The sequence below is a fragment of the Pseudomonas sp. E6002 genome, assembly GCF_013385565.1.
Lineage (GTDB): Bacteria > Pseudomonadota > Gammaproteobacteria > Pseudomonadales > Pseudomonadaceae > Aquipseudomonas.
On the sequence record NZ_JACAPT010000018.1, the window covers coordinates 1 to 204296 of the forward strand.

The 204296-nt window shown below is 61.0% G+C and carries 205 protein-coding genes, 2 tRNA genes, 1 pseudogene and 2 riboswitches; of the genes and pseudogenes, 89 read left to right on the top strand and 119 right to left on the bottom strand.

Annotated features, from left to right (window positions below; genetic code table 11):
* Positions 1-38: 38 nt before the first annotated feature.
* The 6 genes from HX815_RS15335 to cobO are packed head-to-tail and all read right to left on the bottom strand — an operon-like array spanning position 39 to position 6020.
* Complete coding sequence (locus HX815_RS15335) at positions 39-1490, bottom strand: cobyric acid synthase (RefSeq protein ID WP_177028525.1); 1452 nt, start codon at positions 1488-1490, stop codon at positions 39-41.
* Positions 1487-2476, bottom strand: coding sequence for a threonine-phosphate decarboxylase CobD (cobD, locus tag HX815_RS15340; RefSeq protein ID WP_177028526.1), 990 nt, complete (start codon positions 2474-2476; stop codon positions 1487-1489). Before cobD ends, HX815_RS15335 begins: the two co-directional genes overlap by 4 nt.
* On the bottom strand, positions 2469-3377 hold the full coding sequence (gene cbiB, locus HX815_RS15345; protein WP_177028527.1) for an adenosylcobinamide-phosphate synthase CbiB: 909 nt from the start codon (positions 3375-3377) through the stop codon (positions 2469-2471). Before cbiB ends, cobD begins: the two co-directional genes overlap by 8 nt.
* Entirely contained in the window at positions 3374-4024 is a 651-nt protein-coding gene (gene bluB, locus HX815_RS15350; protein WP_003210753.1) for a 5,6-dimethylbenzimidazole synthase, read from the bottom strand. Before bluB ends, cbiB begins: the two co-directional genes overlap by 4 nt.
* A complete protein-coding gene (locus HX815_RS15355; protein ID WP_087694821.1) occupies positions 4021-5412 on the bottom strand; it encodes a cobyrinate a,c-diamide synthase in 1392 nt (463 codons plus the stop codon). The genes bluB and HX815_RS15355 overlap by 4 nt, the downstream gene beginning before the upstream one ends.
* Entirely contained in the window at positions 5409-6020 is a 612-nt protein-coding gene (gene cobO, locus HX815_RS15360; protein WP_177028528.1) for a cob(I)yrinic acid a,c-diamide adenosyltransferase, read from the bottom strand. Before cobO ends, HX815_RS15355 begins: the two co-directional genes overlap by 4 nt.
* 79 nt (positions 6021-6099) lie before the next feature.
* A riboswitch (cobalamin riboswitch) is annotated at positions 6100-6337 on the bottom strand.
* A gap of 99 nt (positions 6338-6436) precedes the next feature.
* On the opposite strand from cobO, the gene HX815_RS15365 reads away from it, so the two are divergent.
* Positions 6437-7750, top strand: coding sequence for a sorbosone dehydrogenase family protein (locus HX815_RS15365; protein ID WP_003210750.1), 1314 nt, complete (start codon positions 6437-6439; stop codon positions 7748-7750).
* Positions 7751-7883: 133 nt separating this feature from the next.
* Here HX815_RS15365 and HX815_RS15370 read toward each other — a convergent pair whose 3' ends face one another.
* From HX815_RS15370 to HX815_RS15390, 5 genes are all read right to left on the bottom strand, one after another.
* Positions 7884-8426 carry a C40 family peptidase gene (locus tag HX815_RS15370; protein ID WP_003210749.1) on the bottom strand — a complete coding sequence of 181 codons (543 nt, stop codon included), beginning with the start codon at positions 8424-8426 and terminating at the stop codon, positions 7884-7886.
* A 144-nt stretch (positions 8427-8570) separates the two neighbouring features.
* Positions 8571-9200 (bottom strand): C40 family peptidase, encoded by a 630-nt coding sequence (locus HX815_RS15375; RefSeq protein WP_003210748.1) that lies wholly within the window; start codon positions 9198-9200, stop codon positions 8571-8573.
* Positions 9201-9413: 213 nt separating this feature from the next.
* Complete coding sequence (hda, locus tag HX815_RS15380) at positions 9414-10118, bottom strand: DnaA regulatory inactivator Hda (protein WP_003210747.1); 705 nt, start codon at positions 10116-10118, stop codon at positions 9414-9416.
* Between the two features lie 217 nt (positions 10119-10335).
* The gene (locus HX815_RS15385; protein WP_003210746.1) at positions 10336-11409 is read right to left on the bottom strand and encodes an AI-2E family transporter; all 1074 of its coding nucleotides are present in this window, start codon (positions 11407-11409) and stop codon (positions 10336-10338) included.
* A 53-nt stretch (positions 11410-11462) separates the two neighbouring features.
* Positions 11463-12503 carry a DUF2066 domain-containing protein gene (locus tag HX815_RS15390; protein ID WP_177028529.1) on the bottom strand — a complete coding sequence of 347 codons (1041 nt, stop codon included), beginning with the start codon at positions 12501-12503 and terminating at the stop codon, positions 11463-11465.
* A gap of 359 nt (positions 12504-12862) precedes the next feature.
* Here HX815_RS15390 and purM point away from each other — a divergent pair, with 359 nt between their 5' ends.
* The 4 genes from purM to HX815_RS15410 all read left to right on the top strand — a co-directional run bounded on the left by purM (position 12863) and on the right by HX815_RS15410 (position 15735).
* Positions 12863-13921 carry a phosphoribosylformylglycinamidine cyclo-ligase gene (gene purM / locus HX815_RS15395; protein ID WP_008438191.1) on the top strand — a complete coding sequence of 353 codons (1059 nt, stop codon included), beginning with the start codon at positions 12863-12865 and terminating at the stop codon, positions 13919-13921.
* Positions 13921-14571 (top strand): phosphoribosylglycinamide formyltransferase, encoded by a 651-nt coding sequence (gene purN / locus HX815_RS15400; protein ID WP_087694819.1) that lies wholly within the window; start codon positions 13921-13923, stop codon positions 14569-14571. The genes purM and purN overlap by 1 nt, the downstream gene beginning before the upstream one ends.
* A gap of 8 nt (positions 14572-14579) precedes the next feature.
* Entirely contained in the window at positions 14580-15293 is a 714-nt protein-coding gene (locus HX815_RS15405) for a DUF3108 domain-containing protein (RefSeq protein ID WP_003210742.1), read from the top strand.
* A 253-nt stretch (positions 15294-15546) separates the two neighbouring features.
* Positions 15547-15735 (top strand): hypothetical protein, encoded by a 189-nt coding sequence (locus HX815_RS15410; protein ID WP_003210741.1) that lies wholly within the window; start codon positions 15547-15549, stop codon positions 15733-15735.
* 224 nt (positions 15736-15959) lie between these two features.
* Here the strand turns inward: HX815_RS15410 and HX815_RS15415 are convergent, their stop codons facing one another.
* The 7 genes from HX815_RS15415 to HX815_RS15445 all read right to left on the bottom strand — a co-directional run bounded on the left by HX815_RS15415 (position 15960) and on the right by HX815_RS15445 (position 23749).
* Positions 15960-16505, bottom strand: coding sequence for a DUF2058 domain-containing protein (locus tag HX815_RS15415; RefSeq protein ID WP_003210740.1), 546 nt, complete (start codon positions 16503-16505; stop codon positions 15960-15962).
* 25 nt (positions 16506-16530) lie between these two features.
* On the bottom strand, positions 16531-17364 hold the full coding sequence (gene mazG, locus HX815_RS15420) for a nucleoside triphosphate pyrophosphohydrolase (RefSeq protein ID WP_008438185.1): 834 nt from the start codon (positions 17362-17364) through the stop codon (positions 16531-16533).
* Between the two features lie 153 nt (positions 17365-17517).
* Positions 17518-19761, bottom strand: a complete 2244-nt coding sequence (gene relA, locus HX815_RS15425; RefSeq protein ID WP_008438176.1) for a GTP diphosphokinase — start codon at positions 19759-19761, stop codon at positions 17518-17520.
* A gap of 136 nt (positions 19762-19897) precedes the next feature.
* A complete protein-coding gene (rlmD, locus tag HX815_RS15430; protein ID WP_177028530.1) occupies positions 19898-21250 on the bottom strand; it encodes a 23S rRNA (uracil(1939)-C(5))-methyltransferase RlmD in 1353 nt (450 codons plus the stop codon).
* The gene (cysM, locus tag HX815_RS15435) at positions 21250-22152 is read right to left on the bottom strand and encodes a cysteine synthase CysM (RefSeq protein ID WP_003210736.1); all 903 of its coding nucleotides are present in this window, start codon (positions 22150-22152) and stop codon (positions 21250-21252) included. The genes rlmD and cysM overlap by 1 nt, the downstream gene beginning before the upstream one ends.
* Before the next feature lie 100 nt (positions 22153-22252).
* Positions 22253-22849, bottom strand: a complete 597-nt coding sequence (locus HX815_RS15440; RefSeq protein WP_003210735.1) for a tRNA-uridine aminocarboxypropyltransferase — start codon at positions 22847-22849, stop codon at positions 22253-22255.
* 6 nt (positions 22850-22855) lie between these two features.
* Positions 22856-23749, bottom strand: a complete 894-nt coding sequence (locus tag HX815_RS15445) for a LysR family transcriptional regulator (protein WP_003210734.1) — start codon at positions 23747-23749, stop codon at positions 22856-22858.
* A 244-nt stretch (positions 23750-23993) separates the two neighbouring features.
* Between HX815_RS15445 and speB the strand changes: the two genes are divergently transcribed.
* The 4 genes from speB to HX815_RS15465 all read left to right on the top strand — a co-directional run bounded on the left by speB (position 23994) and on the right by HX815_RS15465 (position 28390).
* A complete protein-coding gene (speB, locus tag HX815_RS15450) occupies positions 23994-24944 on the top strand; it encodes an agmatinase (protein ID WP_003210733.1) in 951 nt (316 codons plus the stop codon).
* Positions 24944-25369, top strand: coding sequence for a nuclear transport factor 2 family protein (locus tag HX815_RS15455; protein WP_003210732.1), 426 nt, complete (start codon positions 24944-24946; stop codon positions 25367-25369). Before speB ends, HX815_RS15455 begins: the two co-directional genes overlap by 1 nt.
* Before the next feature lie 21 nt (positions 25370-25390).
* Positions 25391-26896: a cytosine permease gene (locus HX815_RS15460; protein WP_177028531.1), complete on the top strand. Its 1506-nt coding sequence runs from the start codon at positions 25391-25393 to the stop codon at positions 26894-26896.
* A gap of 111 nt (positions 26897-27007) precedes the next feature.
* Complete coding sequence (locus tag HX815_RS15465) at positions 27008-28390, top strand: sodium:solute symporter (RefSeq protein ID WP_177028532.1); 1383 nt, start codon at positions 27008-27010, stop codon at positions 28388-28390.
* Positions 28391-28451: 61 nt separating this feature from the next.
* Here the strand turns inward: HX815_RS15465 and HX815_RS15470 are convergent, their stop codons facing one another.
* The 3 genes from HX815_RS15470 to HX815_RS15475 all read right to left on the bottom strand — a co-directional run bounded on the left by HX815_RS15470 (position 28452) and on the right by HX815_RS15475 (position 32146).
* Positions 28452-30551: an FAD-dependent oxidoreductase gene (locus HX815_RS15470; RefSeq protein ID WP_177028533.1), complete on the bottom strand. Its 2100-nt coding sequence runs from the start codon at positions 30549-30551 to the stop codon at positions 28452-28454.
* Between the two features lie 441 nt (positions 30552-30992).
* Entirely contained in the window at positions 30993-31115 is a 123-nt protein-coding gene (locus tag HX815_RS31685; RefSeq protein WP_003210728.1) for a PA1414 family protein, read from the bottom strand.
* 137 nt (positions 31116-31252) lie between these two features.
* A complete protein-coding gene (locus HX815_RS15475; RefSeq protein WP_003210727.1) occupies positions 31253-32146 on the bottom strand; it encodes a LysR family transcriptional regulator in 894 nt (297 codons plus the stop codon).
* Between the two features lie 104 nt (positions 32147-32250).
* Here HX815_RS15475 and HX815_RS15480 point away from each other — a divergent pair, with 104 nt between their 5' ends.
* Positions 32251-33459 carry an MFS transporter gene (locus HX815_RS15480; protein ID WP_003210726.1) on the top strand — a complete coding sequence of 403 codons (1209 nt, stop codon included), beginning with the start codon at positions 32251-32253 and terminating at the stop codon, positions 33457-33459.
* On the opposite strand, the gene HX815_RS15485 is transcribed toward HX815_RS15480, so the two are convergent.
* From HX815_RS15485 to HX815_RS15495, 3 genes are all read right to left on the bottom strand, one after another.
* The gene (locus HX815_RS15485; protein ID WP_177028534.1) at positions 33371-34813 is read right to left on the bottom strand and encodes an NCS1 family nucleobase:cation symporter-1; all 1443 of its coding nucleotides are present in this window, start codon (positions 34811-34813) and stop codon (positions 33371-33373) included. The genes HX815_RS15480 and HX815_RS15485 overlap by 89 nt on opposite strands.
* A gap of 211 nt (positions 34814-35024) precedes the next feature.
* Positions 35025-35432, bottom strand: a complete 408-nt coding sequence (locus HX815_RS15490) for a DUF2177 family protein (RefSeq protein ID WP_177028573.1) — start codon at positions 35430-35432, stop codon at positions 35025-35027.
* A gap of 53 nt (positions 35433-35485) precedes the next feature.
* Complete coding sequence (locus HX815_RS15495; protein ID WP_076014775.1) at positions 35486-36322, bottom strand: S1 RNA-binding domain-containing protein; 837 nt, start codon at positions 36320-36322, stop codon at positions 35486-35488.
* Positions 36323-36645: 323 nt separating this feature from the next.
* Between HX815_RS15495 and HX815_RS15500 the strand changes: the two genes are divergently transcribed.
* The 3 genes from HX815_RS15500 (at position 36646) to HX815_RS15510 (ending at position 38692) form a co-directional block, all read left to right on the top strand.
* Entirely contained in the window at positions 36646-36825 is a 180-nt protein-coding gene (locus tag HX815_RS15500) for a hypothetical protein (protein ID WP_003210722.1), read from the top strand.
* Between the two features lie 208 nt (positions 36826-37033).
* Positions 37034-37759, top strand: coding sequence for a TorF family putative porin (locus HX815_RS15505; RefSeq protein ID WP_003210721.1), 726 nt, complete (start codon positions 37034-37036; stop codon positions 37757-37759).
* Between the two features lie 66 nt (positions 37760-37825).
* A complete protein-coding gene (locus HX815_RS15510) occupies positions 37826-38692 on the top strand; it encodes a DUF6279 family lipoprotein (RefSeq protein WP_003210720.1) in 867 nt (288 codons plus the stop codon).
* Between the two features lie 3 nt (positions 38693-38695).
* Here the strand turns inward: HX815_RS15510 and HX815_RS15515 are convergent, their stop codons facing one another.
* Positions 38696-39085: a hypothetical protein gene (locus tag HX815_RS15515; protein WP_003210719.1), complete on the bottom strand. Its 390-nt coding sequence runs from the start codon at positions 39083-39085 to the stop codon at positions 38696-38698.
* 154 nt (positions 39086-39239) lie between these two features.
* Here HX815_RS15515 and HX815_RS15520 point away from each other — a divergent pair, with 154 nt between their 5' ends.
* Positions 39240-39515: a hypothetical protein gene (locus HX815_RS15520; protein ID WP_063032478.1), complete on the top strand. Its 276-nt coding sequence runs from the start codon at positions 39240-39242 to the stop codon at positions 39513-39515.
* 45 nt (positions 39516-39560) lie between these two features.
* Here the strand turns inward: HX815_RS15520 and HX815_RS15525 are convergent, their stop codons facing one another.
* Positions 39561-40907, bottom strand: coding sequence for a DEAD/DEAH box helicase (locus HX815_RS15525; RefSeq protein ID WP_063034035.1), 1347 nt, complete (start codon positions 40905-40907; stop codon positions 39561-39563).
* A 193-nt stretch (positions 40908-41100) separates the two neighbouring features.
* On the opposite strand from HX815_RS15525, the gene HX815_RS15530 reads away from it, so the two are divergent.
* Positions 41101-42399: a mechanosensitive ion channel family protein gene (locus HX815_RS15530; protein ID WP_003210716.1), complete on the top strand. Its 1299-nt coding sequence runs from the start codon at positions 41101-41103 to the stop codon at positions 42397-42399.
* Positions 42400-42449: 50 nt separating this feature from the next.
* Here the strand turns inward: HX815_RS15530 and HX815_RS15535 are convergent, their stop codons facing one another.
* A complete protein-coding gene (locus HX815_RS15535; RefSeq protein WP_008437999.1) occupies positions 42450-43094 on the bottom strand; it encodes a hydrolase in 645 nt (214 codons plus the stop codon).
* 153 nt (positions 43095-43247) lie between these two features.
* Here HX815_RS15535 and HX815_RS15540 point away from each other — a divergent pair, with 153 nt between their 5' ends.
* The gene (locus tag HX815_RS15540; protein WP_032899700.1) at positions 43248-44153 is read left to right on the top strand and encodes a LysR family transcriptional regulator; all 906 of its coding nucleotides are present in this window, start codon (positions 43248-43250) and stop codon (positions 44151-44153) included.
* Here HX815_RS15540 and HX815_RS15545 read toward each other — a convergent pair.
* The 3 genes from HX815_RS15545 to HX815_RS15555 all read right to left on the bottom strand — a co-directional run bounded on the left by HX815_RS15545 (position 44098) and on the right by HX815_RS15555 (position 46248).
* Entirely contained in the window at positions 44098-44979 is an 882-nt protein-coding gene (locus HX815_RS15545) for a carboxylate/amino acid/amine transporter (protein ID WP_087692555.1), read from the bottom strand. The genes HX815_RS15540 and HX815_RS15545 overlap by 56 nt on opposite strands.
* Before the next feature lie 203 nt (positions 44980-45182).
* Complete coding sequence (locus HX815_RS15550; protein WP_003210712.1) at positions 45183-45782, bottom strand: FMN-dependent NADH-azoreductase; 600 nt, start codon at positions 45780-45782, stop codon at positions 45183-45185.
* Between the two features lie 151 nt (positions 45783-45933).
* Positions 45934-46248: a hypothetical protein gene (locus HX815_RS15555; protein WP_032899698.1), complete on the bottom strand. Its 315-nt coding sequence runs from the start codon at positions 46246-46248 to the stop codon at positions 45934-45936.
* Between the two features lie 49 nt (positions 46249-46297).
* Between HX815_RS15555 and HX815_RS15560 the strand changes: the two genes are divergently transcribed.
* The 5 genes from HX815_RS15560 to aqpZ all read left to right on the top strand — a co-directional run bounded on the left by HX815_RS15560 (position 46298) and on the right by aqpZ (position 51399).
* On the top strand, positions 46298-47221 hold the full coding sequence (locus tag HX815_RS15560; protein ID WP_003210710.1) for a LysR family transcriptional regulator: 924 nt from the start codon (positions 46298-46300) through the stop codon (positions 47219-47221).
* Between the two features lie 13 nt (positions 47222-47234).
* Positions 47235-48038 (top strand): alpha/beta fold hydrolase, encoded by an 804-nt coding sequence (locus HX815_RS15565; RefSeq protein ID WP_177028535.1) that lies wholly within the window; start codon positions 47235-47237, stop codon positions 48036-48038.
* Between the two features lie 3 nt (positions 48039-48041).
* Positions 48042-48605, top strand: a complete 564-nt coding sequence (locus HX815_RS15570) for a peptidylprolyl isomerase A (RefSeq protein ID WP_003210708.1) — start codon at positions 48042-48044, stop codon at positions 48603-48605.
* Positions 48606-48688: 83 nt separating this feature from the next.
* Entirely contained in the window at positions 48689-50521 is a 1833-nt protein-coding gene (locus HX815_RS15575) for an ABC transporter ATP-binding protein (protein WP_177028536.1), read from the top strand.
* 179 nt (positions 50522-50700) lie between these two features.
* Positions 50701-51399, top strand: coding sequence for an aquaporin Z (gene aqpZ, locus HX815_RS15580; protein ID WP_087692558.1), 699 nt, complete (start codon positions 50701-50703; stop codon positions 51397-51399).
* Positions 51400-51410: 11 nt separating this feature from the next.
* Here aqpZ and HX815_RS15585 read toward each other — a convergent pair whose 3' ends face one another.
* On the bottom strand, positions 51411-52535 hold the full coding sequence (locus HX815_RS15585; protein ID WP_177022936.1) for a GNAT family N-acetyltransferase: 1125 nt from the start codon (positions 52533-52535) through the stop codon (positions 51411-51413).
* A 39-nt stretch (positions 52536-52574) separates the two neighbouring features.
* Here HX815_RS15585 and HX815_RS31690 point away from each other — a divergent pair, with 39 nt between their 5' ends.
* On the top strand, positions 52575-52730 hold the full coding sequence (locus tag HX815_RS31690; RefSeq protein ID WP_157222855.1) for a hypothetical protein: 156 nt from the start codon (positions 52575-52577) through the stop codon (positions 52728-52730).
* A gap of 34 nt (positions 52731-52764) precedes the next feature.
* Here the strand turns inward: HX815_RS31690 and HX815_RS15595 are convergent, their stop codons facing one another.
* The 6 genes from HX815_RS15595 to aceK form a co-directional block, all read right to left on the bottom strand.
* Positions 52765-54099 carry an OprO/OprP family phosphate-selective porin gene (locus tag HX815_RS15595; RefSeq protein WP_003210703.1) on the bottom strand — a complete coding sequence of 445 codons (1335 nt, stop codon included), beginning with the start codon at positions 54097-54099 and terminating at the stop codon, positions 52765-52767.
* Positions 54100-54438: 339 nt separating this feature from the next.
* The gene (locus HX815_RS15600; protein WP_003210701.1) at positions 54439-54672 is read right to left on the bottom strand and encodes an anti-sigma factor; all 234 of its coding nucleotides are present in this window, start codon (positions 54670-54672) and stop codon (positions 54439-54441) included.
* Positions 54666-55280, bottom strand: a complete 615-nt coding sequence (locus HX815_RS15605; protein ID WP_003210700.1) for an RNA polymerase sigma factor — start codon at positions 55278-55280, stop codon at positions 54666-54668. The genes HX815_RS15600 and HX815_RS15605 overlap by 7 nt, the downstream gene beginning before the upstream one ends.
* A 25-nt stretch (positions 55281-55305) precedes the next feature.
* Positions 55306-56427: a beta-ketoacyl-ACP synthase III gene (locus HX815_RS15610; RefSeq protein ID WP_003210699.1), complete on the bottom strand. Its 1122-nt coding sequence runs from the start codon at positions 56425-56427 to the stop codon at positions 55306-55308.
* A gap of 264 nt (positions 56428-56691) precedes the next feature.
* Positions 56692-60603, bottom strand: a complete 3912-nt coding sequence (hrpA, locus tag HX815_RS15615; protein WP_177028537.1) for an ATP-dependent RNA helicase HrpA — start codon at positions 60601-60603, stop codon at positions 56692-56694.
* Between the two features lie 70 nt (positions 60604-60673).
* Positions 60674-62395: a bifunctional isocitrate dehydrogenase kinase/phosphatase gene (gene aceK / locus HX815_RS15620; RefSeq protein WP_177028538.1), complete on the bottom strand. Its 1722-nt coding sequence runs from the start codon at positions 62393-62395 to the stop codon at positions 60674-60676.
* A gap of 426 nt (positions 62396-62821) precedes the next feature.
* On the opposite strand from aceK, the gene HX815_RS15625 reads away from it, so the two are divergent.
* Together HX815_RS15625 and HX815_RS15630 are read left to right on the top strand one after the other, a co-directional pair.
* On the top strand, positions 62822-64432 hold the full coding sequence (locus HX815_RS15625) for a methyl-accepting chemotaxis protein (RefSeq protein ID WP_371135999.1): 1611 nt from the start codon (positions 62822-62824) through the stop codon (positions 64430-64432).
* Between the two features lie 72 nt (positions 64433-64504).
* The gene (locus HX815_RS15630) at positions 64505-65401 is read left to right on the top strand and encodes a DMT family transporter (RefSeq protein WP_177022940.1); all 897 of its coding nucleotides are present in this window, start codon (positions 64505-64507) and stop codon (positions 65399-65401) included.
* Between the two features lie 31 nt (positions 65402-65432).
* Here HX815_RS15630 and HX815_RS15635 read toward each other — a convergent pair whose 3' ends face one another.
* From HX815_RS15635 to cysK, 3 genes are all read right to left on the bottom strand, one after another.
* A complete protein-coding gene (locus HX815_RS15635; protein ID WP_023659095.1) occupies positions 65433-66293 on the bottom strand; it encodes a DMT family transporter in 861 nt (286 codons plus the stop codon).
* A gap of 416 nt (positions 66294-66709) precedes the next feature.
* Entirely contained in the window at positions 66710-67648 is a 939-nt protein-coding gene (locus tag HX815_RS15640) for an aspartyl/asparaginyl beta-hydroxylase domain-containing protein (RefSeq protein WP_003210693.1), read from the bottom strand.
* Positions 67649-67834: 186 nt separating this feature from the next.
* Entirely contained in the window at positions 67835-68809 is a 975-nt protein-coding gene (cysK, locus tag HX815_RS15645) for a cysteine synthase A (RefSeq protein WP_177028540.1), read from the bottom strand.
* Between the two features lie 123 nt (positions 68810-68932).
* On the opposite strand from cysK, the gene HX815_RS15650 reads away from it, so the two are divergent.
* The 3 genes from HX815_RS15650 (at position 68933) to HX815_RS15660 (ending at position 72187) form a co-directional block, all read left to right on the top strand.
* Complete coding sequence (locus tag HX815_RS15650; RefSeq protein ID WP_134325912.1) at positions 68933-70009, top strand: DUF748 domain-containing protein; 1077 nt, start codon at positions 68933-68935, stop codon at positions 70007-70009.
* Between the two features lie 142 nt (positions 70010-70151).
* A complete protein-coding gene (locus HX815_RS15655; RefSeq protein ID WP_003210690.1) occupies positions 70152-70997 on the top strand; it encodes a MoxR family ATPase in 846 nt (281 codons plus the stop codon).
* 11 nt (positions 70998-71008) lie between these two features.
* Positions 71009-72187, top strand: coding sequence for a VWA domain-containing protein (locus HX815_RS15660; protein ID WP_003210689.1), 1179 nt, complete (start codon positions 71009-71011; stop codon positions 72185-72187).
* Between the two features lie 136 nt (positions 72188-72323).
* On the opposite strand, the gene HX815_RS15665 is transcribed toward HX815_RS15660, so the two are convergent.
* The 3 genes from HX815_RS15665 to HX815_RS15675 are packed head-to-tail and all read right to left on the bottom strand — an operon-like array spanning position 72324 to position 74688.
* On the bottom strand, positions 72324-73247 hold the full coding sequence (locus tag HX815_RS15665) for a biotin-dependent carboxyltransferase family protein (protein ID WP_177028541.1): 924 nt from the start codon (positions 73245-73247) through the stop codon (positions 72324-72326).
* On the bottom strand, positions 73244-73948 hold the full coding sequence (pxpB, locus tag HX815_RS15670) for a 5-oxoprolinase subunit PxpB (protein WP_177028542.1): 705 nt from the start codon (positions 73946-73948) through the stop codon (positions 73244-73246). Before pxpB ends, HX815_RS15665 begins: the two co-directional genes overlap by 4 nt.
* Complete coding sequence (locus tag HX815_RS15675; RefSeq protein ID WP_087692567.1) at positions 73945-74688, bottom strand: 5-oxoprolinase subunit PxpA; 744 nt, start codon at positions 74686-74688, stop codon at positions 73945-73947. The genes pxpB and HX815_RS15675 overlap by 4 nt, the downstream gene beginning before the upstream one ends.
* 176 nt (positions 74689-74864) lie before the next feature.
* On the opposite strand from HX815_RS15675, the gene HX815_RS15680 reads away from it, so the two are divergent.
* On the top strand, positions 74865-75803 hold the full coding sequence (locus tag HX815_RS15680) for a LysR family transcriptional regulator (RefSeq protein WP_008437943.1): 939 nt from the start codon (positions 74865-74867) through the stop codon (positions 75801-75803).
* A gap of 110 nt (positions 75804-75913) precedes the next feature.
* Here the strand turns inward: HX815_RS15680 and HX815_RS15685 are convergent, their stop codons facing one another.
* Genes HX815_RS15685 through HX815_RS15695 form a run of 3 tightly spaced genes read right to left on the bottom strand, consistent with a single transcriptional unit; the run spans position 75914 to position 77823 of the window.
* Positions 75914-76456, bottom strand: coding sequence for a DUF2937 family protein (locus tag HX815_RS15685; protein WP_177028543.1), 543 nt, complete (start codon positions 76454-76456; stop codon positions 75914-75916).
* Between the two features lie 11 nt (positions 76457-76467).
* Positions 76468-77244, bottom strand: a complete 777-nt coding sequence (locus tag HX815_RS15690; protein ID WP_003210683.1) for a class II glutamine amidotransferase — start codon at positions 77242-77244, stop codon at positions 76468-76470.
* A 30-nt stretch (positions 77245-77274) separates the two neighbouring features.
* Positions 77275-77823 carry a hypothetical protein gene (locus HX815_RS15695; RefSeq protein ID WP_003210682.1) on the bottom strand — a complete coding sequence of 183 codons (549 nt, stop codon included), beginning with the start codon at positions 77821-77823 and terminating at the stop codon, positions 77275-77277.
* Between the two features lie 21 nt (positions 77824-77844).
* Here HX815_RS15695 and HX815_RS15700 point away from each other — a divergent pair, with 21 nt between their 5' ends.
* Positions 77845-79899, top strand: a complete 2055-nt coding sequence (locus tag HX815_RS15700; protein WP_177028544.1) for a S9 family peptidase — start codon at positions 77845-77847, stop codon at positions 79897-79899.
* 82 nt (positions 79900-79981) lie between these two features.
* Positions 79982-80455, top strand: a complete 474-nt coding sequence (locus HX815_RS15705; RefSeq protein WP_003210680.1) for a cyclic nucleotide-binding domain-containing protein — start codon at positions 79982-79984, stop codon at positions 80453-80455.
* Here the strand turns inward: HX815_RS15705 and HX815_RS15710 are convergent.
* A complete protein-coding gene (locus HX815_RS15710; RefSeq protein ID WP_003210679.1) occupies positions 80452-80739 on the bottom strand; it encodes a hypothetical protein in 288 nt (95 codons plus the stop codon). The genes HX815_RS15705 and HX815_RS15710 overlap by 4 nt on opposite strands.
* A 78-nt stretch (positions 80740-80817) precedes the next feature.
* Between HX815_RS15710 and HX815_RS15715 the strand changes: the two genes are divergently transcribed.
* Positions 80818-81504, top strand: coding sequence for a spermidine synthase (locus HX815_RS15715; RefSeq protein ID WP_063032534.1), 687 nt, complete (start codon positions 80818-80820; stop codon positions 81502-81504).
* A gap of 34 nt (positions 81505-81538) precedes the next feature.
* On the opposite strand, the gene rarD is transcribed toward HX815_RS15715, so the two are convergent.
* Together rarD and HX815_RS15725 are read right to left on the bottom strand one after the other, a co-directional pair.
* Positions 81539-82423, bottom strand: a complete 885-nt coding sequence (gene rarD / locus HX815_RS15720; protein WP_023659097.1) for an EamA family transporter RarD — start codon at positions 82421-82423, stop codon at positions 81539-81541.
* Positions 82424-82996: 573 nt separating this feature from the next.
* Complete coding sequence (locus HX815_RS15725) at positions 82997-83911, bottom strand: ParB/Srx family N-terminal domain-containing protein (protein ID WP_003210676.1); 915 nt, start codon at positions 83909-83911, stop codon at positions 82997-82999.
* Between the two features lie 148 nt (positions 83912-84059).
* On the opposite strand from HX815_RS15725, the gene HX815_RS15730 reads away from it, so the two are divergent.
* From HX815_RS15730 to HX815_RS15740, 3 genes are all read left to right on the top strand, one after another.
* Positions 84060-84434, top strand: coding sequence for a YajD family HNH nuclease (locus tag HX815_RS15730; RefSeq protein ID WP_003210675.1), 375 nt, complete (start codon positions 84060-84062; stop codon positions 84432-84434).
* A gap of 235 nt (positions 84435-84669) precedes the next feature.
* Entirely contained in the window at positions 84670-85137 is a 468-nt protein-coding gene (locus tag HX815_RS15735; protein WP_003210674.1) for an RNA methyltransferase, read from the top strand.
* A gap of 69 nt (positions 85138-85206) precedes the next feature.
* Entirely contained in the window at positions 85207-85557 is a 351-nt protein-coding gene (locus tag HX815_RS15740; RefSeq protein WP_003210673.1) for a DUF2892 domain-containing protein, read from the top strand.
* A 44-nt stretch (positions 85558-85601) separates the two neighbouring features.
* Here HX815_RS15740 and HX815_RS15745 read toward each other — a convergent pair whose 3' ends face one another.
* Positions 85602-86840 carry a hypothetical protein gene (locus tag HX815_RS15745; protein ID WP_087692570.1) on the bottom strand — a complete coding sequence of 413 codons (1239 nt, stop codon included), beginning with the start codon at positions 86838-86840 and terminating at the stop codon, positions 85602-85604.
* A 12-nt stretch (positions 86841-86852) separates the two neighbouring features.
* Positions 86853-87302 carry a YcgN family cysteine cluster protein gene (locus HX815_RS15750; protein ID WP_003210671.1) on the bottom strand — a complete coding sequence of 150 codons (450 nt, stop codon included), beginning with the start codon at positions 87300-87302 and terminating at the stop codon, positions 86853-86855.
* 153 nt (positions 87303-87455) lie between these two features.
* On the opposite strand from HX815_RS15750, the gene HX815_RS15755 reads away from it, so the two are divergent.
* Complete coding sequence (locus HX815_RS15755; RefSeq protein ID WP_008437924.1) at positions 87456-88055, top strand: nitroreductase family protein; 600 nt, start codon at positions 87456-87458, stop codon at positions 88053-88055.
* 80 nt (positions 88056-88135) lie between these two features.
* Here the strand turns inward: HX815_RS15755 and HX815_RS15760 are convergent, their stop codons facing one another.
* The 6 genes from HX815_RS15760 to HX815_RS15785 form a co-directional block, all read right to left on the bottom strand.
* Positions 88136-91609, bottom strand: a complete 3474-nt coding sequence (locus HX815_RS15760; protein ID WP_177028545.1) for a hypothetical protein — start codon at positions 91607-91609, stop codon at positions 88136-88138.
* 122 nt (positions 91610-91731) lie between these two features.
* A complete protein-coding gene (locus HX815_RS15765; RefSeq protein ID WP_003210668.1) occupies positions 91732-92664 on the bottom strand; it encodes a D-2-hydroxyacid dehydrogenase in 933 nt (310 codons plus the stop codon).
* A 117-nt stretch (positions 92665-92781) separates the two neighbouring features.
* Complete coding sequence (locus HX815_RS15770; RefSeq protein ID WP_003210667.1) at positions 92782-93075, bottom strand: YcgL domain-containing protein; 294 nt, start codon at positions 93073-93075, stop codon at positions 92782-92784.
* Positions 93072-94205 carry a ribonuclease D gene (gene rnd / locus HX815_RS15775; RefSeq protein ID WP_008437922.1) on the bottom strand — a complete coding sequence of 378 codons (1134 nt, stop codon included), beginning with the start codon at positions 94203-94205 and terminating at the stop codon, positions 93072-93074. The genes HX815_RS15770 and rnd overlap by 4 nt, the downstream gene beginning before the upstream one ends.
* A 122-nt stretch (positions 94206-94327) precedes the next feature.
* Complete coding sequence (locus HX815_RS15780) at positions 94328-94978, bottom strand: class I SAM-dependent methyltransferase (protein ID WP_003210665.1); 651 nt, start codon at positions 94976-94978, stop codon at positions 94328-94330.
* Between the two features lie 144 nt (positions 94979-95122).
* Positions 95123-96496 carry a glutamine synthetase family protein gene (locus HX815_RS15785; protein ID WP_003210664.1) on the bottom strand — a complete coding sequence of 458 codons (1374 nt, stop codon included), beginning with the start codon at positions 96494-96496 and terminating at the stop codon, positions 95123-95125.
* A 387-nt stretch (positions 96497-96883) separates the two neighbouring features.
* On the opposite strand from HX815_RS15785, the gene HX815_RS15790 reads away from it, so the two are divergent.
* Entirely contained in the window at positions 96884-97660 is a 777-nt protein-coding gene (locus tag HX815_RS15790) for a transporter substrate-binding domain-containing protein (protein ID WP_008437921.1), read from the top strand.
* Here the strand turns inward: HX815_RS15790 and cynR are convergent.
* Positions 97635-98501 (bottom strand): transcriptional regulator CynR, encoded by an 867-nt coding sequence (gene cynR, locus HX815_RS15795; RefSeq protein ID WP_003210662.1) that lies wholly within the window; start codon positions 98499-98501, stop codon positions 97635-97637. The two genes, HX815_RS15790 and cynR, sit on opposite strands and share 26 nt — an antisense overlap.
* A 112-nt stretch (positions 98502-98613) precedes the next feature.
* Between cynR and HX815_RS15800 the strand changes: the two genes are divergently transcribed.
* Genes HX815_RS15800 through HX815_RS15810 form a run of 3 tightly spaced genes read left to right on the top strand, consistent with a single transcriptional unit; the run spans position 98614 to position 100649 of the window.
* Positions 98614-99255, top strand: coding sequence for a carbonic anhydrase (locus tag HX815_RS15800; RefSeq protein ID WP_087692575.1), 642 nt, complete (start codon positions 98614-98616; stop codon positions 99253-99255).
* 28 nt (positions 99256-99283) lie between these two features.
* A complete protein-coding gene (gene cynS, locus HX815_RS15805) occupies positions 99284-99754 on the top strand; it encodes a cyanase (protein ID WP_177028546.1) in 471 nt (156 codons plus the stop codon).
* A gap of 55 nt (positions 99755-99809) precedes the next feature.
* Positions 99810-100649, top strand: a complete 840-nt coding sequence (locus HX815_RS15810) for a cache domain-containing protein (protein ID WP_177028547.1) — start codon at positions 99810-99812, stop codon at positions 100647-100649.
* Positions 100650-100793: 144 nt separating this feature from the next.
* Here the strand turns inward: HX815_RS15810 and HX815_RS15815 are convergent, their stop codons facing one another.
* Both HX815_RS15815 and pobA read right to left on the bottom strand, forming a co-directional pair.
* Positions 100794-102305, bottom strand: coding sequence for an MDR family MFS transporter (locus HX815_RS15815; protein ID WP_177028548.1), 1512 nt, complete (start codon positions 102303-102305; stop codon positions 100794-100796).
* Positions 102306-102379: 74 nt separating this feature from the next.
* Complete coding sequence (gene pobA / locus HX815_RS15820; RefSeq protein WP_177028574.1) at positions 102380-103564, bottom strand: 4-hydroxybenzoate 3-monooxygenase; 1185 nt, start codon at positions 103562-103564, stop codon at positions 102380-102382.
* Between the two features lie 189 nt (positions 103565-103753).
* Between pobA and HX815_RS15825 the strand changes: the two genes are divergently transcribed.
* Positions 103754-104650 carry a helix-turn-helix domain-containing protein gene (locus tag HX815_RS15825; RefSeq protein WP_003210655.1) on the top strand — a complete coding sequence of 299 codons (897 nt, stop codon included), beginning with the start codon at positions 103754-103756 and terminating at the stop codon, positions 104648-104650.
* Here the strand turns inward: HX815_RS15825 and HX815_RS15830 are convergent.
* On the bottom strand, positions 104634-104810 hold the full coding sequence (locus HX815_RS15830) for a hypothetical protein (protein ID WP_162835184.1): 177 nt from the start codon (positions 104808-104810) through the stop codon (positions 104634-104636). The genes HX815_RS15825 and HX815_RS15830 overlap by 17 nt on opposite strands.
* 100 nt (positions 104811-104910) lie before the next feature.
* On the bottom strand, positions 104911-105816 hold the full coding sequence (locus tag HX815_RS15835; protein WP_003210653.1) for a LysR family transcriptional regulator: 906 nt from the start codon (positions 105814-105816) through the stop codon (positions 104911-104913).
* Positions 105817-105920: 104 nt separating this feature from the next.
* Between HX815_RS15835 and HX815_RS15840 the strand changes: the two genes are divergently transcribed.
* Positions 105921-106793: an MBL fold metallo-hydrolase gene (locus tag HX815_RS15840; RefSeq protein ID WP_087692577.1), complete on the top strand. Its 873-nt coding sequence runs from the start codon at positions 105921-105923 to the stop codon at positions 106791-106793.
* Between the two features lie 34 nt (positions 106794-106827).
* Positions 106828-107442, top strand: a complete 615-nt coding sequence (locus HX815_RS15845) for an NAD(P)-dependent oxidoreductase (protein WP_102368311.1) — start codon at positions 106828-106830, stop codon at positions 107440-107442.
* Between the two features lie 118 nt (positions 107443-107560).
* Here HX815_RS15845 and HX815_RS15850 read toward each other — a convergent pair whose 3' ends face one another.
* Positions 107561-108439: a LysR substrate-binding domain-containing protein gene (locus HX815_RS15850; RefSeq protein WP_177028549.1), complete on the bottom strand. Its 879-nt coding sequence runs from the start codon at positions 108437-108439 to the stop codon at positions 107561-107563.
* A gap of 111 nt (positions 108440-108550) precedes the next feature.
* Here HX815_RS15850 and HX815_RS15855 point away from each other — a divergent pair, with 111 nt between their 5' ends.
* From HX815_RS15855 to HX815_RS15870, 4 genes are all read left to right on the top strand, one after another.
* Positions 108551-110176 carry a 5-guanidino-2-oxopentanoate decarboxylase gene (locus tag HX815_RS15855; protein ID WP_177028550.1) on the top strand — a complete coding sequence of 542 codons (1626 nt, stop codon included), beginning with the start codon at positions 108551-108553 and terminating at the stop codon, positions 110174-110176.
* Complete coding sequence (locus HX815_RS15860) at positions 110173-111615, top strand: aldehyde dehydrogenase family protein (RefSeq protein ID WP_177028551.1); 1443 nt, start codon at positions 110173-110175, stop codon at positions 111613-111615. Before HX815_RS15855 ends, HX815_RS15860 begins: the two co-directional genes overlap by 4 nt.
* A gap of 231 nt (positions 111616-111846) precedes the next feature.
* The gene (locus HX815_RS15865) at positions 111847-113034 is read left to right on the top strand and encodes a cyanate transporter (protein WP_177028552.1); all 1188 of its coding nucleotides are present in this window, start codon (positions 111847-111849) and stop codon (positions 113032-113034) included.
* 137 nt (positions 113035-113171) lie between these two features.
* Complete coding sequence (locus HX815_RS15870) at positions 113172-114107, top strand: LysR family transcriptional regulator (protein WP_023659100.1); 936 nt, start codon at positions 113172-113174, stop codon at positions 114105-114107.
* Positions 114108-114235: 128 nt separating this feature from the next.
* Here the strand turns inward: HX815_RS15870 and HX815_RS15875 are convergent, their stop codons facing one another.
* The 3 genes from HX815_RS15875 to HX815_RS15885 all read right to left on the bottom strand — a co-directional run bounded on the left by HX815_RS15875 (position 114236) and on the right by HX815_RS15885 (position 116818).
* The gene (locus HX815_RS15875; RefSeq protein WP_003211892.1) at positions 114236-114598 is read right to left on the bottom strand and encodes a 5-carboxymethyl-2-hydroxymuconate Delta-isomerase; all 363 of its coding nucleotides are present in this window, start codon (positions 114596-114598) and stop codon (positions 114236-114238) included.
* A 70-nt stretch (positions 114599-114668) separates the two neighbouring features.
* Complete coding sequence (locus HX815_RS15880; protein ID WP_008437907.1) at positions 114669-115856, bottom strand: low temperature requirement protein A; 1188 nt, start codon at positions 115854-115856, stop codon at positions 114669-114671.
* Positions 115857-115882: 26 nt separating this feature from the next.
* The gene (locus tag HX815_RS15885) at positions 115883-116818 is read right to left on the bottom strand and encodes a LysR substrate-binding domain-containing protein (protein ID WP_003211897.1); all 936 of its coding nucleotides are present in this window, start codon (positions 116816-116818) and stop codon (positions 115883-115885) included.
* A 130-nt stretch (positions 116819-116948) separates the two neighbouring features.
* On the opposite strand from HX815_RS15885, the gene HX815_RS15890 reads away from it, so the two are divergent.
* Positions 116949-117125 carry a hypothetical protein gene (locus HX815_RS15890; RefSeq protein ID WP_162835185.1) on the top strand — a complete coding sequence of 59 codons (177 nt, stop codon included), beginning with the start codon at positions 116949-116951 and terminating at the stop codon, positions 117123-117125.
* On the opposite strand, the gene HX815_RS15895 is transcribed toward HX815_RS15890, so the two are convergent.
* The 7 genes from HX815_RS15895 to HX815_RS15925 all read right to left on the bottom strand — a co-directional run bounded on the left by HX815_RS15895 (position 117080) and on the right by HX815_RS15925 (position 123902).
* Positions 117080-118411: an MFS transporter gene (locus HX815_RS15895; RefSeq protein ID WP_177028553.1), complete on the bottom strand. Its 1332-nt coding sequence runs from the start codon at positions 118409-118411 to the stop codon at positions 117080-117082. The two genes, HX815_RS15890 and HX815_RS15895, sit on opposite strands and share 46 nt — an antisense overlap.
* 59 nt (positions 118412-118470) lie before the next feature.
* The gene (locus HX815_RS15900) at positions 118471-119793 is read right to left on the bottom strand and encodes an MFS transporter (RefSeq protein ID WP_003211904.1); all 1323 of its coding nucleotides are present in this window, start codon (positions 119791-119793) and stop codon (positions 118471-118473) included.
* A 75-nt stretch (positions 119794-119868) separates the two neighbouring features.
* The gene (locus tag HX815_RS15905) at positions 119869-120747 is read right to left on the bottom strand and encodes an SMP-30/gluconolactonase/LRE family protein (protein ID WP_003211906.1); all 879 of its coding nucleotides are present in this window, start codon (positions 120745-120747) and stop codon (positions 119869-119871) included.
* A gap of 69 nt (positions 120748-120816) precedes the next feature.
* Positions 120817-121749, bottom strand: coding sequence for a 3-keto-5-aminohexanoate cleavage protein (locus HX815_RS15910; protein ID WP_008437904.1), 933 nt, complete (start codon positions 121747-121749; stop codon positions 120817-120819).
* Between the two features lie 82 nt (positions 121750-121831).
* On the bottom strand, positions 121832-122620 hold the full coding sequence (locus HX815_RS15915) for an SDR family oxidoreductase (protein WP_087692590.1): 789 nt from the start codon (positions 122618-122620) through the stop codon (positions 121832-121834).
* Positions 122617-123339: a GntR family transcriptional regulator gene (locus tag HX815_RS15920; RefSeq protein WP_087692591.1), complete on the bottom strand. Its 723-nt coding sequence runs from the start codon at positions 123337-123339 to the stop codon at positions 122617-122619. Before HX815_RS15920 ends, HX815_RS15915 begins: the two co-directional genes overlap by 4 nt.
* Positions 123340-123755: 416 nt before the next feature.
* On the bottom strand, positions 123756-123902 hold the full coding sequence (locus tag HX815_RS15925; protein ID WP_003211914.1) for a hypothetical protein: 147 nt from the start codon (positions 123900-123902) through the stop codon (positions 123756-123758).
* Between the two features lie 198 nt (positions 123903-124100).
* On the opposite strand from HX815_RS15925, the gene HX815_RS15930 reads away from it, so the two are divergent.
* Together HX815_RS15930 and HX815_RS15935 are read left to right on the top strand one after the other, a co-directional pair.
* On the top strand, positions 124101-125393 hold the full coding sequence (locus HX815_RS15930) for an MFS transporter (RefSeq protein ID WP_003211917.1): 1293 nt from the start codon (positions 124101-124103) through the stop codon (positions 125391-125393).
* Positions 125394-125405: 12 nt separating this feature from the next.
* Positions 125406-126164 (top strand): substrate-binding domain-containing protein, encoded by a 759-nt coding sequence (locus tag HX815_RS15935; RefSeq protein WP_177028554.1) that lies wholly within the window; start codon positions 125406-125408, stop codon positions 126162-126164.
* Here the strand turns inward: HX815_RS15935 and HX815_RS15940 are convergent.
* A complete protein-coding gene (locus HX815_RS15940) occupies positions 126156-127058 on the bottom strand; it encodes a LysR family transcriptional regulator (protein ID WP_008437881.1) in 903 nt (300 codons plus the stop codon). The genes HX815_RS15935 and HX815_RS15940 overlap by 9 nt on opposite strands.
* A gap of 665 nt (positions 127059-127723) precedes the next feature.
* Here HX815_RS15940 and HX815_RS15945 point away from each other — a divergent pair.
* On the top strand, positions 127724-128575 hold the full coding sequence (locus tag HX815_RS15945) for a hypothetical protein (RefSeq protein ID WP_177028555.1): 852 nt from the start codon (positions 127724-127726) through the stop codon (positions 128573-128575).
* Here HX815_RS15945 and HX815_RS31915 read toward each other — a convergent pair.
* The 5 genes and pseudogenes from HX815_RS31915 to HX815_RS15965 form a co-directional block, all read right to left on the bottom strand.
* A complete protein-coding gene (locus HX815_RS31915) occupies positions 128544-129407 on the bottom strand; it encodes a methyl-accepting chemotaxis protein (protein WP_371136000.1) in 864 nt (287 codons plus the stop codon). The genes HX815_RS15945 and HX815_RS31915 overlap by 32 nt on opposite strands.
* Positions 129402-130193: pseudogene (locus HX815_RS31920) on the bottom strand (MCP four helix bundle domain-containing protein); the annotation flags it as partial. The pseudogene HX815_RS31920 and the gene HX815_RS31915, both read right to left, overlap by 6 nt.
* A 155-nt stretch (positions 130194-130348) precedes the next feature.
* Entirely contained in the window at positions 130349-131374 is a 1026-nt protein-coding gene (locus HX815_RS15955) for a histone deacetylase family protein (RefSeq protein WP_177028557.1), read from the bottom strand.
* A 168-nt stretch (positions 131375-131542) separates the two neighbouring features.
* A complete protein-coding gene (locus HX815_RS15960; protein ID WP_008437876.1) occupies positions 131543-132772 on the bottom strand; it encodes a Zn-dependent hydrolase in 1230 nt (409 codons plus the stop codon).
* 22 nt (positions 132773-132794) lie between these two features.
* Entirely contained in the window at positions 132795-134105 is a 1311-nt protein-coding gene (locus tag HX815_RS15965; RefSeq protein WP_177028558.1) for an MFS transporter, read from the bottom strand.
* A gap of 159 nt (positions 134106-134264) precedes the next feature.
* On the opposite strand from HX815_RS15965, the gene HX815_RS15970 reads away from it, so the two are divergent.
* The 3 genes from HX815_RS15970 (at position 134265) to HX815_RS15980 (ending at position 137195) form a co-directional block, all read left to right on the top strand.
* A complete protein-coding gene (locus HX815_RS15970) occupies positions 134265-135206 on the top strand; it encodes a LysR family transcriptional regulator (protein ID WP_003211934.1) in 942 nt (313 codons plus the stop codon).
* 112 nt (positions 135207-135318) lie between these two features.
* On the top strand, positions 135319-136140 hold the full coding sequence (locus HX815_RS15975) for an SDR family NAD(P)-dependent oxidoreductase (protein ID WP_008437872.1): 822 nt from the start codon (positions 135319-135321) through the stop codon (positions 136138-136140).
* Positions 136141-136166: 26 nt separating this feature from the next.
* On the top strand, positions 136167-137195 hold the full coding sequence (locus tag HX815_RS15980) for an AraC family transcriptional regulator (protein WP_003211939.1): 1029 nt from the start codon (positions 136167-136169) through the stop codon (positions 137193-137195).
* A 2-nt stretch (positions 137196-137197) separates the two neighbouring features.
* On the opposite strand, the gene HX815_RS15985 is transcribed toward HX815_RS15980, so the two are convergent.
* From HX815_RS15985 to dapA, 11 genes are all read right to left on the bottom strand, one after another.
* Complete coding sequence (locus tag HX815_RS15985; RefSeq protein ID WP_177028559.1) at positions 137198-137965, bottom strand: anti-sigma factor; 768 nt, start codon at positions 137963-137965, stop codon at positions 137198-137200.
* Positions 137962-138459, bottom strand: coding sequence for an RNA polymerase sigma factor (locus tag HX815_RS15990; RefSeq protein ID WP_003211943.1), 498 nt, complete (start codon positions 138457-138459; stop codon positions 137962-137964). Before HX815_RS15990 ends, HX815_RS15985 begins: the two co-directional genes overlap by 4 nt.
* Positions 138460-138518: 59 nt before the next feature.
* Positions 138519-139070, bottom strand: coding sequence for a tetratricopeptide repeat protein (locus HX815_RS15995; protein ID WP_017479232.1), 552 nt, complete (start codon positions 139068-139070; stop codon positions 138519-138521).
* Positions 139071-139113: 43 nt separating this feature from the next.
* The gene (locus HX815_RS16000) at positions 139114-139671 is read right to left on the bottom strand and encodes a cytochrome b (RefSeq protein WP_087692600.1); all 558 of its coding nucleotides are present in this window, start codon (positions 139669-139671) and stop codon (positions 139114-139116) included.
* 75 nt (positions 139672-139746) lie between these two features.
* The gene (locus HX815_RS16005) at positions 139747-140181 is read right to left on the bottom strand and encodes a DUF86 domain-containing protein (protein ID WP_003211948.1); all 435 of its coding nucleotides are present in this window, start codon (positions 140179-140181) and stop codon (positions 139747-139749) included.
* On the bottom strand, positions 140171-140566 hold the full coding sequence (locus tag HX815_RS16010) for a nucleotidyltransferase domain-containing protein (protein WP_087692601.1): 396 nt from the start codon (positions 140564-140566) through the stop codon (positions 140171-140173). Before HX815_RS16010 ends, HX815_RS16005 begins: the two co-directional genes overlap by 11 nt.
* Positions 140567-140687: 121 nt before the next feature.
* Positions 140688-140777, bottom strand: a tRNA-Ser gene (locus HX815_RS16015).
* Positions 140778-140860: 83 nt separating this feature from the next.
* Complete coding sequence (gene purC, locus HX815_RS16020) at positions 140861-141574, bottom strand: phosphoribosylaminoimidazolesuccinocarboxamide synthase (protein ID WP_003211975.1); 714 nt, start codon at positions 141572-141574, stop codon at positions 140861-140863.
* 28 nt (positions 141575-141602) lie between these two features.
* Entirely contained in the window at positions 141603-142361 is a 759-nt protein-coding gene (locus HX815_RS16025; protein WP_003211977.1) for an MBL fold metallo-hydrolase, read from the bottom strand.
* Positions 142362-142365: 4 nt separating this feature from the next.
* Positions 142366-143481: an outer membrane protein assembly factor BamC gene (bamC, locus tag HX815_RS16030; RefSeq protein WP_177028560.1), complete on the bottom strand. Its 1116-nt coding sequence runs from the start codon at positions 143479-143481 to the stop codon at positions 142366-142368.
* 17 nt (positions 143482-143498) lie between these two features.
* Positions 143499-144377 (bottom strand): 4-hydroxy-tetrahydrodipicolinate synthase, encoded by an 879-nt coding sequence (gene dapA, locus HX815_RS16035; protein WP_003211981.1) that lies wholly within the window; start codon positions 144375-144377, stop codon positions 143499-143501.
* Positions 144378-144638: 261 nt separating this feature from the next.
* Here dapA and HX815_RS16040 point away from each other — a divergent pair, with 261 nt between their 5' ends.
* Together HX815_RS16040 and HX815_RS16045 are read left to right on the top strand one after the other, a co-directional pair.
* Complete coding sequence (locus HX815_RS16040) at positions 144639-145199, top strand: glycine cleavage system protein R (RefSeq protein WP_003172487.1); 561 nt, start codon at positions 144639-144641, stop codon at positions 145197-145199.
* 10 nt (positions 145200-145209) lie between these two features.
* Positions 145210-145683 carry a peroxiredoxin gene (locus HX815_RS16045; protein ID WP_003211984.1) on the top strand — a complete coding sequence of 158 codons (474 nt, stop codon included), beginning with the start codon at positions 145210-145212 and terminating at the stop codon, positions 145681-145683.
* Positions 145684-145816: 133 nt separating this feature from the next.
* Here HX815_RS16045 and HX815_RS16050 read toward each other — a convergent pair whose 3' ends face one another.
* Together HX815_RS16050 and HX815_RS16055 are read right to left on the bottom strand one after the other, a co-directional pair.
* Positions 145817-146887, bottom strand: a complete 1071-nt coding sequence (locus tag HX815_RS16050) for an AI-2E family transporter (RefSeq protein ID WP_003211986.1) — start codon at positions 146885-146887, stop codon at positions 145817-145819.
* A gap of 40 nt (positions 146888-146927) precedes the next feature.
* Positions 146928-147167, bottom strand: a complete 240-nt coding sequence (locus tag HX815_RS16055) for a sulfurtransferase TusA family protein (RefSeq protein ID WP_003211989.1) — start codon at positions 147165-147167, stop codon at positions 146928-146930.
* Positions 147168-147262: 95 nt separating this feature from the next.
* Here HX815_RS16055 and HX815_RS16060 point away from each other — a divergent pair, with 95 nt between their 5' ends.
* Positions 147263-148696 (top strand): M48 family metalloprotease, encoded by a 1434-nt coding sequence (locus HX815_RS16060; RefSeq protein WP_177028561.1) that lies wholly within the window; start codon positions 147263-147265, stop codon positions 148694-148696.
* Positions 148697-148763: 67 nt separating this feature from the next.
* Here HX815_RS16060 and HX815_RS16065 read toward each other — a convergent pair whose 3' ends face one another.
* The 4 genes from HX815_RS16065 to rpoE all read right to left on the bottom strand — a co-directional run bounded on the left by HX815_RS16065 (position 148764) and on the right by rpoE (position 152620).
* The gene (locus HX815_RS16065) at positions 148764-150203 is read right to left on the bottom strand and encodes a DegQ family serine endoprotease (RefSeq protein WP_003211993.1); all 1440 of its coding nucleotides are present in this window, start codon (positions 150201-150203) and stop codon (positions 148764-148766) included.
* A gap of 243 nt (positions 150204-150446) precedes the next feature.
* Positions 150447-151403: a MucB/RseB C-terminal domain-containing protein gene (locus tag HX815_RS16070; RefSeq protein ID WP_003211995.1), complete on the bottom strand. Its 957-nt coding sequence runs from the start codon at positions 151401-151403 to the stop codon at positions 150447-150449.
* A gap of 16 nt (positions 151404-151419) precedes the next feature.
* On the bottom strand, positions 151420-152007 hold the full coding sequence (locus tag HX815_RS16075; protein ID WP_003172479.1) for a sigma-E factor negative regulatory protein: 588 nt from the start codon (positions 152005-152007) through the stop codon (positions 151420-151422).
* 31 nt (positions 152008-152038) lie between these two features.
* Complete coding sequence (gene rpoE / locus HX815_RS16080) at positions 152039-152620, bottom strand: RNA polymerase sigma factor RpoE (RefSeq protein WP_003172477.1); 582 nt, start codon at positions 152618-152620, stop codon at positions 152039-152041.
* 467 nt (positions 152621-153087) lie between these two features.
* On the opposite strand from rpoE, the gene nadB reads away from it, so the two are divergent.
* Complete coding sequence (gene nadB / locus HX815_RS16085) at positions 153088-154704, top strand: L-aspartate oxidase (protein WP_003211997.1); 1617 nt, start codon at positions 153088-153090, stop codon at positions 154702-154704.
* Here the strand turns inward: nadB and HX815_RS16090 are convergent.
* The gene (locus HX815_RS16090; protein WP_177028562.1) at positions 154673-155125 is read right to left on the bottom strand and encodes a protein YgfX; all 453 of its coding nucleotides are present in this window, start codon (positions 155123-155125) and stop codon (positions 154673-154675) included. The genes nadB and HX815_RS16090 overlap by 32 nt on opposite strands.
* On the bottom strand, positions 155109-155363 hold the full coding sequence (locus HX815_RS16095) for a succinate dehydrogenase assembly factor 2 (protein WP_003212000.1): 255 nt from the start codon (positions 155361-155363) through the stop codon (positions 155109-155111). The genes HX815_RS16090 and HX815_RS16095 overlap by 17 nt, the downstream gene beginning before the upstream one ends.
* Before the next feature lie 139 nt (positions 155364-155502).
* On the opposite strand from HX815_RS16095, the gene HX815_RS16100 reads away from it, so the two are divergent.
* Positions 155503-156444 (top strand): folate-binding protein YgfZ, encoded by a 942-nt coding sequence (locus tag HX815_RS16100; protein ID WP_177028563.1) that lies wholly within the window; start codon positions 155503-155505, stop codon positions 156442-156444.
* 36 nt (positions 156445-156480) lie between these two features.
* A complete protein-coding gene (locus HX815_RS16105; protein WP_003212004.1) occupies positions 156481-157302 on the top strand; it encodes an HDOD domain-containing protein in 822 nt (273 codons plus the stop codon).
* Here the strand turns inward: HX815_RS16105 and HX815_RS16110 are convergent, their stop codons facing one another.
* Positions 157303-158688: a sensor histidine kinase gene (locus tag HX815_RS16110; protein WP_003212006.1), complete on the bottom strand. Its 1386-nt coding sequence runs from the start codon at positions 158686-158688 to the stop codon at positions 157303-157305. It abuts the gene before it with no gap.
* Entirely contained in the window at positions 158681-159352 is a 672-nt protein-coding gene (locus tag HX815_RS16115) for a response regulator (protein ID WP_003212008.1), read from the bottom strand. Before HX815_RS16115 ends, HX815_RS16110 begins: the two co-directional genes overlap by 8 nt.
* A gap of 236 nt (positions 159353-159588) precedes the next feature.
* Between HX815_RS16115 and HX815_RS16120 the strand changes: the two genes are divergently transcribed.
* From HX815_RS16120 to HX815_RS16140, 5 genes are all read left to right on the top strand, one after another.
* Complete coding sequence (locus HX815_RS16120; RefSeq protein WP_008437839.1) at positions 159589-160869, top strand: OprD family porin; 1281 nt, start codon at positions 159589-159591, stop codon at positions 160867-160869.
* Positions 160870-160897: 28 nt separating this feature from the next.
* Positions 160898-161884 carry a tripartite tricarboxylate transporter substrate binding protein gene (locus HX815_RS16125; protein ID WP_166742143.1) on the top strand — a complete coding sequence of 329 codons (987 nt, stop codon included), beginning with the start codon at positions 160898-160900 and terminating at the stop codon, positions 161882-161884.
* 130 nt (positions 161885-162014) lie between these two features.
* Positions 162015-162473 (top strand): tripartite tricarboxylate transporter TctB family protein, encoded by a 459-nt coding sequence (locus HX815_RS16130; protein ID WP_008437838.1) that lies wholly within the window; start codon positions 162015-162017, stop codon positions 162471-162473.
* Between the two features lies 1 nt (position 162474).
* Positions 162475-163989, top strand: coding sequence for a tripartite tricarboxylate transporter permease (locus tag HX815_RS16135; RefSeq protein ID WP_003212016.1), 1515 nt, complete (start codon positions 162475-162477; stop codon positions 163987-163989).
* Positions 163982-165019 (top strand): AbrB family transcriptional regulator, encoded by a 1038-nt coding sequence (locus HX815_RS16140; RefSeq protein WP_003212018.1) that lies wholly within the window; start codon positions 163982-163984, stop codon positions 165017-165019. The genes HX815_RS16135 and HX815_RS16140 overlap by 8 nt, the downstream gene beginning before the upstream one ends.
* Positions 165020-165087: 68 nt before the next feature.
* On the opposite strand, the gene ung is transcribed toward HX815_RS16140, so the two are convergent.
* Positions 165088-165780, bottom strand: coding sequence for a uracil-DNA glycosylase (gene ung / locus HX815_RS16145; protein WP_003212020.1), 693 nt, complete (start codon positions 165778-165780; stop codon positions 165088-165090).
* A 135-nt stretch (positions 165781-165915) separates the two neighbouring features.
* Here ung and HX815_RS16150 point away from each other — a divergent pair, with 135 nt between their 5' ends.
* The gene (locus HX815_RS16150; RefSeq protein ID WP_177028564.1) at positions 165916-167028 is read left to right on the top strand and encodes an enoyl-CoA hydratase/isomerase family protein; all 1113 of its coding nucleotides are present in this window, start codon (positions 165916-165918) and stop codon (positions 167026-167028) included.
* On the opposite strand, the gene HX815_RS16155 is transcribed toward HX815_RS16150, so the two are convergent.
* Positions 167022-167471 (bottom strand): DUF3757 domain-containing protein, encoded by a 450-nt coding sequence (locus HX815_RS16155; protein ID WP_177028565.1) that lies wholly within the window; start codon positions 167469-167471, stop codon positions 167022-167024. The genes HX815_RS16150 and HX815_RS16155 overlap by 7 nt on opposite strands.
* Before the next feature lie 160 nt (positions 167472-167631).
* Complete coding sequence (locus tag HX815_RS16160; RefSeq protein WP_003212026.1) at positions 167632-167988, bottom strand: hypothetical protein; 357 nt, start codon at positions 167986-167988, stop codon at positions 167632-167634.
* A gap of 302 nt (positions 167989-168290) precedes the next feature.
* A riboswitch (guanidine-I (ykkC/yxkD leader) is annotated at positions 168291-168391 on the top strand.
* A gap of 61 nt (positions 168392-168452) precedes the next feature.
* Here HX815_RS16160 and HX815_RS16165 point away from each other — a divergent pair.
* The 10 genes from HX815_RS16165 (at position 168453) to HX815_RS16210 (ending at position 178786) form a co-directional block, all read left to right on the top strand.
* The gene (locus tag HX815_RS16165) at positions 168453-169520 is read left to right on the top strand and encodes a putative urea ABC transporter substrate-binding protein (protein WP_177019700.1); all 1068 of its coding nucleotides are present in this window, start codon (positions 168453-168455) and stop codon (positions 169518-169520) included.
* A gap of 12 nt (positions 169521-169532) precedes the next feature.
* Positions 169533-170348 carry an ABC transporter permease gene (locus HX815_RS16170; protein WP_003212030.1) on the top strand — a complete coding sequence of 272 codons (816 nt, stop codon included), beginning with the start codon at positions 169533-169535 and terminating at the stop codon, positions 170346-170348.
* Positions 170345-171109, top strand: a complete 765-nt coding sequence (locus HX815_RS16175; protein ID WP_003212032.1) for an ABC transporter ATP-binding protein — start codon at positions 170345-170347, stop codon at positions 171107-171109. Before HX815_RS16170 ends, HX815_RS16175 begins: the two co-directional genes overlap by 4 nt.
* Positions 171106-171831 carry an urea amidolyase associated protein UAAP1 gene (locus HX815_RS16180; protein ID WP_003212035.1) on the top strand — a complete coding sequence of 242 codons (726 nt, stop codon included), beginning with the start codon at positions 171106-171108 and terminating at the stop codon, positions 171829-171831. The genes HX815_RS16175 and HX815_RS16180 overlap by 4 nt, the downstream gene beginning before the upstream one ends.
* Positions 171832-171840: 9 nt before the next feature.
* The gene (locus tag HX815_RS16185) at positions 171841-172473 is read left to right on the top strand and encodes an urea amidolyase associated protein UAAP2 (protein WP_003212037.1); all 633 of its coding nucleotides are present in this window, start codon (positions 171841-171843) and stop codon (positions 172471-172473) included.
* Positions 172474-172777: 304 nt separating this feature from the next.
* Positions 172778-176407: an urea carboxylase gene (gene uca / locus HX815_RS16190; RefSeq protein WP_177028566.1), complete on the top strand. Its 3630-nt coding sequence runs from the start codon at positions 172778-172780 to the stop codon at positions 176405-176407.
* 73 nt (positions 176408-176480) lie between these two features.
* Positions 176481-176693 (top strand): cysteine-rich CWC family protein, encoded by a 213-nt coding sequence (locus HX815_RS16195; protein WP_008437822.1) that lies wholly within the window; start codon positions 176481-176483, stop codon positions 176691-176693.
* A complete protein-coding gene (locus tag HX815_RS16200) occupies positions 176693-177385 on the top strand; it encodes a pseudouridine synthase (protein WP_177008910.1) in 693 nt (230 codons plus the stop codon). Before HX815_RS16195 ends, HX815_RS16200 begins: the two co-directional genes overlap by 1 nt.
* Before the next feature lie 305 nt (positions 177386-177690).
* Entirely contained in the window at positions 177691-178575 is an 885-nt protein-coding gene (locus tag HX815_RS16205) for an alpha/beta fold hydrolase (RefSeq protein WP_003212046.1), read from the top strand.
* Positions 178576-178712: 137 nt separating this feature from the next.
* Positions 178713-178786 (top strand) — tRNA-Gly (locus HX815_RS16210).
* Between the two features lie 115 nt (positions 178787-178901).
* On the opposite strand, the gene HX815_RS16215 is transcribed toward HX815_RS16210, so the two are convergent.
* From HX815_RS16215 to HX815_RS16240, 6 genes are all read right to left on the bottom strand, one after another.
* Positions 178902-180677 (bottom strand): amidohydrolase, encoded by a 1776-nt coding sequence (locus tag HX815_RS16215; RefSeq protein WP_250884718.1) that lies wholly within the window; start codon positions 180675-180677, stop codon positions 178902-178904.
* 24 nt (positions 180678-180701) lie between these two features.
* Positions 180702-181625 (bottom strand): lysine exporter LysO family protein, encoded by a 924-nt coding sequence (locus HX815_RS16220; RefSeq protein WP_043225584.1) that lies wholly within the window; start codon positions 181623-181625, stop codon positions 180702-180704.
* Positions 181622-182395: a 2OG-Fe dioxygenase family protein gene (locus HX815_RS16225; RefSeq protein ID WP_008437815.1), complete on the bottom strand. Its 774-nt coding sequence runs from the start codon at positions 182393-182395 to the stop codon at positions 181622-181624. Before HX815_RS16225 ends, HX815_RS16220 begins: the two co-directional genes overlap by 4 nt.
* Before the next feature lie 222 nt (positions 182396-182617).
* On the bottom strand, positions 182618-183424 hold the full coding sequence (locus tag HX815_RS16230; protein WP_087692616.1) for a polysaccharide lyase family 7 protein: 807 nt from the start codon (positions 183422-183424) through the stop codon (positions 182618-182620).
* A gap of 169 nt (positions 183425-183593) precedes the next feature.
* Positions 183594-183833, bottom strand: coding sequence for a DUF6124 family protein (locus HX815_RS16235; RefSeq protein ID WP_003212057.1), 240 nt, complete (start codon positions 183831-183833; stop codon positions 183594-183596).
* 317 nt (positions 183834-184150) lie between these two features.
* Entirely contained in the window at positions 184151-185047 is an 897-nt protein-coding gene (locus HX815_RS16240) for an SDR family oxidoreductase (protein WP_177028567.1), read from the bottom strand.
* A 95-nt stretch (positions 185048-185142) separates the two neighbouring features.
* On the opposite strand from HX815_RS16240, the gene HX815_RS16245 reads away from it, so the two are divergent.
* The 3 genes from HX815_RS16245 (at position 185143) to HX815_RS16255 (ending at position 186721) form a co-directional block, all read left to right on the top strand.
* Positions 185143-185955: a helix-turn-helix transcriptional regulator gene (locus HX815_RS16245; protein ID WP_008437810.1), complete on the top strand. Its 813-nt coding sequence runs from the start codon at positions 185143-185145 to the stop codon at positions 185953-185955.
* Between the two features lie 161 nt (positions 185956-186116).
* On the top strand, positions 186117-186410 hold the full coding sequence (locus HX815_RS16250) for a type II toxin-antitoxin system RelE/ParE family toxin (RefSeq protein WP_134325879.1): 294 nt from the start codon (positions 186117-186119) through the stop codon (positions 186408-186410).
* A 2-nt stretch (positions 186411-186412) separates the two neighbouring features.
* Entirely contained in the window at positions 186413-186721 is a 309-nt protein-coding gene (locus tag HX815_RS16255; RefSeq protein WP_003212064.1) for an addiction module antidote protein, read from the top strand.
* Here the strand turns inward: HX815_RS16255 and HX815_RS16260 are convergent.
* Both HX815_RS16260 and HX815_RS16265 read right to left on the bottom strand, forming a co-directional pair.
* Positions 186714-187904, bottom strand: a complete 1191-nt coding sequence (locus HX815_RS16260) for an MFS transporter (protein WP_177028568.1) — start codon at positions 187902-187904, stop codon at positions 186714-186716. The two genes, HX815_RS16255 and HX815_RS16260, sit on opposite strands and share 8 nt — an antisense overlap.
* Entirely contained in the window at positions 187901-189064 is a 1164-nt protein-coding gene (locus HX815_RS16265; RefSeq protein ID WP_177028569.1) for an MFS transporter, read from the bottom strand. The genes HX815_RS16260 and HX815_RS16265 overlap by 4 nt, the downstream gene beginning before the upstream one ends.
* A 95-nt stretch (positions 189065-189159) precedes the next feature.
* Here HX815_RS16265 and HX815_RS16270 point away from each other — a divergent pair, with 95 nt between their 5' ends.
* The 6 genes from HX815_RS16270 to HX815_RS16295 all read left to right on the top strand — a co-directional run bounded on the left by HX815_RS16270 (position 189160) and on the right by HX815_RS16295 (position 192319).
* Complete coding sequence (locus tag HX815_RS16270; RefSeq protein ID WP_087692622.1) at positions 189160-190068, top strand: LysR family transcriptional regulator; 909 nt, start codon at positions 189160-189162, stop codon at positions 190066-190068.
* A 171-nt stretch (positions 190069-190239) separates the two neighbouring features.
* Entirely contained in the window at positions 190240-190422 is a 183-nt protein-coding gene (locus tag HX815_RS16275; protein WP_177028570.1) for a type II toxin-antitoxin system HicA family toxin, read from the top strand.
* Between the two features lie 23 nt (positions 190423-190445).
* Positions 190446-190856 (top strand): type II toxin-antitoxin system HicB family antitoxin, encoded by a 411-nt coding sequence (locus HX815_RS16280; protein WP_003212074.1) that lies wholly within the window; start codon positions 190446-190448, stop codon positions 190854-190856.
* 22 nt (positions 190857-190878) lie between these two features.
* Positions 190879-191211 carry a hypothetical protein gene (locus HX815_RS16285; RefSeq protein ID WP_003212076.1) on the top strand — a complete coding sequence of 111 codons (333 nt, stop codon included), beginning with the start codon at positions 190879-190881 and terminating at the stop codon, positions 191209-191211.
* An 89-nt stretch (positions 191212-191300) separates the two neighbouring features.
* Positions 191301-191783 (top strand): methylated-DNA--[protein]-cysteine S-methyltransferase, encoded by a 483-nt coding sequence (locus HX815_RS16290; RefSeq protein WP_177028571.1) that lies wholly within the window; start codon positions 191301-191303, stop codon positions 191781-191783.
* Positions 191784-191893: 110 nt separating this feature from the next.
* Entirely contained in the window at positions 191894-192319 is a 426-nt protein-coding gene (locus HX815_RS16295) for a low affinity iron permease family protein (protein WP_003212079.1), read from the top strand.
* A gap of 55 nt (positions 192320-192374) precedes the next feature.
* Here the strand turns inward: HX815_RS16295 and HX815_RS16300 are convergent, their stop codons facing one another.
* Positions 192375-192902 carry a DUF4142 domain-containing protein gene (locus tag HX815_RS16300; RefSeq protein WP_003212082.1) on the bottom strand — a complete coding sequence of 176 codons (528 nt, stop codon included), beginning with the start codon at positions 192900-192902 and terminating at the stop codon, positions 192375-192377.
* Between the two features lie 209 nt (positions 192903-193111).
* Here HX815_RS16300 and HX815_RS16305 point away from each other — a divergent pair, with 209 nt between their 5' ends.
* Positions 193112-193351: a CopG family ribbon-helix-helix protein gene (locus HX815_RS16305; RefSeq protein WP_008437804.1), complete on the top strand. Its 240-nt coding sequence runs from the start codon at positions 193112-193114 to the stop codon at positions 193349-193351.
* Complete coding sequence (locus tag HX815_RS16310; RefSeq protein ID WP_008437803.1) at positions 193341-193625, top strand: type II toxin-antitoxin system RelE/ParE family toxin; 285 nt, start codon at positions 193341-193343, stop codon at positions 193623-193625. Before HX815_RS16305 ends, HX815_RS16310 begins: the two co-directional genes overlap by 11 nt.
* 6 nt (positions 193626-193631) lie before the next feature.
* On the opposite strand, the gene HX815_RS16315 is transcribed toward HX815_RS16310, so the two are convergent.
* Positions 193632-194549, bottom strand: a complete 918-nt coding sequence (locus HX815_RS16315; protein ID WP_008437802.1) for a LysR family transcriptional regulator — start codon at positions 194547-194549, stop codon at positions 193632-193634.
* Between the two features lie 68 nt (positions 194550-194617).
* Here HX815_RS16315 and HX815_RS16320 point away from each other — a divergent pair, with 68 nt between their 5' ends.
* A complete protein-coding gene (locus tag HX815_RS16320; protein WP_177008904.1) occupies positions 194618-195106 on the top strand; it encodes a DMT family transporter in 489 nt (162 codons plus the stop codon).
* On the opposite strand, the gene HX815_RS16325 is transcribed toward HX815_RS16320, so the two are convergent.
* From HX815_RS16325 to HX815_RS16345, 5 genes are all read right to left on the bottom strand, one after another.
* Positions 195107-196438 (bottom strand): MFS transporter, encoded by a 1332-nt coding sequence (locus HX815_RS16325; protein ID WP_177028572.1) that lies wholly within the window; start codon positions 196436-196438, stop codon positions 195107-195109. It lies immediately after the preceding gene.
* 59 nt (positions 196439-196497) lie between these two features.
* Positions 196498-197436 carry a hydroxymethylglutaryl-CoA lyase gene (locus tag HX815_RS16330; protein ID WP_177008902.1) on the bottom strand — a complete coding sequence of 313 codons (939 nt, stop codon included), beginning with the start codon at positions 197434-197436 and terminating at the stop codon, positions 196498-196500.
* Positions 197433-198626 carry a CaiB/BaiF CoA-transferase family protein gene (locus HX815_RS16335; RefSeq protein ID WP_102604147.1) on the bottom strand — a complete coding sequence of 398 codons (1194 nt, stop codon included), beginning with the start codon at positions 198624-198626 and terminating at the stop codon, positions 197433-197435. Before HX815_RS16335 ends, HX815_RS16330 begins: the two co-directional genes overlap by 4 nt.
* 240 nt (positions 198627-198866) lie before the next feature.
* Positions 198867-199778 carry a LysR family transcriptional regulator gene (locus tag HX815_RS16340; protein WP_003212094.1) on the bottom strand — a complete coding sequence of 304 codons (912 nt, stop codon included), beginning with the start codon at positions 199776-199778 and terminating at the stop codon, positions 198867-198869.
* Positions 199779-200453: an NAD(P)H-binding protein gene (locus HX815_RS16345; RefSeq protein WP_102604145.1), complete on the bottom strand. Its 675-nt coding sequence runs from the start codon at positions 200451-200453 to the stop codon at positions 199779-199781.
* A 115-nt stretch (positions 200454-200568) separates the two neighbouring features.
* Between HX815_RS16345 and HX815_RS16350 the strand changes: the two genes are divergently transcribed.
* A complete protein-coding gene (locus HX815_RS16350; protein ID WP_134325870.1) occupies positions 200569-201756 on the top strand; it encodes an MFS transporter in 1188 nt (395 codons plus the stop codon).
* Here HX815_RS16350 and yiaY read toward each other — a convergent pair.
* Positions 201723-202871: an L-threonine dehydrogenase gene (gene yiaY / locus HX815_RS16355; protein ID WP_003212101.1), complete on the bottom strand. Its 1149-nt coding sequence runs from the start codon at positions 202869-202871 to the stop codon at positions 201723-201725. The two genes, HX815_RS16350 and yiaY, sit on opposite strands and share 34 nt — an antisense overlap.
* A gap of 127 nt (positions 202872-202998) precedes the next feature.
* Here yiaY and HX815_RS16360 point away from each other — a divergent pair, with 127 nt between their 5' ends.
* Positions 202999-204015, top strand: a complete 1017-nt coding sequence (locus tag HX815_RS16360) for a DUF4917 family protein (RefSeq protein WP_003212103.1) — start codon at positions 202999-203001, stop codon at positions 204013-204015.
* Positions 204016-204296: the final 281 nt, after the last annotated feature.

A 204296-nucleotide genomic window follows, 5' to 3' on the forward strand; every position in this document is an offset into this window, starting at 1 on the left:
CGCAGCAACGGATATGTACACGGTCCATTACAAACAACTCAAACCCCACACAACGAACGCAGTAACCCAGTATCCAAATGCCGCTCTACCAGATCCGCCAACCGCTCAATATCCCGCTCCCGCAACCCGTGATAATCCACCTCTTGCACATCTTCCAACCCGGCCCAACGCAACAAAGCACTACAGGCCGCCGGAGCCTCAAACAATCCATGCAAATAGGTCCCAAGGATCTGCCCATCCTCACTCTGAGCCCCATCCAGGCGCCCATCGTCCAACTGCACCGCAGCCCGCACCAAGCCAGCGCCACTGGTTACACCCGCGTGGATCTCATACCCACTCACCTCGGCCTCCTCCAGCAACAACCGCCCCCGCACGTTACGCAGCTGCTTCTCCTCCTCCAGGGTCGTACTGAACGCCAACAACCCCAGCCCAGCGCTAGAACCACAAGGCCCTTCCAAACCCAGCGGGTCATGCACCTGCTCCCCGAGCATCTGCAACCCACCACAAATCCCCAGCACCTTCCCGCCATACCGCAAGTGCCGCGCCACGGCCGTGTCCCACCCGTTGGCCCGCAAATACGCCAAATCACTGCGCACACTCTTCGAGCCCGGCAAAATAATCAGGTCCGCCGAAGGAATCGCCTGCCCCGGCCCCACAAACTGCAAATCCACCTGCGGGTGCAAGCGCAACGGATCAAAATCCGTGTGATTACTGATCCGCGGCAACACCGGCACCACCACCTTGAGCACCTGCGCCGCCTTGTCGATCTGGCGCTGGTCGATGCCGTCCTCGGCCTCTAGGTGCAAATCCATCACATACGGCAACACCCCCACCACCGGCTTGCCCGTGCGCGCTTCCAGCCAATCCAGCCCCGGCTGCAACAGCGCAATATCCCCGCGAAACCGGTTGATGATGAAGCCTTTGACCCGCGCCTGTTCGGTCGGCGACAACAATTCCAGCGTACCCACCAGGTGCGCAAACACCCCGCCACGATTGATGTCGGCAATCAGCAGTACCGGGCAGTCCACTGCCTCGGCAAAGCCCATGTTGGCAATATCATTCGCCCGCAGGTTGATCTCGGCCGGTGAACCCGCACCCTCGACCATCACCACCGGATACGCCGCACTCAAGCGCGCATGGGAGGCAAGCACCGCCTGCATCGCGATGGCTTTGTAATCGTGATAGGCCACCGCATTCATGGTGGTCACGGCGCGCCCATGGATAATCACCTGGGAGCCCGTGTCACTGTTAGGCTTGAGCAATACCGGGTTCATGTCGGTATGGGGCGCCAGGTTCGCGGCCTGGGCCTGCACCGCCTGGGCCCGGCCGATCTCGCCGCCTTCGGCAGTCACGGCGCTGTTGAGCGCCATGTTCTGCGGCTTGAAGGGCACCACCGGGATGCCCTGGCGCACCAGCCAGCGGCAGAGTGCGGTCACCAGCGTGCTTTTGCCGGCGTCAGAGGTGGTGCCCTGCACCATCAAGGTACTCATGAGGCTTCCCTGTAGGCGCTCAGCGCCTGTTCCAGCCGTAACCAGTCGGCCTCGGTATCCGGCAGGCCGAAACGCAGGCTGCTGTTGTCGACAAACAAGCGCAGCAGAATGCCGCGCTGGGCCATGAATTCATGCAGCTGCTCAGCCCGGTCCGTGATCATCCACTGGAACAACGCGCAGCCGCCCTGGGGCCGCAAGTCGTGGCGTTCAAGCACATCAAACAGGCGCTGGCTGGCCGATTCGCAACGCAGCCGCTGTTGCGCATGGCCGGCGGTATCGCGCAGGCATACTTGCCCAAGCACCCGCGTCGGCCCGCTGACGGCCCACGGCCCCACCTGTTCGGCGAGCAGCTTGAGCAGCTTGCGCTCGGCCAGCACGAACCCCAGCCGCACTCCGGCCAGGCCGAAGAATTTGCCGAACGAGCGCAGCACGATCAGGCCGACTTGATGGGCCTGGCCCGCCAGGCTCAGTTGCGGGGTGATGTCCATGAAGGCTTCATCCACCACCAGCCAGCCGCCGCGTTGGGCCAGGCGAGCATGCCAGTCCAGCAGGCGTTGCGGCGTCAGGCTCAGGCCGGTGGGGTTGTTGGGGTTGACCACCACCAGCACGTCGAGGCTGTCGAGGAAGAAGTCGACTTCCTGCTCCAGCACTTCGCGCACGATGTAGCCGGCGCGACGCCAGGCTTCAGCGTGTTCGGCGTAACACGGCGACAGCACACCGACCTTGCCGGCCCGGCGCAGGCGCGGCAATAACTGGATCGCGGCCTGGGAGCCGGCCACCGGCAATACATGGGGCGTGCCGTAATATTCACAGGCAGCCTGCTCCAGGCCGTCGTCGTTTTCAGGCAGGCGCGCCCAGGCCCGCAGAGGGATGTCCGGAATCGGGAACGGCCACGGCGCCAGGCCGCTGGACAGGTCCAGCCAGTCTGCTTCTGGAATGCCGTACTGCATCGCCGCCTTGCGCAAGCGGCCACCGTGCTCAAGCATAAAACTCAGCCCCCACACACAGGATCAGCAACCACAGCCACACGCCGCGTTGCACCAGTTGCCAGCCACGCTCGATGGAATCCGCATCCGCCGGCGGGCCTTCGCCCAGTGGCGGGCGCTGGTGCAGCTCGCCGTGATAAATCGCTGCACCGCCCAACTCCACGCCAAGGGCACCGGCACCCGCAGCCATCACCGGGCCGGCGTTGGGGCTGTCCCAGGTCGGGCCCTGGGTGCGCCAGCATTTGAGGGCCAGGCGGGTTTTGCCCAGCAGCGCGTAGGTCAACGCCACCAGGCGTGCGGGAATGTAGTTGAGCACGTCGTCAATCTTCGCCGCGGCCCAGCCAAAACGTTCAAAGCGCTCATTGCGATAGCCCCACATAGCGTCCAGGGTGTTGCTCAGACGATAGAGCACCACGCCGGGCACGCCAGCGACCACAAACCAGAACAGCGCAGCAAATATCGCATCGCTGCCGTTTTCCAGCACCGATTCGGTGGCCGCACGGGCAACTTCAGTGCGGTCCAGCTCGCTGGTCTGGCGACTGACCAGGTAGCTGACGCGTTTGCGTGCCTCGTCCAGTTCATCGCTGCGCAATGCTTGCGCTACCGGCAGCACGTGCTCGCCGAGGCTACGCATGCCGAGGGCGCAATACAATGCGAGGATTTCCAGGACCCAGCCGATGTAGGGCGCCCACGACAGCGCCGTGGCCAGCAGGGTCAGCGGCACCACCGCGATCACCCAGGCGGTGACGCCATGGCTGCGCCAGCCCCGACCGCCGGAGTTGAATCGTTGCTCGATGCGCCCGGCAAAATTGCCGAACGCCACCAGCGGATGCCAGCGCCTGGGCTCGCCCAGCAGCGCATCCAGCGCCACGGCAGCGACACTCAGCAAGGCCACACTCATTGACTCACTCCCCAAACATTCTCGTACAACATGTCACTCAGCGGCCGTGGTTCGGTCCAGCCTTCGAGCTGCAACATCGGTGCCGGGTAGAACTCGGCCACCGGGCCCAGGCACAACACGGCCAACGGCTTGGCACCGGGCGGCAGGCCCAGCAGATCGGCCAGAGCCTGGGGCTCGAACAGCGAGACCCAGCCCATGCCCAGCCCTTCGACACGAGCCGCCAGCCATAGATTCTGAATCGCGCAGGACAACGATGCCATGTCCATTTCCGGCAAGGTGCGGCGCCCGAAGATATGCCGCTCGCGGTCGTCCATCAAGGCAGCCACCAGCACTTCGGCGCAATCGTTGATGCCTTCGACCTTGAGCTTCATGAACTGGTCGGAGCGCTCGCCGAGAGCCTCGGCGGTGCGTACGCGTTCTTCTTCCACTAGCTGCTGGATCTGGCCGCGCAGGTTGCGGTCGCTGATGCGGATAAAACGCCAGGGCTGCATCAAGCCGACGCTCGGCGCCTGGTGCGCGGCTTGCAGCAGGCGATGGAGCAATTGCGGCGCCACGCTGCCACCGCTGAAGTGCCGCATGTCGCGGCGTTCGGCGATAGCGCGGTAGACGGCTTCGCGGTCGGCTTCCGGAAAGGCGTTGTCAGTCATGGCCTCATCGCGGGCAAGCCCGCTCCCACAGTAGATTGCGTTTCAACTCGGTCAACTGTGGGAGCGGGCTTGCCTGCGATGGCGGTCTCAAGGCTTGGCGCAAACAAGGCAGCCACCGCCATCGGGTTGGACGGGAAATAAAAGTGCACGTAGGAAGCCGTCATCCGGCCCTGACGATAAACCGCCTCGGCACCGCGCCCGCCATTCGGGCTCAGGCCCCGGGCAATCGGCTGCCACTCGGTGCTGGTCAGCGAGTGATGGTAGGTGTGACCGCGCAAGAGGCCTTCGGGCAGTTCGACGTTTTGCAGGGCCAGTGCCGCCAGACGCTTTTGCATCACGGCGTCGCCCTGGAGCAGGCCGACCAGTTCGGCACGGGTGCCGTCGACATCAGTGAGCGAGTCCAGCAGATAGAGCATGCCGCCGCATTCGGCCAGCAGTGGCTTGCCAGCAGCGTGGTGGGCGCGGATGGCGTCGAGCATCGCGGTATTTTCCGACAGCGCCTGGTGATGCAATTCCGGATAACCGCCGGGCAGGTAGAGGCTGTCAGCTTCGGGCAATGCACGGTCACGAATCGGCGAAAAGAAGCGCAGCTCGGCGCCCATCGCTCGCAACAGGTCGAGGCTGGCGCCGTAGGTAAACGCGAAGGCTTCGTCGCGGGCCACGGCGATGCGCACGCCGGCCAGCAACGGTTGGGCCTCGATTACCTCGGGCGCAGCGAATTCCACCGGCGGTGGCAGCGCTACCTCACAGCTGCTGCCCAGGGCCTGGGCGGCGGCGTCGAGGCGCAGGTCGAGGTCGTTCAATTCGCTGGCCTGCACCAGGCCAAGGTGGCGGCTGGGCAATTCGATCCCGGTTTCCCGGGACAGTGCGCCGTACCAACGCAGGCCTTCGGTCAGGCTGCCTTCAAGCAGTTGCGCATGGCGCAGCGTGCCGACGCGGTTGGCCAGCACGCCGGCAAACGGCAGGTCCGCCTGGTAACGCGCCAAGCCCAATGCCAGGGCACCGAACGTCTGGGCCATGGCCGTGCCATCGATGACCGCCAGTACCGGCACGCCAAAATGCCGCGCCAGGTCGGCGCTGGACGGCGTGCCGTCGAACAGGCCCATCACGCCTTCGATCAGGATCAGGTCGGCTTCCCCCGCCGCTTCCCACAGCAATCGGCGACTTTCCTGCTCGCCGACCATCCACATGTCCAATTGATAGACCGGCGCACCACTGGCGCGCTCGTGGATCATCGGGTCGAGAAAGTCCGGGCCGCATTTGAACACTCGCACCTTGCGCCCCAGGTTGCGGTGCAAACGGGCGAGCGCGGCGGTGACGGTGGTTTTGCCCTGGCCGGACGCCGGTGCGGCGATCAGCACAGCAGGACAGTGACGGGGCTGATTCAAAGTTCGATGCCTTTCTGCGCCTTGATACCCGCCTGGAACGCATGCTTGAGCATGCCCATTTCAGTTACGGTGTCGGCCATTTCGATCAATTCGGGTTTCGCGCCACGGCCGGTAACCAGCACGTGTTGCATCGGCGGGCGGGCCTGCAGGTCGCTGAGTACCTGGTCCAGGTCGAGGTAGCCGTGCTTGAGGGCGATGTTCAGTTCATCCAGCACCACCAGGCCGATGGCCGGGTTCTGCAGCATTTCCCGGGAGACCACCCAGGCGGCTTCGGCGGCCACGATGTCGCGGGCGCGGTCCTGGGTTTCCCAGGTAAAACCTTCGCCCATCACGTGGAAGCGCACCTGCTCGGGGAAACGGCGGAAGAACAGTTCTTCGCCAGTGCTGTTGCGGCCCTTGATGAACTGCACCACGCCACACTGCATGCCGTGGCCCATGGCCCGGGCCAGCATGCCAAAGGCCGAGCTGCTCTTACCTTTGCCATTGCCGGTAAGCACCAGCAGCAACCCGCACTCGTTCGGTGAATTGGCAATGCGCTCGTCAATCACGGCTTTTTTGCGCAGCATGCGCGCCAGGTGGCGTTCGTCACGATCGGGGGATTCAGTCATGGCAGCTCTCCGTTGGGGCTGGACAAAAACGGCGGGCAGGAAAAAGACACATACAGACAGCCAAGCATCGCCCACCGTGATGCTGTTGGATGGATCAGGCCGGTCTCCGGGCTCATGAGTGGCATTGGATGCCGAAGGTGCGCCTTCCCATATCGCGGGCGATACAGTGGCTTAAGGCACCGTCTTGACTCATTTACCGTTGCGGGGGCAGCGCCGGGATCGTGGCAGCACTGTAGAAAAATGCGCTCACTCACCGGCTTCCCTGTTTCACTCAGTCGGCGCGTACGCCACAGAGCACCTGAAACAAGCCGCGAAGGTTAGTGGGTTGGGGGTGGAGCGTCAATTAAAGCCGGACATGCGCGTGAACCATCGGGCCGCTGCGTGCCTCTACCGCTACAGGTATTAAGGAGAAAACCATGCACAAGACCCGACTTGCCCTACTGATCATGCTCGCCGGCACCCTCGCCGCCTGCGGCGAAAGCTCTACCCTGCAAGTGTCCGACGGCACCGGGCCCTCGCCCAAACTGCCGGAACCGAATAAAACCCTGATCCCCACGGTGAATATCGCCCCGGCCATCGGCTGGCCCGAAGGCACCAAGCCAACGGCGGCGGCAGGCACTCAAGTAGCGGCGTTTGCCGAAGGCCTGGACCATCCGCGCTGGCTGTATGTGCTGCCCAATGGCGATGTGCTGGTGGCAGAAACCAATGCGCCACCCAAGCCGGACGATTCCAAGGGTATTCGTGGCTGGGTGATGGAGAAAGTCATGGGCCGCGCCGGGGCCGCCGTGCCGAGCCCCAACCGCATCACCCTGCTGCGGGACGCCGACCACGACGGCATAGCCGAAACCCGCACGGTGTTCCTGGAGAACCTGAACTCGCCGTTCGGCATGACACTGGTGGGCAGCGACCTGTATGTGGCCGATTCGGACAAGCTGCTGCGCTTCCCCTATCAGCCAGGCGAAACCTCGATCAAGGAAGCCGGCACCACGGTGACCGACTTGCCGGGCGGCAGCATCAACCATCACTGGACCAAGAACGTGGTCGCCAGCCAGGACGGCAGCAAGTTGTACGTCAGCGTGGGCTCCAACAGCAACGTCGCGGAAAACGGCCTGGAAGCCGAACAAGGCCGCGCCGCGATCTGGGAAGTGGACCGTGCTACCGGCCAGCACCGCATCTTCGCCTCCGGCCTGCGCAACCCCAACGGCATGGCTTGGGAACCGCAAAGCGGCAAGCTGTGGACGGCGGTCAATGAGCGCGATGAAATCGGCAGCGACCTGGTGCCGGACTACATCACCTCGGTCAAGGATGGCGCGTTCTATGGCTGGCCCTTCAGTTATTACGGCCAGCACGTGGATGTGCGGGTGAGTCCGCAGAACCCGGAACTGGTAGCCAAGGCGATTGCCCCGGACTACGCGGTAGGCCCGCACACAGCCTCCTTGGGACTGACCTTTGCCGAGGGCAGCAAGCTACCGGCGCAATTCAGCAATGGCGCGTTTATCGGCCAGCATGGTTCGTGGAACCGCAAGCCACACAGTGGCTACAAGGTGATCTTCGTGCCGTTTGAAGGCGGCAAACCCAAAGGCCAGCCGGTGGATGTGCTGACCGGGTTCCTCGACAGCGACGAGAAAGCCATGGGCCGCCCGGTCGGCGTGGTGATCGACAAGCAGGGGGATTTGCTGGTGGCGGATGACGTGGGGAACAAGGTGTGGCGAGTGTCGGCGGCTAAATAGCCAGCTTCGCAAACACCGCAAAACAAATGTGGGAGCGGGCTTGCTCGCGAATGCAGTGTGTCAGTCAGCTTGTTGTCGACTGATCCACCGCATTCGCGAGCAAGCCCGCTCCCACATTTGGTTTCGTGTTTTCCTAGGGGTTTCGTGCCAGGTGCTCGGCTGGCAACACACGCTTGGCGCTCAGGTAGGCGTTTTGCCAATAGGCTTTGGACAGCGTGTCCAGCTTCACCGTACCGCCGGTTTGCGGCGCATGCACAAAGCGCCCTTCTCCCACGTAGATCCCGGCGTGGCTGACCTGCGAGCCGCCACCCGTGGCGAAGAAGATCAGGTCACCGGTCTGCAGGTTGTTTTCGCTCACGTCCTGGGCGCGCATCACGATCAGCTCGCGAGTGGTACGTGGCAAGGAGATGCCCGCCGCGTCACGGTAGACGAAACCGATCAAGCCACTGCAATCAAACCCCGAGTCCGGCGTATTGCCGCCCCAGCGATAAGGCGTGCCGACCAGGCCCAGCGCACGAAAAAGCACGTCTTCGGCCGCAGGCGAGAAACTTTGGGTGGCATAGGTGTTGAACACCGGCTTGGGCTTGACGGCCACGGGAGCAGGCGGTGGACGGCTTGCGCAGGCGCTGAGCAGCGCGGCGCAAACGAGAAGAATTAGGCGGGCCGAGGTCGACATGGGCAGAACAATCCTGATCTGGATGCGGCTTTCGCTGCCGAACGTTGAAAAACAGAACGCGCAAGCAAAGCTCGCGCGATCAATTTACAACAATGTCCAGGGATTCTAGTGCTTACACGTCAAACTTCAAGTATCACTTTAACTTTACTTGCTGGCGGTAACGGTAGTCGGGGCCATCGCCAGGGCGCGCTTGGCTTCGATGAAGGTTTTGCTCCAGTAGCTATCACCCAGGTTGTCGACTCGCACACCACCGCTGCGGCGGCTGCTGGAGTGGATAAACTGGTTGTCGCCCAGGTAGATACCGGCGTGGCTGACACGACCACGGCCAGCCGTACTAAAGAAAAGCAGATCACCGGGCTTGAGGTTGTTCCGCGCGACCAACGGTGCATCCACGTTGATCATTTCGCGGGTGGAACGCGGCAGATTCATGCCGGCTTCCTCGCGGAACAGGTAGCCGATGAAACCGCTGCAGTCGAAACCGGCTTCAGAGGTACCGCCGAAACGGTAACGGGTACCGATCAGGGACATGCCGCGTTCGAGAATGCTGTCGGCCAGAACGGGAAGCTGGTAAGGCTTGGCGCCGGCGAAGTCGGCGAGTTCTTTTTCAGTTGCGATCTCTTCCTGATAAACAGTGGAAGACTGCGACGCAACGAATTTTGCCTGGGACTGCTGTACTGGTTTTTGCTGCTCAGCCACGTTTTGAGTGTGGGTGGCGCAACCAAACAACAGGGTAACGAGTGCGAGAGGCACGAGGGGTGCGAAGCGATTTAGCATGGGCACGACCGTGGCTGATGTGTAAAGAAGCCGAGACTATGCCTTCTATCACATCGATTTGCAAATTCAATCGTGATCTATGTGACTTCTTGTTTGGACTATGACATCTAAGCCCTTAACACCCTATGCCAGCCATTTGCGTGGCCAAAACGGCCCAAACGCAGGTTTTCTGGCGCCTGTAATTTGCCGAAAGCCCCGGTTTTAAAGGGCTGGCTACCAGCCCAGGGTTTCTTTGAGGAAGGGAATAGTCAGCTTGCGCTGGGCTTGCAAGGAAGCCTGGTCGAGCTGTTCGAGCAAGTCGAACAGTGCGCTCATGCTGCGTGTACCGCGAGTGAGAATAAAATGCCCGACTTCATCGGTCAGGTGCAACCCGCGGCGCGAAGCACGCAGTTGCAGGGCCCGCAGTTTGTCTTCGTCGGACAACGGGCGCATCTGGAAAATCAGCGCCAGGGTCAGCCGCGACTTCAAGTCCGCCAGCTTCACCGGCAGCTCACGTGGCGAGGTGGAGGCGGCAATCAACAAGCGCCGGCCGCTGTCACGCAAGCGGTTGAACAGATGGAACAGTGCCTCTTCCCAATCTGCCCGCCCCGCCACTGCCTGCAAATCGTCCAGGCAGACCAGTTCGTATTGTTCAAGGTTGTCGAGGATCTCGATACCGCGGTCCAGCAGCTCCGCCAGCGGCAGGTACACCGCCGGTTCACCCATCTGTTCGAAGCGCAGGCAAGCGGCCTGTAACAAGTGGGTACGCCCCACGCCGTGCTTGCCCCAGAGGTAGATCAAGCTTTCGGTCCACCCGGCGTCGGCTTCGCAGAGCCGCTCGACATAGCCGAGTGCAGCGGCATTGGCGCCTGGGTAGTAATTGATAAAGGTGGCGTCGTCACGCAGACGCACACCTAGGGGCAGCTGAATCGGTTTCATGCTGACTGAACGGTTCCAATCGAACCGTTAGTGACCTCTGTGTAAAGTTTGCAAAGTTTATACCCGTGACGCCGGGCGCACAATGCAGCAGACCACAAGCAAAATCAAAGGTTTGCGTTAACTTGCTGGATTTGGTGAGGAATGTTTGACGCAATGGCGAAACGCCAGAGCCGATAAATGACAAACCCGGCCTTGAGCCGGGTTTGTGATGCTGCGGTTATAACTCCGGTTCGTCGGTTCCGGCGTACATGTCCGAGTCCTTGTACAAGTCGTGCACATGGCGCACCAGCACCATGATCACCGCCGCCACCGGCAGCGCCAGCAGGATGCCGGTAAAGCCGAACAGCTCGCCGCCCGCCAGGATCGCAAAGATCACCGCCACCGGGTGCAGGCCGATCCGGTCGCCCACCAGCAATGGCGTCAGCACCATGCCTTCCAGGGCCTGGCCGACCATGAACACCGCGACAATCCCGAGCATCGGGTACAGGTCGCCGTGGAACTGGAACAACCCGGCCACCAGCGCCGCACCGATACCAATCACGAAGCCCATATAAGGCACGATGGCTGCCAGGCCGGCGATCAGGCCGATCAACAGCCCCAGTTCCAGGCCGATCGCCATCAACCCCGCCGCGTAGATGATCCCCAGCGCCAGCATCACCAGCAACTGGCCACGGACGAAGGCGCCGAGCACCTCATGACACTCCTCGGCCAGGGAGACAATGCGCTCCTCACGGTCGCGCGGCAGCAGGCCGCGGATCTTGGCCATCATGATGTCCCAGTCCCGCAGCAGGTAGAACGCCACGACCGGGATCAGCACCAGGTTGGTCAGCCAGCCAATCAGCGCCAGGCTCGACGCCGTCGCCTGGCTCAGCACCACGCCGACAATGTCGGTGGTCTGGCCCATGTGCTCGCTGATGGCCGCCTTGACCTTGTCGAACTTCCAGAAGCCGTCTGCCAGCCCCAGCTTGGCCTGCGCCCACGGCATGGCCGTGTGTTGCAGCCAGTCGAGCATCTGCGGCGCCAGCTCATAGAGCTTGAACAGCTGCTTGGCCAACATCGGCACCAGCACCAGGACCAGCGCCGTGATGATCAAGGTGAACAACGCAAACACCGCCACCACGCCCCAGGTACGTGACAGGCCGATCTTTTCCAGGCGATCCACCACCGGATCGAACAGGTAGGCCAGCAGTAACGCGACCAGGAACGGCGTCAGGATCGAATGCAGCAGGAACACAAAAACGCACAGCAGGACAATCCCGCCAAGCCACACCCAACGACGCGTATCCGCCATAAACCACTCCCTCTGTTATTTGCTTCCTGCTTCTATATAAGAAGGAAGAACACTTACCAATGAAAACGTAGCTGCGGCGTCGGCTCGACCGGTGCCGGTTGCGCGCCTTCTACCACCGGCTGCGGAGCCGGAGATTCACCTGCCGGGATTTCCTGCAACTTGGCCAGGCTCAACTGGGTGCGCAGCTGCTCGGCGCTGCCATTCACCCGATAAACGATGCGAGTGCCGTCCACGCGCACTGGCTGGGCACCGAACGGTTCCAGCAGATGGCCGAGGGCGGCGTAATGCTCGAGATTCATGCCCTGCACTTCCAGCAACTGATCACTGGTGGCAGCGCCGGCCTTGACCGCAAAGCGTGGTGCCAGGCGTTCGCTGACGGCCAGCAGCACGGCGTCAGCCAATGCGGCAGTATCAGTACCGGTGGCGGTGCCCTGCTCGCTTTTATCCCCCAGCCACAGGCGCCATTTGGCCGACCATTGGCCGCCATCTTCGCGAGCATGCACCGCCAGCAAGGCATCGGCCCCATAACGCTCGGACGCGGCGCGCAGCGGTGTGGCGTCAGGGCTTTCAAGATTCGGGGCGGTGGCGACGATCTGTTCGTCCAGGTCACCCAATGGCAGACGCAGCGGCAAACCACGGTGCTGGGCCGCGCGGCGCAGCGGCTGGGCGACGGCCTGGCCATCACCGACCAGGCTGCTGCCTTCCACGGAGTCGTTCAGCCACCAACCGAGGATCGATGGCCGATTGCTGCCCCACAGCGCCAGGCCCGCGCCACGCAACGCGCGGTCGGTGCTGACCGGGTCGAAATCCACCTGCAGGCTTTCCGGCGGGCCGGCGTCGTAGCCATACTGACTGATGATTTGTTGCGGGTCTTTGCGGATCGCCGCCAGGCCCGGGCCATCGGCGGCCTTGGCGTCGCCGGTCAGGCGGATCACCAGGGTTTGCAGGGCACGCTGGGTCGCCTGGTCGCGCTCCTGGGGAGACTGACTGCTGACCGGCTCCAGCACTTGATAGAGACCATTGAGGGTTTCGGCATGACTCGCCAGGCTGACCAACGACAAGCAGCCCACAAAAAAATATTTACTCAGACCCATGAAAGAAGATTCCCGAACGGCAAATAAGCGGTTGGAACAGACCGCGTGAACACTGTTGAGCAAGGCTGTGACCACAGCGACCGGCAAAACATTCACAGGGTCTCGGCAAGTTTTTGTACTGTCATAACGATAGCGAGTTAAAGGCTATACCTTAATAGGGCCTGTGACCGACTCGATTAGCGATTTTTTTAACAGCTATTGCCCCTGCCCGTCGGCCCGAGGATGGCCGCTGCCCCTCAAGCCTGATAAAATCGCGCGCCTTCGCAGACCGTCAATGGCAGGCCGTGCTGAAACTTCAGGTTTCGGTACACCCGCCGCATTCGGTCGTTACCCCTGAATCCCCCCTAAAGGCCTGGATCATGAGCAAGCAACCCTCCCTGAGCTACAAGGACGCCGGTGTAGACATCGACGCCGGTGAAGCATTGGTCGAACGCATCAAGAGCGTCGCCAAGCGCACTGCGCGCCCCGAAGTCATGGGCGGCCTGGGCGGTTTTGGCGCCCTCTGCGAGATCCCGGCCGGCTACAAGCAGCCTGTATTGGTCTCCGGCACCGACGGTGTGGGCACCAAGCTGCGCCTGGCGCTGAACCTGAACAAGCACGACAGCATCGGCATCGACCTGGTTGCCATGTGCGTGAACGACCTGGTGGTGTGCGGCGCCGAGCCGCTGTTCTTCCTTGACTACTACGCCACCGGCAAGCTCAACGTCGAGACCGCTACCCAGGTGGTCACCGGCATTGGCGCTGGCTGCGAACTGTCCGGCTGCTCCCTGGTCGGCGGCGAAACCGCTGAAATGCCAGGCATGTACGAAGGCGAAGACTACGACCTGGCCGGTTTCTGCGTCGGCGTTGTCGAAAAATCCGAAATCATCGACGGTTCCAAGGTGGCTGCCGGTGACGCCCTGCTGGCCCTACCATCGTCCGGCCCGCACTCCAACGGCTACTCGCTGATCCGCAAGATCATCGAAGTGTCCGGCGCCGACATCGAAACCATCCAGCTCGACGGCAAGCCCTTGACCGACCTGCTGATGGCCCCGACCCGCATTTACGTGAAGCCGTTGCTCAAGCTGATCAAGGACACCGGCGCGGTCAAGGCCATGGCCCACATCACCGGTGGCGGCCTGCTGGACAACATCCCGCGCGTACTGCCTAAAGGCGCCCAGGCGATTGTCGACGTGGCCAGCTGGCAGCGCCCGGCAGTCTTCGACTGGCTGCAAGAGAAAGGCAACGTCAACGAAACCGAGATGCACCGCGTGCTGAACTGCGGCGTGGGCATGGTCATCTGCGTGGCTCAAGAGCACGTTGAAAGCGCGCTGAACGTATTGCGTGAAGCCGGCGAACAGCCTTGGGTCATCGGCCAGATCGCTACCGCCCCTGAAGGCGCGGCTCAGGTTGAACTGAAGAACCTTAAGGCGCACTGATGCCTGCAACCTGTGATGTCGTGGTGCTGCTCTCCGGCACCGGCAGTAACTTGCAGGCCCTGATCGACAGCACGCGCGCCGGCGACAGCCCGGTGCGCATCGCTGCGGTGATTTCCAACCGCAGCGACGCCTACGGCCTGCAACGCGCCAGGGACGCAGGTATCGACACCCGCTCCCTGGATCACAAGGCTTTTGAAGGCCGCGAGGCCTTCGACAGCGCCTTGATCGAACTGATCGACGCCTTCAACCCCAAACTCGTGGTACTGGCCGGCTTCATGCGCATTCTCAGCGCTGACTTCGTGCGTCACTACAACGGGCGTCTGCTGAATATCCACCCGTCCCTGCTGCCAAAATACAAAGGGTTACACACCCACCAGCGTGCCCTGGAGGCCGGCGACACCGAGCACGGCTGCAGCGTGCACTTTGTCACCGAGGAACTCGATGGCGGGCCTCTGGTCGTACAGGCAGTAGTTCCGGTAGAGTCTGCGGACTCTGCGCAGACGCTTGCGCAACGGGTTCACGCCCAGGAACACAGGATTTACCCGCTGGCTGTTCGCTGGTTCGCTGAGGGACGGTTGATTCTTGGCGACCACGGTGCATTATTGGACGGTCAGTTACTTGCGGCCAGCGGCCACTTGATTCGAACCTAGGAGACTTTATGCGTCGCGCCCTGCTCTTCGCTTTTGCGCTGTTCGCCTTGCCTGCCGTGCAAGCGGCAGACCTTCACCCTTTCTCCGCCAGCTACACCGCCGACTGGAAACAGTTGCCCATGAGTGGTTCGGCAGAACGCAGCCTGACCAAGAATGACAACGGCAGCTGGACCTTGAATTTCAAGGCTTCCATGATGATCGCCAGCCTGACTGAAACCAGCGTGATCCGCTTCGACAAAGACGCCCTGCAACCGGTGAGCTACACCTTCGAACGCGGTGGCCTGGGCAAGACGAAGAAGATCAACCTCGACTTCGATCAGACGGCCAAGAAAGTCACCGGCTTTGAAAACAAGGACCCGGTCAACGTGGCCCTTCAAAGCGGCATGCTCGACAAGTCGACCTACCAGTTGGCATTGCAGCGCGATGTGGCAGCCGGCAAGAAAAGCATGAGCTACAACGTCGTCGAAGGCACTGATGTCGATACCTACGACTTCCGCGTGATCGGCCCGGAAAAGGTCCAGACCAAAGCCGGCTCCATCGATGCGATCAAGGTCGAGCGCGTGCGTGACCCGACTCAAAGCAAGCGCATTACCCAAATGTGGTTTGCCAAGGACTGGGGCGGCATCCTGGTTGCCCTGCGCCAGGTCGAGACTGACGGCAAGGAATACAACATCATGCTGCAAGACGGTACCGTTGACGGCAAGGCTGTCAAAGGCAGCTGATCCTCTGCGCAATGAAAGAGCCTCGCGTACGCGGGGCTTTTTTTCGCCTGTCGCCTGACGCCAACATGAAACTTTTGTCATAAAACTCAGCGCCCTGCGACGCAATGTCGCGGTTTCCGTGGGCTCGCGGGATTACTCCAGTTTCTGTAAAGGTGTGTTGCAATTCCTGGTTATTTACTTAGCAAGCTAACAAATCATATAACAAAGGCCTGCGACGCCTTGCCGCAGATCAACCAGAGATTGGAGCAAGCAGATGACTGTAAAAGTAACTGAACGCGACGATGAACATATGTCCCATGAAGCAGTAGCCCACGGGATTCACATCTGGGATGTACACCAGCAAGACCTGCTGGTCGGCATGTTTCACGACGAGGCCGAAGCTCATAATTATAAAAACGAGCTCGAGACCCTTGAGATGAAACGCCAGGCGCAAAGCTCCTGAAACTCTGAAATCCTGTAGATAACCAGCCCCACGCAGCTGGAGTGTCTATAAACACAAACCCCGCCTTTTGAGCGGGGTTTGTGTTTATTTGGGTTTGGGTTTGGGATTTTGGGGGCGCTTCGCGCCCCAGCGGGAGCAAGCTCCCTCGCCACAGCGAGCTGCCTCGCCACAACAAGCTCACTCACCACAATAAGCTCCCTTGCCACAATGGAGTTTCTAACGCATTACCACATCAGGTCATCAGGGATCTGGTAGGCGGCGTACGGATCATCCTCATCCGGCACCTGGCTTTCGGTCAGGACGTTCATCTGGACGATGCGCTCTGGCGCCCGCTCCTGGATCTTCAGCGCGGCTTCGCGCGGGATCACCTCGTAACCGCCACCGTGATGCACGATCGCCAGGGAGCCGTTGCTCAGCTTGTTACGCATCAGCGTGTTGACCGACAGGCGCTTGACCTTCTTGTCATCCACGAAGTTGTAGTAGTCCTCGGTGGTCAGCTTGGGCAGGCGCGAGGTTTCGATCAATTGCTTGACCTGCGCAACGCGGGCCTTAGCCTCGGCTTTTTCCTGCTGCTGACGGTTCAGCTCCTGGTCGCGCTTGACCTTTTCGGCATGCGCCTGGATGGCCAGGCGCGCCTGGCTGTCGTCCGCTTCGGCCTGGCCTTTATGCACCAGGCGCTGCTGTTTCTGTTTCTCTTTGCCGACCTGCTTGGCCTGCTTTTGGTTGACCAGACCTGCTTTGAGCAACTGGTCGCGAAGGGAAATGCTCATGGTGCTTACTCACTTGGGCAACGGCTCAGCCGCAGCTGGACAGATTTTTTTCCTGGCGTTTGGCTTCGCCCCACAGGGCGTCCAACTCTTCGAGGGTGCAATCTTCTATGGGACGGTGGGTCTCGCGCAATGCCTGTTCGATAAATCGGAAACGTCGTTCGAATTTAGCGTTGGCTAAACGCAAGGCTGCTTCCGGGTCGACCTGGAGGTGACGGGCCAGGTTGACCGCCGCAAACAGCAGGTCACCTACTTCATCGGCGATGGCTGCCGGGTCGTTATCGGCCATGGCTTCGAGCACTTCATCCAGCTCTTCGCGCACGTTATCCACCACGGGCAACGCGGCCGGCCAGTCGAAACCCACCTGCCCGGCACGCTTTTGCAATTTGGCGGCGCGGGAAAGCGCCGGCAAGGCCGTGGGCACATCATCCAGCAGGGATAACTGCTGTGGGACGTCGGACTTTTCCGCACGCTCCTCGGCCTTTATTTCTTCCCAACGCTGCTTGACCTGCTCTTCGCTCAGCTGCGGAATATCCAGCGGCGCGTACAAGTCTCCCGTGGGAAACACATGCGGGTGACGGCGAATCAACTTGCGGGTAATGCTGTCGATCACCCCAGCGAATTCGAAGCGCCCTTCTTCCCGCGCCAGCTGGCTGTAATACACCACCTGGAACAACAGGTCGCCCAGCTCACCTTGCAGGTGATCAAAATCCCCGCGCTCGATCGCATCGGCGACTTCGTAGGCTTCTTCCAGGGTGTGGGGGACGATGGTGGCGTAGGTTTGCTTGATGTCCCACGGGCAACCGTATTGCGGGTCGCGCAGGCGGTTCATCAGGTGCAGCAGGTCTTCAAGTGAATACATCAGTCTCTTTCCGCAGAAGTGGGAACGCTGAGGATCAAATGTGGGAGCGGGCTTGCTCGCGAAGGCGTCGTGTCAGTTGCCTGATATTTGACAGACACATCGCCTTCGCGAGCAAGCCCGCTCCCACAGTTCAGTCCGCGCTCATCCAGCTACTCATGGCGTGCGATTACGCCGGGTCTCAATAATGTTCGGCAACTGGGAAATACGCCCCAGTAACCGACCCAACGCGTCCAGCCCCGGAATCTCGATGGTCAGGGACATCAGCGCCGTGTTGTCCTCTTTGTTCGAGCGGGTGTTGACCGCCAGCACGTTGATCCGCTCATTGAGCAGCACCTGCGACACATCACGCAGCAGCCCGGAACGGTCGTAGGCACGAATGATGATGTCCACCGGATAGGTCAACACCGGCACCGGGCCCCAACTGACCTGGATGATCCGCTCCGGCTCGCGCCCGCCCAGTTGCAACACCGAGGCACAGTCCTGGCGGTGAATGCTCACCCCGCGGCCCTGAGTGATGTAACCGACGATGGCGTCGCCCGGCAATGGCTGGCAGCAGCCGGCCATTTGCGTCATCAGGTTGCCGACGCCCTGGATCTGGATATCGCCGCGCTTGCCCGGCTTGTAGCCGGTGGCCTTGCGTGGAATCAGTTCCAGCTGCTCGCTGCCCCGCTCCGGCTCAACCAGTTGCTGGGCCAGGTTGACCAACTGCGCCAGGCGCAGATCGCCGGCACCGAGGGCGGCGAACATGTCTTCGGCGATCTTCATGTTGGCCTTTTCGGCCAGCTTGTCGAAGTCCACCTGCGGCAGGCCCAGGCGTGCCAATTCGCGCTCGAGCAAGGTCTTGCCGGCGGCGACGTTCTGGTCGCGCGCCTGCAATTTGAACCAGTGGACGATCTTCGCCCGCGCCCTGGACGTGGTGATGTAGCCCAGGTTCGGGTTCAGCCAGTCGCGGCTCGGCGTACCGTGCTTGCTGGTAATGATCTCGACCTGTTCACCGGTCTGCAGGCTGTAGTTGAGCGGCACGATGCGCCCGTTGATCTTGGCGCCACGGCAGTTGTGGCCGATCTCGGTGTGCACCCGGTACGCAAAATCCAGCGGTGTGGCGCCCTTGGGCAGGTCGATCGCGTGGCCGTCGGGGGTGAAGATGTAGACCCGGTCAGGTTCGATATCTACCCGCAGCTGGTCGGCCAAACCGCCGATGTCGCCCAGCTCTTCGTGCCACTCCAGCACCTGGCGCAACCAGGAGATTTTCTCTTCGTACTGGTTCGACCCGGCCTTGACGTCGGTGCCCTTGTAGCGCCAGTGAGCGCATACGCCCAGCTCCGCCTCTTCGTGCATCGCGTGGGTGCGGATCTGTACTTCCAGCACCTTGCCCTCGGGGCCGATCACTGCCGTGTGCAATGAGCGGTAACCGTTTTCCTTGGGGTTGGCGATGTAGTCGTCGAATTCCTTGGGGATGTGCCGCCACAGCGTGTGCACGATACCCAGCGCGGTGTAGCAGTCGCGCATTTCCGGCACCAGCACACGCACGGCGCGCACGTCGTAGATCTGGCTGAAGGCCAGGCCCTTGCGCTGCATTTTGCGCCAGATGGAATAGATGTGTTTGGCCCGGCCGCTGATGTCGGCTTCAACGCCGGTGGCCTGCAATTCCGTGCGTAACTGGCTCATCACGTCGGCGATAAAGCGCTCACGGTCCAGCCGCCGCTCATGGAGCAGCGTGGCAATCTGTTTGTATTGATCGGGTTCGAGGTAACGGAAGGACAAGTCCTCCAGTTCCCACTTGATATGGCCGATGCCCAGGCGGTGGGCGAGCGGCGCGTAGATGTCGAACACCTCGCGGGCGACGCGGTTGCGCTTTTCGTCGTCGGCGGTTTTCACCGCCCGAATCGCGCAGGTACGCTCGGCCAGCTTGATCAAGGCGACGCGCACGTCGTCGACCATCGCCACCAGCATCTTGCGCAGGTTTTCCACCTGGCCCTGGGTGCCCAGCACCATCGACTGGCGCGGGCTGAGGCTGGCACTGATCGCCGCCATGCGCAGCACGCCGTCGATCAGCTTGGCCACCACGGTGCCGAAACGCTGGCTGATGGTGGGCAGCTGAATGTGCCCTTCGCGCACGCCGCGATACAGCACCGCCGCGATCAGCGAATCCTGATCGAGCTTGAGATCGGCGAGGATCTCGGCGATTTCCAACCCGGTGCGAAAGCTTGAAGTGCCTTCGGCCCACAGGTTCTTCGCCGCATTGTCTTGCTGTTCAGACTCACGAGCGAACTCGCAGGCTGCTTTCAAGGCTTCACGGTCCAGTGCCGGGTCGACACTGATGGCATGATCCAGCCATGCCTCGAGATTGATACTGCCGTCGGTGTTGATCGGCTGGTGTGCTCTCACCTGTACCATCTTGCTTACCTTCCCTACGACGCACCTTTTAGTGCGTCAAAATCATCGCTGACCTGCTTTACAAAAAAAGCTTGTGCACGCTCCCTGGCAGGTCACAGGCCCAGGAGATGCAGGCCAGTCGGATTAAACGGGCATCCTAGCCCGCTTCAAATAACGCCATGGCCTCGACATGGGCCGTCTGGGGAAACATGTCGAGGATCCCGGCACGTTTTAGCCGGTAGCCTTGCTTGACCAACTCGACCGTGTCCCGCGCCAGCGTTGCCGGATTGCAGGACACATACACCAGGCGATCAGCCCCCAGGGTAGCGAGCTTGCGCACAACCTCCAGGGCACCATCGCGGGGTGGGTCCAAGAGTACCGCAGAAAAGCCCTGTTTGGCCCATTCCGCGTCGGTCAAAGGCTGGGACAAATCGGCCTGAAAAAACTGAACATTATGCAAATTATTGCTGACGGCATTCTGTGCCGCCCGGTCCACCATGGCCTGCACCCCTTCCACCGCCACCACTTCCCGCACTTGGCGGGCCAGCGGCAAGGCGAAGTTGCCCAAGCCACAAAACAAATCCAGCACCCGCTCGTCGGGCTTCGGCGCCAGCCAATCCAGCGCCTGGGCGACCATCGCCTGGTTGACCCCGGCGTTGACCTGCACAAAGTCTCCCGGGCGGTACGCCAACTGCAAATCCCACGGTTCCAGACGATAGCCCAAGGCCTGGTCTGGTTCGACCGGTTGCGGCTGGCCCTCGCCATGCAGCCACAGTTGGGCTTCATGGAACGTGCAAAATTCCTGCAGGATCGTCAGGTCCGCTTCGGACAAGGGCGCCATGTGTCGCAACAACACGGCAATCGACGAACCACTGAATAATTCCACATGCCCCAACGCCTGAGGCTTGCTCAAGCGCCGCAGCATGTTGGGCAAACGCTGCATGATCGGTTGCAAGGCCTGTACCAGCACCGGGCAATCGTCAATGGCGACGATGTCCTGGCTGGCCACGGCACGAAAGCCGACCTCGAGTTTCTTCGCCTTGGCATCCCAGCGCACGGCCACGCGGGCGCGGCGACGATAGCCGAATTCCGGCCCGCTCAAAGGCGCGGCCCACTCCTGGGGTTTGACACCTGCCACACGGGATAATTGCTCGGCGAGCATGCGCTGTTTCAGGGCGAGTTGTTCGTCATGGGGCAAGTGTTGCAGGCTGCAACCGCCGCAACGGCCGGCGTGCACACAGGGTGCCGGACGGCGCAGTTCGCTGGCGGTAAATACGCGCTCGGTGCGCGCCTCGACCACTTTGCCGTGGGCGCCCAACACCCGCGCTTCCACCTCTTCACCGGCCAGCGCACCCACGACAAACCAGGTGCGGCCTTCAAAGAACACAATGCCACGGCCGTCGTTGGCCAGGCGCTCGATGGTCAGGCGCTGCTTCTTGCCTACGGGAATCTGTGGGGCCCGGCTGCCGCCCGTCGGTTGGAAGCGCAGGCCTCTCTCGTGCTTGGCCATCAGTTGGGCGCGTCGAAAATGCCGGTCGACAGGTAACGGTCGCCACGGTCACAGATGATCGCGACGATCACCGCGTTTTCCAACTCCTGGGACAAGCGCAACATCCCGGCCACCGCGCCACCGGACGATACGCCGCAGAAGATGCCTTCTTCACGGGCCAGGCGGCGGGTGGTGTCTTCAGCTTCACGCTGAGCCATGTCGATGATGCGATCGACGCGAGCCGCGTTGTAGATCTTCGGCAAGTACTCTTCGGGCCAACGACGGATCCCCGGGATCGCTGCGCCTTCCATCGGTTGCAGGCCGACGATCTGGATCTCGGGATTCTGCTCCTTGAGGTAGCGCGAATTGCCCATGATGGTGCCGGTGGTGCCCATCGAACTCACGAAGTGAGTGATGGTGCCCTGGGTCTGGCGCCAGATTTCCGGGCCAGTGGTGGTGTAGTGCGCCTCGGGGTTGTCGCCGTTGGCGAACTGGTCCAGCACCAGGCCACGGCCTTCGGCAGCCATACGCTCGGCGAGGTCGCGGGCGCCTTCCATGCCTTCTTCCTGGGTGACCAGGATCAACTCGGCGCCGTAGGCGGTCATCGCCGCCTTGCGCTCGGCGCTGCCGTTGTCGGGCATGATCAGGACCATCTTGTAGCCCTTGATCGCCGCGGCCATGGCCAGGGCAATCCCGGTGTTACCGGAGGTGGCTTCGATCAGGGTGTCGCCGGGCTTGATCTGCCCACGCAACTCGGCGCGGGTGATCATCGACAACGCCGGGCGGTCCTTGACCGAGCCGGCCGGGTTGTTCCCTTCGAGCTTGAGCAACAAGGTATTGCTGGTGTTGCCCGGCAGGCGCTGCAAGCGGACCAGCGGGGTGTTGCCGACGCAATCGGCGATGGTGGGGTACTGCAAGGTCATGGCGTATTCGCAATCCAGACTGCGGGGGCGACTATCATACCGGGAAAGGCTGGCGGGCCATATCACGCAAAGTGTGGTGCTTATCGCTTAATGGAATAACTCAGGCGGGGCCGTGGTTTCTCTGGAACACTTCATCGCCCATCGCGGCAATCTGTCCTTCGATCAATGCCTCGAACGGTTTCAGCAGCGGCTCAAATGAGGTGGGCGCTTCAAGCACCTGCAACGCCTGCACGATGGCCTCCACCGTCGACAACGCCCCGGGCCCCGGTGCCTTGCGCAGCCGATAACGGGACACGGCGCCTTCCGCCAGCGTCACCCGAGGCAGCGCCGCCAATAAAGGATTGAGGTGCAGCAACTTGCGCGCCTTGCGCCAGGTACCGTCCGGCACCACCAACAGCAACGGTTCGTCGGATGGCGTATAGGCCTGCAAGGGTTGGGCATTTTCGTCCGGAAACAACAGACGCGCCTGATAACCCGGCGGATTCAACAACGCCTGCAAATCCTCAAACACCTCCCCCACCACCAACTGCGCATTCACCAAGCCCAGCGCCGCCAACCGCGCGGTATTCAAGGCGTGATTGACCTCACTCGGATGCTGCAACAGCAACACCCGGGTTCGGCTATCCAGCCGGGGAATCAGCGCGCACAGGCAGTGAGTGGTGGGCCGCAGGCAGCGGGAGCATTGGGGTCTGGACATGGGTTTTCAGGCCTGGTTGAGCTGGGCTTTGAGTAAATCGCGGAAGGTCTGGATCAGGGGTTCGCGGCTGCGGCCCCGGCGCATGATCATCGAGAACGGCGCCTGGTAACCAAAGGTTGCCGGCAGCAGTACCCGCAAATCCCCTTTGTCGGCCCAGGCCTGGGCGTAGTGCTCCGGGAGGTAGCCGATGTAGGCGCCGGACAGCACCAGGATCAATTGCGCCTCCATACTTTCCACCGTGGCGGCGCTGTGCTTGAAGCCGTGACGCGCCAGTTCGGCCTGGCTCCAGTAACCACGACCGACCATGCGTTGCTGGGTGATGACTTGTTCGGGAATGCGCCGCTCGTTGAACAATGGGTGACGGGTGCTGCAATACAGCCAGTGCTGTTCGCGGTACAGCGGCATATAGATCAGCCCGCTCATCCGGTTGGAAAACGCACCGATGGCCAGGTCCAGGCGATTATCCTGGACGCCGAGTTGCAACTCGTAAGGACTCATCACCGACAGGTGCAAATGCACCGCCGGGTGTTCCTGACTGTAGGCGCCGATCACTTCGGCAAACGGCAAGGCCTTGTCGCTGACGGTGGAGTCGAGTACGCCGAGTTTCAGGGTGCCGCGCAGTTCGCCTTTGAGCGCGGCGGCGTATTGCTCGAAGCCTTCCAGCTCGCCCAGCAGGCGCAGGGTTTCCTGATGGAACAACTCGCCCTTGCTGGTGAGGCTGAACCCGCCCCGCCCGCGATGGCACAGCACCAGGCCCAACGCGGCTTCCAGCTGGCTCATGTAAGTGCTGATGGCCGAGGTCGACAGGTTGAGTTCGTGCTGGGCATTGGCGAAACCCTGGTGCCGCACGACGCTGACGAAGATGCGCAGGAGTTTCAGGTCGGGCAAGGCGTTGGCCATGGGCTCTCCAGAGGCGAACATAAAACCTGTGGGAGCGGGCTTGCTCGCGAATGCGGTGGATCAATCGAACCCTCCGTGACTGACACACCGTATTCGCGAGCAAGCCCGCTCCCACATTTGAACCGAGTTTACCTCAGGCATTAGTTTAGAAAAATCTGAACTAAGTATTTGCCCCTGCCGATTCTTCCCTTCCCATGCATTTCGCAGAATCGGCTTCTAATAAACAAAACGATGAGGCAATCCCGTGGACAAGATTTTCCACCAACCACTGGGCGGCAACGAAATGCCGCGCTTCGCCGGCATCGCCACCATGATGCGTCTTCCCCATCTGCAATCGGCCAAGGGCCTGGATGCCGCCTTCGTCGGCGTGCCCCTGGACATCGGCACCTCCCTGCGTGCCGGCACCCGTTTCGGGCCGCGGGAAATTCGCGCCGAATCGGTGATGATCCGCCCTTACAACATGGCCACCGGAGCCGCGCCGTTTGACTCGCTGTCGGTTGCCGACATCGGCGACGTGGCGATCAACACCTTCAACCTGCTGGACGCCGTGCGCATCATCGAAGAAGCCTACGACGAGATCCTCGAACACAACGTGATCCCGATGACCCTGGGCGGTGACCACACCATCACCCTGCCGATCCTGCGGGCGATCCACAAGAAACACGGCAAGGTCGGGCTGGTGCACATCGATGCCCACGCCGACGTCAACGACCACATGTTCGGCGAGAAAATCGCCCACGGCACCACCTTCCGCCGCGCGGTGGAAGAAGGCTTGCTGGATTGCGACCGCGTGGTGCAAATCGGCCTGCGCGCCCAGGGCTACACCGCCGAAGACTTCAACTGGAGCCGCAAACAGGGCTTCCGTGTGGTCCAGGCCGAAGAATGCTGGCATCACTCCCTGGCGCCTCTGATGGCTGAAGTGCGCGAGAAAGTCGGCGGTGGCCCGGTGTACTTGAGCTTCGATATCGACGGCATCGACCCAGCCTGGGCGCCCGGCACCGGCACCCCGGAAATCGGTGGCTTGACCACGATCCAGGCGATTGAAATCATCCGCGGCTGCCAAGGCCTGGATCTGATTGGTTGCGACCTGGTAGAAGTTTCGCCGCCGTACGACACCACCGGCAACACCTCGCTGCTGGGCGCCAACCTGCTGTACGAAATGCTCTGCGTATTGCCGGGCGTGGCGCACCGCTGATGAGCGCCCAGGCCGAGGTATTAAAAGCCGCGGCCGACCTGGTGTCGGCCTTCGCTCGCAATGATCGCGACGCCTACTTCGGTGCGTTCAGTGCCGACGCTAGCTTCGTGTTCTACACCCTCCCCCAGCCGCTGCTGAGTCGCGATGCCTACCAGGTGTTGTGGGACAGCTGGCGCCGGGACGAGGGATTTGAGGTGCTGTCCTGCACCTCAAGCAACGCTTTCGTCAGCCTGCACGGTGACGTCGCGGTATTTGTGCATGACGTGGCCACCGAGCTGCGCATGAACGGGGAGCAATTCTTTAGCCAGGAACGCGAGACCATTGTCTTCAAGCGGCAAGGGGATCGCACACAACAAAAAGAAGGCCTGTGGCTGGCCTGTCACGAACATTTGTCCGCTATGCCGGAAGGGCTGCCGCCCCATTAGCCAATGTGATCGGAGCAGATCATGAATAATAAAAACAACGAAAACAGTATTCGCAACATAGAAACCAACGGCGTCGAACAGATCCCGGACCACGAACGTACCGCCGGGCCGAAGGATTTGTTTCGCCTGATTTTCGGCGGTGCCAACACCTTCGCCACCGCGGTGCTGGGGAGCTTTCCGGTGCTGTTTGGCTTGTCGTTCCAGGCCGGCGTCTGGGCGATTGTGCTGGGCGTGCTGGTGGGTGCGGTGATCCTCGCCCCCATGGGTCTGTTCGGTCCGATCAATGGCACCAACAACGCCGTGTCTTCCGGTGCGCATTTTGGTGTGCACGGGCGGATTGTCGGCTCGTTCCTGTCGCTGCTGACCGCTATCGCGTTCTTCTCACTGTCGGTGTGGAGCTCAGGCGATGCACTGGTGGGCGGTGCGAAACGTCTGGTGGGCTTGCCGGAAACCGACCTGACCCTGGGCCTGGCCTACGGCGTCTTCGCCATTCTCGTGCTGACGGTGTGCATCTACGGCTTTCGCTTCATGCTGTGGGTCAACCGCATCGCAGTGTGGGCGGCGAGCCTGCTGTTCCTGCTGGGGATCTTCGCCTTCGCGCCGGCCTTCGACAGCCACTTCGCCGGCACCGTTGCCCTCGGCCAGACCGGCTTCTGGGCGGCGTTTATCGGTGCAGCACTGGTGGCCATGAGCAACCCGATTTCCTTCGGCGCGTTCCTCGGTGACTGGTCGCGCTACATCCCGCGGGAAACCTCGAAGGTGCGGATCATGCTGGCGGTGGTGTTTGCGCAGATCGCCACGTTGATCCCGTTCCTGTTCGGCCTGGCCACCGCGACCATCGTGGCAGTCAAGGCACCGGACTATATCGCGGCCAACAACTATGTCGGCGGCCTGCTGGCGGTGGCACCGAGCTGGTTCTTCCTGCCAGTGTGCCTGATCGCGGTGATCGGCGGCATGTCCACCGGCACCACCTCGCTGTATGGCACCGGCCTGGACATGTCCAGCGTGTTCCCGCGCCTGCTGTCCCGGGTCAAGGCGACGCTGCTGATCGGGGTGATGTCGATTGCCTTCATCTTTATCGGACGTTTCGCCGCCAACCTGGTGCAGAGCGTGTCGACCTTCGCCGTGCTGATCATCACCTGCACCACGCCGTGGATGGTGATGATGATCATCGGCCTGATCGTGCGCCGGGGTTACTACTGCCCGGATGACCTGCAAGTGTTCACTCGCGGCGAAACCGGCGGGCGCTACTGGTTCAGCCATGGCTGGAACTGGCGCGGCCTGGGGGCCTGGATCCCGAGTGCGCTGGTGGGCCTGTGCTTCGTCAACCTGCCGGGGCAGTTTGTCGGGCCGCTGGGCAACCTCGCCGACGGCATCGACATCAGCTTGCCGGTGACCCTGGGCCTGGCCTCGCTGGTGTACCTGACACTGCTTCGCGTGTTCCCTGAACCGGCTGCCGTCTACGGGCCGACTGTGGCGAGGGAGCCTGCTCCCGTTCGACTGCGCAGCAGTCGCGAGGCCGCCTGATGAATTGCATGGAATGGATTGGGGCTGCTGCGCAGCCCAGCGGGAGCAAGCTCCCTCGCCACACAGCCCCCTTTAGCCCCACATAAAAAAGATAATCGGAGACTCGCCGTCATGGCCTTAGATCTATTCGTCGTCCTCATCTACGCCGCCGGCATGCTGGTGCTCGGCTACTATGGCATGCGCCGCGCCAAGACCCATGAAGACTACCTGGTGGCCGGCCGCAACCTCGGCCCGACGCTGTACATGGGCACCATGGCCGCCACGGTGCTGGGCGGTGCGTCCACCGTCGGCACCGTGCGCCTGGGCTATGTACATGGTATTTCCGGTTTCTGGCTGTGCGCCGCGTTGGGCGCGGGGATCATTGCGCTGAACCTGTTCCTGGCCAAGCCGCTGCTGAAGCTGAAAATCTTCACCGTGACCCAGGTCCTGGAGAAACGCTACAACCCCATGGCCCGCCAGGCCAGTGCGGTGATCATGCTGGCCTACGCGCTGATGATCGGCGTGACCTCGATCCTGGCCATCGGCACCGTACTGCAAGTGTTGTTCGACCTGCCGTTCTGGATGTCGGTATTGGTAGGCGGTGGCGTGGTGGTGGTGTACTCGACCATTGGCGGCATGTGGTCGCTGACCCTGACCGACATCGTGCAGTTCGTGATCAAGACGGTCGGCCTGATGTTTATCCTGCTGCCAATCTGTCTGTACCGCGTCGGCGGCTGGGATGAATTGGTGGCCAAGCTGCCCGCGTCGAATTTCAGCTTCACTGAAATCGGCTGGGACACCATCATCACCTACTTCATGATCTACTTCTTCGGCATCCTGATCGGCCAGGACATCTGGCAACGGGTGTTCACCGCCCGTGACGAAAAGGTCGCCCAGTACGCAGGCACCTTCGCCGGTTTCTACTGCATCCTCTACGGCCTGGCCTGTGCGCTGATCGGCATGGCCGCCCACGTACTGATCCCGGACCTGAACAACGTCAACAATGCGTTCGCCGCCATCGTCAAAGTCTCGCTGCCCGACGGTATCCGCGGCCTGGTGATCGCCGCTGCACTGGCCGCGATGATGTCCACCGCCAGCGCCGGCTTGCTCGCCGCTTCCACCGTATTGACCGAAGACCTGCTGCCGCGCCTGCGTGGTGGCAAGCAGTCAAGCTTGAAGATCAACCGTCTGTTTACCTTGCTGACCGGTATCGCTGTGTTGGGTATCGCGCTGGTGGTGAGTGATGTGATCAGCGCACTGACCCTGGCATACAACCTGTTGGTGGGCGGCATGTTGATCCCGCTGATCGGGGCGATTTTCTGGAAGCGTGCGACAACTTCCGGGGCGATCACCTCCATGACCCTGGGTTTTGTGACCGCGCTGGTGTTCATGATCAAGGATGGTTTGGACGCCAATACGCCGATCTACTACAGCCTGGGTGTGGGCCTGGTGAGTTTTGTGCTGGTGAGTTTGCTGTCCCGTCGTCCGGAGGCTGTTGCGGCTCGGGCGATCTGAACGAATAGTTGAAAGTAGCTTTCTTCAGCGGGTGCGACGTCGGATGTCGCACCCGTTTTTTTTATTCCCACATTGCCGAAACCGCCGGCGCTCTGGCCTGGATGACTTCCTGGACCAAAGACGCCCATACCAATCCCTGCGTGGTGCCCCCGGCATAAGTTGCCCCCGCGACAATGCGGTTGTAGGCGGACCAATGCACGATTGAAAGTCCATCTGCGGTGCCGGGCCTGGCACATTCGATTTGTTGCAAGTCGCCACGTTCGATTGCGCGGCTGCAGGACTTTGGAAAGTGTCGAGAAACGGCAGCCAGGCACGCCGCCCGTATCTGCTCCTTGTACTGCGGCGTCGAATCGGGCGGCACCTGCCCGGCGGAGACAAGGATGCAGTTCCCGTCCAGGCGGCAATTCATGACGCCGATTGGCAGGTCGTACTGCAGCTTGAGTCCGCGCATGTCGACACCTTCATCATCAACGGCGCGCAGCTTGAAAAACCAGCCAATGATCGGGATGACCTCTGGCTCGTCCACCCCCATGGCCGTGACGACAAAGTGCTCTCTACTCAGATCGGCAATTTGGACCGGACTCAGGTGCCGTGGCAGGAACTCAACCCCTGAGCGCTGCAAAAGCGTCACCATCTCATCCATTAAATGGATAAATTCCAGATCGTAGCCCGACACCTCAATCGCCCGCCCGACCTCGGGAACTCCATACATTGCCTGGAATTGCAGCTGACTGATCTCTGCAAGCTCTCGCCCCGGCTTGCCACTCGGCCAAGGCCTGTTTTCAATATCCCGTTGCTCGCGGATCGCGGCCTCCGTGCCACTGGAGTCGTCCACATAGGCTCGTACAATTCGCGATCGTGCAAATCGTGCCAGCGATGGGTTGTCGGCCAGGAATTTTTCAAACAGCTCGATGCCTGCGCGATTGCACTCAATGGCCAGGTACTGATTTGCGGGAGTCAGGTAATCGTTAGGCAGCGGTTTTGCAGTCGTCTCCGTTGCTGACAGATGACGCATGTTCACCTGCTTGTGACTGGCACCATCGCGCTGCTGATTTCCTCCGTAAACCGTGACCTGATAATTTGCCAGGCGGAACATCACGGCTTGGAGCAGCCCGTTGATACCTCTGCCGATGATCGACACACGCGGCGCACCGGCATCGGCTTGCCGAGAGGGGATCGCCAATGAGTGTGCAAGCTTGCGCCGGACAAGGCCGCGCAAGGCCATCAAGCTCAGTTGCACCGAGACCGCATAGTCGAGGTCGCAATGGCAGGCTTCGGTGGTGGCCGCCTGTGTGGTCAGCGTCGCCGGCTTGTACCACGTGGAGACACTGCAGCCGAGCGCTTGTGTGCGCACCCGAAACGCATCCAGTGTCCTGGGGCCGTAGTCCAATATGAGCTGGATATCTTCGGAGACTGCCAGGGTCTGCAACGCATCGTCGCTAAAGACATCCGGCTTGGCGACACAGACAAGGCGAGCCTTTCTGTGCAGGCACTGAATGAGGGTCCGATCAATGCGATAAATGGATTCATCATTCAGGGATAAGCATAGGGCGACTGCATTGGCCCCCTCGAGCGCCTCAAGCCAGTCGTCAACCAATGAAACCCTACAATCGGAAGAGGCTTTCCCGAAACTGTCCGGCACTCGATCGCGTCGATCCAACACCTTAATCCGAACATCCGGATCTCGAGCAAGCAACAACTTAACAAGCTCTTTCCCTACATTGCCGTATCCCAGTACACAGATGTCATGGGGCAAGGAGCCATCGGCCAGCGTCAGCCAGTGCGCAATATAGGCAGCAACATGCGGCGCATTGACCCCTGGCGTGTTAATCACTCGAACATTGTTGCGCTCGCACAGATCCAATCGGATCTTATCCAGACTTGTACCTCTGCGGACCAAATAGAGTTCGCCAAATGGGTGGGATATACGCCATTGGTTGATGACGTCGGCATCAATAACCTGGTCTGCGACAACGAGCGTTGATGGGCGCAGCAGTGCAATCTGTATAAGCAGAGCCTGCTTGGTTAACGTCGGCGGGAAAAACACCACGTTGCCGGGTGCATCAGCTTTCCAGCCACGCGATGCAGGGGCGATATGCAAGATGTTTTCGGTGGTGGCAATAAGTGACGCGGCGACTGGCGGAACGGAAGAGAACATCATGGTTTTGTCTCCAACAGTTCTGACTGGCTCCTACTCCGGAGAGCGCAACTCAATGAAGTTGGGGGCTTGCAAGAACTGCAAACGCTACAAATCTTTTCGTGATGAAACTCAACCTACGCCTATCCTATTAATCAAATAAGCCCGTCGACTCTGACAAACAGGTAGTCCAATTCCGATACTTAATGGCAAAACTCGACTGACGCGCACACGTCCGGACTACCAATCGGTATGACCGTGGCATTGTTAAATTAAATATTTGAAGGATTATTCCGAAAGCAGGTGTCTTGAGAAAACCACCAAACCCCGGAAATGAAAACGTCCGGCCAAAGCCAGACGAAGAATTGAAGTACACAGCAACGGGTCATGATCAATCATGACTCCAATACATAGGCAAACCACCTGGCCGCGCCCAAACAAACATGCTTGAGCGCTTTCCAGGACTTACCTGCGACGCGGGCGACGCTGCTCGTCATCGGTGCGGATTGGCACCGGTTGCAGCGGTGGCTCGATCAAGCCGAGTGCGACGCCGAGGTCGTGCAGCCAGTTTTGCAGTTTCTCTTTCATGGTGCCCCCTTGGGGTAATGCCGAGCGGCTGGAATTCTGTGGCCGCTTCCTACAGATAGTAGTCTTAAGTCTTACGTATTGCTTGAACGAAACCACAACGAACTATTACTGAATTGATCAAAATCCTGACGGATCGTTCAAGCAATCGCTCGGGTTTCGGTTTCCGGTAGCACCTTGCCCTCCTGCTGCAGGTCAATCCACGCGTTGAGGTTAGCGCCGAGCATGCCCTTGCGCCACATCAACCAGGTGGTGGCGCTGGCAAAAGGCTCGGCCAGCGGATGAATGGACACGCTGTCCTTGCCCGGCAGGCTGTCGAGCATCGATTCCGACATCAACGCCACGCCGGAACCGGCGATTACACAGGCCAGCATGCCCTGGTAGGACTCGATCTCGATGGCCCGGCCCATGGCCACGCGATCGTGGGAAAACCAGGCTTCCAGGCGCGCCCGATAAGAACAACTGCGTCGGAAAGTGAACACCGAACGGCCGGCAACATCCTGCGGCCCACGCACCGGCGGATGATCCGCCTCGCAGATCAGCAGCAGGCGCTCTTCGCACAGCGGCACGCCGTCGAGGGTGGCCAGGGTCAACGGCCCATCCACCAATGCGGCGTCCAGGCGCCCGGTGATCAAGCCTTCCAGCAGTTCACCGCTGGGAGCTGACTGCACCTGCAGGTTCACCATCGGATACGCCTTGTGGTAACGCGCCAGCAGCTTGGGCAAATGAATCGCCGCCGTGCTGTACATGCTGCCGAGCACAAAGTCTCCAGCCGGTTGCCCGCCTTGCACCGCGCCATGGGCTTCGTCATGCAGGGCCAGCAGGCGCGCACTGTAGTCCAGCAGCACTTTGCCTGCAGGAGAAAGCTGCAAGCGCTGGCGCTCGCGCACGAACAGTTCGACGCCCAGTTGTTCTTCCATCTGTTTAAGCCGGGTCGACAGGTTGGACGGCACCCGGTGCAAGCGCTCAGCGGCACGGGTGATGGAGCCTTCCTCGGCCACGGCCTGGAAAATCCGCAATTGACTGAACTCCATCACCATTCTCCAAAACTGAACAAGTTACTCACTATTATTCATTTTTAAAGAAAGTCAATCCGCTTTAGCCTGATGGTCACTCGCTGCTCCCAGGAAAAACCACCATGTCACCGCTGATCCGCTTACTCGCCAGCTTTATCGCCCTGATGATGGCCATGGGCATAGGTCGATTCGCGCTCACCCCGCAAATGCCGCATTTGCTCAGTGAAGGGCAGATCGACCTGACCGGCGCCGGCCTGATTGCGGCGGCCAACTACCTGGGTTATTTCGTCGGTGCGGTGGATTCGATCTTTGCCCGCAGCCATCATCATGTACGCGGGCGTTTGTACGGTGGGCTGTGGCTGTGTGTGCTGCTGACCCTGGCGTCGTACTGGGCCCACGGGTTCTGGCCGCATCTGTTGTTGCGCTTTGGTACCGGTGTAGCCAGTGCCTGGGCGCTGGTGATGATTACCAGCCTGAGCCAGCCGCTGGCCATTGCGGCCGGGCGCCCACGCCTGGGTGCGCTGGTATTTGCGGGGCCGGGGCTGGGAATTCTGTTGACCGGGTTGCTGGCGCTGGGCTCCAACCTGTTGGGGCAAGACTCTGCAACCTTGTGGCTGGTGTATGGGGTAGTCGCCCTGGTCATGCTGCTGGCAATCCTGCCGTTCCTGCCCAAGCCTTCTGCTGCCGACTCGCCCGCTGCCAGCCACACCGACGTGGCCAGCAACGGCAGCATCACACACCTGTGCTGGATCTACGTGTTGTATGGCCTTGGCTACATCATCCCGGCGACATTCCTGTCACAGATGGCCAGCGCGCAATTCAAGGGCGCATGGCAAGCAGACCTGTTCTGGCCCTGCTTTGGCCTGGCTGCCGCGATTGGCGTGGTGGCGGCAAGTTTGCGCCGCAAGGACCCGGACACTACCCGTCGCTGGCTGATGACAACCCTTTGGCTGCAAGCGGCCGGCGTGTTTGCCTGCCTGCTGGGCAACGGTTGGGGGCTGGCGCTGGGGGTGTTGCTGTGCGGTGGGCCATTCCTGGCGTGCATGCAACTGGTGATGGCGCGCTTGCGTGAGGTCGCCCCCCACGGCTACCAGCGCAGCACCGGGTTGCTGACCGCCAGCTTTGCGATCGGCCAATTGAGCGGTCCGTTGCTGGCGTCGGTGAGCAGCCACCTCAGCGGCGGCCTGCAACCGGCGCTGGTGGTAGCAGGCGCCGGTTTGTTGGTGGCCGGATCGGTACTGGTCAGCCGGCAACCATCGACACAGGCGCGCGAACCTGTTCACGCCGCGCCAACACCAGGAAAAACAGCCCACCCAGGAAGCAGCCGGTAAACCAGGCGAAATTGGCCATGCCCTGCAGCACCGGGGTGAAGGTAATCGCGACGCCCACCAGCGTCGCGGGCACCAGCGCCTTGACCGCCGTCCAGTTCACGCCGCCGTCAAAGTAGTAGCGCCCGCTCGAGCTGTCATCGAACAGCGCATCCACGTCGATCTTCTGTTTTTTGATCAGGTAGAAATCCACCAGCAGAATCCCGAACAACGGCCCGATAAACGCGGCGAGGATATCGAGGGTGTAGTGGATCATCAGCGGGTTGTTGAACAGGTTCCATGGGGTGATGAAGATCGAGGCCACCGCCGCAATCATTCCACCGGCACGCCAGCTGATTTTGCTCGGTGCCACGTTGGCGAAGTCAAAGGCCGGCGAGACGAAGTTGGCCACGATGTTGATGCCGATAGTCGCGGTGACAAAGGCGAACGCCCCCAGCAACACAGCCATGTCATTGTCGATGCGCGAAACGGTGGCAATCGGGTCGTGGAGCATTTCGCCGAACACCGGCAAGGTGCCCGAGACGATCACCACGGTGACCAGGGAGAACGCCAGGAAATTTACCGGCAAGCCCCAGAAATTTCCGCGACGCACGTCTTTCATCGTGCGGCAGTAGCGGCTGAAATCACCGAAGTTCAAGGTCGGCCCGGAAAAGTACGACACCACCAACGCGGTTGCCACGATGATTTGGCCAAATGCCTGCCAGCCTGAGAGGGATTTTTCCGCCAGGGTGAAGCTGATATTGGCCCAGCCAGCCTTCCAGACGATCCAGCCTGCCAGGGCAAACATCACCGCATAGACCACAGGCCCCGCCCAGTCGATGAAACGACGGATGGACTCCATGCCCGCCCAGAACACCAGCGCCTGGAGCGTCCACAGGCTGAGGAAACCGAACCAGCCCAGGTACGACAGGCCGGCAAAGTGCGGTTCTGCGTATACCGCCATCTGTGGGAAAAAGCGCAGCACCACGATGATCAATGCACTGGACGCCAGGTAGGTCTGGATCCCGTACCAGGCCACTGCGATCAACCCACGAATCACCGCCGGGATATTCGCCCCGAATACCCCAAAGGCCAACCGGCAGATTACCGGGTACGGCACTGCCGCCTGCTGGCTCGGCTTGGCCACCAGGTTGGCGATCAATTGCACAATGCAAATCCCGGCGAGCAAGGCGATCAATACCTGCCAACTGGCCAGCCCCAGGGCGAACAGGCTGGCGGCGAATACGTAGCCGCCGACGCTGTGCACGTCGCTCATCCAGAAGGCGAAGATGTTGTACCAGTTCCATTTTTGCGGCAGCGGTCCCAGGTCCTGGTTGTACAGGCGCGGGCTGTAGCCTTTGGGCAATTGTTCGGTCATCGCAGGGCTCCTCGTAAATACCGGCCTGCCACCCGCGACGGGAGTGCGTACGGGAGGCGGCATGGTTTGTATACGAGTTGTTGAGCAGAATGCGTGCCAATGCAATAAAACTCGGCACAATCCCCCGTGGAGCTTGGCTCTTCAGGCGGCGTAGAGACGATTGAACGGTGGTGATTCGCTCAGGGATGGTGCAGGGCAATCCTGTACACAATCAATTGTGCACCCTGCGCGCACATTGATAGCCCACGGTGCAGCAAACGGCAGTCAGGAAGGTGCCCCAGGCGATGTCCATGAAGGCCAAACCGGCGGACCAGCCCTGCAGGGTTGCCCAATTGCTCAGGTCATAGGTGCCGTAGGCTACCAATCCCAGGAGTGCACCAAGCCGCGCGGCACGCTGCCAGCCGCCGCTCGCCAACGCAGGCAGGACGACAAGCACCACACAACCGAATACATAGAGGAGATAGAACGCCACGGCTGGGAACAGGCGCGGCTGCTCAAGCATCAACGGGCCGAGCAGCGCTTTGTAGGTCGGGCCCATGAGGACACCGAGCCACAGGCCGTCAAGAATCAGAAAGGCAAGCAACGTACCGAGGTAGGCGAAAAGCGTTTTTCTGGACATTGAGGCGGCCTTCTGCAGGAGCAAGCGTGCTCCTACAGAAGAGCAAACCGCGATCAGCTTAGTTCAATGCGATCCGCGTGGATCACGATGTGACCCTGCTTGTAGAGGGCGCCGATGGCCTTCTTGAAGTTGCCTTTGCTGACACCGAACAAACTGCTGATCAGTGCCGGGTCGCTTTTATCGCTGACCGGCAAGGTGCCGTTGTTGTCGCGCAACTTGGCGAGGATCTTCGAGTTCAGGCTGGAGGCCGCTTCTTCACCCACAGGCTGCAGGCTCAGGCTGATATTGCCGTCGGCGCGGATTTCCTTGATGAAGCCTTTCTCTTCCTTGCCCGGGCGCAGGAACTTGAACACTTCGTTCTTGTGGATCAGGCCCCAGTGCTTGTTGTTGATAATGGCCTTGAAGCCCATGTCGGTGGCTTCGGCCACCAGCAAGTCAACTTCCTGGCCGACCTTGTAGGTGGCCGGGGTCTTGTCCAGGTAGCGGTCAAGGCGTGCGGTGGCGGTGATGCGCTTGGTGTGTTTGTCGAGGTAGACGTGTACCACGCAATACTCACCGGCGGTCAGCTGGCGCTTTTCTTCGGAGTAAGGCAGCAGCAGATCCTTGGGCAGGCCCCAATCGAGGAATACACCGATACTGTTGACTTCAACCACTTTCAGACTGGCAAATTCACCCACCTGTACTTTTGGTTTTTCGGTGGTCGCGATAAGTTTGTCATCGCTGTCCAGATAAATGAAAACGTTGAGCCAGTCTTCATCTTCACTGGGAATATCTTTGGGGATATATCGGTTGGGCAAGAGGATTTCGCCCTCTTGATCACCATCCAGGTACAAACCAAAGTTAGTGTGTTTAACCACTTGCAAGCTGTTGTAGCGCCCGACTAAAGCCATCTCAAATACCCTCATTGCGTGGGCGGCATTCTACCCGAGTTGACGACGGCGGTCCCGCGTACCGGCGTACAGGCCTGAAAAATCATGGGTTTGCCGAGAAGCGCCCCGCTCGTCAGGTCATCGGGCTGAGTCCGGCCAGTACCCACGGCCGGATTTCCTCGAGGGATTCGAGTTAAAACAGCAAGTTAGGTGAGTATTTCACTTAATAATCCAGGCGATTCATAAACCCTGCGTATATTTCAGGGGGATATTTGCCAAGCAATTGTCAAGCATTTCATGTACGATGCATGGCCAAGTTAATTCTCTACAGGTTAGTGGCCGCCATGCGCGTAAAAGCATCCAACAGCAAAGCAAAGCCAGCTCCCGCCGTTGAAACCAGCGAATCGATCAACAGCCAAATTGCTGCATTCCTCAAGCAGGGCGGCGAAATCCAGCAGATTGCCAAAGGCGTAAGCGGCCAGACTTTCGGCCCGTCCAAGCAGATCACCCTGGGTAAAAAGTAAGACTCGCGCATTACACCTGGTCCCTATGCGCTTTGCCTTTCAAGGCGCTAGGACTAGAGCCCGCACTACCCCCTGATACACCCCTTTATTACGCCAATCGACGAACGGGCCTCATCTGCGAACCATCGCCGGTATGCTTGCACACGTCTAGATCGGGCATTTGCCTGATATTTCCCGTTACTGCTCCTCGCTTTTCATGGAGTGAAGCATGCTCAAATCCTGCATATTCCTGGCCGGTGCCCTGTTGGCCAGCCCCCTCGCCGAAGCGCAGGTTTTCCAGCGTGAATTGGGTGATTTCGACCTGAAATTGGGCACGACACCTAGCCGAAGCATGGCTCAAGGCCTGGTAAAGCCCACGGCACCCGGGAGCGACTCGTTCCATGGCGGCCTGGACCTGAGCCACGGCAGCGGCCTGTACCTCGGCCAATTCTCACCGAGCATGGGCATTTCCCCTACCAGCAACCTGGAAGTCGACTCCTACCTGGGTTTCAAACGCCCCTTCGACCAGACCCTGGGTTATGAACTGGGGATGATTCACTACAGCTATCCCAAGCTGAGCCCCCTCGACAGCCAGGAGTTCTACGGCGGCCTGACCTTGCTGGGCAATCGCTTCGGCGCCTCCTTCAGCAACGACCCGGACCGGCAGGACAGCACCCTGTTCGCCGACCTCGGCGGCACCAAGCCGTTCGGCATCGGCGTCAGCATGAAATACACCACCCACCAGCTCGGCACCCCGGTCTCGGTGGCCGATGGCAGCTCGATCCGCAGCTTCAGCGACTGGTCGGTACAATTTTCCAGGCCATGGATGGGCGTCGACCTGAACCTGATCTACAGCGACTCCAGCCTCAGCGGCGGCGATTGCTCGGCCTACTCCGGACACAACTCGCAATGCGACGGGCTGTTGACCCTGAAGGCCGAGCGGGCGTTTTATTGATGGGCTGAACTGTCGCTGCCCTGACGGGTTCAGATGCAATACTCTCGTCTGCGCAAGGACTCGCTCATGCTGCGTCGGTTAAAATTTCTGGTGATGTTGCTGACCCTCAGCCTGGTGCTTGCCGGCTGCAATCGGGTGGGCCTGGCCTATCGCAATCTGGATGTGATCATCCCCTGGACCCTCAGCGACTACCTGGAAATGAACGCCGGGCAGAAGAGCTGGTTCAACGACACACTCAAGGAACACCTGGCCTGGCATTGCACCACCCAGTTGCCGGGCTACCTGGACTGGCTCGATCGCCTGCAACAGATGGTCGACACCAACCAGGTGACTGACGCCGCCCTGCAAACCCGTACCGCCGAAGCCAAACAAGCCATTGCCGAGAGCGCCCGGGCGATCACGCCGTCCGCCGTCGAGCTACTGCAGGGGCTGGACGACCAGCAAGTACAGGATATGGAGCAAGCGTTCGCCAAGGACCTGCGCAAGCGTCAGGACGAATACCTGAAACCGCCCCTCGAGCAGCAGATCAAGGAACGCGCCGAGCGCATGAACAAACGGCTGGATGCATGGCTCGGGCCGTTAAGTGCCAGCCAGCAGAATCGCGTCACCGCCTGGTCGATCGCCTTGGGTGAGCAGAACCAACAATGGATTGGCAACCGCGCCCACTGGCAAACACTATTTATCGCAGCCGTCAAAGACCGCCACAGCAGCGATTTCCCACAGAAGATCGAGCAACTGCTGGTGAACCGCGAAAGCCTGTGGACGCCGGAATATCGCCAGGCCTACGCCCAGACCGAAGCCGCCGCCCGCAGCCTGATCGTCGACCTGATGGCGGAAAGCACCGTGCAACAACGCCAGAAGCTGACACAAAAGATCGACAAGGTGCGCAGCGACTTCAAGGCACTTAAATGCCTGAAGGCTGGCACCCCATAGTCATCAGGCAATCTGTGGTTTGGAAGCCAGTTCATCAAACGTCGCCGGATCCAGCGCATCCGCCTGCTCGTCCAGCACCTGACGCGGGTGATTATCACCGGGGATACAGCTGTCGATCAGGCTCAGCAACTGTGAGCCGCGCTGGGTCAATTTGAAGTTCTCACCATTGCCGCACTCTTCCTCTGACCGCGACTCAATAAAGCCGTGCTTGAACAACAACGCCTCGTAATCCGCCGCGAGCTTTTTAAACTCATCGAGATTACCGATGGGCTCTCCGGCGGCGGCCCTTTTAGTCGCTTCTTCCTCGGCGTATTTGCGTGGGGCGAAGCTGGCGCCACCGTTCTGTACCTCATGCAACAGTCGTTCGATCAAATCCCAATCGTAAGTCGTCATCCTGATTCCTCCTGAAGGCACACGAAATAGGCCCTTCAAAGGTGTGACATGCCGGACCCGTCGTCCGTTCAGCCTAGCGGACGGACGCGATTTCGCTGAACTTTTCAGTGCTCACGGCCCTCAACCGTTCATCACCGCCATGGAGGTCCGAATCATGAAAACCCTGCTGAATATGGCCGTCGCCGCCACGCTGCTTGCCGCCCTGCCCGCCTGGGCCTGCACGCTCGAAGAAGCCACCGCCAAACGTGAACAACTGGCCAAGGAAGTGACCAAGCTCACCCAACAGAACCCGGAGAAGGCCAAGGAGATCAACGAAGAATTGCAGAACATGAAGTTGGAAACCGCCAGCGCGGACCTGCCCGACAAGTGCCAACTGATCGACCAGCGCCTCAAGGAAATGGACGAAGCAGCGGCCAAGGCCAAAAACTGAGGCAAAAAAAACCGGACATTGTCCGGTTTTTTTATGGCTCAAGCCTTACTCGGCAGCCGGTGCTTCCGGCTTGCGGCGCTTCAGAGGCGCCATGCCGTCCTTGCTGACCAACGACAGGTTGTCGGTCTTTGGACGGTTGGCAATCTTGCGCTTGGTCGGCGACTTGGCACCGGCCTTCTTCTTGTCGCCCTTGGCGTCGACCTTTTTCTTCTTCACGCCAACGGCCTTGCCCGATGCCTTGACCTTCTTCGGCCCGCCGTAGGTGCCTTTGACTTCCTTGATGGTGCGGCGCTCGAACGACTGCTTCAAGTAGCGCTCGATGCTCGACATCAGGTTCCAGTCGCCATGGCAGATCAGCGAGATCGCCAGGCCATCGTTGCCGGCACGCCCGGTACGACCGATACGGTGTACGTATTCGTCGCCGCTGCGGGGCATATCAAAGTTGATCACCATGTCCAGGCCATCCACGTCCAGGCCGCGGGCGGCAACGTCGGTGGCGACCAGGATCTTCACGCCGCCTTGCTTGAGGCGGTCGATGGCCAGCTTGCGGTCCTTCTGGTCTTTCTCACCGTGCAGGACGAACGCCTTGTACTCCTGAGCCACCAGGCGACCGTAGATGCGGTCGGCCATGGCCCGGGTGTTGGTGAACACGATAGCCTTCTGATAGGTCTCGTTGGCCAGCAACCAGTTGAGGATCTGCTCTTTGTGCACGTTGTGGTCAGCAGTGATGATCTGCTGACGGGTGGTCGAGTTCAGGTCGCTGACGTTGTTGACCTGCAGGTGCTCAGGGTTGTTCAGGACCTTGGCGACCATGTCGCGCAGGGTCGAACCACCGGTGGTGGCCGAGAACAGCATGGTCTGCTGGCGGTTGACGCACTCTTGCACCAGGCGCTGCACGTCGTCGGCAAAGCCCATGTCGAGCATGCGGTCGGCTTCGTCGAGCACCAGGACTTCAACTTCCTTGAGGTCCAGGTTGCCGGCGTTCAGTTGTTCGATCATCCGGCCCGGGGTGCCGATCAGGATGTCCGGCACCTTGCGCAGCATGGCGGCCTGGACCTTGAAGTCTTCGCCGCCGGTGATCAGGCCGGACTTGATGAAAGTGAACTGCGAGAAGCGCTCCACTTCCTTCAAGGTCTGCTGGGCCAGTTCGCGGGTCGGCAGCAGGATCAGGGTCTTGATGCTGACACGGACTTTCGCCGGGCCGATCAGACGGTTAAGAATCGGCAGGACGAAAGCGGCGGTCTTGCCACTCCCGGTTTGAGCCGTCACCCGCAGGTCACGCCCTTCGAGCGCGAGCGGGATGGCCGCTGCTTGCACAGGCGTTGGCTCGACAAATTTAAGCTCGGCCACGGCTTTGAGCAGGCGTTCGTGCAGGGCGAATTGGGAAAACACGGGTGCTACCTCGAAGAAATACAAAAAAACAGCTGCATAGGGTAACGGTTTCGGGCGCCGAGGCCGAGTTTCTTTACGCGAACTGGGTTAATCAGGCGCTTTTTTGTCAGAGGATTTGTCCACAACCACAACTTTGACGTACTTAAATGCTCTAATCGGCCCGTCACGTCTTACAGAAGAATCGCGTTTACCCATGGATATCAAACAGCTCTGGCTCAACGTCAAAGACCTTTGGGGCACCCTCGACGAACACCCGCTGCTGCATTCCAGCCTCGCGCTGATGGTGTTGCTGGTAGTGGCATTGCTGCTCGGACGAGTGGCCCGCTACCTCATCCTGCACGCCGTCAAGCTGCTGGGCCGGCAACCCGCGCTGCACTGGCTCAATGACCTGCGGCACAACAAAGTCTTCCATCGCCTGGCACAGATGACGCCGTCACTGGTGATCCAGTTCGGCCTGTACCTGGTGCCGGACCTGAGCAAGACCGCCACCCTGTTCATCGGCAATGTCGCCCTGGCGTTCACCATTCTGTTCATGGTGCTGGCGATCAGTGCACTGCTCAACGCCCTGCTGGATATCTACGCCCGCACCGAACACGCCCGCACCCGCTCGATCAAGGGCTATGTGCAGTTGGCGAAGATGGTGCTGTTCGTGTTTGGCGCAATCATCATCGTCGCCACGTTGATCGACCGCTCGCCACTGCTGCTGCTTTCCGGTCTGGGTGCAATGTCGGCGGTGATTCTGTTGGTCTACAAGGACACCCTGCTGTCGTTCGTCGCCAGTGTGCAACTGACCAGCAACGACATGCTGCGGGTCGGCGACTGGATCGAAATGCCCCAGGTCGGCGCCGACGGTGACGTGGTCGACATCACCCTGCACACCGTCAAAGTGCAGAACTTCGACAAGACCATCGTCTCGATTCCCACCTGGCGCCTGATGTCCGAGTCGTTCAAGAACTGGCGCGGCATGCAGGCCTCCGGTGGCCGGCGGATCAAGCGCAGCCTGTATATCGACGCCAGCGGCGTGCGTTTCATCCGCGACGACGAAGAGCTGAAGCTCACCCAGGTACACCTGCTGACCGACTACATGAGCCGCAAGAAGGCCGAGCTCAAGGCCTGGAACGAAGCCCAGGGCAATGTCGCGGCGATGTCCGCCAACCGCCGACGCATGACCAATATCGGCACCTTCCGCGCGTATGCCCTGGCCTATCTGAAAAGCCATCCGGAGATCCAGCCGAACATGACCTGCATGGTGCGGCAGATGCAGACCACCGCCCAGGGCATCCCGCTGGAGATCTACTGCTTCACACGCACCACCGCATGGGCCGACTACGAGCGGATCCAGGGCGATATCTTCGACTACCTGCTGGCGGTGCTGCCGGAATTTGGTTTGAGCCTGTACCAGCAGCCGAGCGGCGGTGACTTGCGGGCGGGGATGTTGCCGGCGGTGCTGGGGGCCAGTCACCTGCCCCCGGCGGAAAAGGCAGTGATGTAACAACAAAAAACGGCACAACCCGAGTTGTGCCGTTTTTTTTGCGTTGGACCTTACTTGACCTGACGCTGCGGCGCGCCGTGAACCATGGTGTAGGCGTAATCCACGCCCATGCCGTAAGCGCCGCTGTGCTCCTGTACCAGGCCCATCACCGCGTCGTAGGTTTCCTTGTGAGCCCAGTCACGCTGGTATTCCAACAGCACTTGCTGCCAGGTGACCGGTACCGCGCCCGCCTGAATCATCCGTTGCACCGACATGTCATGCGCTTCTTTGCTGGTGCCGCCGGAGGCGTCGGTGACGATGTACACCTCGTAGCCTTCGGCCAGGGCTTCCAGGGCCGGGAAGTTCAGGCACACCTCGGTCCACAGGGCCGCCATGATCAGCTTCTTGCGCCCGGTGGCCTTCACCGCGGCCACCAGCGCCTTGTCTTCCCAGGAGTTCATCGAGGTGCGCTCGATCGGCTGCTGGTCCGGGAACACGTCCAGCAGTTCCGGCCAGATGTAGCCGCTGAAGCTCTTGGTCTCAACCGAGGTCAGGATGGTCGGCACGTTGAAGATCTTCGCCGCCTTGGCCAGCGCCACCGTGTTGTTCTTCAGGGTCTGGCGATCGATCGACTGCACGCCAAAGGCCATCTGCGGCTGGTGGTCGATCAGGATCAGGGTGGAGTTGGCTGGGTTGAGCAATTCGCGAATAGACATGGTGACTTCCTTTTAATGGTTTCGATTCGGTAAGGGGTGCGTTCAGCGCCGCTGTGAAGCTTGGCTGGCGGCTTGGAAGTAACTTTATGGGATGGATAAAATCGAGACAATTACCTAAAATAGAGAATAATTGATTCTAAAAAAGGGACAATCATGGACCGTATCGAATGCATGCGGGCGTTTGTCGTCACGGTCGGCGAGAACGGCTTCGCGGCCGCCGCGCGAGCCATGGACGTACCGCGCTCAAAAGTCAGCAAACAGATTCAGGCGCTGGAAGAAGCCATAGGCGTGCAACTGCTTCAGCGCACCACCCGCAGCCTGCATTTGACGGAGGCCGGGGCCGAGTATTTTGAAGCTGCGCGTGAAGTACTGGCCGCCCTGGACGAAGCCGAACAGCGGGCCCGGGATGGTATCGGTGAGCTACGGGGAGTGTTGCGGGTCAATGCGCCGATGTCGTTCGGACTGCATCGCCTGGGAAGACTGATTCCGCTGTTCCATGAACAGCATCCGCATATCGAGCTGCAACTGGTGCTCAGCGACCAACAGGTCGACCCGGTACGCGGTGGTTTCGACGTGACTATCCGCATCGCCAGCATGCCCGACTCAACGATGATCGCCCGCCAGTTGGCACCTGCGCCACGGATCATGGTGGCTGCGCCAGCCTACCTGGCACGCGCGGGCATACCGCAGACCCCGCAAGACCTGCGCCAGCACCAGTGCCTCAATTATGGGTATCTGCAAAGCGGCGTCAGCCTGCAATTGAGCAAGGGCCAGGAAACCCAGCGGGTCAACGTTACCGGCCCTCTGCACGCCAACAACGGCGACCTGCTGGCCCAGGCGGCAGAGGCCGGGATGGGCATCGCGCTGTTGCCGGACTTTATCGTCGAAGACGCCCTGAGCGCCGGGCGCCTGGTGCCGGTGCTCTGCGAATGGCAGGCGCCGGCAATCACCATCAATGCGGTTTATTCGTCAGCGCGACGCGTGCCGCAAAAGACCCGCGCATTCATTGATTTTTTGCTGACGCAATTGGCGCCGACGACCGCAGGCCCAGCCGGCTGATCCACACCGCCCCGAGAATCACCAACCCGCCCAGCAGCAACCTGCCTAACGGTTCATGCTGATTCCAGATCAGCAAGTTCAGCAACAACCCCACCGGCACATGCAGGTTGTTCATCACCGCCAATGTGCCACCGTTGACCAGGCAAGCGCCCTTGTTCCACCAGTACATGCCCAGTGCCGTGCTGACCAGCCCGAGGAATACCAGCACGCCCCACTGCAACGGCGCTTCCGGCAGGTAGTTGGCCTTGCCGAACATCAGGAACGCCGGCAACGCCACCGCCAACGCGCCGAGGTAGAAGTAGCCAAAGCGCCGGTAATGCGGCAGATCGCTCGGATGACGGGCCACCAGATGCTTATAAAGCACCTGCCCGGCGGCGTAGGTGAAGTTGGCCAGTTGCAGCAGCAGGAAGCCCATGAAGAAGTTCGGGGTGATCTGGTCGAAGCGAATCACCGCTGCCCCCGCCACCGCCACCAGTGCGGCCACCAGCGCCCACGGGTTGAAGCGGCGGTTCAGGGCGTCTTCGATCAAGGTCACGTGCAACGGTGTCAGGATGGTGAACAGCAACACCTCCGGCACCGTCAGTACGCGAAAGCTCAGGTACAGGCACACGTAGGTCACGCCGAACTGCAGTGCGCCGATCAACAGCATGCCGCGCATGAACGCCGGCTCCACCGAGCGCCAGCGGGTCAGCGGGATAAACACCAGCCCGGCCAACAGTACACGCACCAGCACCGCGAAATAACTGTCGACGTGACCGGCCAGGTATTCGCCGATCAAGCTGAAGGAAAACGCCTGGATCAGCGTCACAACAAGTAGATAGCCCATGCTCGCCTCATTTTGAATGGGCGCGACATTAGCGGTTTTCCGCGCGTTACGAAACTCAAGGCAAAAAAAACCCGACCTCGCTAAAAGCGTCAGTCGGGCGGGAGCACTCAGGAGCAAAAAGTGCAAAGGGAGGTTCGATACGCGTACTTGAAGGGTTGCGTGGAGCTATCTAAACAGCGGGCGATTATCTGACGATTAACATCTCACGCCACTTGGGCCAACAACGCCTTGGCCTGGTTCAAACCCTTCTCCTGGAAATCACCGCCCAGGTTCACACCCTCGGCATGAATGAACGTGACGTCATGGATGCCGATAAAGCCCATGACCTGACGCAGGTACGGTTCCTGGTGGTCGGTGCTGCCACCGGCGTGAATGCCGCCGCGGGCGGTCAGCACAAAGGCGCGCTTGTCGGTCAACAGGCCCTGGGGGCCGGTGGCGGTGTACTTGAAGGTCACACCGGCACGCAGCACATGGTCGAGCCAGGCTTTGAGGGTGCTGGGAATCGCGAAGTTGTACATCGGCGCGGCCATCACCAACACATCGGCGGCCAGCAACTCATCGGTCAGTTCGTTGGAACGGTCCAGGGAGGCCTGTTCAACCGTGCTGCGCTGCTCGGCAGGTTTCATCCAGCCGCCCAACAGATTGGCATCCAGGTGCGGAACCGGGTTGATGGCGAGGTCTCGTACGGTGATCTGATCAGCCGGATGGGCGACTTTCCATTGGCTGATGAATTGTTGGGTCAGCTGGCGGGAGATTGAGTCCTGCTGACGGGCGCTGCTTTCGATGATCAGAACACGGGCCATGATTATGTAAGCTCCATCGGTGAATGCTGTAAGGCGATGGAGTAAAGGTTAGACAGGGTCCGTTCGATTAAAAAGCGTAAAAAACTGCTATAACCCATCTAGAAATTTGTTTATAAGCGGAGTATTGCTGTACGCAAGCTCCGCTTTTGCCTTATTTCGGTGCGCATGTCAGCTGGATACGCATCTTGATGATGGCACGGCTGAAATTGGCCGTGGTGTTGGTGGTTTTCCCTGCCGCGACCGTGACCTTGCGCGTACGCGGGGCTTCCGGACCATTGGTAAAGCGTACCTTGCACTCCGCGTCATTGGGGCCGTAGTTGGTGAGTTGGATCGAACTGATATTGCTGTCGACGTCTGACGCGCTGTAATCGATCTTCACGCCCTGAATGTCTTTCGTCACATCGGTACTGAATGCAAACGCACTCAACGGCAGCAACGCCAGCAGCACACAACAGAATTTTCTCATTCGGCAGTCTCCAATAAGGACCGCCAGCTTAGGACAAGAGGAGCTCATCTTGAAAGCGCCCCGCGTTACCCTTGATCAATGGCGCACCTTGCAAGCCGTGGTCGACCATGGCGGCTTCGCCCAGGCGGCCGAAGCGCTGCACCGCTCGCAATCCTCGGTGAGCTACACCGTGGCCCGCATGCAGGATCAGCTCGGCGTGCCGCTGCTGCGCATTGACGGGCGCAAGGCCGTGCTCACCGAAGCCGGTGAAGTGCTGCTGCGCCGCTCCCGGCAACTGGTGAAAAACGCCAGCCAACTGGAAGACCTGGCCCACCATATGGAACAAGGCTGGGAAGCCGAGGTGCGGCTGGTGGTCGATGCCGCTTACCCCAACGCCCGCCTGGTGCGCGCCCTCACTGCCTTTATGCCGCAAAGCCGTGGCTGCCGGGTGCGTTTGCGCGAAGAGGTGTTGTCCGGCGTCGAAGAGCTGTTGATGGACGGCATGGCCGACCTCGCCATCAGCGGGTTCATCATTCCCGGTTACCTCGGTACGGAAATGAGCGACGTCGAATTTGTCGCCGTGGCCCACCCCGAACATCCGCTGCATCAATTGCACCGCGAACTGAGCTTCCAGGATCTGGAAAGCCACATGCAGGTGGTGATCCGCGACTCCGGCCGCCAGCAGCCACGGGACGTCGGCTGGCTCGGCGCCGAGCAGCGCTGGACCGTCGGCAGCCTGCCCACCGCCGCCACCTTCGTCAGCAGCGGCCTGGGCTTCGCCTGGCTGCCGCGACACCTGATCGAACGCGAACTCAAGGAAGGCCTGCTCAAGCTACTGCCCCTGGAACGGGGTGGCAGCCGCAACCCGACCTTCTATCTTTACTCGAACAAGGACAAACCCCTGGGCCCGGCCACGCAGATTCTCGTCGAGTTGCTGCGCACCTTCGACACTGCACCACTGGACGCGCCATTCGCCGCACCGCAGCAAGCCTGAACAAGGAGTTCACGTGGCCTATTTCGAACATGAAGGTTGCACCCTGCATTACGAGGAATATGGCCACGGCGCGCCGCTGATCCTGATCCACGGCCTGGGCTCCAGTTGCCTGGACTGGGAACTGCAAGTGCCCGTGCTGTCCCAACACTATCGCCTGGTGGTGGTGGATGTGCGCGGTCACGGCCGCTCCGACAAACCCCGTGAGCGCTACAGCATCGCCGGCTTCACCGCCGACCTGGTGGCCTTGATCGAACACCTGCAGCTACCGCCGGCCCACGTGGTCGGCCTGTCCATGGGCGGCATGATCGCCTTTCAACTGGCAGTGGATGAGCCGCAAATGCTCAAGAGCCTGTGCATCGTCAACAGTGCGCCCCAGGTCAAGGTTCGCAGCGCCAGCGACTATTGGCAGTGGGCCAAACGCTGGAGCCTGGCGCGTATTCTCAGCCTGAACACCATTGGCAAAGCCCTGGGCAGCATGCTGTTTCCCAAGCCCGAACAGGCCGAACTGCGGCGCAAGATGGCCGAACGCTGGGCAAAAAACGACAAACGTGCTTACCTCGCCAGCTTCGATGCGATTGTTGGCTGGGGCGTACAGGAACAACTTTCGAAAATCTCCTGTCCAACCCTGGTCATCAGCGCCGACCACGACTACACCCCCGTGGCGCAGAAAGAAATCTATGTAAAACTGCTGCCCGATGCGCGGCTGGTGGTGATCGAGGATTCCCGCCATGCCACGCCGCTGGACCAACCCGAACGCTTCAACAACACCCTGCTCGATTTTCTCAAGACAGTCGAAACCACAACCCAGGATCACTGACCCATGCTGAAAAAAATCGCCTTCTTTGCCGGTTCCGTACTGTTCGCTGCCAACCTGATGGCGGCCGAACCCGCCAAGGCACCCCACGTCTTGATCACCACCACCAATGGCGACATCGAGATCGAACTGGACCCGGTCAAGGCCCCGATCAGTACCAAGAACTTCCTGGCCTATGTCGACAAAGGCTTCTACACCAACACCATTTTTCACCGGGTAATCCCGGGTTTCATGGTGCAGGGCGGTGGTTTTACCCAGCAAATGTCGCAAAAGCCGACCGAAGCACCGATCAAGAACGAAGCCAGCAACGGCCTGCATAACGTGCGCGGCACCCTGTCGATGGCGCGTACCAACGACCCGAACTCCGCCACCAGCCAATTCTTCATCAACGTTGCGGACAATGCCTTCCTCGACCCGGGCCGTGATGCCGGTTACGCGGTGTTCGCCAAAGTGGTCAAGGGCATGGACGTGGTCGACATCATCGTCAACTCGCAGACCACCACCAAGCAGGGCATGCAGAACGTGCCAATCGATCCTGTCCTGATCAAGTCGGCCAAGCGCATCGACTGAAGGCTACAGGGAGTTTCGCGCGAGGCCCGCAAGGCGTCGCGCGCATTTGAACAGGAGAGCCCGCCGCGCGGGCGTCAGACCTAATGCTCTATCGTCGTTTTGAACAACTGATCGACATCTTCCGCGAACCTCCCAGCGCGGCCCCTCCAGACAAAGTCCTACCCTTCTACGTCTATTACCTGCGCCAGGTATGGCCAAGCTTTGCCGCCTTGCTGGTGGTGGGCCTGATCGGCGCGCTGATCGAAGTGGCGCTGTTCAGCTACCTGAGCCGCATCATCGACCTGGCCCAGGGCACGCCGCCCGCCAACTTCTTCCAGATCCACGCCACCGAGCTGATCTGGATGGCCGTGGTCGCCCTGCTGTTGCGCCCGATCTTCGGCGCCCTGCATGACCTGCTGGTGCACCAGACCATCAGCCCCGGCATGACCAGCCTGATCCGCTGGCAAAACCACAGCTATGTGCTCAAACAGAGCCTGAACTTCTTCCAGAACGATTTCGCCGGGCGCATTGCCCAGCGCATCATGCAAACCGGCAACTCCCTGCGCGACTCCGCAGTGGCCGCCGTGGACGCGATCTGGCACGTGGCGATCTACGCCATCAGCGCCCTGGTGCTGTTCGCCGAAGCGGACTGGCGCCTGATGATCCCGCTGATCACCTGGATCGTCGCCTACAGCCTGGCCCTGCGGTACTTCGTGCCACGGGTCAAGGAGCGCTCGGTCATCTCCTCCGAGGCACGCTCAAAACTGATGGGGCGGATCGTCGACGGCTACACCAACATCGCCACCTTGAAGCTGTTCGCTCATACCAATTTCGAGCAGAACTACGCCAGGGAAGCGATCGTCGAGCAGACCGAGAAAACCCAGTTGGCCAGCCGCGTCGTGACCAGCATGGACATCGTGATTACCACCATGAACGGCCTGCTGATTGTCACCACCACCGGCCTTGCCCTGTGGCTGTGGACCCAATCCCTGATTTCGGTGGGCGCCATCGCCCTGGCCACCGGCCTGGTGATTCGTATCGTCAACATGTCCGGCTGGATCATGTGGGTGGTCAACGGCATTTTCGAAAACATCGGCATGGTCCAGGACGGCCTGAAAACCATCGCCCAGCCGCTGGCAGTGACCGACCGGGAAAATGCCCCGCGCCTGGAAGTGCCCCATGGCGAGGTGCGGTTCGATCAGGTGGATTTCCACTACGGCAAGAAGAGCGGGATCATCAGCGGCTTGAACCTGGCGATTAAACCGGGTGAAAAGATCGGCCTGATCGGTCCGTCCGGCGCGGGCAAATCCACCCTGGTCAACCTGCTGTTGCGCCTGTACGACCTGCAAGGCGGCCGTATCCTGATCGACGGCCAGAACATCGCCGACGTCGCCCAGGAAACCCTGCGCGAACAGATTGGCATGATCACCCAGGACACCTCGCTGCTGCACCGCTCGATCCGCGACAACTTGCTGTATGGCAAGCCGGACGCCACCGACGAAGAGCTTTGGGCCGCCGTGCACAAGGCCCGCGCCGACGAGTTCATCCCATTGCTGTCGGACGCCGAGGGCCGCACCGGCCTCGACGCCCACGTAGGCGAACGCGGGGTGAAACTCTCCGGCGGGCAACGCCAGCGCATCGCCATCGCCCGGGTACTGCTCAAGGACGCGCCGATCCTGATCATGGACGAAGCCACCTCCGCGCTGGATTCGGAAGTCGAAGCGGCGATCCAGGAAAGCCTGGAAACCCTGATGCAGGGCAAGACAGTGATCGCCATCGCCCACCGGCTGTCCACCATTGCCAGAATGGACAGGCTGGTGGTGCTGGAAAAAGGCCAGATCGCCGAGACCGGCAGCCATGCCGAATTGCTCGCACACGGCGGTTTGTATGCGCGATTGTGGCAACACCAGACCGGTGGCTTCGTCGGAATAGACTGATTCCGTTGGTTAACTGCAACCTCAATTCCGAACAATTCTGACAGTTTTCTCTATCCCGCTGGTCTTGCTACACAATCCTGCTGTACTCCAATCAGGCCCCAGGAGGGCCCTGATTTAAGGCAGCAGGGATGCATCACAGACCCGTTAATCAGATAGAGCAATCTATTAAGGATGTGTTCATGTCACTGTTCAAACGTTCCGTTACGGAAGGACTGGGTACGTTTTGGCTGGTGTTGGGTGGCTGCGGCAGTGCGGTACTGGCCGCATCGTCCCCGGTCGGGATCGGTGTGCTCGGTGTGGCCCTGGCGTTCGGGCTCACGGTGCTGACCATGGCATTTGCCATCGGGCACATCAGCGGTTGTCACCTGAACCCTGCAGTGTCGGTGGGGCTGGTAGTGGGCGGAAGATTTCCGGCCAGGGAGTTACCGGCGTACATCGTGTCCCAGGTAATCGGCGGCGTCGTTGCCGCTGCACTGTTGTACTTCATAGCCAGCGGCAAGCCGGGGTTCGAACTGGCTTCGGGCCTGGCCAGCAACGGCTACGGCGAGCATTCGCCTGGTGGTTATTCGATGGCAGCGGGGTTTGTGTGCGAGCTGGTGATGACGGCGATGTTCGTGTTGATCATCCTCGGCGCCACCGACCGTCGTGTGCCGACGGGCTTCGCGCCCATTGCCATTGGCCTGGCGCTGACGCTGATCCACCTGATCTCGATCCCGGTCACCAACACCTCGGTCAACCCGGCCCGCAGCACCGGCCCGGCGCTGATTGTCGGCGGTTGGGCGCTCCAGCAGTTGTGGATGTTCTGGCTGGCGCCGATCCTCGGTGCAGTGGTCGGCGGCATTACCTATCGATGGCTCGGCACGGAAAAAACCGCCTGAGCCAGACAGGTTCAGCCCTGCCGATAAGGCAGGGCTGCTCTCGCCTCCTCGGCATATGCCAGGATCCCCACGCTTTCGCGCTCCAGGAAATCCGCCACGGCGGTCTTCAATCCCGGGTGTCGCAGGTAATGCCAGGAGTGCGTGATCACCGGCTCAAACCCGCGAATCAACTTGTGCTCGCCCTGGGCGCCGGCGTCGAAACGCTGCAGGCCATGGGCAATCGCGTAATCCATGCCTTGGTAGAAGCAAGTCTCGAAATGCAGCCGGTCGAACTCGGCCAGGCAGCCCCAGTAACGCCCATAAAAGCTGTCGCCGCCGATCAGGCTGAAGGCCATGGCCACCGGCCGTGAACCTTGCTTGGCCAGCACCACGCGAATCGCCTCGGGCATGCGCTCGGCCAGCAGGCTGAAAAAATTCCGGGACAGGTAGGGCGATTGTCGGCGTATGGCGTAGGTATTGGCGTAACAGGCGTAGACAAAATCCCACTGTGCCTCGCTCAACTCATGGCCTTGCAGCCACTCGAAATCGATGCCCTGCCCCGCCACTTGCTCGCGCTCCTTGCGCATCTGTTTGCGCTTGCGCGAACTCAGCGCGTCGAGAAAGTCCTGGAAGTCGCGGTAGCCGCGGTTTTGCCAATGAAACTGGCAGCCCAGGCGTTGCAGCCAACCCGGCTGCCGGGCCAGTGCGGTGTCTGCGAGGGCGTCGGTAAAGTTGATATGGGCGCTGGAAAGGCCTTCGATTTCCAGGTAACCGGGCAGGCTTTTAAGCAATTCGAAACCGTCCTCGGCGCTGGCGGCCAACAGGCGCGGGCCGCTGACCGGGCTGAAGGGCACGGCCGTCAGCAATTTCGGGTAGTAGTCGATGCCCGCCCGCTCGCAGGCATCGGCCCAACCGTGGTCGAACACGTACTCGCCATAGGAATGCCATTTGCGATAGCTGGGCAACGCGGCAATCAGCCGTCCACCTTCATAATGCAGCAAATGCTCGGGCTGCCAGCCGGAGTGCGGGCCGATGCTGGCGCTGTCTTCCAGGGCACTGAGGAACGCATGGCGCAGAAACGGCTGATCGACGGGGACCAACGCGTTCCATTCATCGGGCGCAATCTCGGACAGGTTATTCAAACGTTGTAACGGCATCCCATTCCCCGACGGTCACGGCTTTGTGTAGGAGCGAGCGTGCTCGCGATGATCGTTAACGACAACGCGACCATTCTGACAGAACGCGGTGATCTCGGGTTCTTCGCGAGCAAGCTCGCGCCTACAGGACACGGCGCAAAAAAAAGCCCCGCCAAACGGCGGGGCAAACCAAATGAGGAGCGCTTTGACGGATGAAGAAAGAGCGCTTTGGAGCGGTATTACAGGTTGCCTAGAACACGTATTGCACGCGGGCCACGATGGCGTCGCCGCTGTCGTCGCCATTGGCGTTCTGGATCTTGTCAGTGCTGACCTTGAGGTAGTTGGCAGACACCTTCACCGCTTCGTTGGCGTACCAGTTGACACCGATGGTGTTCAGGCTTGCCTTGGCGTCACCCACTTCACGGGTCGCGCTGTTACGCACCACGTTTTTGTCGTCAACGCTGATGTTGTCGTAGCGGTAGAACACTTCCCACGCACCGAACTGCTTGTTCTGCGGCTTGATGGTGTCGAACTTGGCGCCGTCGAGTTTGTAGACCCGGGACTCGCCGGTCAGCGTGTAGGCCACCTGGCCGTAGAAACCCGTGGCCTTCACATCCTGATAAGCGCTGCTGTCGGCCTTCATCTTGCGGTTCAGGTATTCGGCCTGCAGGGACAGCGGACCGCGGGCGAAGGCAAATTCGCCGCCGAACACCGTGTCGGTGTCGTAGGCGTCGTTCGCGGTCAGGTTGCCGGAGTCCAGCCCTACACCGCCGCCGAAGGTCGCACGGTTGCCGTTGGCCCCGGCATCGTTACCGCCGTTGGTGGCAACGCCACGAGCGTCCAGGCGAGGACGGATCCGCGAGTCGAACGAGGTGTCCTTCAGGTCACGCACCGCCACGTCCACACCCAGGTGCAAGACGTTGCCGCTGTCGTGCATCGGCGCAAACACGGCACGGCCGTTGAACTGCTTCACGCCTTTGCCGTCCTTGTCGTTGATGTCCTTGGACGACACGCTGGAGGACAGGTAGGCCATGTCAGCCACCACGGCGCTGACCTGCAGGCCCATGCCGTTCTCGTGGGAGTTGATCCAGTCGGCGACTTCATAACCGAGGTTACGCTCGATGGCGGTCACCCATTTGGAACTGGTGGCTTTTTCCAGGCCGAAGTCCTGGTCGAAACGACCCGCGCGGATCACCACTGGCTTGAAGCCTACGTACGAGAAGGACGCTTCGTCGAAGTAGCCATCATCGGCATTGCCGGAGTTGTGGGAAAAGTCGTAGTTGATCTGGTATTTCCAGTCCTTGTACACCGTGCCGCCCAATTCGAGGTAGGCACGTCGGAAGTATGTGGCGTCAGCCGAGTTGCCATTCTTGGTGTAAAAGCCATCAAACGTGCCGTAATCGGCCTGCAAACGACCACCCAGCTTGAAGCTGAAATTCTGGTCGGTGGTTGCAACCTCAAGGCCGCCCTTGGTTTTGACAACGATATCGGCACCGTCAGTAGTGACAGTACCGGCGAAAGCCTGGGCGGTAACGGCCAGGGCCAAGGCGCTGGCCGCGAAACCGGCGAAGTGCTTACGGATCATCGAAGAATTCCCCTAATTGATGGTCTTGTGCATTGGTAAAACACGCGGTTTAGAGCCGCTGGTGTTGGGGGGCGATCTTGGCGAGGGGATATTTCAGCTGGGTTGCCGGAACATAAAGATTTTGTTACTCGGGAACTTTTTAATAGCCATTCGAAATAAGCCAGAGCCTACGGAAATCAAGGCTCCAGCCCTGAAAACTGGTGAAAATGGCAGATGATACAAAATGTAAAAACACCTGATAAAAATGAAATATTTTTCATCTTGGTTGTTTTTTGAGCAAAAAAAAGCCCGCATCTTTTGTCGATGCGGGCTTCGTTTCAGTGTGAAAAGTGATGGATATTATTGGTCGCGGGAGCGCTCGGCGGCCAGGCGTTCGGCCAACGCATCAACATCGGCGATAGGCGGCTCGGGCAGGATCTTCAGCGTCGCCTGCATCAAGCGCATCTGCCGGATAAAGCGCCGGCAGTTGGGGCAGAACATCAGGTGATGGCGCACCAGCAGGCGCTCGCGAAAGGTCAGTTGCCCATCGAGATAGTCACTGGAACGTGCCACTTGTTCCTTACAGGTCAACATTCGCCGGTTTCCTCAAAATGCTCCACCGTGGCGAAGACTTTAAGCCGTGCTCGATGCAACAGCACACGAACATTGGAGAGCGATAGCGTCAGAAGATTACAAATCTCCTCCAACTCCAGCCCCTGACGTTCGCGCAGCAGCAGTACGCTGCTTTGCAGCTCGGAAAGACTGGCCAGTGTGTGCTCCAGGCATTTACGCAATTCGTCTTCAGTGAGCAGGGCTTCGGGCGTGTCCTGGTGCCAGGCAAACGGCGCGACGGCCCAGTGGCCATCTTCGGGCACAAAGCGATCATCACCGATGGTGCCATGGGGCGCCGGCAAGTCATCGAGCAGTACTTCCCGGCGGTTTTGCTTGTAGCGGCCCTTTGCCGAGTTGGCAGTAATGGTCAGCAGCCAGGTCTTGAGGCTGGAACGCCCCTCGAATTTCGCCAGGTTGCGCACCACCGAGAGCCAGGCGTCCTGCACCACCTCGTCGGCATGGCGCTGGCCAACAATGGCATAGGCCACCGCGCGCATAGCGCTCTGGTAAGTGGTGACCAACTCCTTGTAGGCCCGCTGCTCACCCTTGAGCAATCGTTCAAGCAGGTGCGCGTCGTCCGCTGCTGCCATTCAAGACCTCGATTTCAAAACATGATCAGCGTTTGCGCAGGATCACGCTACCAATCGAATACCCTGCGCCAAACGAGCTAAGCACAGCCACAGCGCCCTTGGGCAAGTCGTCCTGGTAGGTGTGGAACGCAATCACCGAACCCGCCGAACTGGTGTTGGCGTAAGTATCGAGGATCACCGGCGCCTCTTCCACAGAAGCCTCGCGGCCCAGCAGTTTCTTCACGATCAGATGATTCATGCTGAGGTTGGCCTGGTGCAGCCAGAAACGCTTCACATCGCCAACATTCAGCTGGTTTTCCGACAGGTGCTTGCCGATCAACTCGGCGACCATCGGGCAGACATCACGGAAGACTTTGCGGCCTTCCTGCACGAACAGCTTGTCCGGGGCACCAATCCCCTCTTCCGCCGCGCGGTTGAGGAAGCCGAAGTTATTGCGGATGTTGTTGGAGAACTTGGTCAGCAACTTCGTGCTCACCACGTCGAACTGATGCTCGGAAGTGGCCAGGTCGGCCCGCTCCAGGATCACGGCGGTGGCCGCATCGCCAAAGATGAAATGGCTGTCGCGGTCGCGGAAGTTCAGGTGGCCGGTGCAGATCTCCGGGTTGACCATCAGGATCGCCCGCGCCTGGCCCAGCTGGATGCTGTTGGCGGCGTTCTGGATACCGAAGGTCGCCGAGGAACACGCCACGTTCATGTCAAAGCCAAAACCCTGGATACCCAGCGCTTCCTGGACTTCGATGGCAATCGCCGGGTACGCCCGCTGCAGGTTGGAACAGGCGACGATCACACCGTCGATATCGGCGGCGGTCTTGCCGGCGCGCTGCAAGGCTTGCTCGGCAGCACTGACGGCCATCTGGCAGAGGATCGACCATTCGTCGTTGGAGCGCTCGGGCAGGCGTGGCGCCATGCGTTGCGGGTCGAGAATGCCGGCCTTGTCCATGACAAAGCGGCTCTTGATGCCCGAGGCCTTCTCGATAAAGGCGGCGCTGGATTCGGTCAGGGCCTCCACGTCACCGCGTTCAATGGCGGCGGCGTTATCCAGGTTGAACTGTTGCACGTAAGCATTGAAAGACTGCACCAGCTCTTCGTTGGAGATGCTGTTGGCCGGGGTGTACAGGCCTGTGCCGCTGATGACGACGTTATGCACGGTCGTTCCTCTAAATCTGTTCAGGCAGAAGGGTATTGGTACCGTCGTACCAAACCGTAAGTAGTTTTATGCCGCCCAGCGGCCTTCAAACTGGAAACGCTTTATTCCATCGCGCCACGGCTGCACCAGCCCAACTCGACGATCCCGGCATTTATAACCGCGAAGTTTGCCACAACATCGGACACTTGGCGCCTATCCCGCACAAACACCTTCCCTGTGGCGAGCGAGCAAGCTCGCTCGCCACAGTTGCTTGCCGCACGTCGGTCACGCTTCGACCAGGCTCCATTGCTTGCTCAGGCGCTTCTCGGAAATCGGTACCTTGGTGCCCAACTGCTGGGCAAACAGCGAAACCCGGTATTCCTCCAGCCACCAGCGATACAGCTCCAGCTGAGGGTCGCGCTTGCCTTCCTGGGCGTGTTTGTTCAGGCGGTTCTGATACTGGCTCCACAAGCCGCCCAACTCGGTACTCCAGACCCGGTCCTTCTGCACCTGGCTTGGCAATTTCTCCAGGCGCAGCTCGATGGCCTTGAGGAAGCGCGGCAGTTCCTTGAACCATTGCGCCGGGGTTTCCCGTACGAAACCGGGATACACCAGATTGCTCAGTTGCTGCTTGATATCATTCAGCGCCACCGCCTGGGCCAGGTCAATCTTGCCCTTGAAGCGTTTTTGCAGGCCATGCCACAGTTTCAAAATTTCGAGGGTCAGGCGCGCCTGGCGCTCGGCGTGCTCGGTCCAACTGCCACGCTTGCGCTCGGCCAGGGCGGCCAGGCCGGCGCCGTCCCGCGGCAGGCTGGCTTCGCCTTCCAGCACGCAACTGTCGAGGCTGGCCAACAGAATGTCTTCCACCAGGGCTTCGATACGCCCCAGCTCGCGGTACATCAACCCCAACTCGGTCAGGCCCGGCAATTTGCCCCGCAGGAACTTTGCCGGCTCGGCCAGTTGTTGCAGCAGCAGGCGCTGCAAGGCTCGACGGTGCTGGAACTCAGCCTCGGCAGCGGTAGAGAAACGCCCTTCCTTGACCGTGCCGTTTTCTTCGACCAAGGCCGGATACACCGTCATCGACAGCCCGGCAATGTTTTGCTGGGTTTTCTCGGCCACCGCCGCGAACACCTTGGCCTCCACCGGCTGCTGGCTCTTCGCAGTCTGCGGCACCGCCAACGCAGCTTGGCTGGCCTCGGCGAAACGCGCGGTCAACTCGGCCAGGTCGCGGCCCTCACCGAGGAACTTGCCCTGGCCGTCGACTACTTCCAGGTTCATCTTCAGGTGGCTCTCCACCTGCTGCGCAGCCTCGGCCCAGGCCTCATCGCTGACCCGTGCCCCGGTCATGCGCAGCAACTCGCGCCCCAAGGCCTGAGGCAACGAGCCTTGGCCAAACTCGATACGTTGCAACGCCGCCTTGACGAAATCCGGCACCGGCACGAAGTTCTTGCGCAGGGCCTTGGGCAAGTTGCGCACCAGGGCAATGCACTTGGCCTCGATCACACCCGGCACCAGCCATTCCAGGCGCTCGGGCGGCAAGGCCGGCAACAACGGCGCCGGTACGCGCAGGGTCACACCGTCCCGTGGATGGTTGGGTTCGAAGTGATAACTCAAGGCAAGCGCCAGGTCGCGCAGGTGCAAGGTGTCGGGGTAATGGGCGGCGGTGACTTCGCTGGCCTCGCGGGCCAGTACGTCTTCTTCGCGCATGATCAACAGTTGCGGGTCTTTCTGGCTGTTGACCTTGTACCAACTGTCGAAGGTCGCAGTCTGGTGGATCTCGGCGGGCAGGCGCGCATCGTAGAAGGCGTACAGCGTTTCCTCGTCCGCCAGGATATCGCGCCGGCGGGCCTTGGCTTCCAGTTCGTCGAGCTGCTCCAGCAATTGCTGGTTGGCCGTCAGGCAGCGGGCCCGGGACTGGATCTCGCCGCGCACCAGGCCTTCGCGGATAAACAGCTCGCGAGACGTCACCGGATCAATCGGCCCGTAATGCACCGGCCGGCGCCCGACGATGATCAACCCGAACAGGGTGATCTGCTCAAACGCCACCACCTGGCCGCGCTTCTTTTCCCAATGGGGTTCGAAGTGGTTTTTCTTGATCAGGTGCCCGGCCAACGGCTCGATCCAGTCGGCGTCGATCTTGGCCACCATCCGCGCGTACAGCTTGGTGGTTTCCACCAGCTCGGCGGTCATCAGCCATTGCGGACGCTTCTTGCCAATACCCGACGACGGGTGAATCCAGAAACGCCGCTGACGCGCGCCGAGGTAATCGCCCTCTTCGGTCTTCTGGCCAATCTGGCTGAGCAGGCCGGACAGCACCGCCTTGTGCAGTTTGGGGAAGTCCGCCGGTTCTTTATTGACGGTCAACTGCATGTCGCGACAGATCAGGCTCAACTGGCGGTGGGAGTCACGCCATTCCCGCAGGCGCAGGTAGTTCAGGAAATTCTTGCGGCACCAATTGCGCAGCGGGCTGGCGGTCAATTCCTGGCGCTGCTCTTCAAAACCACGCCACAGGTTCACCAACCCGGCGAAGTCCGAATCCGCGTCCTTCCATTGTGCGTGAGCCTGGTCGGCGGCTTGCTGGCGCTCCGGCGGACGCTCGCGCGGGTCCTGGATCGACATGGCGCTGGCGACGATCAGCACTTCCTGCAGGCTGCCAAGCTTGGCCGCCTCCAGCAACATGCGGCCCATGCGTGGGTCCACCGGCAGACGCGCCAACTGGCGGCCCATCGGTGTCAGCTGGCTGTTGCGGTCAACGGCGGATAACTCTTGCAGCAGGTTGAAACCGTCGCTGATGGCCTTGCCGTCCGGCGGCTCGATAAACGGGAAATCGGTGATCTCGCCCAGGCGCAGGTGCAGCATCTGCAGGATTACGGCCGCGAGGTTTGTGCGAAGAATCTCGGGGTCGGTAAATTCCGGGCGCCCGATAAAATCCTCTTCGCTGTACAAGCGCACGCAGATACCGGGTTCGACCCGCCCGCACCGGCCTTTACGCTGGTTGGCACTGGCCTGGGAAATCGCCTCGATCGGCAGTCGCTGCACCTTGGCCCGGTAGCTGTAGCGGCTGATGCGCGCGGTGCCGCTGTCGATCACATAACGAATGCCTGGCACGGTCAGCGAGGTTTCCGCGACGTTGGTCGCCAGCACCACACGCCGGCCCGGGTGCGACTGGAAGATCCGCTGCTGCTCCGCCGGCGACAGGCGCGCATACAGCGGCAGGATTTCAGTGTGCTTGAGCTGGGCCTTGCGCAGCATGTCGGCGGCGTCGCGAATCTCGCGCTCGCCGGGCAGGAACACCAGCACATCGCCGGGGCTCTTGCGCTCGCTGCGCTCGAAGGCGGCGATCTCATCGAGGGTGGCGAGAATCGCCTGGTCGACGGTCAGGTCGTCCTCGACGCGGTTGCCCTCCTCGTCCTGCTCCAGGGTCAGCGGGCGGTACCAGGTTTCCACCGGGAAGGTGCGGCCCGACACCTCGACAATCGGCGCATCGTCGAAGTGCTTGGAAAAGCGCTCCAGGTCGATGGTGGCCGAGGTGATGATGACCTTGAGGTCCGGGCGACGCGGCAGCAGGGTTTTCAGATAACCCAGCAGGAAGTCGATGTTCAGGCTGCGTTCGTGGGCTTCGTCGACGATGATCGTGTCGTAGCGTTCGAGATAGCGGTCGTTCTGGGTTTCGGCCAGCAGGATGCCGTCGGTCATCAGCTTGATCAGGGTGTTGGAATCACTCTGGTCTTCAAACCGCACCTGATAACCCACCAGGGAACCCAGCGGCGTTGCCAACTCTTCCGCGACCCGGCTCGCCACGCTGCGCGCCGCAATCCGCCGCGGCTGGGTGTGGCCGATCAGGCCGTATTGGCCGCGGCCGATTTCCAGGCAGATTTTCGGCAACTGGGTGGTTTTACCCGAACCGGTCTCACCGGCAATGATCAGCACCTGATGCTTGAGCAACGCTTCCTTGATCTCGTCACGCTTGGCGGCGATCGGCAGGCTGTCGTCATAGCGAATCACCGGCAGGCTGGCGCGCCGCGCCGTCACCTGGGCGCAGGAAGCCTGCATCCGCGTCACCCACTGCGCAAGTTTTTCCTCATCGGGTTTCTTGCGCAGCTCAAGCAGCTGCCGCCGCAGGCGGTGGCGGTCGACGAGCATGGCGTGATCGAGGTTTTTCAGCAGTTGGTCGATAGCGGGCGCTTGGTCAGTCATCAGGTACGCAAAGGTCGTCTATGTAGGCAGGGGGCGGATTGTCGCAGAAAAGCGCCGCCGCGCGCTCCCCTCATTCATTGTCCAGGCCCTTGCGCCGGTAAGGAAACACATCGATTACCTTGCCGGCGCGAATCGCCTCTTGCAGGCCTTTCCAGTAGTCGGCGTTGTACAACTCGCCGTGCAGTTCGTCGAACAGGCGGCGCTGGCCGGAATCAGCAAACAGGAATGGCGGGAACTCCTCGGGGAACACGTCCAGCGGACCGATGGAATACCAGGGCTCGGAGGCCATTTCATCTTCCGGGGTACGCGGCGCCGGGATGTGGCGGAAGTTGGCCTCGGTCAGGAAACAGATTTCGTCATAGTCGTAGAACACCACGCGACCGTGGCGGGTGACGCCAAAATTCTTCAGCAGCATGTCGCCCGGGAAAATATTCGCCGCCGCCAGTTGCTTGATCGCCAGGCCGTAGTCTTCCAGGGCTTCGCGCACCTGGGCTTCGTTGGCGTTTTCCAGGTAGAGGTTCAGCGGGGTCATGCGCCGCTCGGTCCAGCAGTGGCGGATCAGTACCGTATCGCCTTCGACTTCGACGGTACCGGCGGCGACTTCCAGCAGTTCGGCCAGGCATTCAGGCTCGAATTTGCTCAACGGAAAACGGAAGTCGGCGAACTCCTGGGTGTCGGCCATGCGCCCTACCCGGTCGACACTTTTCACCAACCGGTACTTCTCGATCACGGTGGCGCGGTTGACGTTTTTCGACGGTGAAAACCGGTCCTTGATGATCTTGAACACGGTGTTGAAGCCCGGCAGGGTAAACACGCTCATGACCATGCCGCGCACGCCCGGCGCCATGATGAACTGGTCATCGGTGGTGGCAAGGTGGTTGATCAGCGCCCGGTAGAATTCGGATTTGCCGTGTTTGTAGAAGCCGATGGAGGTGTACAACTCGGCGATGTGCTTGCCCGGCAGGATGCGCTTGAGGAAGCCGATAAACTCCGCCGGCACCGGCACGTCCACCATGAAATAGGAGCGGGTGAACGAGAAGATGATCGACACATCGGCCTCGTCGGTGATCAGCGCGTCGATCTGGATGCCGCGCCCTTCCCGATGCAGCAGCGGGATCACCAGCGGCCACTGTTCGTCGCGGGTGTAGATGCGCCCGACGAGGTACGCGCCTTTGTTGCGGTACAGCACCGAGGAAAACAGTTCGACGTTGAGGTCCGGGTCCTTGCACACCCAGTCCGGCAGGTTTTCGCGCAATTGCACCTCCAGGCGGCGCAGGTCGGCGGGCAAGTCGGCGTAGGGTTCGCTGAAACTGTAGTCGGCGAAAATCTGCTCCAGCATGCCCGCCAGCTTGCCGCCCGGCTTGTAGGTGCGGGTTTGCGCCGCCCGGGCGCGGCGCAGGCTGGGCCGGGTGGTGTGGATGAACATGCAGCCATCGCTGATCAGGTCATGGCTGAACAGGCCGCAAAACGTCGAGTTGTACCAGGTCTCGGACAGCTCATCGTCAAACCGCAGGTCGATCAGGCTGATGTAGGCACTTTTCACCAGCGGCCAGGCGGCAATGTCGAGCAACATGGCTTCATCGAAAGCTGCCCGCAGCCGCGCCGTGACTTCGCTGACCTTCTCTTCGTAAAGATTGATGCGCGCAGCCGATGCCGCCTGCCCTTGCTGCCACCGCGCCTTTTCAAAACGCTCCCGGGCGCCGTCGGTGATCTGGCGGAAGTGCTCGCGGTAGTCGTCGAAGCCGTCGAGGATCATCTGCGCAATGTCGAGGGCGGGCGTTGGCTGCGGCATTCGGGAAACCTCTGCGGGCATTTGGAGTGAGCTGAGCTTAGCCAGTGTGCGGGAACAGGAGAAGGATCATTTTTCATTCAGACTTGTACAAGATTGTTCATTTCGTACATTTATTTACTCTTTATTTAATTCGACTAACTGGTCAACAAAAAACCCGCGCGTCACGCTCCCGGCATTAAACGTTTCATCTACAGGCCTTATGTGACGTGGCCTGCCTGTGCGAGCCGGGGTAAATAAGAGTCTTTGCTCTACTGCTCCGTTACTGGTGGCTTCTCGACCATTGGATCCAACGTAAGGGAAACCCTGACTACCCTAGCTAGTGGCACTTTGCTATATAGCGCGCCCTCTCCCACCTAACAAGGTCAGAAGACCGATCCGGGAACAGGTTCTAACCGCCAAAGGAGCATTGAGATGTCATTGAGGAATATGGGGATCGGCCTGCGCGCCAGTCTGAGTTTTGGGGTTTTGGCCAGCCTGTTGATCGTGGTCGGCCTGTTTGGTTTAGGCCAGATGGCCAAGCTGCGGGAAAGCGCCCTGATCATCGAAGAGTCGTGGATGCCGAGTATTGAAAACATTCACGACAGCGCCGCCTGCGTCGCCAGCATCCGTCTGGAAGCGTTGCGCTTGCTCACCACCGATGAGTCCCGGGTGCGTGACAACAGCAAAAACCTGATCACCCGCCAGCGTGGCGACCTTGAAGAACTGCTGAACCGTCACGAAACCCTGCTGAGCAACGAGCAGGAACGCGACCTGCTCAAACAGTTGAAAGCCAACGTTGCGAACTATATGACGATCGTCGGCCAGATGATTCAACTGGTCGACCAGGACCAGCAGCAAAACGCCATGGACCTGCTCAACAGCCGCCTCGCCCCCCAAGGCATGGTCCTCAATAAAAGCCTGGAAGACATGATCACCTTCAACCAAAAAGGTGTGGAAGACGCCGCAACATCGGCAGCGCAGATGTACACCAGCGCCCAATGGGTGGTCGGCACCATCATCGTCACCGCCCTGATGGCAACTTTACTGCTGGCCTGGCTGCTGACCCGCAGCATCACCGCGCCCATTGGCCAGGCACTGACAGTGGCCCGCACCATCGCCTCCGGCGATCTGAGCCGGCCGATCGTCGTGGAGGGCAAGGATGAGCCGGCGCAACTGCTCACCGCGCTGGCCACCATGCAGGCCAACCTGCAGGAAACCATCCGTGGCATCAGCGAATCGTCGCAGCAGTTGGCCTCGGCGGCGGAAGAGATGAGTTCGGTAATGGAGCAGAGCACCCGCGGCCTGCAAGCGCAGAACGACGAGATCGAACAGGCTGCCACCGCCGTGACGCAGATGAGCGCGGCAGTCGATGAAGTGGCGGGCAATGCGGTGTCCAGCGCCGAAGCCTCCAAGGCCTCCGACGAAGACAGCAAGCACGGTCACTACCAGATCAGCGAAACCATCAGCTCGATCCAGAACCTGGTGGACGAAGTCCTCGGTGCCTCGACCAAGGCCGAGGGCCTGGCGGCACAGGCCCAGGACATCAGCAAGGTGCTTGAAGTGATTCGCGGGATTGCCGGGCAAACCAACCTGCTGGCACTCAACGCGGCGATTGAGGCGGCCCGCGCGGGCGAGGCCGGTCGTGGTTTTGCCGTGGTGGCTGACGAAGTGCGCTCCCTGGCACAACGCACCCAGGACTCCACCGAAGAAATCGAGCAGATGATCAACGGTATCCAGCAAGGTACCCAGGACACCGTCGGCGCCCTGAACAGCAGCGCCGAACACGCCGGCCAGACCTTGCAGCGGGCCAACAGCGCCGGCAGTGCACTGGAGAAAATCACGGCGGCGATCTCGCAGATCAGCCAGCGCAACCTGGTGATCGCCAGCGCCGCCGAGCAGCAAGCGTTGGTGGCCCGTGAGGTGGACCGCAGCCTGGTGAACATCCGGGACCTGTCGACGCAAACCGCCGCCGGTGCCACCCAGACCTCGGCGGCCAGCCAGGAACTGTCGCGGCTGGCGGTGGACCTCAATGGCTTGGTGACGCGTTTCGTGCTGTAAAACATGTATTAGCGATTGTGTCAGACAGGTCGGTGGGCAACACTTCCGCCCTTATCAAACTGGAGTTCCTCCGTGAGACCTGTCGACACCCTGCACCTGTTGGTGCTGGCCGCTATCTGGGGCGCGAGTTTTTTGTTCATGCGAATTATCGCGCCGGAAATCGGCACCCTTCCTACCGCGTTTTTCCGGGTGTCGATTGCCGCCACCGGCCTGCTGGTGATCCTCGCCATGATGCGGGTGAGTTGGGATTTCCAGGGCAAGTTCAAGACGGTCCTGTTGCTCGGGGTGATCAACTCGGGCATTCCCGCGACCATGTATTCAGTGGCGGCCCAAGTGCTGCCGGCCGGTTACTCGGCGATCTTCAATGCCACGACGCCACTGATGGGCGTGCTGATTGGCGGGTTGTTTTTCAGTGAGCGCCTCACGCCGTCGAAAATCGCCGGGGTATGCCTGGGCCTGTTCGGCGTTGGCATCCTGACCCGCGCCGGGCCGGTGGCCTTCGACATGGAATTGCTGATGGGTGCGCTGGCATGCCTGTTGGCGACCACCTGCTATGGCTTTGCCGGCTTTTTGGCACGCCGCTGGCTCGATCAACAGGGCGGGCTGGACAGTCGCCTGGCGGCCCTGGGCAGCATGCTCGGGGCCACGCTGTTCCTGTTGCCACTGTTTGCCTGGAGTGCCATCAGCCATCCACCGGTCAGCTGGGGTGGCTGGCCTGTTTGGTTGTCGCTGCTGGGGTTGGGGCTGGTATGCACGGCGTTTGCCTACATCCTGTACTTCCGCTTGCTGACGTCCATCGGCCCGGTGAAGTCGATGACCGTGACCTTCATGATTCCGCCATTCGGGGTGTTGTGGGGCGCGTTGCTGCTGGATGAGCCGTTGTCCATGGCGCATCTGTATGGCGGGTTGTTGATTGCGGGGGCGTTGTGGCTGGTGCTTCGGCCGGGGAAATTGGCCAGCAAGCTGTAGGAGCTTTTTGGCTCCTACAGCATTGGGTTTATCAGCCCTTACGGAACACAAAAGCCAATCCGACGATGATCAAGCCCATCCCCAGCAAGCTCAACATTGCCAGCTTGTTGCCGAAGATCAGGTAGTCCATCACCGCCGTCACCGCGGGCACCAGGTAGAACAAGCTGGTGACATTCACCAGGTTGCCCCGGGCAATCAGCCGGTACAGCAACAGCGTCGCCAGCAACGACACCACCAGCCCCATCCACAGCACCGGCACGAAAAAGCCGGTGTTGTGTTCAAAGTGGAACGGCTGGAACGGCACAAACACCGAGCACAACAGCAAGCCTGCCAGGTATTGCACAGGCAGCGTTCCCAACGGGTTATCGGTGATGCGCTTCTGCATGATCGAACCAAAGGTCATGCTGGCCAGGGCCAACAGGCCAAAAAGCATGCCTGCCAGGGACATGCCGGACATCCCGATGCCCTGGTACACCACCATGATCAACCCCGCCAATCCCAGCGCGAGGCCGAACATCCGGCTCCAGGAGCGCCGGCGCTCCATCAACACCACGGTCAGGATCGGCTGCACGCCCATGATGGTTGCCATCATGCCGGGCGTGACTTTGAGGTCCAGGGCCAGCAGATAGAAAATCTGGTAGGCCCCCAACAGCACCAGCCCGGTAGCCGCCGCGTAAAGCATCGGCTTGCCGGGACGCGGCAACTTCAGCTTGAGGATCGGTACCAGTATCACCAACCCCGCCAGGGCGATGGCGAAACGGATCAGCAGAAACGCAAAGGGTGAAGCGTGGGCCAGGCCCCATTTGGAGAAAATCGCCCCGCTGCTCCACAGCAAGACAAACAGGCTCGTCGAGGCCGCCGCGGCCACGGATTGTTTCGAAAGAACAGACATGGATACCACCTGTGATCAGGCAAAAAGCCAACTCAGCAACAGCTGAAATTCAGTAGGTTTTTTCAGGCGGGCACAGGGGAACAGCCATCAGCTGATCAGCCCGAAATGCCAACACCCGGCGGTGATACGACTGCGTACACCGGCGTGCTACTGACAGGTGGGGGGTAGTGACTGATCTGCGCAGGCTGCTGGCTCCCGCACGGCACGACCGCAGCGTTGACCGCTGAATCGACTACCGCTATGCGCAGGGAAGCTGGCATGTGCTGATCTTTTATGAAGGGATGAACAAGGTGTCTGGAAACACCTGCGGCCGACTATAACCAGCAGGGGACATGCTTTGCAATAACTTCGCCCGCACAAATCCAGCGCATAAAAAAACCGCTCATCGGAGCGGTTTTTTCGTGCCTGCAAAAGTCTTAACCAAACAACCAATACCCCAGCGCCGTCAGCACCACCACCGCCAGCACTGGCCGCAGGATGCGATAAGCCTTCGGATGCTTGCGCTTCCACTGCTTGACCACGCCACTGAAGCTGTCGCTGAAGCGCTTGCTCCAGGCATACGCCTGGTTGATCCCGCCAACGCGTTCGTCATCCAGGTTCTGCGGTGCGGTGGCGCGCCCCAGTTGCGCGCTGACCCAACGGTTGATGCGGGTCATCAGGCGGTTGCTCAGCGGGCGTTCGATGTCGCAGAACAGGATCACCCGGGTGTGCTCGGTTTCGTTCTTTACCCAGTGCACGTAGGTCTCGTCGAACATTACATCTTCACCGTCGCGCCAGGCGTACACCTGGCCGTCGACGAAAATACGGCAGTCGTCGGAGTTCGGCGTGGACAGCCCCAGGTGATAACGCAGCGAACCGGCAAACGGGTCGCGATGCGGGTTGAGGTGGCTGCCACCTGGCAACAGGGCGAACATCGCGCCCTTGACGTTGGGAATACTGCTGACCAGGGCCACGGTTTTCGGGCACAGCAGTTCAGCCGACGGCAACGGTTTGTCGTACCACTTGAGGTAGAAACGCTTCCAGCCCTTCTTGAAGAACGAGCCGAAACCGGCGTCGTTGTTCTTCTCCGCGGCGCGGATGTAGCCCTCGTCGAACAGGTGCATGGCCTCTTCGCGAATCACTTCCCAGTTGTCCTTGAGCACGTCCAGCTCCGGGAACTTGCTGCGGTCCAGGTACGGCTTGGACGGCACGGCGGAGAAGATGTACATCAAGGCGTTGTACGGGGCGAACAGCGCTGAATGGTTGACGAACTGACGCAACATCGGCAAACGGGCCTTGCCACGCAAATGCACATACAGCGTGCTGCCGATAAACAGCAGCAACACCGACAGTTTGGCGGCCAAAGAAAAGGTCATGCAGCAACTCCTGGAAATAGGCGTCTGGCCATTAGCCTCCCGTTAAGGGGAAACCAGACGTAGCAGCCGGCCATGATAAACACTCCGGGCCTCGGGAAAAACCCGCGCACTCCAACAATCAGCATCTAGCGGTGCGCGATAACGGGCCAATTATGCATAAGGGCCACGCCATCGCGCTGATTTGAATCAAGCCTGGTTTTCCTGATCGGTGAACAAATCGGCGAACAGCATGCTCGACAGGTAGCGTTCACCGGAGTCCGGCAGCACCACGACGATGGTCTTGCCCTGCATTTCCGGCTTCTCCGCCAGTCGCACCGCCACGGCCATCGCCGCGCCGCAGGAGATACCACACAGAATCCCCTCCTCCTGCATCAGGCGCAACGCCATGGTCTTGGATTCTTCGTCGCTGACCAGTTCGACCCGGTCGACCATCGACAGGTCGAGGTTCTTCGGCACAAAACCGGCGCCGATACCCTGGATCTTGTGGGGGCTGGGCTTGATCTCTTCACCGGCCAGCGCCTGGGTAATCACCGGCGAACTGATCGGCTCGACCGCCACCGACAGGATCGGCTTGCCCTGGATGTTCTTGATATAGCGCGACACCCCGGTGATGGTGCCGCCAGTGCCCACGCCCGCTACCAGCACGTCCACCGCGCCATCAGTGTCATTCCAGATTTCCGGACCGGTGGTTTTCTCGTGGATCGCCGGGTTGGCCGGGTTTTCGAACTGGGCCGGCATAAAGTACTTGGCCGGGTCGCTGGCAAGGATTTCGCCGGCTTTTTCAATCGCGCCCTTCATGCCCTTGGCCGGCTCGGTCAACACCAGTTCGGCGCCGAGGGCCTTGAGCACCTTGCGGCGCTCGATGCTCATGGAGGCGGGCATGGTCAGCAACAGCTTGTAACCACGGGCGGCGGCAACAAATGCCAGGCCGATCCCGGTGTTGCCGGAAGTCGGCTCGACAATGGTCATGCCCGGCTTGAGTTTGCCGCTGCCTTCGGCATCCCAGATCATGTTTGCGCCAATCCGGCACTTCACCGAATACCCCGGGTTACGCCCTTCGATCTTGGCCAGGATAGTCACGCCACGCGGCGCGATACGGTTGATCTGAACCAGGGGCGTGTTACCGATGGAGTGCGCGTTGTCTGCAAAAATGCGGCTCATGACGGGTCCTTAAGGCAATTTCAGGAAGGCCCCAAGGGTATGCCTCGTGTTGCAAGGCGTCCAGTCAAGCGAACGTCCGGCGGCGCCAGCAGTCAATCGCCTACACGGATGGAGAATTTTCCTATGAAACGTCGCTACAGTTGGCCGCTCTGGACCCTCGTCGGGGTCGTGGTACTGCTGGTCGTCCTGGATATCGCCCTGCCCTATCTGGTGCGCAATTACCTGAATGACAAACTCGCCGACATGGGCGATTACCGCGGCCAGGTCACCGATGTCGACCTCGCACTGTGGCGCGGCGCCTATCGGATCAACGGCCTGCAGATCGTCAAGGTCGACGGCAAGGTGCCGGTACCGTTCGTCAAGGCGCCGGTGATCGACCTGTCAGTGAGCTGGCATTCGCTGTGGTACGACCACGCAGTGGTGGCCGAGGCACAGTTCATCAAGCCGGAGCTGAACTTCGTCGACGGCGGCACCAACAAGCAGGCATCCCAGACCGGTCAGGGCACCGACTGGCGGGCCCAACTGAGCAAACTGTTGCCGATCACCCTCAACGAGGTGCGCATCAACGACGGCAAGATCGCGTTCCATAACTTCAGTTCGAAACCGCCGGTCAATATGTACGCGACCCAGGTCAACGCCAGCTTCTACAACCTGACCAACGTGGTGGATGTCAAAGGCCAGCGCGACGCGCGCTTCGACGGCAAGGCGCTGTTCCTGGGCCAGGCACCGCTGGAAGCCACCGCCACGTTCGACCCCTTGAGCAATTTCGAAAACTTCGAATTCCGCTTCCGGGCCCGGGATATCGAACTCAAGCGCATGAATGACTTCGCCTCGGCCTACGGCAAGTTCGACTTCAATGCCGGCACCGGCGACCTGGTGGTGGAAGCCCAGGCCGAAAAAGGCCAGTTGACCGGCTACATCAAGCCTTTGCTGCGCAATGTCGAAGTGTTCAACTGGCAGCAGGATGTCGAGAACAAGGACAAGGGCATCTTTCGGTCGATCTGGGAGGCGGTGGTTGGCGTCAGCGAAACCGTGCTGAAGAACCAGCAGAAAAACCAGTTCGCCACCCGCGTGGAGCTCAGCGGCAACGTGCACCAGCAAGATATCAGCGCGTTCCAGGCGTTTTTGCAGATTTTGCGCAATGGTTTTGTCCAGGCCTTCAACGCCCGCTATGAACAACCCAAGCCCTCGACAGATTGATCTTCAACGTGACTGCCCATTCAGAGACTGAATAGCCCGTCTGCGTTCACAGTCGCCGGGGCTGCGCGGTATAGTCGGGCCAAGCTGATTACTCGCCCGCTTCGGTCCTGCACCGTTCGGCGTCACGTTCGAGGATTGATAGATGAAGTTCGAAGGCACCCAGGCCTACGTTGCCACCGATGACCTGAAACTGGCCGTCAACGCCGCCATCACATTGGAGCGGCCACTGCTGGTCAAGGGCGAACCGGGCACCGGCAAGACCATGCTCGCCGAGCAACTGGCCGAATCCTTTGGCGCCAAGCTGATCACCTGGCACATCAAGTCCACCACCAAGGCGCACCAGGGCCTGTACGAGTACGACGCGGTGAGCCGCCTGCGGGACTCGCAGCTGGGCGTGGACAAGGTGCACGACGTACGCAACTACCTGAAAAAGGGCAAGCTCTGGGAAGCCTTCGAGTCCGAGGAGCGGGTCATCCTGCTGATCGACGAAATCGACAAGGCCGACATCGAGTTCCCCAACGACCTGCTGCAAGAACTCGACAAGATGGAGTTCTACGTCTACGAAATCGACGAGACCATCAAGGCCAAGAAGCGCCCGATCATCATCATTACCTCCAACAACGAAAAAGAGCTGCCGGACGCGTTCCTGCGCCGCTGCTTCTTCCACTACATCGCCTTCCCGGACCGCACCACCCTGCAAAAGATCGTCGACGTGCACTACCCGGACATCAAGAAAGACCTGGTCAGCGAAGCCCTCGACGTATTCTTTGACGTGCGAAAAGTACCGGGCCTGAAGAAAAAACCGTCCACCTCCGAACTGGTGGACTGGCTGAAACTGCTGATGGCCGACAACATCGGCGAAGCGGTACTGCGCGAGCGCGACCCCACCAAGGCCATCCCGCCCCTGGCCGGTGCCCTGGTGAAGAACGAGCAGGACGTGCAGTTGCTGGAACGCCTGGCGTTCATGAGCCGTCGCGGTAACCGATAAGGGCGATTGCCATGCTGCTCAACCTGTTCAATGAAATGCGTGCAGCCAAGGTGCCGGTGTCGGTGCGTGAGCTGCTGGACCTGATCAACGCGCTGAAACAGCGCGTGACCTTCGCCGACATGGACGAGTTCTACTACCTGGCCCGGGCGATCCTGGTGAAGGACGAACGGCATTTCGACAAGTTCGACCGGGCCTTCGGCGCCTACTTCAATGGCCTGGAAAAACTCGATGATCACCTGCAGGCGCTGATCCCCGAAGACTGGCTGCGCAAGGAATTCGAACGCTCGCTGACCGACGAAGAGCGCGCACAGATCCAGTCCCTCGGCGGCCTCGACAAGCTCATCGAAGAATTCAAGAAACGTCTCGAAGAACAGAAAGAACGCCACGCCGGCGGCAACAAGTGGATCGGCACCGGCGGTACCAGCCCCTTCGGCTCCGGCGGCTTCAACCCCGAAGGCATTCGCGTGGGGGATGCCGGCAAGCGCCAGGGCAAGGCGGTCAAGGTCTGGGACCAGCGCGAGTACAAGAACCTCGATGATTCGGTGGAACTGGGCACGCGCAACATCAAGATCGCCCTGCGCCGCCTGCGCAAGTTCGCACGCCAGGGTGCGGCGGAAGAGCTCGACATTGACGGCACCATCGACCATACGGCCCGCGATGCCGGGCTGCTGAATATCCAGATGCGCCCGGAGCGGCGCAACACCATCAAGCTGTTGCTGCTGTTCGACATCGGCGGCTCGATGGATGCCCATGTGAAGACTTGCGAAGAGTTGTTCTCGGCGTGCAAGACCGAGTTCAAGCACCTGGAGTATTTCTACTTCCACAATTTCATTTATGAATCGGTGTGGAAGAACAACATGCGCCGGGGCTCGGAACGCACCTCGACCCAGGATTTGCTGCACAAGTACGGTGCCGACTACAAAGTGATCTTTATCGGCGATGCGGCCATGGCGCCGTATGAAATCACCCAGGCCGGCGGCAGCGTCGAGCACTGGAATGAAGAGCCCGGGTATGTGTGGATGCAGCGGTTCATGGAGAAGTACAAGAAGCTGATCTGGATTAATCCGTACCCGAAAGATACCTGGGGCTATACGGCGTCCACCGGGATTGTCCGGGATTTGATCGAAGACCAGATGTTTCCGTTGACGTTGCGTGGGCTTGAGGAAGGGATGCGCTTTTTGTCGAAGTAATCTGTTTCCCAGACAACCACCATCAAATGTGGGAGCGGGCTTGCTCGCGAAGGCGGTGTATCAGCCAATATATTCGGTGACTGACACTGCGCTTTCGCGAGCAAGCCCGCTCCCACATTTTGTCCTGCGGCGGTCTTTAGTTTCTGGCAAGGTACTGCAAATACTCCACTTGCTGGCGATGCGCCGTTTCCTGCACCACCGGCGCCAACCTCACCTTCTTCCCCGGCAAGCACTGCGCCAGCCGCGCCAACGCCAATGGCGTCAACGCGCCCAATCGTGGGTAGCCGCCAATGGTCTGCCGGTCATTGAGCAACACAATCGGCTGCCCGTCCGGCGGCACCTGGATCGCCCCCAGCGGGATGCCTTCCGAGATCAGCGACGGCCCCTGATACTCCAGCGGCGTGCCAAGCAAGCGCATGCCCATGCGGTCGGCACGGCTGTCGAGGGTCCACTCGCTGTTGAACACATCAAACAGACTCTGCCCGCCAAACTGACCGATCTGCGCCCCGAGGATCACCTCCAGTGGCGCCTTGGAATCCAGCTTCGGCAATTGCCCGGCGGACAACACCTGCATCGCACCGCCCACGCCCGAATAGGTCAATTGCGCACCTTCGGCCAGTGACCGGCCAAAGCCATCCAGCCCGCCCAGTTCTTCACGTCCCACCGTGGCGCAGCTGCCCAGCACCTGCGGCGCATCAAACCCGCCCGGCGCTGCCAGGTAAGCCCGCGCACCGCTGAAAGGCTGGGTAAAACGCAAGCGCTGGCCTTTTTGCAGAATAAAGCTGCGCCCCGGGCTGATCGCGCGCTCGTCGACATACGCGCCCAAGTCCGCCCCGGCCAGCGCCAGCAGGCAATAGTCCTCGGCCTGCACGGTGAAGCCACCCAAGGTGATTTCCACCACCGGCGCATCCAGGGCATTGCCCAGCAACCAATTGGCCCACGACATCGACACCCAATCCAGCGCGCCGCCCTGGGTCACGCCCAAATGCCTGACGCCAAAACGTCCGGCGTCCTGCAACAGGCACAGCGGCGTGCTGGCCTCAATCAGCAAGCGGCTCATGCCTGCGCCTCCAACGGCGTATCATCACCGCCCAGGTTGATGAATTCGCGATGGCTGACCGCTTCGTAGCGCACGGTATCCCCCGGCTGCATCAGGCTGTAGCCCTCGCGTTCACGGTCAAACAGCTTGGCCGGCGTGCGGCCAATCAGGTTCCAGCCACCTGGCGAGACCACCGGATAAGCCGCCGTCTGCCGCTCGGCGATGCCCACGCTGCCCGCCGCCACCCGCTTGCGCGGGGTGTTGAGCCGCGGTGTCGCGAGCTGTTCATCCACCAGCCCCATAAAGGCAAACCCCGGGGCGAAGCCCAAGGCGAATACCTGGTACTCATGCTGGCTGTGACGGCGAATCACCTCCTCCACTGCCAGGCCACTGCGCTGCGCCAGCAACGCCAACTCCGGGCCGACACTCAGGTCATACCAGACCGGCAACACATGACATTGCCCGCTGCCCTTGGGTTCGGGCTGCAATTCCTTGAGCGCCTGGTCGATCAACGCCCGTGCCTGGCCAGGGTCCAGCGCCAGCAGGTCGTAGTGCACCATCAGGGTCGTGTAGGACGGCACCAGGTCCACCAGCGCCGGGCCAAAACCTTCGCGCAAACGGCGGGTGGCGGCGAGCATCCAGGGCATGTTGTCTTCGGCGATCACCTCAAACAGGCGCACCATCAGGCAGTCGATGGCCACCACTTCAATCCGTGGCTTCATGCTGGGGTCAACGCCTCGCGGATGCGCTGCACGGCAGCCACTGAGCTGGCGTTATCGCCATGCACGCACAAGGTATTGGCTTGCAGGTGCAACGGACTGCCATCACTGGCGACCAACTGTTCTCCCCGGGCGATGATCAAGGCCTGCTGGATGATCTTTTCCGGGTCATGATGCACCGCGCCCGGCAACTGGCGGGAGACCAGATGGCCGGCGCTGTCGTAGGCACGGTCGGCAAAGGCTTCGAACCACAGGGTCACGCCATATTCGTCACCCAAGGCCTGGGCGGCGCTGTTGTCACGGGTGGCCATCAGCATCAATGGCAGGCTGGCGTCGTAGGCCGCGACGGCCTGGATCACCGCTCGCAATTGCGCAGGCTTGGCCATCATGTCGTTGTACATCGCGCCATGGGGTTTGACGTAGCTGACCCGCCCGCCCTGGGCCCGGCAAATACCGTCGAGGGCGCCGACCTGGTAGTGCAACAGGTCCTGGATTTCCTGCGGGGTGTAGGCCATGGAGCGGCGGCCGAAACCCTGCAGGTCCTGGTACGCCGGGTGCGCGCCCACCTGCACGCCATGCTCGAAGGCCAGGCTGACGGTCTTGCGCATGATGCTCGGGTCGCCGGCGTGGAAACCGCAGGCTACGTTGGCGCAATCAATGAACGGCATGACTTCGGCGTCCAGACCCAAGGTCCAGTTGCCAAAGCTTTCGCCGATGTCGCAGTTCAATAGCAGGCGGCTCACGGTAGGGCTCCTGTAGGCTTTATTTTTTTGTAGTGTGGGATCTTTTACCAAGATCTCGCAACGATGTTGTCCCGAGCCCCAACGACGCTTATCGTGAGACAGCTCGATTTTTGGCGGTTGCGGCACGCTGCGTCCAACTAATAAAAAACAATCCATGCATAAGAAAAGTTGATCCCATGAATTTGAAGTTCCTCGAAACCTTCGTCTGGGTGGCCAAGCTCAAGAGCTTTCGCCTCACGGCAGAGAAGCTGTTCACCACCCAGGCCTCGATCTCCAGCCGCATCGCCGTGCTGGAAAGCGAGTTGGGGGTGAAGCTGTTCCTGCGCGATTCCCGAGGTGTGAGCCTGACGCCGGAAGGCTTGAAGGTGCTCGATTATGCCGAGCAGATGATGGCGACCATGCAAGGGCTCAAGCAGTCCCTGGAAACCACCAGCAGCAAGGTCGGGCGTATCCGCATCGGAGTGATGGACACGGTGATCCACACTTGGCTGAGCGCGCTGGTGGCAGAACTGACGGACAACTTTCCGCGGGTAGAAATCGAGTTGGTCGCCGATACCGCGCTGAACCTCAGCGATCAGTTGCAAAAAGGCTTTCTCGACCTGATCCTGCAAACCGACCTGCTGCGCCAGGAAACCTTGCGCAGCCTGGAACTGGCCAGCCACCCCATGGGCTGGATCGTCGCCAGCCACTCGATCTACAACCGCGACTACGCGTCCCTCGCCGAACTGGCCCAGGAGCGCATCATCACCTACTCGAAAAACTCCTGTCCGCACCAGGACGTGCTCAGCCTGATGCAGGCTAACGGCGTATCCGCCCCACGGATGAACTGTGTGAACTCGGTGTCAGCGATCACCCGCCTGCTGCGGGACGGGTTCGGGATTGGTGCGTTCCCGCCCGTATTGGTCAGTGAAGAGCTGGCACGAGGTGAATTGACCATGCTGCCCATGGAACAACGGCCGCCGAACCTGCAGGTGGTGGTGTCGTGGCGAGTGGGCGTGGAGTTGGTGGAGGAGATTGTGGCGCTGTGCCAGAGCGTGGTGCAGCAGTATGCGCAGAAAGTGGGCGAGGACTTGATGGTGTTGAGCAAACCCATGCCACTGAAGGAACCGATTTAAAACTGTGGGAGCGGGCTTGCGCGCGAATGCGGTGTGCCAGCCACCCCATATGTCACTGACGCACCGCATTCGCGAGCAAGCCCGCTCCCACAATTTGACCGCGTCAGCCTTTAAAGCCCCTTGAGGTCCCGCTCTTCAATCGGTCGGCTCTGGCGCAGGCGCTTGCCGCCCAACACCACCCAGTCGATCAGGCGGAACAGGCACTCGATGCCGAACGACAACAACATCGCCCCGCCCAGGCCCCAGCCCATGGCTTCCGGGGTCAGCAACAGCATGTAGCTGTAGCCGTTCCAGGTTTCCTGGCGAATCGCCGGGTCGGCGGCCACCGCCACTTGCAGCGCGCGGATGTACCACGGGCCCTGCATCGCCTGGAACTGCTTATCCAGCGCTGCCTGGCGGTCGAGCAAGGTGCCCAGGCTGTTGGCATCGCTGCGAAACACCGGGTCGTCACTGACACGGTAATGGGCCACCAGCGCCTGCAAGTCACCGTTGAAGAACTGTTGCGCCGTGGCATCGAAGCCGCGCAAGCCGGTCTGGGCTTCGATCAAGTGGGCTTCGACGCGCTTGGCGTAGTCGCTGATAAACCCCGGCACCTGCACACCGACCAACAGCCCCACGGCAAACAACACCAGTCGCAAATAGCTGAGCAACATATTCGACGTCCTTATTCCGTTTTACCTTGGCTGACACATTCGCCGCGCCGCCACAGGCTCCACTGGCCCGGTTCGTAGCGGGTCCAGGTCTCGTTTTCGGTCAGGGGTTCGGTGGCAATTACCGTCACCACGTCATTGGGGGTGGTTTCGGCCTGAAAATCGACGATCACGTCGACATCTTTCAACCGTGCAGGGCCAAATGGCGCACGCCGGGTGATCTGTGCCAGTTTGGTCGAGCAATAGCAGAACAGCCAGTCACCGTCGCTCAGCAGGCAGTTGAACACGCCCTTGCTGCGGTATTCGCTGCAGGCGGCGATCAGGTCCGGCAGCACCTGTTCGATGTCCACCGGTTCCGGGAACGCTTCACGGACTCGGTTGAGCAAATCGCAGAACGCCGCTTCGCTGTCGGTATCGCCCACCGGGCGGTAGAACGTGGCGCGGGGGTTGAAGTCCGCCAGTTGACCGTTATGCGCAAAGCACCAGTTACGGCCCCACAGTTCACGGACGAACGGATGGGTATTGGACAGGCACACCTTGCCCACATTGGCCTGGCGGATATGGCCAATCACCACTTCACTCTTGATGGGATAACGCTGCACCAGCAGCGCGACTTCCGATTCGCTGCTGGCCGCCGGGTCCTGGAACAACCGCAGGCCACGGCCCTCGTAGAAGGCGATGCCCCAACCGTCGCGGTGGGGCCCGGTACGTCCGCCGCGCTGCATCAGCCCGGTGAAGCTGAAGACGATATCGGTCGGTACGTTGGCACTCATGCCCAATAATTCACACATGCCAGGCTTCTCGATACAGGGCGTACAACGTTAAAGGCGCGGTTCGACCCGCATACCGCTGACAGGTGCCGGGCGACCGTAACGCTCATCGGCGAAGGGTTCGTCGTCATCCTCCGGCTCGGCAGCAGCGGCTGCCGCAGCGGCGGCCTTCTGCTCACGACGAACCCTGGCGGCACGCTCGATGGGCCAGCGGATCAGCACGAACACCAGGTACACGCCGAACGCGATCATGCAATACATGAACAGATCGGAAATCGCCCGCCAGGCGTTGTTGCCGACCTTGAGCACCAGGTCCAGGGCGGTGATGGCCACGGCCGGGGCGAACTGGGTCTTCACCGGGTCGACGATGGTCGGGCTGAACAGCAGCACCGCCACCAGCAACCGCAGTGGCTCGCGCAGCCAGCGCCACATCCAGCGGGTCATGGCAAACCACACCAACAGGCAACCCAGGGCTGCGAAGGCGTAGAGGCCCCAAGCGATCAGATAGTCGTTCTCGGTCATGGTGTCCATGGCAAGGTAGGCAAACAGGCCGCTATGATAACGGCTTTTCAGTGCCGAGGCTGCAATGCCGTCGGCCAACCGCCAGACAGAGAGTGATCCATGCCCCCATCGACCCACATCACTGCCGCCCCGATCGCCCGCAAGGCCCCAGGCACCGACCCGTATGCCTGGCTGCAAGCGCGTGACAGCGCCGAGGTGCTCGATTACCTCAAGGCGGAAAATGCCTGGCAAGAAGCACAATTGTCCGACCAGCAGGCGCTGCGCGAGACCCTGTTCGAGGAGATCAAGGGCCGCATTCTCGAAACCGACCTGTCCCTGCCCTCGCCCTGGGGCCCGTACCTGTATTACACCCGCACCACCGCCGGCGACGAATACGCCCGCCACTACCGCTGCCCGCGCCCGGCGGACGACAGCCAACAGGTCGACGAAAGCGCGGAAGAGCTGCTGCTGGACCCGAACGTACTGGCCAATGGCGGCTTTTTCTCCCTCGGCGCCTTCAGCATCAGCCCGGACCACCAGCGCCTGGCCTACAGCCTGGATACCAGCGGCGAAGAGATCTACACCCTCTACGTGAAGGAATTGGCCACCGGCAAGGTCAGCGAACTGGAGTTTGAAGACTGCGATGGCAGCATGACCTGGGCCAACGACAGCCTGACCCTGTTCTTCACCGAACTGGACGACACCCATCGCCCGCACAAGCTGTATCGCTATCGCCTGGACGGCACTGCCGCCGAAGAAGTGTTCCACGAGCCTGACGGACGTTTCTTCCTGCACTGCTACCGCTCCAGCTCCGAGCGTCAGTTGCTGCTGGCCCTGGGCAGCAAGACCACCAGCGAGATCTGGGCCCTGGACGCCGAAAAGCCGCAGCAGGCGTTTACCTGCATGGCGCCACGGGTCGAAGGCCATGAATATGACGTCGACCACGGCAAGCTGGACGACCAGTGGACCTGGTTTATCCGCAGCAACCGTGACGGCATCAACTTTGCGCTGTTCCAGGCGGCCGACACCGGCAGTGTGCCGACCCAGGACGACTGGCTGAACCTGATCCCCCACGACGACGCGGTAATGCTCGATGGCGTAAGCCTCAATGCCCGGGCCATGACCCTGAGCCTGCGGATCGGCGGCCTGCCGATCATCGAAGTGCACCCACAGAGGCAAGCCGCTTATCGCGTGGAGTTACCGGACGCGGCCTACAGCCTCTATGTGCAAAACAGCCTGGAATTTGCCAGCGACAAGATCCGTCTGCGCTATGAGGCGCTGAACCGCCCGGCCCAGGTTCGTCAGCTGGAACTGGCCGGCGGCGCACAACAAGTGCTCAAGGAAACCCCGGTGCTGGGCGTGTTCAACGCCGACGACTACGTCAGCCAACGCCTGTGGGCAACGTCGGCCGATGGCACTCAGGTGCCGATCAGTCTTGTCGTCCGACGCGATCAGTTGGGTAAGCCGACGCCCCTGTATCTGTACGGCTACGGCGCCTACGGCCACAGCCTCGACCCGTGGTTCTCCCACGCCCGCCTGAGCCTGCTGGACCGTGGCGTGGCCTTCGCCATTGCCCATGTACGCGGCGGCGGCGAACTGGGTGAGGCCTGGTATCGCGGCGGCAAGCAGGAGCACAAGCAAAACACCTTCAGCGACTTTATCGCCTGCGCCCAACACTTGATCGCCCAGGGCCTGACCACCTCCAAGCAACTGGCCATCAGCGGCGGCAGCGCCGGTGGCCTGTTGATCGGCGCGGTGCTCAATCAACGCCCGGAGCTGTTCCAGGCGGCGATTGCCGAAGTGCCGTTCGTCGATGTGCTCAACACCATGCTCGACCCCGAGTTGCCGCTGACCATCACCGAGTACGACGAATGGGGCAACCCGCAGGAGCCCGAGGTGTATGAGCGGATCAAGGCGTACGCACCGTACGAAAACGTCAGCGCCCAGGCCTATCCGGCCACGCTGGTGATCGCCGGCTACAACGACAGCCGCGTGCAGTATTGGGAAGCGGCGAAGTGGGTGGCCAAGCTGCGCGACACCAGGACCGACGACAACCTGTTGCTGCTCAAGACCGAGCTGGGCGCCGGCCACGGCGGCATGAGTGGTCGTTACCAGGGATTACGTGACGTAGCACTCGAATATGCATTTGTTTTCAAGGCGCTGGGGCTGATTTAAGGAACTCCGCCTGGCGGGCCGGTCTGAACACTTGACCGCCGGGCGCGCCCTGCACGATTTATGGACAAAGACTGTAAGCCTCATGCCAGAACCGACCTTACTCAATAACGAAATCCGCGACATGCTGATGGATTGCGGCCTGTTCGACCCGTTGCTGCCGGAAGACTTCCACGTAGCGGCGGGCTATTTCAACATCAGCAGCATCGCCCGCGATGAGGTGATTTTCCTCGAGGGCGACGCGGGCACCTTCATGTGCATCATTCACTCAGGCCAGGTGGCGGTGCAGAAGACCAACCATGCAGGCCAGCGCCTGACGATCGCCACCTTGCGCAGCGGGCGGACCTTTGGCGAGATGGCTGTGCTGGACGGCGAGCGCCGCTCCGCCAGCTGTGTGGCGGCCAGCGATTGCGTGCTGTTGAACCTGGGCAAGGATTCCCTGGAAAAGATGCTCAACGATGCACCGAAAATCGCGGCCAAGATCATTCGTGCAATTGCTATCGCCCTGTCCAGGCGCCTGCGCATGGCGGACGGGCAATTGCTGTCCCAGCAGTTTTAGCCGCCTGGGGTCTTGGGCTTGATGTCGTTTTGCTGCAAGCCGGGGATCGTCTGGTCCTTCGGCGGCGCGGGCAGCACGATCGGCGCCAACAATGGCTCACCGCTGCCGGCCGCCTTTGGCGTTGCCGGTGGCGTGACTTGCGGGTAAGGCGTGGGCGTTGCAGTACCCGGTGAACCCGCCGTGGGCGCGGGGGTAATCGGCACGGTTTGCGACTCCTGAGCCTGGGCCACACCGCCAAGGGCGAGCGCGCTCCACACAATGACCGTTAGAATGCTGCACTTCATCGATGGCTCCATGGCCTGACCGTAAAGTCGTAAGGCTACTCCCAACCGCGCAAGAATGCCCTTCCCAATGAGATTTCCATGAAACGTTTCGTTCTGCTGGACACCACTCCGATCCCCGACAACGGCGGTGCCTTGTGCCTGTTCGAATACGGTGAGGATTTTGTCATCAAGATTCAGGGCGGTGACGGTGGCCAGTTGATGAACACGCGCATGCACGGTTCCGAGGATGCGCTGGCGGAGATTCCGTGCCGCAAAGTCGCCGGCCGGCCCGGCTCCAGGGTGTTGATTGGCGGCCTGGGCATGGGTTTTACCCTGGCGGCAGCGCTCAAGCATTTGGGCAAGACTGCCGAAGTGGTGGTTGCCGAGCTGGTGCCCGGCGTGGTCGAGTGGAATCGCGGGCCCCTGGGGGAAAAGTCCGGCCGCCCGCTGCTGGACCCGCGCACCGTGATCCGTATGGAAGACGTGGCCAAGGTGCTGCAGGCCGAGCCCCAGGGGTTTGACGCGATCATGCTGGACGTCGACAACGGCCCCGAAGGCCTGACGCAAAAAGCCAACAGCTGGCTGTATTCCGCCGGTGGCCTAAGCGCCTGCGCCAAGGCGCTACGGCCCAAGGGCGTGCTGGCGGTGTGGTCGGCCAGCGCCGACAAGCAGTTCAGCGACAAACTGCGCAAGGCCGGCTTCAAGGCCGAGGAAGTGCAAGTGTTTGCCCATGGCAACAAGGGCACGCGGCATACCATCTGGATTGCCGAGAAACTCAAGGGCTGAAACAGCCGCCTGAATTCACTGCGCGGGTCGTAGGTCAGATCGACCGGCGCAGTCGATTCAAATGCCTCAAGCCTTCCAGCACCAACACCACCACCGCCAGCCAGATCGGCAGGTAGGTCATCCATTGGCCCGGTTTGAGGGCGTCTCCCAGCATCAGCGACACGGCCACCAGCAGCACCGGTTCCGCGTAACTGAGCAAACCGAACAGGCTGAACGGCAACAGCCGGCTGGCCAGGATGTAGGAATAACCCGCCGCCGCGCTGACCAACCCCATGAGTGGCACCAGCCAATAGAGCGCCGGGCGCTGCGCCAGGGTCTCGTTGATGGGCTCACTACCGAGGACGAACCACAGCGCGACCGGAATCATCAGCATCATGTCCAGCCACAGCCCGCCGAGGTTGTCGGTGCCACAACGCCTGCGCAGCACGAAATACAGCGGATAACCGACGCACACCACCAGGGTGGTCCAGGAGAACCCGCCCGTGCGATACAGCTCGTTGGCCACGCCCACCGCCGCCAGCGCAGCGGCAATTTTTTGCAGATGGGAAAGGCGTTCGCCGTAAACGATGCGCCCGGTGATGACCATGGTCAGCGGTAACAGGAAATAGCCCAGCGACACATCCAGGCCGTGGCCATTGAGGGGCGCCCACATGAAGATCCACAACTGCACACCCACCAGGGCACTGGTGAGCACGACACAGGGCAGCAACGCGGGTTTCTCCCGCAGACGCTTGTAGATCAACGGCACCCACTTCCAATCCCCGGACAGGCACAGCAGCAACGTCATGAAGGGCAAGGAGATGAGCATTCGCCAGCCAAATATCTGCTGGCCATTCAAGGGTTCAAGAAGGGACGTAAAGAAATACAGCACACCAAACAGGAAGGAAGCGGAAACCGCCAGAACAACGCCTTTAGACACAACAGCCTCTACAAAAAATTGCATGTATTCAATTGAAGCAGGCCGTTGCATTCACGCAGTGTGAATGTCAGTGAGATGAACATCAGAAGCTTATTAACGGGCACCATAAACTTACAACTTGCACAGGACACCTATCCCGAATCTTCAAGTTATAACAACAGGGTAACGCGTCGATCTTTTATTATTTGCACGACGATCATCAGACACTTCAACCACCCGACTTCGGTTATTGGAAGCAGTACGCTCTGGATGAGCGCTTCTGATTTGAAACGCCACAACGTCAACCACGGCGGTTGATATCGTGAAAGGAAAGCCCGGCTTGCGGGAAACTGACAGTCGCCAGGAAAGACCTGACGTATTGACTACCTGACGCCACCACAGAACACACTAACGGCAGTAGGCCAAGAGGCGCCACATTAAACAAACTGGCAAAGTTAGTCCAACACTTTATCACCCTGAAGCCAATTAAATGCCCCACGGCATTTAAATCGATATCCGCCGGATCTTTACTGTATATTAAGCCGTTATACGCCCGACAGAAACAGCACAAGGCCGCCCCTGCCGGTTCGTCACTTAGTTACTTCTACTGTCGATAACGTAGGGCACTTTCTTCTTGAACGTATCGTTCAGTTCTTTGCGGTCAAGTGACGTGAAGCCGCCCAACTGCCGGGCGCTGAAGCCGCTGTCCCCTACCGGTGCCTCGGGCGCCAGGCTGACCATGCGCTTGGCTACCGCCTCGATTGCCTTTTCATACCCGCCTTGCTTGTTCAGGTTGAACGCGCCGAGGTCAATCTGCGTGCGCAACCACCCTCCCCAGTAAAACTCCAGGAATTCCGGCACCACCTCACCAGAGGTCGGCTTGCCGTAGGACGCCTTGCGGGAGAAGTAAACCAGGCTGCGGAACATATCGTCGCCGAGGTCCTTGAAGCCCAGGTGTGCCGGAATTTGCTCAGGTGTGATGGTCTTGCCCTGGCCGTCCTTGAGCCAGACCTTGCGGCCCTGCTCCATGCGTTTCCAGAAAGTCGCCAGGTCGGGACTGTCGCTGAAGTTATCGGTGACCCGCACCCACATCTTCAGTTTGGCGCCGGCACCTGGCTGCTCCCACAAGGTACTGAACGAGTGGTGGCCGTCGGTGAGGTACAACTGGCCAGCGGGACCGACCACCACGGTTTTCATATCCGCCGGGTGAGCGCCTACCGGGTCTTTGCAGGTGAAGCTGCCCGGCTTATGCAGATCGGCATCTTCAGGCACCTTGTCGACACCGCCCTGGCCGTTGGTTTCACAGTATTCGTCGAACACTTTTTTGGGCGACTCGGCAAATACCCCCAGCTTGTAATGGATCTGATCAAAACCGATGACGGCCTGGGTCGGGTGGAGCTGCTCCAGCGCCACATCGATCACCTCGCCTGGCTGGGGCGTGGAAAACGCCTGGACCTGAACACTGACGGCGCACAACAGCAGCGCCCACAACCATGAATGCATCCGCATGAGTACCGCTCCTTATGAATTCAGTTCGTCGATACTACAAACAATCCCCCTCACCGGCATGACTGCGCCTGAAAAAGCCGGAGGTTTATTAGCCCGCAAGCAGCTAGAATCAACGCTATCCGTGATCCACTAAAAGACAGGAGCCATGATGAGCTCGACCAACCCGCCCTCCCACACCGCCAAGCTGGATCGCATCCTCGCCGATGCCCAGCGCGACCGGGAAATGGGCTACCGCGACAAAGCCCTGAAGATGTACCCCCACGTGTGTGGCCGCTGCGCCCGTGAATTCGCCGGCAAGCGCCTGAGCGAACTGACCGTGCACCACCGCAACCACAACCATGACGACAACCCCCAGGACGGCTCCAACTGGGAGTTGCTGTGCCTGTATTGCCACGACAACGAACACTCCCGTTATACCGACCAGCAGTATTTCGGCGAAGGCTCCACCAGCAGCCCGACGATCGCCAAGGCGACGCACAACCCGTTTGCAGCGTTGGCCGGGTTGATGAAGAAAGACGACTGAAGCGATGTAATGAACGACCTGCTGTGGGAGATGGCTCGCAGTGGGAGAAGGCTTGTTGTGGCGAGGGAGCTTGCTCCCGCTGGGCTGCGTAGCGGCCCCACGTTTTTTGGGAGCGCTTCGCACTCCAGCGGGAGCAAGCTCCCTCGCCACAGTGTTGCAACACGTGCCGCTCAAACTGACCGCCTTTCGAGCAATCCCCGTATAATCGCGGTTTTTCTTGAAGGCACCCTTTCCCGTGGGCAATAAACGCTACAGCTGCATCGGTCTGTACAACCCCAAATCCCCCGAAAACGTCGGCTCGGTGATGCGCGCCGCCGGCTGCTACGGCGTGGCCTCGGTGTTCTACACCGGCAAGCGCTATGAGCGGGCCCGGGACTTTATTACCGACACCAAGAAGGTCCACCACGACATTCCGCTGATCGGTATCGACGACCTGAAAAAGATCCTGCCCCTGGGCTGCATCCCCGTCGCCGTCGAGCTGGTGGAAGGCGCCCGCCCTCTCCCCGAATACACCCATCCGGACCGTGCGCTGTATATCTTCGGCCCGGAAGACGGCTCCCTCGACAAAGAGATTCGCGACTGGTGTGAAGACGTGATCTACATCCCGACCACCGGTTGCATGAACCTCGCCGCCACCGTCAACGTGGTGCTTTACGACCGTCTGGCCAAGGGCAACAACACCCGTTCGGGCCCCAAATACTGATTTTTTGGGAACATCCGCGGCCTGTGTGCAGTCAGCTGCATATCAATCAGCCCTTGTTGGAGACAGATCATGAGCGACAGCAAAACCCTGCGACCCGTTATCCGGTCCACCCCGTTCGAGCCCCAACCCACGCAAAACGTCCAGGGCTGGGAACGCATCGGCTCCCTGGCTGGCGGTGTGGTGATGATGGGCAAAGGCCTGCGCCGTGGCGGCTTTTTCGGTTTGATCCAGGTGGCGATTGGCGGCGTAGCGCTGGCACGCGGGATCAGCGGGCATAGCTCGGCGAAAGAGTTGCTGGAGCGCAGCCGCCAGGAAATGAACAGCGTGCGAACCAAGATCGAACGCGCCGGTGAGGAACTGAAAAACCTCAAGACCAAGGCTGAAGTGGCGGCTGAAAACGCCAGCAAAACTGTGGGTTAACCCGATCAAAAGTGGGAGCGGGCTTGCTCGCTCCCACCTTGGTTTCAGTGCAGCAGTTTGGTATCGAGTACTACCGACGACTCGCCAATAATGCTCTCCCCCAGCTGCACAAATTCCTTTGTGCTGATGCTGTTCAGGCGCATCACCGCCTGGGTCAAATCATCCAGCGAACGCTTGTTGTGGGTTTTCACACGAATCTCGCGGTCCAGCTCCTGCAACAACACCACCGCCCGTGACACGGTCGCGCTACTGGCGTGCTCGACCCGCAGGGTGGTCACGTCCTTGCCTTCGCTGGCCAGCCGGGCCTGCAGGGCGGCATAACGATCGTCGCTGATCCCCCCTGCGCGGCGCATCAGCTCAATGGCGTAGTACTGCGCCAAGCCCTCGCTGATCCAGTCGCTGCCCTGGTGGTCGTTGAAGCGGCCGATAGCCTGCACCACTTCACGGATCAACGGGCTGCTGCCGTTCTCGCTGACCAACGGCGTACGGCTGTTGAGGTAGATCGAGTCCCGCGCCGAATACGCACCGCGGCGCATCGGGTCACTGGCGCCCACCACCAGCAATTTCGCCGGGTGCCGTGGGAATGCCGCTTGCACTTGCGGCCAGACAAACGTCAGCAAGGTCAGCACATCCATGCGATGCATGCCTTGCCCTTTGGGCGACGCCACGGTGATTTCGGTTTCCCCCAGGCGCATCCTGCGACTGCCCAGCGTACCCGCGAGCATCCAGCCGGTGGGCCGGTCAAACAGGCGGGAAACGTTATCGATGCGGAATTTGTTCTTGCCGATGCGCGGCCAGGACGTCTCGACGCTTTTCCAGCCGGCAGGCAGTTCAAACACCAGGCGCGACACCAGTTCAATGCCGTCCTGTTGATCCAGACGTGCAGTGGGCACCAGGTCCTCGCCGCGAAACAGCGCCCAACTCGGGGTCATCCGCGCTTCATAGACGCCTTTCTTGCGCGCGTGGGTGAGGCGTACACGGTAGGTCAGGCTGGCCTTGTCGGCACTCGGTTGCCACAGGCCGCGGCTGTCACCCGGGGTATTGCCCGGCAACACTTGCCACTGGCCATCGGCCTTGAAGTCGCTGTAGTCGCCGTCGCGGCCCAGGTCGAAGTTGAGGCTGCGCACCGCCGAGCCCTGGGACAGGCTCAGGCGCACTTCTGCCTGATCACTTTGGGGCAATAGCTTGACGTGATAGTCCAGGTCAACTTTCTTCGCCGCCCACGCCGGCGCACTCAATACCAACAACAGCAGGCTCGCCGCCAGCCTGGCTCCAACCGTCATACACACTCCTTCTCAGCCTGCACGAAAAATCAGGTAATCCTCCCAGTCATCCTCGGGCACGCTGCCTTCGCTGAGCATGCGCCCGGACTGGGAAATGCGTTCCTGGTGCACAGCGTCGCGATCGCCGCAGACCAGGTGGTGCCACAGCGGCAAGTCCTTGCGCTCGCTGACCAGCCGGTAACCGCAGGTGGGCGGCAGCCATTTGAACTGGTCGGCCTGGCCCGGAGTGAGCTGGATGCAATCGGGCACCGAGGCGCGACGGTTGGGGTAATCGGTGCACTGGCAGGTTTTCAGGTCCAGCAGTTTGCAGGCGATGCGCGTGTAGTAGACGCTGTTGTCGTCTTCATCCTCGAGCTTTTGCAGGCAGCACAGGCCGCAGCCGTCGCACAACGACTCCCACTCATCCTGGTCGAGTTGTTCGAGGGTTTTGCGGATCCAGAAAGGTTCGACTTTGGCGGCCATGGCTCTACATCAATATCGGTATGTTAAAAGGCCGCCAGTCTAGTGCCCATGGCCCCCGGGGCCAAGCGCTTACGACTGTCGGTAGAACAAGACTTGTCAGCCACCCGGCGGCGAAGTAGCTTTGAACCCCGGTTTTTCATCAGGATCAGCCCAATGAGCAGCAACCCACGCGTCGCCGACTATCCGATCCACCCACAATTCACCGACCGCTGGTCGCCGCGCGCCTTCACCGGCGAAAGCATCCCGGTGGACACCCTGTTGAGCTTCTTCGAAGCCGCGCGCTGGTCACCTTCGGCCTACAACTCGCAGCCATGGCGTTTTCTCTATGCGCGCCGCGACACGCCGAACTGGGAACGTTTCCTGGGCCTGCTGAACGAATTCAACCGTGGCTGGGCGCAGCATGCCTCGGCCCTGGTGATCGTCGCGTCGAAGACGACCTTTGCCGTGCCTGGTGCCACCGAAGAAACCCCGGCCCTGTGGCATACCTTTGACACCGGCTCGGCCTGGGGCCACCTGGCGCTGCAAGCCAGCCTCAGCGGCTGGCACACCCACGGCATGGCCGGTTTCGACCAGGAACTGACCCGCAAGGAACTGAAGATTCCTGAAGGTTACGCCCTGCACGCTGCGGTGGCGATTGGCAAGCTCGGCGACAAATCGACCCTGGCCGACTACCTGCAAGCCCGGGAAACCCCGAGCCCGCGTCGTCCATTGAACGAGCTGGTGTCCGAAGGCGACTTCAACCACCAGGACTGAACACGCTCTGGCAGTCGTTGACGGTCACGTCAAAACCCTGCTGCTGCGATCACAGCAGGGTACACCGGCCACAAGTGCAGCTACGCCTTGGCGATCAGCGCGTAATAGGCCCTGCGCAGCTCGTCTCGATCACGCTTGTACATACTGGCGAGAAACGGTGTCATGTCTTCAAGACCGTTTGCGTTCAAGTCCACTGGATAGATTTTATTATCCCTCGCTGAATACAGGAAATTACTTAACTGCAGATCGTTGTGGTAAAGATTTTTCTGTTCCATGCGCCGAAATGCGTCATCCAGTAAAAGCCTGGCCTCTGGGGGCAAACTTCCCCTTGCCAGGGTATTTACATCCACCCCGTCCAGCTTGCCCATTTTCAAATAACGGCGACCATTTTCAAATATCGTGGTTGCAAAGCCGTCACCGTAATAGCTGTTCAGGCACAGGGTCTCGTTATCGACAAAGTCGTCGGCAGAAGTCATGGATGAAGGGCCATAGTCCTTATAGACACTTTTCCCGTCGAGACTGTCGTAGATCGTCCCCTCACCGCCCCCGCCAATTTCCGGCCCCAGGTCTGATGCCACAGAAGGCCGGTTACCGCCGCGTGCCCCCAGGCGCTGCCATTGGTCCCCCTGAAGGTGCTGCACCAGCAGCGGCGTTTGCCGGTTGTTGTGATAAATCTGCGCCTGTACGGCACCGTCGGCGGTGCGAGTCACTTGCCGCACTTCGTAGACCGCAGTGTTGCCGGCAGTATCGGTATGGCGGATGTGGGACAAGTGACCGTCCGCCGCCACATAGATCCCCTGACTGTTGCGCGCAAGCCCGGCTATTTTCGATTCGGCCACGCTGTAGTCGCCAAGCAACCGGTTGTTCAGGGCGCTGCCCGGCTCGGCAGGCGTGGTGATGATCGCCCCATCCATCGCACTCGTTTTTGCGGTGAAGCCTTCAAGAGGGCTGCCGTAAGGCCGCATCCTGTCCACATCAAACGCATACCATCGACCGTTCTGGAGTACCGCGCCTCCATCAACGCTTTGCCCGGCGACCTTGAAGGTACCCGTCGCTGCTGCGTCATAGTGTTTACTGGCAGCCTTCAACAGGTCATAGCTGCCGCTCGCGCCCCTGAGCTTGTTGACCACCTCTGCACCCGTGGCGCGTACAAAGTTGGCGCCTTTGCCCAGCAATCGGGCACCGCCCGCGACCAGTTCGCTGAAGCCATCCAATGGGTTGAATGCTTGAATGGCAGCCACACCGATGACTTTTGCCACTTGAATGGCCTTGGCGGCGGCGCTCGCGACCTTGGCTCCCGCCTTCGTGACTTTCGCCGCCACACCCGCGCCCGCCGTGACAAAACCAAAGACATCCAGCGCCAGGTCACTGGCCCCTTCCAGGTGGTTGCCCCTGGAAAAATTCACGATGGCTGACCTGAGCGGAATCAGGTCAAGAAAAAAGTGGGTGACGTTCCACTCGGTTGCCATTTGTTTATCGAACGAGGTGACACCCCGGGCATAGGTTTTTATGTCATCACTGTCGAGATCAAGATGCTCAACAAAAGCATCGGCGATGTGCTGGGTTCGCGCACTGGAAAAACTGGGGGGCGGCGTTGACAAGCCGTCCTGGCTCTTTTGGCCAAGGGCAGCCTCGCTCACGGTCTTGGGCTTGAAGGGCTCCGTCTTGAACTCCTTGTTGGCCTGCCGCTCGCGTTTTGTTGTTAACTCCGAGGCCGGCACCGACTTGATTGCACCTGCGTTCAAATCAATTTCATAAACGGTGTTGCCATTTCTTCCGGTGGCCTTGACCCACAGTTTGTTTTCCGCGCCCTGGCGTTTTTTAGAGGTGAAGTCGAGGCCCAGTTCATAAGTGTTTCTCTGAAAAAACTCGAGCTTTGCAAACTCCAGGTTTTCCCGGTCAACCAAGGGCAGTGTTGCGACAAGGTGCCTGATGACGCTGCGAACCCCTTGCTGGCGAGAAGTGATTGCTTGTTCAAATTCTTCGTTGAAGATTTTGTTCACGCTGAAATCCAGGCTCTTGCCTTTGATTGCCTCGGCAATGCTCGAGTCCCTGGTTTCCCATGGGTATTGGCCAAGTCCGCTCATGGCGATGTCCAACAACGAGAAAAGCCCGCCGGGCGCCCGGTTCGGATCATAAAGTGGTTGGGCTGACGGTTGTTTCGAGTCAACGACCTTCAGTCGTTTCTCTTCAAAAGGTACGTGTTCGCCAAACCGCTCCTTCAAATGGGCCAACGCAATGTCTTTACGGCTTGGAATCTCGGCTTCCAACAAACCGGTAGCCGCAAGCGTCGACTTCAGTTGTGCGTTGAATGCCGTCCTTGCACGGTCTATCTCATCGTCGCTGTAACGATCACCTGGCTGGCATGTGACGATCCCGTTGACCACGGCCCAGTCCACCAATGCCGCCTTTTGTGCATGTTCGGCGGCGGCTCGATTCGTCAGGATCGCGTTTTCCGCGCTGGACATGACTTGGGCAAAGGTCATGTGCGCCACCTTTCCGGGGAACTGCGCCTCTATGGCCGCCGCTGCGACCGCGAGGCTTACCCAGGCCGGGCTGCCGTAGGTCACGCGGTCGGGGATGTCCTTGATCAAAAACTCGGGCGCCTTTCGTGCCAGTAACAAATAGGCGCCGGCCTTGGCCATCTCGGGACTGGTCTTGTGATTTTCGTGCAGGTAAGTGCTCAGGCGCTCGAGCACTGTCGAAGCCGGCTTGCCCCAATGGGCTTGTTGGGCGAGGTCGAAACCCGCCACGCGGTTACGGTGCGGCGCCGTGATGGACTCCGGGTCAAGCAGCAGATGGATCGCACTCAGTGCGTACTCGTTCACGCTGGTCTCGGAGGCGGCGCCCCCAAGCTGGTCCTGTATGGCTTGCCCCAGTGCCTGCCCGCGGGTGGAGCTGACGAGGGTTTCGAGTGCCTTGGCAGGATCAGCCAATGCCTCGCCCGACAACGGCTGGTTCGCGTTCAGATATTCCAGTACACCCACGCTTGCGCCGATGTGCGGTGCATTGGGGTTCTGGCTGCCATGGTCGGTAGCCGCCGCCAGTACCCTGCGTTGTTCAGCGGCGCTCATGGGAACAGGCCAGGACAACCCGCCGCCAAAATTGCCGAGCGGATGCTCCAGTGCCCTGTCACTCACAGCGTGGGCATGACCGGTCAGCTGAAAATGATTGGTGGGCAACCCCAAGCCGATACTTCTGAGAAAGGTCTCTACCGTCGCCGCTTTACCCGCCTGGGTCGGGTAGGACGAGTCGGGGTGTATTTGCATCGGTGTCGTTTGCAGCGCGGCCAGCACCGCTTGAGGGCTGGCATTCACGCCAAGACGGCTGGCGATTTCGTTGAGCTTCTGGCCCAGTGTCCGCAGATTCTCGCGGTCGCCCAACGCCGCGGTGAGACCGGATTGCCGGGGGACTGGGGCGAGGGCCTGCGTATCGCGATCGGCCGTAGCACCCAGAGCAGAGGGCAATAGAGGGAGCGCCGCCGGCTCGGTAGAAAGCAGGGAAAGTTGCGGAGTTACCCGTGGAGGGAGAGACACAGTGCCAGCATTCAACATGAGAATGTACCCATCTGGAGAGGGGTATGAGCCTCACATACGGCCTGCGAAACGAACATCTGATTAGTGTTTGCAGAAATTTGTAAGCGCCCGGCAACACGCGTTGCCGGGCCTTCGCGCTGTCAGTAACCGCGCTCGAAACTCACTTCGCCGCGCAACGTTTCCTGCGCCTGGTACGCGCGCAAATTCTCGACAAATAATTGCACCATCATCCCCGGCGAAGTCGGCGCCGAGCTGTGCCCGGTCAGCAGCAACCCCCAGGCGGTCCAGAACGGATGGCGCTGGGGCAATGGTTCCTGACGGCAAACGTCAATCACCGCGCCGGCCAGATGGCCTTCCTTCAACGCTTCCACCAGGTCTGCATCGACCACCGCCACGCCGCGCCCGACGTTGATGAACAACCCGGTCGGCTTGAATTGCTTGAACAGCGCCGCATTGTACAAATCGTGGGTGTTCGGTGTGTTAGGCAGCAGGTTGACCACGTAGTCCACCTCACCCACCAGGCGCGGCAACGCGTCGAGCCCGGCAACTTCGACAAACGGCGCCTGCTCACGGGCCTCACTGGCAATGCCGTACAGCTCAACGCCAAACGGCTGCAGGAATTGCGCAACGCTGCGGCCGATATCACCGGTACCGACGATCAGCACTTTGCGCCCCGCCAGGCTCTGGCCCATGCGGTTATCCCACTTGCGCTCGACCTGGCTGACCAGCCGCGCCAGCACTTCACGCTCATGGCCAAGCATGTAAGTCAGCACGTATTCGGCCATCACCTGGCCAAAAATGCCCACGGCGCGGGTCAGGCGGTAATCCCGCGGCAGGCCGTCGGCCAGCAGCGGCGTAATGCCGGCCCAGGTGGATTGCAGCCATTGTGGCTGGTGCCCCTGGCGCAGCAAGGTGGCCAGAAGATCCGGCTGGCCCAGCCACACCGGGCAATCGGCCGCCAGGCGCGACAATTCGGCGGAGTCGCCGCTGGTCATGACCTCAAGGTCCGGCGCCGCTTCGCGCAGCAGCCGGGCGTACAGCGGGTGATCGTGTTCAGCAATCAGAACGCGCATGGTTCAAACCTTTCAAAAACACTGCAGGCGGCCGCCGGTCCAGTTCACTGTACCGTGCGGCCGCCGCCAAAAATTGAATTCCATTGATGAATGTGCCCCGGACGGGGCACTGACCGATCACATCGGGTCATTGCGTCGCAGCAGCTCTTCGGGCAAGTGTTCGATGTACTCGTCCTCGGCCGGCGGCATTTGCAGGTGGTAACCCTGCTTTTCGAGGTTCTCCAGAACCACGGTGATGTCCTCGCGGGACAGCTTGCGCTCCGGGCTCAGCACCAGGTCGAAGGCGTGGTGCGGCTTGCCGAAGGCGGCCAGCAGACTTTCCGGCACACGCTCCAGTGCATCGCTTTTCAGCACGTAGAGGTACATCTCGTTTCGTTTGAGGCTGCGATAGATGGAGCAAATACGTTTCAAGGCTGTTCTCCGGCAGTGGCCAGGCTGTCCAGCAGCGCCTGGCCCATCAGTTCGCGGCGCCAGCCACGCAGCGAATCTGGCAATTGGTAAGGCCCCTCGGGGTAGCCGCTCTTGACCAGGGCTTCAAGGGTTTTCTTGCGCAGCATCAGTTCCGGCGCCATGTCCAGGCGTTCGGCCTCGGCCTGGCCCAGGGCGCGCAGTTGCTTGATCAGCGTGGCGGCGTCCACCGGCAATGGCTCGGCAACCGCCGGTGGCCACTGGTCCATGGGCACGCTGCCGGCGCGCTTGATCAGGCCCAGCAGGAACTCGCCGTCCTGGCGCACGGTGCGCGGGTGCATGTCTTCGATCTTGCCCAGCGCGGCGAGGTTATCCGGCTGGGATTTGGCCAGGGGCCATAACGAGTGCTCACGGATGATCCGGTTGCGCGGCAGGTCACGGGCACGGGCTTGCTGTTCGCGCCAGGCGCACAGTTCGCGCAATACGGCGAGCTGGGCACGGGAGAGTTTCCAGGCGAGCTTGGCGTCGCGATAAACCTCGTACGGGTCGACTTCGCGGCGCAGGTTGGCCACCAGTTCGGCACCGTCTTCCAGGACCCAGGCGTATTTGTCGTCGGAAAGCTTCGGGCGCAGGCGTGTGTAGACTTCTGCCAGGTGCACCGCGTCTTCGGCGGCGTAGCTGATTTGCGTCTCGGACAATGGCCGCTGCAACCAGTCGGAGCGGGTCTCGCCCTTGGGCAACTCGATATCGAGGACGGCTTGCACCAACCGCGAATAGCCCATGGAGAAACCGAGGTTCAGGTAGGCCGCCGCCAGTTGCGTGTCGAACAACGGCACCGGCAGGCTGCCGGTCAGGCGCAGCAACACTTCCAGGTCTTCGCTGCACGCGTGTACCACCTTGATCACCGCCGGGTTCTCCAGCAAGGCGGCCAGGGGTTGCCAGTTGTCGATGGTCAGGGGGTCGATCAGGTAAGCGCGCGCGCCATCACCGATCTGGATCAGCCCGGCTATGGGATAAAAGGTGTCGACCCGCATGAATTCGGTGTCGAGGGCGACGAATGGCAACTGCTGCCATTCGGCGCAGTGCTGGCCGAGGCTATCGTTGTCGCAGATCCAGTGAATATCGATGGCCACACGGCTCTCCCTTGAAGAATGGCGCGCAGTATATATCGCGAAAGGGAGTTGCGAGCATTCGCAGTACAGCATCCGCCATGAAAACTCTTATAGGAGCTGAAGAATAGTCCGACAGTCGGTACTTATCCTCTCTTACGCAGGACATACACCCGCCACATGGCTGAGCCGGGCATGAACTCCTGTTGACCGAGGACCTTGAAACCCGCCAGGCGAAACTCCGCCTCCACTTGCGCCCGGTGGCTGGCAACTGCCGCCGGGCCAGGCTGCAACGCCCGGTAGCCGCTGTCGCTGTTGACCGAAACAATTACCGTGTCGCGGCTTACCCGATGAAACTCACCGAGCAGGGCCAGGCGCCCTTCTGCCGTTGGCACATGGCGAAACAACTCCAGGCAAAAAATGCAGTCCACCGCGTTGGCCGAAAGGCCGATGGAAAATGCCGAGCCCTGAAAGGTCTTGATCCGCTTGAGCAAGCCCGGCGCGTGGTGGGTACGGGCGTGGTCGAGCATGTCCTGGGAATTGTCCGACGCCAGGATCACCCGGTTGCTGTGCTCGGCCAGCACCGGCCAAAAGCGCCCGGAGCCGCACGCCAGGTCGAGAATCAGCCCTGGCTCGCCGGCGATCTTCAGTGCACGGCGCACCAATTGCTCATCGCGCCACAACCCCAGGCGCCGCAACAGCCCCGGCGGACGCGTGTCGGCGCAGACCAAGGCATGCTGCTGGCCAGCGCGTTCGGCAAATTCAATCTCGATGGAAGACGGCGGTTGCGACGGCATCACACGACTCTGTTAATGGATCAGACATTCGCAGCTTAACCACCGTCTCGTGAAAAAAAGGTCGAAGGATTGTTCGCCGTTAATGCAGAACCAGTATCCAGCCCGCTGCCTGTCTGTTAACTGTCTGTGATCAACGCCTTCATCTCAGGCCTGGTGCAGATACCAGCGCCAATCCTGCTCGCCCACCTCGCCCATGAACTGACGGTATTCGGCCCGCTTGACCGCCAGGTACACGCCGAGGAATTCGCCGCCGAACGCCTCACGCGCCCAAACCGAGCCTTCAAGCGCACGCAAGGTGGTCAGCCAATCGGTGGGCAGCAACTCCTTGGCCTGGGCATAACCGTTGCCCTCCACCGGCGCGCCGGGGTCGCGCTGTTCGCGGATGCCCCGGTGGATACCGGCCAGAATCGCGGCCGCCGCGAGGTACGGGTTGGCGTCGGCGCCGCAGATACGGTGTTCGATATGCCGGGAAAACGCCGGTCCGCCGGGCACCCGCAGTGTGACGGTGCGGTTGTCCACGCCCCAGGTCGCGGCCAGCGGCGCGTAGCTGTTGGTCTGGAAGCGTCGATAGGAGTTGGCGTTGGGGCAGAACATCAGCAACGAGTCGAGCAAGGTGCTGAGCATGCCGCCCACCGCGTGGCGCAACAGCGGCGTGCCGTCGGGTGCTTCGCTGGCAAACAGGTTATTGCCGTCGCGGTCCGCCAGGCTGACGTGCATGTGCATGCCGGTGCCGGCCAGATCGTCGAACGGCTTGGCCATGAAACACGCGGTCATCCCGTGCTTGTGGGCTACGCCCTTGACCAGGCGCTTGTAACGCACCGCCTCGTCCATGGCTTGCAGGGCATCGCTGCGATGCTCCAGGGTGATTTCCACCTGGCCCGGGGCGTATTCGGAAATCGCCGTGCGCGCCGGGATACCCTGGAGTTTGCAGGCGCTGTAGAGGTCGGCGAGGAACGGTTCGATCTGCTCCAGCTCCCGCAGGCCGTAGACCTGGGTCGAGCGCGGGCGCCCGCCGTCGACATCCCGCGCCGGTTGCGGGCGGCCGTTGCTGTCGGGTTTCTGGTCGAGCAAATAGAACTCCAGCTCCGCCGCCATCACCGGGTAATAGCCGTCGGCCTTGAGGTCGTCAATCACCCTGGCCAGCAGGTGCCGGGGATCGGCCACGGTAGCGGGCATGCCTTCGGTGGGGTGCATGCTGACTTGCACTGCTGCCGTCGGGATCAGGCGCCACGGCATGCGCTGCAAACTGCCGCTGACCGGGTAAGCGCGGCAGTCGATATCACCGACTTCCCAGACCAGCCCGGAGTTCTCCACGTCGTCGCCATTGATGGTCAGGCCGAGGATGGTACTCGGCAGCGGCCGGCCACTTTCATAGACCGCCAGCAGTTCATCGCGGTGCAGCAGTTTGCCGCGAGGCACACCGTTGTTGTCGAGGATGAACAGCTCGAACATCTCGATATCCGGGTTCTGCTCAAGAAAGGACTGGGCTTCGTGCAGGGTGGCAAAGGGCGTGCTCATGGGCATTCTCATACGTTCGCGTCAGGCAGGCGCGCGGGCGCTGCCGGGCAGATGCGCGGGGCATCCATTCGGGCAAATCAACGTAGGAGAAAGGTGTCCGGTGGGCGCGCGTGGCGGCAGTGCCAGAGCGCCCAGAAGGCGAGTTCGGAAGGGAGGGCATCAGCGGTGACTCGACGACCATCCGGACGGCTGGACGCGGTGGCGCCTGGCGATGTCTCAGGGTGTGTGTCGGGGGAACCGTCCATGCGGGATTCACAGTAAAGAGATGCCGGGCAGCCTCACACGCGAGGTTAAGCCGTTAAATCCAGTCTTGATGGAGTTTGGTTGTGCCGTGGCTAAACATTTGCGAATAATGGCGGCCCTGCCCATGCCCAAGGACCCGACCGCATGAAAGCATTGCTGACCCTTTCCCTGCTGGCCGGCCTGTCTGCCCAGGCCCTGGCCGACAGCCCTGCGTCGCGCCTGGATGAAGTGCTCCAGCGCGGCGAAATGAGCGTCTGTACCACCGGCGACTACAAGCCCTACAGCTATTTGCGCCCGGACGGCAGCTACGAAGGCATCGACATTTCGATGGCCCAGTCCCTGGCCAAGAGCCTTGGGGTGCAGGTGAAGTGGGTGCCGACCACCTGGAAAACCCTGATGCCGGACTTCCTGGCCCAGCGCTGTGATATTGCGGTGGGTGGTATTTCAGTGTCCCTGGAGCGGCAGAAAAAGGCGTTTTTCAGCCAGCCATTGGGCGTCGACGGCAAGATCCCGCTGGTGCGTTGCGCCGATGTGCAGCGCTATCAGACGGTGGAGCAGATCAACCAGCCGCAGGTACGCGTGATCGAGCCTGCGGGCGGCACCAATGAAGTATTTGCGCGGGCGCATTTGGGCAAGGCACAACTGACGCTGTTCCCGGATAACGTGACGATTTTCGAGGAACTGCTGGCGAACAAGGCGGACGTGATGATCACCGACGCCAGCGAGGCGCGGTATCAGCAGAAGCTCAAGCCGGGACTGTGCGCGGTGAATCCCGAGCGGTACATGCAGTACAGCGAAAAAGCGTTCCTGCTGCCCCGCGATGATGTCGCATGGAAGAGTTACGTGGACCAGTGGCTGCACTTGAGCACGGTGACCGGCGTGTACGACGGCATCATCAATCAGTGGCTGGCTGCGCCCTGACCAGCTCGACAAACGCCCTGCACGCCGCACTGCGATAGCCTCCCTTGCGGCTGAGCAACGCCGCCGTGCGTTGCGGCAACGGCGGGCTCAGCGGCACCGCCTGCAACCCCGGCTGCACCTGGGCAATCGCGCTGGGCAGGATGGTCGCCAACTGCGTATTTCGTACGATTTCGATAATCGCGCTGATGGAATTGGCCTCCATGGTGATCAGCGGTTTCACCGCCTGGCTGCGAAAATACTCATCGATATAGCGACGCGTGGCGAAGCCGGCATTCAGCAGCACCAACGGCTGCTGGAGCCACGACTGTCGATCAATGCCGGGATGACCGGCGCTCACCACTACGCTCAACGCCTCGACAAACACCCCTTCACACTCGATATCCGGCAAATGCTCGCCGGTAAAACCGATGCCGATATCCAGCAAATCCTCCGTCAGTGCCGCCTCCATGCGGTCCTGGGTCAGCTCCTCGACACTCACTGTAATCCCCGGATACAGCCCGTTAAATCGCGCCAGCAGCGGCCCGATCAGGTAGGCGGTAAATGTCGGCGTCATCGCCAGGCGCAAGCTGCCACGGCTCAGGTCCTGTACGTCATGCATGGCGCGGGTGCCGGCCTGCAGATCCTGCAAGGCCAGGCGCGCAAACCGCACATAGGCCTCGCCTGCATCGGTCAGGCTGACGCTTCTGCCGGAACGGTCCAGCAGTGGCGCACCGAGAGTGTCTTCCAGTTGCCGGATCTGCTGCGACAAGGTCGGCTGCGACACATGCAGCGCCTCCGCCGCCCGGGTGAAATTACGGTGCTCGGCAACGGCCAGCAGGTAGCGGATATGACGCAGCAACATGGAAGGCGCTCCAACTATAGGCATGACTTATAGAAACCATAATAAGCCGGTCTTAGACGCTATAGCTGAAAACTTCCATCCTTGCCCCATCAGCGACGCAAGGAGAACCACCATGCAAGATCTCATCGACGGCTTTCGCAAGTTCCAGGGTGAAGCCTTCACCCAACGCAGCGACCTGTTCAAACACCTGGCTACCACGCAAAACCCCGGCACGTTGTTCGTGTCTTGTTCCGACAGCCGCGTAGTCCCGGAACTGCTGACCCAGCAGGAACCCGGAGACCTGTTTGTGATCCGTAACGCCGGCAACATCGTCCCGTCCTACGGGCCGGAGCCTGGCGGCGTGTCGGCCACCGTCGAATACGCAGTGGCCGTTCTCGGCGTCAGCGACATCGTGATCTGCGGCCACTCCGACTGCGGTGCCATGACCGCGATCTCCACCTGCAAATGCCTCGACCACTTACCCGCCGTGGCCAACTGGCTGCGCCACGCCGAGTCGGCCAAGGTGATCAACGCCGCCCGCACTCACGCATCGGATGCCGACCGGCTGAACTCGCTGGTACGGGAAAACGTGGTCGCCCAACTGGCCAACCTCAAGACCCACCCTTCCGTGGCCCTGGCCCTGGAACAAGGCCGGCTGAGCCTGCACGGCTGGGTCTACGACATCGAAAGCGGCGCCATCGACGCCCTGGATGGCCGCAGCGGGCGCTTCGTGTCGCTGCTCGACCACCCGGCCACCCGTGCCTACGCCGCCTGAACCTTTTCAAACCCAAGAGGACATCACCATGCTGCAATCCCAATTCGCCCAATCCCCACGCCTGGCCCTGGCCGACACCGTCATCGACATCAAGGCGCGCAAGAACCTGTCATGGCAGGACCTCACCGACGGCACCGGCCTGAGCCTGGCGTTCGTCACCGCCGCCCTGCTCGGCCAGCATCCGCTGCCCAAGGACGCTGCCGATGTGGTCTGCGACAAGCTTGGCCTCGACCAGGACGCCAGCCGCCTGCTGCAAACCGTGCCCCTGCGCGGCAGCTTTCCGGGCGGCGTGCCGACGGACCCGACCATGTACCGTTTCTATGAAATGCTGCAGGTCTACGGTTCGACCCTCAAGGCCCTGGTGCACGAACAATTTGGCGACGGCATCATCAGCGCGATCAACTTCAAGCTGGACATCAAGAAGGTCGAAGACCCGGACGGCGGCTCCCGCGCGGTGATCATCCTGGATGGCAAATACCTGCCGACCAAACCGTTCTGATTTGCCGGCAAACCGTCTACGCTCTTGGCACACCAACAAGAACGAGGGACGGGTAATGAAGGCAATGCTCCGAGCCACCTGGCTGCTGCTGTTATGTGTTGGCCAGGTGCAAGCCGCCACCGCTGAGGAGGCGGATGCCCAAGCCGCCAAGGCCTTGCTGGAAAAGGCCTTGGCGTATTACCAGACGAATGGTGACAAGGCTTTTGCGGCGTTCAGCCGCCAGGGTGAATTCGTCGACCAGGACCGTTACGTGTTCGTGGTCAACACCAAGGGCGTGCTGCTGGCGAGTGGCGGGCCCTCTTCTGCGTTGATCGGGCGCAATGTTTCCGAGGTACTGGGGCCGGATCTGAACAAGTCGTTCAAGGAGGCGTTGGCGGTGCCGGAAGGCAGTGGCATCCAGCAGGCCGATTACCGCTGGCAGAACTGGAATGACGGCAAGGTGGAACGCAAGCATGTGTATTACCAGCGCGTCGGGCAGCGGATTTTGGCCGTTGGCTACTACCTGCCGCGGGCGACGCCGGAACATGCCAGAGCGCTGCGAAACAAAGCCGTCAAGGCGCTGGAGAAAGACCCGGTTGGAACGCTCAAGGCGATCAACGCCATGCAGGGTGGTTTTCTACAGGACGATTTGTATGTGTTTGTGGTTGACCTCGACACCCAGCGCTACGTGGCCCATGGCACGACTCCGCGGTTGGTGAATACGGATTTCAGCAAGATCAAGGATCCCGACGGGAAGCCGGTGGGTGAGCCGATCCTGGCGGTCATGGCCGAGCAGGATCAGGGGGAATACAAGTACCGCTGGAAAAATCCGGTGACCGGAAAGGTTGAGAACAAGCATGCGTATTTGCGCAAAACCGGACATTTCATGGTGGCTGTGGGGTATTACAGCCCGTGAAGGTCAGCTATTTAAATGCTGGAACGCAATCGAATGTGGGAGCGGGCTTGCTCGCGAATGCGGTGTATCAGCCAACCTATTTATCAACTGACAGACCGCATTCGCGAGCAAGCCCGCTCCCACATTTAATCTTCATTGTTCCAACTATTTGGCCTTGTCTTCCCGCCCCCGCAACACCCGATCAGGCATGGCAATCGCCGCCGCCAACCCCAACAACGACACCCCGGCACTGACCATCAGCAAATGCCTGAAGGTAATCAACAACTCCCCCCGCAAGGCATCCTGCGCCGGCCCAGGCGCCGCATTCAAGCCATCCAGCAGCACATTCCCCGAACTCCCTTCCGCGACCAGCGCCCCACTGGCCAGGTGCGCAAAACTGGAGTCCTGCAACAACGCCAGCAACAGCGCCGACATGCATGCCACCCCAACCGCACCGCCCAGGGAACGGAACAGGTTGGTGGTGCTGGTCGCCACCCCGATATCCCGCTGCTCCACCGAGTTCTGCGTACCCACTAGGGAAGTCGGAAACTGCATCCCGGCGGCAATCCCGCACAGCAACATAAACAGACTGGTGACCGCCACCGCCTGAGGCGCACTCAACGCCATGCCGAAAATCGCGATCGGGCTCAGGAAGGCGCCAATCAGGATCATCGGTTTATAACGCCCGGTCACCGAGGTCATGCGCCCGGCAAAATACGCCCCCATCGGCAAACCCATCGCCAGCGGCAGCAAATGCAAGGCGGCACTGTCGGCACCGGAACCGGTGACGGTCTGGTAGCGCAGCGGCATCAGCACCGTCAGGGAAATCGCCTGGAAACTGGTAAAGAAAATCGTGCACCAGCACAACACCGCGCTGCGGTTGGCAAACAGGTGCATCGGCAACAAGGGCTCCCGCGCCCGACGCTCGTGCCACACAAACACCGTCAACGCCACCACGGCACAGACCAACAGCCCCAGCACTTCATTGTCGCGCCAATGATGGCCCTGGCCGATTTCGGTGATACCCAGCAACAGCGCCGTCAAACCGACGATCATCAGCAAGGTGCCGAGGTAGTCGATCACCGGCTTGCGTTGCGGCACCGGCAGCCCCACCAGCGTGCGATGGGCCACCCACCAGGCGCCCGCGCCCAGCGGCAGGTTGATCAGGAACACCCAGCGCCACGACAGGTACTCGGTCATGTAGCCGCCCAACACCGGGCCGGCCACGCTCGCCACCGCGTACATGCTGCTGAAGTAACCCTGGTAGCGCCCGCGCTCACGGGGCGGGATGATGTCGCCGATAATCGCCTGGCTGACCGAAATCATCCCGCCGGCACCGATGCCCTGGAGGATCCGCGCCAGCACCAGTTGCTCCATGCTCTGGGCCATGCCGCAGAACAGTGAAGCGAGGGTGAACAGCCCCATGCCGATCAGCATCATTGGCCGGCGCCCGTACAAGTCGCCGAGCTTGCCGTAGATCGGCACGGCCACGGTCATCGCCACCATGTAGCCGGAGATCACCCAGGCCAGCAGGTTTACATCATGGAACTGCGCGGAAATGGCCGGCATGGAAACGGCGACGATGGTCTGGTCCAGGGCCCCGAGAAAGATCGCCATCATCAAGGCGACAAGGACACTGCGCACGGCGGGTGTGGCGGGCTGATTGAGGTTGGTCACGGCAGAACCTGCGAGCAAGGGCCCGCGGGAAAAGGAGGCCCACGGGAATGCTCGTCAGTGTACTAGATAGCTGACTATTCGATAGCCTCGTAAGGAAGTCCGACGTAATTTTCTGCAATGGTTTTACGACCGGCTTCGGAGTCGACGAAGTATTCCAGTTCGCTCTGGGCGATGCGCTGGCTGAAGCCGTCCGCCTCAGGGAATTGGTGCAACATCGAGGTCATCCACCAGGAAAATCGTTCGGCCTTCCAGATCCGCCGCAGGCAAATCTGCGAGTACTTCTCCAGCAATTCCACTCGGCCCTCGCGGTACACCTTGAGCAGGATATTGAACAAGGTGCTGACATCGCTGGCCGCCAGGTTCAAACCCTTGGCGCCGGTGGGCGGCACGATGTGGGCGGCGTCGCCCAGCAGGAACAGGCGACCGTACTGCATCGGCTCCACCACAAAACTGCGCAGCGGCGCGATGCTCTTTTCGATGGACGGGCCGGTCACCAGTTGCTCGGTGAGTGAGTTGGGCAAACGGGTTTTCAGTTCATCCCAGAAGCGCTCATCGGACCAGTCGTCCACCGACTCATCGGCCGGCACCTGCAGGTAATAACGGCTGCGGGTCGGTGAACGCATGCTGCACAGGGCAAAGCCACGTTCGTGTTTGGCGTACACCAGTTCATCGTGGATCGGCGGGGTGTCGGCGAGGATGCCCAGCCAGCCAAACGGATAGACCCGTTCAAAGACTTTCAATGCCTCGGTGGGAATCGACTGACGCGCCACACCGTGAAAACCATCGCAGCCAGCGATGTAGTCGCAGTCCAGCCGGTAATGCTCGCCTTTATGTTCGAAGCTCAGCCACGGCTCCGGGCTTTTCAGATCATGGGGCTGCACGTTGCCGGCTTCATACAACGTTGTCGCGCCGCTGGCCTGGCGCGCGGCCATCAGGTCGCGGGTGACTTCGGTTTGCCCGTAGATCATCACCGTCTTGCCGCCGGTCAGCGTCTTGAGGTCGAGATGGGTCAGTTGCCCATTCAGCGCCAGCTCAAAGCCCTCATGCACCAGGCCTTCGGCATCCATCCGCGCACTCACGCCGGCCTGGCGCAGCAGGTCGACCATGCCTTGTTCCAGCACCCCGGCACGGATGCGCCCTTGCACGTAATCCGGGGTCTGGCGCTCTAGAATCAGGGTTTCAATCCCGGCCTCGTGCAACAGTTGGCCGAGCAGCAGTCCCGAAGGACCGGCGCCGATGATGGCGACTTGGGTTTTCAGCGTTTTCATTATTTTTATGGCCCGCAAGCTTCATCCGAACGTATCCGGTGAAAGAGTTGTCATTGAAGGTGTTGCTGGCATTTTTCACTTGAGTGCCCGGCATAAGAAGGTGAAAACTGAGCCCAAAGCTGCGCTTTTCGCCAATTGGGGCGATTACCGCACAACTCTCCCGAAGTATCGGATGAAGCCATGACCAAAACTGCCAGTGCCGCGATTCCAGTGTTCAAACTCTACGGTGAGAGCCAGCAATGGCCGACCCCGGATTTGTTGCACTGTGAAACCATCTCCCGGCGCAGCCGTGAGTACCAGTGGGAAATCCAGCCCCACCGGCATGCGGACCTGTGCCAGTTGCTTTACGTGCACAAAGGCCAGGCACAACTGGAGATCGAGGGGCAGCGCAGCACCCTGAATGAATCGACGCTGCAGGTGCTGCCGCCGTTATGCGTGCATGGCTTTCGCTTTTCCGAAGACGTCGAGGGGTTTGTGGTCACGCTGGCCGCGCCGCTGATGGCGCATTTGCAGGGGCAGCTGGGGGCTGCGCTGGATGGCCTGAACGCCTTGGGCAGCTACCCTGCCGGCAACGACAGTGACTACCTCAACAGCCTGTTTGCGCGCCTGCAGGAGGAGTACGCCAGCGACCAACCGGCGCGAGACATGATGATGCACGCCCTGGTCAGCGTGCTGCTGGTGTGGATCAGCCGCCAGGCCATCCAGCGTCGCCATCCACGGGCACCGCGGGGCCGCGAATACTTCCGCCGGTTCACCCAGCTGGTAGAGCAACATTATCGCGAGCACCCAAAAATCGAAGACCTGGCCCACAAGCTCGGGATCTCGGTCTCACACCTGAACGGTACGTGTCGGGAGTTGGGCGGGCAGCCTGCGTTGCAGATCATGCACGACCGCCAGTTGCTGGAAGCCAAGCGCCTGCTGACCTACACCAGCATGACCATCAATGAAATGTCGGAGGTGTTGGGCTTTTCCGACCCGACCAACTTCTCACGGCTGTTTCGCCGACGCGTCGGGTTCTCCCCGAAGGCGTTTCGGGAGCAGTTGAAAGCCGACCAGGACGCTAGCGAAGCGAACTGAAGGCAGCCATGTGGCCAACGCATTGACCGTGATTGCAGCTGGAGGCGAAGCCCGGCTGCATGCGGGTCTGTTCGACGCGGTAGGCGGCAGTGCCATAGAGCGCGGTGGCGGCGGCGCACAGGGTGAAAATCATCAGGTACTTTCTTGTTTTGATCGACATGATGCTGACCTCTGATCCGATCAAGAAGGTGCTTTGATAAGCATAGGTCAGCTGGGGCAAGTCGCCATTATCGGGCGACATTCAACCTGTTTATGTCGGCTTAGAGACCGACGTCCCACACCGGCTCTTCCGGAAACCTCAATACCAGGAAATCCAGCAGGCTGCGCAGCGCCGCCGGCATATGCTTGCGCGAGGCGTACACCGCGTAGATGTTCATCTGCTGCGGCTCGGCCTCGGGCAACAAGCGGATCAACTCGCCACTGCGGATGTAGTCGCCCGCCTGATAACTCGGCAGCCGCGACACCCCTGCTCCCGCCAGCGTCACCCGCAATAAGGTACTGGCCTCGTTGGCGCTGATATTGCCCTGCACCGGCACCGACACCGGCTCGCCGTTCTCCATGAAGTGCCACAGGCTTTTGCCGAAGTAGGAGTGGGTCAGGCAATTGTGCCGGGCCAGGTCCTGTACCTGCCGCGGTTGCGGATGCTCCAGCAGGTAAGCGGGCGATGCGCAGATCACCGAACGGCACAGCGTGAGGCGGCGGGCGATCAGGTTGGGGTCCAGTTCGAAGCTGGTGCGGATCGCCAGGTCGATGCGCTCATCCACCAGGTTCACCGTGCGATCAAGCATCTGCATATCGATGTTGACCAGCGGGTAGCGCTTGACGTATTCGGCCATGGCATCGGCCAGCTGTGCCTGGCCGAACGAGGTGCTGACACTCAGGCGCAGCAGGCCACGGGGTGCTTCGTCCGGTTCGCTGACGGCGGCCTGCATGTCGCTGCACAACTCCAGCATCTGTCGGCAACGGGGCAGGGTTTCGCTGCCGGCGGCGGTCAGGCTGAGCTTGCGGGTGGTGCGGTGCATCAGGCGCGCGCCGACCCAGTCTTCCAGCTCCGCCAGGTAGCGCGACACCACCGGGCGCGACAGGTCCAGATGGTCGGCTGCCGCCGACTGGCTGCCCAAGTCCACCACCGCGACAAACACCCGCATTGCTTGAAGACGATCCATGATTTGCCCGCTTTTAGAAACAAACTATGTCCAAGCATCGCATTTTTTGTAGCGTTTGGTGCAACTAAGCTCTGTCCACACCTTACCGATGACTGGAGCTGCACATGTTTGGATTCTCCCCGCTCAAGCGCGTGGCCCTGGCCGCCGCCTCCCTGGCCTTCGCCGCGCACGCCATGGCGGCCGACCTGACCCTGGACGCCTACAACCCGGGCGAAACCGCGATGATGCCGGTCACCTCGGTACTGGTCAGCGGCGACAAAGATGCGATCCTGGTGGACGCCCAATTCGGCAAGACCCAGGCCGAGCAACTGGTGCAAAAAATCCGCGCCAGCGGCAAGCGCCTGACGACCATCTACATCAGCCACGGCGACCCGGACTACTACTTCGGCCTCGATACCCTGACCGCCGCCTTCCCCCAGGCCAAAGTCCTGGCACCGCAGCCGGTGGTGGACCATATCAAGGCCACCGTTGAACACAAACTGGCGTTCTGGGGCCCGAAACTGGGCGCGGACAAGCCTGGCAAAGCCGTCATTCCCCAGGTGCTTGAGGGCCACAGCCTGACCCTCGAAGGCAAGCAACTGGAAGTGATCGGCCTGGACGGCGCACAACCGGACCGCACCTTTGTGTGGATCCCGTCGATCAAGGCAGTGGTCGGTGGTGTGGTGGTCTCCGAGAACATTCATGTGTGGATGGCCGACACACAGACCGCGAAGTCCCACACCGATTGGCTGGCAACCCTGCAACGTATCCAGGACTTGAAACCGCGCACGGTGATTCCGGGTCACTACCTGGGCACGCCGTCGCTCAAATCCGTGGCGTTCACCGCCGACTACATCAAGGCCTTTGACGAAGAAACCGCCAAGGCCAAGGACTCCGCCGCCCTGATTGCGGCGATGCAAAAGCGTTACCCGAACCTGGGTGACGAGAGCACCCTGGAACTGGGCGCCAAAGTCGCCAAGGGCGAAATGCAGTGGTGAGTTGATTCAACCCTTAACCGTACTGGAGAACGTCATGAGCAAGATCGCAATCATTGGTGCCACCGGTCGTGCCGGTAGCCAACTGCTGGAAGAAGCGCTGCGTCGCGGGCACACCGTCACGGCCATCGCACGTAATACCGACAAGATCGGGGCGCGCCCTGGCGTCACCGCCAAGCAAGTCGATGCGCTGGATGCCCAGGCGCTGGAACAGGCCATCCGCGGCAACGACGTGGTGATCAGTGCGGCGCACTTCGCCACCCTGCCGCCGGAAGCGGTGATCAACCCGGTGAAAAAAGCCGGCGTGAAGCGCCTGCTGGTGGTCGGCGGTGCCGGTTCGCTGTTGTTGCCGGGCGGCAGCCGAGTGATCGACAGCCCGGGCTTCCCCGAGGAATACAAAGCCGAAGCCAGCGCCGGCAGTGTTTTCCTCGATACCCTGCGCCAGGAAAAAGACCTGGACTGGACCTTCCTGTCGCCTTCGGCGGAGTTCGTCGAGACCGCGCGCACCGGCACATTCCGCTTGGGCCAGGATGAATTGCTGGTGAGCAGTGAAGGCCGCAGCTGGATCAGTTTTGCCGACTTTGCGATTGCGCTGATTGATGAAGTGGAAACACCGAAGCATTCACGCCAGCGGTTTACCGTCGGCTACTAAGGCTGACGCGCACTAAAAATGTGGGAGCGGGCTTGCTCGCGAATGCGGTGTGTCAGTCAACAGATGTATTGGCTGACCCGGCGCCTTCGCGAGCAAGCCCGCTCCCACATTTTGATCTTCATTGTGACGGCGACTGTGCCTGGCTCACCAGCCAATCCATAAGCTGCTCCAACCCCGCCGAGGGCTCAGTGCCCGGCGGGTACACCAGGTAATACCCCATCCCCGTCGGCACCCGTAGTTCAAACGGCGTCGCCAACCGCCCCGCCTTCAGGTCCTCGCCAATCAGCGCGCTGTCGCCAATCGCCACGCCCGAGCCTTGGGACGCCACCGTCATCGCCAGGTCCAGGGTCTCAAAATGATGCCCCTGGGCCAGATTGCTCAAGCGTGTATTCGCCGCTTTCAACCACAACGCCCAATCGCGCTCATCCCGCGTAGGGTGCAACAACACCTGTTGCTGCAAATCGGCGGGCGTGTGCAAGTCACCGAGCAAGGCCGGCGCGCACACCGGTGTCAGGCGCTCATCGAACAGATGCCGGGCCTGGGCCGACTGCTCGGCAATCGGCGCGTAGATCACCGCGGCATCGAACTGCTCGCGGCGAAAGTCGACGGTGTAGGCCACGGTGGTGGTCAACTCCACCGGCACATCCGGGCGTTCCTGCTGCCACTGCATCAGGCGCGGCAACAGCCAGCGCATCACGCAGGTGGAGGCCTTGAGCTGCAAGGTCTCGCGGCGGGTGCCGATCTGCTCAACCGCCTCGCCGATCAGGCCGAACACCTGCTGCGCCCGCAGTGACCATTCGCGGCCCTCTTCGGTGAGGCTCAAGCCACGAGCCTGGCGCTGGAACAGCGCATAGCCCAGATGACTTTCCAGCCCGGCGATCTGCCGACTCACCGCGCCCTGGGTGATGTGCAATTGCTCGGCGGCTCGGGTGAAGTTGCAGCACTGGGCCGTGACCCAAAAGGTGTGCAGGGCCGGCAGCGGCGGAAGACGTTTCATAAGGGCGCAGCCATGACGTGAGGACATGGCTAGTATGACTTTTTATCGATTGTTGCCGCTACGGGCCAGCCGTTCCAATACGGGCCTTTATCAACAATAAGAGCGACGACAATGGCGACCTGCGGCGAAGTATTGGTCAACCTGCTGGAAGGCTACGGCGTGGACCAGGTGTTTGGCATCCCCGGCGTGCACACCGTGGAACTCTACCGGGGCCTGGCGCGCTCGAGCATCCGCCACGTCACCCCGCGCCACGAACAGGGCGCCGGTTTCATGGCCGACGGCTATGCGCGCACCAGCGGCAAGCCCGGCGTGTGCTTCATCATCACCGGCCCCGGCATGACCAACATCACCACCGCCATGGGCCAGGCCTACGCCGACTCGATCCCGATGCTGGTGATCTCCAGCGTGCAGTCCCGCAGCCAGCTGGGCGGCGGGCGCGGCAAGCTGCACGAGCTGCCGAACCAGAACGCGATGATCGCGGGCGTGGCGGCGTTCTCCCATACCTTGATGTCGGCAGCCGAGTTGCCCGGTGTACTGGCCCGGGCATTTGCGCTGTTCCAGGCCGGACGACCGCGCCCGGTGCACATCGAAATCCCGCTGGACGTGCTGGTGGAAAACGCCGACGCGTTGCTCGGCAGCGAACCGGTCAGCGTTTCCCGCGCTGGCGCTGCGCCGTCGGCGGTCAAGCAGATGAGCCAGTTGCTGGCGGCGGCAAAACGCCCGCTGATTCTCGCCGGTGGTGGCGCCATCGACGCAGCACCCGAGTTGACGCAACTGGCCGAAGCCCTCGGCGCGCCGGTGGCGCTGACCATCAATGCCAAGGGCATGCTGGCCGCCAACCACCCGCTGCTGATCGGCTCGACCCAAACCCTGGTCGCCACCCGCGCGCTGGTGGCCGAGGCAGACGTAGTGCTGGCTATCGGCACCGAGCTGGCCGAAACCGACTACGACGTGACTTTCGCCGGCGGCTTCGACATTCCCGGTGCCCTGCTGCGCATCGACATCGATTCCGACCAGACCGTGCGCAATTACCCGCCGCAAGTCGCGCTGGTAGCCGACGCGCAAATCGCTGCGCAGGCACTGCTTGCCGAGCTGGGCAACAAACCCCTGGCCGTCCGCGACAGCAACTGGGGCGCCCACCGCGTCGCCCGCCTGTGGAGCGAACTGGAACCCACCTGGGACGCCGCCACCCGCGCGCAAACCCTGTTCCTCAACACCGTCCTGGACGAACTGCCCGACGCCGTACTGGTGGGCGACTCCACCCAACCGGTGTACACCGGCAACCTGACCCTGAACCTCGACCAGCCGCGCCGCTGGTTCAACTCCTCCACCGGCTACGGCACCCTCGGCTACGCCTTGCCGGCGGCCATCGGTGCGTGGCTGGGGCGCGGCAACGGCGCGCCGGTGGTGTGCCTGATCGGCGACGGCGGCCTGCAATTCACCCTGCCGGAACTGGCCAGCGCCGTGGAAGCGCGCACGCCGGTGATCGTGCTGCTGTGGAATAACCAGGGCTATGAGGAGATCAAGAAATACATGGTCAACCGCGCCATCGAACCGGTGGGCGTGGACATCTACACCCCGGACTTTATCGGCGTGGCCAAGGCCCTCGGCGCTGCTGCCCAGCGTATCCAGGGTGTTGAGGAATTACGCAGCGCCTTGCGTGCCGCCACTGATCGCCAGGGCCCGACGCTGATTGAAATCGACCAGGGGCTTTGGATGAAGGAGGTGGCGGTATGAGCGCGGTATTGAATGGGCTGTTTATCAATGGCGCGTGGCGTGCCGGCCATGACGTGCTGGACGTGATCAACCCGGCCACCGAGGCCACCCTGGCCCAAGTGAGCGTGGGTGATGCAGGCGCGGTGACTGAGGCCATCGGCGCCGCCAGCGCGGCCTTCCCGGGCTGGTCAAAAAGCACCGGCCGCGACCGCGCCGCGCTGTTGCGCAAGATCGCCGAGGGTGTGAGCGCAGAGCGTGAACACCTGATGCAACTGCAATCGAGCAACAACGGCAAGCCGCTGTTTGAAGCCGGCATCGATGTGGATGACGTGATCGCCACCTTTGCCTATTACGCGAACCTGGCCGACGAAATGGACGCCACCCAGGACCGTCCGGTGGCGCTGCCCACCGAGGACTTCAGCGCCCGCGTACGCCGTGAACCCTGCGGCGTGGTGGGCCTGATCGTGCCGTGGAATTTCCCGATGGTGACCACCGCCTGGAAACTCGCCCCCGCGCTGGCGGCCGGTTGCTGCGTGGTGCTCAAGCCTTCGGAAGTGACGCCGCTGGCAGAGCTGGAACTGGCCCGGATCATCGCCTCGGTGGGCTTGCCTGCCGGTGTGTTCAACCTGGTCTGCGGCACTGGCCTGGCGGTGGGCGCGCCGATGGCGGCTGACCCACGGATCGCGAAAATTTCCTTCACCGGCAGCAATGCCGTGGGCGTGCAGGTGATGCAGCGCGCCGCCGAAACGGTGAAGGGTGTGAGCCTGGAACTGGGCGGCAAATCCGCGTTGCTGGTGCTGGCGGACGCCGACCTCGACTTGGCCGTGGAACTGGCCTGCGGCGGTGGTTTCTTCAACGCCGGGCAGATGTGTTCCGCCACCAGCCGGGTGTTGGTGGCCGACGAACTGGCGGACGAGTTTCTCACCCGCTTGCAGGCCAGGGCCGAGAGCATTCGCGTGGCGGACCCGTTTGCCGAAGACGTGGAAATGGGCGCATTGGTCAACCGTGCGCAGTATCAGCGGGTGCTGGGGCATATCGAACGTGGCGTGCAAGCCGGCGCGAAGCTGCTGTGTGGCGGCGGGCGCCCGGCGGATTTGCCTCATGGGTATTTCATTCGCCCGACGGTCTTCACTGAAGTGCCGTTGGACAGTGCGTTGTGGAACGAGGAGATCTTCGGCCCGGTGCTGTGCGTGCGCAGTTTTGCCAATGAGGCCGAGGCGGTGGCGCTGGCCAATGACAGTGAGTTTGGCCTGGTCGCGAGCGTGCTGAGCAGCAACGTGGAAGCGGCTGAGCGAGTGGCCAATGCTTTGCAGGTGGGTTTGGTGTGGATCAACGCGCCGCAGGTGATCTTCCCGCAAACGGCGTGGGGTGGTTACAAGCAGAGCAGCATTGGCCGGGAACTGGGGCCTTGGGGGTTGCAGGCGTTTCAGGAGATCAAGCATGTGATCCGGGCGGTGTAGAAACACTCAAGAGCACCACTGTTCCCTGTGGGAGCTGGCTTGCCTGCGATTGCGGTCTATCAGACACAGATGTGTTGCCTGACCCACCGCTATCGCAGGCAAGCCAGCTCCTACCTGTTGATTTGTACCGTGTCAGCAGATGCATTTTTTCAATAGCCCCAACGACTTTCTCATTTGCCGCCCTCCCCCACGCCCGGCCTAATACTGCCCTTGTCAGTTCAAGGCCTGCCCATGGAAAACGTCCGCGCAAAACCCGCCACCGCCGTTTGGCTGATGATCAGCGTTGTGCTGGTTGCCCTCAACCTGCGCCCGTCGATGGCCGCCGTCGGCCCGTTGTTGTCGTCGATTCGCGCCGATGTGGCCCTGAGTTTCAGCACGGCCTCCCTGCTGACCATGCTGCCGGTCATGGCCATGGGCCTGGCGATGTTTTTTGGCATGGGCGTGGCCAAACGCTTCGGCGAGCATCGCAGCATTGTGCTGTCGCTGGTGGTGATCGGCCTGGCCACCGTCTCCCGGTTGTTCCTGGACTCGGCGGTTGAGCTGATCCTCAGCGCCATTGCCGCCGGCGTAGGCATCGCGATGATCCAGGCGTTGATGCCCGCCTTGATCAAGTCGCGCTTCAGCGACAACGTTTCCCTGTTCATGGGCCTGTACGTCACCGCGATCATGGGCGGCGCGGCCCTCGCCGCTTCGTTCTCGCCGTTTATCCAGGTGCAAACCGGCAGCTGGCGCATCGGCCTGGCGATCTGGGCGGTTCTCGCGGTATTGGCGCTGGTGTTCTGGTACGCCCAACGCTCGGTGCTGCCGCCGCTGCCGCAAGCCGGCGCAGGCCCGCAGGCGTCATTCTTCGGCAATCGCCGGGCCTGGTTGCTGGCGATTTTCTTCGGCCTCGGTACCGCGTCCTACACCTGCGTGCTGGCCTGGCTGGCGCCGTACTACGTGGAACAAGGCTGGAGTGAACAGAACGCCGGCCTGTTGCTGGGCTTTTTGACGGCCATGGAAGTGGTCTCCGGCCTGATCACCCCGGCCATCGCCAACCGCCGGAGGGACAAGCGGGGTCTGGTCGCGGTGCTGCTGGTGCTGATCATCGCCGGCTTCTGCGGGCTGATCCTGAGCCCGCAATACCTGAGCCTGCTGTGGCCGTGTTTGCTCGGCCTGGGGATTGGCGGCTTGTTTCCGATGAGCCTGATCCTGTCCCTCGACCACCTCGACAACCCGCGCCGTGCCGGTGGCCTGACGGCCTTTGTGCAGGGCATCGGCTACCTGATCGCCGGTTTGTCGCCGCTGATTGCCGGGATGATCCGCGACCAGCTGGGCAGCTTCGAGTGGGCCTGGTGGTCACTGACGGCCGTGGTGGTGGTGATGCTGCTGATCGTACTGCGCTTCGATCCCCGGCATTACGCGCGGCATATTCGCTGAGGTCGTGTTGTAAACATTATTTGTCCCACCTCAAACAGAGAAAGGTCCGACAGAGCTTTCTATTGGTACGAGCGTTCCGTTAACATTTTGTATTGTCTTGTACCGAGTTCGGTACAAAGCGCTTGCGGACGGAACGGATGCTAAACAGCAACTTGCTTAGAAAGCTCGATATGCAGGACCTGATGGTGTTTGTCGCTGTTTACGACCAAAGCAGCGTCACCGAGGTTTCCGAGACCCTGTTCGTCAGCCAGTCCACCGTGAGCTACAGCCTGAAGAAGCTGCGCACGAGCTTCGAAGACGAGTTGTTTATCAACACCCGGGCGGGCATGCGTCCTACGTACAAAGCCGCCACCATGTACGGGCATGTGCAGAAAATCCTCGAAAGCATCAACCTGTGCCATGCCGGCAGCCAAACGTTCGACCCCACCCAGAAGGCTGTGACCTTCAACGTCTGCGCCCCCGAATACTTCGAACAGTTGATCCTGCCGCGCCTGCTGAAAAACTTCGACCGCGCCGACCTGCCGGTGATCGTCAACGTGCAGAAGCTCGAAACCGAGGTCCCGGCCGACGCCTTGCGCGACGGGCGTCTGGACCTGGTGATTTGCTTCGGGCCGCACTTTCATCGCGAGCACAAGGACATCAAGACCCAGATGCTGCTGGAGGACGACCTGGTGTGCGTGTTCGACAAACACTCGGCGCCCCGGGAACCGGCGTTCAGCCTGCAATCCTTCGTCGCCCGGCGCCATGTGTTCCCCACGCCCTGGAGTTCCGACACCAACATGATCGACGGCTGGCTGGCGCGCCAGTCCCACAAGCGCCAGGTGATCGCCCGCGCCAACAGCTACAGCGCGGCGCTGAAGATGATCACCGGCACTGACTTTATCGTCACCTTGCCCCGTCGAGTGCTGAAGCTGCTGGCAGACACAACCGTGTTCGGCCATTGCGAAGCGCCGAACGGTTTGCCGGGGTTTACCCTGGATATGCAGTGGAATGAACACAGCGCGCAGGACAGCGCCAACACGTGGTTCAGGGAGCAGGTGGTGAAGGTGTGTGCGGATCAGGGGTTATTATGACCCCCTGTGGCGAGGGAGCTTGCTCCCGCTGGGCTGCGTAGCGGCCCCAAGAATTTTGGGAGCGCTTCGCACTGGAGCGCCAGCCCGGTCCAGCGGGAGCAAGCTCCCTCGCCTCAGAGTATTGCCCGTCAGCCGATGGTGACTTTGCTGTAGGACTCGCGATCCATATCGACCAGCAAGACACTGAGCTGCACCTGCAGGTCTGCAGGCCAATCGCCCAGGTCCTGCAGCGCCGCCAACAGGCTTTCCGACAATTGCTTCTTGACCTGCGGTGAACGCCCGCTGAGCAGCGACAGCTTCACCGCGATAAAAGCGCGCGGGCTGATGGATGTGCCAACCTGGAATGTCTCCACCTTCAGCGCGCGGCTTTTGATATCGAACTCGGAACCGAACTGCCCGGACGCCATCAGCACGTTGTTGAGCCGCAACAAGGTTTTCTCAACGGCCAGCCCTGTGAGGTTGGCGGTGTATTCCAGATGCAGATGCGGCATGAAGGCTCCGAGCTTGTTGTAGGAAAAGAGTCATACATATAGCACGGGGCCGGGCGGAATCAGACCGCTTTCAGTGTGAAACTTCGGTCAGGCTGTGCAGCGAGCGATTTTCCCAGATCGCCACGATCACCAACACCGCCGACGTCAACGCCCCCAGTACCAACGCCGAAAACACCTGCTGCAATCCCAGCGGCAGCAACACCAGCAGCATCAGCAAGCCGCCCAGGTGCGAAAACGGTGGCAACGGCCGGTCGCTCATCACCCACTTGAACAGCGCACTGCCCAGCAGGAACAACCACGGGCCGGCGATGATCGCCACCACGCCTGCCTGGCTGGCATGCCCCGGATGCACCAGCACCAGTTCGTCGGCCACGGCGCTGACGATAATCCCGGCGACGATCAGTACATGCAGGTAGGTGTAGGCGATCCGCGCCTGACGGCCCGGGTCGGCAGAGCTGGCAATGCGATGGTGGGCGCGCTCGGCGCCGCTGTCGAAATAGATCCACCACAGGGCGATGCTGCCCACCACTGCCACCAGGAATGCCGCCAGCCCGTCCACGCTCCAGGGCAGTTCGGCGAAGGTCGCGCCGGTCACCAGCAACGACTCACCGAGGGCGATGATCACAAACAGGCCGCAGCGTTCGGCCATGTGGTTGCCTTCCACATTCCAGTCCGCAAGCGTCGAGGGCCCAAGCCCGGGCACCCAGAAATACACCGACGGGGAAATCAACTCGATCAACAGCGCCAGGGCCCAGAAGGCCAGGCGCTGCTCGCCTTCGAGCAGCGCACCGGTGATCCAGAACACCCCGGAAAACAGCATCCACGCCAGGATCCGCTGGAAATTGCGGGTCATGTTCAGCGACTCGCCGCGCACCGCCCACAACGCAAACAGCGTGCGTCCTACCTGCATGAACACATAGGCGCCGGCGAACAACAGCCCGCGATCGGTAAACGCCTTGGGGATCGACGAGGACAGCAACAGGCCCGCCACCATCAAACCGAACAGGCCGATGCGGATCGGGATTTTTTCCGGGTCCAGCCAGTTGGTGACCCACGAAGTGAAGATCCACACCCACCACACCGCGACCATCATCAACGCCACCTGCACGGCACCGCCGATGGACAAGTGGGCGAGCAGCGAATGGGACAACTGGGTCACGGCAAACACGAACACCAGGTCGAAAAACAGCTCGACCATGCCAACCTTGCCGCTGTCATGACTGCCGCGCCCACGCAGCAAGGAACGGGATGGGGCCATGCCTGGATCTCCCTGAAGGTTTTATCTCAAGATTTGGGTGCGACCACCGGCAGCATGTCCCGCTCGCTCATGAACGCCTCCAGCCGCGAACGCATCCAGCGCTCCGCCGGATCGGTGTCAACGTGGCTGAGCCAGACCATCGACAAGTCCAGGGTCGGGGTTTCGAACGGGAACGGTTCACAGAACAGATTGCCTCCGGCGGCCATGGCCTGGGCGGTGTAATCCGGCAGGCTGGCGATCATGTCGGTGCCGGCGAGCAGCGCCGGCAATGCGCTGTATTGCGGCACCGAGAGCACCACGTGGCGCTTGCGACCGATTTCCGCCAGCCACTCATCGGCAAACCCGGACACGTTGGCGGTGTGGGACACCAGCACATGGGGCCGTGCGCAATATTCGTCGAGGGTCAGGGGTTTGTCCGAGGCATCCGCCCGCAGCAGGCACGGGCGGATATGCCGCAATAATTTGCGCTTGGCATTGGCCGGCAGGCCGCGGGTCTGGGTGATGCCGACGGTGATATCCCCGGAACCCAGCAGGTCCGGGATGCGCCAGTAATCCACATGCTGCACCACGAACACCACCTGCGGCGCTTCCTGGCGCAAGGCGCGCAGCAGCGGCGGCAGCAGGCCGAACTCGACGTCATCGGACAGGCCGATGCGAAAGGTCATGGTGCTGATGGACGGGTCGAAATCGTGGGTCAGGCTCAGGGCCGACGACAAGGAGTCGAGGGCCGGCGACAGGTGCTTGATGATTTCCTCGGCCCGCGCGGTAGGTTCCATCCGATGGCCGACACGAATGAACAGCGGGTCATTGAACAACGTACGCAGGCGGTTGAGGGCCGAACTGATGGTGGGTTGCCCGAGAAACAGCTTCTCCGCCACCCGGGTCACGTTGCGTTCGAGCATCAAGGTTTCAAAGACCACCATCAAATTGATGTCGGCCTTGCGTAATTCATTGCGATTCATCGGCGACCGCCCCACTGCCCTGGATAAGTCGCAGTTTAGAAACACCCGGGGCCCTGCGTCTATGCGCACACTGTTCAACACGGGCCTTTGGGACTATAAAGCAGCTTCCAAGGCTTGCGAGAACACCATCGTGCTGGTCATTTCTGCCTTGAGCGTCCTGGTTGCCGGGATTTTGCTCTGGGCCATCAAATTCATCGCTCATCCCACCGCCAGGACACTGTTACGGGTATTTGTCGGTTTGTGCCTGGCGGCAGTCGTGGCTTACCTGGTGCTGGCTTCGGGGTTTCCTACCTCGTTGCTGGTGTGACCGGGCTCCTGCTCCTGCCCCTGACGCAAACGCAAGGCGGCCAACGCGGCCACCACCAGCACCACGGCAATCACTTTCAAGCCATTCGTGGCATTGCCGGTGCTCATCTCGATCGCGCCCATCACCGACGGCCCGACAAACCCGCCGAGCAATCCGCAGGCATTGACGAAGCCCAGCCCGCCCGCCAGCGCCACGCCCTTGAGGCGCGAGGCCGGGTAGAGAAAGATGATCGACTGCACCACAAAGAACATCACCGCCGACACACAAAAGCCCAGCAGGCTGAACACCGGCCCCGACACCGAGGCAATCCCCAGCCCCAACGCCATGGTCAGCAAACCGGTAATCAACAGCCGTCGGGCACGGGTGGGCGTGGTCGCAAAGCGCGGCAGCAATACAGCGCCGGCCGCTGCGGCAATCCACGGCAATGAGGTCAGCAAGCCGACGCTCATGGTGCTCAATTCACCGTATTTGCTGATGATGCTCGGCAGGAAAAAGATCACGGTGTAGATGGTGATCTGATGGCAAAAATACACAAAGATCGCCAGCAGGATCTGCGGTGTCAGCCAGTTCTTCAGGGAATGCCCGCCCTCGCCTGCGCCCTCTTCGGTCTCCATCGCGATGCGCTGTTCAATCCCGCGCGCCTCTGCGGCCGAGAGCCATGGCGCCTTGCTCGGACGGTCCGGCAACTTGCACCACACCACCCAGGCAAACGCGACCGCCGGCAGCCCTTCGAGCAGGAACATCCACTGCCAGCCGTGCCAGCCGAGCAGCCCGTCCATGCGCATCAACGCCGCGCCCACCGGGCCACCGATGATGTTGGCAAAACACACGCCGAGTAGGAAATACCCGGTAGCCCGCGCCCGTTGCTCGCGGTTGAACCAGTAGGTGAGGTACAGCATCACCCCGGGAAACAGGCCGGCTTCGGCAATGCCCAGCAGCAGGCGCAGGATATAGAACGAGGTCTCACCCTGGACGAACGCCATGGCCGCCGAAATCAGGCCCCAGGTCACCATGATCCGGGCTATCCAGAACCGCGCGCCGACCTTGTGCATGATCAGGTTGCTGGGGATTTCCGACAGTGCATAGGTCAGGAAAAACAGCCCGGCGCCCAGGCCATAGGCCGCTGCTGAAATCCCCAGGTCAACGTCAAGATGGTGCTTGGCCAAGGCGATGTTGGTGCGGTCCAGGAAGCTCAGCACGTAGGCGATGACCAGCAAGGGCATCAGCTTGACGAACATCAGTTTGTTCAACTCCCGTGGTTCACGGGCGGTGTTGGCAGTCTTCATCGGGCAATTCCTCTTGGCGCCCCGCCAGCGCAACGGCTGGGGGACGCATCGGTGTTGTTCTAGGGTTCGAGTTGCGCAACCAGCGCCGGCGGGCGATGGGAAAACAGTTGCAGCAGCGCCCCGCCCAGGGCACAGCCGGCCATCACGAAGAAGCACACCGTGTAGCCGTGCAAGGTGGTCCAGCCGCCGCCCATGGCAATCAGGCTGCCCATCAGCACCGGCGCCAGGCCGCCACCGATAAACATCGCGGTGGTGATGATGCCGTTGGCGGTGGAGGTCGCCGACGGCTCGGCCGAGTCGCAGGCCACCGCGTAGTAGATCGGCCACACTGCGTTGGCCACCAGGCCGAACAGCAGTTGCACGACGATGATCAGGGTCAGGGTATTGGCGAAGTAGAACGCACCGACACTGGCCGCCATCCACACCCCGCAGATGATCAGGGTGACGCGCCGGCCAATGATGTCCGACAGCGACGGCCACACCAGTTGCCCGAGAATCCCGGTCAAGGTGAACACCACGCTCATCCCCGCCGACTCGGCCAGGGACAGCCCGGCGATGTTGTACAGGTAGGCCGGCAGCACGATGTTGACGCCCATGTACACCACTTGGGTCAGCATCGTATTACCCGCCGTCAGGGCGATATTGCGGTTGCGCAACGTGGCGATAAAGGTGCGCCAGGCGTGGCCCTTCACTTGGCTGGCCGGTGCGTTGTCCGGCGGGGTCATGCCCTTGGCGGCGATGTCGACGTACAGCGCGGTGATGCGTTCGGCGGTGGAATAGCGCGCCCAGAAAATCATCAGCGGCAACGCCACCACGAACGCGAAGAAGAACACGTAGCGCCAGTTGTCTTCACCGAAGGTGCTGATGACAAAGCTGGCGACGATGCCACTGAGCATGGCGCCGATCGGGTAACCGGTGTGGTGCGCGCCAAGGGCAAAACCACGACGCTCCACCGGCCACCATTCGGCGGTGTTGCTCACGCCCACCGGCTCGCCCCAGCCTGCGCCGAGGTTGACGCCAACCCGCAGCGCGATAAAGGTCGCGAGGTTGCCGCTCAGGGCCTTGAACCCGGAGAGGAACGAAATAGCCGTGTAGCCCAGCACCAGCGGCACCTGGAACCGCGCACGTTTCCAGCCACCGCCGTAGCGGTCACTCCACATCGAGCCGGGAATATCCAGCAGGGCCAGGGCCAGCATGATCACCGTGGCCATCGTGCCCCACTGGTCGGCCGACAAATCGAAATGCTTGGAGATGGTCGGCCCCAGGCGCAGCACGATCTCACGGTCGTAGGCGTTGAGGATCCAGATCATCCAGCACACCAGCAGCGACACCCAGGAGTGCCGGTGAATACTGCGCAGCGAGGCTTTTTTCAAGGTTGCCATGGGTTTCTCCAGGCGCGCGAGGGCGCGCACTGACACAAGGTTGCGAAAGGAAAGTGCCTTGTTGAAAAAAACGCGCTAGCTGGCGAACCGTCGCTCGGCTATTCCTTGCACGCCCAGCCCGGTGATCGCAAAAAGCGCCCCGCGCTGCTGACCGTCGGCCGGGAAACGCGGCAACGGTGGCTTGGCCATGGAGGTGACAAACAGGGTGTCCAGGTTCGGCCCGCCAAAGGTCAGGCTGGTGACCTTTTTCACCGGCATCTGGATGATCCGGTCGACCTGGCCGTCGGGCGTGTAGCGCACCAGTTTTCCGGCATAGACCAGCGCCTGCCACAGGCAGCCTTCGGCATCCACGGTGCAGCCGTCGGCAGCGCCACCGCCGCTGGTATCGACCTTGGCGAAGGTGCGTCGATTGCTCACCGCGCCGCTGGCTGGGTCGTAGTCATAGGCCCAGATCTCGCCGGACCAAGTGTCGCAAAAGTAGAACGTATCGCCCGCCGGGCTCCAGCACGGACCGTTGGACACGATGATGCCTTCGTCCAGGGTGTGCAGGCTCAGGTCCGCGTCGAGGCGGTAGAGTTTGGCGCTGGCGCTGTCTTCGAGGGTGTCCATGGAGCCGAAGACAAAGCGCCCCTGGCGGTCGACCTTGCCGTCGTTGAGGCGGTTGTTGGGCAGTGCGGGTTCCGGGTCGATCACCAGGGCCAGTTCGCCGCTGTTGAGGTCCAGGAGGTGCACGCCGTTTTGCAGGGCGACGATGGCTTGCTCGCCGCTATGGCGCAGGGCCATGGAGCCGATTTTCTGGCCCACATCCCAGGCGCGCAATTCGCGCCCATCCTCGGTGCAGCGCAGGATCCGGCCGTCGGCGCTGTCGATCCAGTACAACCGTTGTTGTTCGACGTCCCACACCGGGCCTTCGCCCAGGGTGGTCTTCACGTCCACAAGCACTTCGATACGCATGGTGTTATCCCCTTTTTTGTTGTTGTGCGGGATGGGCATGGCCGCGCCGTGACGCGGCCGGTTTATCACTTAGAAATTGACCTGGTCACGCCCCTTGAGCCCGAGGATTTCCCGCGCTTCATCCGGCGTGGCGACCTGATGGCCGAGGGCTTCGATCACTGTGCGAATGCGCCGTACCTGGTCGGCGTTGGACGCGGCCAGTTTGCCCGGGCCATCCCACAGCGAATCCTCCAGGCCGACCCGGGCGTTGCTGCCCATGGACAGGCCCATGGTGGCCAGCGGAATCTGCCCACGGCCGGCGCCGAGGATCGACCACACGTAGTCGTCGCCAAACAGGCGGTCGGCGGTGCGGCGCATATGGGCCAGGTCTTCCGGGTGCCCGCCGATGCCACCGCGCAAACCGAATACCGACTGGATAAACAACGGTGGTTTCAGCAGGCCGCGCTCCAGGAAATGGGCGGCGGTGTACAGGTGGCCGATGTCGTAGCACTCGATTTCAAAACGGGTGCGGTTCTCGGCGCAGGAATTGAGGATGTGGGTAATGTCGCGGAAGGTATTGCGAAAGATCCGGTCGTCGCTTTCTTCCAGGTACGGACGCTCCCAGTCATGCTTGAACTCGGTGAAGCGGTTGAGCATTTCGTACAGGCCGAAGTTCATCGAGCCCATGTTCAGCGAGGCCAGTTCCGGCTTGAACTGCATCACCGGTTGCAGGCGTTCTTCGACGCCCATGGTCGGTGCGCCGCCGGTGGTGATATTGATCACCACGTCGCTGGCGGCCTTGATGTGCGGCAGGAATTCGGCGAACAGCGCGGGGTCCTGGCTGGGACGGCCATCGATGGGATCACGGGCATGCAGGTGGACAATGGCGGCGCCGGCTTCGGCGGCACCGATGGCGGCGTCGGCAATTTCCTGCGCGGTGATCGGCAAATGCGGCGACATCGACGGCGTATGGATGGCACCGGTGACGGCGCAGGTGATGATCACAGGACGATTTTTGGACATGACGATTCTCCGACTTTTATTCTTATGAAAAAAATCCCGGGTGTAACTTGTGTGTTCTTCCCTGGCTTAACGCTGACGCGGCCTACAGGTACTCGACGTTACCGTCGACACTGATCGCCTGGCCGGTGACATTGCGGGCGGCAGGCGAGCAGAGAAACAAGGCCATGGCCGCGACGTCTTCGGCGGTGACCATGCGCTTGAGGGAGATCTTGTTCAGGTATTCCTGGCGCATCTCGGCTTCCGGCACACCGACCTGTTCGGCACGGGCGCGGATCACGCCGTCCATGCGCGGGCCTTCAACGATGCCGGGCAGCAAGGCGTTGACGCGGATGTCGCTTTCACCCAGCTCCGAGGCCAGGGATTTCATCAGGCCGACGATGGCCCATTTGGTCGCCGCATACGGCGTGCGCCAGGCGTAGCCGAGGCGCCCGGCGACCGAGGCGATATGCAGCAGATGGCCGTGGGACGATTCCTTGAGCATCGGCACCGCGTGGTGGGCAAAGCGGTATTGCGCCGTCAGGTTGATATTGATCGTGGCTTGCCACTCGGCATCGCTGATGGCGTCGATGCCGCCGGTGGGCCCGGCAATCCCGGCGTTGTTGACCAGCACATCCAGCCCGCCGAATTGCTCGCGCTGCACCTGGAACACCGCCTCGATCTGCGCGGCATCGCTCACGTCGGCACGGGTGGCGACAGTGCCCGGGTACTTGTCGCGAAACGCCGCCAGGGCCGCTTCGCTGACATCACACACATGCACCTTGGCACCCGCCTCCAGATAGGCCGCCGCCAACACTTCACCGATGCCGGCAGCCCCGCCGGAAATCAACACACGTAACCCAGGATAGGGCTGCAGCCGCTGTAGGACACTCATGCACGTTTACCTCCTGAAACAGACGACCGCGAACGGTCGTTCTTGACGAGCAGGCGCGCCAGGGAATCGGCGGCCTGCATGATGTCATCGGTCACGGCCGCGCGGGCACCGGCGCCATCGCGGGCGGCCAGGGCTTCGACGATGCGCGTATGCGCCTCCATCGAGCGTTGCAAGTGAGCTTTATCGGGGGCGACCAGGGCAAAACACGGGCCCATGTGCAGCCAGAAGTTTTCCACGGCGGCCATGGTCAATTCGGCCTGGGCGACGGCATAGATCCGACGGTGAAAGGCGAAGTTGGTCCACAGGTAGCGGGAAACGTCGACTTCGTCGGCGGCCTGTTGCATCTGTTGGCAGAGGTCGGAGATTTCGTCGAGGTCGGTTTTTTCCAGGAGCAATACGGCCTTTTCTGCCAGCAAACCTTCCAGGGCGACCCGCGCATCGCGGATTTCCCGCAGGCGTTCGACCGTCATCATGCGTACCCGCAGGCGGGAGGTTTCGGTGACTTCAAAGGCGTTTTCGGCGCTGAGGCGCTGGAGGGCTTCGCGCACTGGCATGGGGCTGGAGCCGAGGGCTTCGGCGAGGCCGCGGATGGTGAGTTTCTGGCCGGGCTGGAAACGACCACTCATCAAGGCTTCGCGGATCTGGCGATAGACCTGGTCTTGCAAGGTATCGCGGGACACTTGGCGCAAGGTCGGAAGGAGTAGCGGGCCATCTGTCATGAGTCAAAACCTGTGTTGTCGTTCTTATGGCTCCAATATGTGATCACAAATCAAATATGTCAAATAGTTTCCCGTTGACGGTATGGCTTCAGTCGCCGTCGACGGTATTAATCAGGGATCTATGGCGAGCGGGATACCGGCGACACCACCCTCTGCTTCGCAGGGCGGGATGAACTTCAAGGGCGGCGTGGGGAGGCGCAAAGGTTGTTTCTAGTGTGCGGTGCCCAGATGGCACGCTGGTGGAGTTGGGAATGCCGATTCAGTGAATCGTAATGTGGCGAGGGAGCTTGCTCCCGCTGGACCGGGCTGGCGCTCCAGTGCGAAGCGCTCCCAAAAATCTTGGGGCCGCTTCGCAGCCCAGCGGGAGCAAGCTCCCTCGCCACAGCAAGCTCCCTCGCCACAATGAAATGCCTGCATCAAGGCCTGAGCGGACGCTCCTGATCGCGCTCGGACAGCTCGGTGCCATCGTCCGGATGCTTCCAGGTCTGCGGCTTTTCTTCCTCGCGAAGCTTCCTCGCCCGCTCCTGCTCCAACTCTTCGCGCTGCTTCTGTTCGTTGCTCATACCCACCTCCCATCCGTAAGAATTGGACACACTGGGCAAGCATAGATGAGGGAGCGGTTTTGTGTGCATCCGGCAATTGATAACCACGACGCATCAATACATGTAAACAACTCACTTATCATTTCCAAATGTGTCAGCCACTATCCGCGGTCTTAAGCGAAACAAGCACTTTAAAAAGAACGCTGGAGACACAAGAAAATGCAAAACCCTTCACGGCCTGACTCTGCCCGCTCCAAAGTCGGCGCGGTCTTTCGCGTCACCTCCGGCAACTTTCTCGAACAGTTCGACTTCTTTCTGTTCGGTTTCTATGCCACCTATATCGCCGCCGCCTTCTTCCCTGCCGCTAATGAATTTGCGTCATTAATGATGACCTTCGCCGTGTTCGGCGCGGGCTTTTTGATGCGTCCGCTGGGGGCTATCATCCTCGGCGCGTACATCGATGATGTGGGCCGTCGCAAAGGCTTGATCGTGACCCTGGCGATCATGGCCAGTGGCACCCTGCTGATCGTGCTGGTGCCCGGCTATCACACCATTGGTTTGTGGGCACCGCTGCTGGTGCTGATGGGCCGGCTGTTGCAAGGTTTCTCGGCCGGTGCCGAACTGGGCGGCGTGTCGGTGTACCTGGCCGAAATGGCCACCCCGGGCCGCAAGGGTTTCTATACCAGCTGGCAATCGGGTAGCCAGCAGATCTCCATCGTGGTCGCGGCCGCCCTGGGTTATGGCCTGAACCAGTGGATGGAACCAGCCGTGGTTGCCGATTGGGGCTGGCGCATTCCGTTCGCCATCGGCTGCGTGATCATCCCGTTCATCTTCGTCCTGCGCCGCAACCTGCAGGAAACCGAAGAGTTCGCCAACCGCAAGCATCGCCCGACCATGCGCGAAGTGCTGGCCACCCTGGTGAAGAACTGGACCATCGTGATCGGCGGCATGATGATGGTGGCGATGACCACCACGGCCTTCTACCTGATCACCGTGTACGCACCCACCTTCGGCAAAACCGTACTCAACCTGACCACCGCCGACGCCCTGCTGGTGACCTTGCTGGTGGCCGTGTCGAACTTCATCTGGCTGCCCATCGGCGGCACCCTCAGTGACCGTTTTGGCCGCAAGCCGGTGCTGATCGCCATGACCGCTTTGACTGTGCTGACCGCTTACCCGGCACTTTCCTACGTGGTCAATGCGCCAAGCTTCGCGCACATGCTGGAAACCCTGCTGTGGTTCTCCTTCCTCTACGGCATGTACAACGGTGCCATGATCCCGGCCCTGACCGAGATCATGCCGGTGGAAGTGCGTGTGGCGGGCTTCTCCCTGGCCTATAGCCTGGCGACCGCGATCTTCGGCGGTTTTACCCCGGCGATTTCCACCTGGTTTATCCACGAGACGGGCGACAAGGCATCGCCCGCCTACTGGCTGATGTTCGCCGCGCTGTGCGCCCTGTGCGCGACGTTCGCACTGTATCGCCGCGCCAGCGCCCGTCTGCAAGTTGCCTGAGGAGTCGCACTGATGAACCCCATGCTGAAAACACTGGCGGTACTGGCGATCGGTTCCCTGGCGATGGTCGCCCACGCCGAAGAGCTGAAAGTCATGACCTCCGGCGGCTTCACCGCTGCCTACAAGGTGCTGGGTGCGCAATACGCCACCCAGAGCGGCGACACCCTCGACACCATCCTCGGCCCGTCGATGGGCAAGGCGCCGGAAGCGATTCCCAACCGCCTGGCCCGTGGCGAACACGCCGACGTGGTGATCATGGTCGGCTACGCATTGGATGAGCTGATCAAGCAAGGCAAGGTCGACAAGGCGTCCCGCGTTGAACTGGCGGACTCGCGCATCGGCCTGGTGGTCAGGGAAGGCGCGGCCAAGCCCTCGATTGCCACCGATGCCGAACTGAAGACGGTACTGACCAACGCCAAATCCGTCGCGTACTCGGACAGCGCCAGCGGCGTCTACGTCGAAAAGGAACTGTTCAAGAAGCTCGGCATGCCGTCCAAGGGCACCATGATCGAACGCATCCCGGTGGCCTCACAGGTGGCCAAGGGTGATTACGAAGTGGGCTTGCAACAGGTGTCCGAACTGCTGCCGATTCCAGGCGTGACCTACGTCGGAAAGATCCCCGAAGACGTGCAGTCCGTCACCCGTTTTGCCGCCGGCATTCCGGTAAATGCGCAGCACCCGGCGCAGGCGAAAAAGCTCCTGCAATTCCTCGCCTCGCCCCAGGCGCAACCGGTGGTGCAATCCACCGGCCTGGATTCGGTCTCACACTGACCGGAACGGCATCTCCCGCGTCAACCGCTCCAGTTCCAGTGCCGCCGGCGTCAACGTACGCCCGCGGCGCTTGATCAATCCCACGTTGCGCACCACCTCCGGCTCCACCAGCGGCACGCTCGTCAGAATCGGATGTTCGCCGCCCGGCATCGCAATCGACGGCACCATCGCCACCCCAAGCCCCGCCTCCACCAGCCCGATCATGGTCGTCACGTGATGGGTTTCGCAGATGCTTGGTTTCTTCACCCGCACGCCGCGCAGGGCCTGGTCCAGCAGGAAGCGGTTGCCTGAGGTCTTGTCCACGGTGATGTAGTCGTGCTCGTACGCCTCGGCCCACGTCACACTGGCGCGGTCCGCCAGCGGATGCTCCCGGCGACAGGCCAGTACATAACGCTCCTGCAACAGCAGCTCGAACTCCACCCCGTCTGCCAGGCTGCCGCTGAAACTCACGCCGAAATCCGCCTCGCCACTTTCCACCGCCGCACACACCTCGCCCGCACTCGCGTCCAGGACCCGCAGGCGAATCTTCGGATAGAGCTTGTGGAATTCGGAGATCACGTGGGGCATGAAGTAGTACGCGGTGGACGGCACACAGGCGATGGTGACATTGCCCATACGGGTCGAGGCGACGTTGCTGATGCCCATCAGGGCGATGTCCAGGTCATCGAGCATGCGCTCGACTTGCGGCAGGAACGCGCGGCCGACCATGGTCAGGCTGACCCGGCGCGTGGTGCGTTCGAAGAGTTTGACGTCGAGGGCGGATTCGAGCTTCTCGATACGCCGGCTGAGGGCCGGCTGGGAGATACGGATGGCTTCGGCCGCCGCACGGAAACTGCCCTTGTCTACGACGGCGCGGAAGGCTTGGAGGTCGTTGAGGTCGAAGTTGATGATCACGGGGGCAGCCATTGGTTGAGCAGATGTGGCGGGCATTATCGTATGGAGGCTGGCGGGATGCTATTGGCGCGGGCCACAGACTCGGGATTAGCCAATAACCCTACGGAAAATATGCGGTCATACATATCAGCAGGGAATTTGCGTAGGTTGGAAACGAGACTTCTGAAAAGCGTCAATACTGACAGCTCTTAGGTACCACCTCACAGGTCTAACATGGGAAAAACAGTTGTCAGCACAACACTGCTGATTTGTCTTACTGGATGCGTAGGGATCCATCTAGCCCTTCCCGATGATAAAGATGCTCACACCAACACCCGACCACAACCTACCAAACGTGAATGGTGCGGAATGACTGTATGGGCTGTAGTTCCACTCCCACTGAAATTGCCTATGTGCAACTCGCCTCCTGCCAAATCCCCGCTGTATGCCTGCGGTCCCTTTATGTTTCTCGCACCACTCATGCATGGGTATAAAGGAAATTCTTTATGCGGGAAAATTCCTACTTAGAGCCTCTTGCAGGATGACGACGACAATCAACCGCAGCGGCAATCTTTTCCACTCACGAATACAGACTGGTAACGCAATCAATGGATGAAACAATAAAAAGGACTTCCAGCCCTGCGCCTCTCTATCGAGCGCTTCGAGCGGGGTTGTGGCTCCTGGGTTTGCTCTGCCTTGCAGCTTTGGGCTTCTTCGCCTGGCAAAGCTTCTACCCGGTCAGTGCAGCCGAAGACTGGAGTGTTCATGTCGTCCACCGAGACGTAGCAAAGGCCGCATCACTGATGCCGATGCCCGACGGTTCGCTGATGGTGAGCCAGGAATTGAGCGATGGGCTTGGCAGTATCGTGCGCATATTGCCCGACGGAAAACGCGAGCTGGTTGTAGGAAAACTATCCAAGCCCGATGGCATGGTCGCCACTCAGGGCGGCTGGGTGTTCAGCCAGGAAGTGGATGGCGCGCCGGTCAGTTTCCTCAAGGACGGCGTCGTCACTGAGCTGTTCAGGGGAGACAGCGTGCAAGGGCTGTGGGACGACGGCGAGTACCTGTATGCCATCGAAGACCGCAAGGTCAGGGCGCGGATTCTGCGCTATCACTGGAGCGACAGGACCTTGAGCGTCGTGCGTGACCAACTCAGCGAAGGCGAGTCGATTGTTCGCTGCACGGATGGGCGCATGCTCTACACAGAAAAGAAGAAGGGCGTGGTGCGAGAGCTGACCATCGACGGTAGCGACCCGGTGGTACTGAGCCATTTGAACAAACCCACCTTCCTGATGTGCGATGAACGCGGGTTATGGATCAACGAGGATTCAACCCACCGTGCGCGTTTGTTGTTGATCGACAAGCAAGGACGCCAGCAGACGATCCTGTCTTTCCTGAAGGCGCCACAGTCGATTGTGCGTACGACGAAGGGAACGTACCTGGTGGCCGAAGGTGGCCGTGACCGTATCCTGGAACTGGTGCCCTCCGTGGCACGGGTAGACCCGGTTACAGCTGAAACCGCGCCACCGCCTCATTGAGCGACACGGCCAAGCGCGCCAGCTCTTGGCTCGACCCGTTGATCTGCCCCGCTCCCGAAGACGACTGCGCAGACAGGTCACGAATATTGACGATGTTGCGATCCACTTCCTTGGCCACCTGCGCCTGCTCCTCGGCGGCGCTGGCGATGACCAGGTTGCGCTGGTGAATCTGGTCGATGGAGTCGGTGATCTGGCTCAAGGCTCCACCGGCGCCTTCGGCCAGGATCAAGGTTTCGCTGGCCCGCTGGGTGCTCGATTGCATTGAGGTCAGTGCCTCGCTGGAGCCACTGCGCATCGCGGTGACCATCTGGTCGATTTCCAGGGTCGATTGCTGGGTGCGATGGGCCAGCGCACGCACTTCGTCGGCCACCACGGCAAAGCCACGCCCGGACTCACCGGCACGCGCCGCCTCGATGGCGGCGTTCAGGGCCAACAGGTTGGTCTGCTCGGCGATGGAGCGAATCACATCGAGCACCTTGCCGATGTCCCGCGATTGATCGGCGAGGTTTTGCACCAGGCTCGAGGTTTCACCGATGTTGGTACTCAACGCCTGAATCGCACTGACGGTTTCGCCGACGCGCTGCTGGCCGTCACGGGCCGTTTCATTGGAGAGCCGGGTGGATTCGGAAGTGGAGACCGCATTACGTGCCACCTCATCGGCGGCCGAGGTCATCTCGTTGACCGCGGTGGCGGCTTGCTCGATTTCAGCGGTCTGCTTTTGCAGGCTACGGCGGCTCTGGTCGGTGATGCCGTTGAGGTCGGTGGCCGATGCCGCCATCTGCCCGGCCGACTGGCGAATCAGCTGCAAGGTACTGCGCAGGCTGCCTTGCATGCTCTGCAGTGCCACCAGCAGGCGGGTCACTTCGTCATCGCCGGTGACGTCAACGGTCTGGGTCAGGTCGCCTTGAGCGACGTTTTCGGCGGCACGCACCGCGTGGCTGAGCGGGCCGACAATGCTACGCGTCAGCAACCAGGCCAAGGCCACGGTGCTCAACGCCGCCAGCAGCACGAAGCCGAAGACCATCGTGCGCGAGCGGCTGTACTGCAACTCGGCCGTCTGGCCCTGCAGGTTTATCTGGGCGTTGTAATAGTCGGCCAGGGCATTGAGCTGATTGCCGGAACCGTCGACCACGGTCTTCATGTCCACCAGCAGCAACTTGTTCAGCTCGGCGGTCTGCTGCTTGTCGGCGAGGATGAATGACTGAGTGAGACCTTGCTGATACTGACGCAGGGAGACCTGGAACTGATCATAAAGATTGCGTACCTCGGGGGTATCAATCACCGCATTCAGGTCGGCCAGTTTCTTCGTCAGATCCTGGCTGCGGGTGTCCATCTGGCTACGGTATTGCGAGAGGCTCGCGGGATTGGGATCAAGGGCCATGCGCAGGGAAATAGTGCGGATGCGCAGCATGATTTCGCGGATATCCGAGACCAGGCGCATTTTCGGCACCAGGCCACTTTCAACCTGCACGGCGCTTTCGCGGATGCTTGCCATGTTCGAGAGCGCAAAGAACCCCAACAGCGCCACGAGCAAGGCAATCAAGGCAAAACCGAGACCCGCACGGCGGGCGATGGACAGGCTGCGGAGCGACATGGCGATTGTTCTCATTATGGGCATACGACATCGTATGACAGAGTTTCGGCCAGTCAGGGCGGGACTTTAGGGGTGTCGACCAGAAGTTAAGAGATATAAATTATCGACGTAAAAGGCCCACGGGTCGGACGCGCCTTGAATGTATTTCCAAGGCAGTCCGGGGCGCTTTATTCAGCGGGTTACATTGACCACGCCTGCGCACTTGCAAAAAAAGCCTGAGCATTACTGTCCAGCGTTTCCAGGTGATACCCGCCCTCCTGCACGATCACACACGGCAACCCCAATCCACGAATGCACTCCCCCAGCCGCGCAAATCCTTCCCGCGTCACCGCCACTTTGCTTTGCGGATCCAGCTCGTAGATATCGAACCCCAGCGACAACACCAGCACGTCCGCCGAGAAGTCCTTCACTGCCTTCAATGCCAGTTCCAGCTTTTGGAAAAACACCGCCTCACTCGCGCCATGCGCCATTGGCAGGTTGAGGTTGAAGCCTTCCCCCTTGGCTGCGCCGCGCTCCTCCGCAAAGCCTGCAACCCCCGGATAGAAGTTGGTCGGGTCGCCATGAATCGACACGTACAGCACGTCATCACGCTCGTAGAAAATCTCCTGGATGCCTTGCCCATGGTGCATGTCGGTGTCGAGTACGGCGACGCGCTCGAAGCCAGCGCGCAACGCCTGCGCCGCAACCGCCGCGTTGTTGATATAGCAGAACCCACCGGCTGCATCAAAACGCGCGTGGTGGCCTGGCGGGCGGCACAGCGCGTAGGCCGCGGGTGCGCCGTCGAGGATGTCCCGGGAGGCAGCGACGGCGCTTTGGGCGGACCAATAGGCCGAGCGCCAGGTGAGTTCGCCAATCGGGCAACTGCCGTCGGCGAGGTAGCGCGCCGCCTGGGCAAGGATGCCGCGCAGGGCGTTGGGCTCGCGCACGAAGATGTTGGACATGACTTCGTCGCCCCAGTCTTCGGGGATTTCTTTCCAGCGCTGGTGGGCTTCCTGGAGGAAGGCCAGGTAGGCCGCACCGTGCACAGCCAGCAGTGGATCAAGGCCCTGGTCGTGGGGTTGCTGGATGTCGAAGCCCAGGTTTTGCGCGGCCAGCAGCAGATTGCGGGCGCGCTCCGGGACTTCCTGCGGGGTACGCATCTGGCCACGGGAGTAGTAGCTGCGAGGATGGTGCAGGAGTTGTTCGGGGTGGAAATAAGTACGCATGGGATTTCTCCTGATGGGCACACATCTGCGATTGAACACCGGACCTGTAGGAGCTGGCTTGCCTGCGATTGCGGTGGCTCAGATACAAATTTGTTGCCTGAACCACCGCTATCGCAGGCAAGCCAGCTCCTACATTTTGATCGTGTTCAACCTTGCAGAAATGTTTCGTTAATTAGCCTGGCCGGCACGTTTCAACACGGCATTGAGCAATACATCGGTACCCTGGCGAACGTCCTCGGGCAGCACATCTTCGGCTTCGTTATGACTCAAGCCGCCCACACACGGGATAAAGACCATCGCCGTGGGGCAGAACCGCGCCAGGTGGATGGCGTCATGGCCAGCACCGCTGACAATCGATTGCTGGGCATAGCCCAACGCATCCACGGCGGACTGCACACAGGCGACACACTCGGCATCAAACGGTGTCGCCGGGCTGATCCAGTGCGGGCTGACGGTGACGCTCAGACCACGTTGGGCAGCGATATCCTGCAAGCGGGTGCGCACCTGTTGCTCCATGGCTTCTATGTCGGCGTCGCGGTGATGGCGCAGGTCGACGGTAAAATTCAGCAGGCCGGGAATGGTGTTGCGCGACGACTTGGCGATGCTCAATTCACCCACGGTCGTGAGGCCCTCAGGCGCAAAATCAGCCGCCAGGTTTTCCAGCGACTGGATCATCTGCGCGGCGCCGTACAAGGCGTCCTTGCGCAGTGGCATCGGCGTGGTCCCGGCATGGGCGGCCATGCCTTCCACGCGCACGTCGAGCCAGCGAATCGCCTGCCCACCGGTGACCACGCCAATGCTCTTGGCGTTGTCTTCCAGAATAGGACCTTGCTCGATGTGCGCTTCAAAATACGCATCCACCGCGCCGCCCAATGGGCGCTGGCCGTTGTAGCCGGTGCTGCGCAACGCATCCGCCACGCTGACACCGGCGACATCCCGGGTGGCCAGCGCGTTATCCAACGCCAAGGTGCCAGTGAACACCGCCGAGCCGAGCATGGCCGGGGTAAACCGGGCGCCCTCCTCGTTGGTCCATACCGCGATTTCCAGTGGTTTGCGGGTCTTGATGCCGTGGTCGTCGAGGCTGCGGATCACTTCCAGTCCGGCCAGCACACCATAGACGCCATCAAAGCGCCCGCCTTCCGGCTGGGTGTCGAGGTGGCTGCCCATCATCACCGGCGCAGCTTCAGGGTCGGTGCCAGCCCGGCGGGCGAACAGGTTGCCGATGGCATCGACGCTCAGGGTCAGCCCGGCCTCTTCACACCAGCGGCTGAACAGTGCGCGGCCCGCCTGGTCTTCGGCGCTCAACGCCAGGCGGCAACTGCCACCGCGGGCCGTGGCGCCGATTTCGGCCATGGCCATCAGGCTGGCCCACAGGCGCTCGCCATTAATCTTCAACATACACATTCTCCAATCAAACGCTTCAAGCCATTTCAAGACGGTGGGCGGTGGCGTGACGCCGGGACAACGCAAGTACGCACAGCAGCGAAACCCCCGCGATCGCGCTGTAGAACACTGCCATCGGCCACCACTGGCCCTGGTATTCATGGGCCAGCCAGGTGCCGATCAACGGCGTGAGGCCACCGGCCAGTGCGCCGCACACTTGGTAGGCCAGGGAGATGGCGGTGTAGCGCACGCGGGTTTCGAACAAGCCGCTGACGAAGCCGGCAATCACCGCATAAAACGAGGCCATGCACACCACGGCCAGGGCGATGCCGAGGATGATCAATGGCGCCTGGCCGCTGCTGACAAGCACGAACATCGGATAAGGCGAGGCCATCGCAAGCACGCTCATCGCACACAGAAAACGAGTGGCACCGACCTTCTCCGCCACCCAGGCCGCCAGCGGCTGGACACAGAACTGGATGATGGCCACGACAAACAGGCATTCCAGAATCAACGAGCGCGGCAGGTTAAGTTGCTGGGTGGTGTAGGCAATCATGAAGGTGTTGGTGAAATACACCCCGGCAATCCCCAGGGTGTTGGCACCGATGCACAGCAGCAGCGGGCGCCAGGCCGTTTTCAGCACTTCGATGACCGGGGCCTGATCCTGAGTGATGGTCCGGGCCTTTTCGGCCTTGGCTTTGTCTTCCAAGAACTCGGGGGATTCGTTGACGCCCAGGCGGATCGCCAGGCCGACGATCAACAACAAGGCACTGGCCAGGAACGGCACGCGCCAGCCCCAACTGAGCAGGTCGGCTTCCGGCAGACGGGTTACCGCACTGAAGGCCAGCAACGACAGGATCAAACCCGCCGGGCTACCCAGTTGCGCAAAGGAGGCAAAGAAATTGCGACGGCCTTTGGGTGCATGTTCGCCGGCCATCAGCACCGCCCCGCCCCACTCGCCGCCAACGGCGATGCCCTGCACGATGCGCAGCAGCACCAGCAACACCGGCGCCGCGACGCCGATCTGCGCGTAGGTCGGCAACAGGCCGATACATACGGTGACCACGCCCATCATCACCAGCGTGATCACCAGGGATTTCTTGCGACCGATACGGTCACCGATATGCCCAAACACAATGCCGCCCAATGGCCGGGCGAAAAAGCCCACGGCAAAGGTGCCGAACGCGGCCATGGTGCTGAACAGTTTGTCGTCGGAAGGGAAGAACAATTGACCGAACACCAGCGCGGCGGCGGTGGCGTAGATGTAAAAGTCGTACCACTCGATCATGGTGCCGATGAAAGCGGCGGCCGCGGCACGGCGCGGCTGCGGCGAAGCGGAAGGCTTCATGGGGCTGGCTCCTTTGGTTATTTTTTTGGCAGGAGAAAGGTCTGGCGCACGCGCTCTGATGGCGCTGGTTGAGGGTGATTTTTCGTCTCGGCCCTATGATTAGTCAATTTTCTATTTATTATTCCGATTATAAATCCTGCTTATTATCGAGCTGTCGACATGCCTGAAAATCGCCGCGATGTTCATCCGCTGCTCAATGACCGCCTGGACTGGAACCTGTTGCGCACCTTCCGGGTGATCGGCCAGGAGTTGAGCATCAGTCGCGCCGCCGCCCGCCTGCACCTCACCCAGCCGGCCATCAGCCAGGCGCTCAAGCGCCTGGAAGAACAGCTCGACTGCCAGTTGATCGCCCGGCGCGGCCCGCGCTTCGTGCTGACCGAAGCCGGCGAGCAGATTTTCGCGATCGCCGGCGAGATGTATGGCCAGGTCTCGCAGATGAGCAACGCCCTGCAAAAGCCTGGCGACGAGGTGCTTGGCAAAGTGCGGTTGCTGATGATCAGCCGGATCAGTTCGGACACCTTTGATGACTTCCTGGCGGACTTCCATCGCCAGCATCCCCGGGTCGACCTGGACGTTGAGGTGATGCGCAGCTCTGACATCGTCGCCGCCCTGCTGGAGAAAACCGCGACGCTGGGCCTGAGCCTCAATCGCCGGCCGCAACCACGGCTGGAGCAGCACCTGTTCCTGCGTCAGCGTTATGCATTTTTTTGCGGGCGGCATCACCCGTTGTTCGGACGCACCGGGCTGGCGGAGGGAGATTTGCAGTCGGAGAACTTCGTGAGTTTTACCAGCGACCAGATCGGCGGGATGCTCTCGCCGTTGACGATCTTTCGCGACCAGCAGGGCTTCAGCGGGCGCATCGTGGCGTCGTCCTCCAGCCTGGAGGAAGTGCGGCGCCTGGTGATTGCCGGGTTTGGCCTGGGCTGCCTGCCGATTCATGTGGTGGCCGAGGATGTGAAGCATGGGTTGCTCTGGCGCTTGCCGCCAGACGAAGGGATTACCGACGTGGATATCCACCTGCTGTGGAACCGTGAGCAGAAGATGAGCCGGGCGGAGACGGTGTTTATCGAAAGCCTGTCGGCACGGTTGGCCGCAGAATAAATGGCGTGATATGCAAGTCACTTGGCGGCCTCTTGCTAGTGTATGAGAGAGGCCCGTCGACCATCATTCGTTCACAAGTTACTCCCGCAGTCTCAAACGAAGAGGTGTTCGAATGTCCAGGATATGGTTTATCACCGGCAGTTCCCGCGGCCTCGGCCGCTCGATTACCGTAGCCGCCCTGCGCGCCGGTGATCGTGTGGTTGCCACCGCGCGCAATCCCAAGCAGTTGGATGACTTGGTGGCCGAATACGGCGAGGCGATTTATCCGGTCACGCTGGACGTGACCAATAACCAGCAGGTGCTGGAAGCGGTGGATGCCGCGGTGAAACATTTTGGTCGCCTGGATGTGGTGGTCAATAACGCCGGCTACGGTGACCTGGCGTCGGTGGAAGATGTGACGCTGGAGGATTTTTCCGCGCAGATCAGCACCAACTTCTATGGTGTGGTGCACGTGAGCAAGGCGGTGGTGCCGGTGCTGCGCGCCCAGGGCCGTGGGCATATCTTCCAGGTATCGTCGTTGGGTGGCCGCATCGGCATGGCCGGCCTGGCCGCGTATCAGAGTGCGAAATGGGCAGTCGGTGGATTTTCCACAGTACTGGCACAGGAAGTCACACCACTGGGCATCCAGGTGACCGTGCTGGAGCCGGGCGGCATGCGCACGGACTGGTCGGGCAGTTCCATGACGATTCCGGCCATCAGTGAGCCCTACCAACAAACGGTCGGCGCCCTGGTTGAATTGCTCAACTCCCCCGGCATCCTGCCGACGGGTCCGGACCGGGTTGCCGAAATCGTGCTGGAGCTGGCACTGAACAAAGACGCCCCGCTACGCTTGCTGATCGGCAGCGATGCCGTGCAATACGCCGCCCGTGCAGCCGCAGATTTGGCCGAGTCGGATAAGAAGTGGCATGACCTCAGCGTGTCAGCCTCGGATTAATCTCACGCTTTTGAAAAAGGTGCCGCATGCCTGACGTGACCCAACCCCGTTTCAACATACCGGATGTGTTCTGGCTGGCGCTGCAGAGCGTCGGGCTGGAGCCGTCGGTGGTGTTGCGTCAGGCACGCTTGCCCATGACCCTGCATATCCGCGAGCGGCGAGACCGGCGGCAGGTGACGACGCTGGAGTTCTTTCGCTTGTGGGAGGCGGTGCGCATACTTAATCCTGATCCGGCTGTCGGGATATTACTGGTGACGCGGCTGGATATCACTGCGCTTCCACCCTCCAGCTTTGCCGCTTTTATCGCCCGGGATTATCGCGATGGCCTGCACCGCCTCGCCCGCTTCAAGCAATTGTGCACACCCGAGCGCCTGCTGGTTTGCGAGGATGGCCGTGCCTGTACGGTGACCATCGACTGGTTGCACACGCCAGAATTACCGCCTGCGCTGCTGGTGGATGCGGCGTTTGCGACGTTTGTTGAATTGGGGCGACGGGGAGCACGGACGCAGATCACTCCCCTGCAGGTCGAACTGGTTCGCCCGGACGATGGCAGCCGTGCACTGGCCGAGTTTTTCGGTTGCTCCGTGCGTTTTGGTGCCGGGCGCAACGCGCTGATACTGGACGCCGCCGATCTGGACCGACCTTTTCCGGGGTACAACCCGCAAATGCTCGAAATGCTGAACCCGGGCCTAGTGGCAGCGCTTGCCGAGGCCTCGACACCGGCCAGCATCAGCCATCAGGTCAAGATCACCCTCAAGCGCTTCCTGGCCAGTGGCCGCCCCGAGATGGTCGAGGTAGCGCGGGAACTGGGCATGAGCGAACGCACGTTGCAACGGCGCATTACCGAGGCCGGCACCAGTTTTCGGCAACTGATGCTGGAAACCCGCCAGGAAGTGGTGCGGCATCTGCTCACCGAGCCGTCGATTGAGATAGACGAGATCGCGTGCCTGGTGGGCTATGAAGATACCAACTCGTTTTATCGTGCGTTTCGTTCCTGGGAGGGGACGACGCCGGCTCGGTGGCGGGCGTTGCAGACGCCCTCATCGTCTCATTGAAGCTATGCCGACAAAGCCTTCTCGGCACTGCGCGCCATGATCTGCAAATCCTCGAACGGGTTTCTGCCAATCAACATGAACGCATGGGACGGGCTGGACCAAAACACCACGTTCATGCCCCGGCGCTGTTCGGTGGCCATGGCCACCGCACCTTTTTTCGCCGCCGTAATGCACAGCGCCAGCGGGCCGTGGCGCGCGTCGAGGTAGGTCAGTTGGCCGATCAGTACGCCGTCATAATCGAGGATTTGTGCGCGGCGAAATTCGGCGCCAGGCAGGTGTACTGCATCCGGGTTCAACGACAGGCCGAGCTGGGTCCCGACCGAACTCAGCTGGGCGATATGGGAGTCGGGATCGGCGCTGAGGTTTTCCAGGGTCTGGGGCGTATACAGCGCCATGTATTCGGCCACCGAGGCACGCCAGCCCGAACCGGGCTCAGGCCGGGGCCAGGTCATGAACAAGCGATCAGCGACCACACCGGCCACCGCAAAGCTTGCTGCTACCGCGAGAAATTTGCGTCGACTCAGGGTGGGTGTTTGTGCCGGCGGCAAGGCATCGAGCATCACCTGCAAACGCTCTGTAGGGGCTTGATCGAGAACCGAATCGAAGGCTGATTTGAACGGCAAGTGGCCGCGCTTGAGCAGCTCCAAGCGGGCTGTCACGGCAGGATCGATCCCCAGCAGGTTATCGATAAGCTGGCGCTGCCGAGGGTCTAACTCACCGTCCAGGTAAGCCACCAGCAGTTCATCCGACGGTGGTGTATTTTGAGTCATCGTCGTTCTCCGCTCGATTTATCCAACAAGCCGCTTGAGTGCGCAGTTTCAGCCAGCTTCATGCGCGCAGCGGCCAACCGGCTCATCACCGTTCCTACGGGAATATGCAGGACTTCGGCAATTTCCTTGTATGAGAGGCCTTCGACGTAGGCCAGAAAAACAGTCTCCCGCTGCGCTTCGGGTAATGCATTGACGCGCTTGATCACCTGCGCGGCCAGGACCTGGTCCTGAGCCAGGGCTTCACCGTCGAACGACAACGCCTGCTCGGCGTCGACAAACCCCTGCCCTTGCCGTACTCGCTGGGCGCGCAATTCGTTAAGCCAGATCGAATGCATGATCGTCAGCAACCAGCGGTCCAGCCGCGTGCCAGCCACGAACTGGCCTGCACGCTCCAACGCCCGCACGCAGGTGGCTTGCACCAGGTCATCAGCCACATGCTTTTGTCGCGACAGCACCAGCCCGTATCGCCATAAACGTGGCAACAGCTGGCTCAACTCTCGGCGCAACTCAGCGTCTGTGGTGATGGCAATCTCCCGGCTGTTCGCTCACAGGTTCAAGCCTGAGGCGCGGCGGCGATGGCTTCAGCCAGGTCTTCGTACTCTTCGCAGGTGGTGCTGCACAACGCCTTGATCTTCACCAGTTGCTCCTGGGCCAGGTCCACACGGCCCTTGATGACGTAGGCCTCCCCCAGGTACTCCCGGACTTGTGCGTAGTTGGGGTCCAGTGCCACGGACTTCAGGTAGTAGCTGATGCCTTCATCGGTGCGCCCCAGTTTGCGGGTGGCGTAGCCGCGGTAGTTCAGGGCCTTGGCGGTGTTCGGGTTTTGCAGGGTGTCGAGCAGTGACAGGGCTTCTTCGTAACGCCCGTCCTTGGCCAGGCGGTAGGCGTAGTCGGTGCGGTCGGCGTCCGACGTGGCCTTGCTGGTTTGCAGCACGCACTTGCCGGTCTTGGTATCCCAGACCTGGCCTTTGGGGCAGTTGGGCTTGGGCGGCGCCGATTCGTCACCGGAGGCATGGGCCTGGCCGGCCAATAGCGCGGCGGCCATACAGGCGCCGAAGAACAAAGCGGTGCGGTAACCAACGGCGTGCTCGGGACGATTCTTCATGGCATTCATGCTCCGTAACGATAGGGAAAGTACAGCAGCAAACTCAGTAGGGAAGATCGCCACGAGGGGCCGGCAGCATGCGGCGCAACGTGCTGTCGCGCTGGATGTAGTGATGCCACAGCGCGGCGCAGGCATGCAGCCCGGCGAGTACGATGATCGCCCAGGCGACATTGTTGTGCAGGCCACCCAGAGTGCCTCGCAATTCGTGATCGATCACAAAAGGCGCTGGCACCGGGAACAGTCCGAAAAAGTTGAAGGGCTCGCCCTGGGCCCAGCGGAACAGGAAGCCCAGGGTCACCTGCGTCAGTAACAACAGGTATAGACAGCCGTGGGCGATTTTGGCGGCCACGTTAAGCGCAGGGTGATTGTCGGCCTTTGGGTGATTGCCGCCGAACACACGCCAGAGGATACGTGCAGCGATCAGCACCGCCATGGCGATGCCCAGGGAGATATGGACCGATTGCAGGCCCTTGCGCAGTGGCGTGCCTTTTTCCAGGTTTTCCCAGACGTGGGCGCTGGCGAACATGAAGATCACCAGGGCGGCGGTCAGCCAGTGGAAGGTGCGGGTCAGGCGGTCGTAGCGGTCGGCGGGATTGTTCATGGGCGTTTCCTGAGTGGTCTGTGTGGTGAACACCGCAGCAGGAAAACTTATTCAGAGGGATGGAAAATTTACAGATTAGACTTGTTTATTTTCCAACCCCGCATCCTTGGTCAAAATATGCGAACTAAATGCTAGAAACTCATCCAGGTGTTTTGTAATGATCGCTACAGTAATCGGCAATTGAAGCGTCTGGTACTCGTGAACAGCAATGTTACGGAACCCGACCATGTTCTTCAGGTTGGTCAGCAACGCAGGATTGACCCAACCGCCCTGACATAACAACTCAAACACGTCACGAGCTCCTTGTGGAACACCCAGGCGCTCACGACGAATCAAGTGCTGGCCCATGTCCAGCGCTGCCTCACAGGCACGCTGAATATTCAAAATCGCCGCATCCTGGCGCGTGAAATCGGTGGTGAAGCTGGTGGGATCCTTATCGTATTCCTGACGGGCGCGCGCAACGCAACGCTCAATACTGGCTGCTTTATTGATGAGAACATCATCGACCATAAACTTTCCCTTCCTTCTGGATATCCGCCAACAACTCAGCCCTTGCCGTGTCCAGCGCGGTTTTTTCGCTCAGGACGTAGCTCTCGAATAGACCCGCCTGGACGTTCCCGGACCAGAGCCGACGCCCAGTGGTCAATACTTGGTATTGCATTACCGTTGAGGCTGCGCGCAAATCAAGCAAGTCGACGGGAACTCCAACGATATCGGCCAACTCCCCAGAAAGCTGCCATAGCAATAAAGGCTCGACCACTCCCGCAGAAAGGACCGCAACATCCAGATCACTCTCACTACCTGCCTCACCCGTCACTTGGCTACCGAACACATACACAGCCAATAGCTCGGGAACTTCAGCCTGCAAATGCGCCAGTACTTTTTTAAAATTCATGACCGATGTCCGAAGCGCCAATTAACGAAGACCGTAGCAGAATTCATTATGCAGTTTCTGACTGAAAGCAAAAAACCCCCGACAACATTGAAGTTATCGGGGGTTTTTCATTTTTCAATAATGGCGGAGAGATAGGGATTCGAACCCTAGGTACCGGTGAAGGTACAACGGATTTCGAATCCGTCCCATTCGGCCACTCTGGCATCTCTCCAACGGCGCGCATCATAACAGCCTGTTTCCTGGAAGCAAAGCGCCAAAGCGATTTTTTTCCGTGCTATCAGATGCTTGCGTCGGTTACAGCGGTACGCCGAGACGATTGGCGACTTCTTCGTAGGCTTCGATGACATCACCGAGGCCCTGGCGGAAGCGGTCTTTGTCCATCTTCTTGCGAGTGTCTTTGTCCCACAGGCGGCAGCCGTCCGGGCTGAACTCGTCGCCCAGGACGATGGAGCCGTCGTGGAACACGCCGAATTCCAGTTTGAAGTCCACCAGCAGCAGGCCGGCGTCGTCGAACAGTTTGCTCAGGACGTCGTTGACCTTCAGCGACAGCTCCTTCATGCGAGCCAGTTGCTCAGCGGTGCCCCAACCAAATGCCACCACGTGGGATTCGTTGATGAACGGGTCACCCTTGGCGTCGTCTTTCAGGAACAGCTCGAAGGTGTAGGGGTTGAGCTTGAGGCCCTCCTCCACGCCCAAACGCTTCACCAGGCTGCCGGCCGCATAGTTACGCACGACGCACTCGACCGGGATCATGTCGAGTTTTTTCACCAGGCATTCGTTGTCGCCCAGCAGTTTGTCGAATTGGGTCGGAATGCCGGCCGCTTCGAGTTTCTGCATGATAAAGGCGTTGAACTTGTTGTTCACCATGCCTTTGCGGTCGAGCTGTTCGATGCGCTTGCCGTCGAACGCCGAGGTGTCGTTGCGAAACAGCAGGATCAAGCGGTTGGCGTCGTCGGTCTTGTAAACCGATTTGGCTTTGCCGCGGTAGAGTTCTTCACGTTTTTCCATGATGGGCTCCGCTTGCTAAGTAGGTGGGCTAGGCGATGTGTCGCCAGTCGAGCCCTGAATCTTGATCGGCCAGTTGCAGCCAGTCCGGGTCGCACCCAAGGGTGTCGACAAAACATTGCCGGGCCAGCTGCGGCAGGTTGTTCTTGCTGCTCAGGTGGGCCAGGACCAGGTGTTGCAGGTCTTGCCAGCCCAACTCATACACCAGGTACGCCGCCTGGTGGTTGTTCAAATGTCCAAACTGCCCGCCGACCCGCTGCTTGAGAAAGGCCGGGTAGTGGCCACGCGCAAGCAGGTCACGGCAGTGGTTGGACTCGATCATCAATGCGTCGAGGTCCCGGTAACCGTCCAGCACCTTGGCGCAGTACGAACCCAGGTCGGTGAGCAGGCCGAAGCGCCGCTCACCGTCACTGAATACGTATTGCGTCGGTTCCTGGGCATCGTGGGCCACTTCAATCACATCGATGCTCAAGGCACCGATCTGCAATTGCTCACCACCGGCCAGCAAACCTGCAGGTTCGATCGGTTTGCGCATCCCGCGCAAGGTACCGCGACTCAGGTACACCGGAAGATTGTAGCGCCGAGACAGCAAACCCACGCCATGCACGTGGTCGGCATGTTCGTGGGTCACCAGAATCGCGCTCAGCTGCGCGGGGTGAACCCCCAGGCGCAGCAGGCGCCGCTCGGTTTCCCGCAGGGAGAAACCACAATCCACCAGGACGTACGTGTCGTCATGGGCTACAAGCGTGCCGTTCCCTTGGCTACCGCTGCCGAGAACGGCAAAACGCATCGGATCAGCCCAGGTTGTCCTGAATCACGCCCAACACTTTGCGTGCCACTTCTGCCGGCGCCACGGTGTTGATGTTTTTCTCGACGGTGACTTGCACGCTTTCGCCTACCTTGCTCAAACGAACCTGGTAACGCTCGGCGCGGGTCTCGATCTCTTCCTTGGTCGGCTTGCTGCCGAACAACTTGCTGAAGAAACCTGGCTCGTCGTCTTTCTTCTCGGCTTTTTCGGCCAGGTTGATGTAGTACAGGCCCAGGCTGCGGTTGATGTCTTCAACGCGCCATTCGCCGTGCTCCAGCGCGCGGCCGACACTCGACCAGGCGCGGTCCAGGTCTTCACCCAGGTTGAGCACCACGTTGCCGCTGCCGTCTTCGCTGAGGCTGACGCGGCTAGGTGTGTCAAAGCTACCGGCGGCGAGCAGGGAGACGGAGCCGCCCTTCTCGGAAATACGGCTCATGCTGGCGAGCATTTCGTCGACCAGGGCAGCGTCCACGCCGGTGTTGACCGAGCGCGGGGTGAAGTCGACGTTGGCGGTGCTGCCGGCAGGACGCTCGGCGCTGACTACGTAGACTTCACTGGTGTTGCGTTGCACGCCTGGCTCGATACGCACGCGGATGCGGGCTTCGCTGTCATTGGCTACACCACCGGCCTGCAGGCGCTTGGCCATGGATGCCGACAGTTCGCTGGTGTGCTGCCACGCGGTGGTGAATTCACCGGTCTGCGGGCGTTGTTCGTCAAGGCGGAAACCGTTGTCCTGGAAGAACTGCACGGCCACCGGCCAGACTTCGGCAGGTGGGCGCTGGGCCATGACCCAACGGGTGTCGCCGCTCTTCTGCAGGCTGTAGTCGCTGGCATCGGCCACGGCCGACAGCGGCTGTGGACGCGGCACTTCGTATTCACCCTTGAAGGTGTCGTCGGCCACGTTGCGCGGAATCGGCAGCAACGGGTCAAGGCGCTTGGCGACATTGACGTCCGGCGGCAATTTCATCGGGGCGGTTTGTTGGGCTTCCAGGTAATCGCTACCGCGGTCGCGGAAGTAGCCTTCCGGGCCCCAGATCCAACCGCAGCCACTGGTGCTGGAGATAATCAAGGCAAGTGCGGAAAGTCCGGCCAATCGCTTCATGCGTAGTGCTTCCTCAATTAAACCAGGACGCCGGACTGGCGCAGGGCCTGTCGCAGCGGTTCGTGACAGGCTTCGCTGAGCCAGGTGAGCGGCAGACGGATACCGTCCGGCATCAGGCCCATCTCATGCAGCGCCCATTTCACGGGGATAGGGTTGGATTCGATAAACAGGGTTTTGTTGAGCGGTGCCAGTTGTTCGTGGATCGCCCGGGCCTTGACCGCATCACCGGCGATGGCGGCGGCACACAGCTCGCTCATGGCGCGCGGTGCAACGTTGGCAGTCACCGAGATGTTGCCTTTGCCGCCCAGCAGGATCAGCTCGACCGCCGTGGCGTCATCACCGGAGTACACCAGGAAGTCGCTGCTGACGCCGGCCAGGATGTCCTTGGCGCGCTGCAGGTCACCGGTGGCTTCCTTGATACCGATGATGTTCGGTACGGTGGACAGGCGGATCACGGTCTCGGCCTTCATGTCGCAGGCGGTGCGACCGGGTACGTTGTAGAGGATCTGCGGGATATCGACCGCTTCGGCAACGGCGCGGAAGTGCAGGTACAGGCCTTCCTGGGTCGGCTTGTTGTAGTACGGCGTCACCAGCAGGCAGGCATCGGCGCCGGCTTTCTTGGCGTTGCTGGTCAATTCGATCGCTTCGCGGGTCGAATTGGCGCCCGTGCCGGCGATGACAGCAATGCGCCCTGCAACGCGCTTGACCACGAACTCGATCACTTCGATGTGTTCTTCCACATCCAATGTGGCCGATTCACCTGTGGTGCCGACCGCCACGATGGCGTTGGTGCCCTCTTGCAGGTGGAAGTCCACCAGTTTGCCCAGGCTGTCCCAGTCGAGATTACCTTGTGCATCCATGGGTGTGACCAGTGCCACCATACTGCCCGCAATCATGCAACCGCTCCTGCCGGAAAAAGAGAGCGGTAATGGTACTGGCGCCAAGATGCTTGTACAAGCGAAGTACCGCCTGAGGATGCGTTCTGGATCAACTTAGTTCGCGGCAGCGCCATCATTCTGCCAAAGCGGGGTTTGATGAAGCTGATTACGTAATGAAAACGCCACCTCCTAGCCCTTGGCGATGGTTTTCGCTACCCTTCATCCTTTGATTGATACCGCTTGCATCGTATCGACCGCTCATCGCTTTAGGAAGGCTGCATGTCCACCCCCACAGTCCGCGAACAATTCCTTGTCATCAGTGCCCTCGGCGCCAACCCCATGGAGCTGACTAACGTCCTGTGCCGCGCCAGCCATGAAAACCGCTGCGCCGTCGTGACCTCCCGCCTGACCCGCCATGGCGAGTGCAGTGCGCTGGTCCTGCAGATTTCCGGGACCTGGGATGCCCTGGCCCGCCTTGAAACCGGTTTACCGGGTTTGGCGAAGAAGCATGACTTCACGGTCAACGTGGTGCGCAGCGCCGCCCTGGAAAACCGTCCACAGGCCCTGCCCTACGTGGCCTATGTCAGTTCGGCCTACCGCTCGGACATCGTCAACGAGCTGTGCCAGTTCTTTATCGACCACAACGTCGAGCTGGAAAACCTGACCTGCGACACCTATCAGGCTCCGCAGACCGGCGGCACCATGCTCAACGCGACCTTTACCGTGACCTTGCCGGCCGGCGTGCAGATCAGTTGGCTGCGCGACCAGTTCCTGGATTTCGCCGATGCCCTGAACCTCGACGCACTGATCGAGCCTTGGCGCCCACAGAACCCTATGTAAGGAAGTCTTCATGTCTGTAGTGATCGACCAACCGGTAGCCGACTTCGAAGCCCAGGCCACCAGCGGGCAAACCTTCAGCCTCGCCGGGCTCAAGGGCAAGCAAGTGGTGATCTACTTCTACCCGAAAGACAGCACCCCGGGCTGCACCACTGAAGGCCAGGGCTTCCGTGACCAGCATGCTGCGTTCAAGGCGGCCAACACCGAGGTGTTTGGCGTGTCCCGGGACAGCGTGAAGTCCCACGAGAACTTCAAGGCAAAGCAGGAATTCCCCTTTGAGCTGATCAGCGACAAGGACGAAGCGGTTTGCCAGCTGTTTGATGTGATCAAGCTGAAGAAGCTGTATGGCAAGGAATACCTGGGTGTTGATCGCAGCACCTTCCTGATCGACAAGAATGGCGTACTGCGTCAGGAATGGCGCGGTGTGAAAGTGCCAGGCCATGTGGATGCAGTGCTCGAAGCGGCGCAGGCGCTGAACCAGGCTTGATTCACCTGCTGGCTTTGAAATAGCTATCGCAGCCAAGCCAGCTCCCACCTGTGATCATTGTTCGACAGGACAACTCAGTCAATGTGGGAGCCGGGCTTGCCCGCGATGAGGCCCTGCACCGGCACCACAAATATCAGAGTAACGGCGCCACCACCGGCTCCTGCCGAGGCCAGGCATCCAGCACTGCCTTGAACAGCGTCGCCAGGGGAATCGCAAAGAACACCCCCCAGAAGCCCCACAACCCGCCAAACAACAACACCGCACAGATGATCGCCACCGGATGCAGGTTCACCGCCTCGGAGAACAGCAGCGGCACCAGCACGTTGCCGTCCAGCACCTGGATGATGCCGTACACCGCCATCAGGTAGATGAACTGATCACTCCAGCCCCACTGGAACAGCGCGATCAACATCACCGGCACCGTCACCACCACCGCGCCAACGTATGGCACCACCACCGAAACACCCACCAGCAGCGCCAACAGGGCAGCGTAGTTAAGCCCCAGCGCGACAAAACCGATGTAAGTGACGCCACCGCAGATAAAAATCTCGATAACCTTGCCGCGGATGTAGTTGGCAATCTGCCGGTTCATTTCCTCGGCGACCCGAGTAATCAGCGCACGCTCACGGGGCAGATAGCCACGCACCCAGCGACCGATCATCTCGCGGTCCTTGAGGAAGAAAAACACCAGGATCGGCACCAGTACCAGGTAGATCATGATGTTGACCAGCAGCGGCAAGCTCGAAAGGGAAAAGGTCAGCGCCCATTGTCCGAACTTTCCGATTTCGCCGCGAGCCACCTCAATGGCCTGCAGGACCTGCTCGTCCGACACCAGGTGCGGATAGCGCTCAGGCAACAGCAGCAGCAATGACTGCCACTTGGCGAGCATGCCCGGTAGCTCGTTGAACAAGGTGATCAACTGGTGCCACAGCAAAGGCACCACGATCACGATAAATACCAGCAACAGCCCCATGAACAAGGCAAACACTAGACCCACCGCTGCCCCACCCGGCAAGCGCAGACGCTCCAGGATGGAGACCAGGCCTTGCATCAGGTACGCCAGAACCATCCCCGCCAGTACCGGCGCCAGCATGCCGCCCAAAGTGAGCACGGCCGTAAAGGCAAGAAACAGCAGGACGGCCAGCACCACGGCTTCTTCGTCGGAGAAGTAGCGCTGAATCCAGTCACGTAACACTTTGAACATCAATAAACCTCAGGCGATAAGGACAGCATATTCAAGCGATTCAGGCCTTGCGCAACCAGTAACGATAGACGCCCGCTTCGTCTTCTTCATGCAGCAGGGTGTGGCCGGCCAGCTTGGCAAACGTACGAAAGTCCCGCTGGGAGCCAGCGTCCGTGGCGATCACCTTGAGCACCGCGCCGCTGGCCAGCCGATTGAGCTCCAGCTTGGCCTTGAGCAACGGCAGCGGGCAGTTAAGGCCACTGGCATCCAGTTCGGCATCGAAGGCTACAGCGTCGGTCATGGTCTAACTCCGGGTGGGCGTCGAGGGCGCTTAGAATATCTGGTCCGAAGCTCAGTGTCCGGCTACAGTAAGCTCTTTGTCGAAAGGCTTTGTGCATGACTTTTTTGCGCCCTACCCTGCTGACGCTGGCTTGCCTGCTTGCCTCTCCAGGCTTCGCCGACGACCTGCCGTCACTTGGCGACGCCAGTTCTGCCATTGTCTCGCCAAAACAGGAATACGATCTGGGTCGGGCATGGCTGGCCTACCTGCGTGGCCAGGTCTCGCAACTCAACGACCCGCAGCTCAAGGATTACGTCGAATCCAGCGTTTATAAGCTGGTGGAAACCAGCCAGGTCAATGACCGGCGCCTGGAATTCATTCTGATCAACAGCCCGCAGTTGAACGCCTTTGCCGCACCGGGCGGCATCGTCGGGGTCAACGGCGGCCTGTTCCTCAACGCCCAGACCGAAGGCGAATATGCCTCGGTACTGGCCCACGAATTGGCTCACTTGTCCCAACGTCACTTCGCACGAGGCGTGGAAGCACAGCAGCGCATGCAGATCCCGATGATGGCTGCGCTGCTCGGCGGCATCATCGCTGCCGCCGCTGGCGCAGGCGATGCGGGCATTGCCGCGATCGCCGGCAGCCAGGCCGCCGCGATCCAGGAGCAACGGCGCTTTTCCCGGCAAAACGAGCAAGAGGCTGACCGCATCGGCATTCTCAACCTGGAGAAAGCCGGCTACGACCCACGGTCCATGCCAACCATGTTCGAGCGCTTGATGCGCCAGTACCGTTTCGATGCCAAGCCGCCTGAATTCCTGCTGACTCACCCGGTAACCGAATCGCGGATCGCCGACACCCGCAACCGTGCGGAGCAAGCCAAGCTGGGTGGCATTGAGGACAGCCTGCGCTATCAACTGATCCGTGCTCGAGTGCAACTGTATTACGAAGACACCCCGGGGCTGGCCGCCAAACGTTTCCAGGCCCAGCTGGATGAAAATCCGAAGAACGATATCGCGCGTTATGGCCTCACCATCGCTCAGATCAAGGGTGCCCAGTTCAACCTGGCCCGGGAAAACCTCAAGCCGCTGCTGGCCAAGGCGCCCAACGACATCACCTACAACCTGGCGCAGATCGAGCTGGACATGACCAACAATCGCCTGCCGGATGCCCAACAGCGTACGGACCGAATGTTGACGCAATATCCAGGCAACTATCCGCTGAACCAGGTTCGTGTGGATCTGCTGCTCAAGCAGAACCGCAACGCTGACGCGGAAAAAGCCCTGGAAGGATTGTTGAAGTCTCGCCCAGACGATCCGGACGTCTGGTACCAGGTTGCGGAAACACGTGGCTTGTCGGGCAATATCATCGGCCTGCATCAGGCCCGGGCCGAGTACTTCGCGCTAGTGGGAGATTTCAAGCAGGCCATCCAGCAATTGGATTTCGCCAAGCGTCGCGCCGGCAGCAACTTCCCGCTTTCGTCACGTATCGACGCACGCCAGCGTGAACTGATCGACCAGGAACGCATGATCAAAGACATGATGGGCTAAACCTTTCAGCCACAAAAAAGCCCCGCTCTCGAACATCGAGAGCGGGGCTTTTTATTGGACTAGCGGATTACTCGGCCAGTTTGAAGGTAATGAAGCTGGCACGCCCCTGACGCAGGACGCGCATCGACACCGAACGGTTCTTCGGCAGCGCCTTGGCGATGTCGGTGAACTCTTTGGTGGAGTTGATAGCCTGGTTGTTCAGGTGGGTGATGACATCACCTGGTTGCAGGCCGATCAGGGAGGCAGGACCGTCCTGGACTTCCTTGATCACTACACCGCTCTTGAGGTCGAAGCTCTTTTTCTGTTCGTCGGTCAACTCGACTACAGCAATGCCCAGGCGATTGCTGCTGCGCTCGGCACCTGGCTTGCTGTTGCCCAGCGCATCCAGCGCCGCGCCTTCTTCCGGGATCGCACCGACGGTCAGTTCGACGTTCTGGCGCTTGCCGTCACGAATCACTTCCAGCTTGGCCTTGCTGCCGGCCTTGAGCGCGCCCACCAGGTGTGGCAAGTCCGCAGACATGACGATCGGCTGGCCGTTCATGCTCAGGATCACGTCACCGACTTGCAGGCCACCTTTGGCAGCAGGGCCATCGTCCTGGATCTGCGCGACCAGGGCACCGGCCGGCTTGTCGAGACCGAAGGATTCAGCCAGGTCCTTGTTCACTTCCTGGATCACCACCCCCAGCCAGCCGCGGCTGACTTTGCCACCGGTTTTCAGCTGGTTCGAAACGTCCATGGCCACGTCGATCGGAATCGCGAACGAAACGCCCATGAAACCACCGGAGCGGGTGTAGATCTGCGAGTTGATGCCAACGACTTCACCCGCCAGGTTGAACAACGGACCGCCGGAGTTGCCCGGGTTGATCGGCACGTCGGTCTGGATGAACGGCACGTAGTTTTCGTTCGGCAGGCTGCGACCGATGGCGCTGACGATACCCTGGGTCACAGTATGGTCAAAACCAAACGGCGAACCGATGGCGACGACCCATTGGCCGGCTTTCAGGTCCTGGGATTTGCCCAGTTTCAGCACCGGCAGGTCCTTGCCTTCGATTTTCAGCAGGGCAACGTCGGAACGTGGGTCGGTGCCCACCAGCTTGGCTTTCAGCTCACTGCGGTCCGCCAGGCGCACCAGGATCTCGTCGGCGTCGGCAATCACGTGGTTGTTGGTGAGGATGTAGCCGTCAGGCGAGATGATGAAGCCCGAGCCCAGGGACTGGGCCTCACGCTGGCCGCCACCACCGCCACGCGGCGTGCGCGGCTGGGGCATGCCGCGTTCGAAGAACTCCCGCAGCATCGGCGGCAGGCCTTCCAGGTCGGGCATCTGCTGGTTGGAGACCTTACGATCCGGCAGCTTCTGCGTAGTACTGATGTTCACCACGGCAGGCGACGCCTGCTCCACCAGTTGGGTGAAGTCAGGCAGCTCGGCCGCTTGCGCGGTAACCGCCTGACCCAGCACCAGCACCGTGGCGACTATGGATAGGTAAGACTTCAAACGTGGTATCGACATACAGCTCCCGTTACGACGAGCAGGGTTGAGCGACAGGGTTCAATAAACGCCGAAAACTGCGACCGACATTTTTGTTCCGCGAACAAAACAAGGCCAGGGCCGTTAAGCCCTGACCTATAAAAAACATAGGGGATATTAGCAAGTGAAAAAAATGATCCAGACATTTCATGCTCTCGGCAGAGGCAGGCATCGACTATCTCCTGCGCAACATTGAAATATCAGGATGAACATAGGATTAACAACTCAAGGCTTGGCGGGCACGGTGCCACTGCGTAGTGACAGCGCAATTCGCTCGGCGGTGCCAATCGGGATCTCGCCGACGACGGTCACCATCACCTCGCCTTCCAGGGTATTCAACCGCCGTGAAACGGCGACTGTCGGGCCCAACTGGGTGCGGGTCTCGTTTACGGTCGCACCGTTAAGCGGCTCCAGGAATACCGAAAAACGCGCCAGACCATCGTCATACATCAGACTGCTGACGGTTACCTTGGTGTGGGAGTCTTTATGGGCACTGCTGTTGACCAGCTGAAAGCCTGGTGGCAACCAGTCGAGGCGCCAATCCTGAGGGATCTCGACCTCCGGGGCCTTGGCGTTGGTCACCGCCACCGGCGTGCATTCGCCACTGGGCTGCAAATCACGATCGTCAGGCACCGATGTATTGAGCTGGGTGAACTGGAAACGCTCCAGCAACTGGCCCTGGTCGTTAAGCAACAATGACTTCAATGGCAGCGCAGTTTCACGATCCAGATGCAGCTCAAAACCATAACGGTATTGATCGCGGGGGGTCACGGAGACGATCACCGCATTCCGACCGGCCACGCGCGATTTGCCGATGACGGCAAGATCGTAGAACGCTTTGAGTTTTTGCGGATCAAGGGTACGCGCAGAGGTATTGGGGGAGCCCCCAAGCCCGGCAACCAGCGTGCCGCTCACGCATTGGGTACGGCCATCGACGCGCAGGACTTCCTGGGCAGAACCATCGAGCTGCAAAAGCCGCTCACGGACCTGACCATTCTGGACACGATGCCAGATGTCATGGGTAGAAAAACTACCGTTACGCTCGTAGATGAAGGTGCCCTGAAAGCTTTGCTGCTGCTCCGCCCGCCCAAGACGCGTCAGCCAGTCTTGGGCTTCATCGGCATGGGCGGGGACTGCAAACCAGCCACTGAGCAAAAGCGCAAGGAGCGGTATGGCGCGCATAAAGCTCCTTGGCGGACTAGCGGTTTTCCAGGCTTGCAGCGCGAGCGTAAGGCAGAGCGCTTTCAGTGCCTTTCAAGGCCGATTCCTGTGCGTGTTGGCGCAGGTAGCCTGGAAGACGCTGATCCTGCCAGCCGGATTGCCCTTGAAGTACACCGTTGGCCATAGGCCCGGTGGTATCGGAGCTTTCCTTGTAGCCGGCCAGTACGGCTGGACCCTTAACCTGCGGGCCGGCCATGACCGGTTGCTGGGTCTGCTGGGCCAGTTCGGCACCGGCGATTTCGTCCTGGTTGTACAGGCGAACACCTGCCAATACAGCGACGGTCACCGAAGCAGCGACTGCCAGACGGCCCAGGCTACGCCAAGGACCGCGAGCAGCTTTTGCCGGAACGGCTTCATCAGCCAGTGCAGCAGAAACGGCCGCAGCAATATCCAGACGAGGGATTAGAAGATCCTTGTGCATCACCGCCCGAGCGACTTGGTAACGAGACCAGGTATCACGGGTTTCGGCATCATCAAATGCATTAAGCACTCGACGAAGTTCCAGTTCATCCGCTTCGTTATCCATCACTGCGGACAGCGATTCCTGCAGGGCATCACGACTCATGGCGGTTCCTCTCTTGGCTGTCGCCGCTGTCTCAGTTTTCCTGCAACAACGGCTGCAGGGCTTTATCGATGGCTTCCCGAGCCCGGAAGATCCGGGAGCGTACGGTACCCACCGGACATTGCATGACGCTCGCAATGTCTTCGTAACTCAGACCATCGAATTCACGTAAAGTTAACGCCGTACGCAAATCTTCTGGCAGTTGTTGAATAGTGCGATGGACGGTTCCTTCGATCTCGTCGCGCAGCAATGCACGCTCCGGCGACTCGAGATCCTTGAGGCCGTGATCACCATCATAAAATTCAGCATCTTCCGAACTAACATCACTATCCGGCGGGCGGCGACCGCGAGAAACCAGATAGTTCTTCGCCGTGTTAATGGCGATGCGATACAGCCACGTGTAAAACGCACTGTCACCGCGGAAATTACCGAGTGCACGGTACGCCTTGATAAAGGCTTCCTGTGCAACGTCCTGCGCTTCATGGGTGTCGTGCACAAACCGCACGATCAACCCGAGAATTTTGTGCTGGTATTTCAGCACTAGCAGATCAAATGCCCGCTTGTCGCCGCGTTGAACGCGCTCGACCAGCTGCTGATCCTCTTCCTGGGTTAGCATGAACACTCCTCGTTGTACTTGAAGGAGGCTTGCATAACTAATCGATCAGGCTTGCAAACATAGACTCGGACTTTTCGCAAAAGTTCTCCCCCTCCAAGCAAGTTTCCGGCGCGCACTGATTTGGCACACACGAAAAACGCAGCGCGGGCAATGCCGGCTGCGCGAATAATCTGTCGCCAGTTTCCTGACGCGCCTGACACAGACGCGGCTCAGCAAATCCAGCGTGTTCCCAGCTTTCGGGCATCCTGCTATTGAGTCGGGGCCTATGCAAAAAGTTCCCATCCCAATCGCTGTCCGTTTCATGAAAGCCGTGCAGTTCGTTGCCCGTAGTCTCACAATGCCACGAATGCCCGGCTATTGTGCCGCTCCCCCCCTCTATATACTAGTGGGCCGTGTCACCCTTTGATTCGCCGATCCAGGCGTCCTGTTTGCGCCCCCTACGGATCGCTTTTTGCGGAATCCTTCAAATGAGCCAACAGTTTCAACACGATGTCCTGGTGATTGGCAGCGGCGCCGCGGGCTTGAGCCTTGCACTGACCCTGCCGGGCCACCTGCGCATAGCCGTACTGAGCAAGGGCGACCTCGCCAATGGCTCGACGTTCTGGGCCCAGGGCGGTGTCGCCGCGGTGCTCGATGACACCGACACGGTGCAATCCCACGTCGAAGACACCCTGAATGCCGGCGGCGGCCTGTGCAATGAAGAAGCGGTGCGCTTCACCGTCGAGCATAGCCGCGAAGCCATCCAGTGGCTGATCGACCAGGGCGTGCCCTTCACCCGCGACGAACATTCCGGCACCGACGACGGCGGCTTCGAGTTCCACCTGACCCGCGAAGGCGGCCACAGCCATCGGCGGATCATCCATGCCGCCGACGCCACCGGCGCCGCGATCTTCAAGACCCTGCTCGCCCAGGCCCGGCAACGCCCCAACATCGAACTGCTGGAACAGCGGGTCGCCGTCGACCTGATCACCGAAAAGCGCCTTGGCCTGCCGGGCGAACGCTGCCTCGGCGCCTACGTGCTCAACCGGGCCAGCGGCGAAGTCGACACCTACGGCGCGCGCTTCACCATTCTCGCCTCGGGCGGCGCAGCGAAGGTCTACCTCTATACCAGCAACCCCGACGGCGCCTGCGGTGACGGCATTGCCATGGCCTGGCGTTCGGGCTGCCGGGTGGCGAACCTGGAATTCAACCAGTTCCACCCCACTTGCCTGTATCACCCGCAGGCCAAGAGCTTCCTGATCACCGAAGCCCTGCGCGGCGAAGGCGCACACCTGAAGCTGCCCAACGGCGAACGTTTCATGCAGCGCTTCGACCCACGAGCAGAACTGGCCCCGCGGGACATCGTCGCCCGGGCCATTGACCATGAAATGAAGCGCCTGGGCATCGACTGCGTCTACCTGGACATCAGCCACAAGCCCGAAGCCTTCATCAAGACCCATTTCCCGACGGTCTACGAGCGCTGCCTGGCGTTCAACATCGACATCACCAAGGGCCCGATCCCGGTTGTCCCGGCGGCGCACTACACCTGCGGCGGCGTAATGGTCGACCAGAACGGCCGCACCGACGTGCCCGGCCTGTACGCCATTGGCGAAACCAGCTTCACCGGCCTGCACGGCGCCAACCGCATGGCCAGCAATTCGTTGCTGGAGTGTTTCGTGTACGCCCGCTCCGCCGCCGCCGACATCCTTGAACAGCTGCCGCGCATTCCGGTGCCGGCCGCCCTGCCCCGCTGGGACGCCAGCCAGGTGACCGATTCCGACGAAGACGTGATCATCGCCCACAACTGGGACGAGTTGCGGCGCTTCATGTGGGACTACGTGGGCATCGTGCGCACCAACAAGCGCCTGGCGCGGGCGCAGCACCGGGTTCGACTGTTGCTGGATGAGATCGACGAGTTCTACAGCAACTATAAAGTCAGCCGCGACCTGATCGAGCTGCGCAACCTGGCCCAGGTGGCGGAACTGATGATCCGCTCGGCCATGGAGCGCAAGGAAAGCCGGGGATTGCATTACACCCTCGACTACCCGCAAATGCTGCCCGAAGCGCGCGACACTATTCTGGTGCCAACCACCTACGGCGGCTGAACTTCAAGCGCACCCGCAGGCGCCGATGCACATCGGTAGCCTGCGAATCCCGTGGCACGCAGATCGAACGCACTCGCCAGTCACCCTGCACCCGAAAGCGCAGCAACACGATCAACGGCAACGCCAGGCTGTCGGGGCGCAGTTGCACGCTGTGCCAGCCACGCGCGGCGCTCCACAACTGCCAGCCATCCTCGTCGCGGCGCAGGCCACGGATCGACGAACGGTGAGTCAGCAGGATATGACGCGGCAATACCCAACCGGCATGGGCCAGGCACAACAAGGCGCCAAAGGCTCCGAACCACGGGGACACATCGAGAAACCACAGCGCACCCAGTGCGAACGCCTGGGCGAAAAGATAAGCCGCCAGCAACTGCCCGGAGGCGTGCCAGCGGCATTCGAACGTATTACTTGGGCTGGACACGATCCAGAATCATCCGAACCATGCGCTGCAGCTCCGGGTCTTCCGATTCGGCGCGTTCCATGAACCAGCCGAACATGTCCTGATCCTCGCATTCCAGCAGCTTGCGGTAGCAGTCGCGGTCGACGTCGTTGAGGTGCGGATAGACCTCCCTGACGAACGGTACCAGCAACACGTCCAGTTCAAGCATGCCGCGGCGGCTGTGCCAGTAGAGGCGATTGAGTTCTACATCTTCGACCATGGAGCGCTCCTCAAATAGAGCGCAAGTATACAGGCCGAAGCTGCCTGGAACAGTCGGCTTTGGTCGGCCATACGGAAACTATCCATTTGCCGGGCGCCCCTCTATGATGCACTCATGACTTTTTAACCTGCGATGACCCATGGCTGACTCTGCTTTTTTCTGCCCCCTGTCCCACGAAGGCGTTCTCGCCGTCCGCGGTTCCGACGCTGCCAAGTTCCTCCAGGGACAACTGACCTGCAACCTTAACTACCTGAGTGACACCCAGGCCAGCCTGGGCGCGCGCTGCACCCAGAAAGGGCGCATGCAGTCGAGCTTCCGCATCCTGCTGCAAGGCGATGGCGTGTTGCTGGCCATGGCCACCGAACTGCTGGAGCCACAACTGGCGGACCTGAAAAAGTACGCCGTGTTCTCCAAATCCAAACTCACCGACGAAAGCGCTGCCTGGGCGCGTTTCGGTGTGTCGGATGCCGATCAGGTACTGGCCGGCCTCGGCCTCCAACTACCCGCCGAGACCGACAGCGTGGTGCGCAGCGACGACCTGATCGCCATCCGCGTATCGCCGGGCCGTGCCGAACTCTGGGCCCCCGCCGCCCAAGCTCAAACCCTGCACAGCCAACTCGCCGCACAATTGAACGAAGGTGAACTGAACCAATGGCTGCTGGGCCAGATCCGTGCCGGTATCGGCCAGGTCATGCCCCAGACCCGCGAACTGTTCATCCCGCAGATGCTCAACCTGCAAGCCGTCGGCGGCGTCAGCTTCAAGAAAGGCTGCTACACCGGCCAGGAAATCGTCGCGCGCATGCAGTATTTGGGCAAACTCAAGCGTCGCCTGTATCGCCTGAGCCTGAGTGCCGGCGAGCTGCCTGAGCCCGGCACCCCACTGTTTTCCCCGAATCACAACAGCGCCATCGGCGAGGTGGTGCTTGCCGCCCGTGCCGATCAGGCGATTGAACTTCTAGCGGTGCTGCAAGCCGAAGCAGCAGAGAGTGGCGATGTGCATGTAGGCACGCTGGAAGGCCCCGGCCTTCAGCTGCTCGACCTGCCCTACCAGCTGGACCGTGATCGCGAGATCCAGCGCTGATCGTCGTACCTTTTTGCTACACCCTAGAGATCTTGAATGAACAAGCTGGCGGAAAAAGTCCAACAGGCGTTGGTTGTGGCCATCGATAACGATGACCTGGTTCTGCCAACGCTGCCGGAAGTGGCCCTGAACATTCGCCAGGCCGCCGAAGACCCGGACATCAGCATCAGCCACCTGAGCAAAGTGATCGGCCGTGACACTGCCTTGTCGGCACGGCTGATCAAAGTGGTCAACAGCCCGCTGTTGCGCGCGACCCAGGAAGTCACCGACCTGCACACCGCCATCACCCGCCTGGGCACCAACTACAGCAGCAACCTGGCGATCGGCCTGGTGATGGAACAGATCTTCCACGCCCGTTCCGAAGTGGTCGAACAGAAGATGCGCGATGTCTGGCGGCGCAGCCTGGAAGTGGCCGGCGTGAGCTATGCGTTGTGCCGCAACCACAGCCAGTTGAAGCCTGACCAGGCGGCGCTGGGTGGGCTGGTGCACCAGATTGGCGTGCTGCCGATCCTGACCTTCGCCGAAGATCACTATGAGCTGCTGTCCGATCCGGTCAGCCTCGATCACGTGATTGAAAGCATCCACCCGTTGCTGGGGGACAAGCTGCTGCGGCGCTGGGACTTCCCGGAAATGCTGGTGAACCTGCCGGCGCAGTACATGAACCTTGAGCGCGACTCCGAGCGCCTGGACTATATCGACCTGGTGCAGGTCGCCGTGTTGTATTGCCACCGCGACACTGACCACCCGCTGGCCAGCGTGCCGATATTGACGGTACCTGCGATCAAGAAGCTGCGACTCGACCCCTACAGCGACACCTTGCGCGCCGAGCTGGATGAAGCACGGTCGATGTTCTACTGATTACCCCGCGATAAAACTGACCCGCACTTTCAACCCAGCCAACTCTCCGTCATGCAAGCTGATCTGCGCCAGGTGTGCCCGGCAGATCTCGCCAACAATCGCCAACCCCAAGCCCGCCCCCAAGCCCTGCTGGCTGCGCCGATAGAAGCGCTCGAACACTCGGTCCCGCTCATCCAGCGGGATGCCCGGGCCGTCATCTTCCACCTCAAGTACCGCCGGCGCCGTGACCCGCAAGATCACGTTGCCGCCCGGGGGCGTGTGGGCCAGGGCGTTGTCCACCAGGTTGCTCAACAACTCGTTCAACAAGGTGGGCTCGCCCCGCAGCCACACCGGTTCATCCGCCTCCAGCGCCAGGGCCACGCCACGCGCATGGGCCAGCGGCGCCATGGCCATGCCCAGCTCGCGAGCCAACTGGCTCAGGTCCAGCAACTGGGCCCCGCCTTCGGCAATCGCCCGGGCGCCGTTTTCGATGCGCGCCAGCGAGAGCAATTGATTGGCCAGGTGAGTCAGGCGATCAGTGCCCTGGGCTGCGGTTTCCAGGGTGGTGCGCCAGGTAGCCGGATCTTCGGCACGCAGGCCAAGCTCCAAGCGTGCCTTGAGCGCTGCCAACGGAGTGCGCAGCTCATGGGCGGCATCGGCAATAAACTGTGCCTGGCGCTCGAACTGCCCGCGCAGGCGTTCGGTGAAATGGTTGAGCGCATGTACCAGCGGGCCCAATTCATGCTGCACCTCCACCAGCGGCAATGGCCGCAGGTCATCGGGCTGACGCTCTTCCACGGCCGTGCGCAAGCGCTCCAACGGCCGCAGCGCCGCACTCACGGCAAAGAACACCAACAACAATGCACCGATGGCCAGCATCCCCAGGCGCAGCAAGGTATCGGCCATCAGGCTGCGCGCCATCGCCACCCGCGCCTCGTCGGTTTCGGCCACGCGGATTTCCGCCATGCCGTTCATGTTCGGCTCGGAGACTGCCTTGAGCAGGCTGACCACTCTCACGTTCTGGCCCTGATACCTGGCGTTATAAAAGCGCGCCAGCGCCGGATAGTCATCGGTGCGTGGAGTGCCCGGCGGCGGGCCCGGCAGGTTTTCGTAGCCGGAAATCAGCTTCTGGTGAATATCGTTGACCTGGTAGTAGATTCGCCCGGCGCTGTCGTAGGCGAACGTATCCAGGGCGACGTAGGGCACATCGGCACTCAAGGTGCCGTCGCGGTGGGACAGGCCGGCCGCAATGGTCCGCGCCGAGGCCAACAGCGTGCGGTCGTAAGCCGTGTCCGCCGCCTCGCGCCCATTCCAGTAAGCGCTCAAGCCGCTGGCAATCATCAACACCACCAGCAACAGCGCCAGGTTCCACAGCAGGCGCCAGCGCAGGCTGCTGGGCTTATGCATCGCGGGCTTCCAGCAGGTACCCCAGGCCACGGAAAGTGACGATGGCCACAGGCTGGCCATCGAGTTTCTTGCGCAGGCGGTGCACGTAGATTTCGATGGCATCGGGGCTGGCCTCTTCATCCAGGCCAAACACCTGGGAAGCCAGTTGCTCCTTGCTCATGACCCGGCCCGGGCGCGCGATCAGCGCCTCAAGCACCGCCTGCTCGCGGGAGGTCAGGGTCAGCAGTTCACCACCCAGGGTGAAGCGCCGCGTATCCAGGTCGTAAATCAGCACGCCACACGCCTGTTGCCGCTCACCGCCCAGCACGCTACGGCGCAGCAGCGCCTTGACCCGGGCTTCCAGCTCCGTCAGTTCGAACGGCTTGGCCAGGTAGTCATCCGCGCCCAGGTTGAGGCCATGCACGCGGTCCTTCACATCGCTGCGTGCGGTCAACATCAACACCGGCAGATTTTTTCCACGGGCCCGCAGGCGCGCCAACACTTCAAAACCGTCCATGCGCGGCAGGCCCACATCGAGAATCGCCACCGCGTATTCCTCGCTGCTCAAGGCCAGGTCCGCCGCCACTCCGTCGTGCAACACGTCGACGGTCAAACCCGTGCTCTTGAGCGCCTGGGCGACACTTTCGGCTAGCTGCAGATGGTCTTCGACCAGAAGGACACGCATGGGTTTTTACCTCGTTCGGGGGTGGTCGGCGCCACGCTTTGCCGGGGAGTTTACAGGCGCGGCCTGCGCTGTGAAGCCCGAAAACATTGAAAGGCGACTGAAAGGTTAGTGAAAGCTTCGCCCTTTAGCATCCAGCCACGGTGGGTTTCGCCTGCCGAGCTATTTCACCCATAGCGCCCGAAAAACGCCTCGAAGCGTTTTCGCCAAAATAAGAACAATAACGGAGTACACCCACGATGCTGCGCACACAGCCGCCTGCTCGTTCTTCTCGTATCACCCAGACCGCCCTTGCCAGTGCCGCCGCCCTCGCCGGCTTTTCGCCCGCAGGCCAGGCCGCCTTTTTCGAGGACAGCACCGCCACCCTCGAAACCCGCAACATGTACTTCAACCGCGACTTTCGCGACGGCACCAGCGCACAACAATCCAAGCGCGACGAGTGGGCCCAGGGCTTCATGCTCAACCTGCAGTCGGGCTATACCGACGGTACCGTCGGCTTCGGCGTGGATGCGCTGGGCATGCTCGGGGTCAAGCTCGACTCCAGCCCCGACCGCACCGGCACCGGGCTGTTGCCGACCCACGACGACGGCCGCGCCGCCAACGAATATTCCAAACTCGGCCTGACCGGCAAAGTGAAGATCTCCGCCACCGAGCTGAAGATCGGCGCGCTGATCCCCGAATTGCCGATCCTCAAGCCCAACGACGGGCGCATCCTGCCGCAGACGTTTGAAGGCGGCCTGCTCAGTTCCAGGGAATTCAAGAACCTGGTGTTCACCGGCGGCCGCCTGAACAAGGCCAAGGACCGCGACGACACCAACTACGAAGACATCGGCCTCAACAACAAAAACAGCCGCTTCCTCAGCGGCGCCACCGGCAAGCATTTCGACTTCGGCGGCGTGGACTACAAGTTCGCCGACAAGATCACCGGTAGCTACCACTTCGCCCAACTCGACGACGTGTACCGCCAGCATTTCCTCGGCCTCGTGGCCTCGCGCCCGATGGGCCCCGGCACCTTCGGCGCCGACCTGCGCCTGGCCGTCAGTGACGACACCGGCGCGGCGCGCGGCGGCAAGATCGACAACACCTCCCTCAACGGCCTCTTCAGCTATGCCCTCAATGGCCATAAGCTCAGCGCCGGTTACCAGCACATGTCCGGCGACAGCGCCTTTCCCTACGTGGACGGTAGCGATCCTTACCTTGTCAACTTCGTGCAGATCAACGACTTTGCCGGCGCCGAAGAACGCTCCTGGCAGGCCCGCTACGACTACGACTTCGCCAAGCTGGGGATTCCCGGCCTGAGTTTCATGAGCCGTTACCTGTCGGGTGACAACATCAAGCTCAAGAACGGCGAGACCGGCAAGGAGTGGGAACGCAACAGCGAGATCCGCTACGTGGTGCAAAGCGGCACGTTCAAGGACGTGGCCGTGCGTCTGCGCAATGCCACCTACCGTTCCAACTATTCGGCCCGTGATGCGGATGAAGTGCGCCTGCTGGTGAGCTACAGCGTCGCACTCTGGTAACAGCAACCTCATAACAACAATGATGGAGATGAACATGACCCTTTCACTGCGTAAATTTGCCCTGACGGCCAGCTGCATGCTGTTCGCCAGCCAACTGCTGGCCGCCGAGCCCAAGCGCCCGGAGTGCATCGCCCCGGCGTCCCCTGGCGGTGGTTTCGACCTGACCTGCAAACTGGCGCAGAGCGCGCTGGTCAACGAGAAACTGTTGAGCAAGCCGATGCGCGTGACCTACATGCCCGGCGGCGTGGGCGCGGTGGCCTACAACGCCGTCGTGGCGCAGCGTCCGGCCGACGCTGGCACGCTGGTGGCGTGGTCCAGCGGCTCGCTGTTGAACCTGGCCCAGGGCAAATTTGGCCGCTTCGATGAAAGCGCCGTGCGCTGGCTCGCGGCCGTCGGCACCAGCTACGGCGCCATCGCGGTGAAAAACGATTCGCCCTACAAAAACCTCGACGATCTGGTCAAGGCCCTGAAGAAAGATCCGGGCAGCGTGGTCATCGGTTCCGGCGGCACCGTCGGCAGCCAGGACTGGATGCAAACCGCCCTGATCGCCAAGGCCGCCGGCATCAACCCGCGTGACCTGCGTTACGTGGCACTGGAAGGCGGCGGCGAGATCGCCACCGCCCTGCTCGGCGGCCATATCCAGGTAGGCAGTACCGACATCTCCGACTCCATGCCGCACATCCTCAGTGGTGACATGCGCCTGCTGGCGGTGTTCTCCGACGAACGCCTGGACGAGCCGGAAATGAAGAACATCCCGACCGCCAAGGAACAAGGCTACGACATCGTCTGGCCGGTGGTGCGTGGCTTCTACCTCGGGCCAAAAGTCAGCGACGAAGACTATGCCTGGTGGAAAGACGCCTTCGACAAACTGCTGGCTTCCGAAGAGTTCGCCAAGCTGCGTGACCAGCGCGAGCTGTTCCCGTTCGCCATGACCGGCCCGGAGCTGGACACCTACGTGAAGAAACAGGTGGCTGACTACAAAGTGCTGGCCAAAGAGTTCGGCCTGATCCAGTAATCGCCCCTCTGTGGGAGCGGGCTTGCTCGCGAAAAACTTCAACGATGACGCGTGCTGCCTGTATAAACGCGACGTCCTGGCGTTCTTCGTGAGCAAGCTCGCGCCTACAAGAGTCTCCAAGGAGTTTCCCATGCTCTTACAACGCATTTTCGCCTCAGTGATGTTGCTGGTCTGTGCCGGCCTCGCACTGATGGCCTGGCCATATCAGGCGTCGTTTTCCTACGAGCCGGTAGGGCCTCGGGCCTACCCGCTGCTGATGCTCGGGCTGATGGGCCTGGGCCTGATCTACATGCTGTTTCGTCCACAGCCCACCAAGCACACAGAAGAAGAGCCCGCGCTGGACCGCCAGACCCTGATCAAGATCGGCATCTGCGTCGGGTTGCTGCTGGTGTTTGCCGGCACCTTCGAACCCTTGGGTTTCATCCTCAGCAGCATGCTGATCGGCATTCCGATGGCGCGCCTGTATGGCGGCCGCTGGATGCCCAGCGTGGTGATCGTGACCTTGATGAGCATCGGTCTTTACCTGCTGTTCGACAAGGCCATGGATGTACCGCTGCCGCTCGGCCTGCTTGAAGTTCTGGAGAACTGATATGGATACGTTCAGCTATTTGGGCCAGGGCTTCGGCGTTGCACTGACCCCTTACAACCTGATCACCGCACTGTGCGGCACCTTGATCGGCACCGTGGTCGGCCTGTTGCCGGGCCTTGGGCCGATCAACGGCGTAGCGCTGTTGATCCCCATCGCATTTGCCCTGGGGCTGCCGCCTGAGTCGGCCTTGATCCTGTTGGCGGCCGTGTACCTGGGCTGCGAATACGGCGGGCGCATCAGCTCGATCCTGTTGAACATCCCGGGTGAAGCTTCCACCGTGATGACCACCCTCGACGGCTACCCGATGGCTCGCAAAGGCCTGGCGGGCGTGGCGTTGTCGCTGTCGGCGTGGAGTTCGTTCATCGGTGCGTTTATCGCCACCTGCGGCATGGTGCTGTTCGCCCCGCTGCTGGCCAAATGGGCGATTGCCTTCGGCCCGGCGGAATATTTCGTACTGATGGTGTTTGCCATCGTCTGCCTGGGCGGCATGGCCGGTGACAAGCCGCTGAAGACCTTTGTCGCGGCATTGATCGGCCTGTTTCTGTCAGCAGTGGGTATCGATGCCAACAGCGGCGTATACCGCTTCACCGGCGATAACATCCACCTGACCGACGGCATCCAGTTCGTGGTGCTTGTATTGGGCCTGTTCTCCATCAGCGAGATCCTGTTGCTGCTGGAAAAAACCCACCGTGGCCAGGAAGCCGTGAAAGCCACCGGACGCATGATGTTCAACCTGAAGGAAGCTTCCGCGGTATTCGTCGTGAATATTCGCTGCGGCCTGCTGGGTTTCATCATGGGTGTCTTGCCGGGCGCGGGTGCCACACTGGCCTCGGCCGTGGCCTACATGACCGAAAAACGCCTGGCCGGTGCCAGCGGTAAATTCGGCCAGGGCGACATGCGCGGCCTGGCGGCTCCGGAAACCGCGATCGGCGCTTCCGCCTGCGGCGCCCTGGTGCCGATGCTGACCCTCGGCGTACCCGGCTCGGGCACCACGGCGGTGATGATCGGCGCCCTGTCGCTGTACAACATCACCCCCGGCCCGCTGCTGTTCCAACAGCAACCGGACATCGTCTGGGGCCTGATCGCCTCGTTGTTTATCGCCAACATCATGCTGGTGATCCTCAACATCCCGATGATCCGCATCTTCACCCGCATCCTTGCCGTGCCGAACTGGGCACTGGTGCCGGTGATCGCCATCATCACTGCGATCGGTGTGTACGCGGTTCACGCCACCACCTTCGACCTGTTCCTGATGGTCGGCATCGGCATCTTCGGCTACATCCTGCGCAAGCTGGATTTCCCGCTCTCGCCGGTGCTGCTGGGCTTTATCCTCGGCGGGTTGATGGAGCAGAACCTGCGTCGTGCGCTGTCGATTTCCAACGGCGAATTGCAGATCCTCTGGTCGAGCCCGATCACCTTCGGCGTGTGGGTACTGACGGCCTTGATGCTGTTGTTCCCGCTCCTGCGCATCTGGCGCAAGCGTTCCCTGCAGCGTCGTGCCGTGGCCGATGTCTGAGGCCACGTTCAGAAACTGGTGGGCAACACCGCTGGTCGGTCTGCTGGGCGGGTATCTCGCCAGCCAGATCGGCTGGCCACTGCCGTACATGGTCGGCTCGTTGCTGGCGATCATCCTGGTGCGCTGCCTGACACCCTGGCAGCTCGCGGAAATTCCCGGCGGCCGCAAATGCGGCCAATGGGTGGTGGGCATCGGCATCGGCCTGCACTTCACCCCGGTGGTGATCGAGCAGGTGATGAGCCACTTCGGCCTGATCTTCTTCGGCGCGCTGGTCACCAGCCTCTCCAGCATTGTGGGCGTGTGGTTGATGCGCCGCAGCGGTGAAGACCGTGCCACAGCGTTTTTCTCGAGCATGCCGGGTGGGTCGGGGGAGATGGTCAACCTCGGCGCACGCAACGGCGCAGTGCTCAGCCGCGTCGCGGCGGGCCAGAGTTTGCGGGTATTGGTGGTGGTGCTCTGTGTGCCGGCGGCGTTCAAGTATTTGCTGGGGGAAGGTGCCCCGCAGTTTCATCCGGCGACGGTGGATTGGACCTGGCTGGCGCTGCTGTTTCCCGTCGGCGCCCTGGTGGCCTGGGGCTGGCAACGCTTGCGTCAGCCAAACCCCTGGCTGTTCGGGCCGCTGCTGGTCAGTGCCGCCGCCAGCATTACCTGGGACTTGCACATCGGGCTGCCCGACGGCGGCAGCCAGATCGGCCAGTGGCTGATCGGCAGCGGCCTGGGTTGCCACTTCAACCGGCAGTTCTTCCGGCGCGCGCCGTTGTTCATGGGACGTACGTTGATCGGAACGGCGTTGACCATGTTGATTGCGACGCTGGCGGCTGTGGGCTTGAGTGCACTCACACATCTGGACCTGCGTTCGCTGACACTGGGCATGATGCCAGGCGGAATTGCGGAAATGAGCCTGACGGCGGAAACCCTGCAACTGTCGGTGCCGTTGGTGACGGCGATGCAGGTGATGCGTTTGTTGTTTGTGCTGTTTCTGGCGGAGCCGTTGTTTCGGCACTGGAACCGGCAGCCAGACAAAATCTGAAGCCCAAGAGACGTTCAATTGTGGGAGCTGTCGAGCTTTAGCGAGACAGCTCCTACATTGGAGCTATGTCAAACCGGCGGCAATCGCCACTCGATCGGCGTCTCGCCATTCTGCTCAAGAAACTTGTTGGTGCGGCTGAAATGCCCGCAGCCAATAAACCCTCTATAGGCCGACAACGGCGACGGATGCACCGACGTCAGCACCAGGTGCTTGGTGGCGTCGATCAGCTTCTGCTTGCCCTGCGCATGGGCGCCCCACAGCAAGAACACCAAGTGCGGCTGATGCTCGCTCACCACTTCAATAATCCGATCGGTAAAGAACTGCCAGCCCTTGCCCGCATGGGCGTTGGCATTCGCGCGCTCCACGGTCATGGTGGTGTTGATCATCAGCACGCCCTGGTCGGCCCAGCTTTGCAGGTAGCCGTGGTTGGGAATGTCGATGTTCAGGTCACGCTTGAGTTCTTTGTAGATATTGACCAGCGACGGCGGTGCCGGCACGCCCGGTTGCACCGAGAAGCACAAGCCGTGGGCCTGGCCCGGGCCGTGATACGGGTCCTGGCCGAGGATCACCACCTTGACCTTGTCCAGGGGCGTTGAGTTGAGTGCGTTGAAGATCATCGGGCCGGGTGGGTAGATCTCCTTGCCTGCCGCGTGCTCCTGGCGCAGGAATTCCCGCAACTGGGCCATGTACGGCTGGTCGAACTCGTCACGCAGGGCGTGTTTCCAGCTGGGTTCGAGTTTGATACGGTCGTCGGTGGTCATGGTTACGCTGTCTAGTCAAAAGAATGAGGCGAACCCTAGGAAAGCCGACCTTGCTTGTCAATTGATCTGACGCAGATACCGCACTTTCCTGCGAAGCGATCATACTGAACCTTCACTTTATCGATTGAGGTCATGATGAACCTGCACTTCGAAGAGCTGATTGGCACCGGCGGCGCCCGCGTTGGCATCGCCAGCCTGGACGCGGAAAAATCCCTCAATGCCTTGTCGTTGCCGATGATCCTGGCCCTGAGCGAACGCCTGGACGCCTGGGCCAAAGACCCGCAAATCGTCTGCGTGCTTCTGCGCGGCAATGGCCCCAAGGCTTTTTGCGCCGGTGGCGAAGTACGCAGCCTGGCCCAGGCCTGCCGTGAACATCCCGGCGAAGTACCGGCGCTGGCCGCGCAATTTTTCGCCGCGGAGTACCGCCTCGACTACCGCCTGCACACCTATCCCAAACCGCTGATCTGCTGGGGCCACGGCTATGTGCTGGGCGGTGGCATGGGCTTGCTGCAAAGCGCCGCCGTGCGCATCGTCACGCCAAGCAGCCGCCTGGCCATGCCGGAAATCAGCATCGGCCTGTACCCGGACGTGGGCGCCAGTTGGTTCCTGTCTCGCCTGCCCGGCAAGTTGGGGTTGTTCCTCGGCCTGACCGGCGCCCATATGAATGGCCGCGACGCCCTGGACCTGGGCCTGGCCGACCGCTTCCTGCTGGATGAACAACAAGACGAACTGCTTGAAGGCCTGCTGCAACTGAACTGGCAGGAACAGACCGACATGCAGCTCAACAGCCTGCTCAAGGCCCTGGCCCAGGAAGCCACCGGCCAGTTGCCCGAAGCCCAATGGCTGCCGCGCCGTGGGCAGATCGACGAGTGGCTGGACGTGGGGGATGTGCGCTGTGCGTGGCGAGCCTTGAGCCAGTTACGCGATCACACCGACCCGCTGCTCCGCCGCGCAGGCAAGACCCTGAACGAAGGCTGCCCGCTGACCGCGCACCTGGTGTGGGAACAGATCCAGCGAGCGCGGCACCTGTCCCTGGCCCAGGTGTTCCAGATGGAATACACCTTGAGCCTGAACTGCTGCCGTCACCCGGAATTCAGCGAAGGTGTGCGGGCGCGGTTGATCGACAAGGACCAGCAGCCACACTGGCACTGGCCGGACATCAACTTGATCCCCGAGGCCGTGGTGCAGGCGCACTTCCACAAGGTCTGGGAAGGGCGGCATCCGCTGGCGGACCTGTCTGACTATTGAGCGCCCGTCGGCGCTTTTTTGCCCTCGAACGTGAAGGCACAATTATCGGGTTGGTGGTCGTCGCACTGGAAAATCTGTTGCCCGAAAGCATCGGTGCCCGGTACCCAATGCGTGGTATCTGCCAGCGACATCGCCCCCCCGGCTTGAGCCGTGCCGTACCTCAGGGTGACTGTCTTACCCCTCAGGGTTTTATAAATGCACTTTTCCAGATAGCCCTGCTTGCGCTCGTCCTGCTCGCTAGGAGTAAAAAGCGCGCCGACAAAGGTTTCCACGAATTCCCCGCCGCTCATTGCCTGGCTTATCCATGGCGAGTCGCTGTCAGTTCCCTGAAAGTGACCGTCAACGTAGCGTACAACACTCGGGTAAGGACAGGATTGCGCTGCTGCCAACGTACTGACGCCAAGAAAAGCAAAAAATAACAGGTAGAGCGGGCTGACGTTCATGTCATGGGTTCCATCAGTCGATGCTGGAAGCGATACGCCAAACAGGCGACTGCTCCCAATTAACTACAGGCGTAACCCACAGGATAGCTGTCAAATATGACAGTGCCGACCAACGGTAAACAAAAACGGCGCCTGAGCGCCGTTTTTCCAATTATTCCTATCAGCGATGACCGCCGCCACGGCCTCCACCCTGACCACCACCCTGGCCATGTCCGCCACCATTACCCCAGTGACTGTTGCCCCAACCCTGGTTTGGGTAAGGCCGATAACCCGCGCGCGGCCCCGCAGGATAATAGCGCGGCGCCGGCTGGTAATAACGCGGCGACGGGTAATAACGCTGCGGTGGCGGATAGTAACCCTGGCGGTAATGGTAATACGGGCCGCCGCCGTAGTAATACGCCGGCGCGGGCGCCGTGTAGACCTCGGAACCGTAGTAGGCCTGGCCGCCACCGTAATAAGGCGCGCACGCAGAAAGGGTCAAGCCGAGCAAAGCGATGAGAAGCAGTCGACGATACATGGCGGCCTCCTGGACCGCGGAAGAGCACACCCAGCGACGCTGGGGGGCGGCAAACAGCTTTCACTGCCTGACGAAATATCTGACATCAAAAACGGAATCTGGTGCGATTTAGACATAGATTGATACATCTGCCGGTCGCCTCATTGCAGTGCAATCCCGCACCACCACGACGCATATTCACCGCACGTTGCGCCCCCCTCCTCGCGCCAACCCACGCCATTACTGCACCCGTGCCACTTGGCACGACTCTCGCTTTACCTCTCCCGTGCAGGAGTCATCACAGGTTCGCGGCACCACAATTTGCAATGGCTGACTAGGGTTCCGGCTCGCTAAGGCGAGTGGCTGGTCCGAGAGTCGGCGACCTCCAGTTGAGGTTACACGGCGGGATAAAAGCCCGGGAGACAAGCCACCGTTCACGGTGCCGCGTTGCTCCTGCTCGCCCTTGATCAACTGGAGAAGCATCCATGCCCTCGATACGTTTACCCGCCCTGCTCGCCGCCGCCTTCGCCGCCGTGGTGAGTTTTTCCGCCCAAGCCGCCCCCAAAGACCATTTCAGCGTGTGCTGGACGATCTATGCCGGCTGGATGCCGTGGGAATACGCCGGCAGCCAAGGCATCCTCGACAAGTGGGCCAAGAAGTACGGCATCAAGATCGACATGGTGCAGCTCAATGACTACGTCGAATCCATCAACCAGTACACCGCCGGCCAGTTCGACGGCTGCACCATGACCAACATGGACGCCCTGACCATTCCCGCAGCCGGCGGCGTGGACAGCACCGCGCTGGTGGTCAGCGACTTCTCCAATGGCAACGATGGCGTGGTCATCAAAGGTGAAGGCAAGACCGTCGCCGACCTCAAGGGCATGAACGTCAACCTGGTGGAACTTTCCGTGTCCCACTACCTGCTGGCCCGCGCCCTGGAGTCGGCCAACCTCAGCGAAAAAGACCTGAAAGTGGTCAACACCTCCGACGCCGACATCGCCGCCGCCTTCAACACCGACCAGGTCAAGGCCGTCACCACCTGGAACCCGATGCTCTCGGAGATCAAGGCCAAGCCCGGCGTCACCGAAGTGTTCGACTCCAGCAAAGTGCCCGGCGAAATCATGGACATGATGGTGGTCAACACCCAGACCCTCAAGGACAACCCCAAGCTGGGCAAAGCGTTGACCGGCGCCTGGTTTGAAGTGGTGGCGCTGATGAACGCGAAAAACGCCGTCAGCACCGACGCCCTGGAACACATGGCCAAGGCCTCCGGCACCGACCTCAAGGGCTTCCAGTCGCAACTGGACACCACCAAGCTGTTCGCCACGCCCAAGGAAGCCCTGGCCTTTGCCACCAGCGCGCAGTTGCCCGCCACCATGGGCAAGGTCGCCGAGTTCTCGTTTAAACACGGCCTGCTGGGTGAAGGTGCCAAGGACACCAACGCCGTGGGCATGAGCTTCGCCAATGGCGTGACCCGCGGCGACACCGCCAACCTCAAGCTGCATTTCGACCCCAGCTACGTACAGATGGCCGCCGACGGCACGCTGTAAGAGGACCCGGCCATGCGCCTGATCAACCGTCACCCGGAACGCTCCAGTCGCCTGCTGTTGGTGCTGCTGCCCTTCGCCCTGCTGCTGTTCGCCTACTTCGTGGGCTCGGCCGAGCGCCTGGCAGACAACCCCAACGACAAGCTGCTGCCCAGCGCCGCACAAATGGGCGACGCAGTGAAACGCCTGGCCTTCAGCGCCGACACTCGCACCGGTGAATACGTGCTGTGGCAAGACAGCGCCTCAAGCCTGCGCCGCCTGGCGATCGGCCTGGGCATCAGCGCCCTCGCCGGCCTGTGCCTGGGCATTGCAGCCGGCACCTTGCCGCTGTTTGGCGCACCGTTGTCGCCGTTACTGACGGTGCTGTCGATGGTGCCGCCGCTGGCGATCCTGCCGATCCTGTTCATTGTGTTCGGGCTGGGGGAATTGTCGAAAGTGATGCTGATCGTGATCGGTATCACCCCGGCCCTGGCGCGGGACCTGGAACAGCGGGCACGGGAAATTCCCGTGGAGTTGCTGGTGAAGGCGCAGACCCTCGGCGCCTCCACCTGGACCCTGATGCTTCGGGTGGTGCTGCCGCAATTGCTGCCGCGCCTGCTGATCTCCCTGCGCCTGATGCTCGGCTCGGCGTGGCTGTTCCTGATTGCAGCCGAAGCCATCGCCTCAACCGACGGTTTGGGTTACCGGATCTTCCTGGTGCGCCGCTACCTGGCGATGGACGTGATCCTGCCCTACGTGGTGTGGATCACCCTGCTGGCCTGGCTGATGGACTGGGGCCTCAAGGCCCTGACCCGGCGCGCGTTTCCCTGGTACGAAGGAGCGCGGGCATGAGCTTTATCAGCGTCAACAATGTGTGGCAGCGCTATGGCGACCAGGTGGTATTGGAGCGCCTGAACCTGCACGTGGCCGAAGGCGAATTCTGCACCCTGGTCGGCACCTCCGGTTGCGGCAAATCGACCTTCCTGCGCCTGCTGCTGGGGCAGGAAACCGCCAGCCATGGCGAGATTCTGCTGGACGGTAAACCGCTCGCCGCCGAACCCGATGCCAGCCGCGGCGTGGTGTTCCAGCGCTACTCGGTGTTCCCGCATCTGACGGTGCTGGACAACGTTGCGCTGGGCCTTGAGTTGCCACGTTCAGCGTTGCTCGGCCGCCTGTTCGGCAGCGCGAAAAAACAGGCCCGGGAACAGGCCGCAGCCCTGCTGCATAAAGTCGGTTTGGGCCATGCCCTGGACAAGTACCCGGCGCAGCTTTCCGGCGGTATGCAGCAGCGGTTGGCCATCGCCCAGGCGCTGATCATGAAGCCCCGCGTGTTGCTGCTGGACGAACCCTTCGGCGCCCTCGACCCGGGCATTCGCAAAGACATGCACCTGCTGTTGCTGGAGCTGTGGCGCGAAACCAGGCTGACGGTGTTCATGGTCACCCACGACCTCAGCGAAGGCTTCAGCCTCGGCACCCGCTTGCTGGTATTCGACAAGGTGCGCCTCGACCCACACGCCCCCGGCGCCTACGGCGCCCGCATCACCTACGACATCCCTTTGAACAGCGAGCGCCGCAAGGCGATCGCCGCCGAACTTGGAGCCACTTCCAAATGACCGACTCAACTCAATTGTTCCCACCTTTCGCCGAGGAAATGCTCCCCGGCGGCGGCCACCGTTCCTTTGTACTCAAGCGCGGCCAACTGCTGCGCCTCACCGACATTCGCGGCGGCGCCAACGTCAGCCTGACCCTGCTCAATGCCAATGAAAAAACCGAGCGCCTGAACCTGCCCGACAGCCTCAAATGCCAACACACCGCCAAGCTCACCAACGGCCATTGCCTGTACTCGGACATGGGCCGCGTGCTGGCTGCCATCACCGCCGACACCTGCGGCTGGAGTGACAGTATCGGCGGCGTGTCATGCGCCTCCGAGGTCGCGGAAAAATACGGCAAAGGCCGCTATCAAGAGCTGCGCAACGGCTTCTACCGCAACGGCACCGACAACCTGCTGGTGGAACTGGGCAAGTGGGGCCTGGGGCTGTCCGACCTGCTGATGACCCTCAACCTGTTCAGCAAAGTCACGGTAGATGAAGCTGGCAGCCTGCACTTTGTCCCCGGTCACTCCAAGGCCGGCGACTACATCGAACTCTACGCACCGATGGACACACTGGTGGTGCTCACCGCGCTGCAACATCCCATGGACCCCAACCCCGAGTACGCGCCGCAGCCGCTGAAACTCAGCTGGATGAACGCCGACCCAAGCGTCGCCGAACACTGCCGTACCTCGCGCCCGGAAAACGAGCGCGGCTTTATCAACACCGACCGTCTGTTCGCCTGAGGACCTGCCATGTCTATCGCACTCGCCAAACAACCGGACGCGGCCGTGTACCGCGCGACCATTCCCGCCGGCGAACCCTGGCTGATGGAAGTCAAGGCCGGCCAGACCCTGCGCATCCTCGACCTTGAGGGCAACCAGGCGGTCGACACGCTGTTCTACAGCCTGAAAAACCCCAGGGAACGCTACGACGTGCAGCGCACCCTGCGTCGGCAAAACAGCGTGTACCTGAGCACCGGCAGCGTGCTGTATTCCAACCTCGGCCAGCCGATGCTGACCATCGTCGACGACACCTGCGGACGCCACGACACCCTTGGCGGCGCCTGCGCCCAAGAGAGCAACACCGTGCGCTACGCCCTGGAAAAACGCTACATGCACAGCTGCCGTGACAACTACCTGCGGGCCTGCGCCCACGATGGCCGGCTGGGTAAAAGCGACATCGGGCCGAACATCAATTTCTTCATGAACGTGCCGGTGACCGCCGATGGCGGGTTGACCTTCGAGGACGGGATTTCCGCCCCCGGCAAGTATGTCGACCTGCGGGCCGAGATGGACGTGATCGTGCTGATCTCCAACTGCCCGCAACTGAACAACCCGTGCAACGGCTACAACCCAACCCCTGCGGAGTTACTGGTATGGAACTGAAGATCAAGCGGTTGCGCCAGTGGTTGTTCGCCCTGTGCCAGGCCCGGGCCGGGCAGTGCCTGCGAAAACGCTGAAGATCAACTGTGGGAGCGAGATTGTGTGGGAGCGGGCTTGCTCGCGAAAGCGGCGTATCAGGCGACTGATGTATTGACTGAACCACCGCATTCGCGAGCAAACCCGCTCCCACACTCCACCTCCCACACTGACTGCATGCGCTGCGGACGACCGCAGCGCCATCCACATTTGCGGGACGGCCCGCATCCCAGGACAAGGCCGAGCACTCATCGGCCTGCGGGGTTTTGCCATGTTCGAAAAACTGTTGATCGCCAACCGTGGCGCCATCGCCTGCCGCATCCTGCGCACTTTGCCTGAGCTTTCGGTCAAGGGCGTGGCGGTGTATTCCGAAGCCGATGCCGCGAGCCTGCATATCCAGCAAGCGGATGAGGCCTACAGCCTGGGCGAAGGCGCGGCGGCCGGCACCTATTTGTCGGTGGAGAAAATCCTCGCCACGGCCAAGGCCTGTGGCGCCACCGCGATTCATCCCGGCTATGGCTTTCTATCGGAAAACGCCGCCTTCGCCGAAGCCTGCGAAACAGCAGGCATCGCCTTCGTCGGCCCGACGCCGGAACAGCTGCGGGTGTTCGGCCTCAAGCACACCGCGCGCGCGTTGGCCAGGCAGCACAACATCCCGCTGCTGGAAGGCACCGAGCTGCTCAACAGCCTCGACGCCGCACTACTGGCCGGGGAAACCGTGGGCTATCCGATCATGCTTAAAAGCACCGCCGGTGGTGGCGGGATCGGCATGCGCGTGTGCCACAGCGCCGATGAATTGCGCGACTGTTTCGAGGCAGTGAAACGCCTGGGCCAGAACAATTTCAGCGATGCCGGTGTGTTTATCGAGAAGTACATCCAGCACGCCCGGCACCTGGAAGTGCAGGTGTTTGGTGATGGCTGCGGCGAGGTCATCGCCCTCGGCGTGCGCGACTGTTCGGTGCAGCGGCGCAACCAGAAAGTGCTTGAAGAAACCCCGGCGCCGAACCTGCCCGACGGCATGGCGGATGAGCTGTGCCGTGCCGCCATCACCCTGGCCAAGGCAGTGAATTACCGCAGCGCCGGCACCGTGGAATTTATCTTTGATAGCGCCGATGGCCGCTTCTATTTTCTGGAAGTGAACACCCGGTTGCAGGTGGAACATGGCGTCACCGAGCAAGTGTGGGGCGTGGACCTGGTGCGCTGGATGGTGCAATTGGCCGCCGGGGAAATGCCGCCATTGCGGGAACTGCAACTGAAGCCTCACGGCCACGCGATTCAGGCACGCCTGTACGCCGAAGATCCGGGCCGGGAGTTTCAGCCAAGCCCGGGGCTTTTGACGTATGTGGACTTCCCGGTCGCTGAAGGCCTGCGCATCGACACGTGGGTGGAGGCCGGTTGCGAGATTCCGCCCTACTTCGACCCGATGATCGCCAAGCTCATCACCTGGGCGCCGACCCGCGAACAGGCACGCCTGGATTTGTATCAAGCCCTGAGCAACAGCCAACTGTACGGCGTGGAAACCAACCGCGATTATCTGCGCCAGATTTTGCTCGCTACACCGTTCGCCAGTGGCCATCCGTGGACGCGCTGCCTTGAAGATTTGGTGTACCACGCCAACACGTTTGAAGTGCTCAGCGCCGGCACGCAAACCAGTGTGCAGGACTATCCGGGGCGCCTCGGTTACTGGGCCGTAGGCGTGCCGCCGTCGGGGCCGATGGACAGTCGCGCGCTGCGCCTGGGCAATCGCCTGCTGGGCAATGCCGAGGGCACCGCTGCGCTGGAAATCACCATGAGCGGGCCGTTGCTGCGCTTCAATTGTGCGGCGGTGGTGGCGGTGACGGGTGCAGACATTGTGCTGCGCTTGAATGATGAAGCGGTACCGATGAACACCGCGTTGCTGATCCCGGCGGGCGCAACCTTGAGCCTGGGCACCATCGCCGGGGCCGGTGCTCGCAGCTACCTTTGCGTGCGCGGCGGGCTGCAGGTTCCGGATTATCTGGGAAGCAAAAGTACCTTCACCCTTGGCCAGTTTGGTGGGCATGGCGGGCGGGCTTTGCGGGCGGGTGATGTGTTGCACTTACTGCCGTTGGAGGATCTCAGTTGCGGCAATACGCTAGTGCCTGAACCGCTTGGCGAGGTGCGAACACTGCGGGTGATCTACGGCCCCCACGGCGCGCCGGAATACTTCAAGCCCGAGTACATCGAGACGTTCTTTGCCACCCAGTGGGAAGTGCATTTCAACTCCAGCCGCACGGGTGTGAGGTTGATCGGGCCGAAGCCTCTGTGGGCGCGTACGGATGGCGGTGAGGCGGGGTTGCATCCGTCGAATATTCACGACAATCCGTATGCGATCGGTGCGGTGGATTTTACCGGGGACATGCCGGTGATCCTCGGCCCCGATGGCCCGAGCCTGGGTGGGTTTGTATGCCCGGTGACGGTGATCGAGGCGGACTTGTGGCAGTTGGGCCAGCTCAAGGCGGGTGACAAAATCTGCTTCACCCCCGTCGACATCAAGACCGCCCGAGACCTCGCCTTGAACTGGGATCAAGTGTGGGAGCCGGGCTTGCTCGCGATGCAGGCAACTCGGTCCGACAGGCAAACCGAGGCGATGCTTTCGCGAGCAAGCCCGCTCCCACATTTGATTGAGTCGCCTGTTGTTCTGGACATCGGCCAGGCCGACACCCGCCTCGTCGCCCGCCTCGCCGGCGACACCCACCTGCTCCTGGAAATCGGCGCCCCGGAACTCGACCTGGTGCTGCGCTTTCGCGCCCACGCCCTGATGCAAGCCCTCGAAGCACAAGCCCTGCACGGCGTCATCGACCTGACACCCGGCATCCGCTCCCTGCAAATCCACTACCAGCCCGAACAACTTACCCTCGCCGACCTCCTGGCGCTGATCACCGCCGAATGGCACGCCGTCTGCGCCAGCCAAAACCTGCAAGTGCCGTCGCGCATCGTCCACCTGCCACTGTCCTGGGACGACCCGGCCTGCCAACTGGCGATCGAAAAATACATGACCACCGTGCGCAAGGATGCCCCGTGGTGCCCGAGCAACCTGGAGTTCATCCGCCGCATCAACGACCTGGCCAACCTCGACGAAGTGCGCCACACCGTGTTCGATGCCAGCTACCTGGTGATGGGCCTGGGCGACGTCTACCTCGGCGCGCCCGTGGCCACGCCGCTGGACCCGCGTCACCGCCTGGTCACCACCAAGTACAACCCGGCACGCACCTGGACCGCCGAAAACTCCGTGGGCATCGGTGGCGCCTACCTGTGCGTCTACGGCATGGAAGGCCCCGGCGGTTATCAGTTCGTCGGGCGTACCTTGCAGATGTGGAACCGCTACCGGGAAGTGGCCGCGTTCGATGGCAAACCCTGGTTGCTGCGCTTCTTCGACCAGATCCGCTTTTACCCGGTGAGCGCCGATGAGCTGGTGCAGATTCGCAGGGATTTCCCCCTTGGGCGGTTTGAACTGAACATCGAACACAGCCAGTTGAACCTGACGGATTACCAGGCCTTTCTCGCGCAGGAAGCCGAAAGCATCGGCGCGTTTCGCGGGCAACAGCAGCGCGCGTTCAACGCCGAACGCGAACGCTGGATCGCCAGCGGCCAGGCGCATTTCGACAGCGAGGAACTCGCCGCACCACAGGGCGCAGACACGCCCTTGCAGGCCAACGAATACAGCATCGACAGCCACATCGCCGGCAATCTCTGGCAAGTGCAGGTGAGCGCTGGCGAACGCGTGGCGGCGGGGGATGTGCTGGTGATCCTGGAGTCGATGAAAATGGAAATCCCGGTAGTCGCACCGTTCGCCGGTACCGTGCGGGAAATTCCGGTGCAGCCCGGCAGCGGCATTGGCGCAGGCCAACGGGTGGTGGTGCTGGAGCGTGATTTGCAATAACGCGGCGGGGCTGTATCGTGCAAGGCACACCGGGTTTCACCGGGACCTTGTCCGATACAGCCTGAACCGACCGATGACCACGCCAACCCTCTGCCCCGCCTGCGGCGCCCGCAACGATTGCGTCCTGGCCGACCCGCGCACTGCCGACCAGGCGTGCTGGTGCTATTCCGTCAGCATCGACCCCGCAGTGCTCGAAGCCTTGCCGGCGGAACTGCGCAATAAAGCCTGCCTGTGCCCGCGTTGTGCTCAGGTGGACGAACAACTGCGCGGCAACGAGCGGTCGTAATGCGCGTAGATCGTTTCCTCAGCAACCTGCCGCGTTTCAACCGTAAACAGGTTCGCCTGTTGCTGGTGGAGCGGCGGATCAGCGTCGACGGCCAGGCCATCAGCGATCCGCACCACCCGGTAAGCGAGTTCAGCCGTGTGTTGCTGGATGACGAAGTGCTGCAAGCCGGCAAACCCGCGCGTTACTTCATGCTGCACAAACCCCAGGGCTGCGTCAGCGCCACGTCCGACCCGCAACACCCCACGGTGCTCGACCTGCTGGATGAACCGGACAAGCACGAGCTGCACATCGCCGGTCGTCTGGATTTCAACACCACCGGCCTGATGCTGATCACCAACGACGGCCAGTGGTCGCGCCGCCTGACCCAGCCGCAAACCAAACTGCCCAAGGTCTACTACGTCGAGACCGAGCAGGACATCGGCCCGCAATACGCGGCCACCTTCGCCGCCGGCCTGTACTTCGCCTTTGAAGACCTCACCACCCAACCGGCGGAACTGGAACTATTGGGCCCCAGAACGGCGCGCCTGAGCATCATTGAAGGGCGTTATCACCAGGTGAAGCGCATGTTCGGGCACTTCGACAACAAAGTGATACGCCTGCACCGCGAACGCATGGGACCGCTGGAGTTGGACGCAGCCCTTGCGCCAGGCCATTACCGGGCGCTTACAGAGGCTGAAATCCAACAGGTCTGATGACCGTTCAGCCGATGATGGCAAAAACCCACGCCATCGACTGGCGAACTGGCATCCCTGATGCTTGAATCAACCCAGCCAGCCGCAATCTGACTGGCGAGTCACCCCTACCTACAAGAAACACTTTGCCCGTCCGCACGCTTGACCTGCGGGCCTCTCACGGCAAATTGCCCGCCATAACAACACCCGTCGGCCAGCCAGTACCGGATCGACATGGGCCCTCACTTCCAGGCGTATGCCTACCTGTCACAAAGCTCGTGCAGAGTGATCTGCGCGCATTACCCGCTTGCCAGGAGTCTTACGACATGAGGCCAGAAATCGCTGTGCTGGATATACAGGGTCAGTATCGGGTTTACACGGAGTTCTATCGCGCGGACGCAGCAGCCAAGACCATCATCCTGGTCAACGGCTCAATGGCCACCACTGCGTCTTTCGCCCAGACCGTGAAAAGCCTGCACCCGACGTTCAACGTGGTTTTGTATGACCAGCCCTACGCTGGCCGCTCCAAAATCCACAACCGCCACGAGCATATGCTGACGAAAGAAGTCGAGGGCCAGATCCTTCTGGAACTCATCGACCACTTCGCCGCCGAACACGTGCTGTCCTTTTCCTGGGGCGGCGCCGCGACCCTCGTCGCCCTCGCCCACCGCCCGCGCCGTGTGGAAAAGGCCGTGATCAGCTCGTTCTCCCCGGTGATCAACGCCCCGATGCGCGACTACCTGGAGCGCGGTGTCGACTACCTCGGCAACCTCGACCGCGACCGCGTGGGCCACCTGGTCAACAGCACCATCGGCAAACACCTGCCGTCGCTGTTCAAACGCTTCAATCACAAACACGTGAGCAGCCTGGCCGAGCACGAGTATGGGCAGATGCACTTTCACATCAGCCACGTGCTCAACAGCGACCGGCTGTGCTACCTCAAGGCCGCTAAGCAGATTGATATACCGGTGTTGTTCTTGAACGGCGAATGGGACGAGTACACCAGTGCCCAGGATGCCAAGCTGTTTGGGCAACATATTGCGAAAAGCAGCTTCGGCACGATTCAGGCAACCGGGCACTTTCTGGATATGGAGCACAAGGCCGCGTGCCGGGATAGCCGGGAGGCGTTGATGGGCTTTTTGAGACCGGAGCAGCAGCCAAGCCGGTTGCGGTACCACGCGTCACAGCCACAGCATGCGTTTGCCGTATGAGCGGTGGGGTTGTGGGCGGGCCGGATTTCCCAGGGGGGCCGCCTGCCCACGATCGACCGTTGGCACGTAAAACACAGAATTTTCGAAGAAAAACTTCAAATCCGCGAGCACATCTGGTACAAAGTCAGCCGCTCTGAGCGGGTATAGTTTAGTGGTAGAACGAAAGCTTCCCAAGCTTTAGATGAGGGTTCGATTCCCTCTACCCGCTCCACTCAGATTTTGCTCCTGCGTCAGGCTGGTTTTGACGGGGGATGTGTAAAAAAACCGGTCCTTGGTGTCCGGTTTTTTTATGGGTGGGATTTGGAAATTAAACGGTCGAACCGGGCTCATTCAATCGCCTGATAGACCTTCTTCCCGCCAACCCAAGTCTGCAGGACGCGTGTCCTCCAGATGTCTGCCGGGCTGACGGCAAAAATGTCCTGATCAACCAGGATAAAATCGGCCCACTTTCCGGGCTCAATGCTGCCTTGGGTAGCTTCTTGATGGGCTGCATAAGCTGCATCCAGCGTAAATGCACGGAAAGCCTCGAAGAGGGTCATGGCCTGCTCAGGGTGCCATCCAGCCAAGGGGTTGCCCTCATGATCCGAGCGAGTCACGGCAGCATGTATGCCGTAGAACGGATTGGCAGATTCGACTGGGAAGTCTGACCCTGCCGCAATTTTCGTTCCCTGGTTAAGCAGAGTGCGCCAGGCATAAGCCCCCTTGATCCGTTCGACACCCACCCTGTCCTCAGCCATATTCATGTCGCTGGTAGCATGTGTAGGCTGCATCGATGCAATCAGCCCTAGATCGATAAAGCGCGGTATCTGCTCCACATCAACCACCTGCGCATGCTCGATCCTGTTACGCAAGGCGCGCCCACCGACTGTGGCGTAGGTCTGTTCAAAGCTATCCATGACCTGCTTGATGGCAGCATCACCGATGCCATGCACATTAGCTTGAAAGCCGGCTTTCAGTACCGACTCAATCTTGTGCTTCATCTCCTGCCGGCTTTCAAAAAGCAACCCCTTGTTGGTTGGGTCGTCGGTGTATGGCTCAAACAGCGCCGCACCACGGCTTCCCAAAGCGCCATCGGCATAAAGCTTGACGCTACGAATGGTAAGACGATCATCGCCGTAGCCGATCAAAGGGCCGTCCTGGGACAACACCGCGAAATCATCCCCCGCACCGTTGATCATCGAGTAGACACGTAACGGAAGCCGGCCGCGATCGGCAAAACCGCGCATCGTCTTGATCATCTGCCTATCAGCACCTGCATCGTGCACAGATGTCAGGCCTTGTGCATTGAGATGCTCCAATGCAGCCTGCAACGCGACCTCTCGCTCCTGCTCGTCAGGCAGCGGAATAATATCCGCGACCAGCCCCATAGCGGCGTCGATAAATACACCTGTCGGGTTACCTTCTGCATCCCGTTCGATACGTCCGCCTTTCGGATCAGGCGTGTCCTTAGTAATACCCGCCAGTTGCATCGCCTTGGTATTAGCCCATCCGGCATGGGCATCCACCCGAATTAGCCACACTGGTCGATCGACAACGACCTTATCAATTTCGGCAGCCGTCGGAAACCGCCCCAACTTCCAGGTAACGTGGTTCCAGCCTGAGCCGGTCAGCCAACGGGCGCCGGGGCGCGCTGCAGCGAATACCCGAAGCCTCTCCTGCGTATCAACCAGTGTTGGAGAGCCCCGTAAAGCAATGCTTCGAAGGGACTCTCCAAGCCATTTGATATGGCCGTGCGCATCGGTCAACCCAGGCAAGAGGGACGCACCCTTACCATCGATGCGCGTCGCCAATGCATGCTTGCCAGCAAGATCGGCCGCCATACCGACGCAAATCACTTTGCCCGACGCATCAAAGGCCAACGCATCAAAACGCATCAGACCGCCTCCACTCACGGTATAACCACGCACATTTTCCATAATCGTCGGCTCCGCCCGGACAGGCCCCGCCAGCGACAGGAACATAGCCACCGGGATCAACGCCTTGGGCTGAGTTTTGATACACATCAGCAGCTGTTCAAACGCGGCAAGCATCGGGCCGAGCGTGAGACTTTTAAATGCTGATGGTTGCAGACTCGGTTTTTCTCCTGAAAATCGTGGAGTCATGATTTCCTCCAGTAAGAGGTCACGTCATGCGGTCAGAAAGAAGGTTATAAAAAAGGGCGCTAACACCGTCAGAATCAAACCACTCATGAGAGCGGTAGGCAGCGTGTCGCAGTGGCAGGTTTGGCGCACGATCGGTAACGTCGAGTCCAGAGCGGTTGCCCCAGCGGCGGCAATACCGACCTTTGGGTGGAAGCCACCGACCAGGTACAGTAAAGCGATCGCGATCAGTTCGCGCCCCAGGTCTGCGAGCAATGCCGTAGCGCCATGAACTTCTCCGGACAGCCCTCCGACCAGGACGCTGGATAGCGTGAACCATCCAAATCCCGTCGAGAGTGCCAGGAGCAAACGGATATCTTCGCCAGTGATGAAATGAACCGCATAGGCTCCCAATATTGAGCCAATGACCACGGCAATCGGAACGCATAGAACGCCCCATGAGATCCAGTCACGACCTAACTTGATGCTCGACAAGTCGAGTCCCACCAAGAAGATCAGTACCATTAACATCACGTTGCTGGGTGGAAGCCACAAGCTTGCAACGGTTGATTCTGCATATGTGAACAACACGCCCAAGGCCACCATCAGCAGCGCAATAAAGCACTCTTTCAGAGGAGCAGCAGCGCCATGCATATCGAAACTGGCAACCCTGCCTGGTTCTCGTCCAGCCCCTCTCAAAGCCGCCAAGCCCAGCAGCAGCATGCAAGGCACCACTGTTGTTGCGACCGCGACAAGCGAAGATGTCTTGAGCACATAGCCAACCGCATCCAGCGAAGAAACCACTTCGCCGAACTCAGTGCCTATCAGAAAAAGTAGCCCCCAAACCAAAGGGCTGATCAGACTGACCAATCGGGCAACAACTTTATCCGGGAGCAAGAGTTTGCTCGATAGATAGCCTATTCCCAACGCAATCAAGATGGGTAATATCGAGCTCAACGCCTGCACCGTCATATCCTCTGAATGGTTGGCGAGAAATCAACCAAAACAATACAGCGCTCACAGACTCCGGGAGAGGCGTCGTCAAGTTTCTTGATCGGGCTTATGTAGTGCGAAACCTTCGGATCATGAACGGCAAAACTATCGAGAGGCTCCGAAAGGGTAAACTCCGCCCAAATCTGACTTGACCGCGCGTCCTCAAACAGCATGTTTCGAATTTCCGGATGCCCAATAAAATTGATGCCACCCGTCATGTTCGAAGAACGGTAGATCAAGTGCGCAAACGTGAAGGGCTCTCCATCCTGGTGAAAAAAGTTCGGTGAGCTTATACCTGGCTGATCCGACCTCGCGGACGTGAGTTTTACAAAATGCACCCCAAAATAGATAGGAAGGGGCTGGCCAGGATGCTGCCAGAACGTCAGGGAAAAATCTTCATCGATCAGGTCGAGTAGTACGCGATTGTTTTTTACCGCATCACTCAACGCGTGAAAGTAGCGAATATTTGCGTGATCCGGATTGTTACCGCCTTGGTCGTAACCTGCGCGTCCGTGGCCTGCCCCATCTTTGACGATTGGCAACCAGTGGCCTTCATGCGTGTCTTGCCAGGGAAGAATGACTCCGTTGCCATACCGTCGAAACCTGTTTACTCCAGGCGGGGCGTACTCATCCGGCTCTAACTGTTCAAACTCTCGACGTAATTCTGCGAGCTCTTCGACGCAATGAGTCTGGCTCACACGAGGCATGTAATGCAGATATCCATCTTCTGCTAAGGCACTTCGAGGCATGGTCATTCCTCCTTGGTTTGATGCCATCAAACATAGGCAATCACCGTGGAGAACTTCAATGGAGGCGCGAACAACGAGAAGTGTCTTACAACGACGTCGGACGCTAATGGAGCGAGGGGGAACGAATCTTTTTACTCGGCATTACTGACGCAGTACTACGCAGATAGGGTGAAACTGTACGCAGGTTGCTGGGCCGGGGAGTCTCTGAACCGGCGCACACTGCTACTGGTAACCCACATCCAGGGAGGTGTACGCAACAATAGCTGCCCCGCCGTCCTGCTCAGCGGTCTGGTTGTAATTCCCGGCCTTGAAATACAGATTGATGCCCTGCCAACCCGATGGCGGAATATCGAATTCCCGGCTGGCCTGCCTGCCATTCGCCGCAGCCGAAACCAGCAGCACCATGCCACCCTCGGAGCCCTTGACCTCAATCTTGTAATTCAGCTTGTCGTTAACCTTCAGCCCCGTCAGCAAGACTGTCCGTTGCTCCTTCTGCCCGTAGCGTGTCTTGGTCCCGGCGACGATCGAGCCATCTTCCCAGCGAAGCTTCAGCAGCTCCGAACCTCCCGCCTTGTCGCCATGTATCTGGGCAAAAATGATCGATTTTGTGCTTGGATTTTGCACCACATAAAGCTCGCCGGACTGGGTATTATCAAACACCCCACCTGCGGTGAACTCTCTTTTTGCCCGCAGCTCAACACGGGGGTAGTGACTGTTGGGCGTCGCGTCAAGACCCGAGGGTGTGTTGAATACCAGCGCTCCTTCAGGCACGCCTTGATGGCATCCCGATGTGCGATAACAGTTTGTGTAGAAATAGGCGTTCTGAAGATTTTCGCCGATCGCGATTTCTTCTGCCTGACCTTGCGCATTGAAATCCTGAAGCACGTAGGCACGGCTCAGGTTGGACAGGTTGTCGCCTGGGGGTTTTGTGGCATCCAGGGCAAAGGCATTTCCACCGTTAAAAATCGCTCCGATGGCCACTACCGACACCGCGATAACTCTAGCGCCAAACACTTTAAATGCGTGCATCACCGTCACCAATTATTCGTCAAAGCCCCAACTCCAACGCCAGCAGATCCGATAGCTGTTGCGGGTGTCGAATCAATGTAATGCGCCTTACTGCCGAAAGAGAAAAAAATATTGGAGGGCTGCCCTTCCCTTGGTATGTGCGGCCTGGAAGGGAAAGCCTTTTACAGAATCAAGAAACCCGATCCACTCGGTCCTGCACGGCTTCTACCAGTAAAAGCCCCAGTTCAATCATTTGCTGAATCGCCAAGGCCAGACTGCGATGCTTATCTGGCAGGTTATCGGCAAATTCGTTGGTCATTGCGCCAGCGCCGGCAATGGTTTCGTAAGCGTTGGCGAGCAATGCATCGGTGCCGATTTCGGGACGTACGCTGAAGATTCTTACGGGTGAGTTATACGAGTCAGTACACATCTGTTGATCCTCAAGAAGGACCACCACCCAGTACTACGGAGATAGGGTGGCAGCTGTACGCAGGTTAGTAGACCGGGAAGTTTCAGAACCGGCGCGCCCGAAGACGCCCTGCGCACAGCTACCATTAGGCACAGGCAATAAGATGCCTGACCGATAGAACAGCCGTACGCCAAAACTTCACCGGGCTACTAAACCCGACCGCTGATGGGCAGCGGCTGACGAACCTTAAAGAGGTTGCCCAAGGCGTACAACCGGGACGATTCTGATGGTTGTGTAGGCAATGGAGCAAGGTTCAAATATTCAGGCCAATCCGCGCTTCAGCCTTCAATTCCCTCCAACTGCGCAAGATCCGCAAGCAACCCCGGCCCCACCGGTTCCCATCCCAACTTCTTGCGCGTGATCGCACTGGATGCCGGCATATCGTGAGCGGTAAACCTTGCCAACCAACCAAAAAACCCCTGAGCCTCTTGCGCCGAAATGGATTTAACCGGCAAACCAAGCCGAGTCCCCAACACCTCGGCAATCTCCCGCTGCGACACACCCTGCTCTGCCACCGCGTGATACCTCGCGCCCGGTTCGGCTCTTTCAATCGCCAGCCTGTAGAGCCGGGCCACGTCCAGAATATGTGCCGCCGGCCAACGGTTTTTCCCGTCGGCGATGTAAGCGCAAACGCCCTTCTCGCGATACAACTCGATCACCGGGCTAACCAGCCCCTGCCTGACGGTGTCGTGTACTTGAGGCAAACGCATCACCGACACATTCACCCCCGTCGCGGCTACAGCGTTAGCCGCTTCTTCCGACGCTGCACGAGGAATTTGCGCTGAGGTAACCACCGCACCATCCTCCGTCGCCAACTGCCCCGGCACGGTGCTCGCAATTCCGACACCGGAGGTAATGATCAGCGGTCGATCCGACCCGGCAAGTGCCTCTCCCAGCGCCTGGATAACCCGGCGGTCGTCCTCGCAGTTCGCGACGAATTTCGAGAAGTCGTGATTGAACGCCAGGTGAATCACGCCATCCGCCTGGGCAACACCAGACTTGAGGCTTCCCAGGTCCTCAAGCGACCCACGATGTACCTGAGCCCCGGCGGCCTCCAGCGCTGCCACCTTGTCATCCGAGCGGCACAACCCCAGCACCTGATGGCCCGCCGCGATCAGTTCCTTGACGACAGCCGACCCGATAAATCCGCTGGCACCCGTTATAAATATGCGCATGAACCGTATCTCCGTGTGTATTCAGAGACTAATCTGTGCGCTTGCCCTATACGGGTAAAGTAGTGAAGTTATCAGGGTATAGAGGCTAACAGGCTATGAGCGCAAACCAGTTGGGCAGCTATCTGAAAGACCGACGTACCCGGCTTGATCCGGCGGCATTCGGCTTCTCATCGGCACGACGGCGTACGCCAGGTTTGCGCCGCGAAGAGGTGGCCCAACGCGCGAACATCAGCCCCACCTGGTACACCTGGCTCGAACAGGGCCGTGGCGGCGCGCCGTCGGTGGAAGTGCTGGAGCGGATTGCCCATGCGCTGATGTTGACCGATATCGAACGCGAGCATCTGTTCCTGCTGGCCTTCGGGCGCCCACCCGAAGTGCGCTATCAGCAAAACGAAACGGTGACGCCACGCCTGCAACGGGTACTGGATGCCTTGAACCCCAGCGCCGCGATCCTGCGTACGGCGACCTGGGACGTGGTGGCCTGGAACCAGGCGGCGACGGTGATGTTGATGGACTACGGATCCCAGGCGCCGGAACAGCGAAATATCCTGCGGTTCATGTTCCTTGATCCCAATTCCCGCGCGGCCCAATACGACTGGGAAAGCGTGGCGCGGTTTGTGTTGGGGGCTTTCAGGATTGATACGGCGCGCTCAGGCGCGGCGGAGCAGGTGCAGCCGCTGGTGGATGAACTGTGTCGACGCAGCCCTGAATTTAAGGCGATGTGGAGCGAAAACGATGTTCAGGGCGCCCATGGTGATCGCATCAAGCGGATACGCCATTCGGTGTTGGGGCCGATCGAATTTGAGTATTCGGTGTTTGCGGTCGATGGGCGCAAGGATCTGAATATGGTGGTGTACAACCCGGCGACGCCGGAGGATGCGCAGCGGATCGCATCCTTGATGGATTAGGCGCCAGCAACTGCAAGAGACTTCGACACTGCAATCGCTCGCAACAAGAGACCATTTGAATCCTTAGCCTTACTCACATCATTCTCCTGCGCCTAACCGCGCCGCGCGCACGTGCTCATGCCTATTGCCAGCAAGTATCCATATGGATACAGTGAAAATCCGTGAACTATCTAGTCCAGCAAACGCAGACCTTCATTACCTGGCATTCAGCAATACTTGATTTACGCGCAAAAATCGCCATCGCCCGGCGCATCGATCGCGCATCTGCTGGCAATCTGGGCGATATAAAGACGGTAGGCAATGGTGTCTCGGAAATGCGCGTAGATATCGGTCTGGGTTATCGAGTGTATTTCACGCAGCGAGGAAGAACCGTCATCGTCTTGCTGGCCGGTGGCGACAAATCCTCACAAGACGCCGACATCCGGCGAGCAAAAAAACTGGCAAAGGAAGTTTGATCATGAGCCAAACACTGACGACATTTGATATGGCGGCACTGCTCGACAGTGATGAAGCCATCAGCGAATACCTTTCTCAAGTTCTGGCCGACGGCGATAATGAGGAGTTCCTCAGGGCCGTCGGGTACGTGGCCAAAGCTCGCGGGATGGCGCGGGTCGCGACCGATACCGGCATGGGCCGTGAGAGTCTGTACAAGGCATTTGCCCCTGGAGCAAAGCCCCGCTTCGAAACGGTACTCAAGGTGCTTCACGCACTGGGTATCGATCTGCAAGCACAGCCGGGGCATGTCGCCAATCATTCGATTATTTGAGTGAGCAGCCCCGCTGCACCACCCACGCCAACGGCAACGTCAGCAACAACATCCCCGCCAGCACCATCACCGCCACCGGCACGCCCATCAAGTCCCCCAGCCCGCCAAACAGAACCGGCGCCAACGCGCCCCCGCCGATGGTGCCGGTGTAGAACACGGCAAACGCCTGCTCTCGTTTACCTGCGCCAGCGAGATCCGGCACCGCGCCGTAAAGCACCGACGACGTGCCATTCAATGCCAGCCCCAACACCGGCAACATCACCATCAACCCGCTCAACGGCAGGTACACCGCCGCAACGATCAACACCGCCGTGCTGCTCTCCGTCAGCCACACGGTTTTCATCATGCCGATGCGTGCGCCGAGGTAGCCGCAGAGCAATTTGCCGAAGGCGCCGCCGATAAACAGCATGGTCAGCGCGAGACCGATGCCCGCAGTGCCGGCGCCTTTAGCTTTCAGAAGAAAGGGCAGAAACGTGAGAAAGCCCATCCGCACGGCACTGTCGAGTGTGCCCGTGACGATCAGCGCACGCAGACCGCTGACCGAGCCACTTCCGATCAAGGTCTTGGCGGTTTTGCCGGAAGCAGACGCCGCTGCCTGCGTTGGGATCAGCCACCACAGCAACCCCGCCGCGGCCAATCCCAGCATTCCAAGAAGCGTGACGCTCGCGCGCCAGCTGATGACGGTCAGCAACAGGCCGACCAGCCCGGGAACCAGGGTTTTGCCAATGTCCCCGGAGAAGTTGTATTGAGACAGCGCTTCCTTGACCCCACCACCGCTCTCGTAGGTGTCGGTGATCATCGAAGAAGCCAGCGGATGCTGGGTACTCGCCCCCAGCCCGCCCAACAGCAGCGCCAGCAACAACATGCCCAACCCGATCGCCTGCCCCACCAACAGATAGGCAACACCGGCAAGCGCCGTGCCGCCCACCAGCATCGGCGTGCGTCCCCAGCGTTTGGCGGCGCGACTGGCCATCAGCTGAAACACCGCCATCATCCCGGAATAGGCACCGCGCAGCAGGCCGACCTGGGCGTAGGTCATGCCGAACTGCGCTTGCCAGATCGGCAGCAGCACGTAGATCACATCGGTCAGGCCATCGTGAATCGCGTGGGCGCTGCAGCCGGCGATCAACGAGCGGCGACGGGCGGAAGTCTCGGGTACCGGCAGGGCAACGGCATCGCTCATGAGGTCTTGCTCAGTTCAGGTTGGAGGGGCTTCCAGCCCGCCAGGGCGATCAGCAACGACAGTAGCTGGAAACCGATGATCAGCGCCACACACCCCACCCAACCCCAACGCCCCCAGATCAGCGCCGGGACGATGGCGCCGAAGCTGCCGCCCAGGTAATAGCAGGTGAGGTACAGGCCCACGGCACCGGCCTTGTTGTGGCGGGCGGTGGCGGTGGTGAAGGCGCTGGCGGCGGCCTGGGCGAGGAACACGCCCGTGGAGCTGAGGGCCAGGCCCAATACGATGCACCACAGGGATGGCAGCAAGGTCAGGCCCGAGCCACAAACGCCAAGCACCGCAGCCGCCGTCAGCAGTTCGGATTGCGGGCGGGATTTGCTCAGGCGCCCGGCAACGGGAATGACCACCAGGGCCAGCAGGAACACCATATAGATCGTGCCCAGCGCCGCCGGGCCAAGGTCGAACGGGGCTTGGCTGAGGTAAAGGCCAGCGTAGGTAAACGTCGCCACTTGGGAGAACAGCACGCAAAATCCTACGGCGTAGGCTGCCAGCAACGGCGTGCCGAGCACATCGGCCCAGGTGGTTGAAGGTCGCGCAATTCGGGGTGGATTGCCCGGCAGCAGGAACTGGATTAACCCGCCCACCATCAGGCTCAACACTGCCAACAGCTCGAAGGCTTCACGCCAGCCGACGTACTCGGTCATCACACCGGTGACGAAGCGCCCGGCAAACCCGCCGAGCACGGTGCCGGCCACATAGAGGCTGGTGACTTCGGTGACGGTGCCGCCGCGCCAGCGATCACCGATGTAGGCCACGCTGGTGGCGAACACCACGGGGATCAGCATGCCTTCGATAAAGCGCCACACCAGCAGTTCGGCAAAGCTGCTGGCATAGGCAGTCATCAAAGCCGGCAACGCCAGCAACAGCGCGGCCGCCGAGATCACCGTGCGTTGCTCAAAACGCCCGGTCAGGCGGCTGACAAAGGGCGCGGTCAGCGCTACCGCCAAGGTGGTGACGGTAATGCTCCAACCGGCCGCCCTGGCGCTCACTTCAAAGCTGGCGGCAAGGTTCTGCAAAATGCTCTGGGTGGCGTAGAGGTTGAGAAACGCCGCGCAGCCACACAGGAACAGGGCAAGACGGGCACAATGCAGGCGCGGTTTCATGAAACCTCTCGTTTTATTATCTGAGGCCTTTATAGAATGACCCGCACACCTGAGACCAATACCGATTTCGAACCGATCAATACCCTGGGGCCAGGATGCTCGACCTACGCAAGCTGCGTTACTTTCTGACCGTCGCCGAAGAATTGCACTTCGGCCGAGCGGCCATTCGCCTGCACCTGGCCCAGCCGCCGTTGACCCGGCAGATTTCCGCGCTGGAGACTGAGCTGGGATTTCGCCTGTTCGACCGCACCAGTCGCACGGTTTCGCTCACTCCCCAGGGGCGCGCGTTCCTGCCCTACGCACGGGCGGTGCTGGAGCAGGTCGACCTCGCTGAAGTCATCGCGGGCAAACTGGCGGCGGGTGCCGCCGGGCAACTGGCGCTGGGTTACGTCAGTTCGATAGCCCTGTCGGACTTGTTCAGCCAGGCGATTCAAGCCTTCGCCCAACGCTTTCCCGATGTGCAACTGACGCTGGTGGAATGCGCCTCCGGCAGCCTGGGCGCACAGGTGGCTGATGGCCGCCTGGATATCGGCCTGAGCCGGTTACTGCCCCAGGACGGTCAGACTGAGGTGCAAGCGTTGTCGTTGGGTGAGGAGCGGCTGGTGGCGGCGGTGTCCAGCGACAGCCCGTTGGCCAACCAGGCCGAGGTCAGCCTGGCGCAATTGAGTGGGTACCCGTTGATTCTGTTCCCAGCCGATTATGGCTCCGGGCTTAACCAGTCCATTGAGCAGCTTTATCGGCACAAAGGTTTGCCACTGAGGGCCGGGCCGTCGGGACGGCAAATTACCTCGATCATTGCACTGGTGGCGGCGGGACAAGGTGTGGCGCTCGTGCCGGAATGTACGCAGAGTTTGATGAACAAGGGCGTGACGTATCGGCCGTTGGTGGACGCGGAAGCGTATGCACGGCTGCTCGTTCTTACGCGCAGCGGCGCAAGCAGCTTGATGGTCACGGCATTTCTCACGGTAATTGATGAGTTGCTGCAGGCTCGTCAGAAAGCCTGATTGTTCTCTCGAAAAACCTCGCAATACCTCCGCCGGGCACCGTCCCCATGCGCTCATACACTACATACGCGCCCTACAGAAACACCGGTCATCGACCGCTGGTAGGTAGAGTGTTGATAATTTATTTTCAGTGGTTATAGTCTCCACCAACACACACCACAAGGAGGTGATGTGGACAGCCGATATTTGATAGGTCACATCGTTGCGGATGGCTGGCATCTGGTGCGAATCAGAGGCAGCCATCATCATTTCAAGCACCCGACAAAGCCGGGGCTGGTGACGATTCCCCATCCTAAAAAGGACCTGCTGGACAAGACCGCAAAGAGCATTTTGAAACAAGCTCTGCTCAGCTAACACGTTCGTGGAGGACAACAAACATGCTGTACCCAATCGCAATTTCAACCGGTGACGAGGATCATGCCTGGGGTGTGGAAGTCCCGGACATTCCCGGTTGCTTCTCAGCTGGAGATGATCTGGACGACGCCATGGCCATGGCCCGCGAAGCGATCGAAGGCCACTTCGAGATCCTCGCAGAAGACGGTGCGCCCATTCCTACAGCACAGAAAGTCACCCTCCATGCCGCCAACCCGCAATATGCCGGCTGCACGTGGGCGGTGGTGGATATTGATGTGACCAAGTACCTGGGCAAGGCACAGAAACTCAATATCACGTTGCCCGGCTACCTGCTGAACCGCATTGACGAATACGTCCTGCATCATCCGGAAGAAAAAAGCCGTTCGGGCTTTCTTGCGTCTGCTGCCCTCAAGGTATTGCAACAAGACCGGTAACAGCACTTCAAGGAACCGCGCAATGCTCCCTCCCTCACACCGCACGCCCAGCCCCGTACTGCGCAAGGTACTGGGCTGGGTGCTGATCGCTCCTCTGCTGCTCTCGTTCCTCAGGCTGCCCTTTGCGCTGGGACTCGTGTTGGTGCTGGCGTCCATCACCGCCTCCGTTTATGGCGCCCGGTTTGCCCAACTGCATGCCAGTCGGCGTGTAACCGTATTTGCCGTGATCATCACGCTGCTCAACATCGCTTCATTTTTTGTCATTGGCACGGCATCGGTACTCAAGGCGCTGTACTGGTTCTCGTGGTTTTATTGGTATCCGTATTACGCCGATTGGGTTTACTGGAACTTCTAAGTCGTTCGCGAATTCGACCGCAAGAAACGTAGTTCCACCCTGGGTCGGCCCATCTACAGTAGAGCCATACCCACTCAAGGAGCCCGACCATGTCCTACGAATACAAATACATGCCCTCCCCCGTCGGCCAACTGACCCTCGTGGCCCGTGACGGAAAACTCACCGCCATCCTCTGGGAAAAAGAGCGGCCCAATCGCGTTCGCCTGGGTGCCCTGCAAGAAGCCAGCAACAGCCCGGTACTGCTGGAGACCGAGCGACAGTTGAAGGAGTACTTCTCCGGTGCCCGCAACCGTTTCGAGCTGGAACTGGACTTCGCCGGCACCGACTTCCAGAAGTCGGTCTGGCAGGCGCTGTTGACCATCCCGTTCGGAGAGACCCGCAGCTACAGCCAGATCGCTGCGCAGATAGGCAACCCCAAGGCCGTGCGTGCCGTCGGCGCCGCCAACGGGCGCAATCCGATTTCGATTGTTGCGCCGTGCCATCGGGTGATTGGTGCGTCGGGTGGCTTGACCGGGTTCGCCGGCGGGCTTGAGGCCAAGCAGTATCTGCTGGCGCTGGAGGATCACGGCTGACCCCCAGCAGGAAAACGTACAACTTTGTTCAGATCCTCAATTGTAAAAAGAAATTTCAGAGCGCGCCTGCGGTCAGTATTTTCATCACCCACCCTTATAGGAAAACGGTCATGAAATTCTCCGCCATCTCACAATCCCTGTCCCGCTGGGCAGGCAGCGCCCGCACGTTCTACGCGGCGGTGGGATTGATCCTCCTGTGGAGTCTGAGCGGGCCTTATTTCCACTACAACGACACGTGGCAGCTGATCATCAACACCTCCACCACCATCATCACCTTCCTGATGGTGTTCCTGATCCAGAACACGCAAAACCGCGACAACGACATTTTGCATATCAAGATTGACGAGTTGCTGCGCGCCACCAAGGATGCACAAAACGCCGTATTGAGCCTGGACGGCCTGGACCGCAAGGAACTGGAGAAACTGCGCAAGGAATACAAGACCATCGGCGACAGTGAAACCATCACTGTGACGACGCTGGTTACCGAAACAACGGATGACAATGGCCGGTCCAAGACGGACCTGAACCAGGCATAAAAAAACGGCGGCTGGATCACTCCAGCCACCGTTTTTCATGGGGTACTCAAGGCAATCAACCGTCGCCCTGGTGACCCTTACCGTACGTCGACGCCAGCGCCCGGGCTTTCTCCAGGCGCTCTTCCAACTTGGGCAAGGTCTCATCCACCAAAGCCTTTATTTCCGGGATATCCGACTCGGCGCCCTCCTGCTTGAACAAGGCGATCGCGTCTTCGTTGGCCTTGATCTGCTGGGCGGTGTAGGCGGCGTCAAAGGAGTCGCCGTCCTTGAGCTCGGGCATCAGCGATTCGGCCTTGTCGACGATCTTGTCCCGTGGGGCCACCGGCAAGTCGAGCTTCTTGGCGATGGCCGCCAGGTGCTGATTGGCCAGGGTGCGTTCATTGATGACTTCGATGGTGTAGTCCTTGATCTCCTGGGACGAAGTCTTGGCGTGTGCCATGCGGCTGGTCTCGATATCGGCCATGCCCTTGGCCGAAGCCTGCTCGATGAAATCGGCAGGCGACTGGGCGAAAGCATTGCTGGCGCCGAGGCCCAGCAGCATCGCGAAACTGGCGGTGCGTAACCGGATAGCCATGCGGCTCATGATGGGTTCCTCCAGGTAATAAACAGGTGCAGGGAAACGAGCCCCGCTCTGAATCTGAATTTTCAGGGCGGCAAAGGTTTAGAAAAAACTTGCCAGTGCGACGAACGGTCGTCAGGGCTTACTGAGGAGCAGTCCTGACGAACGGGACACAACGATGCAACGGTGACAATGTAGTATGTTGTATTACACATCACTACATCGAGGCACTTATGTCGGTCATGTCATTACGTCTACCTGAAGACATCTCCGAAACACTCGCCAGCCTTGCCAAGGCCACCGGGCGCAGCAAATCGTTCCTCGCCGTCGATGCGTTACGCGAATACCTGACGCGTGAAGCATGGCAAATCGAGGAAATTCAAAAGGCGTTGAAAGAAGCCGATGCGGGTGACTTTGCAACTGCCGCCGAAGTAGACGCAGTGGCAAACAAATGGCGTGCCAATGCGCGTTGAGTGGCTGAAGGCAGCACTCAAAAATCTTGATGATGAAGCAGCTTTCATCGCCCAGGAAAACCCCAAAGCGGCTTATGAGTTTGTTCAGGCCATCCGGACGGGGCTTGAGCATGTTGCTGAGTTTCCGGCGATGGGTCGAGAAGGACGCGTTCCTGGTACACGTGAGTGGGTGATGCCACGCTGGCCCTATCTCGTGCCATATCGTATTCGCGAGGGACGGTTACAGGTTCTTCGAATATTTCACACACGGCGCCAACCACCGAACAGTTGGTAACGCCGATCAACCCTGTATCACAACCTGCACCTGCCCATTCAACCACTGCAACGCCGCGTCCCCACCCCGCCGCGAATGCCACGCCAGCACAAACGCAAACGACGGAATGTGAAACGGCGGCGGCACCGCCAACAACTGTTCGTGATCAATGTTCAGCAGCCCGCGAGACGACACGGTAAGAATCAGGTCCGTGCCCTGGATCAACTGCGGCGCAACACCCCAATGAGGCAAGCTGATAGACACGTGCCGGCGCTCACGAATCGCCGTCAGCGCCCGTTCGATTTCCGGGGTGCCGCTGCCACGCATTTCCAGCAATACGTGGGGCCGCGCCAGATAGGTTGGCAGGTCGAGTACACCGCTTGCCGGCAGGCTGTCGCGGTCCACCAGGCACACGTAATGCTCTTCAAACAGCGGCGTGCTGCGCAGCTCGGCAGGCATGTCGGGAAACACCCCGGCCGCCAGGTCGATATCGCCATTGAGCACACCGTCAAGCATGCCTTCGCGACTGGCCTGGATAATCTGCAAATCAATCCCCGGCGCTTCCCGGCGCAAGGTGCGCACCAGTCCCGGCAAGAAAATCGCCGCACTGTAGTCCGACATGGCGACCCGGAAGGTGCGCTTGGCCGACGCCGGATCAAAACGATTGGGCTCCAGCAGCGCCTGTACCTGGGCCAGCGCTTCCGCCAGCGGCATGGCCAGTTCCAGAGCACGAGCAGTGGGCACCAGCGAGCTGCCCTGGCGCACCAGCAACGCGTCTCCGAGCAAATCCCGCAACCGCGCCAGCGCGTGGCTCACCGCCGGCTGGCTCAGGTGCAGGCGCTCGGCGGCACGGGTCACGTGTTGCTCGCTGAGCAAGGCATCAAGGATCACCAGCAGGTTAAGGTCGATGCGTCGTAGATCATTCATCAGCTGCATGTTCTGCATAAGAACTTGGAATTTAAATTTGCGCGACGAATAGCCTAGAGTCCAGCAAAACCTCTGGGAGATTGATCATGACGACGTTGCATTGGGTAGGTTTGTTGCTGTTGGCCGCGTTTGCCGGGGCAGTGGTGCCGTTTCAAAGCGCGATCAACGCCAACCTGGGACGCGGCCTGGGGCATCCGCTGTGGGCCACCCTGGCCTCGCTGCTGGTGAGCATCGTCGTGCTGCTGCCGGTGATCCTGGCCCTGCGCCTGCCGCTGCCCAACCTGGGTTTTATCACCAAGGCGCCGCTGTGGATGTGGAGCGGCGGCGCGTTCGGCGTGTGCTTCATTTCGCTGGCGTTGATCCTGATGCCCAAGCTCGGCGCCTCGGGGTTTATCGCCCTGGCGATGGCCGGGCAAATCGTCGCCTCGTTGATGCTGGACCACTTCGGCTTGTTCGGGCTGGTGGAACGCCAATTGACCGCGCCCCGGTTGATCGGGGCGCTGATGTTGATTGGCGGTGTGGCCCTGATTCAATTCAGTGCCGCACCCACCCGCTCGCTGGTGACCGCCGGCTGATCAGCGCTTGTCGAGGGTGCGCAGCTTCTGAGGCAAGCCCCACAGCAACAGCGCCGCCGCCAGCAACGCACACACGCCGATGACATACAGCGCCGGCGTGGTGCTGCCGGCGAGGTCCTTGATCCGGCCGACCATCACCGGGCTGACGATGCCGCCGAACTGGCCCAACGTGTTGATCACCGCGATCCCGCCAGCAGCGCCCGCGCCGGCACCGGCCAACAACTTCGGCGGCAGCGTCCAGAACGTCGGGATCGAAGCGATGATCCCCGCGCCCAGCAAGCTCAGGGCGACGATCAGGAACGTGGTGTGATCGGCAAAGATCCCGGCACAGAAGAACCCCACCGCCCCCAGCGCCACCAGGCCGCTGACGAACTTGCGACGTTCGCCGGTGGCGTCGGACAAGCGTCCGATCACCACCATGCTAATGGCGCCGCAGACGTAGGGAATCGCCGTCAGCAAGCCGATCATCACCGGGCTCTGGGTGCCGGCGCTGCGGATCAGTTGCGGCGCCCAGAAGTTCAACCCGTAGGACGCCACCTGGATCAGGAAGTAGATAAAACCCAGCATCAGGAAGCCTGGGATACGCAATGCAGCCAGCAACGAGCCACCGCTCTTGTGGGGTTCATGCACGGCAATGCGACTGGCCAGCAACGTCTTCTCCGACGGGGTCAGCCAGTGGGCATCCTCGATACGATCCTTGAGCAGCTTGAGCACCAGGAACCCCAGGCCCACACAGGGCAAGCCACCGAGCAAGAACAACCAGTGCCAGCCGCGCATTTGCAGCACACCGTCGAGGTGTTCCAGCACCAGCCCGGAGAACGGCGCGCCCACCAGCCCGGCAAACGCCGACGCCAAGAACAGCATCGAGGTGATACGCCCACGGTAGTGCTGCGGGAACCACAACGTCAGGTAATACAGCACGCCCGGGGCAAACCCGGCCTCCATCGCACCGATGATGAAACGCAGGCCGTAGAACTGCCATTCGGCCGTGACGAACACCATAGCGGCCGTCGCCAGCCCCCACGACATCATGATGCGAGCGATCCAGCGGCGGGCGCCGACCTTGTACAGCATCATGTTGCTCGGCACTTCAAAGATCACATAGCCCACCACAAACAGCCCGGCGCCGAGACCATAGGCAGTGTCACTCAGGCTCAGGTCGGCCTGTAGCTGGAACTTGGCGAAGCTGATGTTGATGCGGTCAAAAAACGCGAACAGGTAGCAGACCATGATCAGCGGCATCAGGCGCCAGGCGACCTTGCTGACCAGGGCTTTTTCGGCATCGTGTTCAGCGGCCGGGCGCACGCCGGCCTCCAACGTATTAAGGCTCATCGATTCTCTCCAGCGGACTGCTCGCAGGCGTCCGATTGTTTTTGTTGTCTGGTTACGGCTTACAAGGTGGCGATGTAGGCCGGTGGCGGATGCAGGTCGCAATTGCGCCCGGCCTTGGCCACCTGGCCCGGCAACTCATGGCCCAGCAAGGCCGGCAGTTGCCGCGACATTTTCAGCAGGTGCGGCAGGTCGATGCCGGTGTGGATCCCGACTTCATCACACAGGTTGACCAGGTCTTCAGTGCAGATATTGCCCGACGCGCCGGGCGCAAACGGGCAACCGCCGAGGCCGCCCAATGCCGCATCAAACCGCCGCGCACCGGCCTCGTAGGCGGCCAGCACATTGCACAAACCCAGGCCGCGGGTGTTGTGGAAATGCAGGGTCAGGTCGCTCGCCGGAACACGTTCGAGCACGCGCTTGACCAGGCGCTCGACCTGACGCGGATTGGCCATGCCGGTGGTGTCGGCCAGGCTGATGCCCTGGATGCCCAGCTCGCGGTAAGCGTCGACCAATTGCAGCACGCGGTCCTCATCGATCTTGCCCTCGAACGGGCAACCAAAAGTGGTAGCGATGCTGCCGTTGAGGCGCACCGGGTGCTCGGCAGCAAAGCTCACGATATCGCCGAATGCGGCCAACGATGCCTCGCAACGCATGCGCATATTCGCCAGGTTGTGGGTCTGGCTGGCGGACATCACCAGGTTCAACTCATCGGCCCGGGACTCGATAGCACGCTGGGCGCCCTTGAGGTTGGGGATCAACGCCACGTAGATAACCCCGGGATGACGGGTGATGCCCTGGAAAACCTGTTCACCATCGCGCAACGCAGGGATGGCCTTGGGCGACACGAACGAGCCGGCTTCGATCCGGGAAAACCCGGCCATGGACAGTTGGTCTATCAACGCGATCTTGTCGACAGTCTCGACCCAGGTCGGCTCGATTTGCAGGCCGTCACGGGGCGAGACTTCCTGCACGATCAGCGCATCGGAATAGTTTTTCATTGCACCACTCCCGAGGATTTCAGGCGTTGAATATCGGCGCCGCTCAGGCCCAGGTCGCCGAGGATTGAATCAGTGTGCTGGCCCAGGCTCGGGCCCTGCCAATTCACCGCGCCGGGGGTTTCCGACAGTTTGGGCACGATACCGGGCATCTTCACCGTGAGGCCGCCGGGCAGGTCGGCGCTGAGCAGCATGTCGCGGGCCTGGTAGTGCGGATCGGCGACGATATCAGCCACTGAATAGATGCGCCCCGCCGGTACTTCGGCGGCTTCCAGGGCACTGAGCACCTCGTCGATGGGCAGGCTGCTGGTCCAGTGGGTGATGGCGGCGTCCAGCAGGCCGCTCTTGGCAGCGCGGCCATCGTTGTGGGCAAACTCCGGCGCTTCGGCCAGGTCGGCGCGGCCGATGGCGAGCATCAGGCGCTTGTAGATCGGGTCGCTGTTGCCGGCGATCACCACATAGGCGCCATCGGCGGTCAGGTAGGTGTTGGACGGTGCGATGCCGGGCAAGGCGCCGCCGCTGCGTTCACGCACATGGCCAAGCATGTCGTATTCCGGCACCAGGCTTTCCATCAGGTTGAACACGCTTTCGGCCAGGGACACGTCGACAATCTGGCCATCGCCCTGGCCGGTCTTGACCCGCAGCAGCGACATCAGCGCGCCGATCACACCGTGCAGCGACGCCAGGGAATCACCGAGGCTCACGCCGACCCGCGCCGGTGGCGAATCCGGGTTGCCGGTGGTGTAGCGAATCCCGCCCATGGCCTCGCCGATGGCACCGAAGCCCGGGCGGTCGCGGTAAGGGCCGGTCTGGCCGTAGCCGGAGATGCGCACCAGGGTCAGCTTGGGGTTGAGGGCGTGCAGCACGTCCCAGCCCAGGCCGAGTTTTTCCAGGCCGCCGGGGCGCAGGTTTTCGATCAGCACGTCGGCGTCGCCCAGCAGTTGCTTGACCAGGTCCAGGCCTTCTGCCGACTTGAGGTCCAGGGCCAGGGACTTCTTGTTGCGCGATTGCAGGTACCACCACAGCGACGTGCCTTCGTGCAGCTTTCGCCATTTGCGAAGCGGATCGCCCTGCCCCATGGCTTCGATCTTGATCACCTCGGCGCCAAACTCGGCCATCAGCCGGGCGGCGAAGGGCGCGGCAATCAGGGTGCCGATCTCGATCACCTTGATACCGCTCAGGGGAGCCGTCATGGGGTGTACCTCTTGTTCTTGGAATGTGGGGCCAAGGCTAGAGGACGCAGGCAGTAGAAATCCAACCGTCAGTTGGCAACGAGCGTTCGCCATATGCGAACGCTTGAGTAAGGAGTGGTTGTGGCGAGGGAGCTTGCTCCCGCTGGAGTGCGTAGCGCTCCCGGCTTTTTTGGGGCTGCTACGCAGCCCAGCGGGAGCAAGCTCCCTCGCCACAGCAAGCTCCCTCGCCACAGCGTTTGCTTACGCCTGCTCCCGCCGCAGGTAATCGAACAACAACCGGCTCACCGGCGACAGCTGCGCCTCGTCACGCACCACCAGGATCAGGCTGCGGTCCGACCAGGCATCCGTCAGCGGCACCGCGTGCAAGCCCAACGCGCGGCCAAACAGTTCATAGGCTTTTTGCGGCAGGATGCCGATGCCCATGTTGGCCTGGACCATCCGGCACATGGCATCGAAGCCCGGCACATGGATCCGCAAGCGCAGCACCTTGCCCGCCTCCCGCGCCGCCGCATGGGTGCGCATGTTGATCGAACTGGCGGAATGCAGCCCCACGTAGTCGCTGTCCAGCGTCTCGGCGAACGTCAGGGTCTTGCGCGAGGCCAACGGGTAATCCGCCGGCATCAGCACCACCAGTTTGTCCCGGCGATAGGTCACACCGGGCAGGCCTTTGGTATCGGTGTCGCTGGAACAGATGCCCAGGTCCGCAACGCCGTCAATCACACCCTGGACCACGCCATTGCTGGGCCGCTCTTCCAGGTCGGCCTTCACCTGTGGATGCAGCGCGGAAAAGTCGCGCAAGTCTTCGGGCAGGAACTGAATGATTGCCGAGAGGTTCGCCAGCATCCGCACATAACCGCGCACGCCGTGACTGTGTTCGCCCAGCTCCAGGCCCATCTTCTCGACATTGAACAGCATCTGCCGTGCATGGTGCAGCAAGGTCTCGCCGGCAGCCGTGAGCTGCATGCCCTTGGCCTGGCGCACAAACAGGCTGACGCCCAGCACCTGTTCCAGCTCCATCAAGCGCTTGCTGGCCGCCGAGACCGCGATAGCTTCACGGGCGGCGGCGCGGGTCAGCGTGCCTTCCTCATGCACTGCCACAAACAATTGCAGGGTGATCAGGTCAAGGCGGCGAACCAGGCTTTTGTGCAGCATCTAGGCGCGCTCGGTGGCCAGGCGATTGATATCGGCCTGCTCCACCACCGGCAGAGGTGCACCGTGCCGGACGGCCGAGAGCATTGCGCGGCCAACGGTTTCAGTGCTCACCACCCAGGCCGGTCGCACATGGCGCAGCAGCGACAACAACGGGCCGACCACGGTGTAGATGGACTGGTAGAGCGGGGTTTTCGAGCGCACGCCGTGCAACGGCTGGATCACCCCGGGACGGAACAGGTACACCGCCTTGAACGGCAGGCGCAGCAACGCATTCTCGGTCTTGCCCTTGATCCGTGCCCACATGGTTTTGCCGGTTTCGCTGCTGTCGGTACCGGCGCCGGACACGTAGATAAAGGTCATCTGCGGGTTGAGCCGCGCCAGGGTGCTGGCGGCCACCAGCGTCAAGTCGTAGCTCAAATGGGTGTACTTGGCTTCATCCATGCCCACCGAAGAAACGCCCAGGCAAAAGAAGCAGGCATCGAAACCTTGCAGCAGATGCTCCAGGGGCTGGAAATCGAACATGTCGGCATGCAGCACCTGGTGCAGCTTGCCGTGTTCCTGGGTCAGCGCGGTACGGCCGACGGCGACGACTTCCTGCACGTCACTGGCCAGCAGGCACTCGCGCAACACGCCTTGGCCGACCATGCCGGTGGCGCCGAATAATAGAACTCTCATAAGGTTGGTTCCTAAGCGACAAGCGGTTAGCTTCATGCTGCAAGGTAGAGACAAACCCACTGGCAACTTGTAGCTTGCGGCTTGCAGCTTACTGCTCAACAGGATCTTTTGCCCCTTGAAAAGCACCACGACCCTCACCATTGCCTGCAGCGCGGCCTTTTTGTCCCAGGTTGGCATCAGCAGTTATCTGCCCGCCGTGCCGGCGATTGCCTTGTCATTGACCGCTGCAGAGGACCAGGTGGCACTGGCCCTGGCGGTGTACTTGATCGGCATGGCGTTGCCGATGCTGCTCTGGGGCAGCCTCGGTGAGCGCCTGGGTAGAAAGCCGGTGTTGCTGGCAGCGTTGGCGCTGTATGCGCTGGCCAGTGCGGCGATTCCGTCCGCCTACAGCCTCGAATCGTTCCTCGGCCTGCGCCTGGTTCAAGGCCTCGGTGCGGGCGGTGTGTCGGTGATGGCGCGGGTGCTGGTTCGTGACAGCTTCAGCGGTGCCCTGTTGGCCAAAGGTTTGTCGTGGCTGGGCATGACGTTCGTGATCGCCCTGGGCATCGGGCAGTTTGTGGGCTCGCTGTTGCAAGTGGCGTTTGGTTGGGAGGCGATCTTTTATGGGCTGGCGGTCGCGGCTGTCGGCTTGATGATTGCGCTGCAACGGGTGGTGTTTGCGACACTGGAAAAAGCCGCCGGGCACGTCTCGGCCTGGCGCATCTACGGCACGATCCTGCGCCATCCGGCGTTCCTGCGGCCTGCGTTGGCGGGCGGTTTGGGTTACGGGGTGATCATCGCGTTCAACACCTGCGCACCGTTGATTTTGCAGGGCCATTTCGAGTGGAGCGCCGCGCAATATGGCTGGCTCGGCTGGCCAATCAGCGGGGCGTATCTGGCGGGGGCGTTGATGGTCAATCGCCTCGTCGCCCGCACCGGGCGCCTGTCGATGATGAGTTGGGGCGTGGCGTTGGTGATGTGCGGCAGCGCGACGATGTTGCTGGGCAGCCTGTTTGCCAATGGGCTGGCGATCCTGCTGTGGCTGCCGTATTGCCTGGCGGTGTTCGGCCAATCGATGAGTTATCCCATCAGCCTGTCGCTGGCCAATGATGAATCACCGGTGAGCGGCTCCTACGCCATGGCCTTGAGCGGCTTTATGCATCAGTTGATGGCGGCGGCGATCGGTGGCGTGGCCAGCCTGCTGGCGAGTCAGCAGGCCTGGCCGTTGGCGGTGTTATGCGTGACGCTGGCGGGCGGCGCACTGCTGTGCGTCGCCATGGCCAGGACTGATCAGAACGCGCTGCGGAAGATCTCTTCAATCTGACGCTGATCCGCCCGCCGCGGGTTGGTCAGGCCGCAGGCGTCCTTCAGGGCGTTGGACGCCAGCAGCGGGATGTCCTGCAACTTGGCGCCCAGCTCCCGCAACCCGGCAGGAATTTCCACATCCTGGGACAGGCTGCGAATCGCCGCGATGGCCGCCTGGGCGCCCTCTTCCACCGACGTACCCTTGATATCTGCGCCAAGGGCCCGTGCCACATGGCTCAGGCGCTCGGCGCTGACGCTGGCGTTGAAGCTTTGCACATGGGGCAACAGCACCGCATTGCACACGCCGTGGGGCAAGTCATACAGCCCACCCAACTGGTGCGCCATGGCGTGCACGAACCCCAGGGACGCGTTGTTGAAGGCCATGCCGGCAAGGAACTGCGCGTAGGCCATGTTCTCCCGGGCGGCCAGGTCTTTACCGTCGCGCACCGCAATCCGCAGGTTGGCGCTGATCAGTTCGATGGCCTTGATCGCACAGGCGTCGGTGATCGGGTTGGCAGCCGTGGACACGTAGGCTTCGATTGCGTGGGTGAGTGCGTCCATGCCGGTGGCGGCAGTCAGGCCCTTGGGCATGCCGACCATCAGCGCCGGGTCGTTGACCGACAGCAGCGGCGTGACGTTACGGTCGACGATGGCCATTTTCACGTGGCGGGTTTCGTCGGTGATGATGCAGAAGCGGGTCATTTCGCTGGCCGTGCCGGCGGTGGTGTTGATGGCTACCAGCGGCAGTTGCGGTTTGGCCGACTGATCGACGCCTTCATAGTCACCGATGTGCCCGCCGTTGGTTGCACACAGGGCAATGCCCTTGGCACAGTCATGGGGTGAGCCACCGCCCAGTGACACCACGAAATCACAGGCGCTCTGCTGCAGCAGTGCCAGGCCTTTTTCGACGTTATCGACGTTCGGGTTGGGCTTGGCGCCGTCATAGATCACCGAGTCGATGTCTTGCATCGCAAGCTTCTCGGCGATCATGCTGGCCACACCTGCCTTGGCCATCCCGGCGTCAGTGACGATCAGCGCCTTGCGAAAACCGTAGTTGCGAATCGCGGTCATGGCTTCGTCGAGGCAGTCGAGGCCCATGATGTTGACGGCGGGAATGAAGAAGGTGCTGCTCATGGTGGCTAATCCTTTAAAGTCGTTATGCCTACAGCATCGACCTCGATTGCCTGCGGCATCTTGACCAGGATCAACGCCCGCTCGTGATAAAGTCACCGCCCAGCCGATTTCGAGTAGACCCGCCGCAATGAAGGATTCCCAGGATTTTGATGCCCACCTAGAAGACTGGAACGCCTTGCGCAGCAGTACCGCCATCAGCGGGATCCTGATCGGCAACGGCGCCAGCCGCGCAGTGTGGGAAGATTTTGCCTACGACTCACTGTTCGAAAACGCCCGCACCGTGGAAGAAAAACCCCTGAGCCAGTCCGAACTCAGCGTGTTTGACGCGATGCAGACCCGCAGCTTCGAGCAGGTGCTGGGTGCACTGAAAACCACCAGCCGGGTCAACAAGGCCCTGGCGGTCAGCTCGGCTGCGCCGCGTAATCGCTATTACGCGATCAAGGAAGCGCTGATCAATACGATCCACAGCGTGCATATTCCGTGGCGCCTGGTGAAGCCGTCGACACTGGCGACCCTCCATCAGGAGCTGGCGAGTTACCCGACGGTGTTCACCAGCAATTACGACCTGCTCAACTACTGGGCGATCCTGCATGCGCCGGGCATCGACGATCTGTTTCGCAGTGCCGATGCGAGCTTTGACCTGCGTAATACTGCTTGCGACACCACGCGCATTTTGTATCTGCATGGTGGCCTGCACCTGGTGCGTAACCTTGATGGTACGGCGCGTAAATTGCCGACCACTGACAGCACGTTGCTCAGCAGTTTTGCGATCAACAACACGATCAAGACGCTGGATGATGTGCCGTTGTTTGTCAGCGAGGGCAAGGTTGAGGAGAAGCTGAAGACCATTCGCAGTTCTGACTATTTGTCGTTCTGTTACGAGCAGTTGTTGGGCCATGAAGGTGGGCTATGCATCTTTGGGCATCACCTCGGCGCGCAGGATGTGCATCTGGTGCAGGCGATTCGACAGGCGAAGATCAGCACGTTGGCGATTTCGGTGTTTGGCCGCAGTGCGGGGTTTATCCAGCAGCAGAAGCGGCGTTTTGCGGAGCTGTTTGAGGGGATGGAGGTGGAGTTGCGGTTTTTTGATGCGCGTAGTCATGCGCTTGGGAATTCGGGGCTTTCGGTGCCCGTGGAGCGGTGATGGTAGTTGGGGTGAGGTGGGGTGGGGTGGGGTGTACATATCCGTTGCTGCGGTAACGGCCACTTATGGTTCCGCTCTTACAGCGGGTCACTTTTTTACAAACGCCTAAAAAAGTAACCAAAAAACGCTTTGCCCCACCACTCGGTGCCTCGCTTAGGCTCGGCATGCCCGCACTCCGGCCCGATTCCGCGGGCCGCCGCGACGGGCCATCCATGGCCCGGCGCGGCTAAATCGGCATCCCTGCCGATTTACCCGCTCCACCGTGCCTACTTGCGGCCATC

What these genes read in the sequence shown, in the direction of transcription:
- HX815_RS16205 (WP_003212046.1), top strand. Translation starts at nt 177,691, where the DNA reads ATGAGGCCAGAAATCGCTGTGCTGGATATACAGGGTCAGTATCGGGTT.
- HX815_RS15855 (WP_177028550.1), top strand. Translation starts at nt 108,551, where the DNA reads ATGGCGACCTGCGGCGAAGTATTGGTCAACCTGCTGGAAGGCTACGGC.
- HX815_RS15905 (WP_003211906.1), bottom strand. Translation starts at nt 120,747, where the DNA reads ATGCGTATCGAAGTGCTTGTGGACGTGAAGACCACCCTGGGCGAAGGC.
- HX815_RS15715 (WP_063032534.1), top strand. Translation starts at nt 80,818, where the DNA reads ATGAAACGTTTCGTTCTGCTGGACACCACTCCGATCCCCGACAACGGC.
- HX815_RS16220 (WP_043225584.1), bottom strand. Translation starts at nt 181,625, where the DNA reads ATGACGGTGCAGGCGTTGAGCTCGATATTACCCATCTTGATTGCGTTG.
- HX815_RS15825 (WP_003210655.1), top strand. Translation starts at nt 103,754, where the DNA reads ATGACCAAAACTGCCAGTGCCGCGATTCCAGTGTTCAAACTCTACGGT.
- HX815_RS15540 (WP_032899700.1), top strand. Translation starts at nt 43,248, where the DNA reads ATGGACCGTATCGAATGCATGCGGGCGTTTGTCGTCACGGTCGGCGAG.
- purC (WP_003211975.1), bottom strand. Translation starts at nt 141,574, where the DNA reads ATGGAAAAACGTGAAGAACTCTACCGCGGCAAAGCCAAATCGGTTTAC.
- HX815_RS16025 (WP_003211977.1), bottom strand. Translation starts at nt 142,361, where the DNA reads ATGCGTTTTGCCGTTCTCGGCAGCGGTAGCCAAGGGAACGGCACGCTT.
- HX815_RS15625 (WP_371135999.1), top strand. Translation starts at nt 62,822, where the DNA reads ATGGGGATCGGCCTGCGCGCCAGTCTGAGTTTTGGGGTTTTGGCCAGC.
- HX815_RS16100 (WP_177028563.1), top strand. Translation starts at nt 155,503, where the DNA reads ATGGCTGACTCTGCTTTTTTCTGCCCCCTGTCCCACGAAGGCGTTCTC.
- HX815_RS15375 (WP_003210748.1), bottom strand. Translation starts at nt 9,200, where the DNA reads ATGCTAAATCGCTTCGCACCCCTCGTGCCTCTCGCACTCGTTACCCTG.
- cynR (WP_003210662.1), bottom strand. Translation starts at nt 98,501, where the DNA reads ATGTTGCTGCGTCATATCCGCTACCTGCTGGCCGTTGCCGAGCACCGT.
- HX815_RS15710 (WP_003210679.1), bottom strand. Translation starts at nt 80,739, where the DNA reads ATGAAGTGCAGCATTCTAACGGTCATTGTGTGGAGCGCGCTCGCCCTT.
- ung (WP_003212020.1), bottom strand. Translation starts at nt 165,780, where the DNA reads ATGACCACCGACGACCGTATCAAACTCGAACCCAGCTGGAAACACGCC.
- HX815_RS15335 (WP_177028525.1), bottom strand. Translation starts at nt 1,490, where the DNA reads ATGAGTACCTTGATGGTGCAGGGCACCACCTCTGACGCCGGCAAAAGC.
- HX815_RS15830 (WP_162835184.1), bottom strand. Translation starts at nt 104,810, where the DNA reads ATGTCGATCAAAACAAGAAAGTACCTGATGATTTTCACCCTGTGCGCC.
- HX815_RS15780 (WP_003210665.1), bottom strand. Translation starts at nt 94,978, where the DNA reads ATGCCGTCGCAACCGCCGTCTTCCATCGAGATTGAATTTGCCGAACGC.
- HX815_RS15835 (WP_003210653.1), bottom strand. Translation starts at nt 105,816, where the DNA reads ATGGATCGTCTTCAAGCAATGCGGGTGTTTGTCGCGGTGGTGGACTTG.
- HX815_RS15460 (WP_177028531.1), top strand. Translation starts at nt 25,391, where the DNA reads ATGAATAATAAAAACAACGAAAACAGTATTCGCAACATAGAAACCAAC.
- HX815_RS15700 (WP_177028544.1), top strand. Translation starts at nt 77,845, where the DNA reads ATGCCCCCATCGACCCACATCACTGCCGCCCCGATCGCCCGCAAGGCC.
- HX815_RS16170 (WP_003212030.1), top strand. Translation starts at nt 169,533, where the DNA reads ATGCGCCTGATCAACCGTCACCCGGAACGCTCCAGTCGCCTGCTGTTG.
- HX815_RS15500 (WP_003210722.1), top strand. Translation starts at nt 36,646, where the DNA reads ATGCGCGTAAAAGCATCCAACAGCAAAGCAAAGCCAGCTCCCGCCGTT.
- HX815_RS15515 (WP_003210719.1), bottom strand. Translation starts at nt 39,085, where the DNA reads ATGACGACTTACGATTGGGATTTGATCGAACGACTGTTGCATGAGGTA.
- HX815_RS16150 (WP_177028564.1), top strand. Translation starts at nt 165,916, where the DNA reads ATGAACCTGCACTTCGAAGAGCTGATTGGCACCGGCGGCGCCCGCGTT.
- HX815_RS16040 (WP_003172487.1), top strand. Translation starts at nt 144,639, where the DNA reads ATGTCCACCCCCACAGTCCGCGAACAATTCCTTGTCATCAGTGCCCTC.
- cobD (WP_177028526.1), bottom strand. Translation starts at nt 2,476, where the DNA reads ATGCTTGAGCACGGTGGCCGCTTGCGCAAGGCGGCGATGCAGTACGGC.
- HX815_RS15910 (WP_008437904.1), bottom strand. Translation starts at nt 121,749, where the DNA reads ATGTCCAAAAATCGTCCTGTGATCATCACCTGCGCCGTCACCGGTGCC.
- HX815_RS15545 (WP_087692555.1), bottom strand. Translation starts at nt 44,979, where the DNA reads ATGGGCTATCTACTTGTTGTGACGCTGATCCAGGCGTTTTCCTTCAGC.
- HX815_RS15730 (WP_003210675.1), top strand. Translation starts at nt 84,060, where the DNA reads ATGAGCTCGACCAACCCGCCCTCCCACACCGCCAAGCTGGATCGCATC.
- rlmD (WP_177028530.1), bottom strand. Translation starts at nt 21,250, where the DNA reads ATGGCCAAGCACGAGAGAGGCCTGCGCTTCCAACCGACGGGCGGCAGC.
- HX815_RS16105 (WP_003212004.1), top strand. Translation starts at nt 156,481, where the DNA reads ATGAACAAGCTGGCGGAAAAAGTCCAACAGGCGTTGGTTGTGGCCATC.
- HX815_RS16125 (WP_166742143.1), top strand. Translation starts at nt 160,898, where the DNA reads ATGAACATGACCCTTTCACTGCGTAAATTTGCCCTGACGGCCAGCTGC.
- HX815_RS16005 (WP_003211948.1), bottom strand. Translation starts at nt 140,181, where the DNA reads ATGGTCGATGATGTTCTCATCAATAAAGCAGCCAGTATTGAGCGTTGC.
- HX815_RS15935 (WP_177028554.1), top strand. Translation starts at nt 125,406, where the DNA reads ATGAACCCCATGCTGAAAACACTGGCGGTACTGGCGATCGGTTCCCTG.
- HX815_RS15810 (WP_177028547.1), top strand. Translation starts at nt 99,810, where the DNA reads ATGAAGGCAATGCTCCGAGCCACCTGGCTGCTGCTGTTATGTGTTGGC.
- HX815_RS15840 (WP_087692577.1), top strand. Translation starts at nt 105,921, where the DNA reads ATGTTTGGATTCTCCCCGCTCAAGCGCGTGGCCCTGGCCGCCGCCTCC.
- HX815_RS15970 (WP_003211934.1), top strand. Translation starts at nt 134,265, where the DNA reads ATGCCTGAAAATCGCCGCGATGTTCATCCGCTGCTCAATGACCGCCTG.
- HX815_RS15605 (WP_003210700.1), bottom strand. Translation starts at nt 55,280, where the DNA reads ATGGCAGCAGCGGACGACGCGCACCTGCTTGAACGATTGCTCAAGGGT.
- HX815_RS16135 (WP_003212016.1), top strand. Translation starts at nt 162,475, where the DNA reads ATGGATACGTTCAGCTATTTGGGCCAGGGCTTCGGCGTTGCACTGACC.
- HX815_RS16295 (WP_003212079.1), top strand. Translation starts at nt 191,894, where the DNA reads ATGAAATTCTCCGCCATCTCACAATCCCTGTCCCGCTGGGCAGGCAGC.
- HX815_RS16335 (WP_102604147.1), bottom strand. Translation starts at nt 198,626, where the DNA reads ATGACGGCTCCCCTGAGCGGTATCAAGGTGATCGAGATCGGCACCCTG.
- HX815_RS16130 (WP_008437838.1), top strand. Translation starts at nt 162,015, where the DNA reads ATGCTCTTACAACGCATTTTCGCCTCAGTGATGTTGCTGGTCTGTGCC.
- HX815_RS16240 (WP_177028567.1), bottom strand. Translation starts at nt 185,047, where the DNA reads ATGCGCATATTTATAACGGGTGCCAGCGGATTTATCGGGTCGGCTGTC.
- cysM (WP_003210736.1), bottom strand. Translation starts at nt 22,152, where the DNA reads ATGACCTTGCAGTACCCCACCATCGCCGATTGCGTCGGCAACACCCCG.
- HX815_RS16215 (WP_250884718.1), bottom strand. Translation starts at nt 180,677, where the DNA reads ATGACTCCACGATTTTCAGGAGAAAAACCGAGTCTGCAACCATCAGCA.
- HX815_RS15510 (WP_003210720.1), top strand. Translation starts at nt 37,826, where the DNA reads ATGCTGCGTCGGTTAAAATTTCTGGTGATGTTGCTGACCCTCAGCCTG.
- HX815_RS16265 (WP_177028569.1), bottom strand. Translation starts at nt 189,064, where the DNA reads ATGAAACCGCGCCTGCATTGTGCCCGTCTTGCCCTGTTCCTGTGTGGC.
- HX815_RS15660 (WP_003210689.1), top strand. Translation starts at nt 71,009, where the DNA reads ATGCTGCTCAACCTGTTCAATGAAATGCGTGCAGCCAAGGTGCCGGTG.
- HX815_RS15405 (WP_003210742.1), top strand. Translation starts at nt 14,580, where the DNA reads ATGCGTCGCGCCCTGCTCTTCGCTTTTGCGCTGTTCGCCTTGCCTGCC.
- HX815_RS16305 (WP_008437804.1), top strand. Translation starts at nt 193,112, where the DNA reads ATGTCGGTCATGTCATTACGTCTACCTGAAGACATCTCCGAAACACTC.
- HX815_RS15955 (WP_177028557.1), bottom strand. Translation starts at nt 131,374, where the DNA reads ATGCGTACTTATTTCCACCCCGAACAACTCCTGCACCATCCTCGCAGC.
- HX815_RS15585 (WP_177022936.1), bottom strand. Translation starts at nt 52,535, where the DNA reads ATGCCGTTACAACGTTTGAATAACCTGTCCGAGATTGCGCCCGATGAA.
- HX815_RS16345 (WP_102604145.1), bottom strand. Translation starts at nt 200,453, where the DNA reads ATGAGAGTTCTATTATTCGGCGCCACCGGCATGGTCGGCCAAGGCGTG.
- HX815_RS16285 (WP_003212076.1), top strand. Translation starts at nt 190,879, where the DNA reads ATGCTCCCTCCCTCACACCGCACGCCCAGCCCCGTACTGCGCAAGGTA.
- HX815_RS16115 (WP_003212008.1), bottom strand. Translation starts at nt 159,352, where the DNA reads ATGCGTGTCCTTCTGGTCGAAGACCATCTGCAGCTAGCCGAAAGTGTC.
- yiaY (WP_003212101.1), bottom strand. Translation starts at nt 202,871, where the DNA reads ATGAGCAGCACCTTCTTCATTCCCGCCGTCAACATCATGGGCCTCGAC.
- HX815_RS15900 (WP_003211904.1), bottom strand. Translation starts at nt 119,793, where the DNA reads ATGGCAACCTTGAAAAAAGCCTCGCTGCGCAGTATTCACCGGCACTCC.
- nadB (WP_003211997.1), top strand. Translation starts at nt 153,088, where the DNA reads ATGAGCCAACAGTTTCAACACGATGTCCTGGTGATTGGCAGCGGCGCC.
- HX815_RS16055 (WP_003211989.1), bottom strand. Translation starts at nt 147,167, where the DNA reads ATGACCGACGCTGTAGCCTTCGATGCCGAACTGGATGCCAGTGGCCTT.
- HX815_RS15800 (WP_087692575.1), top strand. Translation starts at nt 98,614, where the DNA reads ATGCAAGATCTCATCGACGGCTTTCGCAAGTTCCAGGGTGAAGCCTTC.
- HX815_RS15930 (WP_003211917.1), top strand. Translation starts at nt 124,101, where the DNA reads ATGCAAAACCCTTCACGGCCTGACTCTGCCCGCTCCAAAGTCGGCGCG.
- HX815_RS16280 (WP_003212074.1), top strand. Translation starts at nt 190,446, where the DNA reads ATGCTGTACCCAATCGCAATTTCAACCGGTGACGAGGATCATGCCTGG.
- HX815_RS15870 (WP_023659100.1), top strand. Translation starts at nt 113,172, where the DNA reads ATGCTAAACAGCAACTTGCTTAGAAAGCTCGATATGCAGGACCTGATG.
- HX815_RS16000 (WP_087692600.1), bottom strand. Translation starts at nt 139,671, where the DNA reads ATGAACAATCCCGCCGACCGCTACGACCGCCTGACCCGCACCTTCCAC.
- mazG (WP_008438185.1), bottom strand. Translation starts at nt 17,364, where the DNA reads ATGTATTCACTTGAAGACCTGCTGCACCTGATGAACCGCCTGCGCGAC.
- HX815_RS15690 (WP_003210683.1), bottom strand. Translation starts at nt 77,244, where the DNA reads ATGTGTGAATTATTGGGCATGAGTGCCAACGTACCGACCGATATCGTC.
- HX815_RS16325 (WP_177028572.1), bottom strand. Translation starts at nt 196,438, where the DNA reads ATGAGCCTTAATACGTTGGAGGCCGGCGTGCGCCCGGCCGCTGAACAC.
- HX815_RS16315 (WP_008437802.1), bottom strand. Translation starts at nt 194,549, where the DNA reads ATGCAGAACATGCAGCTGATGAATGATCTACGACGCATCGACCTTAAC.
- HX815_RS15535 (WP_008437999.1), bottom strand. Translation starts at nt 43,094, where the DNA reads ATGTCTATTCGCGAATTGCTCAACCCAGCCAACTCCACCCTGATCCTG.
- HX815_RS15555 (WP_032899698.1), bottom strand. Translation starts at nt 46,248, where the DNA reads ATGAGAAAATTCTGTTGTGTGCTGCTGGCGTTGCTGCCGTTGAGTGCG.
- HX815_RS15785 (WP_003210664.1), bottom strand. Translation starts at nt 96,496, where the DNA reads ATGAGCACGCCCTTTGCCACCCTGCACGAAGCCCAGTCCTTTCTTGAG.
- bluB (WP_003210753.1), bottom strand. Translation starts at nt 4,024, where the DNA reads ATGACTGACAACGCCTTTCCGGAAGCCGACCGCGAAGCCGTCTACCGC.
- HX815_RS31685 (WP_003210728.1), bottom strand. Translation starts at nt 31,115, where the DNA reads ATGAAAGAGAAACTGCAAAACTGGCTGCACGACCTCGGCGTCGCACTC.
- HX815_RS15895 (WP_177028553.1), bottom strand. Translation starts at nt 118,411, where the DNA reads ATGAAGACTGCCAACACCGCCCGTGAACCACGGGAGTTGAACAAACTG.
- cysK (WP_177028540.1), bottom strand. Translation starts at nt 68,809, where the DNA reads ATGAGCCGCATTTTTGCAGACAACGCGCACTCCATCGGTAACACGCCC.
- HX815_RS15445 (WP_003210734.1), bottom strand. Translation starts at nt 23,749, where the DNA reads ATGGCCAACGCCTTGCCCGACCTGAAACTCCTGCGCATCTTCGTCAGC.
- HX815_RS16180 (WP_003212035.1), top strand. Translation starts at nt 171,106, where the DNA reads ATGACCGACTCAACTCAATTGTTCCCACCTTTCGCCGAGGAAATGCTC.
- HX815_RS16065 (WP_003211993.1), bottom strand. Translation starts at nt 150,203, where the DNA reads ATGTCGATACCACGTTTGAAGTCTTACCTATCCATAGTCGCCACGGTG.
- HX815_RS15765 (WP_003210668.1), bottom strand. Translation starts at nt 92,664, where the DNA reads ATGCGCGTTCTGATTGCTGAACACGATCACCCGCTGTACGCCCGGCTG.
- HX815_RS15655 (WP_003210690.1), top strand. Translation starts at nt 70,152, where the DNA reads ATGAAGTTCGAAGGCACCCAGGCCTACGTTGCCACCGATGACCTGAAA.
- HX815_RS15665 (WP_177028541.1), bottom strand. Translation starts at nt 73,247, where the DNA reads ATGAGCCGCTTGCTGATTGAGGCCAGCACGCCGCTGTGCCTGTTGCAG.
- HX815_RS15685 (WP_177028543.1), bottom strand. Translation starts at nt 76,456, where the DNA reads ATGTTGCTCAGCTATTTGCGACTGGTGTTGTTTGCCGTGGGGCTGTTG.
- HX815_RS16360 (WP_003212103.1), top strand. Translation starts at nt 202,999, where the DNA reads ATGAAGGATTCCCAGGATTTTGATGCCCACCTAGAAGACTGGAACGCC.
- HX815_RS16225 (WP_008437815.1), bottom strand. Translation starts at nt 182,395, where the DNA reads ATGCCTCGAAGTGCCTTAGCAGAAGATGGATATCTGCATTACATGCCT.
- HX815_RS15865 (WP_177028552.1), top strand. Translation starts at nt 111,847, where the DNA reads ATGGAAAACGTCCGCGCAAAACCCGCCACCGCCGTTTGGCTGATGATC.
- HX815_RS15485 (WP_177028534.1), bottom strand. Translation starts at nt 34,813, where the DNA reads ATGACCGAACAATTGCCCAAAGGCTACAGCCCGCGCCTGTACAACCAG.
- HX815_RS16260 (WP_177028568.1), bottom strand. Translation starts at nt 187,904, where the DNA reads ATGAGCGATGCCGTTGCCCTGCCGGTACCCGAGACTTCCGCCCGTCGC.
- HX815_RS16050 (WP_003211986.1), bottom strand. Translation starts at nt 146,887, where the DNA reads ATGTTCAAAGTGTTACGTGACTGGATTCAGCGCTACTTCTCCGACGAA.
- HX815_RS15750 (WP_003210671.1), bottom strand. Translation starts at nt 87,302, where the DNA reads ATGGCCGCCAAAGTCGAACCTTTCTGGATCCGCAAAACCCTCGAACAA.
- HX815_RS16110 (WP_003212006.1), bottom strand. Translation starts at nt 158,688, where the DNA reads ATGCATAAGCCCAGCAGCCTGCGCTGGCGCCTGCTGTGGAACCTGGCG.
- HX815_RS16235 (WP_003212057.1), bottom strand. Translation starts at nt 183,833, where the DNA reads ATGTGTACTGACTCGTATAACTCACCCGTAAGAATCTTCAGCGTACGT.
- HX815_RS15490 (WP_177028573.1), bottom strand. Translation starts at nt 35,432, where the DNA reads ATGTCCAGAAAAACGCTTTTCGCCTACCTCGGTACGTTGCTTGCCTTT.
- HX815_RS15965 (WP_177028558.1), bottom strand. Translation starts at nt 134,105, where the DNA reads ATGAAGCCTTCCGCTTCGCCGCAGCCGCGCCGTGCCGCGGCCGCCGCT.
- HX815_RS15505 (WP_003210721.1), top strand. Translation starts at nt 37,034, where the DNA reads ATGCTCAAATCCTGCATATTCCTGGCCGGTGCCCTGTTGGCCAGCCCC.
- HX815_RS15370 (WP_003210749.1), bottom strand. Translation starts at nt 8,426, where the DNA reads ATGTCGACCTCGGCCCGCCTAATTCTTCTCGTTTGCGCCGCGCTGCTC.
- HX815_RS15740 (WP_003210673.1), top strand. Translation starts at nt 85,207, where the DNA reads ATGAGCGACAGCAAAACCCTGCGACCCGTTATCCGGTCCACCCCGTTC.
- HX815_RS15705 (WP_003210680.1), top strand. Translation starts at nt 79,982, where the DNA reads ATGCCAGAACCGACCTTACTCAATAACGAAATCCGCGACATGCTGATG.
- HX815_RS16075 (WP_003172479.1), bottom strand. Translation starts at nt 152,007, where the DNA reads ATGAGTCGTGATGCCCTGCAGGAATCGCTGTCCGCAGTGATGGATAAC.
- HX815_RS15960 (WP_008437876.1), bottom strand. Translation starts at nt 132,772, where the DNA reads ATGTTGAAGATTAATGGCGAGCGCCTGTGGGCCAGCCTGATGGCCATG.
- cobO (WP_177028528.1), bottom strand. Translation starts at nt 6,020, where the DNA reads ATGACTGAATCCCCCGATCGTGACGAACGCCACCTGGCGCGCATGCTG.
- cynS (WP_177028546.1), top strand. Translation starts at nt 99,284, where the DNA reads ATGCTGCAATCCCAATTCGCCCAATCCCCACGCCTGGCCCTGGCCGAC.
- HX815_RS15465 (WP_177028532.1), top strand. Translation starts at nt 27,008, where the DNA reads ATGGCCTTAGATCTATTCGTCGTCCTCATCTACGCCGCCGGCATGCTG.
- HX815_RS15520 (WP_063032478.1), top strand. Translation starts at nt 39,240, where the DNA reads ATGAAAACCCTGCTGAATATGGCCGTCGCCGCCACGCTGCTTGCCGCC.
- HX815_RS16160 (WP_003212026.1), bottom strand. Translation starts at nt 167,988, where the DNA reads ATGTATCGTCGACTGCTTCTCATCGCTTTGCTCGGCTTGACCCTTTCT.
- HX815_RS16045 (WP_003211984.1), top strand. Translation starts at nt 145,210, where the DNA reads ATGTCTGTAGTGATCGACCAACCGGTAGCCGACTTCGAAGCCCAGGCC.
- HX815_RS15440 (WP_003210735.1), bottom strand. Translation starts at nt 22,849, where the DNA reads ATGTCCAGACCCCAATGCTCCCGCTGCCTGCGGCCCACCACTCACTGC.
- HX815_RS15575 (WP_177028536.1), top strand. Translation starts at nt 48,689, where the DNA reads ATGCTCTATCGTCGTTTTGAACAACTGATCGACATCTTCCGCGAACCT.
- HX815_RS31915 (WP_371136000.1), bottom strand. Translation starts at nt 129,407, where the DNA reads ATGCAAGGCAGCCTGCGCAGTACCTTGCAGCTGATTCGCCAGTCGGCC.
- HX815_RS15880 (WP_008437907.1), bottom strand. Translation starts at nt 115,856, where the DNA reads ATGGCCCCATCCCGTTCCTTGCTGCGTGGGCGCGGCAGTCATGACAGC.
- relA (WP_008438176.1), bottom strand. Translation starts at nt 19,761, where the DNA reads ATGGTACAGGTGAGAGCACACCAGCCGATCAACACCGACGGCAGTATC.
- HX815_RS16185 (WP_003212037.1), top strand. Translation starts at nt 171,841, where the DNA reads ATGTCTATCGCACTCGCCAAACAACCGGACGCGGCCGTGTACCGCGCG.
- HX815_RS16300 (WP_003212082.1), bottom strand. Translation starts at nt 192,902, where the DNA reads ATGAGCCGCATGGCTATCCGGTTACGCACCGCCAGTTTCGCGATGCTG.
- HX815_RS15480 (WP_003210726.1), top strand. Translation starts at nt 32,251, where the DNA reads ATGTCACCGCTGATCCGCTTACTCGCCAGCTTTATCGCCCTGATGATG.
- HX815_RS15995 (WP_017479232.1), bottom strand. Translation starts at nt 139,070, where the DNA reads ATGAAGAATCGTCCCGAGCACGCCGTTGGTTACCGCACCGCTTTGTTC.
- HX815_RS16095 (WP_003212000.1), bottom strand. Translation starts at nt 155,363, where the DNA reads ATGGTCGAAGATGTAGAACTCAATCGCCTCTACTGGCACAGCCGCCGC.
- pxpB (WP_177028542.1), bottom strand. Translation starts at nt 73,948, where the DNA reads ATGAAGCCACGGATTGAAGTGGTGGCCATCGACTGCCTGATGGTGCGC.
- uca (WP_177028566.1), top strand. Translation starts at nt 172,778, where the DNA reads ATGTTCGAAAAACTGTTGATCGCCAACCGTGGCGCCATCGCCTGCCGC.
- HX815_RS15415 (WP_003210740.1), bottom strand. Translation starts at nt 16,505, where the DNA reads ATGAGCATTTCCCTTCGCGACCAGTTGCTCAAAGCAGGTCTGGTCAAC.
- HX815_RS16270 (WP_087692622.1), top strand. Translation starts at nt 189,160, where the DNA reads ATGCTCGACCTACGCAAGCTGCGTTACTTTCTGACCGTCGCCGAAGAA.
- HX815_RS15650 (WP_134325912.1), top strand. Translation starts at nt 68,933, where the DNA reads ATGAAACGTCGCTACAGTTGGCCGCTCTGGACCCTCGTCGGGGTCGTG.
- HX815_RS16255 (WP_003212064.1), top strand. Translation starts at nt 186,413, where the DNA reads ATGAGCCAAACACTGACGACATTTGATATGGCGGCACTGCTCGACAGT.
- HX815_RS15975 (WP_008437872.1), top strand. Translation starts at nt 135,319, where the DNA reads ATGTCCAGGATATGGTTTATCACCGGCAGTTCCCGCGGCCTCGGCCGC.
- HX815_RS16245 (WP_008437810.1), top strand. Translation starts at nt 185,143, where the DNA reads ATGAGCGCAAACCAGTTGGGCAGCTATCTGAAAGACCGACGTACCCGG.
- bamC (WP_177028560.1), bottom strand. Translation starts at nt 143,481, where the DNA reads ATGAAGCGATTGGCCGGACTTTCCGCACTTGCCTTGATTATCTCCAGC.
- hrpA (WP_177028537.1), bottom strand. Translation starts at nt 60,603, where the DNA reads ATGACTGACCAAGCGCCCGCTATCGACCAACTGCTGAAAAACCTCGAT.
- HX815_RS15455 (WP_003210732.1), top strand. Translation starts at nt 24,944, where the DNA reads ATGAGCGCCCAGGCCGAGGTATTAAAAGCCGCGGCCGACCTGGTGTCG.
- purN (WP_087694819.1), top strand. Translation starts at nt 13,921, where the DNA reads ATGCCTGCAACCTGTGATGTCGTGGTGCTGCTCTCCGGCACCGGCAGT.
- HX815_RS16290 (WP_177028571.1), top strand. Translation starts at nt 191,301, where the DNA reads ATGTCCTACGAATACAAATACATGCCCTCCCCCGTCGGCCAACTGACC.
- HX815_RS15915 (WP_087692590.1), bottom strand. Translation starts at nt 122,620, where the DNA reads ATGAGTGTCCTACAGCGGCTGCAGCCCTATCCTGGGTTACGTGTGTTG.
- HX815_RS16070 (WP_003211995.1), bottom strand. Translation starts at nt 151,403, where the DNA reads ATGCGCGCCATACCGCTCCTTGCGCTTTTGCTCAGTGGCTGGTTTGCA.
- rpoE (WP_003172477.1), bottom strand. Translation starts at nt 152,620, where the DNA reads ATGCTAACCCAGGAAGAGGATCAGCAGCTGGTCGAGCGCGTTCAACGC.
- HX815_RS15980 (WP_003211939.1), top strand. Translation starts at nt 136,167, where the DNA reads ATGCCTGACGTGACCCAACCCCGTTTCAACATACCGGATGTGTTCTGG.
- HX815_RS16330 (WP_177008902.1), bottom strand. Translation starts at nt 197,436, where the DNA reads ATGAAAAACTATTCCGATGCGCTGATCGTGCAGGAAGTCTCGCCCCGT.
- HX815_RS15570 (WP_003210708.1), top strand. Translation starts at nt 48,042, where the DNA reads ATGCTGAAAAAAATCGCCTTCTTTGCCGGTTCCGTACTGTTCGCTGCC.
- HX815_RS15365 (WP_003210750.1), top strand. Translation starts at nt 6,437, where the DNA reads ATGCACAAGACCCGACTTGCCCTACTGATCATGCTCGCCGGCACCCTC.
- HX815_RS16175 (WP_003212032.1), top strand. Translation starts at nt 170,345, where the DNA reads ATGAGCTTTATCAGCGTCAACAATGTGTGGCAGCGCTATGGCGACCAG.
- cbiB (WP_177028527.1), bottom strand. Translation starts at nt 3,377, where the DNA reads ATGAGTGTGGCCTTGCTGAGTGTCGCTGCCGTGGCGCTGGATGCGCTG.
- HX815_RS16140 (WP_003212018.1), top strand. Translation starts at nt 163,982, where the DNA reads ATGTCTGAGGCCACGTTCAGAAACTGGTGGGCAACACCGCTGGTCGGT.
- HX815_RS15745 (WP_087692570.1), bottom strand. Translation starts at nt 86,840, where the DNA reads ATGACGGTTGGAGCCAGGCTGGCGGCGAGCCTGCTGTTGTTGGTATTG.
- HX815_RS16155 (WP_177028565.1), bottom strand. Translation starts at nt 167,471, where the DNA reads ATGAACGTCAGCCCGCTCTACCTGTTATTTTTTGCTTTTCTTGGCGTC.
- HX815_RS15640 (WP_003210693.1), bottom strand. Translation starts at nt 67,648, where the DNA reads ATGACCTTTTCTTTGGCCGCCAAACTGTCGGTGTTGCTGCTGTTTATC.
- hda (WP_003210747.1), bottom strand. Translation starts at nt 10,118, where the DNA reads ATGAAACCGATTCAGCTGCCCCTAGGTGTGCGTCTGCGTGACGACGCC.
- HX815_RS15725 (WP_003210676.1), bottom strand. Translation starts at nt 83,911, where the DNA reads ATGCGGATGCATTCATGGTTGTGGGCGCTGCTGTTGTGCGCCGTCAGT.
- HX815_RS15875 (WP_003211892.1), bottom strand. Translation starts at nt 114,598, where the DNA reads ATGCCGCATCTGCATCTGGAATACACCGCCAACCTCACAGGGCTGGCC.
- aqpZ (WP_087692558.1), top strand. Translation starts at nt 50,701, where the DNA reads ATGTCACTGTTCAAACGTTCCGTTACGGAAGGACTGGGTACGTTTTGG.
- HX815_RS15390 (WP_177028529.1), bottom strand. Translation starts at nt 12,503, where the DNA reads ATGGGTCTGAGTAAATATTTTTTTGTGGGCTGCTTGTCGTTGGTCAGC.
- HX815_RS15845 (WP_102368311.1), top strand. Translation starts at nt 106,828, where the DNA reads ATGAGCAAGATCGCAATCATTGGTGCCACCGGTCGTGCCGGTAGCCAA.
- HX815_RS16120 (WP_008437839.1), top strand. Translation starts at nt 159,589, where the DNA reads ATGCTGCGCACACAGCCGCCTGCTCGTTCTTCTCGTATCACCCAGACC.
- HX815_RS15925 (WP_003211914.1), bottom strand. Translation starts at nt 123,902, where the DNA reads ATGAGCAACGAACAGAAGCAGCGCGAAGAGTTGGAGCAGGAGCGGGCG.
- HX815_RS15850 (WP_177028549.1), bottom strand. Translation starts at nt 108,439, where the DNA reads ATGAAACGTCTTCCGCCGCTGCCGGCCCTGCACACCTTTTGGGTCACG.
- HX815_RS16195 (WP_008437822.1), top strand. Translation starts at nt 176,481, where the DNA reads ATGACCACGCCAACCCTCTGCCCCGCCTGCGGCGCCCGCAACGATTGC.
- HX815_RS15385 (WP_003210746.1), bottom strand. Translation starts at nt 11,409, where the DNA reads ATGGCGGATACGCGTCGTTGGGTGTGGCTTGGCGGGATTGTCCTGCTG.
- HX815_RS16165 (WP_177019700.1), top strand. Translation starts at nt 168,453, where the DNA reads ATGCCCTCGATACGTTTACCCGCCCTGCTCGCCGCCGCCTTCGCCGCC.
- HX815_RS15885 (WP_003211897.1), bottom strand. Translation starts at nt 116,818, where the DNA reads ATGAATCGCAATGAATTACGCAAGGCCGACATCAATTTGATGGTGGTC.
- HX815_RS15495 (WP_076014775.1), bottom strand. Translation starts at nt 36,322, where the DNA reads ATGGCTTTAGTCGGGCGCTACAACAGCTTGCAAGTGGTTAAACACACT.
- HX815_RS15470 (WP_177028533.1), bottom strand. Translation starts at nt 30,551, where the DNA reads ATGATGTTCTCTTCCGTTCCGCCAGTCGCCGCGTCACTTATTGCCACC.
- HX815_RS15920 (WP_087692591.1), bottom strand. Translation starts at nt 123,339, where the DNA reads ATGACAGATGGCCCGCTACTCCTTCCGACCTTGCGCCAAGTGTCCCGC.
- HX815_RS15595 (WP_003210703.1), bottom strand. Translation starts at nt 54,099, where the DNA reads ATGATCCGTAAGCACTTCGCCGGTTTCGCGGCCAGCGCCTTGGCCCTG.
- HX815_RS15755 (WP_008437924.1), top strand. Translation starts at nt 87,456, where the DNA reads ATGAGCAGCAACCCACGCGTCGCCGACTATCCGATCCACCCACAATTC.
- HX815_RS16310 (WP_008437803.1), top strand. Translation starts at nt 193,341, where the DNA reads ATGCGCGTTGAGTGGCTGAAGGCAGCACTCAAAAATCTTGATGATGAA.
- HX815_RS15790 (WP_008437921.1), top strand. Translation starts at nt 96,884, where the DNA reads ATGAAAGCATTGCTGACCCTTTCCCTGCTGGCCGGCCTGTCTGCCCAG.
- dapA (WP_003211981.1), bottom strand. Translation starts at nt 144,377, where the DNA reads ATGATTGCGGGCAGTATGGTGGCACTGGTCACACCCATGGATGCACAA.
- HX815_RS16340 (WP_003212094.1), bottom strand. Translation starts at nt 199,778, where the DNA reads ATGCTGCACAAAAGCCTGGTTCGCCGCCTTGACCTGATCACCCTGCAA.
- HX815_RS15680 (WP_008437943.1), top strand. Translation starts at nt 74,865, where the DNA reads ATGAATTTGAAGTTCCTCGAAACCTTCGTCTGGGTGGCCAAGCTCAAG.
- purM (WP_008438191.1), top strand. Translation starts at nt 12,863, where the DNA reads ATGAGCAAGCAACCCTCCCTGAGCTACAAGGACGCCGGTGTAGACATC.
- HX815_RS15860 (WP_177028551.1), top strand. Translation starts at nt 110,173, where the DNA reads ATGAGCGCGGTATTGAATGGGCTGTTTATCAATGGCGCGTGGCGTGCC.
- HX815_RS15475 (WP_003210727.1), bottom strand. Translation starts at nt 32,146, where the DNA reads ATGGAGTTCAGTCAATTGCGGATTTTCCAGGCCGTGGCCGAGGAAGGC.
- HX815_RS16200 (WP_177008910.1), top strand. Translation starts at nt 176,693, where the DNA reads ATGCGCGTAGATCGTTTCCTCAGCAACCTGCCGCGTTTCAACCGTAAA.
- HX815_RS15760 (WP_177028545.1), bottom strand. Translation starts at nt 91,609, where the DNA reads ATGTTGAATGCTGGCACTGTGTCTCTCCCTCCACGGGTAACTCCGCAA.
- HX815_RS16010 (WP_087692601.1), bottom strand. Translation starts at nt 140,566, where the DNA reads ATGAATTTTAAAAAAGTACTGGCGCATTTGCAGGCTGAAGTTCCCGAG.
- HX815_RS15635 (WP_023659095.1), bottom strand. Translation starts at nt 66,293, where the DNA reads ATGTCTGTTCTTTCGAAACAATCCGTGGCCGCGGCGGCCTCGACGAGC.
- HX815_RS15600 (WP_003210701.1), bottom strand. Translation starts at nt 54,672, where the DNA reads ATGTTGACCTGTAAGGAACAAGTGGCACGTTCCAGTGACTATCTCGAT.
- HX815_RS15550 (WP_003210712.1), bottom strand. Translation starts at nt 45,782, where the DNA reads ATGGCCCGTGTTCTGATCATCGAAAGCAGCGCCCGTCAGCAGGACTCA.
- HX815_RS15530 (WP_003210716.1), top strand. Translation starts at nt 41,101, where the DNA reads ATGGATATCAAACAGCTCTGGCTCAACGTCAAAGACCTTTGGGGCACC.
- HX815_RS16060 (WP_177028561.1), top strand. Translation starts at nt 147,263, where the DNA reads ATGACTTTTTTGCGCCCTACCCTGCTGACGCTGGCTTGCCTGCTTGCC.
- HX815_RS16320 (WP_177008904.1), top strand. Translation starts at nt 194,618, where the DNA reads ATGACGACGTTGCATTGGGTAGGTTTGTTGCTGTTGGCCGCGTTTGCC.
- HX815_RS15985 (WP_177028559.1), bottom strand. Translation starts at nt 137,965, where the DNA reads ATGACTCAAAATACACCACCGTCGGATGAACTGCTGGTGGCTTACCTG.
- aceK (WP_177028538.1), bottom strand. Translation starts at nt 62,395, where the DNA reads ATGCCGCAGCCAACGCCCGCCCTCGACATTGCGCAGATGATCCTCGAC.
- HX815_RS16230 (WP_087692616.1), bottom strand. Translation starts at nt 183,424, where the DNA reads ATGCACGCATTTAAAGTGTTTGGCGCTAGAGTTATCGCGGTGTCGGTA.
- HX815_RS15410 (WP_003210741.1), top strand. Translation starts at nt 15,547, where the DNA reads ATGACTGTAAAAGTAACTGAACGCGACGATGAACATATGTCCCATGAA.